This is a genomic window from Bifidobacterium goeldii, from assembly GCF_003951095.1.
GTDB classification, from domain to species: Bacteria; Actinomycetota; Actinomycetes; order Actinomycetales; family Bifidobacteriaceae; genus Bifidobacterium; species Bifidobacterium goeldii.
In genome coordinates this window covers 115,343-346,028 of sequence record NZ_QXGL01000002.1, presented here as the reverse complement: position 1 = coordinate 346,028, position 230,686 = coordinate 115,343, and the positions used below count along the sequence as shown (strand labels likewise).

Here is a 230,686-nt window from a genome sequence, read left to right as displayed (position 1 = left end):
CGCGGTAGTGAACACGCTGAACGGCGATTCGAACGTCGCGTTCTTTAAGGAATACAAGGCGAGCGGCTTGAAAGCCGACACCGTTCCGGTGATCTCCATGTCCATCGCTGAAGAAGAGGTTTCCGCAATCGGCGTTGATAACGTCAAGGGCCAGCTGACCGCGTGGAACTACTACCAGACGTTGGATAACAAGCAGAACGCAACATTCGTCAAGAACTTCAAAGCAAAGTACGGTGCTAACCGCCCGACTTCCGACCCGATGGAATCCGCATACACATCCGTGTATCTGTGGAAGGGCATGGTCGAAAAAGCTAAGTCATTCGACGTCGACAAAGTCAAGGCTGCGGCGGACGGTGTTACCTTCAATGCTCCTGAAGGTAAAGTCACCGTTGATGGCGAAAACCACCATATTTACAAGACCTCATACATCGGCAAAATCGGCGAAGACAAGCTCATTCACACCGTTTGGCAATCCGATGGCCCGATTAAGCCCGACCCGTATTTGAAGGGGTACAGCTGGGCGAAGAGCCTGAGTGCAAGCGCTGATTCGAGCGAGAACTGACGAGAGAGAAGGAACGCGAATCATGGGTATGTTATTTCCGCAGATCGTGGCAGGCCTGTCAAACGGCTCGATCCTGCTGCTCGCCGCGCTTGGCCTGTCGCTGACATTCGGCCAGATGGGCGTTATCAACAACGCGCACGGTGAATTCATGATGGCCGGCGCTTACACCGCATATGTAATGAGCACGCTCATCGGCAATAAAGGCGTTGCGCTCGCCGTTGCGCTTGTTGTTGGCTTTGTGGTAGCCGGCCTGCTTGGCCTGCTGCTGGACGTGTTGCTGCTGGAACGGATGCGTATGCGCCCGCTGGATACGCTGCTAGTCACCTTTGGTGTCTCGCTAGTTTTGCAGCAGCTGGCGCGTGATATTTTCGGCGCGACCCCGGTGTACGCCTCCGCTCCTGAAGCGTTGACGAACCCGGTGACTGTGTTCGGCTACAGCTTCTCCGCTGGCCGACTGTTCATCTTCATCCTGTCGGTGGTGTGCGTGGCCGCGCTGTACGCGATTCTGAAGCTCACGCCGCTTGGCCGTCAGATTCGCGCAACTTCCGAAAACCGTGATCTGGCTGAAGTTTCCGGTATTTCAACCCGCACGGTTGACCATGTGACCTTCTTCCTTGGCTCTGGTATCGCTGGTATTGCAGGCGTGGCGTTGAGCCTGCTCAACTCGATCAGCTTCAACTTCGGTACGACCTTCATTGTGCAAGCGTTCCTCGTGGTTGTTGCTGGTGGTGTTGGTCAGCTCAAGGGCGCAGTCATCGCATCGTTCGTGCTTGGCCTCGCCCAGTCGGCGATTGAACTGCCAACCTCCGCGTCGATTGGTCAGGTGGCTGTGTTCCTGATCGTCGTGGTCTTCCTGCAGTTCCGCCCGCAGGGATTGGTGTCGATTCGTTCAAGGAACTTGGCGTAGCGGTCAGATAGAGACGTTGGGAGACGATTATGGCAAGCAAGAAAACTGTTTCTGGCAGCGCGTCCACGTCCGCTGCAGGTGAGTTCTACACCAAATACAAGCCGTGGATTGGCACTGCAATTGCGGTTGTGCTGATTTTGCTCGCACCGAGCGTGCTGAGTGTGTACAACCTCGGGCTGCTTTCGAAGTACCTGTGCTATGCGATGGTCGCGGTCGGTATTGGTCTCGCGTGGGGCCAGGGCGGCATGCTGACGCTCGGCCAAGGCCTGTTCTTCGGCCTCGGTGCGTACGTGATGGCCATTCATATGAAGCTTTCGGACATTGGCCCGGGCCAAGTTCCGGACTTCATGTCGCAGTACGGCATTACTGAAGTGCCAGGCTTCTGGGAGCTGTTCCGCAATCCGGTGATCGCCGTGATCGGCGTGGCTGCTGTCCCCGGCGCAATCGCCGCACTGCTTGGTCTCGCGGTGTTCGGCCGCGGTGTGCGCGGCGCATACTTCGCAATCCTCTCGCAGGCGCTCGTCGCCGCATTCTCCGTGCTGCTCATCGGCCAGTCCAAGACCACCGGCGGTACGAATGGTCTCAACGATTTCAAAGGCTTCTTCGGCTACGACCTGACCGACGATGCGAACAAGCAGATGATCTTCTACATTTGCGCATTCTTGACGCTCGCGATGGTGCTCATCGTATGGTGGATTCGCCGCTCGTTCATGGGTGATCTGATCATCGGCGTGCGCGACCAGGAGAACCGCATGAAGTTCCTCGGCTACAATCCCGCGTCGATCAAAGTGTTCGCGTTCTCGCTCGCCGCAATGTTCGCTGGCATCGGCGGCGCCATGATCGTGCCGGTCGTCGGCATCATCTCACCGTCCGACATCGGCGTGACCCCGTCGATTTTGATGCTCGCCGGCGTGGTGATCGGCGGCCGTACCACCCTGCTCGGCCCGGTTATCGGCACGCTGCTCGTGCGCTTCGCGGAAACGCAGCTGTCCGAGGCGTATCCGTCCGCATGGACGTACATTGAAGGCTTGATCTTCATTCTGGTAATCGCATTCATTCCCATGGGACTCGGCCAGTTCAAGGGATTGTGGCCATGGCTCAAAGAACGATTCGGGCTTGGTGCTGCTGCTAGCGCGGCTGCAACAACAAGCACTGCGACAGCGTGATAGTGCGTGGGAACGGAACAGAGGAGCAGACTATGACGAACACTTCAACCCCCGCCTCCAAAGAGGATTTGGAACAGCTGCGCGCTGAAATGGTGCAAATGCGCGACGAAGCCAAGCGCATGCGCGACGAAGCTGCGCAGATGAAAGCCGAAATCGTCGAAGAACGCGCCAAGCTGTACGACCAGCTCGCCGTGCTCGACGACCGTGGCGGCCAGTGGAACGATTACCTCGAAATCAAAGGATTGCACGTCGAATTTGATGGCTTCGTCGCTGTCAAAAACCTCGACCTGACCGTCGAACACGGCGATCTGCGATTCCTCATCGGCCCCAACGGTGCTGGTAAAACCACCATTATCGACGCGATCACCGGCCTCGTGCCCGCCACTGGATCAGCCACATTCCGCGGCGAACAACTGCTCGGCAAAAAGCCGAACGACATCGTCAAACTCGGTGTTGGTCGTACATTCCAGACCGCATCCGTTGTCGAAGAACTCACCGTGCTCGAAAACCTCCAGCTCGCCGAAGGCTTCCGCAAAAAAGGCCGCGACCTGTTCCGACCGATGGGCGGCGTCACGCAGAACATCGAATACATGATGGACGTGTGCAACCTCACCGAAGATGCGCACAAGCCGGCCGGCATCCTGCCCCACGGTAAAAAGCAGTGGCTCGAAATCGGCATGCTCCTCGTACAGGACGCACACCTGCTCCTGCTCGACGAGCCCGTTGCCGGCATGACCCCAGCCGAACGCATCGCCACCGGTGAGCTGCTCAAGCGATGCAGCAAGAACCGCACGGTGATTATCGTCGAACACGACATGGAATTCATGCGCCAATTCGCCGACTCCGTCACCGTTCTCAACCAAGGCGAAATCCTCGCCCAAGGCTCAGTCGAAGACATCCAAAATAACGACGAAGTCGTCCGCATTTACCTGGGCGGAGGCGAATAACCCACCCCCTTCTCGGCTCCCCTTGTCAGGGGAGCTGTCACGCGAAGCGTGACGGAGGGGTAGTCAACAGCCATATTGCGAACAAAACACGCGCACAAGGAAACATATCATGGCAATGCTTGAAGTGAACAATCTCAACACTGGCTACGGCAAAGTGACCGTCGTCAACGACATTAGTTTCGACGTTGAAGCCGGCCAGTGGGTCAGCATCGTCGGCAACAACGGTGCCGGCAAAACCACACTACTCAAAGCCATTCTCGGCCTACTGCCGGTCTCATCCGGCTCAATCACCTTTGATGGCGAAGACATCACCAAAACCGCGCCAAACCAGCGCATCCGCAAAGGCATGGCGTTCGTGCCGCAAGGCCAGCAGTCGTTCGGCACCATGACCGTCGACGAAAACCTGCACGTCGTCGCCGACCGCTACGGTTCCGAAGCGCAAGCCCGCTACGACGAAGCAGTAGCAATGTTCCCAGTCCTCAAAGAATTCGCAAACCGCCGCGCAGGCCTCCTCTCCGGCGGCCAGCGCCAGCAGCTCGCCATCGCACGCGCGCTCATCACCCGCCCGAAGCTCATGATTCTCGACGAGCCGACCGAAGGCATCCAGCCGAACATCGTCGCCGACATTCAAAAAGCCATTCGTACGATGGCTGAAGACAAAGGCATCGGCGTCGTGCTCGTAGAGCAAAAAGTGCAGTTCGCTGTCGAGCGCGCGGATAAGTACTATGTGCTCGCCTCCGGACGCTTCATCGCAGCCGGCGAAGGCGGTCCTGACCAGGTTGAAGCCGCTAAGGATGCTATGCGCGTGTGATCGCATGTAACGCAAAAAGCCCTCGAATGATCGATGAGACCATTCGAGGGCTTTCATGTTATGGCTTGTTTCCCGTCGTCCCGCTACCTCTGTCGGCGTTGAACGCGTAGAGCGGGGCGGCGAAGGAAATAAAGCCTATCGCATTGGGACATGCGGTGTAAGTGTCAAACTGCTATCGTGCGGTTCGATCATGAGTGAAGTTCATGCGAGTAGACCGTTAGTTAGTCTTCAATCGCAATCGTGTGCTTGGACTCGACTTGCGGAGCCGGCTGGGTCTTCGGAACCTGAATGCACAGCGTGCCGTTCTTATAGCTGGCGTGAATATCGGATTCCTTCACATCCTCGCCAACGTAGAAGCTACGAGAGCAAGTGCCAACGTAACGTTCGCGACGCAGCCACTTGCCATCCTTGTCCTTGTCGCCAGAATCCTCATCCTTGTGGGCCGAAACGGTCAGATAGCCGTTGTTGAGCTCAAGGTTGATGTCGTTCTTGTCAAAGCCAGGCATATCGATGTCCACATCGTACGCCTTGTCAGTCTCGCGAACATCGGTGCTCATCATGTTGGCGGGCATTACGGCAGCTGAGCCGTTATCATCGGAGCGCCAACCCTGGAAGAACGGGTCGTCGAACAGATCCGAGAACATCGTGTCATTCATCAAAGCCGGAAACATTGCCATAATCGGTACTCCTTACAAAACAAACTGCATGGAGTGGAACGGTTTGGCTCGCCAGCCTCGCTTCCTGTAGTGATCCTCATCGCTACAGGAAGCCTGCCGACTATCGTGGCCGTTCCCGGAACCCCTTCCGGAGCTCCTGCCTTGTCCTTTCACCTCACACAATAGGCATTCCCCGGCTCGCATTCCCCGATTTTACCCACAGTGAAAAAGTTGAGTGCGGGTGGCTCAAGTTTTGCTGTTTGATGGCTTGGAGGGGGTGGTCTAGTACAGACGCTTATGGCCGGCTGCGAGCGAGTCGCAGTCGGCCGTAGAGATTGCCGCATATTAATGCGCTTGGTAATGCTTACTTATCGCACCCCATGCGCTTGCGGGCAAGGCCAAAGTCAAGGGCCTCTGGGTGCAGATAATTCGGCTCGCGAATGCCAAGCTTGTGCATGGCAACGCCGGTCAGACCGGAGCGGATCAGGCGGTTCGCCAGCAGCGACGTGATCTCGCCCGGGCCATCGTACGGCGGCGCGACCTCGACGACTTCCATGCCGATAATGCCCACCTCGGCGGCGAGACGACGGAACGCGGTCAGCACATCCCAGCTGCGCAAACCACCCGGCTCAGGAGTACCGGTCGCGGGCGCGTACGCCGGGTCCACCACGTCGATATCCAGCGAAAGATACAGGTAATCAGCCTGTTCCATCGCCTCGTTCACCGCATCCTGCAGCACGGCGTCGAATCCGCGCGCTTCAATCTCGGCCATGAAATGGCAGCGCATGCCACGCTCGGCCATCCAATCTTGCAGCGACTGGTCGGGGGAGTAGCCGCGCAGGCCAACCTGCACGAAATTCGTTCCCGGCACAGCGCCGCTTTCGATCAGGTGACGCATCGGAGTGCCGTGGCCGCCAATGCAATCAGGGCCTTCCTCCCACGCGTCGCAGTGCGCGTCGAAATGCACAACGCCGATCTTGCCGTATCCGTAATGATCAGCAAGCGCGGTCACTACCGGCCAGGTCATGCCGTGGTCGCCGCCCATAGCGATCGGCATCGTACCGGTCTCGACGATCGCGCCAACAAACTTGCGTACCGCGTCGAACGACTTCGGCGTATTGCCGCGCACAATAGGCGCATCGCCAAAATCGCACACATTCAACGTTTCGAACGGGTTCACGTGAGTTTCCAAGCCCATCGAACCGCGGCCAATCTCCGTGTTCTGGCCGAGATAGTCGATGGTGCGAATGGCCATCGGGCCCATTACCGCGCCGGAGCGGCCGGAAACGGTCGAATCCCACGGCACACCGTACACGGCGGCATCCATCTTGCCGGCAACAAGATCCTCCGGCGTGAGGCATACGGGCAGTTTCGCGAACGTCTGGATGCCGCCGAAGCGACGATCATGCTTACGGCTCACGTAAATCGGGCCAGGCTTGCGGTCTTTGTTGTAGTCGTCAACAGCGCCGTGGCCTTCCAGTGAGGTGCTGAACTTGGATTCCTTAACAGAGAAGCCTTCCGGCCAGTATTCTTCGGCTTCGCTGATGGTGGTGGTCTCGCTCATGAGAGTTCCTTTCTGAGACTTTTTCAGGCTGAGGTTTATTGAAATGACTTGCGCGGTATACAGTGGATAGTTATGTGCGCTATGTCCGAGAGAGAATCCCGCGTGACGCCGGGCGAAGAGTCAGGCGATGCGGATGATCCGCGCCGCGTTCCGTCGTCGTTAGCGAATGCTTTTGCGATTTTGCGGTGTTTTTCTGCGGATTGCCCCGAACTCGGTGTTACTGATGTAGCGCGGATGATCGGCGTGCATAAAAGCACGGTTTCACGGATGATGACGAGCTTGCAGCAGCTTGGCTATTTGCATCGCGATGCCTCGACGGATAAATACCGTTTGGGCGTATCGCTGCTTGCGCTGGTTTCGCCATTGTTGTCGAATGTTGATGTGCGGCGCATCGCTCACCCGCTGCTGCAAGATGAGGTGGCGCGCACTCACGAGACGGCCGCAATCGCGGTGATCGAAGATGTTGACCCGATCGTAATTGATCAAATCCCCAGTCCGAAGCTGGTGCGTCACACGCAAGAAGTGGGTACTCGCTACCGTGGATGGGCTTCTGCTTCGGTGAAAGTCAGTCTTGCGTTCCGCCCGTGGAATGAGGCAGAGCAAGCGTTGCGCGACGGTCGGATTGAAGGTGTGGATCGTAGTGATCAGGCGGTGTTTGCGCGTATTCGCAGCGAACTTGCTGATATTCGCCAAGAGGGTTTTGCGCTCAACGATGGCGAGAGCGATCCGTTCGAATTCAGTCTTGCCGCCCCCGTTTTCGGAGCTGATGGTGCGTTGATGGCTGCACTGGTTATCGCAGCGCCCAAGCCGCGCGTCACGCCTGCCGCATTCGCGCAGATTCGCGATATTGTGCTGCATGACGCGCATCTCATCTCCCGTCAGCTCGGCTACGTGGAGGGCATTGCTTAACGTACGCATGGCAGTTATCTCAGGCGATTGCGGGGCTCAATGCGGGTGTTACTACTGGCGTTTTGACGCTTGAGAAAAACAAGTCTTTATTGAGCTGCGTATGCCAGATTGCTACGAACGCAATCGCTGCAATTGCAACGAGATAGTAGGCGGGCACGAGCGCGTTACCAGTTGCGGAAATGAGCGTAGTGGCGACGAGCGGTGCAGTGCCGCCGAAAATCGCGTTTGCCGTGTTGAAGCTGATCGCAAAGCCGGAAAGGCGCACTTCAGTCGGGAACGTTTCGGGCAGGAAGCTGACGAGCACGCCATCGTTCAGTGCGAGAATCATCGCCATGCCCATCTCGCCGGCGAAAATCGCCACAGCATTGCCAGTATCGAGCAGAAGAAATGCTGGCACGGTGAAAATCACAAACAGTACGGAAGCGGCGAGCATTACACGCTTTCTGCCGAACTTATCGGATAGATAGCCGGTGAAAATCACAAACGCAACATACACAATCAACGTGGTGGTGGTTGCGGCTGAAGCAAGCGTGTCATCAGTGTGCAACGTGGTTGTCAGGTACGTGGGCAGGTACGTGAGCACCGTGTAGAAACCGACGGCGTTCAATACGCATGCGCCAAACGTGAGCACGAGCGGCTTGCGGTAGGAGCGGAACAGCACGCGCAGCGGCGTGACCTTTTCGCTCTGCTGTTGTGCGTGAACGAGCTGCTGCTCCTGCTGGTAAGCGGGCGATTCGCTCAGATGCTCACGGATAAACAGGGTGATGAGGCCGAACGGCGCGGCGAGCAGGAACGGGACGCGCCAACCCCACGCGTTCATCATCGCGTCGGACATGAGCGTGGATTCAATAAGATACACTGCGGAGCCGCCGAGCAGGCCGGCTGCTTCGGATGCGGGAATGAAGCCGGCGATGGTGCCGCGTCGGTGATGGCCAACGGATTCGCTGAGGAATGTGGCTGCGCCCGCGTATTCGCCGGATGCGGAGAAGCTTTGGCAGCAGCGCAGCAGCAGGAGAAGAATTGGTGCGGCGATGCCGATGGTGGCGTATCCGGGGAGGCATCCGATAAGGAACGTTGCGCCGGACATGAACAGGATGGAGTGGGTGAGCGTGCTTTTGCGGCCGTGGCGATCGCCCCAGCTGCCCCAGAATGCGGCGCCGATTGGGCGGGCGACAAACGATAGCGCGAAGACGGCGAACGCTTGGATCAGTGAGACGGTTGGATCTTGGTTGGGGAAGAAGATTGTCGCGATAACGGTGGCGAAGTAGGTGTAGGAAGCGTAGTCGAACCATTCAATGAAGTTGCCCATGAACGAGGAGAACGTGAGCTTGCGAATCGTTGAATTGGAGGCTTCGGGGATGTTCAATTGTGGGGTGGATGCGGTGATGGCTGCCGTGGTGCTTGATGCTGGTGATGCGGCGCTGTGCTCCTTGTTCGCTGTGGTGTTCATGATGACCCCTTCCGGTCGTTGCTAAATATGCAACTGTGTTGCATGAAACACATAATGTCGGAAAGAAGTATCAACTCCGTTTCACTATTGTTTCCGTGCATGGCAAGTGGGGTTTCTGGATTATTTCGCCGCTTAAGCGGGAAATGGTTGAAAACAGCGGAGATTAATAGGAGCTCGATAGAGATTTATAAAGAACGGGGCGCAGCTCAGTGTGATGAGCTGCGCCCCGTTCGTGTGGGGTTTACTCGCAATGCGGGTACGTTAGGGATTTTGTAACTGCATTGGATGTGCTGGTTGTTGACTACTCGCAGGCTACGCCGTCGCGATCGCGATCCAGCTTAGTGGAATACCCAGGCTGACCTTGATAAAGCGGTGCTTTGCCGGCAGCGCGCACGGCTGCGCAGTTCTGGTAGTAGACGTTTGCATCCTGCTGAGTGTTTTGCTGGGTGGACTGCTCGGCATTCTGAGATGGTGTGTCCGGCGTGGTCGCAGCGGTATCGGAACCGGTGGAGTTGCCAGAATCGGCGGCGGAGCTGGAATTACTGGCATTCGCGCTACCCGTGCCGCTCGTATCGGCGGTGTCCGTGGCATTGGTGCTCGTGGCGTTCTTATCGTCAGTGCCCGTCAGGCTGTCGTCTTCTGGCACAGTCTGCGTGGGGCAGCTGGAAAGCACCTTCGTCATCGCTTTGCGCTCGGCTTTGGTGACCCACAGCGAATACTTTGCTTTTACGCCGATCTGGCGCGCCACGTAATTGCAGCGGTATGACTTGTTTTTCGGCAACCAGGTCGCTGCATCACCGTCGCTTTTCTGCTGATTGGCCGGACCGTCGACTGCAAGCAGATTGTACGGGTCGTTGGCAAGCTGTGTACGGCGTGCTTTGGATAGCTTTTTCGCGCCTTTCTGCCAAGCGTCAGACAGTGCAACCACGTGGTCGATTTGTACGGCACTGCTCGTTTTGTTGCCACGTTTGAAATTAATGGTCTTGCCAGTGTACGGGTCATCGAGCGTGCCGGACTTGACGATGCAGTTATGCGTGCCCGGCTTGTAGATCACGTTTGTCAGATCACGCTGAAGAATATCGTTGCGCGTATCGCAGCCATTATGGTCCACATCTGCCCATGCTGCGCCGAAACGCGTACGCGCATAGCCGGTCTTCGACGCGCGCCCCTTAGTCTTCAGCTCAGCCAGCACGTCGGTCGCCTTCTCGCCTGAGTATTCGATGGTGCTAGCGGTATCTGCGGCAGTAGCGGTCGCAGGAATCGCGAACATAGTCAGCGTCATGGCCAGTGTTGCCAGTACGGCGAACAACACCGCAAAATGCGCACGAGTTACATTAATGGTCTTCTGCGGGGTTTCCTGGATCTCGATGATGGTCGCTGGGTGACGATGGTTGATGGCCATTGGTGTCAGTTCTCCTTGCTTTTTCGTACGCGCCGATTCTAAGCCCTGCCCCGTATTGCCGCCTATCACATATCGGCGAAATCCACCAGCGTTACATCGCCGTCCTGCTTTGCGCGGGCGATGACATGCTCGTCGAATCCGTTTTTGGAAAACAGCATGTAATGGCTGTTCTGGGGGTGCAGCAACTCTGCCCGGCTGCGTAATGTCTCAAGCTGACGTAGGTCTACAGCTACACTACGCCATTTGCATTCGCAGAACAGCATGGTCTTCGGGTTCTCCCCGGTGGCGACGATGTCGATCTCTTCCTGACTGCGCGTTCTTGGATCGGCTCCCCACCAACGGCCTGCGTCGAGAAGGAGAAATGGTAGTGCGCCGGTGGTGTTATGGGCCCACAGCCATTGCGTGCAAATATCTTCGAATACCGCGCCCATGAAGTCATTAATCGACGTCATGATGTGATCCGCGGCGATATCGGCGTTGCCGGAACGAATCAGTGACATATTCGTCGGTACGTAGCGGTACCAGAAGCGGAAGAATGAGTCCTCGATGCGATAGATCGTTTTGCGCGGCGAGCTTTCGCCGAATGGGGTCTCCTTGTATAGAATGCCCAGATCGATAAGGTTGCGCAGGTATGTGGCGCATGATGACGCCTCCATATGGCAGGCTGTGGCGATAGTGTTCGATCGGGACGCGCCGGATGCGATGGCCTGAATGACGGTGTTGTACTCCGCTGGTGCGCGCAGCTCTTGCTTAAGTAGATTGCCGGGCTCTTCGAACAGATAGCAATCCGGGTCAATGATGTTCCAGCGGATATTATCGCGAATGCTTGTGGTGTCATCGATTTGGCGTAAATACAGCGGAATGCCGTCGGTCAGGCCGTAGGCGATGGCCGCGTCCTCGGCCTTGAATCGTGGCAGAAATTCGCGAACCTCGGTGTATCCGAATGGTTCCACTTTGATTTGTGCGGTACGTCGTCCGTATAGCGGGCTGGCGTAACCAAGCACTTGACGCTCCATGAACGACATCGATGATCCACACAATATGATCATGAGTCGGCTGTCGTCCTTGTTTCGGTCGATGGCATGTTGCAGGACGGAACTGACAGAGCGGTCCGCTTTGGCAAGATATGGGTACTCGTCGATGACGAAGGCGATGCGTTGCCGTTGGGCGAGCTCGAATATCGCATCCAATGCCGACGCGAAATCGCGGTAGACGGGGAAGGAATCCGTCGCCGTATAAGAAGCGTCGGTGATATTCCCCCCGGCTGCGGATCGATACATGGCGATGCTACGGCTGAGCGCTTCAAGGTTGCCGGTCATGTTGGATTCGATGGCCGGGAAGAAGATCGTGGGGCGACCATCAAGGAAATGGTTGATGAGAGTGGTCTTGCCTACCCGCCTTCTGCCATACACGACGACACATTCGAATTGTGAGGATTTCCAGCGGCGCTCCAGCGTTGCGAGTTCTCTTGCTCTGCCTACGAACATGACGATTGCGCTTTCTTTCCGATTTATAGAATCGTAATTTATTAAATTACGATTCTATACTTTGATGAGATTGGAGGCAATGGCATCGTCGGAACTTCTGCATCATTGATTAATGAGCGGTTTTCGCCTTGCAGTGCTCAAACTTCATTGTTTTTGCCGTTGTGCTCGGCTCGTTATCGCCGATGAGGCTCGATGGACTGAAATTATAGAATCGTAATTTAATAAATTACGATTCTATAAATCGGTGACCGGTTGGATGACGCCCTTTGGCGTCACTCACGTGCGTCTGCGTGCGTTTCCACGCGCTTCTCGTGTGTCTGCGCGGCCCTGACCTCTCCCCATCCCACCCACTCGCCGTATTGCGGAACGTGGAAACATGCCGTTTGTATTGCGGCCGTAGAATTACGGCGATTCGCGATCTGCAGTACGCAATCGCAAATGCTGCAACTGCTAGCAACGACGATGGGGGCCTGATGAGACTTACTCCACGGGAGACCGACAAACTGATGTTGTATTTGGCGGGCCAGCTCGCCAAAGACCGCAAATCACGCGGTGTGAAACTCAACTACGTAGAAGCGATTGCGCTCATCACCTCCGAATGCGTGGAACGTGCACGCGAAGGCGCAACCGTTGCCGAGCTTATGCAATACGGGCGCACACTCCTCAAGCCCGAAGACGTGATGGACGGCGTCGCCGAAATGCTCGAAGTCGTCGAAGTCGAAGCCACCTTCCCCGACGGCACCAAACTCGTGTCCATTCACAATCCAATCGAAACCACTGAAAAGCTCGTACCTGGCGAATATCTACTCGCCGACGACGACCTGACCATCAACGACGGCAAAGACGCAATCGAACTCGACGTAGTCAACACCGCCGACCGACCAATTCAGATCGGCTCGCACTTCCACTTCTTCGAAGTCAACAAGTACTTGAAGTTCGATCGCAAAGCCGCCTACGGCAAGCGACTCGACATCCCCGCCGGCACCGCAGTGCGATTCGAGCCTGGCGAAGCACACCGCGTACGGCTCATTGACATTGGCGGCACGCGCGAAATCCACGGCTTCAGCGCGCTCGTCGAAGGCCAACTCGACGATCCACAGGTGCGCGAAGCCGCATTCGCCAAAGCGCACGAGCAGGGATTCCTAGGAATCTGAGAACGGGGAGCGGAACATCATGAGCAAAACCATTACGCGCAAAGACTACGCAGGCATGTTCGGCCCAACCACCGGCGACCGCGTGCGCCTCGGCGACACCAACCTGATTATCGAAGTCGAAAAAGACTACACGCATTACGGCGACGAGCTTAAATTCGGTGGCGGTAAATCATTCCGCGACGGCATGGGCCAAAGCTCCGTACAACTCGACGCAGAATCGCCCGACACCGTTATTACCAATGCGCTTATTGTCGATTGGACCGGTATCTACAAGGCTGATATCGGCATTAAAAACGGCAAGATCAGCGCGATCGGCAAAGCCGGCAACCCGCAGACCATGAACGGTGTTACCCCCGGACTCGCTGTCGGCTCTGGTACCGAAGCGATTGCCGGCGAAGGGCTCATCGTCACTGCAGGCGGACTCGACACGCACATCCACTTCATCTCCCCGCAGCAGATTCGCACCGCGCTCGCCGGCGGCGTCACCACGATGGTCGGCGGCGGTACTGGCCCTGCGGACGGCACCAACGCGACTACTTGTAACCCGGGCGCGTTCCACCTGGCGCGCATGATCGAAGCTGCCGAAGCGCTGCCGGTCAACATCGCGTATCTAGGCAAGGGCAACGATTCGAGCCCTGAGCCGCTGCGCGAGCAGATTCGCGCAGGCGCTGCGGGCCTGAAGATCCACGAAGATTGGGGTTCTACTCCGGCCGTGATTGACACGTGCCTTGGCGTCGCGGATGAAATGGACGTGCAGGTTGCTATCCACACCGATACGCTCAACGAAGGCGGTTGCGTGGAGGACACGATCGCCGCGTTCAAGGGCCGCGCAATCCACACGTACCACACAGAAGGCGCCGGCGGTGGCCACGCGCCGGATATTATTCGCGCGGCCGGCTTCCCGAACGTGCTGCCGAGCTCCACGAATCCGACCATGCCGTACACGCGCAACACCATCGACGAGCACCTCGACATGATGATGGTCTGCCACCACCTCGACCGCAACGTGCCGGAGGATATTTCCTTCGCTGATTCGCGCATTCGCCCTGAGACGATCGGCGCGGAGGACGTGCTGCACGATATGGGCATCATTTCGATGATGAGCTCCGATTCGCAGGCAATGGGCCGCGTGGGCGAAGTCATCACGCGCACGATTCAGACCGCCGACAAGATGAAGAAGCAGCGCGGGCCGCTACCGGAGGATGCGCACGACAATAACCGCAACGACAACTTCCGCGTGAAGCGCTACGTCTCCAAGTTCACGATCAACCCGGCTATCACGCATGGTATTGCCGACTATGTGGGCTCTATCGAGGTTGGCAAGATGGCCGATCTGGTGCTCTGGCAGCCGGCCATGTTCGGCGCGAAGCCGGAGATGGTGATTAAGGGCGGTTCGATCGCTTACTCGCGCATGGGCGATGCGAACGCTTCTATTCCAACGCCTGAGCCGGTCTACTACCGCGACATGTTCGGCGCGCTCGGCCGCGCGCTGAGCAACTCGTGCGCCACGTTCGTCTCGCAGGCCGCCTACGACGACGACATCAAGGGCAAGCTGGGCTTGGCTCGCCAAGTGCTGCCGGTGCGCGGCTGCCGCACAGTGGGCAAGAAGGACCTCAAGTTCAATGACGTGCTCGCCGACATTCAAGTCAATCCGGAAACCTTCCAGGTGACTGTCGACGGCGAACTCGTCCACTCCGACCCGGCCTACGAACTGCCGCTCACGCAGCGGTATTTCCTGTTCTGAGTCTGTGCTGATGTTGCTGTGAGCTTGTTTTCGAGCCTAGGAGCTCACATTGCAAACGGCTCATAGTAGATGTCGGTTGATGCGACGCCGTGCTGAGCGAGAATCTCACGCACGGCGTCCATCATCGGCATCGGGCCGGCAATAAGATAAATCGCGCCCGGGCGGATCATCGGCGCAATCAGCGACTCGTTGGCATGCCCGGTCGTGAGCCTCACGCGCGTGTTCGGCGCGTGCGCAGCACCGAATTGTTGCAGCTCATCACGGTAGATAACATCACGCTCCGAACGGGCGGTGTACAGAAAATCGACAATACGCCCGCGGCCATTCGCGCCGTTCGTACCGTTCTTGCCGCCGGCGTAAGCGGTCAGCACGCCGATCAGCGGCGTGACGCCGATACCGCCTGCGATGAGCACCAGCGGCGTAGCGTGACCAGTTTGCGCATCATGCTCCTTGATGAATTCGGCGTAGCGGCCATACGGCGGCACGACCTTCACCCGTTCGCCGGGCTTCAACGAAGCAATCTTCGACGTGAAATCACCATCGGCGCGAATCGCGAACGACATGACCGGGGGAGCGCCCGCGCTCGGGTCGCGCCCGTCGGCCTCGGCTGCATACGAGTTCGTCAACGAGAATGGATGCAACTCATGCATGCCGCGTACGCCGAGGAATGCAATGAACGCAAAATCGCCCGGATTCCAACGCGGCTGTGTTGTTGACGCGCTATTGTCAATCGCCACATTCAGCTCGGTCACACGCGGCGCGATCGAGCGAACCGAAGCCACCCGGCCGCGCAGTGCGAACGCGCGACGGCTCACCGAACTCCACGCGTAGTAAGCAAACACTGCGATCGTCGCAGCGTCGAACAGCAGAAGAAACGATCGGTTTGAAGCAATGTAGTCGATCGCGTGCACGTGGATAACAATCAGTGCAATCGCTACCAGATTGAGACGATGCAGCCACACGCTCATCTCATGGCGGAACAGACGCTCCAATGCGCGTTTGAGTCGCGCAAGCCATGCGACGCGTGAAGTCAGCCACCCGGCCATAAACACCAGCGACCAGACCGCAACCGCAATGAACAGGTACAGCCCCACATGGCCCGTGAGACTAATCAGCGCGCCCGCGCCCGGCAATAGGCTCTGGTGCAGGAATGCCAGCACGATCGCCAGAATCGCCAGCACGCCGTGAATCATATACATGTGCGGCAGGCCGACCGTGCGGTCCACCCATCGCGGGCGGCAGGCGAGATACACGGCCGCCAGCATCCACGTGTACGCGACGACGCCAATTTCCGCCCCAAACATCGTGTCAGCATACAGGGCGGGATAGTTTGCAGCGAGCAGCGCGAGGAACGGCAACGGCACAATGAACAGCACTGTGGCCCATGCCAGGGCGATATGCGAGGTAATGAATTTCATGGCTGATCCTTGATGGTCTGTGATGATGAGTAGTGGCGGGGATTAATGACGATGGAAAGAATTGGAATCTGCTCCGATTTCGGCGATACTGCCATCTGTGCGGACCAATATCGCCATAACAGTTGCGCGTGCGATGTCGTTGCGGGAAACGAGAGTTTGGAAGGCTTGTTCGCCAGCGCTAATCGCGGTCGTTGCCCACATGTCCGCGAAGGTAAGACGGTCGCAGACAACGGTAGCTTGCGCAAGATCGTGCGCGGTGCGGGTGATGTGCTCGCCGCGCGCAGTCGTGCCTGACGTGGCGATGCCGGCGTTACGCGCTGTGATCGTGTGTGCTGTGATCGTGTGCGGGGCGATCGTGTGCAGGGTTTTGGACGCATCGAACGGGTCAGCCACGCCGATATTCCACTCGAAACCGCTATCGTCGCGTACAGCAGTTTGAATATCGCCTCCGCCGCCGATTGCTGCGGCCTCACAGCGGCCGGCATCAAGCAGTGGCTTAAGAAACCGACGATGCGCCTGTTCCACGGCCCAACCTTTGGCGATGCCAGTTGGATCGTAGACGCCGGCATGCATTGGGTTGAAATATCCATCGGTCAGGTCTTTTGCTTGCTGGCAGAGTGCGTAGATTTCAGCAAACGCGGTAGGGGAGTTATTGCGGCCAAACCTATCGAGCGGGCCAGGACTCAGCAGCGCCGACCAATCTCCTCGTCGGGCGGCGGCAACCTGTGAATCATCGCGAAACGGCGAGAAGGTCACATCAACATCGGCGAGAAACGCTTCAATGCGAGGCGTCACCTCGTCGAGTAATGCATCGAGCTGATGTGCTTGGTTGTCTGCGACAAGCTGGATGGTAAACGGGATAGTCATCGCGTGGATCACGCGCGCTCTAATGGCGTAATGTGGTGTGGCCATGGCTGTTGGAACAGAGCTATGTGCGGATCGGCAGAGTGGCGTGGTCACTTGCTGGCGTTCAGCGACTGGTTGATAGCGTCCTGCAGCGAATTGACGAACGCTGTCGAAGTTTCAGTAGCTCCTGAAACAAATTGAATATCGGAGCTCTGCGCGCTAATCGCCCGTTCGGTAAGCGCCGGGATTGCCTGCGCGTTCACCGACTGCGATCGACCGTGCGTTGGCGCTTTAATCGTAGTGATCTTGGTGATTTTGCCGCCTTCGACCGTAACTTGCAGCTGGATTTCGCCGTACTCGTTTGGGGAGGCGACGGACGTGTACGTGCCGTCTGTGAGCTCGCCAGCGGAGGATGAGCTGGAAGTGCCGGACGATGAGCTGTCTTGGGACGATTCTGCCCCATTAGAGCTTGTCGAGTCTGATGCGCCGCTGCCAGATGATGCCAGTGCGCTGCCATCGGCTGTAGCTTGCCGTGCCAGATGCGGTTTCACGAACAGCAAGAACGCGTCAGCCACGATGGCCAGCCCCGCTACGACAGCGATGAGCGTCTTAGTAATAGTCGCTTTCATTAGTGTTCCCCTGAAGATATTCCCCGTCCACAGCCCCGCGGGATGGTACATCCCAGTGTGCAATCGAGTGATTGCGCGGGGTCTATGGTTTTTCGTTACTGTGAACGGTACCTGTGGGGTTCTGGTGGAGAGGTCAACAAATTCTGAAAGCCAGCTGAAAATCGTGTTGCTTGTGAAATATCTCACGCTGAGTGATGCGTAGACGGCGATGTCACTGCATAGTAAGGAATCGCTTACCGTTCAGTGACCATGTCGGCCACGTCCTTAATGAAGTCAAAAGCGTCATCACCACGCGTAGTGAGCAGACGCACGCACACGCCGTTAATCGCGCGGCTCACACCCAACTCGCCGGTAAAACCGACCGAATCAGCATGCGAACGGATACGATCGATCAGCGCATCCTCGGCGGCGATACGCGCCTGCTCAATGCGCGCGGCGACCGCGGCGGACGACGTATCTGCATCCATATCAGCCGCCGCCGGGTCGATTTCTGGCAGATGCGCGTACAGCACGCCGCAATGCGTAAACGACCGCCACATGCCCATCTCCGTGTAATCAAACGAAGCTGGCTCCAACAGCAGTCGATCCGCAAACGCAAGCCGCGCATGCGATTCGACCTTCGGCGGCCGTCCGCGACGGCAACTCGCTGCGTCTCCAGCAGACGAGTCAGCTGCCGCCGCAACCGCAGTCGGCTCGTCAACAACCACACGCAGTCGATTCGCAAACCGTCGCATCGCCCAACGCTCATCCATACCCACGCGTCCGCACGTCACCACATCCGCATACACAAACGTCGACTCAGCCGCAATATGCGCACTCGTATGGTTTTCGAACGAGCTACCTTGGAACGGAATCACCGGAAACGGCAGAAACACAGCTTTTGCGTCGCCCTGCACAGTCAAGTCAATCGTGCGCGACGCCGAACCGTCGCCAGTGTTGAGCACCTTCTCATAACTCTGCGTCTTTATCGTCGAATCCGTACCCGGGCCAAAATCGATCGCAATATGCGCTTCATCGCCCTTCAAAAAACCCGGCGAAGCGAGCATCACAATGAAATCTGAATGCTTGCCGTTCGTAAACGGCGTCATCAGCTTAAACGGCGCCTCAAAATACACGTCGTCGATTTTCGTGCGCCCGTGCCGGAACGCCGTAGACAAGCGGAATGTGCTGCTGGGCATGGCTAACTCCTGCGGAAATACGTGCGGATCACATATCCTCGAACAGCACGGACTTTTTGATCCATTCGATCACGTCGTCCACGCCGTCGCCGCCCATCAAATCAGTGAAAATAAACGGGCGATCGCCGCGCATCTTTTTACTATCGCGGGCCATCACATCCAAGTCAGCATGCACCAGCGGCGCCAAATCAGCTTTGTTAATCACCAGCAAATCAGAACGCGTCACGCCTGGACCGCCCTTGCGCGGGATTTTGTCGCCCTCATCGGTAGCGATCACGTAGATCGTCGCATCGGCGAGGTCAGGGCTGAACGTGGCGGACAGGTTGTCGCCGCCCGACTCGACGAACATAATCTGCACATCCGGATGCGTGCGGGCCATTTCCTCGCACGCTTCAAGGTTCATTGAGCAGTCCTCGCGGATGGCGGTGTGCGGGCAGCCGCCGGTTTCCACGCCGACAATACGATCGGGCGATAGGCGGCTGTGCTCGATGAGGAACTCAGCATCCTCCTTGGTGTAGATGTCGTTCGTGACGACGCAGATGCTGTATTCGTCGGCCATTTTGCGAGTGAGACGCTCGATAAGCGCGGTCTTGCCCGAGCCGACGGGGCCGGCAACGCCAATGCGTACGTATGACATGGGGTTCTCCTTTGTGTGGTGGATGGGTAATGATAGGTGGTTGCGATGCCCGGCGGCTGGCGGCATATGCGATGCGCGACACGCTCAGAGCCGCTCGGCTTCGCTCCGGCGTGTGCTCGCGGAGCTTAGCACACGCCTGCGCTGCTTACGGTCGCGCATCGCATATGCCGCCAGCCGCCTCGGTTATCCGTACAGTTAGCTCATATACAGCCTCGAATATAGGGTTTCGTGTTGCATGGCGGCGATGTCGAGGTAGGCGCCGGAAATGCCCAGATCGTCGGTTTTGAGCGTCATCGCGATGTCAACCGCGCGCACGAGCCGTGGGAACGAATCATGCAATGCGACTTGGCCCGCGTACTGGCTTAGGGGAATTGCTTTCGCGGCGCACATTGTCAGTGCGCTGAGCAGCGAATAGCCGTACATGATCGCCGCATCGCGCACATCCGGCGCATGGTCGGCCGCATACAGTCCCATCGCGATCGAATGCAAGCCACGGCAGCGCCCCCCGCGAATCAGCTCAGCGTACAGGTCAAGGGACGGCGAATGCTGATCACAGCCGGCGTCCATCTGGTCCGCAAGCTTGATCAGTCGCGTGCACATGCGTTCGCTGCCCTCGCGAATCTCGCGCGCGGATTGTAATGCGCTCGCAAGCTCGTCCAGTTCAATCAGCTTGGTGGCCAATCCGCGCTCTGACAGGCGCGCGTCGGTCGCGTACCGGCCAGCGATCACCATTTGGCCGATCTCTTTGTACGGTGCGACTTCGAGATAGTTCTTCATATACTGCTCGAAGTCGGGGCCGCGGCGCAGAAAATCGCGTTGTACGAACGTTTCCATGCCATTCGACAGTGCGAACGCGCCCACAGGGAACACGCTGTCGCACACCTGCAGCATGGCGAGGCGTCGCGCTTCGGTTTCGTTAACGTTCATGTGGCGGCTTTCGTGTGATCGGGGTGCTCAATTTCTTGGCTCCCCTTGCCAGGGGAGCTGTCACGCAGTGACTGAGGGGTAGTCAGGACCTATCTCATTGCGTCCGTAGGGATTCAATAGTTGGCCGATCTTGCGTCAGTGCGTGTGCCAGGTGCGGCCGCCGTCGTGACTGTGCGAGCCGTCGGGGCGGTGCAATACGCCGTTCGACTCGTATTCGCCCGGTTTGAGTTCGTATGGATGATCAGCATCGACGCCGGATTCGGTGTGGACGTGATCGTGATGGTGACCGTGCGCGTGATCGCCGTGGTGCGCGTGACCGTGCTCACCGTGATCGTGACCGTGACCGGCCGCCGCGCTCGCCCCGCCGTTCGCGGCCTCTTTTGCGGCCCAGTCGGCGTCTGCTTCGGCTTCTTGCTCTTCTTCGGCCACGTCGCCCGTGGTCTTGTTCGTGCCCGGAATGATCGTGCCCGAGCCAGCGTGCGCCTTGACAATCAGGAACCCGTCGAAGCCACCCTCGATGATGTGCGGCTCGTAGCCGATCTTCTTCGTGTACTCCATCGTCGGGTGGTCGTACGGCACCAGCACGCGGTCGTTCTCGACCTTGAGGCTCAGATGACGGTTGCCCAGCTCGAAGCACAAGCGGCCCATTTCCTTCATTGAGCTCACCGGGATCTCGATGAGCTGAGCGGTCTTGATGCGCGCGAAATAGCGCTTGTCCTCGGTTTCGGCGAGCACGTCGCCGTCCTTGATCGTGCGCCCGACCATCACGCCGAACTCGGTGCCGTCCTCGGCAACCTTGCGCATGCGCTTCTTGTCTGTTTCGAACCAGTCGAACGCGATCGGCACGTTGAGCTTGCCGTCGTCGTAATGCTGCTCGATGATGTTGCCGGTAATCTCCTTGGCGATCATCCGCGCTCCTTCCGTTATCTGCATGCTCGCGTCGGCGATCATCGCTGCCGCCGACTGAACTGAGGGACAGTGTACGAGCGCGATTGCGATCGTTTGTAACGAATCATCGCAGGCGCACACCATCGCGCACAAAAGCCCGCGAAAGAGCGCGGAATACATCAAAAAAATACTTGAAAAATCATGCCCACGATACGAAACACGTGAACGCTGCGTCGGCGTTTCGCAATAATCGCAGCCATTTGACGGGCAGCGTGCACAAGCTGAATCAAAGATGTGATATTACGTTGCCATTCACAACGACCACCTGCCCTTGAGAGAAAGACAGGAAGGAAGACGCGCATGACACCAACCTCCGGCACCATGACGATTGCCATGCACATTCCCGATAATTTCGTTTCGCTATCCACCGGCGCGGTGTTTTGGGTGATCATGATTCCTATTTGGGTGCTGTGCATGCGCTCGGTTATGCGCGAAGCCAGCCCCGAAAAAATGGCGTATTTAGGCGCGGGCGCGGCGTTTTCATTCCTTGTCATGATGTTTAACGTGCCTACTCCCGGCGGCACGACTGCGCATGGCGTGGGCGCGGCGCTCATCGCTTTGCTGCTTGGGCCGCAGTATGCCACGATCGCCGTATCGGTGGCGCTGCTATTGCAAGCACTGCTCTTCGGCGATGGCGGCCTGATCACGCTTGGTGCGAACTGCTTCAATATGGCTGTAGTGCTGCCGTTTGCCGCGTATGGAGTGTACGTGCTGCTGCGGCGCGTGGCGCGCGCGATGCAAGGTCGTGAGCGTGACCGGGGGCGTGACCGTGAGCGTGACGCAGCGCGGGATGTGAAGTCTGCTGCCTCGCAAAGTGGCCGCCTGACTGGGCGTATCGCGCAATTCGCTGCTGGATACGTTGGCATTACGCTCGCTGCATTGTGCGTGGCGATTGAGCTCGGTATTCAGCCGATGCTGTTCCATGATGCTGCCGGCCAGTCGCTCTACTTTCCGTTCGGCCTTGCGGTAACGATTCCCGCCATGCTGATCCCACACCTTGCGGTGGCTGGCATTGTTGAAGGATTGATGACCGTTGTCGTCGTTGAATTCGTTCGCCAAAGCGCGCCTGAAATCGTGCGTATTGGCGCCATCGAAGCGAACGCAAACGCAAACCAGCCGTCCGCGAACACAACGTCAGTGGCACACGGTTCGTCGCGCTCAGGCTTGCGTCGATCTGCGTGGATTGCGCTCGCCGTGGTTGCGCTGCTCTCGCCAATCGGCCTGCTCGCTACCGGCGACGCTTGGGGTGAGTGGGGTGCTGAGGATTTCATGGCCGCGACCGGGCTGGACTACGTGCCGCAGTATATTGCGCACGGGTTCACGTGGAACGCGGTGCTGCCTGACTATTCGCTGGCTGGCCTGCCGGACGTGGTTGGCTACCTGCTGTCCGCGGTAATTGGCATCGCTGCGCTGACTATCATCTTCCGTCTGCTCGCGCTTGCTGTGCGCACGAAGAGCACCAAGCATGCCTGATATCAACGATTCGCATGCCCAGCCAGCTCACTGTGCAGATCATTGCATAACTCATCGTGCAGATCGCCGCGCGGCATCCTCTGCTGCGCTGCCGGCCACTGTTGTGTTGCCCGCGTGGCTGCGTGAATCCGAACAGTATGATCCTCCCACCGACCGGTCATCGTTTATTGAACGCAATCTTGGTCACATTGGCGCTATGCTTGCGCAAATTGGCGAGCCAGCGAACATTACACACAGTCCGCTTGACCGCGCGCTGTGCCGTGTGGCGCCATCGTTGCGATTGATTGGCGTGCTGGCAGCGATCATCTGTGTGAATGCGACGCGCAATATGCTGTTCGCATATGTCATGCTCGCGGTTGTGCTGGTTGCGCTGGCCGTGCGCCCGGCACGACTGATTGCGGCTGTGCTTCAGCCAACACTGGCGGTGTGTGCGCTCAGTTTTGTGATTGCACTGCCCGCGGTGTTGGTAGGTCAAACTGACGCTCCTGTACGGCTGGTTGTGCGCGCTTTTGTGGCCGTGTCGTTGGTGATTACGCTTGCGCGCACGGTACCTTGGAACCGGCTGATAGCGGGCCTTCGCGGCCTTGGTGTGCCGGATTCGGTGGTGTATGTGTGCGATGTGACCATCCAGTTTCTTGATGTGCTGGGTCGTTCGATGGAGGAGCTTCTGGACGCGCTGCGATTGCGCAGTGTTGGCCGAGATTCCCGCAAACTCATGTCTGCAGGGCGGCTGGTGGGCGCGTTATTTTTGCGCGCGAATACGCAAGCGCGGCAGATGGCAGAGTCGATGATGTGCCGCGGATTCGATGGGCACTACCGTGTGTGGTGCGAACGCTGGCTGACTGTGCCTAACGCGGTGTATGCGGTTGTGGTGGCCGCGATGATTGCGTTCGCGGTGTATCTGAGATGAAAAAGAATCAACAATCCCCTTCAAATTCGGTAGATGTGGTGAAAATGGGCCTTCAAGAAACGGATGTGGTGAAAAAGGGCCGTGAAAACGGCTTTTTGGCGCCTTTCATGGCATTGTTTTCCCCACTTTCTGTTTACGGTGTCCGATTTTCCCCACATACATCCAATATTGGAGGGGGTGGTCGTTGTGAACATTGAACGATCTTGGAAAGGAGAGCTGCCATGTTGGGAACGCGTAACGCGAACAGTAGCGTTGGTGCCGAGTGGTTTCGCGGCGATCCGTTGGTAGAACTTTCCGATATTGATTTCTCGTATCGTGGTCACAGTGATGGACATGCGCATCCGGTGCTGCGCGGGTTTTCGATGACGATTAACCGTGGTGAATGTGTTGCGCTACTTGGCCCGAATGGTGCCGGTAAGACTACAATCATGCGGATTATCAACGCGTTGGAATTCCCTGATTCTGGTGATTACCGACTCGGCGGCACGTCGGTGAAGCGATCGATAGTCGAGGCGAAGAACAGTCTGTTCGCAAAGGCTCTGCATCAGCATGTGGGATTTGTGTTTCAGAATTCGGACACGCAGCTGTTCTGCCCCTCAGTCGAGGAGGAAATTGCCTTTGGCCCGATGCAAATGGGATTGCCGGATGCGGAAGTTACTCACCGCGTGGATGACGTGATCGCGTTGTTTGGACTGAGTCAATTGCGCGATCGTGCGCCGTATCGACTGTCTGGCGGCGAAAAGAAGCGCGTCGCGATCGCCTGCTGTATGTCACTCAATCCCGATCTGCTCGTACTTGACGAGCCAACCGACGGACTGGATGAACGCAATACCGACATCGTGGTCGACGTGCTGCGCGCCTTCGTTGCCGCCGGCAAAACCGTACTCATCTCCACGCATCACCACGACATCGTCGAGCGCTTAAACGCCCGTATCGTGCGCATCACGCCACTGGTTGAATCCTAGCCGGCGCAGTCGCATAGCCATATTTGGTGTAAAACCGGGAATGAAATTGGCGTAAACTATGGAATGGAATTGACGTAAACCATGGAACGAAATTGGCGTAAACCATGGAATGATGTGGGTGTAAAATCGATATTACAGCGGATGGTTGATGGTAAAAGGTTGGAATATGAGCGATTTTGAGATGGCGGACAGTGTGCTGCTGAAGTCGAACTATCGGCCGCGAATCGTAGATGATCGATTACGTAAGCTGCTTAAAGCGTTCGGCGCTGTGGAGATTGTCGGTCCAAAATGGTGTGGAAAAACGTGGACGGCACTGTCTCAAGCTCGTAGTGCGGATCGTCTGGATGATGCGGCCACGTTCGCCGCTGCGCAGACAGATCCCGCATTGGTGCTTATGGGTAAAGAACCACATTTGGTTGATGAGTGGCAGGATGTGCCGCAGATTTGGGATGCTGCGCGTCGACATGTGGATGACAATGCAAATCGCAAGGGTCAACTCATTCTTACTGGTTCTGCCGTGCCGAAGGACACCGATGTTATTCACCACAGTGGTACCGGGCGCATTGCTCGTCTTCGTATGTGGCCGATGAGTTTGTCGGAATCTGGGCAATCTACTGGTGCGGTGAGCTTGTCTGCATTGTTTGACGGAGAATTCAAACCAGCGCAGTGTAATACTGATATCGCGGACGTGGCGCGGTGGTGCTGCCGTGGTGGCTGGCCGGCCAATCTTGACTTGGATGATGAATTTGCTTTAGAAATTCCCGGCGAATATATTGCCAGCGTATTAGATGTTAGCGTTCCACGTATGAACCGAAGCTCAGAGACAACGCGTGCGCTGATGCGCGCTTTGGCGATGAATGTTGCGCAAGCGCCGCGATATACGACTCTCGCTGGAGATATGGCTTATGGCGATGAGCGGCGCGAGCCGGATATTCAGACGGTGAAAAGCTATCTTGAGATGCTCAAGAGCTTGTATTTGCTTACTGACTTGGAGGGCTGGGAGCCGCCGTTGCGTGCGAAAAGCCGTGTGCGTACTACTGCGAAACGGTATTTTATTGATCCGTCATTGCCGGCGGCGGTGTTGGGTGCGACGCCACAGATTTTGCTGAGGGATACGCAGACTTTGGGGGATTTGTTTGAGACATTGTGCATACGTGATCTCAGCGTGTATCTGTCAGCTATGCCCGGTTCTGGCAATCGTATCGCTTACTACCGCGATGATAAGGGGCTTGAGGTAGATGTGATTATTGAATTGGCTGATGGGCGTTGGGGTGCTATTGAGATCAAACTCAGTGATTTGAAAGTCACGGACGATAATGCTGCCAAACTTGAATCATTCCGCCATAAGATTTGTGGCAACCCTCAAGCACAAGTTCGTGACCCCGAGTTCATGATGTTTCTCACCGGTCGCGGCCACAAAGCTTACCGTCGTTCCGACGGCATCCTTGTAGTCCCTATCGCCACATTGGGCGCATAGGCCAACGCGTAAAGCCAAAAGACCGGTGGGCTTTTTGTAGTGTTGGTCTGAATGGATCGATAGGCGAATGAAAGTTGAATTGAGCCTTCACGGAGCGAAGTCCGTAATCGCAGGGTTGGAGGCACTCACGGTGTTCATCGGCATGGAATCGAATGCCACCGTGAACCAAGTGCATCCGGGTGCAGCAAAGAAAAGAAAAAATAAAGCGCCGAACCACGAAAGCGCCTGTCGGCGCAAAGGCCGCTCGCAGCGGCAAAAAATGGAGCCCGGGGCTATGCATGGCCCGACGCGGATATCAGTATAGCGGGTACGTATGGTCTTCTGCGCGCGCGTGTTGCGAGCGCAGGTCGCCTACTCCAGCTTGCCGCGCCTCCACAACACTGCACCATGGCGGAAATCCTTAGCAGTCACCGACAGATTGCCGGCAGTATGCATGAGTCGCGCAGCTTTCGCGCGCAATGTCGGCGCATTACCATCCGCGCCCAACAGTGCAGCCTGCTCGGTCATATGCTTCGATTCCACGCGCAATCCCAACACCACAACATCAGTAAACGCGCCCGCACGCTCCAGCGCCACAGCAAAATCGCCGGTAAACGCGCCCGTGAGAATCGAGTCAGCAGTGCGCGCAATATCATCCTCAGTCGGCGCCTGATCCACACCAGCAATCGCGCTCGCAGTCGTCGCCACGGGCTCGCCGACGCGCCACAAGCGCGAAATCGAATCGCGATTCTTACGCATCCATGTGCGCAGCAAATACAGTCGCCACAAAATCCCCGGCAGCGAATCCGGTTCCGCATGACTCCATAATTCTGCGATCACATCCACGCCTTCGCGGTCCACCAGTGTCAGCACACGGTCCACGAGCGCCGCATCCTCAGTATGATGCACGCGGTCAAGCAGCGCGGCGGCAGAAGCGTGACTCATTTCAGTAATCACCTCAGGGTCAGCGCCGCCCGCAATGCCTTCAATCAAACCCGGGTCAATCTGCCCCGGGCGCGAAGGACGCGGTGAGCCAGTAGGCGTAAAACCAGTACGGCTGGAGACGATGGAATGCGAACCGTAGTGCAGGCTAGTAGACAAGTGGAGCAACTTTCTGAATATCGATGATTTTCATACCATGTTCGCTTTGCACTACAAACAGTGCAATAGCAGTGCCCGTAGGCATATATGGCGATGAAGGAATGAGCTTCTTCGCCAGTGATGGCTCACTGCACAGTGGGCGCAAATGGTCAAAAATGCCGCCGATAACCGGCCTGTGCATGCACACTGCAGTCGCGCCGCGGTGTTGTAGCGTGTAGGCAAGCTCGCGCTCGAAACACTTCCAAGCACGATCGGGATCTTCAGCGAACGCGTCTTCAGTAAGCTCATCAGCCATGTGCAGTGGTAACCCAGTTTGCCACGAGAGCATTTGGATAGTTTGCTGGCAGCGAATCCACGGGGAGGTTACGAGTCGAGTCGGGTTGTAGCAAGCTAGTTCGCGGTCGAGCGAGTAGGCTGCGGCTGAACCCTTCGGCGTGATTGGGCGTTTCGCATCCGTGCCCTTCCACAATTTACGCGGCTCGGCTTTACCGTGACGCACCAGCAGCAGCGTATCGCCATCCACGGCGCCTTGTTGCACGCGGTCAACAAACAGCGCGAGAATATCTCGATCAGTTGAATGCGTGAGGATGTGCCGAGCTTGCTGCACGCTGACCCAAATGATTTTGTCGATTTCGCCGATATCGGCACGGTGCACGGGGCCGAACGCGTCAGTCAGCCGTTCGCGCTCTTCGGGCGTGATGACTGACGCCATCCAGTACAAAATATGTTTCGTATCAACCGTGCGGTCTTTAGAACGCCGGGTTTTCTTGCCTTCTTCAGCAAGCGGATACTCGATTTCGCCAAGGGAAGGGCCGAGTGCTACTGGCAGGCCGGTTTCTTCGCTGACTTCGCGCACGGCCGCATGTCGATGCGTTTCGTTGACTTCCAGCTTGCCTTTCGGCCAGCTCCAATCGTCATATTTCGGTCGGTGTACGATGCACACTTCGATCGTGTCGAATACCGACTGCGGGCTGGCTCCCTCCGGCTTGTGACCATAATCAGAGAACTTCATCCACCCCTGAAAATCGGTATTGCGACGGTACAGTACCGCACCTGCGGCTTCTACGATCTTCACGTCACCACTCACCCTTCCATTATGCCCCACGCGCACGTTGACTACGTTGTTTGCGGGCAGGAACGACAATGGCCGACCCGGTGTGGGTCGGCCATTGTCGTTCAGATCTTGATTTTGGCACTACGATACACGATCTGAATGCAATCCGTGAGCATTTTGTTATCGCTCACAGGGGGTGTGTTGCTGGCAGCGTGCTGCTGTCAGTTGTTCGTGCGCGGGCGACGCGTGTGCTTGCGAATCAGGTACTCCTGGCAATCCACCAGCGGGCGGCCCTCATCATCACGCGAATGGTGCACATAGGTGCCGTCAGGCTGCATGTGCCAGCTCGCGGTCGAATCAGCCATCTGCAAGTCCACGTAGCGAATCAGCTCGTCCACCTGCTCCGGAGCGGTAATGCGCACCAGAGCCTCAACACGGCGGTCAAGGTTGCGGTGCATCAGATCGGCAGAACCAATCCACACTTCCGGGCCAGAGATCGGGCCTTCGCCGATCTGCGGGCCGTCGGAGTTGCAGAACGCGTAAATACGGCTGTGCTCGAGGAAGCGGCCGAGAATCGAACGCACGCGAATGTTGTCGCTCAAGCCTGGAACGCCAGGCTTCAGCGCGCAAATACCACGCTCGACAATGTCGATCTTCACACCAGCCTGCGAAGCGCGGTACAGTGCGTCAATCGTCTTCTCGTCAACGATCGAGTTGACCTTGATCTTAATCCACGCTTCCTTACCAGCCTTCGCGGCATCCTCCTCGCGGCGGATGCGCTGAATCAAGCCAGTGCGCACAGTACGCGGAGCGACGAGCAGACGATGGAAGCTCGACTTCGGCGCGTAACCGCTCAGCTGGTTGAACAGGCGAGTCAGATCCTGGCCAACCACCGGGTCGCATGTCAGCAGGCCCAAATCGGTATACAGTCGTGCGGTCTTCGGGTTGTAGTTACCGGTACCCACGTGGCAGTAGCGCTTGAGGCCGTCCTGCTCTTGGCGCACCACTTCAATGAGCTTGCAGTGCGTCTTCAAACCGACGATGCCGTAGACGACGTGCACGCCGGCGCGTTCGAGCTTGCGAGCCCACGCAATGTTGGCGTCCTCGTCGAAACGAGCCTTGATCTCCACCAGTGCCAGCACCTGCTTGCCCGCGTGTGCAGCGTCAATCAGCGCGTCGATAATCGGCGAGTTAGAGCTGGTGCGGTACAGCGTCTGCTTAATGGCTAGAACCTTAGGATCTGCCGCAGCTTGTGCCAGAAACGCTTGAACTGACGTTGAAAACGAATCGTAAGGGTGGTGCAGCAGGATGTCGCGCTCGCGGATAGCGGCGAAGATGTCCTGCGCGCGGCTCGATTCGACTTCGGCGATCTGACGATTGGTAGTCGGGATGAACGGGCGGTTCTTCAAATCCGGGCGGTCAAGTGACTGCAGTTCGAACAGCACGGTGAAGTCGAGCGGCGCCGGCAGACGGTAGACCTCCTCCGGGTTGACGCCGAGCTGGTCGGCGAGCAGCTGGGAGAGGAACGGACTGGTGGCGTCGGAGATCTCGAGACGGATCGGCGGTCCGAAGCGGCGGCGCAGCAGTTCTTTCTCCATCGCGTTGAGCAGGTTCTCGGCGTCATCCTCTTCAACGTCGATGTCCTCGTTACGCGTGACGCGGAAGGAGCGCGCCTCCTTGATGATCATGCCCGGGAACAGGGATTCGAGGTGCGCGATGATGAGGTTCTCCATTGTGATGAAGCCGAAGCGCTCCTCGCGGCTCTCCTCATCGGTTAGGTCGTCAACGGGCACCAGGCGCGGCATGTTGCCCGGGATCTTCACACGCGCGAAGTGGGACTTGCCGGAGGTCGGGTTCTCCACCAAAACGGCGAGGTTCAGGGAGTTACCGGAAATGTACGGGAACGGGTGAGCCGGGTCGACGGCGAGCGGGGTGAGCACCGGGAAGACCTGCTGACGGTAGTAGCGCGACAGGCGCTCCTGCTCGGCGTTGGTGAGCTTATCCCAGCTGAGCAGCACAATGTGCTCTTCGCTCAGGGCTGGCAGCAGGTGCTCGATGACATAGTGCGCGTGCTCGTTCTGCAGGCGGTGAGCTTGTTCGCTAATCGAACGCAGCTGTTGGCGTGGGCTTAAGCCGCTGGCTGCGGTGACGGCGATGCCAGTGTCGATACGGCGCTTGAGGCCGGCGACACGAACCATGAAGAACTCATCAAGGTTGGAGGCAAAGATTGCGGCGAAATTGCAGCGTTCCAGCAGTGGCTGGTCTTCGTCTTCTGCGAGCTCAAGAACGCGCTGGTTGAACTTTAGCCAGCTGAGTTCGCGGTCAAAGTAGCGATCTGCAGGTAATGGCTCTTCGCCGGCCTGCGGTTCGCGCTTGTCGGGCTTGTCTGTTTCGGCGATGTGCTCAGCGATTTGGCTGCGCAGAATGGCCTTCGAAGGTGCGTCAAATGTTTGTGCCATAGCTTCCTACTTTAGGCGAATTCAATCGGCGACGCGATGAATTTTCCGCCGTGGCGCGTGAGAATTCAACGGTTGTTTACCCGCGCGGGGTTGTACTGAGCGAAGTGCGACACGCCGTGGCTTAGAGCCGATCGCACAAAACCACACAGCGAGTGCGGTGAAAACGCACAAGAGATATCGGACTTGGCGCTGGAATGATCGGCATTGAACAATTGCGATAAAAAGCGCACAACGTAGTTTTTCGAGTTGCGAGTGAGGCGGTGCGCGCCTAGATTATGAAGTGCAAGGAAAACTTAAGAGCAGGCCCACAAAAGTGTATGGTCACGAAAGACTGTTACGTTGAACGGGCATTGGAAAGACTTACCGTTACGACGATGATGTTGTGCAGAGATCTGCTCGAGTGAACTTGCGGAGGAAGCCCGCCGATGTCGGCGGGCTTCCTCGTTTTTTGCGACCTGTGGAATCCTGTGAAGTCATGTCGCGCACAGTGTGCAAGTGGACGCATGTGGATACGTGTGGACGACACGCCGGAATGTGGATAAGTCGGTAGCCTTCGACCACATACCCCGGATTTGCTTGCGGTATTGCGCCGTCTCACGGTTCAATCAAGGCATGAACAGTCAGATACCGTCGAAGACGACGACCATGCCAGCTCCTTCGCCCGCGCGGCATGCTATGGTGCCGGGGCAGATCGGTGCGCGCGAACAGCAGCGGCACGCGAGCAATGTGCGCACTATGGTGATGCCACGCACTATGCCAGCGCGTGCAGCGCCTTGCGAACAGTTGGTTTCCGGGCATGCAGCCGTGCCGATTCGCGATAACGTGTATGCGATACTTTCGCTCAGCGGCGGTATTGGCGTAAGCATGGTAGCTGCGATGACCGCGCTGCGACTTGCTCAGCGCAGGCATAGTTGCGTGCTAGTTGACTGTGACTTTACGGCTGGCGGTCTTGATGTGCTGCTCGGTTTAGAAAATGAACCAGGGTTACGATTTCAAACGGTAAAAGCTCCATTAGGGCATGTGGATGGTCCAGCGCTCAATCATGAACTACCGCGGTGGGAACGTGTTGGTGTGTTATCGAGCCAGCCGTGGAGTGGTGAGAAGCCTGATTCATGGGAGATTCTGGCCGTATTGCAGGCATTGGCTGAATCCAATGATGTTGTGATTGTCGACATGGCAGACGGTGCGTTGTATGAGCGTGTGCCTGAGTTGGCGTCATACACACAGATTTTGATCGCGGAGCTTACCGTACTGGGTTTGGCTCGTGCCAAGCATGCCAAAACGATGCTGAGCCGGCAGGGGTGCGCCAAGCCGCTGATTGTGGGAGCTTGCCCGCGTGGCGCATCACCGAGCAAAAGCATTGTCAGCGTTGAGGATGCTCAAGAATATCTCGGCGATACGCTGCTGGGAGTTATTACTCCTGACCGGCATATCCAAGCCGATGTGTTGGAAGGTCTCGGCGTGCGTGCCGTCAGCAAGGGGAGCAGACGAGCCATAGACGCGCTGGTGGAATATATCGAAGATGATTTGGGCGGTGATGACGATGGTTGAGTTTGGGCCATTGGATGAGTTGGCACGCGATCCAATGGTCACTGATGTGGCGGTCACCTGCGAGGGAAGGGTGTGGGCGGACCGCGGGGAGGGAATGGAGGAGTGCCTGCTGCGATTGCCACTACGCAATCCACGCATTGTTCGCGAATATGCTGTGCAATTATGCGCGCAAATGGGTCGTCGTCTTGACGATGCTTGCCCAATCGCGGACGCTTCAAGCGTGGATGGTGTGCGCGTGCACGCAGTAATTGCACCGCTAGTACCGCAGGGTGCTGCGATTTCAATCCGATTCCCTGATCGGGGGCGGCTTGGATTGGATGCGCTGTGTGGGGCCGGTCTATTTCCAGAAGAGTGGCTTGCTGTACTGCGATTTCTAGTAGATCGTCGCGCGCGCATATTAATCACCGGGGGTACGGGCGTGGGGAAAACCACGCTGCTCAAAGCATTGCTTGCCGAATGTGCAGCAAATGATCGTATCGTCACAGTAGAAGAGGTACGCGAGCTTGGCGAACTGCATCATGGCAATCATGTATCGCTAGTATCACGTGAAGCTAACGTTGAAGGCGCTGGCGCCGTAGGTTTGCCGGAATTAGTCAAAGCTACATTGCGCATGCGCCCTGATCGTGTGATTCTTGGCGAATGCCGTGGCGAAGAGATTGTTGATTTACTGCGAGCGTTTAATTCCGGCCACCACGGTGGTATGACCACGTTGCACGCAGATGGAGTTTCTCGCGTGCCCGCTCGACTAGTGTCATTGGGATTGCTGGCTGGCGTGGAACCAGCGTCGATGGCCATGCTTGCAGAAGGTGCATTTGACGTGGTACTGCATCTTGAACGGCAGAACAGCCGCCGTCGCATTGCACAAATCGGTTGTCTTGCAGCGCAAGGTGACTCCTTAGTTGGTATGCCGGCAGCAGTGTGGGGAGGTCTCGGTCGATCGGTGACGCCAGGGCCAGCATGGGAGCGGTTTGTAGGGAGATGGCAGTCATGAATATGAGCGACATGCCACTAGTGGCTGCGATCGCAACAATGCTATGGCTACTGCTATGCCGTATGAAACCTGTACGTCGTCTCATTGGCGATCGGTCAGTGTTTGACTCAGATAATGCTGGTTCTCCCGCTGATCATGTAGGAATTGCTGCGGTCATCGCCGCTGTGAATGCTCACGTGCGCGCGGGCGGTAATGCTGTTGACGAATTTGAACGGCATATGGGGCATGCGTTTGCCACGAATACGTTAACGTATTCGCGAATTCGCGCAGTGCTCATGAAACGGCGGCGTGAAGGGGAGAATGACCGGCAAGTTGCCGTGATCGCCGCGGAACTAGCTGCAGCGTGCGCGTTGAGTGATCGCACAGGGTGTTCGCTCGCGCATTGTCTAGACGTGGTCGGTGCTGATCATCGCCGTTTACGTATGCTCGCAGATTTGCGTCGTAGCGCGTTCGCAGTACCGCAGGCCACAGTGGTATTGCTGTCAATCCTGCCGTTAGGCGCGGTGCTGCTTGGTGAGCTCTTTGGCGCGGACCCGTTGCGTTTTCTCTTCGGCACAGTGCAAGGCAACGCATGCCTAGTAGTGGGCTGTTTTGCATATGTATTAGGTGTGAGTTGGATGACGGTAATGATGCGTGATACTCAGGGGTGAAAGTGAGGCGGCATGCGGTGGAATGAAGATGTAGCCATCGCAGTGATAGCGGTAGTAGTGATGGCAATGCTGTGTGGGTGGCGGCCGCGCCGACAATTATGTGCGATGCCGCGACGGCATGATGACTTGCTGGGGGATGATGTTGCCGCTGCGCGTGATGGCCTTGGCGCGCGTGCAGGGAAGCGTAAACGTAGTCATATGCGCGCTCGCAAACGTGGCATAGATGACGTAGCAAACAGCTTCAACGAGCTTGATCATCGTCCTGCGATTCCGCTGACACTGGTAATGGGCTTGCTGTCAGTATCTCTGCGGCAGGGTGCGTCAATTCCGCGTGCATTAGATTGCGTTGGTGAAACGTTGGACTGTTCCCTAGGCGATGAGTTACGTGTTGTTGCGCGTGCGTTGAATCGCGGAGTGGGTTGGAATGCAGCTTGGACAGTGCATAATCGTGGGCTGAATGCGGGCGCAATGCGCACATTGTGCGACGCGTTGGAATCATCATGGAATCATGGATCATCGCCATTGGGTCGATTAGAAGCCGCCATCGATCAGCAGGATGCAAGTGAACGTGCAACGATCGAACAGAGCGCTGCAAAACTGTCTGTGAAATTATTGATGCCGACAGGATTGTGCTTCCTGCCGGCATTCGTATTTTTAGGAATTATTCCTGCAGTTGCGTCGTTTGTAATGTGAGATTGGTGATATGAGTGAACGGTTGTCCACATCCTATGTGGATGACACGCCGAAGATGTGGATAACCCGGTAGCCTTCGACCACATAGTTCGAAAACCACTCGGTAAACAGCGACTTTCAGGCACAGTGGAACTACCTCGTCGTTTGGCGAGGAACCATATCAGCGAAAGGAACGCTCATGAACATCAATGAGGATCTCATTGGCATTAACGGTCGCAACGGTCCATTCACTTGCATAAGGCGAGGATGCAAGGCGGCTGCCTCGAAAATGAGAAACGTCGCGTGCATGGTAGATGCGAGACTGCGAATGGTAAGCGAAGAGCCTGAGGAGGGGGCTGCAACCGCTGAATATGCTCTCGTGTTGATTGCCGCAACTGGTTTTGCTGGGCTGCTTGCCACGATTCTCAAATCAGACGTCATCGTCAACATTTTGACGGAAGTCATTAAGAAGGCTCTGAGCATTGGGTAACAGCGCCTTTGAACATGACGGTCGATCGGCCGGCGGTGTGGGACCCGTCGGCCGCGCGGCCAAACGTCAACACGCTCGCTATACATGGTGGCTTCACAGCGATGAGGGTGCAATTACTGCAGAGTTTGCGACAGTGCTTCCTGTTGTTGCCCTAATCGCAGTGATATTGCTGGGATTGACACGTACGGTTGTCGTGTCGATGAACTGTCAGGATGCTGCAGCCGCAGCGGCACGTGAATTAGTGGTCGCACGCGACGAAGCGAATCCACAAGCGACTGCGCGGGCGATAGCTGGCGATGCTGCTGTTGTTTCAGTGAACAGACATGACAGTACGGTACAGGTACAAGTAACCTGCCCAGTGCTGCCTGACCCGCTCGGCGTACTGCCGACCACAGTTACCGGTTCAGCGACGGGAGTATGGGGATGAGTTGGTTACAGCGATCTGATGAGGGCTCCGGCACAATGCTAGGAGTGATGCTCATAATGCTAGCTGGCGTGCTCATGGGGGTAATCGCGGCCGCTGGCAACCTGCTCATCTGCCAGACCAAAGCGCGCTCTATCGCCGATGTAGCAGTGATATCCGCAGCAGATTCATTCTGGAAAGGGGCAACGAATGATCCGTGTGCTATAGCGCAGTACGCTGCCAAAGCTGATGCTGGTAGCGTGACCGCATGCTCTACTGAGGGGGATGATGTCACCGTTACGGTTGCCGTGCCTACTAAAGTACCGTTTATGCCAACTGTTAGCCAACAGTCTCGAGCTGGACCATTGCTTTGTGACGCAGAACACTAGCGCAACTCGCATACGATGGGATATGTTTGGCGTATGACTGACGTGAAGAAGACTGTAGCGGTGATTGGTAACCCCGCTTCCAATAAAGGGCGTGGGGCTGCCATCGGAGAACGTGTCTTCAAATCGCTGAGTGAAAGCGGAATGCGTCATGGGTTTGACGTCATTGACTTAACCGGCGATAGTTTCGAAAACTCACTGTCAGCAGCGCGAGCTCATAGTGACTTGTATGACTATCTCGTTGTTATCGGCGGCGATGGCATGATCGCACTCGGTGCGAATGCTGTATGCGGAACCGGCAAACCGTTAGGCATTGTGGCAGTAGGCTCAGGCAATGATTTTGCGCGCGGACTGCACCTGCCAGTTAATCGCATACGCACCGCAGTAGAAGGCATTGTGGGAGCTATTGTATGCGGTACTCACATTGATGTGGATATGGGCCATGTGCGCTCGCTGAATATGGAACCAGTTGTTCAAGGAGGTTCGGGGGAGCTCGTACTTACTGAGGCTGGCAATCCTGTTGAGGGGTTTGTAGATCGCTACTATGCGGGCATGCTGAACTGCGGGCTTGACGCCAGTATCAATGATCGTGCCAATAAGTCACATTTGCCAGGTGGATCAGTGCGATACGCGGCAGCTGTGCTTGTGGAATTGACGCATATGAAACGCTACGGGTACCACATTAAAGCGGTATTGGCTGATGGCTCGGTAGACGAGCGGGATATTATTTCTCCACTAGTGACTGTTGCGAATGCGCGTTATATCGGTGGTGGAATTGAAGTTTCCCCGTATTCGCTGCTTTCTGATGGCATGCTGGACTTGATTTGGATTGATCATATGCCCAGTGTGGCTGAGTGTGCGGCTGCGGTATCCGATGCGTATAACGGCAAACTGTTGTCAAACCGCGTATTTGGGTGGGAACGTGTGCGCGAAATTGAAATCACTCGTGCCGATGATGGTGACGAGCCGCCGGTATTGATGGCTGATGGCGAGTACGTGGGGCGTGTGCCCGTGTCGGTAAGTGCGGCAGGCATGTCACTGCGCATGCTCGTGCCTCCAGCTGTTGCTGGTTGGCATAAGCGGCGCACGCAGGAGCATGTGACGGCGGCGATTATGCGCGATGGGCGCGATCCGATTACTGGGCGGTTTGTAGAAGCGTGAGCTTGAACTACTCCGCACGGTTGTGGTCACACGTATGAGTCGATATGCAATGATTGCGCGATCAGGTTTTTGAGTGTTGCATCATCAACGTTCGGGTGCGTGCGTAGCAGTGAGATCAAGCCAACAATAAGCACGAAAAACGTCTCATGCACGTTCTTGATAGGCAGGCCGTGCAGTCGCTCAAAATCCAGTACTACTGAATCGCAAATGTAATCACTGATGCGAGTAACTGCGCGGTCAACGAAACGAATGTAGAGGCCGGCGTTGCCTGCATGCATGAGTCGGTTGCTGAACGGACTTTCGTCGGCGATGATGCTGCGAGTAAGTCGCACGATGTCGTCAAGCGCTTTAGTAATGTTGCCAACTTCACGCGTGGCATTCCACCGTTCGAGCTTGCTTAACATATCGCTGATCACATCGTCGAGCACAGCGTCAGCTACAGCATCTTTGTCGGGAAAATAATGGTAGAACAGTGAGCGCGTCATGCCTACGCGCGAGGCGATATCGCTAATAGTGAGCTTGTCAAAACCAGTTTCGAGACAAACCGCGCGCGCAGCCTGCACGATCTGTTCACGCCGTGCGTCTCCTACCGATGAGATAGCCATTGGTCCTGTCCTATTCCACGAAGTCAATATGCTGTCGGTGCGGCGTTGGTCGCCATTGCCAGTGTGCTACACCGTGCACAGTATTTGACAAAGTGTCAACACTGACGTCTTCACTGTAGACGTGGACCAATGGGCATGTCAATTTGCGATGAATGTCGTACGATGATGGCTTGCTGAGTCGCACTCGGCAGTAGCGGAATGATGGCATAACAAGCAGCCGAGTGTCGGCAGATAGTCGGGTTGCGGTAGGTTGGGGATTATGGCACTTGCACTGTATCGACGTTATCGACCGGACACGTTCGAAGGGGTTATCGGTCAGGATCAGGTTACGATCCCGCTGATGCGCGCACTCGACAAAGGTAAGCTCACGCATGCTTACCTGTTCTCCGGTCCGCGCGGCTGCGGTAAAACTAGCTCCGCGCGTATCCTCGCACGCTGCATCAACTGTGCGAAGGGGCCGACCTCGCACCCATGCGGCGAGTGCGAAAGCTGCAAGGACCTCGCTACCGGTGGCCCTGGTTCGATCGATGTTGTAGAAATCGATGCGGCCAGCCATAACGGTGTTGACGATGCTCGTGAACTGCGCGAACGTGCCGGTTTTGCGCCTGCGCGCGACCGCTACAAGATTTTCATCCTCGATGAGGCGCATATGGTCACCCAGCAGGGCTTTAATGCGTTGCTGAAAATCGTTGAGGAGCCGCCCGAGCATGTGATGTTTATTTTCGCCACCACTGAACCAGATAAGGTGATTGGCACCATCCGCTCGCGTACTCATCATTACCCGTTCCGCTTGGTGCCGCAGGAAATCATGGGCCCGTACTTGGAAAGCATTTGCGACAAGGAGGGCATTAAGCCTGAGCCTGGCGTGCTCAAACTCGCGATGCGCGCTGGCGGTGGCTCCGTGCGTGACACGCTCTCAGTGCTTGACCAGTTGATGGTCGGCTCGGTCGAAGGCGTTATTTCGCATGATGCTGCCGTGGCTCTACTTGGATTTACGCCGGAAGCGTTGATCGGTGAAGCAATCGACGCGGTAATTGACCGCAATGGTGAAGCGCTGTATGGCGTAGTGCAAAAGGTCGTAGTAGGCGGTTTTGATCCTCGTCGTTTTGTGGAAGATCTGCTGGCTCGCGTGCGCGATCTGCTCGTGCTCACATTAGGCGGCGCGCAGGCGGAAAATGTGTTGTCTGATGCTGCCGAAGCGGAAGATATGGACGATTTGCGTCGTCAAGCAAGTGCACTTGGTTTAGGTGCACTCACTTCGATGGCTGAGACGATGAACACTACACTCGGCTCGATGACTGGTGCGATTTCACCACGTATGCGTTTGGAATTGCTTGCGGCTCGTCTACTTGCTGGGCGCGAAGGCGTGCTGACTGCGCCGGCTGTAGGTTCCGGTGCTGGTGGAGCCTCGGCCCCCTCGGCTGAGGGCCGAGCCGTGAAGGAAACGCCGGCGGCGTTTCTAGGCGAGGCGCGAGCGACAGCGAGCCAGCAGAGCGCGGCCGTAGGCCGTCAGCAGTTGCAGGACGCTGGCGCGCGTAGCGCGACTGGGGGAGCGTCCACCAGCCATGCATCTGCTCGTGTTGGATTCGCTGGCGCTGCACGCAATCAGCCTCAACGCGGTGGTTTCGGCGGTGGTTTCGCAGGTGCTGCGCACAACACGGAATCTTCTGCCGGCAATCTTGGGTCTCAGGAGGAATTTGGGGAACGCTCCCCCAGTCAGCCTACGGCTGACAGCCCGGCCGCAAGTGAGGACGGGCTGCGCCCGCATTCTGCTAGCTCGACTGTCGTAGAGCCTTCGCCTAGAAACGCCTCTGGCGTTTCTTTAACGGCTCAGCCCAGCCGAGGGGGTCAAGAAGGTGGTGACAACTCGACGTTCTCGGCCCCCTCGGCGGAGGGGGCTGTCATGCAAAGCATGACTGGGGGAGCGTCTACGCAATCAGATCACCATGCATCGGTACCTGCTACCCCCGCAGCCCCTGATACGCGCACACCAGACGAAAAGTGGGATGCGCTCGTGGCGGCACTTCCAGATGACGTGCGCCGCTATGTTGACCGCACGCGCGTGCCGAAGATCCTGCTTACCGAAGACGCTGCACGCCCGCGCTTGTGGATCAAATTCGACAAGCCGCTGAGCAAGTATGCGTTTGCTATCGGAGTGGCCGGTGAGCCAGTTGACGGCACAGTCAACATAGTCGATATTCTGCGCAACGAAGTCCACAAGACGTTCGGTGCGAACGTTTCGCTGGCTCCTACCAAGAAAATGGCGGATGGCAGCATCGCTGACGTGCCGTTTAGCAAACTGCCGCAGGAAGAGCAGACGCGCATTAAATCGCAGATCGCGATGGCCGGCGTCGCTGCATCCCTCGGCGCGCAAATCGGCATGGGAGTCACCAAAGAGCCGAAGGACAATGCATCGCCAACGGACAGTGCTTCCACAGCAGACACTGACGACGTTCACCGAGCTGATGCTGCCGCAGTCTCGAGCGCGCCAGCATCGGCAGTAGACGACGATCCGTGGGCCCAGGAGATGCAGTCTACGCCGGCTGCATCTGCGCAAGCTGCTGCATCGTCTTCGACGGCCAGTGTTTCACGCGACGTTTCACAAACGGTTTCACGTGGTGTTTCACAGAACGGAGCAGTGGAAGCGGATTCGCAACACAGCGAGCACGCGCATCACACGAAGCATGTTGCCGTACCCGATTTGAGCGACGACAGTGACCCGTGGGCTGATGATATCGCCGCTGCGACCGCTACAGGCCAAACATCAACGCCTGCAGCTGGCAGTAACGAAAACCGTGCTGAACCGGTAGCGGCAGTGCCTGCTCAGCCAGCTACGCCGGCAGGCGCATCGACACTTGACGACGACCCGTGGGCTCACGAGCAGCAGCCAACGCCTGCGCAGAGTGGATTAACACACAGCGGATTTGCACCACAACAGCCTGCTGCCGCGCCCAACCCTGCTGGCAATGCTGGGCCAGACCCGTATGGTGATCCTTATGGCGATCCGTACGGCGGCGACCCCTACGGTGACCCATACGCGGACCCTTATGCTGGCCCAAACGCACCGATGCCAGCGCAAAACGCGCAATACGGCCCCGGTATGCACGCGGCAGCTACGCCGTCACCAGTCACGCCGTCACCAGCCACACTGCCGACCATGCCGCAAGCCATGCCAACAGCAGGCCCAGCCGTACCCGCGCACCCCGGTGTTGCTCCCGAAGACGACGAATACTCGATGAGCGACGTCTCACTCGGCACCGCTTCGGCAATGAGCATCGACGATCTCAAACGGTTCTTTGAAGTGAAAAAAGTCGAGGAATTTGCGCCCGACGATCCGCACAATCCGAAGAACATTCAATCCGCGAACAAGCATGATTCGGAAGGCTAACCCACATGGCACTGGCATATGATGGAGCAATCCAACGGCTAATCGACGCGTTCTCGCGCCTACCCGGCATCGGCCCAAAAGGCGCACAGCGCATCGCATTCTACCTGTTATCCGCCTCTCAAGAAGAAGCACAACAGCTTGTTGACGCCATCACTGAAGTCAAAGACAAAGTGCGCTTCTGCGACATTTGCGGCAACGTATGCGAAATCAGCCCCTGCCCGGTATGCGCCGATCCACGCCGCGATCACAGCGTCATCTGCGTAGTCGAAGAGCCAAAGGACGTCATGAGCATCGAGCGCACGCGCGAATATCGCGGCCTCTACCACGTGCTCGGCGGCGCCATCAACCCAATGGCCAACGTCGGGCCCGCAGACCTTAACATTCCCAAACTCCTTGACCGGCTCAAAACTGACGAAGTACAGGAAGTCATCCTCGCGCTCGACCCGAACATCGAAGGCGAAGCAACCTGCACGTATTTAAGCCGCTTGCTGAGCCCACTCGGCATCAAAGTAACACGCTTGGCAAGCGGCCTGCCGGTCGGCAGCGACCTCGAATACGCCGACGAAATCACGCTCGCCCGCGCACTCACCGGCCGTCGCGCAGCGTGACCGTACGCGCTTGCTACCGTATTGCCGCCATTTGCAATAATCCTCAACGGATCGGAACATCACTCGTACAAGAGCGATTCCGGTCCGTTTTTTGCGGGTCTGAGATTGCGCGCGCCGCAGATGAAGACAAATGAAATTAAATGAATGTAAGTTTACGCTTCGCCTATTTCTTCCATAAAAGTAGTGCGTAACCATGCTCGCAGGCTGAACATGGAATCGTTCCTACGCTGCACTCTCCAGATGTTTCGGGGGAGGGCGGCATTCATTATGAGGATTGGAAGAGGAATGAAGCAAACGAAATCAACGTCTGCGGCATTGCGTGTTGCTGTTGCAGGGTTCGCTGCAGCGGCCATGTTCTTGCCTGGCGTCATCGCGCAGCCCGCACTCGCGGACACTGCCGACGCAGCAGCAGTTGCTGCCGCGGCTAGCAATCAGCAAAGCTTTATTCAATACGATGTGGCACAAAGCCCAGCCATTAACGGCGGTAAGGGCCTGACCACCCTGCTCGGCGACTTCAACACGTACTGGACGCCGAACAAGGGCGTTACCAGCGCGGACGGTGCAAAAGTCCTCGAGCATGATGACGCGCTCACCGAATCGATTAACAACGCAGCGTACGGCACTGACGGCAACACTGAGCAAGATCAGCGCGCACTGTCCGACGCGCAGATGAACCCCACCAACACCCTGTACGACGCGCTCGGCCCCACGCTTGGCAAGTACTACAAGGCTGATATGGAAGCCGGCAAGCTGCCTAAGACTGAAGCCTTCCTGCAGGCTATGAACAAGTCCGTCAGCACCGGCGACGCGAAGAACACGTACGCGCATCCGCGCCCGTACGTCGACCGCGCCAACTACAAGGGCGAGCAGATCGACCTCAAGGGACTCAAGAGCACGCTCGACGTCAAGAAGGTTCCCGGCTACGAGAACTTCGACTGGGGCGATGGTGAAACTCCCGACAACGAGTATGACGGCCTGGCAGAATCCGGCTCCTTCCCATCCGGCCACACCACGTTCGCGTTCTCGCAGGGCGTCGGCCTATCCGCTATCCTGCCTGAACTCGGTGCGCAGATCATGACGCGCGTGTCCGAGGCGGGCAACAACCGTATCGTGCTCGGCGTGCACTACCCGCTCGATATCATGGGCGGCCACATCGCCGGCGCGTACGGCGTCGCCACCGCGCTGAGCGATCCCGCCACCGCCCAGCAGGCTAAGGATGCTCGCGCTGAACTGCAGTCCGTGCTTGGTGCCGACTGCAAGGCGAACGGCATCACCAAGGATGCTGATCTGCACGATTGCATCAACGCGACCAACGCCAACGGCAACTCCAGCAAGCAGCAGTATGGCGGCTACACCAACGCCTTCACCGATGACGTGGTGACCAAGCCTGTCACCGACCGCCAGTCCGCAATCGACGCATACACCGCTCGCATGACCTATGGCTTCACGCAGACCGGTGACACCACCAAGCGCCCGGTTGTGCCGGCAGGTGCTGAGAACCTGCTCGCCAACGTCGACTACTTCAACACTGACGATGCGGCAGGCGATGACCCCAAGCTCAAGTTCACCACCGACGAGCTGCGCCAGGTGATCGCCGCCAGCGAGATCGCCTCCGGCTACCCGCTCGACGCCTCCAGCGACGGCTGGGGTCGTATCAACCTCGCCAAGATCTACACCGCGCGCGTCACCTTCGACGGCACCGATCCGACCACCCGTAAGATCACGGCCATCTCCTTCGGCCACCATCGCGACGAGGTGAAGATCGAAAAGAAGTCCACCACGCCAACCCAGCCCAAGGCCGACGAGCTGAGCAACTTGCTCAAGGATTACAACAACTACTTCGACTTCTACCAGGGCGGTGTGATCGACAACGATAAGTCCGGCGTGCTCAAGCACGACGACGAGCTGACCGAGCAGATCAACAACAAGGCTGCCGCCGACGCGAAGGACGCGACGAGCCCGGCAAAGGACCAGCAGGATCGTGCCGTGTCTGACGCGGCGATGAACTCCACCGACACGCTCTACGACGCGCTCGGCCCCGTGCTCGGCAAGTACTACAAGGAAGGCATGAACGGCTGCTCGTACGGTGAGTACAACTGCAAGCTCTCCAACGTCCAAGGCTTCCTCGATTGGGCTGACTACTCGGCCAGCACCAGCACGGCAAAGAAGTACTTCCAGCACCCGCGCCCGTACATCGGCCGCAAGGACTACCTCGGTGCGACGCTCAACCTCGGCGATCTCAAGCAGACGCTGAACATTGAGAAGGTCAAGGCGTACGAGGATCAAGGCCAGTACGACGGTCTTGCGAACTCCGGTTCGTTCCCGTCCGGCCACACCACGTTTGCGTTCACACAGGGCACCGGCTTGGCATACCTGCTGCCTGAACTCGGCCCGGAAATCATGACGCGTGTGTCTGAGGCTGGCAACAACCGCATCGTGCTCGGCGTGCACTACCCGCTCGACATTCTTGGCGGCCATATTGGTGGCCAGTGGGGCGTCGCGACCATGATCGCCAACGGATCCGACGATCCGAACAGCGAGGACTACCAGACCAAGTACGGCACGGACGCTCGCAACGATCTCGTGAACTACCTGACCGAGCGCTGCAAGGCTGACGGATACGGTGACACGCTTGCCGCGTGCATCGCCAAGACCGGCGCGAACGACAAGAACGGCTACAAGAACGCCTTCACTGACGACGTGACCGGCAGCGAAACCGTTACCGATCGCAAGTCCGCGATCGACGTGTACGGCAAGCGCATGACCTACGGCTTCCAGCAGGTCGGTCAGGCCGGTCAGGCTCCGGTCGTGCCGGATGCCGCTGTCAGCCTGCTCGACAACGTCGAAGCGTTCAAGTCGCTCACCGCTGACCAGAAGAAGGCCGTGCTCGCCGCAACCGAAGGCGACTCCGGCTACCCGCTGGACTCCACGTCCGAAGGTTGGGCACGCCTCAACCTCGCCGCCGCGTACAGCGCGAAGGTGACGCTGAGCGCCGACGGCACGACCGTGGTCAAGGTTGAGCCGGGCCAGCCTGTGGCCTCCGTGGTCAAGGAATCTGAGCCGAGCACGCCGGACCAGCCGAGCGAGCCGTCTGAGCCGAGCACGCCTGATCAGCCGAGCAAGCCGGAAGAAAAGTCGGTCACCGTCTACCGCCTGTACAACAACAACTCTGGCCTGCACCACTACACCACGAGCAAGGGCGAGCGCGACTACTTGGTCAAGCTCGGCTGGAGCAGCGAGGGCACCGCATTCAAGGCTGCTGCCAAGGATGAGGCGAATAAGAACCTGAAGCCGGTATACCGCGAGTACAACCCGAACAACGGTAACCACAACTGGACGATGAACAAAGCTGAGCATGATTATCTGGTCAAGCTCGGCTGGCATGACGAGGGCATCGCTTGGTACACGGATACCACGGCTGGCACCGCTGTGTACCGCCTGTACAACCCGAACAGCGGCGAACACCTGTACACGACCAACAAGGTCGAGTACGACAAGGTTGGCGCTGCTGGTTGGCATCAGGAAGGCGTTGCTTGGCAGAGCCTGTGACGGGTGAGAGCCCGCGACTGGTTTTGCGCAGCTGCGCATGATGGTTTTGCTGTAAACCTACCGATTGAATAGCCAAATCCGCTCTGTGCATGGAGGCTTCTCTTCGTGCAGAGAGCGGATTTTTATTACCCCAATGATGAGGCCCCATGAGAAGCGCAAAGAGAGACGCGAATATTATGCGTTGTGAAACATCGTGGCTGTCCGCATGGTGGGTGAGCGTTCACGGTGGGAAAGCAGTAATCCGTATAATCGTGCCGCTTGCGTAATATGTGGCGTTAAGTGACACCCAAGAGAAGATTGGACAGCAGTGGCTCTCATCGTGCAGAAGTATGGTGGCTCGTCAGTCGCCGATACAGAATCGATTAAGCGCGTAGCCCGGCGCGTTGTCGAAACGAAGAAAAAAGGCAACAAGGTGGCCGTGGTTGTCTCCGCTATGGGTGACACCACCGATGATCTTATCGATCAGGCCATGAGCATCGACTCCAACCCGCCCGAGCGCGAAATGGACATGCTGATGACCGCAGGCGAGCGTATCTCTATGAGCTTGCTCGCCATGGCGATTCACGCCGCCGGCGATCGCGCGCATTCGTTTACCGGCCAGCAGGCAGGCTTCTTCACCGACGCTCGCTACGGTGCCGCGCACATTAAGGCCGTCAAGCCCGATCGTGTCAAGAACGCGCTGTCAATGGGCGACGTCGCTATCGTCGCCGGCTTCCAGGGCATTAACGCGAAGGGTGATGCCACGACGCTCGGCCGTGGTGGTTCTGATACGTCCGCTGTGGCGCTCGCTGTGGCGCTCGGCGCTGACATCTGCGAGATTTACACCGATGTGGATGGTGTGTTCACTGCCGACCCGCGTATCGTGCCGGCTGCGCGCCGCATTCCCGTGATCGGCTACGATGCGATTCTCGAAATGGCCAGCTGCGGCTCCAAAGTGCTCGCACTGCGATGCGTCGAATACGCGCAGCGATTCAACATGCCGCTGCACGTGCGCAGCTCCTTCTCCCACCGTAACGGCACGCTGGTCGTGCCCGATGGCGTTGACCCGCGCACACTACCGAACCTCGACTGAGCATAAGCGCGACCACGACGAGACTACGAGACTATACGAACCACAATTGAGGCAACCATTATGAGCGACAACAACGAAACCACTGAGGAAACCAAGTCCATGGGCGACCTGTTCCCCGACCTCGGCCCCGAAGCGCCGGTCATTTCCGGTATTGCACACGACCGTTCTGAAGCGCTCGCCACTGTGCGCGGCGTGCCGAACGAGCCTGGTATGGCTGCCAAGGTGTTCACCGAGCTGGCCACCGCTGGCATCAACGTTGACATGATCGTGCAGGCTGGTGCTTCCGTTGGTACTGCTGATATTTCGTTCACCGTGCCGGAATCTACGGTGAAGGAAGTTGAGAAGGTGCTGATCGATAAGCATGACGAGCTCGGCTACCGTGCGTTCGACATCAACACGAAGGTTGGCAAGGTGGCCGTGGTGGGCGTCGGTATGAAGACGCACTCCGGCTTGGCTGCGAAGTTCTTCACCGCACTGAGCGAGAAGGGTATTAACGTGCTGATGATCTCCACTTCTGAGATTCGTATCGCCGCCCTCGTGCCGCTCGATCAGCTCGACGACGCCGTACGCGCACTGCACACCGCCTACGGCCTCGACGCCGACCAAATCGAAGCCGTAGTCTACGGTGGCACCGGTCGCTGAAACAGGCGCTGAGTTCGGTGTGGCTGATCAGACTATGCGCTACAGTTGAGAATTGCTAATTCTCAATAAGAGCGGACAGGTTAGCCGCTTTGATTGCTCGACAGTTTTTCTGTCAGGGGCAGGCCACGTGCCTGCCCTGTTTTTTTATCCGATATCATGCGTAGTGAATCTCAAGGAAGAGGATGGGCGAATGGCGAGTTATGAATGCTAATTCCTGATTCCCATGCCCATAAAGTAGCCTTTCGGGGCCAAGTTTATGGGCATGGTGCTGATTGGTGTGCAGTGTACGTTTCGCGCTCCATTGTGGAATTGTTAGTACTTTCACCAATCCTCAGCGAGCAGGAATTCATCGATGCGGCGGTGTTCGATGCCATCGCGCGGCTGCAAAATTGGGTCCATTGACACTACGGTTTTCGGATAATTGTCTGGGATGTCTTTGAATACGCCAAACTCGCGTTCGGCAGTTTTCTCACTGTCAATAAGATACGTCACTTGTACATATCGTCGTTGAGATCCCTTATCAAATACAAAATCAACCTCTTTGCTATTGACAGCTCCGACGGAAACGTCGTAGCCTCTGCGCAGGCCTTCCATTGCAACTATGTTTTCCAACATGCCTTGTATCTGCGTCATTCCATCACCGACAATCGCACCACGCAACCCATGATCGGCTACATAGTACTTCTGTAGTGTTTTCAGTACTTGTTTGCCTACTAGATCAGTGCGGTTCATGCGTACCAGCAAAAACGCTTCGCGGCAATAATCCAGATAGTTAATGACAGTTTGTGCACTGACATTGAGGTGTTCTGCTTTAAGATACGAGGCAATAGCACTAGCGGATAATATATTGCCTGTGTTCTGCATAGCGAACAAAACGATACGTTCCAGCAGTGCCACGTCGCGAATGCTGTGACGGCGAACCACATCGCGAAGCACAACAGAACGATAAATATCCATGAGATAAGTGCGGCGGCTCTCATTATCCCAGTTGCTTGTGGCAATAAATGGCATTCCGCCTTCCCGCAGGAACGCGTCAAAAGAACTATTGCCATTGATACGTTGACGGGCGTCGGCGAACTCCGCATAGCCGAACGGGAATATTTCAAATTGCACATATCGTCCGCCAAGGTAAGTAGCAAGTTCACCTGAGAGCAATGTGGAATTCGACCCAGTGATAATTACGTCCGCCTTTGTTGTCGCACGTAGTGAATTGACAACCTTCTCGAACCCGCGTACTTCCTGTACCTCATCAAGAAAGACGTAGGGTGTGCCGTCAACGGCGTTGATGCGCTCCATAAGATAGGGGTAGAGCTTATCGGGATCGTGGTATTTAGCGAGGGCATAATCTTCGAAGTTCAAGGAGATGAACTGTTGTGGGAGACAACCTTTGGAGATAAGTCGTTGCTGGATGAGCTTCAGCATATCTGATTTGCCGCTACGCCGTAATCCAACGAGCACTTTGATGATGTCATCGGTGCCTATGAACGGCATGATGCGATCAAGGTAGCGAGGGCGATCTACTAGCGGCTTTTTTTCTTCCATAGAAGATATTTTATCATTTTTTAGGAATTCTTCTTGTATAGAAGAAAAATTCCTGAAAATGACTTTGTTTTCTTCTATAGGAGAAAACAAAGTGTGTTTCGGATGATTGCGGAATACAAAAAATCCTCTGCTTGAAGATAACCCCAAGCAGAGGATGAACAGATATTGGCGTGAATTAGCGCATTAAGATGCGGCTAGCTGCGCCTACTTCTTGGTGATGTAACCGAGGGCCTTGAGCATTTCTGCGCATTCAAGCGCGCCGCCGGCGGCACCGCGCAGCGTGTTGTGCGCCAGTCCCACGAACTTCCAATCGAAGATTGAATCCTCACGCAGGCGGCCGATGGAAACGCCCATGCCACCCTCATAGTCGACGTCCAGCTTGACCTGTGGGCGGTCGTCCTCGGTCAGGTACTGGATGAAGTGCTTCGGCGCGTGCGGCAGGCCGAGCTCAGCAGCCTTCGACGTGTAGTTCACCAAGCGGTCGATGAGCTCTTCTTTCGTAGCCTTCTTACCGAAGTTGAGGAACACGGTTGCCGTGTGGCCGTTCAATACAGGCACGCGGATGCACTGCGACGTGATGCGCAGATCGCCGTCGAACGGCACGATCTCGCCGCGCTCCGGGTCGACATGGCCGAACACCTTGAGCGGTTCCTTCTCGCTCTTGGCTTCCTCGCCGGAGATGAACGGGATGATGTTGCCCACCATCTCCGGCCAGTCCTTGAACGTCTTGCCTGCGCCGGAGATCGCCTGATATGTGCTCACGACGACTTCGCGCGGCTCGAACTCCTTCCACGCAGCCAGCGCCGGCGTGTACGCCTGAATCGAGCAGTTCGGTTTGACGGCGATGAAGCCGCGCGTGGTGCCGAGACGACGCCGCTGGTGCTCGATCACCGCGAAATGCTCCGGATTGATTTCCGGCACGACCATCGGCACATCCGGCGTCCAGCGGTGCGCGCTGTTGTTGGAGACGACCGGCGTCTCGGTCTTCGCGTAGCGCTCCTCGATCGCGCGAATCTGATCCTTCGGCATGTTCACAGCAGAGAACATGAAGTCCACGCCGGCAGCAACGGCTTCCGCATCGTCGCCGTCAACGACGGTCATGTGACGCGCGTATTCGGGCATCGGGGTCTCGATCTTCCAGCGATCGCCCACGGCCTCCTCATACGTCTTGCCGGCCGAGTGCGCGGACGCGGCGAGCGTTGTCACCTCGAACCACGGATGGTTCTCCAGCAGCGTCACGAAACGCTGGCCGACCATGCCGGTCGCGCCGAGGATGCCAACTTTGAGTTTTTCTGACATAACAACCCCTATGTTTTGCGAACAGAACGAACTTCGAGTTGGTGACCATCTTACGAACTGCAGCACCTAACGACGCGCGCGCTCCCATATGCTGGCCGAGCGTCGCGATTGATGGCCATCCATCTGTATGTTCGCGTAGGGGTGCTGATTGCGCGAACATAAGGAGGATGCCGACGCTGGTAGGCTGGGAGATATGTCGAAGGCATCAGTGGAAGCGCAGAAACAGCTTGATCGTATCGTGGCATTGGGGTACCCGGACGTGGCGGATATGAGCGCCGCGGCTTTTCGCGCGTTGGCTCGGCCGCTGATTAATGCGCTTGAACACACCGATTTGGGGCCGGATATTCTGCTGATTCCTACGCGCGAGCTGGTTTCGCCAGAATCGCTGATCGCGCGAACCAGCATTAATCGTATGGCTGGTTTTACGACAATGCCGCCGCGCGATATCGCGAGCTTCCTGCCGCAGGACGGTTTCGAACCGCCAGAAGGTCCGTTCTACCTAGTTGTTGAGCCGCATACGGGCACTTGCTATATCAACCGTGAGCCAGATGTGGCGCGTAAACTGATCGACTCCGATGAGCGCACTCCGCTCACTCTGGAGGAGGGGCTCGCGATCGCTACGCAGCACCCGGATTGGTTGGAATCCAAAAACGGTTTCAATCTGCTCGGTTCGCGCAGTGCAGATGGCCGTGTGCCGAGCATCTGGATGAGTCAGAATGCGCCGCGATTGGGCGCGGTGTGGCCGAATTCGCGCCACGCATGGCTTGGTAACGCGTATTGCGTGGCACGCCGCGGTGTGAGCCTGTTCGGCTGACAGCGAGCACCTCCGCTGCAAGGCTAGGTAACCTTTTTCTCACCGTGCAATCTTCACTGTACAATGAGAGAGTTGCGCCGCGAATGGTCTCGGCGCACGAGGATTGAGAGAGCCTCGAAGAAGGGAACTGGCCATGTTTTGTGGAAATTGCGGTGCTCCCGTTCAAGATAACGCTCGTTTTTGCATGCAATGTGGTGCGCGGACGCCGCAATCTCATCGCGAGCAATCCGCGGGCAATGTTCCGCCTGCGACGGTCGCACCTTCTGCAGCGCCCTCTGCGCCCGCTATGCCTGCTGCGACCCCTGTGCCGGCTACACCCGCCGTACCCGTTGCGCCTGCCGCAACCGCATCGCCGACCGCATCACCAACCGCTGCACCTGCATATACGCCAACAATGCCCGCGCCAACTGCAGCTGTATCAGCTCCCAAGCCAAAACGCCCTATGATGTTGCTCGCAGCTCTGCTGGCTGTGCTTGTTATTGCCGGTGGTGCCGCATTCGTTACTTGGAAATCGGAGCTATGGGGCGGGCGGTCCCTACCGGATCCGGCTTCTATCGCAGCTGCACATTCCGGCAGCAGCACAACAACCAACGAAGACGGTTCCGCTGCCGTCATGACCGACGATATGGTTGCCGCGCTAAAAGCCAAAGGCTTCAATACGCGCATCAAGCAAGTTTTCTCAGGCAAAAGCAAAGGCGTGTTTATCGGCTATGCAGGGAACGCAAACGGCAAGGAAGCGAAGCCGGGCGCGCGTATGCCAGCTGGTGCCACGATCATCGTGCAGGAATCTGCTGGCCCTGGCGTGCCGAAAGACACGATTGGCAAACAAGCCAAACGAGCGGCGAGCACGCTGGAAAGCATGGGCGTGCCCGTGCATTACAAGCAGGTGTACGTGAGCGATACGGAGAAAACGCCCGAAGGTTCCGTAGTAGATACGTATCCTGCGGCCGGTTCCCCAGTGCCCGACAATCAGCGTGATGACGGCATTTATGTTGGCGTAGCCGTGCAAGGCACCGGGCCAACGATGGACATTGTCGGCCAAGATGTGGATACCGTTCGCACTGAACTCGAATCGCAAGGCTACTCCGTGAGCGTGGAGCCGCGGTTTGCTGCGGAAAGTCTTAAAGGCAAGGTGACTGGCTCAAATCCAGCCCCCGGATCGCATGTGGACGCGGGCCAATCCGTCACCTTGTACGAGGGGGTGGACGCTAGTGACGTTGACAAGCTGATGATCGACGATCCCAGCAAAAATGTTGAGTCGGGCGTACGTTCGCTGTACGGCATGAGTGCAGCTATGGCGGGCACCTACTGCAAGGCAACCGTCACTGACGCTGACAAGGATTGCATGACTATCGACTACCGTACTGACGAATACGGCAGTATCATCGCGTACCAGACGTGGGGTACCAAGGCGAATGATAATCCTTCGCGCGATGACGAAGTTAGCCAGTGCTTCGCTACGAACGGCGGAGATGTGGGCCGCTGCTCGATCACGCTTACTTACGGTAGTGACACCTTTGACGGTGATGCTACAAACCGTCTGATTACCAAGGGCTGGGGCATGTTCGACTTCGGGCGAGGTCAAGAAGGTGCCCTGTGCGGCGGCGAGACCATTACTACATGGTTCATGAACTGCCGCGCTGGGGAGTCAACATATCCGACGACTGGTGACGATCTCGAATGGGACGGCAGCGCCACATACGAGATGAGCGCTATTGACTTGTTCGTGTACGTGACTGCGGGCGCGGATATTGATGCGGCAGAGCAGAGCGGATATTTCGATACGAGCGCGGTGCAGACTGCGGCAAAACAGAAGCCAGTGGATACGGATCGGCCGTTTATTCTCTACCGCGATCCGAGTCTGTACGATGAGGATCAGACTAGCGTAAAAGTGAACGAGAAGAATATGTATGACAATCCGTTCGTGCCTTCCAGCAAGGATACGAACGACGTCAAGTTCAAGCCCGCGCCCAGCGATGAGACGGCTTACTATCTCGTTGACCAGGTGAACAATCGCGACTGGAATGCGATGAGAGACGCCGACCTCGGCTGATCGCTGATCATACGCGCTCATCATGCGCTCGGGGCGTCGCAGCTGATCATTCCCGATCATCTGCGACGCCCCGAGCTGCGTATTGGTGCTGGTTGATGGCGACCGACTTAGCGGCGCGGACGTTTAATCAGCGCGCGCGTGATCGCAACAAACGCTGCCGCAGTGCCCAGTACCACGCCAGCCAGCACCTGCGGGCGGCGCAGCTCATTGCGCAGGCTCACTGCACCAGTTACGCAATGATCCTCGAAGAACACGCGCACTTCATCACTGGAATACCGGCCGATTAAATCGCCCCACGTGAGCATGCGCGTCACATAATTGCGCGGATTATCCTCGCGGAATTCAAACAGACGAATACCACGCAAACGCGATTTTGGCCCATAGCATTCAAAGCCGCACGTCGGCGCGTAGCCGAGATCCAGTCCGTCTACGTGCCCAACAAACGCGTTCTTATGATCATGCCCGCAATACAGTGCGAAATAGCCGCCCGCGTCACGCATCGCATCGACTTCGCCAACGTTCTCATCCGCGCAGCCAATCGCCTCGCCAAGGCGCGAACCCGGCCGGCAGATCTCATGATTGAGCACATAGCAGTGACCGGCATAATTGCGCGCGCCTTCTACTGCATTCGGCGTCCAAGCGGGCACTTCGGTCAGGCAGTCATAAAACTCTTGCGGCGGAATGTGTTGGAACACAATAGACGGCACAGGCTTGCCATCGCCATTGCGCGCGGCAAGCTCTTGCTGCACACTGCCAAGCCATGCGATAGCCTCGTCGCTCGGCGTGCCATAACCATCCGAATCAGCGAGGTCGAGGCCGCGCGAATTAGCTACATAAGCCGGGTATTGCGCATCGTTTTCTTCCGGCTTGCCAGCGTAATCGCCAGAGTTCACCATCATCACGCTCATCGCGATGCGCCCCGAACCATCGGAGGCTTCAATTGGCATTGCGAACGTGCCGGGCTCAATGCCGAGCGCGGCGGAGTTGCCAGCGTCGCCTGCGCTTGCGTTCACCGCAGGATTCATGCACCCCGGGTACTCGCGGTAAATATCATCCTGCTCGTCAGCAAGAATGCCGCACTGAAAATCATGATTGCCATACGTGGCCGCAAACGGCACGCCAGCGGAAACAACCGGGCCCAAAAACGCACTGAACGTGTCGCGTACTTTTTGACGAGTGTCATCCATCAGATCATCCATGGTGACCACATCGTCCTGCGGCGCAACATCAGGGTTATGAGCTGCCGCGATACGCCGGCGCACACCGCGCAGTTTCGCCTCAATCTCGGTGACCAAGCGCACGCGCGCGCCCGGATTCTCGCCGCGGCGGCGCAAGAACGTGTCAATATATGCGGGATCATATCCGCGAATTTGATCGCCAGTGAGCACTACAAGATCGGGGTGTGATTCGGCAATCGCTGCTTCAATCAGGCGAATCGTGTCCGGGCGGACGTTTGGGCCGTCTTGAATATCAGCCATTTGCAGCACGCGGAACGTGCCGTCGGTGCCGAAGCGAAGTGGGCGCATGGGGGGGTGGGGAGAACGCTGTGTCATGGCTCCCATTGAAGCGTGCTGCGCGTTCGTGCGCCACGCCTGGCCCCGTATCCGCGCGGAAGCATCACGTTTGCGCCGCCTGCGCGTCACTCTTGCACCATTTGGACGGAGGATTGCACGCGATGGAATTTCGAACTGATTTACCATCTTGTGCGCGGCGCGTTCGCACGGGATGGAATTATGCGCCGATTTTCCATCTTGTGCAGGTGAAATTCGGGTGTGTGATGGTATGTGATCGGTTCCATTCCATCGCGTGCGGGACGGCGTTCGCATGCGATGGCATTGCGCGCTGATTTTCTGTCGCGTGCGGAAGAAATACGGTGGAAGATGGTGAAGCGAAGTTGTGTGCGCATACTGCGCACCACTGCTTGACATCAGATGCCGGAAGCGCGGCGATTTCCTAAGCCAAGACCGGTATGATGAAAGTTTGTACATGTAACATGCACGTAAACAATCCAAGGCCGGCTGAACCACCGGCGTATTTTCAAGAAAAGGAGGAGTGATGGGTCAGGATCAATCATCAGTGTTTGATCTCGCGGCTGTAGCTGCGGCGTCCAATGGGGGGAATAACGACCCGCTGCTGCCTCCGGCACGATTCATTGGCGACCCGCAAAAGCCCAGCAAGATGCCGTACAACAAGTACGCCGCTTACGATAAGCAGGTGCCGTTCGACTACCCGCAGCGCACGTGGCCAGGCAAGCGCCTTGAGCGCGCCCCGCGCTGGTGCTCGGTTGATTTGCGCGACGGCAACCAGGCGCTGGTTAACCCGATGGATTCCGAGCGCAAGCTGCGCTTCTGGAACCTGCTCGTCTCCATGGGCTTCAAGGAGATTGAGGTTGGCTTCCCGTCCGCGTCTGAAACGGACTTTGATTTCATTCGTATGCTTATCGAGCGCGAGCTGATCCCGGACGATGTGACCATCGTTGTGCTCACGCAGTGCCGCGAGCACCTGATTCGCCGCACGTACGAGGCGCTGCGCGGTGCCAAGCGCGCGGTCGTGCACTTCTACAACTCCGTGTCCGTGCTGCAGCGCGAGGTCGTATTCCGCAAGAACAAGGCTGAGATCAAGCAGCTCGCTACCGACGCTGCTGAACTGTGCAAGAGCCTCGAATCTGAGGCCAAGGGCATTGACCTGTACTACGAGTACAGCCCGGAGTCGTTCACTGGCACTGAGCCGGAGTACGCGGTCGAAGTGTGCAACGCGGTCATCGACGTTATCAAGCCGACGCCGGATCACAAGATGATCATCAACCTGCCGGCGACTGTGGAAATGACCACGCCGAACGTCTTTGCCGACGAGGTTGAGTACGTTTCCAACAACCTGAACGATCGCGATTCGATCGTGCTGAGCCTGCATCCGCACAACGATGAGGGTATGGGCGTGGCCGCCACTGAGCTGGGTGTGCTCGCTGGCGCTGACCGCGTTGAAGGCTGCCTGCTCGGTAACGGCGAGCGTACCGGTAACGTTGATCTCGTCACGCTCGGCCTGAACCTGCTCACGCAGGGCGTTGACCCGCAGATCGACTACTCGAACGTGCCGGAAATCCGCAAGACGGTGGAATACTGCAACCAAATCAAGATTTCTGAGCGTCACCCTTACGCGGGTAACTTCGTGTTCACCGCGTTCTCTGGCTCCCACCAGGACGCTATCAAGAAGGGCCTCGAAGCCCGCCAGATGGCCGCTGATCGTGCCGGCGCTGACCTTGACAGCTTCGTGTGGCTCGTGCCGTACCTGCCGATCGACCCGAAGGATATTGGCCGCACGTACGAGGCGATTATTCGCGTGAACTCGCAGTCCGGCAAGGGTGGCATGGCCTACCTGCTGAAGACCAACCACAACCTTGACCTGCCGAAGCGCCTGCAGGTGGAGTTCGACAAGATCGTGCAGAAGTACGCGGACGACACCAAGAAGGAAGTCAAGGACGAGGATATTTGGCGCCTGTTCAAGGACGAGTACCTGCCGGTTGAATCCGGTGGCGTGACTGCGGCCGGCAAGATCGTGGGCGATACCAGCGATGAGACGCTGCACCAGTGGGGCCGCTTGAAGCTGCTCAAGGTTGCTGTCTCCTCTGGCGAGGACGGTTCCGATACTGTGCTCAAGGCTACGCTGCTCGATCGTGGTACTGAAGAGGGCGCGGAGCCGACCAAGCGTGAGGTTTCCGGTATCGGCAATGGCCCGATCGCCGCGTTCCTCAACGCTGTGTCGAACCTGGGCATCAGCGTGTCGGTGATGGATTACGCCGAGCACGCGATGACCGCCGGCACGGACGCTATGGCTGCCTCCTACGTGGAGTGCGAGGTTGGCGAGGATGCTGATAGCCAGGTCATCTGGGGTGTTGGCATCGACTCCTCGATTACCACGAGCTCGCTGAAGGCGATCATCTCTGCTATCAACCGTTCTGAGCGCTGAGCAATACTGCTGCGACGCTTCAATTGCAGTAAGCGGATACGCTAATTGCCGCTTACTGCAAGAAACAATTTTGGGGAGCCAGTCAACGACTGACTCCCCAAAATTGTATGTGCAGGGCATGCGTGTGCATGCTTGAACAGTGACTGTGTTTGCGTTGCTATTCCGTTAGTCCTGGCTCGCTGGATTCGCCGCTGATACCACCACTGGTGCTCTCATTCGACGGAGTGTCCATTGTGCCAGTGTTATTGCCGCCAGAACTGTGATTGCCACTAGAACCACTGCTGGTGCCGCTGCCAGAGCCGGACGTGCCATTTGACGTGCCAGAGCCAGTGCCTGACGAGGTGCCAGCACTATTGCCGGTACCACTCGTGCTGTTAGAACCAGTTGACCCGTTAGTGCTGGTGGTGCCGCTCGCTGCGCAGCCGCTTGCCGACGGGTTTGTAGCGCAATCCGTCGTGTTCTGCTGATTTTGCTGCGCCTGCTCTTCAGCTTGTTGTTGTGCAGCAGCCTCATTATCCAAATGCTTTTGCGACTTGCCCAAGCCCCACGTGCCGTCGGTGCCGCCAACCTTGCCATTATCGGTTGCCGTGGGGAACTTCTCATCCGCCACACCGTTCAACGCCGTAGTCATATAGCGCGTAAACAGTACAGCCGGGTAGCCCATTGCCTTGTAATAGCCGTTAATCGTTGGCATTTCCAACGCTTCGCCATTTGGGCCAGGATTCCACATTGCAAACATTGTCAGCGTAGAAGGCGTAAAGCCAATGAAGCTCACAGCCTTGTTATCGTTTGCAGTACCGGACTTACCTGCCATCGTCTTGCCAATGCCTGCCGCAGCTTTACCAGTACCGTACTGGATCGTGCCTTCCATTGCCTTAACGACCAGCGCAGTATCGTTAGCGTCAAACACGCGCTCAGTATCAGATGGCGTCTTATACAGCTCCTGATTGTTGCTGCTTTTCACGCTGGCAACGATATGCAACGTCGGCTTATTACCCTGATTGGCGATCGTAGAAATACCACGCGCCATATCAAGCATGCTCAAACCAGAGTTACCAAGCGTCACATAACCATCGTCAGTAATCTTGCCCTTAATACCAGCCGTTTGCGCAGTTTTTATGATCTTTTCCGCGCCCAAATGCGTCTGCAAATCCATGTACACCGTGTTCACGGAGTTCGCAGTCGCCTTATACAAGTCGATATTGCCGTAGCTCACACCGCCCGAGTTGGTCATCGGCGTCGAAAGCCCAGGAAAATCGCGCGGAGAATTGCCGTTAAACAGCGTGTCCAAGCTCACGCCAGATTGCACGGTAGCCAGCAGTGTGAACGGTTTCATCGTGGAACCGACTTCATACGTGGCATCGGTGACATTATTCAGCTGCTTCGTGAGGTAATCTTCGCCCGCGTACAGCGAAATAATCGAGCCGTCCTTAACGTTTACCGACAAGCCGCCTGTTTGCACACCATCGGGCACGCCAGTATTGCCCTTGGTAGTGCTCGCAGTATCGTACATCAGCTCCTGCTTGGCTTTATCGATAGTGGTGACAATCGAATAACCGCCAGTATCGAGATCGTCCGCGGTAAACGCCTTCGAATTGATGAGCTCATTGCGTACCATTTGCAGCAGATAGCCGTTCGGACCCTGATAAATATTCTGCTGCTGCATTTCGATAGTGGTAGGCATTGCCGCTTCTTGGCTCTGCTTGGCAGTGATATAGCCATCCTCGCGCATAATGCCAATCACGCGCTTGAAACGCGATTCCGCCTGCGCTTGATTCACCGCAGGATCCCAGTTGCTGGGGGAGGGGATAATGCCAGCGAGCATCGCCGCTTCAGAGATCGTCAAATCCTTTGCGGATTTACCAAAATACGCTTGCGCGGCAGCTTGAATACCATACGCGCTGCGGCCCAGATAAATCGTGTTGAGATAGTTACACAGCACCGTGCTTTTATCCTGCGTTTGCGCAATTTTGAGCGCAAGAATTGCCTCTTTAGCCTTGCCCACGTACGTGGTAGTTTCGCCCAAATAATAGCGTTCCGCATACTGCTGCGTAATCGTAGAGCCACCCTGACGCGTGCCCTTCGTTACGTTGTTAACCAGCGCGCGAGCAATACCCTTGAGATCAATGCCGCTGTCCTTGTAGAACGTGCGGTTTTCAGAAGCGACTACGGCTTGACCAACATAGTCAGGAAGCGTAGAGCAGTCGATGATTTCACGATTCTGCTCGGCAAACGTGCCGATTTTCGTAGTGCCATCCGCGTAGTAGACGCTAGTTTTCTCCGCCATTGCGATCTTCTCCGGCTGAGGGATTTCGATCGTAATGTACAGGTAGGCGAACACGCCAATACCAGCCGCGAGCATCACGCCGATGATGCCCAACATCCATTTGAGTAACAGATGCTTTTTACGGCCTTTGGCCTTTGGCCCTTTCGAACCGGGGGCGCGGTGGGCGCCGCCTCCGCGATGCACGCCTTCAGGCGCGTTCGCTGTGCGGGAGCCGGCCGTGCGCCCGCTCGTGCGGGAATTGGCCTTGCGATGTGAAACCATAATCCTACCGTAACTCTAGGTCTGTAAGGGGTATGTGAGGCTGTATAACAGGAGCCTGAGAAGGGGGTGCGCGGTTGAGTGCGCGCACCCCGGGCTATATCAGCGGTATCGGCTGTTTTAGTCGCGCGCGTTTGCTGCCAACATTGGCGCAATACGCTGCTCGTACGCGTCGAGCGCCGAGTCAATAACCTGATGCATGTCGTAGTAACGATACGTGCCGAGTCGGCCGCCGAACACCACGTTCTTCTCCAACGCTGCAAGATCCGCGTAACGCTGATAGAGCTCCTTATCAGCAGGCGTGTTCACCGGATAGTACGGTTCGTCGCCGCGGCGGGCGAAACGGCTGTATTCTTGCCACACCACTGTTTTCTCGTGGTTCTGCGATTCACGACGCTCCGGGTTGAAGTTCTTGAATTCAATCGCGCGCGTGTACGGCACATCGGCATCCGAATAGTTCATGACCGGGCAGCCGAGATGATCATCTTCCGCGTAACGAACCTCCTTGAAATCAACCGTGCGCCACTGCAAATCGCCAAGCGCATAGTCGAAATAGCGGTCTGGAGCGCCGGTATACACAACAGGCACGCCAGCCTCAGTCAGCGCCTTCTTGTTGTACGGCTGCGATTCGTCAAAGAAATCAACGCCCAGCGAAACTTCGATGCGCGGGTCGTCGATCATGCGCTCAAACCACGCGGTATAGCCGTCGGTCGGCAGGCCCTCCCACGTGTCCTTGAAGTAGCGGTTGTCGTAGTTGAAGCGCACCGGCAGACGCTTGATAATGTCTGCCGGCAGCTCAGCCGGGTCAGTCTGCCACTGCTTGCCGGTGTAGTTCTTAATAAACGCTTCGTAGAGCGGGCGGCCGATCAGCTGAATGCCCTTGTCGTTGAGATTCTCCGGATCGGTGCCAGCTAGCTCGCCTGCCTGCTGTTCGATGAGCGCCTTGGCCTCGGCTGGCGTAAGTGCCGCGTGGAAGAACTGGTTGATAGTGCCCAGGTTGATGGGCAGCGGGTACACAACGCCATCATGCGTGGCATGCACGCGGTGCACGTAGTTGGTAAAACTAGTGAAACGGTTGACATACTCCCACACGCGGCGGTTTGACGTGTGGAACAGGTGAGCGCCGTACTTGTGGATTTCTGCGCCGGTTTCCTCATCCATGTAGCTGTACGCGTTGCCGCCGATATGATCGCGCACGTCGATAATGCGTACGCGTACGCCAGCTTTTTCTACTGCCTGCTGGGCTACCGTCAGGCCGAACAGGCCAGCTCCGACCACTACCAAATCCGGATAATCAGCCATCGCTAGATTCCTTTCGTACGCGGTCTGCCCGCGCTTGTTAGGCGTTGCATGCGCCGGTATGCGCTGTTGCATCGTCATCGTCAACGGCGTGTCGCGCGCGATTGGGCGCTGCGTGTGCCGTTCTTGCGTATATGTCTGTTCTGCCGTGTCGTTGCGCTGGCCGGTTGCATGTGCCGGTTTGCAGGGCTATTGGCGGTGGTAAGCCGCAGTGTGCTCGCGTGCTGGACGATGGGCATCATTGACCATGCTACTGTCACTTGCTCGATGAGGGAAACTGAGTAGTGGCGATATTGAGCCAATCGTGGCGTGTGACCGTTCACAAAATGGGTCTTGCGGCCGTGCAAAGGCATATCTCGAGAGCCGTGCCCAAGTATGAAGACGCGTATGTGACGGGGCGCGTGGCCGTGCGAGTGATGGGGAGCGTGACCGGGCGCGTCACACGGCAATACAAGGCGCGCTACAACGCGCACACTACAAGGTAGATCGCCACCACATGGCACACATATCCAACAACCGTGCCCAAATGGAATACCTCGTGATATTCAAACCATCCCGGAATCGGATTTGGCTTTTTGATCGCAAAACACACGGCTCCAGCAATATATGCCGCACCGCCGCAGGCTATCAGCACAGTCACTGCCGGGCCAGCTGCCGGCGCAGTCCACAATGCGGGAATGAGCGTAACCGGCGCGAGCCCAAGCACGATATACACAATCGTAAATACCCAGTTTGGCGCGCGTAGCCACACAATATGCAGCATTGTGCCAATGCCAGCTGCAATCCAGATCACTGTTAAATATGGCCAGCGAATTGCCGGTGGCAGGGCAAACAACACCGGCGTATTAGTGCCAGCGATAATCAAGAAAATATTGGAATAGTCAATGCCGCACAGCACGCGTGTTGCCTTCGCGCTCGTCCACGGGACGACGTGCAGCAGTGCGCTATTGCCGAACAACAGCATCGCAGAAGCGCCATATACCGCGCAGGCGGCTTTAACTGGCCCGCTTGGCGCAATGCAAATCAGCACGATTGAAGCGGCAACGCACAGCGGGAACATGATGAGATGCTGCCATCCGCGCAAACGCGGCTTGCGGTTGCCGAACGCGTCGGTTGGAATAACTTGACGTTTAAGGGCCTTATATACGGCTTTGGCTTTGAGATAGCGCTGATGAGCGGCTTGATACGTTGCGCGCGCAGCGTCGAGCGCGGTTGAGGCCGCCGGAGCTGCTGACGGGGCCGAGCTTGCTGACGGGGCTGATTGAGCTGAGGTTGATGATGCAGCAGCGTGCATGGTTGTGCTGTTTGTGCGGTGTTCGCCGGCGGGCTTATTGACAGATTTACTGATGAATGCGCGATTCGATGCCTTTGAGGACTGTTGTGCAGGATTGTGCCCCCGCTGTGCGCTGCTGTGTATGTTGCGCGATGTGCCTATCGTCGATGCGGTCATCGTTATCACCTCGTTCGACTAACTTACGCTACCGTAACTTAGTCAGGTTTCCTGAATGTTCGCTGTAGGTGATGTACGACCGACTTCTTGCCACCGTAGTGTACTTATCCGGTTTATTAGGACCCTTTGAATGTGTGCCTATCCGGTTCATCTAAACGTGAGTGTGCATATCCGGTCCATGGAAAGCCTCAAAACGGGTCTACATAGACCGGATATGCACACACCGAAAATAAATGGTCCGGATATGCACACAAAACAACAGTTGAGCACACACAACAACAATCGAATCCGGATGTCTCCGTAAATATCCGGGGGTGGTGTATACTGGCAAAGCCTTCACGCGGCGCTATGTCACCCAACTCCCCCAGGGCAGGAATGCAGCAAGGGTAAGTGGCCTCTGGCGGGTGCGTGAAGGTTTTTCTTTTCTCGCTCACTCCAGCCGTGTCTCATCTGCCCAAGGCCCTACAGTCTTGAAGTATGACTGACGAAACACGTTCCTCTGAACCTGAAGTGCGCGACCCTCAAGCGCCGGCCAATGTACTCGCACAGCCGGCAAGTCAGTGGACTGCCTTCGGCTCTGCTGATGCGGATGCGATTAATGCGCCTGTGGTACCCCCAGCTAGCGGCTCTCGGCTGGGCGACACGTTCAGCGGCTTAGAAGCAGTCTCCGACGCTGACGACACGCGCGGTTTGCGCGCTCTGGGTAGTTTACGCGGCGCAACTGCGAATAGTTTGAGCAACGATGACGCCAGTGATGACATTGAACGCGGCTTGGCTCGCCTCGACCCGCTCACCGTGCGCCCTCGTACCTCCAGCCGGGTGCTGTGCGTAATTCTCGCGGTGATGATGATAGCGCTCGCGTTTGGCGCGTGGTGGCTCGGTGTGCGCACTGAAGATGGTCAAGCTTACGAAGACATGGTTTTTAGCGGGTTCAAAGCAAGCCTGCCGGGCTGGGCTTCGGTTGCGGTTACGCCGTTTTTGAAGTCAATTCACACAGCGCTAGCCATACCAGTCAATCTCACGGTGGTGTGCTCTGTTGTGCTGGCGATTATCGCCGTGGTGGTCATGATCGTGCGTAAACGCTGGTGGCTGATCGGCCAATCGGCAGTGTTTGCTGTGCTGTGTTTTGCAGCGACTTTTCTCAAAGAGGTTTTGCCGCGCCCATTTATCATCAATACGCAGTCGCAGAGCGCGAATTCTGCGCCTTCAGGGCATACGATGCTCGCTGCCGCGGCAGGTGTGCTGCTGCTGGCAGCTGTGCCGCGCGCGTGGCGTGCTGTGGCTGCGATTATTGCCGCAGCGTATGCGATGATCATCGGCTTGTCGGTGATCGCCGGCGCATGGCATCGCCCGTCGGATGTGGTGATGGGCTTCCTGCTGGTGGGCGCGATCGCGTTGCTGGCGCTTGCATGTACGCGCACGTCGGGTATGGATGAGCCAGGGAAGCGCGCATCGTCGGCAAGTGTCCAGATTGTGGGCACTGTGATGATCACTGCGGGCATTATCTGTGACCTGTACGCGGCGTACATCATCTGGCAAATCGAACCAGGGTTGAGCTTAAGCGCGCGTTGGGCGAGCGGCGGCGCGCACGTATCAACGTTCTGCCTGATCGCGGGCACGGCAATGTTGACCTTCGGCGTTGTATTGGCAATGCGCCAACTCACCGCATCTCCGCTCACCAAACTGGGATTGGTAGGCGCGCCGCCTGCCCCTCCCCGTCGCTAGGGCGAACTGAGCAAAACGTAGTGTGCATATCCGGTTCACGCAGACCCGTTTTACGGCTTTTCATGAACCGGATATGCACACAAACTGTCGAGATAAACCGGATATGCACACGCGCGAACGTGCTTGCAGCCTCGCCCTGTTTGCGCTTTGACCATGTGGCATGAGTATTATGAGGCCACAGGGCACGTAAGTGCACGAAGGTAAGGAGAGGCAATGGGCACCGGCAACAAGCTTGTCATCGTGGAGTCTCCCACCAAGGCGAAGAAGATTGGTGGGTATCTCGGCGACGGCTACACCGTGATGGCATCAGTCGGCCACATCCGCGATCTTGCACAGCCCAGTCAGATCCCCGCCGACGACAAAGTCAAGTTCGGCAAGTTCGGCGTGGATGTGAACGATGGCTTCAAGCCGTACTACATCGTCGACGGCGATAAGAAGAAAACCGTCGCCGATCTGCGCAAGGCGCTGAAAGATTCCGACGAACTCTACCTCGCAACTGATGAGGATCGCGAAGGCGAAGCTATTGCGTGGCATCTCGTGCAGACGCTGAAGCCGAAAGTGCCAGTAAAGCGCATGGTGTTCCACGAGATCACCAAGGACGCGATCAAAGCGTCGCTGAACAACACGCGCAGTGTTGACGAAGACATGGTCGACGCGCAGGAAACGCGCCGTATTCTCGACCGCCTGTACGGTTATGAGCTTTCCCCCGTGCTGTGGCGCAAAGTGGGCCCAGGCTTGTCCGCAGGCCGCGTGCAGTCGGTAGCGACTCGCCTGATTGTTGAGCGCGAACGAGAGCGTATGGCGTTCGTGCGCGCACCGTATTGGGATGTGACCGCCGTACTGTCTGCGCCTGACGCAGAAGGCCAGCCGACCTCGTTTGAATCGCGCATGATTTCGCTGGGCGGCCGCCGTCTTGCTGCCTCTAAAGATTTCGGCCCTGATGGTGTACTGACGCCCGCAGGCTTCAAAGACAGCGTCTGCCAGTTGGATGAGGCTCGCGCGAACGCAATCGCTGAACGACTGTCGAACGCAACGTTCACGGTCGCTTCGATGGAAACGAAGCCGTACCGTCGTCGTCCGCTGCCGCCATTTACCACATCGACGTTGCAGCAGACCGCCGGTAATCGACTCTCGATGAGCTCGCGTCAAACAATGCGCGCTGCGCAAGGCCTGTACGAGAACGGTTTCATCACGTATATGCGTACCGATTCGGTAACGCTTTCCCAAGAGGCGATCGCGGCCGCGCGCAACGCTGTCGAATATCATTTCGGCAAGGCGTTCCTCTCCGATGCGCCGAAGCAGTACGCTACGAAAACAGCGGGCGCGCAGGAAGCGCACGAATGTATTCGCCCAGCAGGCTCGCATTTCCACGATCCGCAAGAGTTGGCAGGCAAAGTGCCGCCGGATCAGCTGCGACTCTACACGCTGATTTGGCAGCGCACGCTCGCCTCGCAGATGGCTGATGCCACCGGTTCAACTGCTACTGTTCGACTTTCTGCGCCGGCTGGCGATGAGGGCGAAGCAGTATTCCAGGCATCCGGCACGGTGATCGAATTCCCCGGCTTTATGAAGGCGACGGGTGAGGGACGCCGCGCGGCGACTGCAGCCGCTTCGGCTACGGATGATGCGAAAACCAGTGCGAAAAGCGCTGGCAAAGACGACGAGACCGGCAAGTCCGCGCGTAACGCTGACGAAAACGGCTCTCTGCCGCCGATGCAAACTGGCGATCATCTTGCTGCTTCTGAGGTTGAGGCTGACGGTCACGAAACGCAGCCGCCGGCACGCTATACGGAAGCCTCGCTGGTCAAAACGTTGGAAGCCAAGGAAATTGGCCGCCCGTCTACGTACGCGAGCATTATTTCCACGATTATTGACCGCGGTTACGTGTACGAGCGCGGCCGCGCGCTGATTCCTTCATGGCTTGCATTTTCGGTTATCAAACTGCTGGAAACCAAGTTCCCCAAGTATGTGGACTATCAGTTCACGGCTGATATGGAGAACGGTCTGGACCAGATTGCGCACGGTCGTGAAACTGGCCGCGATTGGCTCACTCGCTTCTACTTCGGTTCTGGCGAGGGCGCGGCGCAATCCGCCGATGAAGCACACGCTGGCTTGCAGCAGCAGGTTGCACAACTGGGCGAAATCGACGCGCGTGCGATTAACACGATCGATATTGGCGACGGCCTGCACGTGCGCGTCGGCCGCTACGGCCCTTACCTTGAGGACATGGAGCACTTGGATGCCGAAGGCAATCCGAAGCGTGCTTCGTTGCCGGATACGATGGCGCCCGATGAGCTGACCGTTGAGGCTGGCCATGAGCTGATTGAGCATAATGCGGGTGGCCCGCGCGAGCTGGGCGTGGACCCGGCGACCGGCGGCACGGTTGAAGTGCGCAATGGTCGATTTGGCCCGTATGTAGCACTGGTTCCGCCGCAAGCTGCAGATGCTTCGGCGGCTGTGACTGCTGAGGGTGCAAGCGCAAAGAAGTCTGCGCGCGCGGCAAAAACGAACACGGCAGCGCGCCCGAAGATGGCATCGCTGTTTAAGACGATGAGCCCCGAATCGCTTACGTTGCAGGATGCGCTACGCTTGCTGAGCTTGCCGCGACTCGTTGGCACGTATGAGGAAACCAACGCGGAAACTGGCGAAATCAGTGAAGCAAAGGTCGAAGCGAACAATGGTCGCTACGGCCCGTACCTGACCAAGACTGGTGCTGACGGCAAGTCGGAAACGCGCTCGCTGGCTTCAGAAGATGAGATTTTCACCGTCGATCTTGACAAGGCCAAGGAGCTGTTCGCACAGCCGAAGTATGGGCGTGGGCGCGGCCGTGGCACTGCTAAGCCGCCGCTGCGTGAGCTCGGCCCGGACCCGACCAGTGGCAAGCCGGTGACTATTAAGGATGGCTTCTACGGCGCGTATATCACCGATGGTGAGACGAACCGTACGCTGCCGAAGCAGTACACGCCGGAATCGATCGAGCCGGCTGAAGCGTTCCGACTGCTGGCGGAGAAGCGTGCTGCTGGCCCGTCGACGCGCGGCCGCCGTAAAGGCCGTGCCGGTGCTGCGAGCAAGAGTGCTAAGGGTGCTGCAGGCAAAACTGCTGCGAAAAAGCCGAACGCGCAGGAAGCAAAGCGTGCGGAACGCCGTGCTGAGGTGAAGAAGCTCGCTGATCAGGGTTGGTCGAACCAGCGTATTGCTGATCAGCTGGGCTCAACGCCTGCCACAGTGAAAAAGGACGTAGACTGGCTTACGGAAAACGAAGGCTATCAGCGCCCTGCGGTGATTCCGAATCGTCACTGAACTCGCCTCCTGGCTGTACAGTCGAAAGCATGACCGGTCTGTTTATCTCGTTTGAAGGCGTTGACGGCGTGGGCAAAACCACGCAGGTCGAGCGGTTGCGCGAATACTTGGAGTCGCGTGGGCGCTCGGTGTTGGTGACCCGCGAGCCAGGTGGCACTGCGCTCGGCACCGCGCTACGGCAATTGCTGTTGCACAATGTCACTGATGGTGCAGCAGATATTGCCCCGCGCGCGGAAGCACTGATTTTTGCAGCCGATCGCGCCCAACATGTTGCTGAGATGATTCGACCGGCGTTAGATCGCGATGAAGTAGTGATTACCGACCGGTATTTGGATTCGTCGCTTGCTTATCAGGCTGGTGGCCGCGAGCTGACTGCGGATGAGATTCGCAACTTGAGCATGTGGGCGACCGGTGGGCTGCTGCCTGTTCGCACGTATTTGCTGGATATGGACCCGGCCCAATCGCACGCGCGGTTGCAGCATGATGAAGATCGTATGGAAGCTGCTGGCATCGATTTTCAGAATCGTACGCGGCAAGCTTTCCTCGATTTAGCTGCGGCGGAACCCGATCGTTTCCGCGTGATCGACGCTAGCCAGCCGATTGAAGCCGTATGGTCGGCGATTCGAAGCGATATTGATACGCTGACCGCACAAGGCGGCACTCGATGAGCGTTTGGGATTCGATTATCGGTCAACAAGCCGTTGTTTCACAGCTGCAAGCCATCGCCTTGGGAGATCCGAAGTCTATCGCCCAGTCGTGGCTGATTTGCGGGCCTCCCGGCTCGGGTCGCTCTCATGTTGCGCGCGCGTTCGCTGCAGCGCTAGAAAGCCCCGATCACGGCATGTCAGATGAGCCCACGCGCGTTACTGAGCAGATTCTCGCCGGCACACACCCCGATGTGAGCATTCTCGCGACCAACAAAGTCACTATCGGCATTGACGAAGTGCGTGAACTCATCGGTGTTTCCGAGCAAATGCCCAGCACTGCGCCGTGGAGAATCATCATCATCGAAGACGTTGACCGCATGCTTGAACGCACTACGAACGTCTTGCTCAAAGAAATCGAAGAGCCGGCCGAGCACACGATTTGGCTGCTGTGTGCGCCGAGTGCGCAGGACGTGTTGCCGACCATCCGGTCGCGCACGCGTATCGTCAATCTTGCAGTGCCGCCGGTCAAGTCTGTGGCGGCGTGGTTGGAACACAGCGTTGGTGTCGAGCCAAAAGTAGCTGTGCGCGCGGCTCGCCTTGCCGAGGGACATATCGGCATTGCGAAACTCTATGCAAAAGATGAGCGCGTCATGTCCGACCGCGATGAGCTGATCGTGGGCGTACTGGGGTTGCAGCGCGCTTCGAATGCGGTGCTGTTGGCTGGCGATTTGATCGACAGTGCAAAAGAGCAAGCTGAAGCGGATGTGGCTCGTCAAGCGGCTGCTGCAGAGGCGGAATTCCGGCGGATTAATGGGCTTGGTGAGAAGGATCGCATTCCGCCGAAGTTGCGCGGTGCGTATAACGCTATCGCGAAAAAGGATGAGATTAAGCGCCAAGCGACTCGTCGTAGTCGTGATGTGCTCGATCGCGCGTTGAACTCGATTGCGAGCGTGTACCGCGACGTGGCCGTGCTGCAGAACAATGCCGAGTCGTCAGTGGGGTTGATCAACTTGGAAAACCGAACGGCGATTACTGAACTGTCAGTGCGATTAAACCGTCAGGATGCGGTGAATCGGCTGGAAGAGATCGCTACTGCGCGCCGGCGCCTGCTTGGCAACGGCAATCCAACGCTCGTGTTCGAAGCGCTGTTTTGCGCGCTGATTCCGCCAGCGGCTCCGACGTCTCGCCGGCGTCGGTAGGAAGCCGGTTGCCGGCAAAGCATACTCGTATTACTGTGAGCCACAGCCCACAAGTTTTCGAACTCTTTGAAGCCGCGTGAGTCTCAGCATGGTGCTGCTAAGACTCGTCACGTGGCGACGCACTGTGATAGTGGAGGGGTGTTATGGCCACGAAGCAGCATGAGCTGGCGGTACAGATCCGACAGCGCATCGAGAACGGAGAATTCTCAGACACGAATCGGTTGCCCACTGAGGATCAACTGATTGAGCAGTATGGTGTGTCGCGTTACTGTGTGCGCGGTGCGGTGGCAATTCTTGCTGAGGCTGGCGAAGTATTCCCGGTACGTGGCAGTGGCGTATTCGTCCGGGAGCGTCGCAGCGGCAACTACATGCCGATGAGCGCGGCAAATGGTTTCACGTTCGATTTTGCAAAGCACAAAGTCACGTCAACAATACAAGAGCTTGCTCTTGTTCGTGCCGATGCGCAGTTAGCGAAGCGTATGAAATGTGACGAAGACGCGCAAGTGTGGCGCGTAGTGCGTTTGCGTACTGTTGACGATCTGCCTATCAGCTTTGAGACCGCGTGGTATCTCAAAGAATTTGTGCCAATGCTCAATGAAAGTATTGCGAAAGGCTCACTGTATGCGTATCTGCGCGATGATTTGGGATTGAGCTTTGGATTTACTGACAGAGTGATTCGTATGGGTTGGCTCGATAGTCTCAGCGCGCGTCTGCTGCATCTTCATGAAGGGGATCCGGCGATCTGTATCGAAGACGATGCGTTCTTGGCGAATGGCAGACTGTTTAATGCGTCGCACAGCCTGTATCACTACAACAATGCGCAGTTTTATTCTGTTGCTTCGATGCGTTGATGATCGGCCGCGCCTACACCTGCGCCTACACCTGCGTAGAGCCGCGCACAACAAGCTGCGGAGGCAGTGTGATATGCGCGGGGGAGTGAGAGCCAGCCGCGATCAATCGCAGTGATTCGGCGACAATCTGCTCAACTGGCGGTCGAATCGAAGTCAATTGCGGCATGGTGGTCATCGCTAACGGTGAATCGCCGCTGCCGATAATGCGCACATCATCCGGCACGCTCAATCCCATCGCGTCAAGCGCCACCATCGCGCCAAACGCCACCGTGTCATCGCAGCACACGAGCGCTTCAGGGCGGCGAAGGAACGCCGTCGCCGGGTCAGAGCGGTCAAGCGCATCAGCATTACCGAATAGGTTCATGGTGCAATGAAACCCACGTTGCACGCTTGCCTCGCCAAACTTGTTCCATTCACTACTGGTAAACAGGGCATACGAGCGCACTTGCGTATGGAACATGGCAAACAGTTCTGCCGATTCGAACGACACATTGTTGCCAGCAAGATACGCTACAGAACGCGCGCCACAGGACGCAAGATGTCGGATGCTCATTTCCATTGCCGCGTTATCGTCAATACTCACCATGGACGTGCGGAATGAGCGCTGCCGGCCGCCCACCTGCACAATGGGCATATGTTGCGCGTAACGTTCGAGCGTGGCTGCAAGATCCACGCCAGACGCGGCGACAATAATGAGCCCGTCTACGTTGCGGGCTGCTAGTGATTCAATGCGTTCTTCTTGGATTTCCTGCGTTTGGCCGATACCGAGCAGCAGTTGCTGCGAATCAACATCAATGGTTGGCTCGAGCTCGTCAAGAAGATGCGCGCTCAGCGGATCAGTCGCAGAAGGAATGATCAGGCCAATGGTGTTTGACGTGTCGCTACGCAGTGAACTTGCCGCGTAATTGACTGAATAATTCAGTTCTTCGGCAGCAGCGCGCACGCGGCGAGCAATATCGTCATCTTTGGTGCGCTTGCCTGAGAGCACGCGCGACACGGTAGCAATGGAAACGTTAGCTTTAGCGGCGACATTCGTAATAGAACTAGTACCTGCAGGCGCCTGCATTGGCGCTGTGGTTGCCGCCTGCGAAGCTGACGGTGAAGGATGAGTAGTCGTCATGAAAGCCCCATTGCTAAGGAAGAGAACGCTGGTAACAAATCGGCCGCCCGTGCGTATGCGGGCGGCCGGTACACAATCAAGCGTCGTGAAGACGCTGCGCGTCTTACTCTGCGGCGAGCAGGGTTGCGACCAGCTTGTCGGCCACGGCGTCGGCGTCAGCACCCTCAACGTCGATCACGACGGAGTCGCCCTGCTTGATGCCCAGGCCCATGATGGACAGGATGGAGCCGGCAGGAACAGGGTTGCCGCCTTCCTTAGCGATGGTGACAGTGCAGCCGGATGCGGTGACAGCTGCAGCAAACTGTGCGGCCGGACGAGCGTGAATGCCGACGGGATCGTTGATGACGGTGGTGCGGGTAACCATGGGACACTCCTTTGCGTCGATTGACATGTGCGGCCAGGTGTGGCTGCTGGATGAGAGTATACCATTATTTACCATTTTGTGAAAACGTTTACTGTCGCCGTGTCGCGGCTTTACGGGTGTATACTGACGACGATGGAAAAAGATTTACCGGCGATGAAGTTGGTAGATCGCCCGAACGGACGTCCGCGGGTGGGCAGTATGGACCATTCGCTGAGCGGTCGGAATGTTAAAGGAGAACATATGGTTATCAAGGGTGTTGGCATCGGTCGTGGTGTCGCGGTCGGTCCGGTTATTCGTATGGCCGCTCCGCTTCCGGAGCCTTCAGACTCTCCGCGTCCGGAAGGTGTATCTGCCGAATCCGAGATCGAGCGCGTTTCCCAGTCTCTGGCACGTATCAACGCTGATCTGAACCGTCGTGCTGAAGAAGCTGCCAACGGTGATGAGGGTGCCAAGCAGGCCGCTCCGATTCTGCAGGCTATCGCTATGTTCGCTTCTGACCCGTCGCTGGCTCAGGGCATCAACACGTTCATTGAGCAGGGCAAGACCGCTGAGCGCGCTGTGCTCGAAGGCTTCGGTGCAGTTGAAGCCATGTTCAAAGCTATTGGTGGCTACCAGGCTGAGCGTGCAGCCGATCTGCACGATGTTGGCCAGCGCGTGATCGCCGACCTGATGGGCCTGCCGGCTCCGGGTGTGCCGGTCTCTGAGACGCCGTTCGTGCTCGTCGCTGAGGATCTGTCTCCTGCGGACACTGCTGCTCTTGACATGGAGAAGACTCTGGCTATTGTCACCTCGCAGGGTGGCCCGACCTCTCACACCGCTATTCTGGCTCGCGCTCGTGGCATCGTCGCCGTGGTTTCCGCTGCTGAAGCTGAGGATCTCAAGAACGGCGAGCAGGTAATCGTCAACGCTGCTGAAGGCACCATCACTACCGATCCGACCGACGCTCAGATCGAAGAGGCTGAGCACGCCAAGGCTAAGGCCGCTGCTGCCAAGGAACTGCGTGGCAAGCCGGGCGCTACCAAGGACGGCCACCACGTGCCGCTGCTGGCCAACGTCGGCAAGCCGAAGGACGCCGATCCGGCGCTCGAGTACGGCGCTGAAGGCGTGGGCCTGTTCCGCTCCGAGTTCCTGTTCATCGGCAACTCCGAGCCGCCGAGCGTTGAGGACCAGACCAAGGCGTATGCCGAGCTGCTCTCCCGCTTCCCGGGCAAGAAGGTCGTCATTCGTATGCTCGACGCCGGCGCTGACAAGCCGCTGCCGTTCCTGACCCCGGAAGATGAGCCGAACCCGGCCCTCGGTCTGCGTGGTCTGCGCACCCTGCGCGAGCACATGAACGTGCTCGAAGGCCAGCTCAAGGCTCTCGCCGCCGCCGACGCTCAGACTGACGCTGACCTGTGGGTTATGGCCCCGATGGTCGCCGACGAGTACGAGGCTGACTACTTCGTCAAGCTCGGCAAGAGCTTCGGCCTCAAGAAGGTCGGCGTGATGGCCGAGGTGCCGTCCATTGCTCTGATGGCCGACAAGGTCGCGCAGGTTGCTGACTTCGTTTCCATTGGTACCAACGATTTGACTCAGTACACGATGGCCGCCGATCGTACGCTCGGCTCCGTCGCCAACTACCAGACCGCATGGCACCCGGCAGTGCTGCGCATGATCAAGCTCATCGCCGACGCCGGCAACAAGTACGGCATGCCGGTGGGCGTGTGCGGCGAGGCTGCAGCTGATCCGGATCTGGCTGTCGTGCTCGTTGGCCTCGGTGTCAACTCGCTGTCCATGACCCCGGTGGCTCTCGACGACGTGCGTGCTGAGCTCGCCAGTGTCACCTTCGAAGAAGCGCAGGAGAAGGCCGCTAAGGCTCTCAACGGCGACTTCTACAAGCCGGCTAAGTGAGTTCGCTGAGCTGATGTACTAGAGCGGCCGGTCGCGGCATATTCCGCGATCGGCCGCATTGTTCCAAGGAGTTCCCGCCTATACGATCACCTTGTTGACTTCCACTGCCTAAACAAAACGCCATGTTTGCGCTACTTCGCATTGCTGAAGCCCCGCGAACATGGCGTTTTTGCGTTTATGCCGTATGACACCGATTCGTGAATTACCGTATGTTGTACATTCGGTTCAGTCAGTAACGCAAGACGGATACACTTGGGCACATGAAAATTTCCGCCGATTTCACCATCGTGCCCGACGACTTCGCGAAAGCCGCCGCGCCGGAATATCGTAACGGCGGCGTGCCCGTCGTCTCCTTCCCCTTCTATATCGATGAGCTCAACCCCGAAGTGCGCTATCTGCACTGGGAGCTCGTCGATCCCGATTCCATTCCCGTATGCGGATTCGAATGGATCCACTGGTCCGTTGCCAACCTGCCCGTGGACGCGCTGATGTACGACTTCAACGACTCTCACGCGCTCGCCATCCCACCAGACTTCTCCCGCCAACTGCCGGCGATGATCCCCGAAGCGGTACAGGGTCGTAACTCTTCGGCGAGCAAGTTCGTCGGTCGCGAAAACGATCCAGCGGTCATCATGCGCTATAACGGCCCGCAGCCGCCGGACAAAGATCACGAATACTACTTGCACGTATGGGGTACCGCAAAGCCGCTGCCCGGCCTTAACCAAGGATTCTGGCTCAACGAACTCTTGCGCGCGCTACGCAATTGCGGGGAGACTCCCGACCAGGGTGGTATCTTCGTAACCGGCAAAGCGTGATCGAAAACACGGCGTTATTACACGGTGTTATTACACAGAAAGGAAGCAACACACATATGGCATGCACCACAATTCTGGTCGGCAAAGATGCCAGCTATGACGGATCGACCATCATCGCGCGTAACGAGGATTCCGGCAACGGTGAATTCACTCCCAAGCGCTTTATTGTTGTCAAGCCCGAAGAGCAGCCGCGCACGTACACGTCGGTAATCTCCCACCTGACCATCGAACTGCCTGATAATCCACTGCAGTATTCGGCAGTGCCGAACGCAGACCTCAAGAATGGTATTTGGGGCGAAGCAGGCGTTAACGAGGCCAACGTGGCTATGAGCGCTACCGAAACGCTGACGACAAACGAGCGCGTGCTTGGCGCCGACCCGATGGTGGAGTACAAGCCGGCTCGTGGCAAGGAAGGCGACGCTGACTATGAGCCAGCAGTGCCTGGTGGTATCGGCGAGGAAGACTTTGTCACGCTCGTCCTGCCATACATCAAGACCGCGCGCGAAGGTGTGCTGCGCCTCGGCGCTCTGCTCGAAGAGTACGGCACCTATGAGATGAACGGTACCGCGTTCTCCGACTCGAATGAGATTTGGTGGATGGAAACCGTTGGTGGTCACCACTGGATCGCTAAGCGCGTGCCGGACGAAGCATACGTGACCATGCCGAACCAGCTTGGCATTGACGAATTCGATCTCGATGATGCGTTCGGCGAGCAGGAAAACCACATGTGCTCCGAAGATCTGCTCGAATTCATCGAACGCAATCATCTCGACCTGTCGGTCGAATCCACCACGCCATTCAACCCGCGCGACGCGTTCGGCTCCCACTCCGACGCCGACCACGTGTACAACACGCCTCGTGCTTGGATTATGCAGCGCTTCCTCAACCCTTATGACGAAGTGTGGGACGGTCCAGACGCCGACCACAAGCCGGAATCCAACGACATTCCGTGGGCGCGCCAGCCTGAGCGCAAGATCACGATCGAAGACATCAAGTACGTGCTCAGCTCCCACTTCCAGGGCACCCCATACGACCCGTACGGTCACCTGGGCGATGAGCACACGCGCCGCATGTACCGTCCGATCGGCATCAACCGTCAAAGCCAGCTGGCCGTCATGCAGATCCGCCCGTACCGCGCGCAAGCCAACCGCGCAATCCAGTGGATCGCATACGGTTCCAACCCATTCAACACGCTCGTACCGTTCTTCCCGAACGTGAACGAAACGCCGAAGTACCTCGAAGACACCACCACGCGCGTCACCACCGAGAACTTCTACTGGGAGAATCGCGTTATCGCCGCCCTGTGCGACTCCGCATTCGGCGAGACCTCCAACGCTATCGAGCGCTACCAGCTGGCAACCGGCGCAATGGGTCAGCGTCTGATCATCGCCACCGACGAGCAGGTCGCTCGCCTGGGCGGTGAAGAAGAAGCTGAAGCCGCACTGGCAGACGCTGAGCTGGAAGCCGACAACGCACAAGGCGATGTCGATCCGATGGAACCGGATGACATCGTTGACGCAGTGCGCAACGCTGAAGTGCGTGAGATTCTCACCGCCGCCAACCAGACTATGGCCGATCAGCTCAAGGAAGAAACCGACAAGCTGCTCGACACGGTGCTGTACACGGTCAGCATGAAAATGAAGAATGGCTTCGACCGTTCTGATCACTGACGGTATCTGGGCGCCGGCATCAGCTACAACTGATGCCGGCGCCTGGCTTTTGTAAGTTTGTATTCGCACATAATTCGCGCTAGATAGCAGGCGCAGAATCGCGGATCTAAAAAGAAGAAAGGGCCCATATGACCACCATCGAGGATTTCACCAGCCAGTACGGTTTGGTTAAGAAGATCGACGCGTACGGCTACATGGACTATCTCAAGTCCAACCCGGATGCGCCGCGCAAGCACGGCAAGGTCGTGCTCGTTACCGCTGATACCCCGCTGAAAGCATCCCGTGGCGAAGGTAAGACCACCACGACTATCGCGCTGATCGACGCACTGCGCGCTCGCGGTATTGACGCAACCGCTGTGCTGCGCCAGCCGAGCATGGGTATCACCGCAGCTGGCTCTAAGGGCGGTGCCTCCGGCGGCGGCAAGGCTTCGCTGACCCACCCGGAGCTCATCGACTGGGGTCTGTGCGGCGAAATGGCGGCAATCGCAGCCGCGCAGAACCTGCTCGTTTCCTTCGCGGAGAAGGCTATCGACGAAGGCAAGCTCGATACCGTGCTCGTGCCGCGCGTCTCTGAAGTGCCGTCGCGCTCCCTGCGCTCCATCACCGTGGACGCCGGTAAGAACAACGTAGCTGAGAAGGTTGTGCTTACCCCGACCTCTGAGCTGATGCAGATCGTCGTGCTGTCCCGCTCGATGGACGAGATTGGCGAGCGCGTCTCGAAGATGATCGCCGGTACGAAGGACGGCAAGGCCGTCACTTTCGGCGAGTTCATTGACCTGTGGCGCATCACCAACATGCTGGCCGACGCGGTCAAGCCGGCGCTCACTGAGACCGTGAACGGTTCGCCAGTGTATGTGCACGGTGGCCCGTTCGCCAACGTGTCGATCGGTATTCCGACGCTGATTTCCGTGGAAATGGCGTGCGCACTGCATGATGTGGTGATTGTTGAAGCTGGCTATGGTACCGATGCTGGCGCACAGAAGTGGCTCGACATTGCGTGCCGTGAGTTCGGTGCACAGTGGCCGTCTGCCGCCGTGGTGGTGACTCGTGCTTCGACGTGGCGTGATGACCCGGAGCTGGCATGGCGTTACCCGTTCCACGTGGAGCGTCTCGAAAAGCTTGATATTCCAACGTTCCCGCTGGTGAACCTGTGGGAAGGCGAGGATGATCAGATTCCGGCACTGCGCGAAACTGCTGCGAAGCTGGAGTTCCGCGATCCGATTATTGGCAACCTGTACCGCGATGGCGGCGAAGGCTTGGCCTCGCAGCTGGATGCGTTCGTGGACGTGCTGACCAACGGTTCGATGCCGGCTCGCCCGCACAGCCACAAGGGTATGTCCGTGATCGAGAACGTGAAGTGGGTTGCTGAGCACGCGTATGGTGTGCCGGCCGACCGCGTGCTGCTCAAGGATGGCTTCGTTGCTTCCCGTGACGCTGCCGTGGCACTGTGCGAATCTGCGGGCATGTCGCTGGCTGATCTCGCGCTCGTGGCGGTTAAGTCTCCGGCGACGATGACTGATAATGATCGTGCTCCGGAGGGTGAGCGCACGGTGACTTTGAAGAAGGTTGAAGTGCACGCCGGCGCTGGCCTCGTGCACGTGAACCTGACGACGTCACTCACCACCCCGATGCCGAAGATCGTCTGATTTGATTCAGATAGCGGCGTCCTCACGAGGGTGCGGAGCCTTGGCCCCCTCAGCTGAGGGGCTGAGCCGTGAAGCGGGAAGTCCACTGGACTTCCCGCTTCACGGCTCAGGGTGGCAACTAGAAGTTGCCACCATTCCAGCCCCAATCCGTCGTAGCTGTGTAGCGAATGTACGTGCGGTCTTCTGGAATGCCGAGCTCGCTGTTGAGCGCGGTCATAATCGCCTTGGTCAACTTCTCCCAAGCAGAACCGGGCACAGAGCGGCCGAATACGTTCACTTCAACGTAGGCAGCCGGCTGGTCGTCAGAACCAGCGAAGTAAATCGGCATATTGTCTTCAAACGGGCACATCAGCCAGCCTTCAGACTTTCCGGGAACCGCGGTGATCGCCTTGCCATACGCGGCCTTGAGCGCTTCGCGCTGTTCGGGCGTGGTCTTAACAGAAACATGAGTGTGGATAACGGGCATGATTTCTCCTTTATGCCAATAAACCTGCGATTATCGTGTGATATTCAATAATCGCCCACCAGTTAAGTGTAGTTATCGTGCACGCTCACAGCTCGCCAATTGCGAAGATTGCGGTCGAATGCGGTGGAAAACCGCCACTTGGTCGGGCTGGTAGTGTTGAATACCCACTGTGAAAAAACTGATCGCGCAGCTTATGAAATTCGGCATCGTCGGTGTCATCGCCTTCATCATCGACTATGGACTGATGAACATCCTGCTGATGTTCCACATGCACAACGTGCTCGCCACGTCTATCTCATTCTTTGTATCGCTGATTTTTAACTACTTGGCGAGCATGAAGTTCGTGTTCAAGCACCGTCCGGACATGGCTCGTTGGATGGAGATTGCGATCTTCTTCGTGTCGTCGCTGATCGGCTGGGTGATGAACGAGGTGATCGTGTGGATCAGTACCTCGTGGATGCCGCACGATTCCATGTATTCGATGCACGCGCAGTACATTCTGTGGACGAACATCGGCAAGCTGTTTGCTACCGCTGTGGTGATGGTGTGGAACTTCGTGATCCGTAAATGGCTGCTTGATGATACGCATACGAATGCGATGAATCGCCTCAAGTCGGCAGAAAATCGCCTGACCCCCGAACAGCTGGAGGCTAAGTGGGAGCGTAGCTTCTCGCACCGCCTCGGCCTGTGGTCCCTCGCGCACACTCCTAAGGGCTGGCCGAAGTAAGCGAGCTGCAGTTTCTTGCTTTTGTATGGTGAAGCCGACGATTCTGGGTTCAGAATCGTCGGCTTCACCATATTGGTTGTGTAATAGGTTGCATGTGCCGCAATGATGCGGGACGAATGAAGTGGGCCTTGTATCGCTGAAGTATTCGTGAAATAACTGTTGACCTACTTCTGCGTTGAGGTGATGTACTGGGAAGTGTGCCACGTAACGCTGTTTTTGCCGTTTTGCGCGATTGGTGGCACACAATCAGACGATGAGGCTCGATGTGCCTTCGGAGAAATGGCTTGATTTCAACGTTTCTGATATTTGCGACGCTGGACGACCATGATGCGGTGTGCCACCAATCGCCAAAAACAGCAAAAAGCCCAATACGTGGCACACGCGTTTCGTATAGCGAGCCCTCCGATTCCAAATTTAGGATCATGGGGGCTTGGCGATAAGAAGCTGCCTGGTGCTTGCGATCTTGGTCGTTCGACGTGCGAAGCTTCCTTATGATTTGACAATTAATCCTCGATGAGGTTAATATCATAACGATACGAATTCATAACGTTATGAATTCGTTGGAACCAAGAAAGACTTTCGGTTTCGGGAATGAAGATGTTCCTAAAACCGCGGTAGGAAAGGATATTGTCATGAGGTTCGCTGCACATCGCATTACCCGTGTTCTCGCTGCGTCAGGAGTGGTTGCTGCACTGGTCATGACATCGGCCTGTGGCACCGGCTCCAGTACAGGAGGGTCTTCAACGTCCGACTCCGGCGGCAAGGTTGAGCTCACGTTCAGTGGCTGGGTGCCAAATATTGAAAAGGCTGTGGATCTATGGAACCAGAAAAACCCGAACATCCAGGTTAAGTTCACCCGCGTCGCCTCAGACGCCCAGCTCAACTTCGGCACTCAGATCGATGCCGGTTCCGCACCGGACATCATTCAGATGGATCAGTACAAATTCCCTAACCTCGTCATCGACCAGCAAGTGCAGGACATCAGCCAGTACGTCAAGGATACAAAGTCCGACTTCATCGACTCGGCATGGAACGTGGTGACGTATGGCGGCAATCAGTACGCAGTGCCGCAGGATTCCGGACCAGTGGCCATGATGTACCGCAAGGATCTGTTCGAACAGTATGGCATCGAGGTACCGAAGACGTGGGATGAATACGTTGCTGCGGCGAAGAAGCTCCACGAAGCCAATCCGGACGTGTACATCGCGCAGTTCTCCCCGAATGAGGAGGAGATGTTTGTGCAGGACATCTACCAGGCCGGTGGTTCCTATCTGGACAGTGATGGTGAGAAATGGAAGGTGACCATCAACGACAAGAAGACTACTGCCAAGGTAGCCGAGCGCTGGCAGGAGCTGTTCGATGGTGGTTTGCTCAAGACTGAGCAGATGTGGACGCCTGAGTACTGGTCCGATGTGAACGCGGGCAAGATCGCCACGATTATCCGCGCCTCGTGGTTCCCGGTGTTGTTGCAAGAGAATGCGCCTGATCTGTCCGGTAAGTGGGCGGTCGCTCCCACACCGTCCGACTCCGGCGATGGCCCGTACGCGAACACCGGTGGTTCTGTGGATGCGGTCACCACGCTGTGCAAGCACCCAGCTGAAGCTGCAAAGTTCATCACCTGGCTCAACAGCGATCCCGAATCGCTGAAGATCCTGATTTCCGAAGGCGGCCTGTTCCCAGCGGCCAAAGCTGGCTATGATCTTGACGAGCTGAATCAGGCCTCCGACTACTTCGGCGGCCAGAAGGTCAATGATGTGTACATTGCGGCCGCGAAGAACGTGATCTCCAAAGGCAAGATGGGCCCCGAACTCGCCACGGCGTCCACGTCGATGCGTGATGAGCTGACCAAGGTCTCCAATGGCGAGCAGACCTTCGCGCAGGCGCTCGACAATGATGCTGCGATTCTGAAGAAGGCCATCAAGTCCAAGGGATTGGAAGTCGAATGACCGCCACAACCCGATTGGCGAACCCTGAGAGTCCTTCAGGCTCCGTGAGTTCCGTAAAGTCCTTCAACACCGCGAAGCCGATACAAGGCGCTCCGGAGCGCAAGCCACGCTACCGGAGCACCCCAGCTCCCTATCTGTTCGTCGCACCGTTCGTGCTGCTGTTCGTTGTGTTCATGCTCGCGCCGATGGTCGTGGCCATATACCAGAGCTTCTTTACGGTGAAGCGTTCCGGATTGGGATTCACTGGTGGCCGGCAGACGTTGTTCGCTGGGATTTCCAATTATCTGACCGCATTCCATGATCACGAGTTCATGACGAGCTTCCTGCGCGTTTTGATGTTCGGTGTCATTCAGGTGCCGATCATGATCGGTCTATCGCTGGTCTTCGCGCTGCTCATCGATTCGACGCTGGTGAAATTCAAGAAGACGGCGCAGATCATCGTCTTCCTGCCTTATTCGGTGCCCGTAGTTGTGGCTGCGATTATGTGGGGCTTTCTGTACCAGCCCGGCGTCAGCCCGATCGTCAAAGGGCTGAAGTCCATCGGTGTGACGGTAAGCTTCTTGTCCCCGCAAACCGTGCTGTGGTCGGTCGGCAACGTCACCACATGGTGTTGGGTGGGTGTGAACATGGTCATCATCTTTGCTGGCCTGCAATCCATTCCGCAAGATATCTACGAGGCGGCGCGCATCGACGGCGCCGGCGAATTCCGCATCGCATGGTCTATCAAGATCCCGATGGTTATGCCGTCGCTGATGCTGACAGTGCTGTTTTCCATCATCGGCACGATTCAGTTGTTCAATGAGCCGAGCGTGTTGCAAAGCATCACCGGCAACGTCACTGCAAAGTACACGCCTGCGATGGCCGTCGTCAACGTCACTTCGCAACAGAACAATCAGAACCTTGGTGCAGCCATGGCTGTTATCACTGCATTGATCACGCTGGTGCTTTCGCTGATCGTGTCCGCGATCCAGCAGGCTGCCGCAAAGAAGGAGGCACGCTCATGAGTGCTGCGGTATCGCAAACGCAACCGCGTGACTTGAAGGCCATGCGCGTCACCAAGGAAACCGGCGCAGGCGTGCTCCGGCGGAAAACCGGTTTGCGCCGCTCAGCCCAGGTGAAGCATGGCATGGCGATCAAGGTGTCACTTTGGTCTCGCATTCTCGTGTGGGTGGTGTTCATCGTCGCGTTCTTCTACTTCGTGGTTCCCGCGCTGTGGCTGTTCGTCGCGGCCACTAAAAACGCTGGTGAGCTGTATACAACCGGTGGGTTTGAATTCGCACACTTCCGTTTGTGGGAGAATATCCGCAACCTGTTCACCTATCGTGGAGGTATCTTCGCGCGGTGGATCCTTAACTCGGTGATCTACTCCGGATTCGGCTCCGTGATCACTGCACTGGTATCTGCGATGTGCGGCTATGCGTTGTACGTCTACGAGTTCCGCGGCAAGAAGATCATCATGGGCGCGCTGATGGCGAGTCTACTGATTCCCGCCACGGTGATCGCGCAACCGGTCTACCTGCTACTTATTCAGCTCGGATTGGGTAATACGATGGCGGGTGTGCTGCTACCGTCGTTTGTTTATCCGTTCGGCGTGATGCTGTGCTACATCACCGCGCAATCCTCGGTTCCCAAGGAGATTATCGAGGCGGCGCGCATCGACGGCGCAGGGGAGTTCCGCACGTTCTTCCGTATTTCAATGCCGATGATGATGACTGGCCTAGCCACGGTGTTCCTCTTCGCGTTCATGCAAAGCTGGAACTCCTACATGATGCCGCTGATGGTGCTCGACGATCCGAACCTGTATCCGGTGACGGTCGGTCTGGTCGACTGGCGCAACCAGTCCAGTTCTGTTGCGGCGCTTGGCACGTTGACCATCACGGGTGCGTTCGTCTCGATTATTCCGCTGATCCTAATCTTCCTAGCAACGCAGAAGTAGTGGAAGGCCGGTCTTGCTGCCGGTGGCGTCAAGATGTAGTCGTGCGCTGGCGGCGTGCGCATCGGCGCTGCGCACGCCGTTGGAGTCGGCGGTGCTGACAGCGTGTGCATGTTATGCACTTCGGCGCCGTATTTCACGAAAGGAATGCCATTCATGGATCGAGTAACGATACAGTCTTCAAGCAGCTGGCGTGCCATCAGCGAGGATATGTGGGGTGTGTTCTTTGAAGACATCAACTACTCGGCCGATGGGGGTCTTGCTGCCGAAATGGTGCGCAACGGCTCGTTTACGTTCACTCGCGCGGATAGTGAGCATTGGAACGGCTTCACCGCATGGCACAAGGTCGTTCCCGAATCTTCGGCGGGTGCTTTCTGCCTATCCGACCGGGACGCGCTCGCCGACGAGAATCCTGTTCACGCGGTCGTCGAGGTGAATAGGGCCCCGATCGCGCTAGTCAACGAGGGGTTCGACGGCATGCGCATCCGCGCGGGAGTAGACTACCGCTGTTCGCTGTGGGTGTGGCCGCGCGGAAATAGCAGTAGCGCAAACGGTGGCAGCGGCTGCGATGACATAGAAACGGTGCACAAACCGATGCACATCCGCGTATCGTTACTGGACGATGACGGCAGTGCGCTCGCATGCGAGATGCTGACATTGGATACTCTGATTGGCTGCGGTGATGCTGATCAGCCGCGTTGGCGTCAGGAGCGCGTCGTGCTGCACCCGAAATGTGATGCAATGGCCGGGCGACTTGAACTGGAATTCCTCGACGAGGGGACGGTGGAGATTGACTTCGTCTCGCTGGAACCCGATGCCCCGTGGCATGGCAACGAACTGCTGCGGCATCTGCGTGCCGACATCATAGAAGCGCTCGCTGAACTGCACCCGCGGTTTATGCGATTCCCCGGTGGTTGCATTGCACACGGTTACGGACTATCGAACATGTATCACTGGAAGCACACTATTGGGCCGGTTGAGCATCGACGGCAGCAGTTCAACTGTTGGGGCTATCACCAGTCGTTCCGTTTGGGGTACTTCGAATACCTGTGCCTGTGCGAGGCGATCGGTGCCAAGCCATTGCCGGTTGTGGCCGCCGGCGTATGCTGTCAGAATTCCGATTCCGGAGCGACGGCCATTCCATGCTCCCAGATGGGTGAATATGTGCAGGATGTGCTTGATCTCATTGAATTCTGCAACGGCGACGTCGGTACCCGGTGGGGATCGCTGCGTGCTGATTTGGGCCATCCGGAGCCATTTGGCTTGGAGATGATCGGTATTGGGAATGAGGATCGCATCGACGACGTATTCGTGGACCGATTCACGCGCATATATGATGCGGTTCGCCGCCAATATCCGAACATTCGGATCGTTGGCACCGTTGGCCCTGCATTGTTCGGTCAGGATTACGAGGATGGTTGGGCGCTGGCTCGTCGGTTGCGTCTGCCACTTGTCGACGAGCATTCCTATCAGTCGCCTGCCTGGTGGTTCCGGCATCTCGACCAGTATGATAGGTTGCCGCGTTCTGGGCCGAAAGTGTATCTGGGCGAGTATGAATCATGGGGATCGGCCATGCTCAATGCGTTGAGCGAGGCCGCGCTGATGACGTCGATGGAACGCAACGGCGATGTGGTCGCCATGGCGTCATATGCGCCGCTGCTGTGCCGCAATGGACACGCCAGTTGGAATCCGAACCTGATCTACTTCGACAACGACCGCGTATACGATACCTGCAATTATTGGGTGCAATGGATGTTTTCGCGCAGTGCGGCGAATCGGGTTCTGCCGGTGTCGGCAGTCGGCGACGTGACGTACCGTCGCGAATTGCCGCTCCGATCTCGACTGCAGTGCGAAGGACAGAAGGGTCAATGGTTTGGTGACATTCGCGTCGAAACCGCCGACGACACGGTCTATGTGGGCCGTGACGTTCGATGCCTAGGGCATGGGGAGTGGTTGGATTGCGGATTGAATTGGAGTGCCGAATCGTATGTGATTCGGCTACGTACAAGAATCGAACAGTTGCCTGCCTCGTTCCGTATCGGCTTCGGTGATATCGAGGATGTTGGTCTGACTGGCTCAGGTGTTAGCGGCGACCGCGGTGGGCATGATCATAATGAAGTCGTATTCAACGTCTCTGCGTCTCGTTTGCGCTATGAAATACTAATGACGCGTGATGGATACGACACCAGCTATGCTGAGCCGACGTTGTGCGATGTTTCGATGACGCCAGGGCAGGAGATCACTATCGTGATACGGGTCGATCGTGGCGGCAGAACCGTTGGCGTATCTGTTGATGGTGGAGCGGAATCGGTCGCCGTCGAATCGGATACAGAGACTCGTCGTGTTGTTGGTGTCGCTCATGACGATACGCGCGGTCTTACGGTGATTCGAATGGTGAATGCGCTCGCGGATCCGGTCGACGTGGATTGCTCTGCCGTATTGGAAAGTGCTGGTGTGCTGTTGCGAGATGTCACCTGTACGGTGCTATCCGGAGATCCGTCTGCGGGGGTTGGTGGTAAGACTGCGCCATGCCGGCCCGTGCGGCAGAGCTGCGATACGGTTGACGCTCGTCATATCGTGTGCCCGGGGTGGTCATTCACCGTTTTGGAGATTCCCGATGCTGGGAGCGGCGCCGAAAGCGTTGATTATCGCGAATGAACTAAGATTTCGGTCCGTGCATGTCCGCGGCGATCGTTCTGAATAATGACGGGGTGAATGAGATTACGCTCATTCACCCTGTTTTGCATTTGTGTCCGATGTACTTGATTGCGTGCGGGCTGAGTGCAGCTGCGCGGGCGCGGAGTGCGGCGGAAAAATACAGCATACGGTTGCGCATATGTTCGCGACAAATTGAGCAGACATAACAAAAGGCGACGGCCTACATGGTCGTCGCCTTTCATTGCTGTGCTTACCGCTGGCTTACCGCTGGCTGCTTTCAGCGAATGCCGGCCAGGCATCCAACGTAGCCGCCGGCTGATTCCGTGCTGAGGAATGTCGCGTCATGCGTGGCGAATAGCTCGCTGCCGGTCGGGGCTTTGCTGTTGGCGTGAAGCACGGGCCAACCTCCGGCTGTGATGTTGAAGGACTGTTGCGATCCTCTCCGGATGGTCAACGCTGCCGGGAGATCGGCCATTGTTGTGTTCGGCATATCGGTTGCGCTTGCCTGTTTGTATGCCGAGTTGTGGCTTTCCTTGCGGAATTCTATGGTGGTGCCGTTAAGGCGAATGACATAGTCAGTGTTGGCGTCGAGCGTTCCCTCATATATCAGTTCATCGGCGTTTTTGGCGTCGTGGATGATGGCCTGGATGATGCCGCGTTCGCAGTCGGCGACGAGTGCGGCGTATCGGTTACGATCCTGCTGAATGCGCGCCTCGTTGGCTGCAACGGGGTTGAGGATCACCGAGAAGTCGACGGTGTCGACCTTGGCCCATTGCCAGCCATGCTGCCAAGGTAACTGGATGATATTATCGTCGCTGACGGTCGTTGTATGCCATGATTCTGTGGGCGTATCCGTCACGGTCGTTTCGCTTGTGCCTGTCGAGACTGGCGAATAACCGCCGTCGTCCGTGTTCACGACGTGCGGCACGAGTCCGCTTCCTGGCGCGAATACGGGCCAATCATGCTCCCAGGTCACGGGGAACACCATCGGCTCGCGACCCATGAAGCTGTAGCCGTCTACGATGCGTGAGCCGAGACAGACTCCCCACCAGCGTCCGTCATTGTCCTGCAGTAGATCGCAGTGGCCGACATTCTGTACGGGGAACCGCTCTCCAAGATGCCGATGCGTCAGTATTGGATTGCGTGGATTGCCCTCGTACATAGCTATCAGCTCGCGCGACCGTGCCACTGTTTGCGCGTGATGACGTTCGGTGCCAGCTTCGGCGGCGAGCAGATAATACTGCCCATCATGGCGCAGAATATGCGGTGACTCGGCCCATGTCGCCCCCTCTAATGCTCCATGCCACAGCACATGTTCAGGACCTTCGAGCGACCAAGTGTCAAGATTTAGCCTTCGTATGACGATGTCCGATTGGAAGCGCCATTGCGGATTGTCGGATTGATGACTGCAGACCCACCACGAGGTGCCGTCGGTGTCGATGAAGACGTCTGGGTCGTTGCCTCGGGCTCCGTTAATCCAATGGGGGCCTTCCCAGCTGTGCCCGTGGTCGTGTGAGACAAGTGCAAAGTTGCCATTCGCGTTGTGCATGGCCTCGATTTGCGCGGGGTCGGCCCCGTTCTCGAGTGCACGCTGCTCGTTCACGCGGACCACCGTACTGACGATGACCATTGCGTCGCCGATCATGCGGATGCTTGGTGCAAAGACGCCATGATCGTCGGAGTCGATGTAGGCGAGGAATAGTTTTTTGGCCATCTCTTCATCGATGGCTGCGCCTTCGCGTTGCCAATGCGCCAAATCGGTGGAGGTGTGGATCGGCAGTCCTGGAACGAGTCCGAATGACGAGGTTACAAGCCATGCTCGTCCGTCGTGCCACATCCATGAAGGATCGGGATGGAATCCGCGCAGAATCGGGTTGACGATGGGTGTCATATCACTCACGATCTGTCCTTTCAGTCTCGTGTGAACGCATGTTTTATATAGCTTCTATGCTATTCATATCGTTATGATATCATAACGATATGATAACGGTCGAGGGCAGTGTATCGCCGTCTATGAGATGTCGATACGTGTCGGCCGTGGTGCAGTGGTTGCACTAAGGTGAACGAAGAAACGCGGGTGCAATGCTGCCGCGTGGCATGAAGGCAGGTGCAAAGATGGCGGTGACGCTCAAAGACGTCGCAAAGAAGGCGGGTGTGTCTCCCGCCACGGTGTCATATGCGTTGCGTGGAGGGCAATATGTGTCTCCGGCGACGATGAAAAAGGTCATGAAAGCCGCAAAGGCGCTTGGGTATACGACGAACATGTCCGCGCGCAGCCTGCGATACGGCAAGACAAAGATCATCGAAGTAGTGGTGCACGAACTCGATATCCCGTATTACTACTCCAAGCTTGCGGCTACCGCTGTGCCGGCGATCAATCGTGAAGGATATCAAGCGCTGGTGTTGCAAACCGGCCTAGATGCCGGCAATGTCAAGGAGGCAGTCGACGGCATCTCGAACCAGATCTGCGATGGTGTTATCCTCAATGCCACAGGTATCGACGCGAACGAGATCAAACGTCTGAGTATGAACCGCCCCACGGTGCTGCTTGATGATTGCACTCCTGAACCTGTGCTCGATACGGTGATGACCCCCAACCGCGAAGGCGCCCGTATCGCCACGCGGCATCTCATCGAACAGGGATGTAGATCAGTCGCGGCTGTGGGCATCGGATATGTGAGCCCTACCGCGATCGGGGTGCAGGTCGGTACGAGTAAAGAGCGTTTTGAGGGTGTGCGCGAGGCGCTGGCTGAGAACGGCATGGGGCTCACCGAACGACAGTGTCTGGCCTGTGATTGGCTGGTCGAACCCGGACGTGAGATTGCACATCAGCTTGCCGACGTCGGCATGCCGTTTGATGGCCTGTTCTGCGCGTCGGATTCGCTGGCATTTGGCTTGATTCGCGGTTTTGCTGATCGCGGTATTCGTGTGCCTGATGATGTGCTCATCACTGGTTTCGATGGCATCTCATTGGGCGAATACACAGTGCCGTCTATTTCTACCGTTCGTATTGACATGAAGGATCTGGTGGACAAGGCAATCCGCTTGCTGCTTGATCGTATCGACGGCATCTACGATGGAGAACCACGGCGTGAGGTTGCTGGCTACGATTTCGTCGTGCGTGGCTCCAGTACTCGCGCATAGAGGTGCACTTTTTTATCTATATGTTGAGACCGACGATTTCGTGCCGGATTCTGGATTCGACTCGTCGACTTTGGTGTGAGGATGGTTAGGGGACTTCAGGCTTTTATGCGCCTCTGTTAGTCGTGCACGGGGGGACAACGCGGAATGCGGCGAAAGTGTGCCACGTAACGCTGTTTTTGCCGTTTTACGCGATTGGTGGCACGCAATCAGACGAAAGTGTTTGATGTGCTTTTTGCAAAATGGCTTGATTCCAACGTTTCTGATATTTGCGACGTTGGACGACCATGATGCGGTGTGCCACCAATCGCCAAAAACGGCAAAAAGCCCAATACGTGGCACGCGCGTTTCATATGGCGAGCCCTCCGATTCCAAATTCTGGGTTAAAGGACTCGTCATACGAAAACCATAGGCTGGCGTAAGAAACCGACGGTCGCCACGTGTCTCACACGTGCACAGTGGTCAGCGTCGGGGTCTCCGTGCTGGATTTGATCTGCTTGAAACCGATGAACGCGATCACCAGTGAGCTCAGCGCCAGCGTCGTGACCACCATGAAACCGCCGTGCGAGCCCATACGGTCAATAAACTGGCCGGTAATCGCAGAGCCAGCGGAAGAGCCGATCGAGTTCATCGCGCCCATCCACGCTACGCCTTCAGTGAAGCGCGACGGCGGCACCAAGTGCAGCATCAGCTGATTGCCATTGATCCACGTCGGAGCCTGGCATACGCCGATCAGCAGGTAGATGATCATAATCACCCACAGGTGCTTAGCGAACATGAACGTACCAATGCCGATATTCACCACCGCAAGGCAGAAGTAGAAGCGCTTCCACAGCGGAACAGTCCACGATTTCGCGCCATAAAACAGTGCACCAATCAGCGAACTAATCGAGAAGCATGCGAACACAAAACCGGTGTACTGCTTAGCATTCGCCTCAGTGGCGAACGCGATAATCGAAATACTCGCCGCCGCCTGGAATGCGCCCAGCGAGAACCAGGTTACGCACACGGCGATCAAACCTGGCCCCCAAATCGACTCCTTACGCCCGGCCATCGCATCCGCCGCAGCCTTATCCGCAGCCGCACGCGCCTGCTCCTCCGACAGACCTTCAGCCAGTGCCTTCGCGCGCGCAGACTCGGCCGCAGCCTCAACCTGCAACGCCTTCGCACGAGCCGCCTCACGCTCGCGATACTGCTTACGCGTCATACCAGCCTCGCGAGCCAGCACGGTCTGCGACTTCGGCTCGGTCGTCAGTTCGGTGAGGAACATCAACGCGCCAACCACCACGCACACGCCAGTGAACGAGAACGCCAGCAAGCCAGAAATCACGGCCAACGTAGAGGCAAGCGGGTTGCCAATCACCCACATGCACTCGTCGAATACGCCCGACAGGCTCAGCGCGCGATCGGTGCGCTCACGGTCACCCTTGAGCAGCGTCGTCCAGCGGGCACGGCTCATCGCACCCCACGGCGGAATCGCCGCCATAAACGGCGTAATGCAATACAACACCCATTCGGGCGCGCGGTTAGTAATCGACGTAACCAGCGCGATCGAGGCAATCATCCACACGATGATCGTCGGAATCGACACCTGACGCTGGCCGAATTTGTCAACCAGCTTGCCGAGTACAGGGGAGGCAACCGCCAGTGCGATCGCCTGAATGGCGGTAAGTATGCCGGCGAGCGAATAGTTACCGTAATAGTGCTGTACGGAGATCGTGATCGTCATGCCGACCATCGGGAACGGCATGCAAGCGATCACAGAGCCGATAGCGAAACGCGCGGTGTGGGGTATGCGGAGCAGTTCCGCATACCCGCCGAAGAGTTTGTGACCGACTTCCTTGATCGCGGTCGATACGGTAGTGGACATGACGACACCTGCTCCTTTCCGCTCCCGATTGGATGTCCCTCGCTGGCGTGGCGTTGCCAGTGAAGCCCTCATCGTATTGATGTGCTGTCCTGTTGGTCGCGCAAAGGGTGGTGCGTCCGCGTTGGTTCCCACTTTTGCGTCACGGCAACTCTATCGGTAGGGATGAGGCGACACGCGGCAGATTAGAATAGTGCGGAGCTGATTTTTTCATATCGTTCACGTTGCCGCCGAAACGCGGCGGAAGGACTCATTGAATGCCGCAAACTACGATCCACTTCGTCCGCCATGGCAAGGTGTACAACCCTGATCACCTGCTGTATGAGCGCCTGCCTGATTTTCACCTGTCCGATCGCGGTCGCCGCATGGCGCAGGCTACTGCCGCTTATATTGCCGGCAATCCCGCAATGAACACAGTCGCCGCCGTGTATTCGTCTCCGCTGGATCGCACGCGCGAAACCGCTGGCGCGATTCTTGACGCGTTGAACAACGTGCGCGAAAACCGCGGTGAAGCACCGCTCGAACTCATCACTGATGAGCGCGTGATCGAAGCTGGCAACGAATTCCGCGGCTTGCGCATCGGCCACGGTGAAGGCGCGCTGTGGCGCAACGGCAACTGGAAGCTTGTCACCAACTTGTGGAAGCCCAGCTGGGGTGAGTCGTATCAACATATCGCGCAGCGCGTGGGCGCATTCGCCAACGAAAAAATCAAGCAGTACACCGGCCAGCAGATCATCGTCGTCAGCCATGAGTCGCCAATCTGGAGCTACCGGCACCTGCTGGAAACCGGTCACGCAGAACACTGGATGTTCCTGCGCAAAACCGCGCTCGCATCCGTCACGTCGATTACATACGACAGCGAAACCGGCAACGTGATAACCATCACATATGCCGATCCGGCAGCCGATGTTGAATAAAGCCGGCCGTACAATACTGGAAGAAGCCGGGATATACGCGGCGGTTGGCCCGCACCGCGAGTGCGCGCAGTGTATGCAGTGCACGCAGGCGAGCTCTACCGCACCGTTGAGTGATTTCGGCGAACGATGACGTGAGAGCGGCACCACCCAACGGCCGCTGTACAAGCGCGCCTGCGGGTGCGCGGCAAAGGAGCGATATGACCTTTCACATGGAAGCGACCGAAATCGCACGCGTATCAATGACGCCTGAAGTACGCAAAGCGGCATCTGCCGGCGCGGCGCTGATCAGCTTGTGGCCGTTGACTGATGCCAAGCAGATGGATAATGACACCAAGTATGGTGAAAACCTGCAAGTGCGCATGACGCGCATGGTTGCGCGCATTGCCACCGGCGAAGACGTGACCGTGCCCGACGCTGAATTTGTGTATGAGGGTGCGGATGAGATTCCTGGCCGCCCGCAAGAAATCGTCGATATGCTGCTTGCCGCGAACGACGCCTGCGATGAGATGGCGGATTATTCGAATACTGGCGACACAAATCTCATTATGGGCGGCGCTGGCTTGCTGCACCCCGGTTGGGATAGCGAGACGGTGAATGCGGTAGCGGAGGCGATCGCGCGCATTGAAACCATGATTCACACCGATCACGATGCGCACGGGCCGATTGCTTCAAGCGCGGATATTGAGGCGGTAGCTCAGCGACTTGCCATTGTTATTGTGGCGACTGCTGAACTGTTGGAATTGGTGGAAGCGAACTCGTCGCAATGGGCAGTGCGCGCGCTGCCAGTCATACTGTACGCCAATGAACTGTGCGAGCGACTGTCGATTCCGCGGTTGTGCTTCAGCGCGGAGCAAGTGCAGGCGTTAACGCAATCTCTTGCGGCGGCTTCTGGCGATAGTGCGCGCGGCGAAATCGTTGGCACGCTGTTTGCTTCGGTGGCAGTTACCGAATGGGAGCGTCACCGCGAGGATGTGCTATGGGATCCAGACGAAGCAAAGAAGCGCGCCAAGGAAGAGGACGAGCGCCGCAACAAGGAGGCGCTCGCCGCTAAGTTTGCGCATGTGAAGGATGACCCGTCTAAGCCTGAGGTTGAGCTGTAGAGCCAAACTGCTGACTTGGGTCAAACGGTTGCTGGCCAGGAGTGAATGGCTGCTGTGGCTGCAAAGGTTGTTGCGGTTGTTGCGGCTGCTGGCCAGCGCCAAACAACGGGGCATCGTCATCGAAGCGTGCGCCGGCAGGATTGGTGCTGCTGGTCATCAGTACCAATCCGGAGATGAGATATACCAATGAGAGCAGGCTGATAATACCCGCGGATGCCATAACGCCAGCCAATGTTGGAGCCATTGCCGAGAATTCCTGTGGGGAATACGACGAATTGCTCTGGTACATGCTGTGGCGCATAAACACATTGAAGAGCGACAGTACGCGAGACGACCAAATCGTTCCCCACACTTCCACGATCACGTAGGGAATACCTGGCAGCAGTGCCCACCAGCCTGACTTATTGGTATCGTGCAAACGCCTGACAGTAACCGCTGCAAATGGCACAATAATGGCCAACTGCCATATTGCCTGCACCACTAGCGCTGCCGTGCTTGATGCAACCAGCACGGTACTTGTTACGCAATTGACGATCATGAAAAACAAAATGACCCACCAAAACTCGCTTTTTGAAGCGCGCCCTTTAAATGTTGCGTACTTGGTGAAGAATCGTTTCACTGCGTTCGGGAAGTTGATGCCATACCACGGCTTATTCAGTGGTGGCACGCCTATGGTTTGCTGGGCGTACACATACGGCGGTACGCCTTGCGGTAGGGGAGCGCCATACTGCGACGGTTGCGAGTAAGGGTTAGGAGCCGCGTTTGCGCCGGGCTGCTCGTACGCGGGGTTAGCGGGGCCGTAAGTGTACGGCGTGCCATATGCAGTGCCGTACGTGGGCTGTGTGTAGGGGGACTGATACGCGGGCTGCTCAGGCTGTGCATATGGCTGTGCGGTTGGTTGCGCATACGGTTGCTCAGGCTGCGCGGTTGGTTGCGCATACGGTTGCTCAGGCTGTGCGGTAGGCTGCTCAGCTGACTGTGTGTATGGTTGCGCTGCCGGTTGTGTGTAAGGGGATTGTGCCGTATACGGAGCTGGCTGTGCAGGCTGTGCTGGCTGCGTTGGCTGCGCGTACGTCGGCTGCTCAGCATAGGGAGCTGGCTGTTCATATGGATGCTCGTATGGCTGGCTGTACGGCTGCTCATACGGCGATTGACTGTACGGCTGCTGCCCGTACGTTGGCTGGGACTGACCATATTGCGGTTGTTCATATTGTGGCTGACCATACTGCGGAGCCTCGTACTGCGGTTGTGCTGCTTCGCCGGACGGCGTGTATGGAGTGTACGGGCCCGACTGTGCAGTTGGACTTGACTGTGATTCAGCGTTTGGTTGCGCGTACGGATTGTACGATTGCGGCGTAGCGGCAGAAGCTGGATTGTTGGCGTTGGCGTCGGTACCTTCACCATTGGGTAAGAACGGATTGGGATTGGTCATCATTGCCCCTTTTCATGAGATGACTGCATCAACGCCTATTGTTCCACGCTGATCATGCAATCCGTGTGAATTGTCTGACTATTCGCTGAGACCGGCCCATCATGCTCATCGCCGCTATCATCGCATCGTTACCGTATCGCCGCTAGTCCTCGTCAGTCACTCGCCGCTTTCATTGAACGCAATCGTGTCATCGCGCCCCAGAATCAGATGTTCAGCGAGACTAATCAATCCCAGCAGTATCGCAGTCAGCGCTACAACAACAATCGTCGCGGAGAAAATCAGCGGTGTACGGAACGAATTGAACGCCGCCTGCAGCCAAATACCCAAGCCGTTCATCGCGCCGAGATATTCAGCAGTAACCGCGGTGCCGAACACGTAGGCTGCGGAAATACGAATGCCGCCGAATATTTGACGCCCAGCTACGAACAGTTTGACATGCCACAATGCCCATGCGCGCGTAGCACCGCAGGTGAGCGCTACATCCTCATAGAACTGTGGTACGGCAAGCAATCCGCGGCACGTTTGCACCGCTACCGGAAAGACGCCAAAAACAGCAACAATCACGATTTTGCCCAGCGGCTCGAATCCGAACCAAATCATAAATAGCGGTGCAATGGTAATCAGTGGAATGGTTTGCGCGGCGGCCAGCAGTGGGTAGATTGCGCGGTGCAGCGTCTTAGAAAGATACAAGCCGATGCCGATGATAATGCCGGCCACCACGGCGATAAGGAAGCCGGTAACCGCCTCATATGTGGTGATCGCCGCCGCCTGCCACAAGTCAGGCCACGTTTTCACAATCGAGACGACGATTTGGCTGGGGGCAGCGAGCACACGTTCGGAAATATGCCCAGCGTCAACTACCGCCTCCCAGACGATTAGCAGAGCGCCGATGGTAACAGTCGGTGGAGCAATGCGCTTAAACCAAGATGTCAGATGTTGCATGAGTTTTTCTCGAATATGCACAAAACCATACAAGAACAGGCGGGTGAACGTCTCCGCTGGCCCGCCTGTTCCTGCTGGAATCAAGGAGTGATACCAGTGGCTCAGTCCACGTATTCGTTAGTGGCGAGCTCCTTAGCTTGCGGAGCCTGAGCTGGGTCGTTGCCATCCTTGTCCTTGTAGGTGCCGGCCTTGTACTGGAAGTCAAGGTACGGCTGCGCATCATCGAAGTTCACCGTACCCGGCAGCGACTTCGCATCATCCGTAGTCCAGTAGCCGTTCTTGGCGATCTCTTCCATCGAAGTGCGAGTCAGCTTGGAATCGAGCTGAGCTTCCTTAGCCTGCGCGACGAGGATGTCAGCAGCCTTATCCGGGTTAGCCAGCGCGTAGTCGTAACCCTTCTTGGTCGCAGAAATGAACTTCTTCAGCGCATCAGCGTTAGCAGAATCCTTCAGCCAAGAGCTCTTCACAGCAAAGCCGAGCTGATCCGGGTTGCCAGGCACACCCCAGTCAGAAGCGACAAAGCAGTTCAGTGCCGGGCCGTTCAGCTCACTTTCCACGCCTTCCCACGTCACGTAGAAGCCACCGAAATCACCCTTACCGGAGGTCAATGTTTCGAACGTGTTGGTACCAGCGGTAGCAGTCTTGATCTCGCCAGTGCCGCCTGCGTACTTGATCATCTGCTGCACTACTGCAGTCTGCTCAGCGGAGCCGAAGCTCACAAAGGTCTTACCGGAGAGATCCTTTGGGGTCTTGATATCGGTGCGGGAAGCCAGTGCGCACCAGCGAGCCACCGGCTTCTGCGTCAGATCAAACACGAACTTCAGGTCAGAGCCCTGCGAGTTAAAGGCAGCCACGTTGCTCAGCGTAGTGAAACCAACGTTAGCCACGCCATTCTCCACACTGGTTTCTGCGCCGGCCTGAGCAGTCGGCAGAATCTTCACGTTGACGCCAGCATCCTTGTAGTAGCCGAGCTTTTGCGCCACATACAGGCCAATGTGGTTCGTATTCGGCGTCCAGTCGAGCATGAACGAAACGGTCGGCGTAGAGCTGCCACCGTTGGAAGAGTCGGCGGTGTTGGTGTTACCGCAGGCGGCCAAGCCCAGTGTCAGAGCCGCAGCCCCAACTGCAGCCGCGATTCGCTTGCCCATAGTCAACCCGTTCTTCTGCATTCTCATCTTCATTTCACCTTGCTTTCCGCGCTGATTGCGCGCTATGCGGGGTGATATCTATGCGCGGGAAGGTGAAGAGAGCCCGCGCGAGACATCACACCGTGCACCCGCTCGTAAGCAGCCACGGCACGTCGCTAGCCGGAAAACTACGTGCGGCTACAGGATCATGCGTGAGCTACCGGCATGCCCACCAGTCGGTAGACACACTGCGGATGCGTTATTCATTGATGTATGGCACGGTTGCTGCCACCAACCGCGCGAACGCCTTCAGTATAGGGCCAGGGGGTGAAGAGCGGAATGTGTAATGGATTCAACAATTTTGGCGTATACAACAGCAGGATTTTGGCGCAAATGTTCAGTGAGCGCCAATACACTTATTTGTAAGCTGGTCTTACAAATATGCTGGCATGCGATGGTGTATGCGGTGCGTGCGGGGAGGAGCTGATGTTGCCGATGATTGTGCCGAAGGCAGTGTTCTGGGATTTAGACGGTACGCTGATCGACTCCGACCCGTATTGGGTTACCGCTGAGCGAGCATTGCTGGAATCCTACGGCGGCACATGGGATGATGACTTGGCTGACGCTATGCAGGGCGCCGCGTTCCCGGTTATTGTGCGACTGCTGACAGAGCGCGGAGTGACGCTCGCGCCGTCCGAGATTCGCGCGCAGCTTACCGACGAGGTGCTGGCGATGGAGCGTGCTCGACTGCCATGGATTGAAGGCGTGCGCTCGCTGCTGGAGGCGCTCGCCGGAGCTGCCGTGCCGTCAGTGTTGGTGACTGGATCTCCGCGATTGATTGCGGAGAACGTGGTGTCTCAGGCACCGGCAGGGGCTTTTGCGGACTATATCTGCGGCGATGATGATGTGACGCCGAAGCCTGACCCAGCGCCGTACCTACTTGCCGCGCGCAAGGCTGGATTGACGGATAATGCGCAAGATATGCGGCAATGCTTGATTTTTGAGGATTCTCTGCCGGGCTTGAGCGCCGCGCGTGCGTCAGGGGCTGTGGTGTGCGCGGTTACAGGCCATGCGCGGGTGGAGGTTGGTGAAGAGGGGTTATACGATCAGCGGATTGTTGACTATCGGGGTCTGAACCTGAATCGCCTCGCCACTTGGTTCGCCCATTAATTCATTTATACGGTTGTGTGCATTTCCGGACTGCCTAGAGCAGTTAGGGGGTATCCTAATGGTCCGGAAATGCACACAACCGAGGTAGAGAATCAGGCTTGCGCCGGCACATCCACCACGGAACCGCGATCGATAAGCGACGGGTCCACGTAGATGTGGCGAGTTGCTGAATCTGGGTTCTGAATGCGATGAATCAGCGTGCTAATCGCAGCCTCAGCCAAATCCTTATCGGAGGAACGCAGCACAGTCAGCGGGCGCGAACTTGGGGTAGCGAATCCATCAACCGAAATCAGCGAAACGTCGTCCGGCACGCGCCGGCCGCGACGCTCCAATGTCTGCGCAATAGCAATCGCCAGATAATCAGAGTGAACCAGCATCGCCGTCACGCCAGAGAGCAGAATCTTATCGACGATATCGTTCACACCCTTCGTGTTGTAGGGCTGAATGCCATCGAAAATAAACGGGCAGTCAATAACACCGCTCTCCTCGACCACCTGACGCCAGCCGGACTGAATCAGTTCGGAGGTTGGCGTGTCAGAAAACGCTGCACCAATATGCGTGTGCCCGTGAGCGAGGAAATGCACGGCCGCCTTGCGCACGCCATAGGGGTGGTTAGTGCGCACAGAATCGACATAATACGAGCCCAACAGCGGCAGATCGCGTTCAATAACCACCGTAGGCAGCGCAGCCTGCTCAATCCACGACCACGTGCGTTTGCTGGCCTGCGGGTGAGAATTCGGTGCGCAAATAATGCCGCACATCGCCGGGTCGGAGGCAAGCTCAGCCAGAATCTCATCTTCGTGCACATCCGGCTCGTAGGCGGATGTGCGCGTGACAATACGCAGACCGAGTCGCGTGGCAATCGTGCGCATATGGTCGATAACGCCAGGCCAGAAGAAGCTCGGCTCCGGCAGCATAACGCCGATTGATGGCGTTTCAGCGCCAAGCTCAAGCGTGCGCACCGCTGGGTGAATGGCAATATTGCCGGCGGTAGTGCGCTCGGATACGGTGATATTAGGGGTGGCTGAGCCGGTGATCGGATTTGCAGCCGGGCGTTCAGCAGCGTCGCCAACAGACATTGCACCACCGCGGATGCGCTTGAGCAGACCAGCTTCGCTCAGCACGGTGAGATCGCGCCGCACAGTGATTTCTGTGGTGTTGAGCAGTTTTGCAAGTTCGGGAACGGTAGCCACGCTTTGACGAGTGAGCAGGCTGAGAATCATGTCTTGGCGTTCAGCAGGCAGTAGATCGCGCTTCTTAGGGGCTTGTGCGGTGATGACTGCGGTGTCTCGGGTATCACTGGTGGAAACTGTTGTGACCGGTTCCATTTCCGGAGACTGTACCTTGCTCTTGTGGGTATTGCCGGTACTGCCGGATTTCGATGTTCTGGGCATAGCACTACTTTCTGCTCTGATCACTTATGTACATGATATCCCTCTATGTTGCGGCTTTGTGACCATAAATGATCATTTTCCTGTTTTTATCTAAAAAAGACTGATGTTCCAAGGTTTTTCGGCGCTTGCGCCACTGTCTCATTATCCGACACGCTGAACAGTGATGATAGAAGTTGATTAAAACTGATTGAAAGTGCTATAGTGTGATCTGTACACGGAAGCGGTACGGCGACGTACCGAACTTCTCCACAGCACGCAAAACACCACACAGTGTAAGGACCGAAATGAGCAAGTACAGCAACGAATTCTGGACTGTCACCTCCGGCGATCTCACGCAGCGTCGCGAGACCCTCGCCGCACCTGAAGTCGTATCTGACCCTGGCGACGCCGCCAAGATCGTCGTCGACCTGTCCGACCGCAAGCAGCCGTGGCTGGGCGCCGGCGCCGCACTCACCGACGCAGCCGCCTCCCTGATCTGGGGTTCCATGAACGCCGAGCAGCGTCACGCCTTCCTCGACGACACCTTCAACCCGGACAAGGGCGGCTTCTCTGTCCTGCGCATCCCGCTGGGCTCCTGCGAGCCGGCCGCGCAGCCGTACTACACCTACGACGACCTGCCCTTCGGCGAGCACGACAACCTGCTCACCAAGTTCTCCCTCGGCGAGGGTGAGCCCGGCGCGCCAGACGCCACCAAGGACTTCAAGTACATCATCCCGGTGCTGCTCGAAATCCTGAAGATCAACCCGTCCATCAAGATCATCGCCTCCCCGTGGTCCGCCCCGGCTTGGATGAAGAACACCGGCCACCTGTGCCAGGGCGGCCACCTGCGCTTCAACGAGTGGACCGGCAACGGCTTCGACCCGATGCACGACTCCTTCGAAGGCACCTACGCTCGCTACTTCGTCAAGTACGTTGACGAAATGGGCAAGCTCGGCATCCCGATCTGGGGCGTTACCGTGCAGAACGAGCCTTCCAACGCGCCGAAGTGGCCTGCCATGATGTGGACCCTCAAGCAGCAGGCTGAGTTCGCCGCCAACTTCCTGCGCCCGGCCTTCAACGAGAAGTACCCGGAGATGCGCATCTTCATCAACGACGACTCCATGCACAACCTCAAGTGGCCGGTGCGCGAAATCGTCACCCCAGACGAAGCTGCAGCCGTCGACGGCCTGACCTTCCACACCTACGAAGGCCCATACTCCAACGTGTTCAACGCAAACCGCTCCTACAGCCACTGGCTGTTCGGCATGACCGAGCGCCGCTGCATGATCGAAGAAACCCCTGAAGACGCCGCCCACATCATGTCCGGCATCATCGGCAACTGGCTCGTGCGCACCGGTGAATCCTTCATCGCCCTGTGGAACCTCGCCCTCGACGAGCGCGGCCTCCCGAACCAGGTTGGCGCCACCGGCCGCCGCGGTGTCGTAACCATCCAGCACGAGACCGGCGAAGTCATCCGCAACCTCGAATACTTCATGCTGCGCGCCTTCGGCCAGGACGTCGAGCCCGGCTCCGTGGTCGTCCGCTCCAGCAACTACACGCCTGACGGCTGGTCCGGCGGCCTCGGCTCCGTGGCCTTCCTCGCCCCGAACGGCGACGTGGCCGCCCACATCTACAACCCGACCGGCGAGCCGCTCGAAGCTGCGTTCACCATCTCCGGCGAAGGCAACCGTTGGCAGAAGGTCACCGTGCCGGCTTGGGGCACCGTAACCGTGCACAAGGGCAACGGCCCGCTCAACGAGTCCACCGTGCCCGAAGACGGCAAGTTCGAGCTCAACCCGGCTCCGACCCACCTGCTCGGCGATGTGGCACCGGGCAAGGTGCGCGTGTGGGGCGTCGACGAGTGAGATTGAAGTAGCCACGCTTGGTGAGTGCTTAGGGCGGGGCTGACGAGGCTGCTGGGGGCGGGGCTGTCGGGACATATGATGCTCGACACGCTCCGGGCCGCTCGGCCAAGTCTTACGGTCGAGCATCATATGTCCCGACAGCCCCTCCGAGGTGCGTAAGGCGACGCGTGGCTTCTTGATATGGATTACTGATGATGGATGGCGAGAGGAGGTGCCGATGAACGTGGAATTTGCTGAGAGTGATGACGAGTCGATGGACTGGTCGGCGCTGTTCGCCGGCCTCGCCGCCTGAGATCATTCGTGATCATCCACCGGTGTGAGGCGACCGGCTCCAACAGCCTCAACTCCTTCTAACTTCTTCCTGTGTTTGCGCAGGGGCGGCTTTTTCCTGTGGGCCGCCCCTGCTTTTTTGTTACACTATCGCCGCGGGTATTGGAAAGGTAGGCCGATATGCTCGCTGTTGCCAAGATTCTCGCCATTATTGTGCTCGGCTATACGCTCAAACGCGTCGGCTTGTTCGGCGCGGATAATTACCGCGTATTGCAGAAAGTCGTGTTGTATATCACGCTGCCAGCGGCGATTATCACCTCGTTTGCTACAGGCCGGCACGATATTGGCCTGTTATGGATTTCCGTTTTTGGATTCGTATGCGCCACAATCCCGCTGGTAGCAATGTACGTTGTCTCGCGCCGCATGCCAGTCGCTCGCCGCGCGTTCCTCATGCTCAACGGTGCCGGTTACAACGCGGGTAATTTCGCGCTGCCAGTGCTTACCACGTTCATCGGCCCGGCCGCAGCCTTGCCGGCAGTCATGTTCGACGTTGGTAATTCAATCATGATGTCCGCTGGCAACTACGTCACCACCACCGCGCTGCTGCATATCGACGCGTCCCGCCCGCTCGCCGAACAGATCGGCAATAATCCAGCCGCGCACGTCGTGCCGCATGAGCCGCCGCGCGACGCGGATGCGAAACGTCTCGCTCGCCGCGCGATGCTGCGCACAATCCTGCGCAATTTCGTCACCTCAGTACCGTTCGACGTGTACATGATCATGACTGTGCTGATGATCGCTGGCATTCGCCCGCCGGCCGCTGCCGCAGATTTTATTGCACCGATTGCGCAAGCGAACACGCTGTGCTCAATGCTGATGATCGGCATGATGATGGATATGCCCGGCTCAAAGCGCGACGTGATGGACGCGCTGACGATTCTCGTATGCCGCTTCGGATTCGGCTTGCTGTTCGCTTTCGCCGCGTGGCATCTACTGCCGTTCGACGCGATGACGCGCAAGGCAGTCGTGTTTATTTGCTTCGCGCCAGCCGGCATCTTCTCCGCGATCTTCACCGATAAAGTGCTCGGCAACGCGAAACTCTCCGGTTTTTGCCTCACCTCAATGGGCTTCGCCGGCGTTGCCGCCATGGCAATCGCCAACGCGGTTCTATAAACACCGATTGCGGAAGCCGACTGTGCGAAGTCCAGTCGGCAACATTATCCGCTTATGAACGGCCTGGTGGTTCGCGTAATACCTCCCCGAATTGCCAACTGGTCACGCAAAGTGACCAATTTTCTCCAAACTGGTCACTTTACCTGACCAGTTTGTATCTTGAGGAGAGAATACTGTCAGAGAATACTGTCGTGGCGCTTGAATGCGGTTAACGGTCCTGCTGTATAGCAAAGCCTGCGCAAATTGTGGTTTGCGCAGGCTTGGATTGATGATTGTTCTTGAGTGCGGTTCTTCCTTAATTACTCAAACTACTAGTAACTCCGCTCGCTCCCTTAACATATAATCCCGGGCCTACGATCTTTGCTCGCTGCACCATCTCATCCGGTGTAGTCATATTCGATGCGGCATAGTATTCGTCCATTTGAGGGGAATGAACTCCGGGCGGGAGATACGAAATAGTGTCGCCTGCCTCGTTGCGCCACGAATATGATCCATCATTATTCTTGGTGAACGACTGAGATGCATAGGAGTGTGTTTCATACACGACATCCATAGGGCCGGTCAATTTGTAGCTGCAATCCGCGCTCAATATGAGACTACCGCCCGCTTGGAAGGCGCCAAAGCCTCCGGCAAAAGACTGGCACCGAGAGTGGTCGGCGGTATAGTCGCTAACGGCCTTGTTGACCGCATCAACGGCCGTTTGCAGTTCCTTGCTGGCTTCACTGAGTTTGTCAGCATCCTTGCTGGTGATACTGCTGAGCGTGTCGTTCACCTTGGCAATTTCGGTTTGCAATTGGTTACGAGCGGTATCGTCGAACACTCGCCCTTGAGAAGAAGTGAGCAGGCTCTGCGCGTCGGAGAGCTTGCTCTGCAAATCTGCTTTATCTGCGGTGAAAGACTTAGATGCTCGGCTGGTTTCCACTGCGTCCGCAGCTTTAACCAGCGCTTTCAGATGCTTGTTTTGCGCGGACCAAGCCTTATCCATGTGTTCCGTAGTAGTTTTCAACTCAGCGGCACGCGCGTCAGTGGGGCATTGATAGTCCGATGCGGACACTGCAGAACCGAGCTCCTTTTGCGCTTTAGCCAATGCCTCAACCGTGGATTGATCATCCACCTGATCTGCGGTCACGTGGGAAAGCTCTTGTGCGCGTTCGATTTTCTTGGACGCAGCACCCTCTCCGCTCTTGATACGGCTCAACATTGACTGACAAGCCGCCAGCTGCGTTTCCTGATTATGATGAGACCACCATAGACCGCCCGCTACTGCGGCGATAACCAACACTACTGCGCATACTGCAGCGATGATGATGATCGTACGACGATGCTGCTTGGGCTGAGACGGCGACGATTCCGACTGTTCTGGCTGTTGCTCCGGCTGCTGCGCTGTCGGCTGCTGCTCTGGCTGCTGCGGTTGCGGTGCGGCCGGCGGTACTGGTGAAGTTTCCGGCAGTGAATCGGGAGTTACGGGCGCATTCGGCTCACTGGGAGCGGCAGGGGCGTTAGCGGTTGATACGGCTTGGCCGCATGTAGTGCAAAATCGGGCATTCTCCGATAATGGGCTGCCGCAGGATGTACAGAAACGTGCGCTCATGGCAACTCCTCATGTCGTACATAGCGGAATTGGTCGCCCGCTAGGCAACATTGCTTGGAAATATCATAAGAAACAATCAAGATGAGCTGAATAGCGATGTCATATGCTGGTGTTGCTTTCCCCCTACTGAATCTCGCTGCGCTTGCGAAATTCGATGGGGGAAACGCCGTTGCGACGCTTGAACGCGGCGCAAAAGGCGCTGGTGTCAGCGAAGCCGCACTCCTCGCACAGCTGCTTTAAGGGAATGTCTGAATTAATGAGCATGTATTTCGCGGCATGCATGCGCGCGTCGACGATATACGCGTGTGGCGTGTAGCCAGTCTCGCGCTTAAAGACGCGAATGAAATGGTATTCGCTCATGTACGCGCGCGCTGCCAGCTCTTCGATCGGCAGTGGGTCGGCCAGATGGTTGGCGATGTAAGTGAGCACGTCCTCGATCGCATGCGGCTGACGCTGCGCCGACGTGTTACTCTCGGTGGCAGTCATCGCGAATTCGGTAAGGATATCGGTGATGTATTTCGACATGCGCGGCTCGGAGATGCGCGAGCCGGCGTGGAACGTCTCGAAGATACCAGTCAGGCGTGTGACTGCGTAGTTTGCTTCCTTGAGCGAGATTACTGTGCCAAGTTTGCTATGAATCAGCTCAAAGTACGGTCGCGCTTGCAATCCGTCAAAATGCATCCACAGCACTTCGCTGTCGATGTTAGTGCTGTATGAGTGGTGCTTATAGCAATCTAACAATACAAAATCACCTTTAGTGGCTCGTTGTGCCCCTTCATCAGTCACTACGTCAAAGGCTCCACGGCGTATATACATCAGCAGAAAACTGTCAAATGACGTTCGTTCCTGACGATATCCAGACTCATATTGAAACAGCCCAGCGCGCAGCGGGTAGAGGAATGTTTGCAACGCTGTGCGGCTCGGTGTGTAGATGTAAAAATCCGATCCTTCATTGCGAATACCATGCTCGGCAGGTTTCATTATTGCTCCTGTTCCGCGGTGAATCAGATGTCAATTAGATGGTAATTATCGTAGCACGCATACCAACATCACTCATGCGCAATTTTTTTATATTCGTGAGCAGGAAAACAACCGGTGAACCAGAAAATCGGCCGTAATCTGTAGGCAAATAATAAAAAGTTTGCAAGCTGCAGCGGCTCGAGATCGCCCGCCGCCGCACGTTCCAATGAGGGAAGCGAAGGAGCAGACCATGAGCGTCACCATCAGCGATACCGTCATCACGATCCCCACTTATGAGATCGGCGCGGCGGACAAGAACCCGGAGTTTATTGAAAAGCGCGTCTACCAGGGCAGCTCGGGTCGCGTCTACCCGTACCCGGTTATCGAAACCATCAGCGACGAGAAGCACGACAAGGCGTACAAGGCCGTCATCATCGAGAACGAATATCTTGAAGTGACCGTACTGCCTGAACTCGGTGGCCGCATCCAGTACGCGAAGGATAAAACCAACAATTACGATTTCGTCTACCGCAACGACGTCATCAAGCCGGCGCTCGTAGGCCTGACTGGCCCGTGGATCTCCGGCGGTATTGAGTTCAACTGGCCGCAGCACCACCGCCCGACCACGTACCTGCCGGTTGACTACAAGATCGAAGACCTGCCCGACGGTGGCAAGGCCGTGTTGTGCCACGACACCGACCAGATGTACGGTACGCAGGTCGTCACCAAGATCGCGCTGCACCCCGGCAAGGCGTACATCGAGATCACCGCTCAGCTGTACAACGGCACCGCGCTGCCGCAGACCTTCCTGTGGTGGGCCAACCCGGCTGTGCCGGTTAACGAGCACACCAAGACTGTGATGCCGCCGGACGTGACCGCCGTGATGGACCACGGCAAGCGCGACGTCTCCCGTTACCCGATCGCCACCGGAACGTATTACAAGCACGACTATTCCGAGGGCGTTGACATCGGCCGCTACAAGAACGTGCCGGTTCCGACCAGCTACATGGCTGCGCATTCCGACTACAACTTTGTCGGCGGCTACGACTTCGGTGTCGGCGCGGGCATCCTGCACGTGGCCGACCACCACGTGAGCCCCGGTAAGAAGCAGTGGACGTGGGGCAACGGCGACTTCGGCCGCGCGTGGGACCGCAACCTCACCGACGCGAACGGGCCTTATGTGGAGCTGATGACCGGCGTATTCACCGACAATCAGCCTGATTTCACGTGGCTCAAGCCGTACGAGGGCAAGACTTTCACGCAGTACTTCATGCCGTACAAGGGCGTGGGGCAGGTCAAGAACGCGTCCATTAATGCCGCTGTGAACCTGGAAATCGGCCCGGAAGACACGTTCGGTGCGGCTGGTGAAACCGAAGGCATCGAGGCACAGGGCCTGACTGCCGGCCAGGGCCGTGTCACCGTGTACGCAACCAGCGTGTACGAGAACGCGCACGTCACCGTCACCGACGATCGCACCGGCGCTGTGCTGTACGAATACCATGGCACGATCAGCCCGAACGACATCGTCCGTGCAGAATTCTCCGTCGGCGATGCGGCTGCTACCGATATCACCGCAACCGTTACGGATGCTGCTGGCAAGGTGCTTATCGACTACACGCCGCAGCCCAAGAAGATCGAAAAACTGCCCGAGCCGGCTCGCGCCGCAGAGGCGCCTGCGGATATCGCCACCAACGAGGAGCTGTTCCTCGCCGCCACGCACCTCGAGCAGTACCGTCACGCCACCTACATGCCCGACCCGTACTATCTCGAAGGCTTGAAGCGTGATCCGGGCGACGCGCGTATCAACAACGCGTATGGTCGACTGCTGCTGCGCCGCGGTGACTTCAAGGGCGCTGAACAGCACTTCCGTGCCGCTATCAAGCGCCTCACTAAGCACAACACGCAGCCGTACGATTCCGAGCCGCACTACAACCTCGGCCTCGCGCTGTTCTTCGAAGGTAACTACGACAAGGCGTTCGACGCGTTCTACAAGGCCACGTGGGATGACACGCAGAAGGAGCGCGCGTTCTTCTACATGGCCGCGATCGCCGCGCGCCGCGGAGATTTCGCCGACGCGCTCGAATACGTGAACACCGCACTCACCCGCAACACGATGAACATCAAGGCTCGCGCACTGCGCGCCTACGTGCTGCGCAAGCTCGGACGTGCTTCCGAGGCTGCCGACGCGCTCGCCGAAAACCTGAAGATCGACCAGTTCGACTTCGTGTCTGGTAATGAGCGCGTGATCGCTGGCGCTGACCCGGCGGAGCTGGCCGGTCTCATGCGCGGCTTCCACGAGAACTACCTGCAGGCCGCGCGCGATTATGCGCTGTTTGGCGCCTACGAGGAGGCGCTCGCATTGCTGGCTGAAGCTGACCAGTCGAAGCCGATGGTCAAGTACTACGAGGGACTGTATCTAGAGCGTCTCGGCCGCGCCGACGAGGCCCGCGCCGCCTTCGAGGCTGCCGAAGCCGCGCCAAGCGACTACTGCTTCCCGAACAAGCTCGAAGATATCGCCGCGCTCGAAGCCGCGATCGAGACCGTGAACGGCGCCAAGGCTCCGTACTACTTGGGCTGCCTGTTCTACGACAAGACGCTTGCCGACCGTGCGATTGCCCTGTGGAAATCCAGCCGCGACCTCGACCCGAGCTTCCCGACTGTACACCGCAACCTTGCGCTCGCCTACTACAACAAGCGCGGCGACGCTGCGGCAGCCAAGACTGAGATCGAGCAGGCGTACGCGCTCGACGAGTCGGATGCGCGTGTATTTCTTGAGATGGACCAGCTGCACCGCAAGATCGGCTGGAGCTACGAGCAGCGCCTCGAGGAGTTCGAGAAGCATCTCGACGTGGTAGCCGAACGCGACGATCTGACCATCGAATATCTGACCGTGCTCAACCTCACTGGCCATTACGCGAAGGCTTACGAGCTGATGAGCCAGCGCCGCTTCCACCCGTGGGAGGGCGGCGAAGGCAAGATCACCGCGCAGTACCGCATCGCGCTCACCCTGCTCGCCAAGGACGCGATGGCCGCCGGCGATTGGGAGCGCGCTAAGGAACTGCTGGTGAAGACGCTCGCCTACCCGGAGAACCTCGGCGAAGGCAAGCTCGAAGGCCAGAAAGACAACGATATTCACTACTGGCTGGGCGTGGTCGAGCGTGCACTCGGCGACGAGAACGCAGCCCGCGCCGAATTCCGCCAGGCGACGATCGGCCCCGACGAGGTGAAGGGCGCGATGTACTACAACGACCAGCCCGCCGAAATGATCCTCTTCCAGGGTCTCGCCCACAAGGCGCTCGGCGAGGAGGGCCCGGCCAACGCTCGCTTCTACCGCCTGCTGGACTACGGCGAGCAGCACTTGGACGACATCGTGAAGATCGACTACTTCGCGGTCTCGCTGCCCGACTTCCTCATCTTCGACAACGACTACACGAAGATGAACCGCATCCACTGCCTGTACCTGATGGGCTTGGCGAACATCGGCACCGGCGATCAGCCGGCCGCGGCGAAGTTCCTAGGCGATGCGCTCGCACTTGACCCGAGCCACATCCAAGCGAACCTCTTCGCCGACGAGCTGAGCGCACGCCACCTGCTGTAAAGACACTACTTCAGCAGCATTCGAAGCCGACGTTTTTCGTAAGGAAGACGTCGGCTTTTTGGCATCAATATTGGCCATGAATCAGCCGTCATAACCAGCGTCTATATCGGCGCGCAATGTCTGAAAACGTTTGCAAATCCGCCGAAGCATAACCGCCGATAACCGGCCGCTATAACTACACCGCCCGCCGCACGCCAAAGTTCCGGTACAGTCATGGCAACGGGGAAGCGGTGGGGGCCGCGAGTTGGGAACATCCGGAAGCATCCGGGAACATCTCCCCGTTACTCAAGAGAGAGGGGGACAGATGAAATACGCGGTAATCGGCGCGGGCGGCATGGGCGTGCAGTACGGTGTGCTCTTGCAAGAACTCGCTGGCAAGCAGGTTGATTTCATTGACGCATGGGATGCCAACATTGCGGCAATTCGTCAACAAGGCGGCGTCTACGTGTCGCAGGATGGGCAAAACCGTCATCTGGTGCCAATCCGCGTATGGCATCCAGAAGAATATGACGGGCGCCCAGACGCGTGGATTGTTTTCTTGAAACAGCATCAGCTGGATGACATGCTACGTCGGTGTGCGCACCTGTTCCACAATGATCAGATTGTATTCAGTGCGATGAACGGCTACGGGCATTTTGAAAAACTCGCAGCATACTTCGCGCCGGAACGCATCTACGGCGGAACAGCGCTAATTGGCGCATACGTATACGGTCCAGGTGACGTCAACTTCACCGGTGGTGCACATGCCAAAGCCATGAACATGTGCGCTTACGATGGCCACGATGCTACCGGCGACGCTCGCGAACGCGAACTGTACGACGATTTTGCCGCCGCAACGCTCAACCCGACCATAGTCGACGATTTTCAAGGCATGTGCCTAGCGAAAATCGTATTCAACTCGGTACTCAACACGCTGTGCACCATGTATCGTATTCGCTTTGGTGAATTCGCAGCGCACCCATCATCGCGATGGATGACTGAGCGACTCGTTGATGAAGCGTACACGGCAGCTGAGCGAGCCGGCATCACATTACTGGGCACGCGCGAAAGCGAAGTCGCAACAATCCTGCACACTGCGGGCGTGGCACACCCGCTGCACTATCCGTCGATGTACCAAGATTTAACCCGCTGCCGGCCGACCGAAGTGGACTATATTAACGGCTATTTGGCTCGGCTCGGCCGCGAACACGGTTACGAATGTGCGCTGCATGAATTCCTCACGCAGGAGCTGCATCTGGCCGAACGCGCCTACGCGATCCACCATCCCGAACTAGCGTCAGCTGCTTAATCGCAGATACACACATATCAACCATTCAAAAAAGACATGACAAACAAAGAGAAGGGATTATCATGTCAATTTTCAACAACCGCACCATCATCACTCATATCAAGCGCATCACTGCGGCTGCCGCGGCGGTCACTGCGCTCGTCTCACTCGCCGCATGCGGCAACGCGAACGCGAGCACTGATCTCAACGCGGCGCCAGACAAAAACTCGCCCGTGAGCATCACCGTAGGCGTATGCCCGGGGCCGTACGGCGACATGGTCACCAAAGTCATCGCGCCGCTGCTCAAAGATGATGGCTACAATCTGACCACCAAACTCTTCAACGATTACGTGCAACCGAATAAGGCGCTTGCCTCCGGTAGCATTCAGGCCGATCTATTCCAGCACGGCAATTATTTGAAGAAGTTCACCGCTGATAACAATCTTGATCTCACTTCGCTTGGGCAAGTGCCCACACTTGGCCTCGGTATCTATTCCAATACGTACGATTCCGTGGATGCAATTCAGGACGGTGCAACGGTGGCTATCGCCAGTGATGGCAGTAATCTTGCCCGCTCGCTTGGTGTGCTCGAACAGCAAGGGTTGGTGACGCTTAAGGGCGATGTTGACGCCACAAAGGCCACGGTTAACGATATCGCCGATAATCCTAAGCACTTGGTGATTAAAACCATTGAAGCAGCCCAGTTGGCTCGCGCGCTCGACAGTGTTGACGTAAGCCTAGTGCCGGGCAACTTCGCGTGGGCGGCAGGGCTCAAGCCGGCTGAGGCAATCGCCACCGAACAGCAGGACGACGGCGTGATTAATGTGTTCGTAGTTAACACCAAGGATGCCAACGGTGACTTCGCCACCAAGGTCAAGGACCTGCTGGTGAGCGACGAATTCAAGCAAGCAATTGCAGACAGTGAGTTTGCTGATTTCGGCAAGCCGAGCGCTTGGAAGTAGGCTATGAGCGTTATTACATTGGACGACGTATCCGTCGTGTTTCATGAAGGCAAGCGGACGATTCAGGCCGTCAACAACGTGAATCTCACCGTGAACCAAGGAGAGATCTTCGGCATAGTCGGCTTCTCCGGTGCTGGTAAAAGCACGCTCGTGCGCACGATCAACCTACTCGAAAGGCCAACGAGCGGTCGCGTACTACTCGACGGCCGCGATATCACACAGGCGCGCGGGCGTGAACTGCGCGATATTCGTAAACGTATCGGATTCATCTTCCAATCATTCAACCTGATCGGCAATGTCACGGTTGAAGAGAACATCATATTCGCCTTGAGGGCCGGCGGCTGGCCGCGCGCTGAATGGAAACAGCGAGTGAGCGAGCTGCTAGCCCTCGTCGGGCTCGAATCTAAGGCGAGCAGCTACCCCTCTAGTCTTTCCGGCGGTCAGCGTCAGCGCGTTTCTATTGCTCGCGCGCTCGCTAACAAGCCGGAAATCCTCCTGTGTGATGAGGCGACGAGTGCGCTTGACTTAGAAACAGCGGGGGAGATTCTTGACTTACTGCGCCGCATCAACCATGAACTTGGTATCACTATTGTGTTCATTACGCATCAGCTTGACGTGGCGAAAAGCATTTTTGATCGTGTGGCGGTAATGGAACATGGGCGTATTGTCGAGCAAGGTAATACGTTTGACCTGTTTGGCGACCCGCAACATCCTACGACTCGCGCACTTGTGGAACGCTATCTTGGAGTCGGGCTTCCGGCGCAGCTTGTGCCTGACTTGCCGGCGGGTGACTTGATTGAACTGCGCTATAAAGGCGATTCTGCGCTCGAGCCGCTTATCAGCCAAGTGGCACGCACGTGGAATGTATCAGTGAACGTGCTGCACGCGAACGTTGAGTATTTTGGCACGCAGGCAATCGGCACGCTCGTAGTGTCCGTGGACGGAACAGATGAAGCGCGGCAGAACGCGCTTCGTGCGCTGCAAGACAACGTCTTTTCCTACCGGGAGTTGGATCGGGCGGCGCTCGCTGCTGCTGCGGAGCGTGACGCGGAGCGGGTCGTGCCGGTGACGCAGACGCCTACCAATGAAGGAGAACGCCGATGAACACTACACTTGATATCCTGCGTACCAATCTCGGCAAAGCGCTTGCCGACACCGCATATATGGTGATTGTTGCCACGATAATCGGCGTGGTGCTCGGCACATTAATTGCATTACTGCTGTATATCACCGAAAACCGTTTATTTACGCCAAATCGCGTGGTGAACGTGGTTGTTGGTTTCGTGGTGAATGCAATTCGCTCGCTGCCGTTTCTCATCCTTATGGTGGTGCTTATCCCCGTAGTGCAATTGTTGATTGGCGATCCATACACGCCAACCGGCGGTGCGATATCGCTATCAATCGCAGCGGTGCCGTTCTTCGCGCGCGTTGCGGAGAGCGCGTTCAGTGAAGTTGATCCTGGTCTACTTGAAGCGGCGGTTTCCACGGGCGCGCCCATCACGCAGATTATCGCCGGCGCAGTGTTTCCGCAGGTGTTGCCGTCATTTATTCGTGGTGTAGTGTTGACAATCATTTCGCTGATCGGCTACTCGGCGATGGTTGGCACGATTGGCGCCGGCGGCATTGGCGACATGGCGATTCAATACGGCTACAACCGGTATGAAACCGGCGTTTTGGCCGTTATTGTGGTCATATTAATCGTGCTCGTGCAGCTGATTCAATGGTTTGGAGATGCTCTCGCTCGTCGTGTGACTCACTGACTGTGCTGCAAATGGGTTATGCCAGTGCTTTATCTATGAGCTCGTTAATTGCCTCATCATGAGTAAGTCCGTGAACTTGGGCGTAAATGAGGATTCGCTGCTCGCGTGTGAGTCCTGATTGGGCGAGGCTGCTGCTGAGTGCTTGCCGAGTGTATTCGCTTGGGGAGACCTTTTTGGCATGTGCTGCGGCTTCCACGAGTTTCCAGAGCTCGTTGGGAATGCGGATGGTGTGTGCCCGCATGTCTCCTTGGCTAGGGAATGGGTCGTCCTCTCTGGTGAGGACCGCATTCGGGAAGCCGTCTTCGGCCTCCTGCGCCCATCGTTCGACCATATCGTTGGTAATGGGCGTGCCATCTTCGGCAAGATATTCTCGTTGCGTTGTCATGCTTGTCTCCATTCTTTGAAAAATCCTTTAGTTAGATAGTTTGCATGAATGACCAATGGTGCTTGATCTGCGGTTTTGATGTAGACCAGCTCGATCGGTCTGCCTTGAAGATCGAGACCAATGGCCGCCCAGCGAGCTGGATCAGCATTGTGATCGCGGTATCGTATCCGTGCAGGGGCGATGCGGGTCGCGAAAGCGGATTCGATTTGCTCCTTCGTTAATTCATGCGCCATGAGTGCATGAGGGTGTATGTCGATTGTTTTCTTGGTTTGATTGTGATTGTACCATGATGTATGACGTTTGTCATACATTTCGTTCGGTGTGTGTTCCATGGAGAGCTCCTGATCTGTAAAGTTTCCGGTTGTGTTGTTTCATGACTTTCGATCATGGGTTGTGTTGTGCTGTGCTTTTGTGACGTTTTAGGTTGGATGGATCGAAATATTAGAGAAGTTGACGATTGTGTCCATTGAAAAACGGGCAATGTGGTCGAAGCCTCAAGTTTTCGGCGTGTTTGTGGATAACTGACGGCGAGTGATACCTGCGTGTGGTATCGCGGTGTACCAAAAGCAATTTTTCAATATCGCAGAGCAAGAATTACACCGGTGTACCAGCAAACAGCACGTAGCATAATAATCAAGCCCATTGAGGCAAAGGCGCTTCCCAATGACGGGACGGGCCGGAGGATATTAAGGAGACAGATCATGAAGCATTCCGTGAAGGCGATCGCCGCGGTAGCATCCGCCGCTATGCTGATTCCGCTGGCGGCCTGCGGCTCCAGCAGCAACACCTCGTCGAACACCGCAACCACTAACAAGGACGACATTTCCGGCAACATCACCGTATGGGGCTGGGGTGAAGGCATGGATGAGCTCGTCAAGGGCTTCGAAAAGGCATACCCGAACGTCAAGGTGAAGTACTCCAGCACCGGTACCGCATCCGACACCGCCACCGCACTGCAGAACGCAGTCGCCGCCGGCAACGGTATCCCGGACGTGTGCATGCTGCAGGGCACCGACGTCGCACAGTTCGCCATCGGCAACAGCATCGACGATCTCTCCGCATACGGTGCTGACAAGCTCGCCGACGAATACTCCGCAGGCGCATGGGGCAAGCTGCAAATCAACGACAAACCCTACGGTATGCCGATCGATTCAGGCCCAATGGTCTTCTTCTACAACAAGGCAATCTTCGAGAAGGCCGGCATTACCGAAGCTCCGAAGACGTGGGATGAGTACTACGAGGACGCGAAGAAGATCCACGCTCTCGGCGACGAATACTACATCACCAACAACTCCGGCAACACCGATAGCTACTCTGAGTTCAACGCCATGCTGTGGCAGGCCGGCGCCAACCCAGTCACCGTGGATGGTGAGAACCTGACCATCGACTTCACCGACAAGAACGCTGACAAGGCCATCGAACTGCAGCAGAAGCTCATCGACGAAGGCTTGGTCAACACTTCTATCGGCAACTGGACCGACGATTGGAACCGCTCCCTGAACGACGGTACCACCGCCTCCCTCGCCATCGGCGCTTGGATGCCGATCAACCTGGAGAATGGCGCTCCGGACCAGAAGGGCAACTGGGTGGCCGCCCCAATGCCGCAGTGGGATGCTGACAACCCGGTGGGTGCTGAAGATGGTGGCTCTGCGCTGACCATCCCGACCAAGGGTGATAACAACAACAAGGCTGCCGCTTGGGCATTCGTCAACTACGAGACCCACGGCGACGGCGCACAGATCATGGCCGACACCGGCACCTTCCCGGCACTCAAGAAGATCCTCGAATCCGATGACTTCCAGAACAAGACCGACGACTACTTCGGCGGCCAGCAGGTCAACAAGGTCCTCTCTGAAGCTGCTGATCTCGACGTGACCGCCTACACCTTCCTGCCATTCAGCGCCCACGCGCAGGCTGTCTACGGCGACTACATCGCCCCCGCCTACCAGGGCAAGACCACGCTGAAGGATGCGCTCGCCTCCTACCAGAAGGCTCTTGTCGAATACGGCACCAATCAGGGCTACACCGTCAACAAGTAGCCGCAACTGAACTTCCCGCTGAGCTGCGATCGCGGTTGCGCACGATTGCACTATCAGCGGGGTTCAACCCAAACCCTTCCTTCCTTGGGTTTACGTGAGGCGCGGGCGGCAATGCTGTCCGCGCCTCACGCGCGTATACACCACACACCAAGCTCAGTCATACCAACAAAGGAACGCTGATGACCGCGCACACTGTTGCAATCAACACTGATCCCGCATCGTTCAAGGGGATTCCCGAACGCTACTACGGTGCCGCCACGGACCCGCAAGGCCACGAGATTCGCTTTACGAACTACTTCATGACGTTGGACGGCAAACCGCGGTTTATGGTGATGGGTGAGTTCGAGTTCTCTCGCGTTGAAGCATGGCAGTGGGAGGATGAGCTCATCAAACTCAAAATGATGGGCGTGAACGTTATCTCCTTCTACGTGTACTGGATTCACCACGAGGAGAAACGCGGACAGTGGGATTTCACTGGCCAACGCGATTTGCGCCGTTTTGTGCAACTGTGTGCAAAGCATGGATTGTGGTGTGTGGCGCGTATTGGGCCGTTTGTGCATTCCGAGACGCGCAATGGTGGCTTGCCTGATTGGCTGTACGGCCAGCCGTTCGAAGTGCGCGAAAACGATCCCGAGTTCTTAAAGGTCGTAGACGATTACTACGCGCACGTCGGCCGCCAGTTGCGTGGGCTTATGTACAAAGACGGCGGGCCGATTATCGCCACGCAACTTGACAATGAGTATGAGCATTCGTCCGCTCCGTGGGAGTGCACGACGGGCGCTGCGAACGAGTGGGTGAACACCGGTTCCAGTGGTGTTGCCTACATTAACGCGCTTAAAAAACTCGCGCTGAAGCACGGCTTTGATACACCGTTCTACACGGCGACCGCGTGGGGCGATGCCGTGACCGGTGACAGTGCGGTCCCGCTGTGGGGTGGCTACCCGTACCGCCCATGGCTGTTCTACGGCCCGAACAGCGGTGAACACCCAGCCACGCTCGAATACCAGTACCAGAACTTCCATTCGAGCACCGACATGGCCGCATCCATGTACGACATGTTCGATACGAATTACAAGCCCGAAGACTACCCATACGCGTGCTGCGAGATGGGCGGCGGCATGTTCTGCTCGTACGATTATCGCTTTATTCTGCCGATGAAATCAGTGGACGCGATGGCAAACATCAAAACTGCGTCCGGTTGCAATTTCCTCGGCTACTACATCATCAAAGGTGGCACCAACCCCAAGCGTGACGGCGGCTTTACCAACGAAGGCCAGTGCCCGAAAATCCAGTATGATTTCCAGGCGCCACTCGGCGAGTTTGCACAAACCCGCGAATCATATGATCGTTTGAAAGCGTTGCACATGTTTGCGCACAGCTTCGAAAGCGAACTCGTGCCAATGCTGCCAATGCTGCCCGCCGGCCAGAATCGCATCGACCCGAAAGACACGCAGTCGCTGCGTTGGAGCGTACGCGCGAGCGGCCACAGCGGCTTCGTATTCATCGACAATTTCCAAGACCATGTTGATATGCCAGCGCGCAGCGGAGAGACCATTCGTATCGAATTCTCCGATGGCGCCGAGCCGGTAACCTTCAACAATATCGGCATTGCTGCAAACGAAAACTGCGTACTGCCATTCAATATGAACATGGGCAGCGCGCGACTCATCTCAGCCACCGCACAGCCGGTAACGCGCATCGCTACCGTAGGCGGCGCGCAAGCGTACGTATTCCTCAAGCCTGAAGGCATGCCGGACGTGCGTTTTGCATTTGAGCCAGGAGTAGTGACCTCGCAGGGCAGCAACGAGTACTGTTGCGACCCGGCAGCGAGTATTGAACGATTCTCGATAACGGGCGGCACAACGGTGATTGTGCTCGACCGCGCGCATGCTGACAAACTGTTCGTTGTAGACCGCCCTGACGGCGCTCAAGCGCTGATTATCGCGCAGGGAGCCATAATCCCCGACGACAACGGTTTGCGTTTCGAAACCACTGAAGCTGCGAGTGACGTGCTGGCATGGCCTGCGGATGCGCTCGCCGGCAGCGGCATGGAGCCCGACCGTATTGAAAATAGTGGTTTTGGCGTGTACGCCGTTGGTGGCGCGCGTGACTCGAGCGTTACCGGCAGCACGGCCGCGACTCTTGATACGCGCGTGGAGCTGGTGCGCCGTTCGAAGACGCGCTGGACTGTATCGGTTTCGCCATCGCTGATCGCTGCGCTGGAAAGCGGCCGTATTAAGAACGCGTGGTTGGATGTGGATTATGTTGGCGATGTTGGCCAAGCGTTCTTCGACGGTGACATGATTCACGACAATTTTGCGAACGGTGCTGTCTGGCAGATCGGCTTGCATGAGTTCACACGCCAGCTGGCTGCCGGCCCGCTCACGCTGTACATTACGCCGATCAAAGAAGGTGTGACGGTCGACGTGAACTCGCCAATGGCCGCACGCAGTGAATCTGCCGAAAAGGAGACCAGCGAGATCCTTTCCGTCGGCATCACCCCCGTCTACGAATACACCCTCAAGCGCTGGCGCTGAGCGACAATCTTATTTGTCTTTGTCTCACGCTGATTGTGGTGACGCTCCCCCAGTCGCGCTACGCGCGCCAGCCCCCTCAGCCAAGGGGGCTAGGGAGGAATACAACTATCAAACTTCACGTACACATGGATGTGGCAACTTGGCCCCCTCGGCTGAGGGGGCTGTCAGCGTAGCTGACTGGGGGAGCGTCACCACAATCAACGTGATTACACGTCATGCACGGTGCATGATTCTTTCCGTGCCGTGCCCTAATGCAAAGACTTCTTATGACCTTGAGCTGTACGCTTATTGTGTGCGCTTGAGTGTGCGTGGTTGAATGGTGTGCTGGAAGGGGTGCGGTGATGGTGGGAACGCAATATTCACAGTGGAAATATTCACAGTGGAATGAGATCGCACATTTATGCGCAGATATTCACATGCCGCAGCGCGCAATCGATGCGCTACACGCGGTATATCAAGACCCCGCATCCTCGCAGTTGGAAGCGCTGCGCCACTATGCGCAGTCGATGACCAACATCGACTATACGAGCTCTGAAGCTGCTGCCAAAGCGCTGATCGCTGACGCTGGCGAAAATCACGCAGTCACCGTACTCGCTGTCACGCTTGAAGCTGCACTGCGCGCGTGGGATGCGATCTACGTGCCGCACAATATTGGTCGCGATATATTCACCGCGACCATGGCGAACATCGCATTGTTTATAGGCGAGCGTATCGCTGCGTTTGATGACGTCAACTTCGACCGCGCATGGTGGTGCTGGCAGTACACCAGCGGCAAACAATACCGTATTGGCGCACTGAACTTTGAAATGGCTGAGTATGCCAGTGAACCTGCGGGGCTCCCGTTCACCCCTGGCGAGCGGCTCTTGCACGTGCACATTCCCTCTGATGCGAGCCTTGACTCAGTGCATACGCACGCCGCATATCGTGCTGCGCGCGAGTTTTTCGCCCAGTATTTCCCCCAATGGGCGAACGCTCCGATGGTGACTGAAACGTGGCTACTTTCGCCGGCGCTCAAGACGATGCTATCGGAGCGCTCGCGCATTCTTGCGTTTGCGCGCGATTACGAGGTGCTGCATACTTCGCCCAATGCAGATGATGGCAATTTCTTTGTTTTTGGTCGATCTGACCTACCGCTTGACCAATTGCCGCAGCGGACGGGTTTGCAGCGTGCGGCAGCGGAGCGACTGCGCGCAGGCGGTCATATCGGTATTGCCTACGGGCGTTTGCGTGCGATTGACTGAGTATGACTGCGTTTGACCGAGCACGACTCAAGTACTAGCGGCGGCGCTTGATGAGATAGTCGGCTGCCATACCGGCGACGGTAACGACTACGGCCACGATAAGAACGTTGATGAGGTTCTGCGCGGTTTGTGGCATAGCGGCGGCTGCAGCGTAGATGAACGACATGGGTGCTTCCTTAGTGAGAAAAGTCAGTCAGTGATTAACCAATAGCGTGATCGTATTTGATCAATACTGATTATATAACAATCTACGTATGTGATGTGCTCAAAAACAGACAAAAGCGGAAATCACAGCAAAAGAAAACCCCGATCCGCAGTTCATGCGGTAATCGGGGTTTTCTTGAGTTCAGGAGGTTAGTTATCGATCTGCAGTATCTGCAGGATCAGATCACATCTCACCCTTAGCGCGGCGCTCCTCGAGGATTGCAGCGTTCTTCTTGGAGACCTCGCCAGACAGCGGGTAGAAGAAGAGCAGGATGAGGGCGATCAGGCCGTTGCCGATAGCCGGGGCGAGGGTTGCAACAGCGTAGATGTTGTTCAGCGTCGAAGCGGACTGCACCACAGCCTGGCCGGAAGTAGCGGTCACGTAGCCGGTAGCAGCAAGCACGACTGCAGGCAGCAGGCCGGAGAGAGCCTGGCCGATCTTACGAGCGAACATGTAGCCGGTGTACACAGTGCCGTCTTCACGGGTGTGAGTCTTGACCTGGATGTCATCGATGATGTCGGTGATGAAGGACCAGACCATCAGGCCGAACACGCCGTTGCCGAAGATGGCGACGATGGACATGCCGACGAACACGTACGGGTTGGTGATGTGCATGAAGAACATGATCACGTACACGACGGTGGTGAACACCAGCAGGATGCCGCACACGAGCTTCTTGCCGAACTTATCGCAGATAGCAGGCACGAACGGCGCCACGATCAGAACCGGCACGTTCTGGACAGCCAAGATGGCCAGAGCAGCGGTGTTGTTGAAGTAATCCTTGTACAGATAGGAGTTCACAGCGCCGGCGAACATCTGCGCGAAGATGAGCAGCAGAGCGGCGAGCATCAGAGCGACCATGGCGCGGTTGGTGAACATGTACTTCAAAGCCTTGCCCAGCGGCACGTGCTCGTTCTTGGTCTTCTCGACGCGAATACGCTCAACAGTGCCCTTGAGGGTGATCTGGTAGCAGAGCCACAGCAGAATAGCGAAGATGATGGCGACCCAGATCAGGACCGGGCCGTTGAGGATCTTCTTGTCAGCGCCAGTGGAATCCTTGACGGTCGTGTACATTACGAGCGGCAGGATGAAGGTCACGATAATGCCGCCAGCGGTCGAACCAAAGCCACGGCCTGCAGCCATCTCGTCACGGTGCTTAACAACCGGGGTGGAGACGGAGGCGAAGGAGCCGTACGGAGCGGAAGTCGCAGAGTAGCAGGCAACGCCGGCGATGTAGATCACGGTCATGTAGACGACGCGCGCAGCCATCGGCCAGCTGGAGACGAACGGCAGGAACGTCAGGATGATGACGGCCATCAGCGGGTAACGCAGCGTGCGCACGAACCAGTGGTAGCGGCCATCTTCGCGAAGCGGAGCGTTATCAGCCCACACGCCGGTGCCGAAATCGGTGAAAGCGGAGATCAGCTTGCCGAAGAAGATGATCCAACCAGCCCACAGCGGGTTAATACCCAGGGCGTCGGTCATGTAGATCAGTGCGTAGTTGGTGACCAGCTGGAAGTAGAAGCCGTTACCGATGTCGCCCATGGCATAGGCCATAGGTTCGGTCTTCTTAAACGGCGGTTTTTCCTCGATCTTGACGTTCGAGGCATCAGCGGTTGCAGCCGACATGATGTTCCTTTCTTTGTCGGAAGACGAGCGAAACGGTGCTCGGTTCCGTGTGACCTTTGTTCTCTCCATCGCAGGCGGGCCTTTGATGATCATCGGACTTCGTCGTGCGAATCGATTGAAGTAACGAAACTAAATATATCACAAATAATCACTACGTGATCAAAAATGACAAAAAAAGATTAAAAAAATGATTTGTGATCAAAACTGGGTGTATTATGAAGGAGAAATGATCATTCGTATCCATGCGCGCGCGACACAATGACGCCGCTCGCCACGCCATTCTCTCTGAGATGTTCGACCCAGCGCAGGGCGGCTTCTCCTCCGTTCGTATCTCCATCGGCGCATGCGACTTCTCCAGCCAGAAGTACTACTCCTACGACGATCTGCCGGAAGGTGTGGCTGCTGATGCTTCCTTGCAGTACTTCTCCATCGGCGAAGGTGAGCCTGGTGCGCCCGACGCCACCAAGGACTTGAAGAACGTCATCCCTGTACTGCAGGAGATCCTCGCGATCAACCCGGCCGTCAAAGTCATGGCCTCCCCATGGTCCGCTCCGGCATGGATGAAGACCTCCGGTGTGCTCTCTGGTGCTGGCCGCCTGCGCTTGGGCGAATATGTTGGCAACGGCTACCGTTATCAGGACACTATTGATTACGTGTACGCGCAGTACTTCGTCAAGTTCATCGCCGCGTACGCCAAGTACGGCATTCGCATCAATGCCGTGACCATGCAGAACGAGCCGAGCAATGGCTGCCCGTGGCCGATCACCGTGTGGACTCCGGAAGAGCTGACCAAGTGGGGTAGCGAATACCTGCGCCCGGCGCTCGACCGCACCTTCCCTGACGTAGAAATCTACTTCGGCGACGACTCCCTGCGCTTCTTCCAGCGCCCAGTGAGCGAATACATGACCCCCGCGCAGGCTCAGGCCTTCGCTGGCGTCGCATTCCACACCTACTCCGGCCTGCCTGAGTGGGTACACAACGGCGCTCGCCAGTTCCCGAACTGGAAGGTCGCGATGACCGAACGCCGCTGCATGCTCGACGAAACCGTCGACGAAGCCAGCCACGTGATGTTCGGCGAGATCGGCACTTGGCTCGTGCGTAACGGCATGGGCCTGATCAACCTGTGGAACATGGCGCTCGACGAGCAGGGCTTCCCGAGCTACGCAGGCACCTCCGGCCGCCGCGGTGTGATCACCATCGATTCGACCACCGGTAAGGTCAAGCGCAACCTCGAATACTTCATGCTGCGCAACTTCGGCCAGGACGTGGCCGTCGGCTCGCACCGCATCGCCTCCACCAACCGCACGCCTGACGGTCGCCACGGCGGCCTCGGCTCCGTCGCGTTCGTGGACGATCGCACTGGCGACTTGGCTGGTATCCTGTACAACCCGACCGACAAGGACATCGAAGCTGCCGTCGAAATCAACGGCGAAGGCGCCCGCTGGCAGAAGGTCACCGTCCCCGCATACGGTACGGTCACCTTCCACAAGTCCGACTACGCGATCAACCTGACGCAGGCCCCGGCCGACGACGACTTCAAGATCACGTACACGCCGCACCCGGCTGACGATCACGACGAGACGCTGTTCTAAGCGACCGAGCGAACTTAAGCGAACGTCAACCATATATATACAGGGCAGGTGAGTAGATGCGAGCGCGCATATACTCACCTGCCCTGCGCGCGGCTCGCACATACAGAGCATCCTTCAGCCTGTGCATAATATGTATGGGGGTATGATGCTGCCGCGCTACAGAGGTGCTCGACACAGGTGTCAGGCAGCGCGGGCTCCTCGCATAACGACATGCAAGGAACTACAGAAGAGCGAAAAAAGAAAGGGAATCGCATGCTGAATAAGGCAATGCCGCGGCTGAAACGCCTCATCGCAGCCGTAGGTGCATGTGCGGCGGCGCTGTCGTTAGCCGCCTGTGGATCAAACGGTACGTCAGCTGATGGGCGCAATGCAGACGGCACGGTCACCATCAGCATGGCCGGATGGATACTCGCCACCCGCCCGGAATTCCAAGCGCTCGCCACAGGCTTCGAGAAAACGCATTCGAACATCCATATTGACGTCAAAGAATACAGCGCCGACGACTACGACAAGCAGCTCATCGCCGACCTATCCGCAGGCAAAGCGCCCGATGTCTTCCCGATGAAAAACCTGAAGATGTACTACACGTACGCGTCTCCCGGTGCGCTCGCCGATTTGAGCGATGCGGCGGCGAAGTACAGCGATGATTCCAACCTTGCAGTGGCCAAAGATTACGTGATCGATGGCAAAACCTACGCGCTACCGTACCGTGTAGACGCCACCGTGCTGTACTACAACAAAACCATGCTCGACAAGGCCGGTGTAGACGTGCCCGATGGTACGTGGACGTGGGATGATTATCTGCGCATCTGCCGCGAACTCAAAAAGAAGCTGCCAGCAGCCGGTTACAAGGACGCTTACCCGACCTATCATCACACGTCATTCCAGGCGATTCCGCAGGCCATCGCGCTCGCACAGCAAGCCAAGGGGAGCGGCGTTGCTGGGCAGAATGACCTGTTCTTCTCCGGCAATTACGACTATTTGAAGCCCATGTACAAGCTGTTCCTCACCATGCAGCATGAGGGATTGACGTTGAGCTACAACACCGTGTCTTCTTCAAAAACCACGTATCAGTCGCAGTTTGGTACGCAAAAAGCTGCGCTGCTGCCAATGGGCACGTGGTTTATGGGCCCGCTTGCCGACCAGCAAGCCAGTGGTGACGCTGACAAGTTCGAGTGGGGAGTGGCTGCACTGCCACAGTTGAGCAAGGCGACGGTCAAAGCGCCGGTGACATATGGTGACCCGACTGGATTCGCTGTGGCTGCAAACTCGCCGAGCGCCAAAATGAAAGCTGCCAAGGAGTTCGTAGCGTGGGCGGCTGGCCCTGAAGGCGCAAAGGTCACCGCACAAACTGGCTCAGTGCCTGCATACCTGTCTAACGCGGCGCTTGACACATTCTTCGCAAAGAAGGGATTGCCGAGCGACAAGCAGTCGCGCGAAGTACTCCGCACGTCAGTAATCAAGCAGGAGAATCCGGTTGGTGAAGCCACGCAGGTAATCCAAGACGAACTCAACATGGCACAATCGTCGATTCTGTCCGAAACCAAGTCGACAGACGAAGCGCTCGCTAAAGCCTCGCACGCAATCGTCAACACGGGTCTGCTGCCAAGCCAGCAGGGAAAGTAGGAGGTGCGCTATGAGTGACCATCAACATTCTGCTGCAGCGCAGATTCCAGCGCCGCGCGACAACTCAAGCCACGTCAACAAACTGCGCAATCGTAATATTCGCAACGGTTTGCTGTTTATTGCACCGAACTTTATCGGTTTCTTTCTGCTCGTGCTCATCCCAGTCGTCACGCTGTTCTACACGTCGTTTACCAAGTGGAGCGCGCTAGGTGACCCGCAATTCAACGGCATCTGGAACTGGCGCCGCCTGTTTACTGACGAAAACTTCTGGGACGCGCTCACCAACACGCTCTACTACGCGATCATCCACATTCCGCTCACGTTGGCGCTCGCATTCGGACTCGCCGTGCTGCTCAACTCGAAGATTAAAGGCCGCGCGTTCTTCCGCACTGTCGCATTCTTCCCCTACGTGACCGCGATCGTAGCAGTCGCGCAAGTGTGGAGCATGATGTTCGACCCGAAAGCCGGCCTGATCAACCAGTTCCTCGCCCTGTTCGTCGGCGCAGACAACGTACCCGGTTGGCTCTCAAGCACCACGTGGGCAATGCCCGCAGTGATTATCGTCGGTACTTGGCGCGAAGTTGGCTACTTTATGATTCTGCTGCTCGCCGGCCTGCAAACCATTCCTGCAGAACTCTACGAGGCTGCGAAAGTGGATGGTGCGAACGCATGGCAGCGATTCTGGAATATCACCGTGCCATGCATGCGCCCGACGCTGTTCTTCACCACGGTGACGTTGACGATCACGTCGCTCAAGATTCTTGACCTGACACTCGTGATGACCAACGGCGGCCCGGGCACCTCCACGCTCGTGCTCGCGCAGTACGTGTACCGCGTGGCATTCGAACGCGCTGATTTTGGATACGCGTCGACCGTGTCGCTGGCCCTGTTCTTCATCTGCCTAGCAGTCACGCTCGTGCAGTTCTGGTACAACAACGCGAAGGAGAAGTGAGATGGCTATTTCGCTGAGTTCCAGCTCTCAGACGGTTAATTCCACGGTCGGCTCCTTTGACGCGCCGCTGAACGTGCGCCACCGTTCCCCGCTGCACATCGTCGGCATTATTCTCGGATATGCGGTAATGGTTGTGATCAGCGTATTCGTCGTGCTGCCGTTCATTTGGATGGTGCTCGCCTCGCTGAAAAACAACAATGAAATCTACATGGTCCCCGTGCGCTGGCTGCCAGAAACATGGCATTTCGAGCATTATCTGCAGATCTGGCAGAAGGCCGACATGCTCGGCTGGCTCGGCAACACCGTGTTCTTCGCCGTCGTAGTGACCTTCCTGCAAGTGTTCACTGGTTCGTTCGCTGCATACGGCTTCTCGAAAATCAACTTCCCCGGCCGCAACACGCTGTTTTTGATCTACGTGGCAACGATGGCCGTGCCGTGGCAGGCGTACATGATCCCGCAGTTCAAGATGCTCTCGATTGTGGGATTGAACGATACGCGTTGGTCAATTATTCTGCTGCAAGCATTCGGCGCGTTCGGCGTGTTTATGATGAAGCAGTTCTACGACACGATTCCGGATTCGCTGTCTGAAGCTGCACGACTCGACGGCTTGAGTGAGTTTGGTATTTACCGGCGGATTATTCTGCCGCTGTCCGGCTCGTCGATTGCCGCGCTCGCGATCATCACGTTCACCAACACGTGGAACGACTACATGGGCCCGCTGCTCTACTTGCGCTCGCCGAACCTGTACACGATTCAGCTGGGCCTCAAGACCTTCATCTCCCAGTACGATGCCGATTATTCAATGATTATGACCGGCTCCGTGCTCTCCGTACTGCCAATTCTGGTCGTGTTCCTGATCGGCCAAAAGCAGTTCATCGAAGGCATCGCCACCTCCGGCATGAAGAACTAAGGCGCCCAGTCATGTGGCTGCTGTGACTGTGGCGACGCTCCCTCAGTCAGCCTAACGGCTGACAGCGTCCCGCAATTATGGACTCGCTATGCGAGCGATATTGCTGGCTCGCCTGTCGGCTCGCACAACGCTTACAAACAACCCACTGGGTTGTTTGCTTAACGGCATTGTCCTACCGAGGGGGCTAAGGATAGGAATATAACTATCAAACTTTACATAACATGGATGCGGCAGCCTTGGCCCCCTCGGCTGAGGGGGCTGTCAGCCGTAGGCTGACTGGGGGAGCGTCGCCACAGTCGTTGCAACCACTTTGACATACAACCTGACACGAAAGCGAAAGGAGCCCGTCATGGCAGCAGCAGCGCATCCTCGCCGCCCGCACATTACCGCTGACGCGTTCCTTACCGTCGCGAACGTCGTCTACCTCGTGTTGGCAATGTCCCTGCTGACCTTGGCTGGCTGCCTGCCGCTCGTACTGGCAGTGATCTTCGCACCTTCCACCGCCTTCTATCCGCTGTGGATCGCGGCCGCCGCGCTCAGTGCGCCCGGTGTAGCGGCGTCGTTCGCGATCTTTCGCGATCATCCCGTGTTCATGCCTGCAGCTCGCCGCGACGCACTGAATGTGATCGAATCTTCCGGCGCTGCACTGCCCGATTGGATCGCCGCCACGTACGTGCCTTCCGATGTCTCTGTCGCAGTATTCCGCCCGTACGGCCGCGCATACAGGCGCCTGTTCCGCCGCGCGCTGACGGTCGGCGCGATCATGTGCACGGTGGAATTCGCGCTACTATACGACGCACAGCTGCTGATGCAGGTTGCGTGGGGGCAATTGCTCGTGCCAATGCTGCTGGTACTCGCCGCGTACAACCCGTTCGCAATGATGATGGTGTTGCACATCGCGGTTGAGTTTCCGCAGGCGCGATTGCGCGCGCTGTTGCGTAATGGCTGGATGATGACGATTCGCAGGCCATACATGCTGCTCGTCAATGTGGCAGTTGCTGTTGTGTATGCGTGGGGATTAACGATCAGTCCGATTCTGGTGGCGGTATTAGCTACTGGTGTTGCTGCGTTTGTGGTGTGGGCTGGCCTGCGCTGGCAATCGCAGCCGCTTGCGCTTGCTATGGCTCGCGAGTCTGGTGATCGCCGGCTTGTAGCGCTGTATGAATAAGTGACTGCGCGCGCAAGTATCTTCCAAAAACGTCGTTGTGATCATGAAATATCATATATGATTATTTATGATTAAATCTGACCAAATAGAAGGTTTGGTGTCTGCTATGACGACGATGACGACTTTCGAAGGCAACGACCCTGCCCAGCCGCTGCGCGTTGCAATTCACGCCGACGATGTAGCCGCCGCTGCAAAGAACCGCAACGGATTGACGTACAAAGGATTCGGCCTGCTCTCCGGCAACGCCACTTCCAGCCTGCTGATGGACTACAAAGCTGAAAGTCCGGACGCCTACTGGCAGCTGGTGCGCACGCTGTTCGCTGGTGATCACCCATTGATGAATACGATCAAAATCGAAATGGGCAACGATCGTAATAATTCCACCGGTCCGAATGTTGCCACCATGCGCGAGTCGGACGAATACCCGCAGGTTGCTCGCGAACCCGGTTTCCAGCTCGCCGCCGATGCTCGGCGTTATCAGCCCGGCGTACACGTGAGCATTCTTCGCTGGATGGCACCAACCTGGGTGCACTCCAACGACGATGTGTACAAGTGGTATAAGAATACGATTCTGGCTGCATATCGCGAATATGGCGTGATGGTTGACTCGGTTAACCCTGACGTGAACGAGCGCACCGCAAACCTTGATTGGGTTGCCGACTTCGCGCATCGCGTGCACACGGACGATCAGGGCTTTATTGGCAACGGTCCAAACGACCCCAACGCTGGCTGGGCTAGCGAGACTGAGCGCGACCTCTTCCACGCGATCAAGGTCATTACTTCTGACGAGGAAGTGACCGGCACGTTCGGCGGCGAGGTTATCGCCAACCCGGAGTACCTCAACGCAATGGACGTGGCCAGCTACCACTATTCCGTGGTAGACGACGAGGACGGTAACTTCAAGCGCTTGGCTGAGGAATTCGATAAGGAAATCTGGAACTCTGAAGCGCAAGCCGTGTTCTCTAACTCCGCCGACCGCCCAAACAACACAATGGACAACGGCTTGGGTGAGCGCACCGGCACTGGCATTGGTGGTTCCGGCAGCCCGCTAGAAATGGCGAACACGCTGGTCAAAGGCTTTGTTGAATCGCGCCGCACGCATGCGATCTACCAGCCGGCCATCGGCTCATGCTACGAACACATGGAATACGCCTCCAAGGAGCTGATTTCCGCGCGCGACCCGTGGAGCGGCTGGATGTACTACGACGCCGGCTGCGCAGTACTCGAACACTTCACGCGATTCGCCAACCTCGGCTTCGTCTCCGCATCTGCGCACGACACGATTTGGCGCGCGATCCCGCAGGCGTCGGGTTGCAAGGTGGGCGGCAACAACCCGGTCAATGGTGCTCGCAACGGAGAACCGTCGTATATGACGCTCGCAGCACCAAATGGCAACGATGTGAGCATCGTTATCATCAATGACAGCGGTTTCACAAAAACTTACGAGATTGAGATCGACGCCGCGCTGACCGCCGCTGGCAAGCCGCTGACGATCTGGCAGACCCGCGCTGCCGACGCCGGACAGCCCTATGATGCAAACTGGCGCAAGCCGGTGGCGATCATCGATGGAAATCACAACGAGAACACCGCCGTCAGCACCTACGCCGTCACCATCCAGCCGTGGAGCATGATCACCGCCACCACGCTTGACTCAGCCGAAGTTAACCCTGCAACCGGAGCCCTTACCGCGAAGCCTGCGTACGCCTACGCGCTCCCGCACACGAACGAGCACACTCGTACCGTGCTCGACGTGGACCCGGCAAACGGCGTGCTCTACGCCGACGACTTCAACTATGCAGATGAGCCGCAAGTCGAGACGTACAAGTTTGACCAGCTCGTCAAGGAAGATTATCTGGCCTCGCGCGGCGGTGACGCAGGCGCAACACCGCGGTACAGCACTGATACGAACGGCGCGTTCGAAGTCGTACCGGATGCTGAGCGTGGTCACGTGCTGCGCCAGCAGATCGACTGGAACCACGCTGGCAACGCGTGGATTGAAGGCGACCCGCGCACAGCGATTGGCGACATGCGCTGGGCCAACTATCGTGTGTCCGTCGATGTGAAGTTCGAGGACTACCCAGGCCGTGCGCCTTACGTGCTGCTTGGTGCGCGTGAAATGGGCGGCAATAAGTTCACTACCGATATTTGCGGTGTGGATTTCAAGATTCGTGCGGATGGCGTATGGCTGTTGCGCAACTTCGGCAACGAAGTACGCCGCGGGCACTTGGAAGATCTGCGCCGGCGTGCTATCGAGGCTGGCATGCAACCGTTCGCAGCTGGTGCTGGCTCGTGGAATACGATCACACTCGAAGTCGCGGGGGATACTGCCACCGTATTCATTAATGGTGCGAAGATCACCACGTGGTCGGACCCGTCATTGCAGTCGGCTGGTCGTGTGAATCTCGGCACGAGCTTCGACCACGTGCGTTTCTCGAACCTGCGCGTCGAACGTGTGGACGGTTTCTCGCCCTACTACACCGAGCTGATCGACGATATGCACATGCGCTCGTGGGATAACGGCTCTGAAATCCTGCACTATGACAGTTCTTGGACGCATGATAACGGTCAGGGCATGTTTACCTACATGCGAACGATTTCGCGCGCTGCAGGTGCTGGCGCTGAGCTGAAATTCAGCTTCGACGGCACCGGAGTCGACCTATTTGGCCCCTCAGATGGCAGTGCGCGCCTTGACGTGTTCGTAGACGGTCATCTGGTTCATGCCAACGCTCCAGTGCACGCCACCAACGGCTCACTGCGCTGTGAATATCGCCTCGAAGGCCTCGAGCAGGGCCATCACACGGTCGCATTCCGCACCGCCAACGCCGCCGGCTTCGCTCTCGACGCCATCGGCCTGCTGAAGTGACATGTTGGGGGAAGGGCGCCGAGAGTCATCCCGTTATGGCTCTCGGCACCTGGCCGATAGAGTGGGGCTGTGATGCTTTGCTTATTTGCAGGTCTTATCTGGGTTTTTATGGTGAAAGAAACACTTTTAGATAGATAAAAATGTTGAAACCTACATTTTCCCATAGGTAAGCGGATATGGGGTGGAATGATTGCACTGCGTGCAATGTGGGTCGATAGCGGTGCAAACATTGGCGTCGGTGCATGCGTCAACTATTTGGCTCCTTCGTTCTCGCTCAGTCGGCGATCGCGCTATCTTACAATCTTACAGTTTATCTTACAGTTTCTTACATTATCTTACTGTAAGAAACTGTAAGATACGCCGCTCAACAGGTGCGAGCGTTTGTAGAGTGGTTTAGAACTATTGAATTAGTGAGGCTCGGCGTTGATGAATGCCGAGCCTCACTTTTTTCGATGACGCGGCCTGCGACTTAACGATTCTTGCCGTTGCCTTGCAGGAGCATGACGCCGTAGGGCGGCAGTTCGATTATGTCGCCGACCGTGTGTGGCTCGTTGTTGTTGAGCAAGTCAACGCCTTCGACAGGTACGCGTACTGAGCGCGGCTCGCCGGTGTCATTAATAATGAACGTGAGCGCGTCGCCGTGGTCGGTGTAGCGGGTGTTGATCTCCACTCCGCTGGGTGACTCGATCGTCGGAATTCCGGCATCATCCAGCATCTCGCCGATCAGCAGCTGCATCGCCGCCGGATCAAGGAACGTGCCCGCGTAGTAGCACACGCCGCTTCCCGCGCGATGCCTCGTGATCGCCGGCGTGCCCGCGTAGAACGGACCCGGGCCGTAGCTAGCGAGCGTTTCGGTACCCTCGCTCGGCACCAGCACGTCGCACAGCACGCGGCCGGCGGGGGAAGCAGAGCGGTCGGTGTCGCCGGCAGCCCTTGCGCCACCCTCGCTTGCGCCATCGTCGCTTGAGCCGCCGCCAACGCCTTCCGCAAACTCCAGTGGCACGCGGTCCTCGGGCGCCAGCGCGTCCGTCTCCATCGCCCACACGCCGGCAATATCGTGGAACGGCGCCGGAATTTTGCCGTTGTACAGCACGTCGTGCTCGTCGCTCAGCGCGCTCATCACCGTGAGCAACAGCCGCCCACCGCCGCGCACGTAATCGTTCAGCCGGCCGGCCGCCGCGCTATCCACGATGTACAGCGCCGGAGCGAGCACCACGTCATAGCGGGAAAGATCCGCGTCAACGCCCACCACATCCACCGGCACATTGCGGCGATAGAGTTCGGCGTACATCGCGCGCGATTCGCGCAGATAATCAAGATCCTTCGACGGGCCGATCGCATTGCGCAACCCGCGCCACGACGACCAGTCGAACAGCATCGCCACGCGCGGCAACGGCATCGAACCCTCGATCATCGAGCCGATCGACGCCAACTCGCGGCCAAGCGAAGCCACTTCGCGGAACGTGCGCGTCTCATCGGTGCCATCCGCGTCGATCACCGCACCGTGGAACTTCTCGCAACCGTAGCGCGAGCGCCGCATCTGGAAGAACTGCACCGAATCAGCGCCATGCGCGATCGCCTGCCAACTTTGCTGGCGCATCTGGCCGGGGCGTTTGAGCGCGTTGTACGGCATCCAGTTCATGCGGCTCGGCGTTTGTTCCATGAGTAGGAACGGGCGCTGTTTCAAACAGCGGATCAGATCATGCCAGAACGCGGTATCGCTCGGCGGCGTGCCGAGCCGCGGGTAGCAATCCCACGCGGCGATGTCGATGTCCTTCGCCCAATGCTGATAGTCGTATTGGAAGAAGTTGCCCATGAAATTCGTGGTGATGGGCGTCTTGCTATCGAACCGCCGGATCGCATCCTTTTCCGCGTTGTAGGCGCCGATGATTGCATCGTCGAAGAAGCGCGCGTAATCAAGGCTTGCTGCGGGCAGTACTGCGCACGGGTCATCATAGCTGCCGTCGCCGGCGCGATCGGGTGGGAAGATCTCGTCGAATGAACGGTACGTGTGCCCCCAAAAATCGGTGCCCCACGTGGCGTTCAGCTGTTCGATGGTGCCGTAGCGTTCGCGCAGCCAGTCACGATAGGCACGCTGGCAGTTTTCGCAGTAGCAGATGCCCTCATACTCGTTCGAAACATGCCACGCGACGAGATTCGGCAATGAAGCGTAGTGTTCCGCCATCTTGCCGGCCAGCGCCGCCGCATAGCGACGATACGTGGGGCTGGAAGGGCACGCGTTTTGCCGCGCGCCGTGACGGTGTTTACGCCCGTCGAAGTCGACACGCTCCACATCCGGGTGGGCCAGCGACAGCCACGCGGGCAGGGCGCCGGTGCCTGTCGCCATGATGATCTTCATACCGGCATCGCTCACCGTAGAGACGATGTCGTCAAGCCGGGAGAAATCGTAGGTGCCCTCGTCGGGCTGCAAAGCGGCCCACGAGAACACGTTCAGGGTGACCTCGTTAATCGAGGCCTCGCGCAGCAGCCGCATGTCGTGCTTCCACACGTCACGCGGCCACTGCTCGGGGTTGTAGTCGCCTCCGTACAACATCAGGACTTGCTGATCTTCCAGTACGTGGGCAGGGCGTTGAAGTTGAAAGCGAGGCCGTTCACGTTCTTCGTAGTCACCGCGTTCGCGTTGCCGTACCACAGCGGGATCGTCGGCAGATCCTGCAAGAGGATCTCCTCAGCCTGCTGGTAGTACTTGTTCGCGTCCTCCATCGAGGAGGAGGATGCGGCCTTGTCCAGCAGCGCATCGTAATCCGGGTTCTTGTAGTTGCCGGTGTTCGAGCCGTTACCGTCGGCGGAGCTGGAGGCGTACAGGGTCACCAGGAAGTTATCCGGCGACGGCCAGTCGGCGGACCAGCTGGTGTAGAACGCGAAGGTCGGGGTCTTCGAGTCGAGCGAATCGTAGTATTCCGCGGATGTCGGGAACGGCTTGCCCTTCGCCTCGATGCCCAGTGTGTTCTTCAACTGGTTGCACACGGCGTCCACCCACTGCTTGTGGTCGGCGTCCGCGTTGTAGGCGAGCTCGAAGGTGCCGTCCCACGGGGAGATCTTGTCGGCCTCAGCCCACAGTTCCTTTGCCTTGTCGGCGTCGTGGGTGAGCACGTCGGCACCCTTGAGGTCCTCGGAGTGGCCGTCGACGGTCGGAGCGAGGAAGTCGGTGGCCGGGGTACGCGTGTTGAAGAACAGCTTCTCAGTGATCTGCTTGCGGTTGACGGCCATCGAGATGGCCTCGCGGCGCAGGCGGCCTTCCTCATCCATGCCGAAGTGCTTGAGCGCGACTGGAATCGTGAAGCCCTGGAATGAGGAGCCCGGGGTGGAGGTGGCCTTGACGGCCGGGTTCGACTGGAAAGTCTTCATCGCGGAAGCCGGGATCGTAGAGAGCACGTCGAGATTGCCGGCCTGCACGTCGGAGTAAGCGGCGTCTGGCTTGGTGTACAGCTGGAAGGTGATGCCGTCGTTCTTCGGCTGGCGCGGGCCCTTGTAATCGGGGTTCTTGACCAGCGTGATGCTCTTGCTGTGGTCCCACTTCTCAAGCTTGTACGGGCCGTTGGTGACCGGCTTCTCGCCGAACGCCTTCATGTCGCTGAACGCGGAGTCTGGCACCGGGGCGAACGCGATGTAGCCCAGTTCCTTCGGGAACATCGAGTTCGGCTTGTTGAGGTCCACGGTGAAGGTGGTGTCGTCCACGACTTTGAGGCCGCTTAGCTGCGCGTCGGAGGCGACGCCGTCGGCCTGCAGGTCGTCGTAGCCCTTAATCGCGGAGAAGCACCAGGCGTTCTTCATGCCGTTGGCGCCGTTGGCCGCGTAGCTCCACGCCTTGGTGAAGTTCTCGGCCTTGACGGGCGTGCCGTCGGTGAACTTCCAGCCGCTTTCGAGCGTGATGGTGAACTGCGAAGCGTCCTCGTTGGGCTCGATGGACTTGGCCATCTCGTTGTTGATCGTACCGTCACTGTTATAGGTGATCAGAGTTGAGTAGATTTGATCGGCGACCTGAATGCCGCCGCTTTCGCCAGAGTCGCCAGGAGACAGTGGGTTCTGCGGTTCGACGCCGTAAGCTCGGATGACATTATCGCTTGAAGCATTGCTGCTACCGGAGCCGCCACCGCAACCTGAAAGTAGCATAGCGGCCGCGCAGATGACTGCAGCGACTGTGAAATGGCGTTTGCGCATTGTTCTCTCCTTCACTGTTGACGACGGCGTCAAAAAACCGCTGACCGTCGTTGGTCAGTAGTATCAAGTGTGCACATTTCCGGCCCGTAACTGTGGAAATGGTTGAAATTGGCGTGTCGGGGGTGTGCTGAATGTGCGTATAGCGCTCAGGAGTAAGCAAAAGCAATCATTTTGGTGCGTGGCAATGGGCGATTTTATTTACTTTATTGTTACGTAGAGCAATATCGATTGCTATTGATTAATGCTGTTTATATGGGTGATTTGCGCGCAGTGCTGCAACAAGTTTGTTGAAGTGTATGCGCTTGACTGTGTTGCTATGCTGCCGCCGTCACTCTATAGATTCTGCGCGTCCCCGCTGCGCGGCACAATAGGGGACTATGACCGAAGCTGAAAACACCAAGGAAACCAAACCCGAACTGCCGAAGGACGTGCGCGTGCGCTTCTGCCCGTCCCCGACCGGCACCCCGCACGTCGGCATGGTGCGCACCGCCCTGTTCAACTGGGCCGAAGCCCGCGCCACCGGCGGCAAACTGATCTTTCGCATCGAGGATACCGACGCCGCTCGCGACTCCGAGGAAAGCTACAACCAGATCCTCGAAGCCCTGCGCTGGCTCGGCATCGACTGGGACGAGGGCATCGACGTCGGTGGTCCCCACGGCCCGTACCGCCAGTCCGAGCGTGGCGACATCTACAAGAGCGTTGCCGCCAAGCTGCTCGAAGCCGGCTACGCCTACGAATCCTTCTCCACTCCGGAGGAGATCGAGGCTCGTAACGTCGCCGCTGGCCGCCCGAAGGAATTCGGCTACGACGGCTACGATCGCAACCTCACCGAAGAGCAGAAGGCTGCCTTCCGCGCCGAGGGCCGCAAGCCTGCACTGCGCCTGCGCATGCCCGACGAGGACATCGCGTTCGACGATCTGATCCGTGGCCGCATCGAATTCAAGGCCGGTTCCGTGCCGGACTATGTCATCGTGCGCCCGAACGGCGATCCGCTGTACACGCTCACCAACCCGGTGGACGACGCGATGATGGACATCAACGTCGTGCTGCGCGGCGAGGACCTGCTGAGCTCCACCCCGCGTCAGATCGTGCTGTACCGCTACCTCGAGGAGCTGGGCATCGCCAAGACCACCCCGCTGTTCGGCCACATGCCGTACGTAATGGGCCAGGGCAACAAGAAGCTTTCCAAGCGCGACCCGGAGTCCAACCTGTTCAACCACCGCGACGCCGGCTTCATCCGCGAGGGCCTGCTCAACTACCTCGCCCTGCTCGGCTGGTCCATTGCCCCCGACCGCGACGTGTTCTCGATGGAAGAAATGATCGAGAAGTTCGACGTGCGCGACGTGAAGGCCAACCCGGCCCGCTTCGACCTCGACAAGGCGATCTCCATCAACGCCGAGCACATCCGTATGCTCGACCCGGCTGACTTCCTGCGCCGCTCGGTGCCGTATCTGCACCGTGACGGCGTGGTTTCCGCCGACAATTGGGACGCGCTGACTGATCGTGAGCGTGAGATTCTGACCGCTTCCGCCCCGCTGGTGCAGCCGCGTGTGCGCCTGCTCGGTGAGGTCGCTGGCATGGTTGGCTCGCTGCTCTCCACCGAGGGCTACATTGAGCCCGCTGACGATGCACGCAAGCAGCTTAAGGATTCCTCCGCTGCTGTGCTTGATCTGGCGATTGCTGCGCTTGAGGCAGTGCCGGAAGAGGAGTGGAAGACCGACAATCTGCACGAGACGCTCAACAAGGCGCTCGTGGAGGACGGCGGCTACAAGCCGCGTCTGGCTTTCGGCCCGGTGCGCGTGGCCATGTCCGGCCGCCGTGTCTCTCCGCCGCTGTTCGAGAGCATGGAGATTGTCGGCAAGGACATCTCCCTCGCCCGTCTGAAGGGTCTTCGCGAGCATCTATGAGCTGTGAGTCAGCGGATGCCGGCTGGCGCCGACGTCCGCTGACTAATATGCCGAAACATTGAAGCCGACGATTCCAAGCCCGGAATCGCCGGCTTCATTACATTAATCAGCTTGGTTTACACCGCCGCGCAAGTAACTTTCGGCTGTGACATAGCGACCGTTTTTGCTGGAAAAACTTTCCATTCCGCGATAGACGATCATTCTGCGATCGGCCGGCACGCTCAGTTCCTCTCCGACGGATGCGAGGTGTTTGAAGAAATCCGGGCGCGCGGTCATCCCTGACTTGATTTCAATAAGTTTCGGGTCACGGCGATGCGTTGCATCAACCAAATCGATTTCGCTTTGGCTGGTGTCTCGGTAGAAGCACAGTTCGCAGTCTTTGTTTCGATTGCGGTATCGCTTTATCGTTTCCGCGATAATGAGATTTTCGAACACGTCCCCGCGCTTGGGGTCGTTCAACAGATCTTCCATGGAATGAATACCAAGAAGGTAGTTCAGCAATCCATTGTCATAGAAATACAGCTTGGGGGTCTTGACTAACCTCTTGCGCGTATTGGTGGAATAGGGGGACAGTCTGAATATGATGAAGCTCGCCTCCAGGATGGAGAGCCATTGCTTGGCGGTGTTGAAAGCCACGCCAGCATCTCGGGCCAAGGCGGTGAGATTCAACAGATTCCCGGCATTTTCCGCGCATAGCCTCAGGAAGGTATTGAAATCGGTAAGATTGCGGACATCAAGATACTCTGCCACGTCACGGCTGACATACGTGGCCGTATAGTTTCGGAAATAGATATCCGCAGGCGTCGGCACGTCGTAGAGATGCGGATAACCTCCGCGGAACATGAACTCGTCCACGGTGAGGTCGGGTTTTGCGTGAAGTGCCTCCTCGTAGGAAAGCGGCAGCAGTTGGAGCATACCGACTCGGCCGGCCAATGATTGCCCGATTCGCTTCTCCATCAGAAAGTTCTGTGACCCGGATAACACGTACTGCCCCATGGTGCTGCGTTTGTCGGCCTCGACCTGGATCTGTGAGAACAGTCCGGGGGCATATTGCGCCTCGTCGATGATGAGTCTATCGCTATGTGAGCGAATGAAGCCAACGGGGTCGTTTATAGCGCTGACGCGAGTGGTTTCATCTTCGAGATTGACATATTCGTAATCGGGAAGTGTGTTTTTCACGAGCGTGGATTTGCCGCTTTGGCGCGGGCCGGTCACGGAAACAACCGGGAACCACGACAGCATGGGGGTGAGTTCCTGAGCGATGATTCTCGGTATCATCATTGCCTCATTTGCAATTTCATCAGTAGGATTCATGATAATTCATCAGTAGGATTCATGATAATTCATCAGTAGAATCTCTGCAAATTCATCAGTAGGGTTGCTGATAATCCATCAGTAGAGGGATTGGTGTTGCTGTAATTGCTGCGTTTATGGACTACTGGTCAATCTATCGTGCGCCTATGGTGGCACTGCTGCGACACGCCAAGGTGGACGCCAGTGGGTGGATTCCTGTACATTTATCAACTCGTCGCGGTTGTACTGCGATGAGCAAGAACTGAATAAGCCCCCATCGTCTAGCGGTCTAGGACTACGCCCTCTCACGGCGCCAACACCGGTTCAAATCCGGTTGGGGGTACGCTTACAAAGCCTCGGGCATTCCCCGAGGCTTTTTCGTTAAACCGCCACTTCTGAACCCAAAACGCACCCGGGCATACGGCTAGTTTGCGGCCACAAAAAGGCAGCAAGCCCGGAAGATGTGGCGTGATTTATGGGTACTTCTTCTGCATGCAGATCGCCAATTTGTGTAGCGCGGGCGGGTGGGGTGCAAGTACGCTGCTTATACCGCGCCTATAGCACCATCGGCGACACGCCGAAAAGTTTCCAGTTTCCTTATTTCAGCGTATATTTAGCGCTACAAATTATAGCGCTACAAAAAAGTGCGAAGGAGATCAAATGCGGTATTCAATGGTGAAGCGCATCGCCGCAACTGGTGCGGTGGCTGCGATGATGATCGGTGTGCCCGCCTGCGGTAGCTCGACGGCAGGATCGGGAGATAAGGCGGCAGAATCGAACGGCAAGACTGAGATCACGCTATGGTCGTGGGATACCAACCAGGAGATCGTCGACAAGTTCGAGGCCAAGAACCCCGATATCACAGTCAAGCTCGTCAACGCGGGTACCAACAAAGACGAATACACCGCGCTCAACAACGCCATCAGCGCAGGCAGTGGCGCCCCTGACATCGCACAGATCGAATACTACGCACTGCCCGAATACGCCATCAAAGGCGAGCTTGAAGACCTGAGCGCATTCGGCGCCAAGGACTACAAGGACTTCTACACCCCGGGCACGTGGAGCTCAGTCAACGTGTCGGGTGGTGTCTACGGTCTGCCGATGGATTCGGGCCCGATGGCGTTCTTCTACAACAAAGAAGTCTTCGACAAGGCCGGTGTGACCGAAGTGCCGAAGACGTGGGATGAGTTCTACGCGGCAGCTAAGAAAATCCGCGCTACCGGCAGCTATATTGTCAACGACGCTGGCGACGCCGGCTTCTACGATTCGATGGTCTGGCAGGCAGGCGGCCACCCGTTCAAGACTTCTGCGGACGGCAAGACCGTGACCATCAACCTCACTGGCGATGAGGGCGCTAAGAAGTGGACTGAATTCTGGCAGAAGATGATCGACGAGGACCTGATCGACACCAAGACAGTCGGCTGGTCCGACGACTGGAACCGCGAGCTCGGTGGCGGTTCGATCGCCGCCATGCTTACCGGCGCATGGATCTCCATCAACCTCGCCACTAACTCCCCACAAGCTACCGGCAAGTGGCGCGTCGCCCAGCTGCCGCAGTGGACCGAGGGCGCCCACGTCAATTCCGAGAACGGCGGCAGCTCGATCGCAATGATCAAGTCCGATAACGACGCCAAGAAGAAGGCAGCCTGGAAGTACATGGAATTCGTGTCGCACAGCACGGAGGGCGCTGATTACCGTGTTGGCCTCGGCGCATTCCCGTCCGACACCAAGAGCCTAGCGAAGAGCGAATTCCTCGACAAGACCACCGTTACCGCCAACAAGCAGGAAGTCGAATACTTCGGCGGCCAGAAGTACAACGAGGAGCTTGCCACCGCGGCCAAGAACGTGGCCTCCGGCTATGAGTTCCTGCCGTTCGAGGTGTACGCGCGCAGTGTGTTCACCGATACCGCCGGCAAGGCGTTTAGCGGCGACGGCTCGCTGTCCGATGGCGTGAAGGCATGGCAAGCCAAGCTCGTCGACTACGCCAAGAGCCAGGGCTTCGAGGTCAAGACCAAGTAGCAAGACCAAGTAGCAAGTAGTCGATCGTTCCGATCGAAGCATTGCGAAGCGGCGGTCGTTGTCGGCATCGTGTCGTGCGAGGGCCGGCGGCGGCCGCTTCGCGTATATGACCGTCATGTCGCCGACGTCGCAGTATCGGCTGCAAAACCGTTGCAGTATCGGCTGCAATAAACGGGAGGAAAACAAATGTCTGTCGTGTTCCGGCGTTTCGATTGCCGAGACGTCTCCTTGGACGAGCGCGGCCCATACGCGAGGGCACAGCGTACTGGCGCTCGCTATGTGCTTGAACTTGACCCGGATCGGCTGCTGTACCCATTCCGGCAGGAATGCGGGCTCGACCAGCCAACCGACGCTGAGGGCAATCCCGTGCGCGCATACCCCAACTGGGAAAGCATGGGCATGGGCGGGCACATCTGCGGCCACTATTTGTCAGCGTTGGCGCAGTTCTGGTCCGCTACCGGGCGCAGTGAATTTCGCGATCGTGCCGATTATGTTGTGCGTGAGCTGGAACGCTGTCAGCAGGCTCGAGCTGACGGTTACGTTGGCGGCATCCCCGGGTCGGATCGCCTGTTCTCTCGCCTGCGTGGCAACGATGTGCAGGCACAGTCCTTCGACCTCGACGGCTCGTGGGTGCCGTTGTACAACTTGCACAAGCTATTCGCTGGACTGCTGGACTGTTGGCAAGCCTTCGCGCCCGACGCACCCGTGATAGCGCAGACGGCGCGCCGCGTCGTGACGCGCTTGGCTGATTGGTGGTGCGCGCTGTCAGACAACATGACTGACGAATCGTTCGCGATGATGCTGCGCTGCGAGTTCGGCGGCATGAACGAGTCGTTCGCCGAACTGTACCGGTTGACCGGTGACGAGCGCTATCTGGCGCAGGCGCAGCGCTTCTGCCAGTCGGAGTTGTTCGATCGGCTGGCCGCCGGCGAGGATTGCCTGACCGGTCTGCACGCGAACACGCAGATTCCCAAAGTGCTCGGCTATGAGCGACTCGCGCAAGCTACTGGAGACTCCCGCTACGACCGTGCGGTGAATACATTCTGGGATTCGGTAGTGAGCCATCGTTCTGTATCGATTGGCGCACATTCGGTCGCTGAGCATTTTCATCCGACTGACGATTTCAGTTCGATGATCACCTCCCGGCAAGGCGTAGAGACATGCAACAGCTACAACATGTCGAAACTGGCCGAACGCCTGTTCCTGCGCACCGGAGCCATGCGATACTTGGACTTTTATGAGCGCGTGCTCGAGAACCATATCTTGTCTTCGGTGGGCACATCCGAACGCGGTTTTGTGTACTTTACGCCGATGCGCCCACGGCACTATCGCGTCTACTCGTCCGCGCAGGAATCGTTCTGGTGCTGTGTTGGCTCCGGGTTGGAAAACCATGCCCGGTATGGGCGTTTGATTTACGCCAAAGCTGCGCCTGCGCAAGGGGTGTCTGAAACTGCTGCGCCCGCGCTGGCGGTGAACCTATTCATTCCTTCTAGCGTGCGTTGGTGCGAGGCTGGTGTGGATATCCGCCAAAGTTACGCTCCGGGAGCTGGACGGCTCAATGAGGGAACGTTGACACTGACGGCGACTAGGGGCGACGGCAGCAACAATGCTGACAGCACTCGCGAAATACGGCTGTACGTGCGGCATCCGTGGTGGGCTGAAGATGTGGAATATACCTTTGACGGTGGCGACGGGCGGATGATCAGCGACAACGCCGTGCCTGGCTACGACTGTCTGCAAGTGCGATGGTCGGGAACAATGACGGTGCACATCCGTCACACGGTCAAGGTGACGATGGAACCGTTGCCGGACGGCTCCGCGTGGGTCAGCATATTGCGCGGGCCAGTGGTGATGGCTCAGCGCAACGGCGATATTGACCTACAAGGATTGCGCGGCGACGATTCGCGCGCCGGGCACATTGCCTCCGGTCCGTTAATGCCGATGAGTGATTTGCCGATCGTACAAGGCTATGAGGTGAACGGCGACACCGGGCGCTTCGACGGCACTGTTGACGTGACAGTGACAGTGCCCGATATGCATGACGCCGGTCCTGATTGCATGCATGGCGATGCGCGTGAAAACGACGAGCGTGAACTGACCCATCGCGTGACGCTGGTGCCGTTCGCTGATATCGAAGCGAGCCGCTACACGATCTACCTTCCGTGGGCACAGCATGACGATACGCGGCAGATACGCGCTCATCTGCGCGATATCGACGCGCAGGAGGCTTCGAGTGACATGCGCGTGTGCGATGAAGTACGATGCGGCGAACAGCAGTCGGAAGTGGACCACGGTTACTGTGCTGCTGGCGACGAGCAAGGGTACGCGGACGATACGCACTACCGCGTCGCGCATCGCCACGGCTGGTTCTCGTATCAAATCAAGGATTGGGAGCGCTCCGGCGACCGTCTGATCGTGGCGTTACTCGCCGACGACGAGCAACACCCGTATCAGCTGCTCGTCGGCGATACGCGGCTGACTAAGCGTGCGGTGCGTCGGCGTGAGGGAGCGTTGCTGCTGGACGAGTACCCAGTGCCACGCGGATCGCTTGGCGTGGGCGACGACATGGCCTCATGCGTGAAGATATCTGCCGACGGCACTTCGGATAGTCCGCGCGTTGCAGCAGTGCGACTGATGCGATCCTGAAGACGACCTATCGCCAGTTGTTGACCAATATTCAAGGTGTGGGTGCCACGTGTGAAACATGGCGCTCACACCTTGTTTTATGCGGTTTTATGCGTTTGCGTATCTCATCGATTGCGCTAGCTGCGCCGGGAACTATCGCCCACGCGCAGCGAGAACGGCACGGTTCGACATGAGAACTCGTGATCGTCCGGGGAATCAATACGATCGAGCAGCAGCGTCAGGCACTCCTGCGCCACATCCTTCGGATCGATAACCACAGATGACAACGGCGGGTTGAGGAATTTGCCGCTCGGCAGCCCATCGAAGCCGACCACTGCTACATCTTGCGGAATGCGCAGACCGCGTTCGATCAGCGCACGCATCGCGCCGATGGCGATGACGTCGGTAAGGCAGAACAGGCCATCAAAGCTCAACCCATCGTCGAGCAGCTGCTGCATGGTTCGGTAGCCATCGTCCATGTTCCAACCACAGCGATGCACCAGTTCGCGCTGCAGTGTCATACCATGCGCTGAAAGAGCGTTCGCAACCCCACGTAGACGTTTGCCGTCGGAGGTGACTGTGTGCGCGAGCTCATCATCGTCATGCCAGTACGCGCCGAGCACAAGAATGCGTTCGCATCCTTGATCGATGAGATGACTGGTGGCTGCGAAAGCACCTTCTTCGCAAGGAGTGAGCACGCGATCGATGGCGTCGTAGTTCTCGAAGGAAGCGTCGAACACCACCAGTGGGTACTTCTCGTTGACCTGGCGGATAGTCTCCTCAGAAACCGAGGGGGCGCACAGGATCATACCGTCCGTAAACTGCGTGGATACGGCGGACAGCATCGAGGATTCGTACGCGGTGGAGTAGCGGGTTTGCTGGATCAGCGTCTGATAACCCTTCTGCACGGCCAGATCCGATACGGCTGAAGCTAGGTCGGATGAGAACGGTGAATTATCGAGTTCGACTGTGGAGAATCCGATCACGTTCGTTCGCCCTGAACTCAACTGCCGTGCCGCGAGGTTCGGCTGATAGTTAAGCTTTTTGGCAGCCTTAAGGACTTTCGCAGCCGTGCTGGCGCGCACTACGCTTTTGCCGCGTAGTGCGTTGGAGGCCGTCATGCGCGATACGCCGGCCGCCCGTGCCACATCGTCAAGCGTCGTCATCGTGAACCCGGCCTTTCGTCTGAAGTTGCGCGCCCGCTATCGCCGCGATGTACATGATTCGCGGTGAACCTGATAACGGACCTGAATGCAGTGTAGCCGTAAAACCACTGGAAAATGGCGCGACACGCCGAAGTTGCGTGAGGGTAGGTATTCGCGTATATTTATCACTCGTTGCGCAGTGCACTCCACTGTTCAACGAAAACTGAAGCCCCCATCGTCTAGCGGTCTAGGACTACGCCCTCTCACGGCGCCAACACCGGTTCAAATCCGGTTGGGGGTACGACGGACAACTCTTCGGAGTTGTTACGCCAGCCAAATTGGGATGTGGTGTAATTGGCAACACAGCTGATTCTGGTTCAGCCATTCTTGGTTCGAGTCCAGGCATCCCAGCCAGTGAGCCCTCGCGGAAGCGAGGGTTTTCTTGTTTTTCGGCCCAATTGCGGATTATGCCATCCGCGCGTCGGCAGCCGCACGCACTGCGCAATTGGACTACTCTGGGGCATATGACGGATTTCCACCAGCCTTCCGCGTCCGAAGACGCACGCCCAGTATCGGTGTCGGCGCGATTGGGACGCTTGCAGTTCCACCGCTCCGGCAAATTCCGCGTACTCCAGCTGGCTGATATCCAAGACGGTCCAAAAGTCTCTAAAGACACGATTCGTCTCATCGAAGCGTCTCTTGACGCCGCTCGGCCTGACATTGTTATCTTCACTGGCAATCAAATCGCCGGATATGACGATGCGTATAGCGCCACATTCCGTAAGCGTCGCTGGGATACCAGCGCCAGCGAACCAGTCAATGAGCGGCGAATGGCGCGCACGCGTGCAAAAGTGCGAGACTGTATCGCCATGTTCCTTCAGCCGCTTATCGAACGCGGTGTTCCTTTCGCAGTCACCTATGGCAATCATGACTTCCAATGCGGTCTTGATACCGCCGAGCTCGATGCAATCTATCGCGAATTCCCCGGCTGCCTGAACCCGCAGATTACGGTGGATGATGATGGTCATATTCGCCCGTGCACGATGCCATTGTCTGGCGTACCTGACACGCAGATTCTGCCCTGTGAGCCGGGAATGTTCGCGTTGCCGGTAATGGACCCGGATCGTGCGCGCAATGCGCTTGGACTGGTCATGCTGAACTCCGGAGATTATGCGCGCGAAGGCGGCTACGGTACGCCGAGCGAACAAGCACTGCAATTTTTGCGCGACGTGCCAGCATGGATGGGAACACAATCGATGGTGTTCCAGCACATGCCATTGCCGCAATATTATGACGTGTTGAAAGAAGCGCCAGCGAACGCAGCAGGCGCCATGCAAGGCTACCGTACGCATGAGTCGGAATACTACGTGATTGACGAGTCGAAAATTCTGCCCGGCGGTTATCTCGGCGAAGGCGTGAGCTGCCCTGACCAAGATAGCGGCGAATTCTCGATTCTGCGCGATAGTGGCGGATACTGCGGCGTAGTTGCTGGCCATGATCATCGCAACGGCTTTGTTGGTTTGCTGGATGATGTGATGCTGGTTGCAACGCCGACTTGCGGATTCGGCTCATACGGCCCTGCGGCAGCACAGCGTGCAACGCGTTTGTTTGAATTTGATATTCGACATCCGCACAATCCGCGCACGCAATTGTTGGAATTTGGCGAGCTTGTTGGCAAACCCAGCTCGCGTAAGGCATACACGTTTGCGATGGAAGGTCGCTCGGGTGCAGGAGCTCCTAGCGATGAAGTTAATCTGCTCAAAAAGCCGGGATTGTTGGCTGGTGTGGCTGCTGCACTGAAGAAGATCTAGCGAGCGGCTCAGCAGGCAGCAGTTGGCAGGTAGCAAGCATTCGGCTACAACAATGGGGATTCGATACCAGATCGAATCCCCATTCCTATCTATAGGCTCTATATGGCTCTGTACAGCCTCAATACGCTCTATCAGCGGCCAGAGCTGGCCTTAATCAGCGCATCGGTAAGATACTTGCCGGCAGCCATCACCAGCGGCGCATAACGGCGGCCGGGCGCGTTGCCCATGCGGCCAGACGGGCCAGAAATCGAAATCGCTGCAATCACCTGACCGGAAGCGTTGCGAATCGGCGCAGAAATCGAGCACACGCCTTCTTCGCGCTCGTTTACCGACTCGCTCCAGCCGCGCTTGCGCACTGCAGCCAACTTTGCAGCAGTGAACTTTGCGTGGCGCAATCCCTGGTGCAAACGTTCAGTATCTTCCCAAGCGAGCAGAATCTGCGCGGCAGAACCAGCTTCCATCGACAGCATCGCGCCCACCGGAATCGAATCACGCAGGCCGCTAGCGCGCTCCACGGCAGCAATGCACACGCGCTGGTCGCCCTGGCGACGGTAGATCTGCGCGGATTCGCCAGTGCGGTCGAGCAGCGTCTGCAAAATCGGGCCAGCTGCAGTCAACAGACGATCTTCGCCAGCGGCTGCTGCCAACTCGGCAAAACGAGAGCCGAGCACAAACCGACCATGCTGGTCGCGCAGCACGAAACGATGACGCTCTAGCGCAATCGCCAAACGATGCGCGGTCGGGCGAGCCAAGCCGGTAGCGGCAACCAGCTGGCCGAGCGTTGCCGGGCCAGACTCAAGCGCGTCAAGAATCTTTACGGTCTTATCTAACACGCCAACGCCAGAATGCACTTCGCTACCGAGGCGGCGCCCACTATTCTCCGAGGCGATCGTATCGTTCTCGGTCTCGTCCTCTTCGTCAGTGGTGACGTCGATGGGCTCGTCGGGCATGGCTGAAACGGTTGGCTGTGTCAGGGAAGTCATAATGCAGGATTATGCCATCTCACATACTGAAATGCAAAAAGCAAATAGAATTTTTTGCGGTAGAAAACAATCGCTGTTGTGCAAAAAGACACACAAATCCTGTACAACCGTTGGAAATACTGGGATTTCAGACGTTGACAGCAGTGCTGTATCTCATATAGCGACCGACTAGAAGACGCGCCGACACGCTTACCCATAATCTTGTTACCACATAAGAGGCGCAAGGGCAATACCTTACGCGAGGAATTTTGAGGAGGTCCCGAATGGGAACCACATTGGCCGAGAAGGTGTGGGCCGATCATTTGGTACGCAAGGGCAGCGATGGCGCACCCGATCTGCTGTACATCGACCTGATGCTCATGCACGAAGTTACTAGCCCGCAGGCGTTCGAAGGCTTGCGTTTGGCTGGTCGTAAGCCGCGTCATGTTGATCAGCTCATCGCTACCGAAGATCACAACACGCCGACGGTAGATATTGATCGTCCGAATCCGGATAAGACCAGCGCACTGCAGTTGAGCACGCTGGAGAAGAACTGTAAGGAATTCGGCGTGCGTTTGCACCCGCTGGGAGACGCGGACCAGGGCATTGTGCACGCGTTTGCGCCGATTCTGGGCCTCACTCAGCCGGGTATGACGATTGTGTGCGGCGATTCGCACACGTCCACGCACGGCGCATTCGGCGCGCTCGCCTTCGGTATTGGTACCAGCGAGGTTGAGCATGTGATGGCTACGCAGACGCTGAGCTTGAAGCCGTTCAAGACGATGGCGATTAACGTCAACGGCGAGCTGCCGGCTGATGCAACCGCAAAGGATATTATTCTTGCGATCATCGCGAAGATCGGCACCGGTGGTGGCCAGGGCTACGTGATGGAATACCGCGGCGACGCAATCCGCAAGCTGACGATGGACGAGCGCATGACCGTGTGCAACATGTCGATCGAAGCTGGTGCGCGCGCTGGCATGATCGCCCCTGACGAGACGACGTTCGAATACTTGAAGGGTCGCCCGCACGCGCCGGAAGGCGAGCTGTGGGATAAGGCTGTTGCGTATTGGAAGACGCTGAAGACCGACGACGATGCTGTATTCGACAAGGTCGTGGACATCGACGCCACCAAGCTCGGCCCTTACGTGACGTGGGGCACCAACCCCGGTCAGGGTCTGCCGATCACCGCAAACGTGCCGGTACCGTCCGAAATTGCTGATGCGACTAAGCGCGCAGCTGCAGAACGCGCGATCAACTACATGGGCTTGAAGCCTGGCATGCCGATTAAGGACATTGCTGTAGACACCGTGTTTATTGGCTCCTGTACGAACGGCCGTATTGATGACTTGCGTGCTGCCGCAGCGATTATGAAGGGCCACCACAAGGCGAAGAACATTCACCGCGTGCTGGTAGTGCCTGCGTCCTCCCGTGTGCGCTTGCAGGCTGAGCGCGAGGGCCTTGACAAGATTTTCAAGGACTTTGGCGCTGAATGGCGTAACGCCGGTTGCTCGATGTGCTTGGGCATGAACCCGGACAAGCTGGTGCCGGGCGAGCGCTCGATTTCCACGTCGAACCGTAACTTCGAAGGCCGCCAGGGCAAGGGGTCGCGTACGCATTTGGCGTCGCCGCAGGTTGCTGCTGCTACGGCTATTCGCGGCACGATTTCGTCTCCGGCTGATCTGTGATCTGCGCGGCAAAACTATTTGCTTTTTGCTGCGATTTGTAGGCATTGATAAAGGACTGTATTCATGGAAAAACTTACTGTTGTTACCGGCGTGGGCGTGCCGCTGCGTCGCTCGAACGTCGATACTGATCAGATCATTCCGGCTGTGTTTTTGAAGCGCGTGACCAAGACTGGTTTTGACGACGCACTGTTTTACGCGTGGCGCCGCGACCCTGAATTCGTGCTCAACAAGCCCGAGTATGCGGGTAAGGGGCAGATTCTGGTGGCCGGCCCTGAGTTCGGCATTGGCTCCTCCCGTGAGCACGCGGTGTGGGCGCTGCACGACTATGGCTTCCGCGTGGTCATCGCGCCAAGCTTCGCGGATATTTTCTACGGCAACACTGCAAAGAACGGCGTGCTGGCGGCAATCATGCCGCAGGAAAACGTTGAACTGCTGTGGAAGCTCCTCGAAGAAGAACCAGGCCGTGAGATGACGGTGTCGCTGGAGGATCGCACCGTGACCTGCGGTGATGTGACGTTGCCGTTCGAGGTGAACGACTACACGCGTTGGCGCTTGATGAACGGCTACGACGACATCGATTTGACGCTCCAGCACGAGGATGACATTCTCGCTTACGAGAAGATGCGCGCTGAGAAGTTCCCCTTCAAGCCCAAGACTATCCCTGCCAAGCATTGGGCCGAAGAACCCGTAGAATCCGCACGCGAGCCGGAGGAGGATAATTGGGTTGGTCCATTGAGTGAGCGCGGCATCATTTAGCCGCGCTCACTCTGCGGGAAGCCCGGTGGGCTTCCCGCAGGACCAACGCCGAGCTGCGACAGCAGCTCGGCCAACACTGAGCCTCGCGCTTACAGCGCGAGTCCTTAATTGCCGGACAGGGCCGTCCTGACTCTAGTACCGCATTATTCGATGTCTCACAGGGGTCTCGCGCATGAGTTCGTTGCACATGAGCGAGACCATGAATTGATGTGCCTTGTTGCTTTCTGTGCCACCAATCGCGAAAATCACGGTTTTGGGCGATTGGTGGCAATATCAGCGTTGATAACGGCTATCTGCCGCAATCTTCAAAATCGTGAAATCGTTGGAATTCCGCGGTTTTCTACAATCCTGTAATCGCACTCCCGCGAGCTTGCGTGCCACGAATCGACAAAAATGGCAATAATCACGTTTGGTGGCACGTTTGAAGCCGCTTTCAGCTGATCGTTGACCAATAATCGGTAATCTTGTCAGTTTCCTTGTAAAGCTCAAGTCTGCTATTCGTTGTTCTGTATTTCTCAGTTAGCGTCCTCGCGCCCAATCGGCCAGCACATCCGCATCTGCCTGCCGTAAAAACCGAAATCGCAGTTCGGAGATGCCATTCATCACGAACAATGACATCTGCATACTTTCAACGCCGCGCTGTTCGCGCCACAGCATGGTCGAACGCGTCACTGACTGCACGCGTGCACGCCGCGTCATCATCGTGAACAAGCCCCAGCCGTTCGCGCCAGTCGTCATAATACGGTGACTCATAACGTCTGCGGTCGCACTGCTATCATCCGAGTCCGGCAGAATCGCGTAACCTTCCGCGCGCGACTTCATCCAACGGCAGGATATCCACCACGCGCCAGCCATAGCCGGCACAGCGATAAGCCACCACAGCCACGTGCGCGTTACTGCCACGCCAACACCTACGATCGCTGAAGCGGCAATGGTTGCGATTGCCGGAACTGTCACATAGTAGCGCGTCAAGCCTCGCCCAGTGGGCTGCACGGGGGTTTCGAGGCGGCAATCCCATTCCGGTAGCATCGCGCGCAGTGTTGCGGTTACGCGCCGAGTGCTGAGTACCGGCAGAATATTGGCGGAGAACGTCACATCGTTTTTGCGCGAGGAGGCGCTCAATCCGAGTTGAACCGAGCACAGGTGCAGAGGCCGTCGCAATGCCGAGCGGCGGATCACAATCGTTTGAATGCGACTGACGGGGATGATCGTAGTGTGACGTGTGAAGAGACCGCGTTCAACCATCAGATCGTCGCCGCGACGCCACACTTCAAAGCCGTAGAAACGCAACAGTGACGTACCAATGCTCACGATCATCAATATCATCACGCACGCTGCAATCAGCAGTATCACAGACATGACACCGGCTGCCGCGCTATGCATAACCGTATCGCCAATCGAATGCTCAGCCGCAAGCACGAGGCTGTTCGGCAATATATCCTGCAGATTCTGTACGAAACCGTATATCACAAACGCGGCGGCCAAAAATCCAATATCGGTGACGGCGAATAGCAGAATATCCGTTACGGATGCGCGAAAGACGAGCTTAGCTGGCGTTTGGCAGGCGTTGGCTGGTGTAGATACGGCTGATGTGGACGCGGCTGTCGTGGGTGCGGCTGGCAAAGTCTCAGTATCGGCCGCTATACCGGTTGTGCTGCAAGCTAACGCTCGTGCTCGCAACTGTTCGAGTTCGGTTTGCAGCGTAGCGGGTACGGCTGGCATCGTGATGTCTGCTCCGGTACCGACGGGGGAGATACTTAACTGAATAACGTTGAATGGTCGCAGATAGAACGTACTGGTGCTGCTGATGGCGTGAATGGCACCGTAACTGATGGTTCGATGCTTGCGAAACAGCAATCCTGACCGAAATGACAGGCTATGTGGACCGAGACAATAATGCGTGGTGAGCCAGTCAACAGCTGGCTGTGCGAGCGACACCACGATGGCAGCGACGAAGATCCACGCGATAATCGCCGCAGAGAGATGCTGACGCATAATAACCAGCAATGTCAGGAAGATACCGACCGTGCTGCGAATTGATTCGGTGAGTCGTACGATCAATGCAGTCGGATGCAGTCTATGCCAGGTAGTCGTTGCAATATCAGCGCTGGAGACAATGCTGTCGTTGTCATTACTGAAATCGTTGTCGAAACTGCTGTCTGCGTGTTCGTTTTCCGGATCCTCAGTCGCGAGCGTCATAGATCCTCCTTCGCGGCGGCCACACGCTCAGTAATCAAGGCGACCATGCGCTCAGCTTCAGCAGTGTCAAGCGCTGCAATCTCATGTTCGTCAGACGCTGTGAACACCACTACCGTAGTGAGCCCGAAATGACGCTGCACCGGATTTTGCTTGGTATCCACATGCTGCACGCGCGTGTATGGCGTGGTGGAAGAACGGCGATACAACCAACCTTTGCGCGTGGCAAGCTCATGCTCGCCAATGCGGAATCGCGTGAAAGCATAGAGATACTTAGTCTGCAACGGTTGTGATGCAAGGTCTAGCACGGCATACGCTGCCGCCAATGCAACAATGATCTGCTGCCACAATCCCCACCAGTTATTGATGATGCACACGGTGGCAACCACGCCGCACGCTGCCAGCCACATCGCGCAAGAAATCGCCTCGTTAATCAGCCATACAATTCGTACACGCTCCGGTAGCGGTCGCCAACCATCGTCACAGCTGCTCACGATTTTGGCGCTGTGAGTATCATCAACGGCACTAATAGCGGAATTAGCGCTGGCATCGTAGTCGGCTACGTTCGGATCGTATGCGTCGTTCATGCCTCTACCAGTCCTTGTTGTGTGGGTTGCGGTGACCGCCTTAGTGTATTAACCCTATGTGAGCTCGTGCCACTTGCGCAGCACTTGGTCCACGCGCGTTGACAGGAATCCGTTTCAATTGGACGAAATCGCGCGCATGCGGTTGAGTGGTGACAAAAGGGAGGCGCGCTATGGGCAACTTCGATGATGATGGTTCGATTCGGCCAGAAAACGATGCTGTACAGAAAGGTGAGCCCAGAGCGCGGGAAGCCTACCCACAGGCGACCGCGACGGCTGCGACGGCTGCGATGCCTGCGATGCCTACTTCGACAGCGCCTACGCAGCCTCCTATGCACTGGGCAACGATTGGCAAACCTCCGTTATGGGCGCCCTGGTATGGCATTGGATTCGGGCAGGCGATCGTACGCTTTTTCCGCAAAACGTTCGTGTTCGATGGTCGCGCTTCGCGCAGTGAATACTGGTGGGGCTGGCTGTTTTCAATTCTTCTTGGAGTTTCGATCGCGCTCGCAGCATATGGCGTAGGCGCCGCATTTGGTATTGCTGGCTCTGACAGTTCGAGTGTGGCGGATATGGTCGTGGCTAGTTCGCCGCTGGGGCAGATCGCAAGCAATGTGCTTTCGATGGTCCAACTGCTGCTGTTTATTCCCAATCTGTCATTGTCGGTGCGGCGTTTGCATGATCAAAATCGGCGTGGATGGTGGGTGATATTGCCTATCATCGCGCTGATTGTTGGATTGATTGTCATGATTGCGACCATCATCGTGATGGCTATTGCCGGCGGTGATTCTGAAGTGTCCTACAATCAGGCTGTCGTAGTGTCAGTACTGGTATTTTCTGGTTTCTATTTGCTTTCGGAACTGGTCTCGATCATGCTGATGATTGGTGCCAGCGATCCGCGCGGGGCGCGTTTTGATAAGCCGGATTATTCGATCGCTATGCCGCCGACTGGTATTGCTAATACCACTGTTGCTCATACCCGCGAGGCGGTTCGCTCCGGCAATTCGCGCGTGATCGCATGGTGCAATCGTTGCATCGCTCGGTGGCATGAGCTGAATTTTTTGAAGAAAACCAGCATTATTGCGGTGGTAGCACAAGTGGTTGCAATCATTATTGTTCCGCCAGATAACCCACTGCAAATGTTGCTATCGATATGCTGGCTCGCGGTGAGCGCAGCCATACCGTTTGCGCCGCGCGCGATGTGCATTGGGGGAGTGATTGCAGCGCTGCTTGTCACCTTCCTGCCCGCGCAAGGGTGGTGGGCAAGCGGCAATTTTGCGTTGATTGCTTTGTTCCTTTCGCTTGGATATGTGATGCCACGTATCGTGTCGGTGAGTCTGATTGCATCGTTTTCATTGCTGGATGCGGTGAGTCAGCTTTGGCTTGGTGCTGGCTCGATGGGCGCGGGCATGGTCCAAGGAATGATGGAGATGCTCAACGATTTAAGCCAGCAGTCTGCAATAGAATCAGGGAGTACCGCGCTTACTGGACATGCGGATGCTGTGATGCCGCAGTATTCGGTGATTGTGTTTATTGCCACCGTATTGCTTGATGTGATGATTTTGGGCTTCCTGACCATGTTTGGTTCCGCGTTTCGCCGTACAGCGGAGGCGACGGAACGTGCTGTGCGTACGGAGCAGCTGATTGGCCGATTGACGCGCGAGCAGGAACTCGCGCATATGATTCACGATTCCGTATCGAACGATATGTCAACGATTGCAATGCTGGCTTGGCGGGCAAAAACTGTGGATGATGATACTGACATGCTTGATGCGATTTACGAACGTTCGCATCACGCGCTCGACCGCGTGCATGAAGTTATTGATGTGCTCAACGGTAAGCGAGACATTGAAAGTATTGCCAGTGATAGTGATGAGCTTCAAGATATTGCGCGTGCTGGTAGTACTGCTGATGCAAACCAAGTTGCCGGTGCGAACGATGGCAGTGATGCGAACGATAGCAGCACTGCCGGCACTATTAATGGCATTGACTGTGTTGCCGCAATTGAAAAATATGTTGAAGATGAGGATCGCATTATGCACATGCTTGGTTTCGCGGGTGCTGCGCGTGTGACTGGTACATGCGAGCATACGGTGTCATCGGCAACCCATGCTTGCATTATGGGCTTGTTAGAAGAGATTTACGCTAACATCGTTCGCCATGGCGAGTCAACTGATGGCTATCAACTGTTTGTCACGATCAGTGATCACGTTGTCACCATCACCGAAATCAATCCAATTCCAGCTCAGCAGCATGCAGCATTGCGCAATGTGCGCCACGGTCGCGGATTGAAACTGCAACGTGACAGTATTATGCAACTCGGTGGCACGCTCAATACCAGCGCCCAGGACGGAGCGTGGACGCTTAGCGCACAGATTCCGCTGTATTTGAGCCGCTCATAAGCAACCGGTATATCCATCATCGTGATTCGTATGATGTTCCCTGTTATATTGGCGCCATGCGGGCACAGTAGGCCCACATGCACTAATAATTCAATAATTCAACCGCTCTTGGGGGAGCGGCGTACCATTTTAGGGGGAATTCATGGCGAGAATCCAACCGCTTGGGGAAGCGGGGCTCACCGAACAACAGCAGCGCGATATATCGCAGCTGCAAGCTGATGGTCATGCTACGAATATGATGCGCACTATTGCGCGCGATCATGCCACATTCGTGGTGTATTACGACTGGCATGTGATTTGGAAACGTATTGTTGGTTTTCTTGGCCAACGTGCGTCGATTGTGTACGCACATGCTATTTCGTCGGTGAACGACTGCCAATTATGCTCGCTGTATTTTGTTGCCGATTTGCGTGAATTAGGGCTTGACCCTCACGATTTTGTGCCAACAGATCAGGAGCAAGCGCTGATTGATTTTGCGCGCGCATACGTGAAAGATCCAACCAGTATTCCAGACACGGTATTTAACCAGCTGCGCGCATACTGGAATGATGACGAAATCGTTGCCTTGATTGGTTTCGCTGGGCAGATGAAAGCCACGAACGATTTCAACAGCGTTATTGGTACAGATTTAGACGGTCGTTTGCTGCCACTGCAAAAGGATTTTGCGCCTCAGACGTGGCGTGAAGCGTTGCATACACCGCAGTCTTCACACGTGGTACTGCGTGTGGAAACGCAATCAGCAGGCGCTGACCAAGCCAAATAATCCGCGTAAAGCTGCGTAATCCGCGCTGTCCCGCGCACAGGAAAGTAATCACAGCGATTTTGGCAACATTTGCGCAAGTCAGTTGTGCCATCACTCATGCAATGAGTTGCGAAATCGCAAGAGGAGCAAACGTATTATGAGCAATGTCAACAATGCTGCAGACAATGCAGCTGCACAAGCCGGCCAGCCATCAGAATTTGCCGGCAAAACCATATTCATTACTGGCGCTGCAAAAGGCCAAGGTCGTGCTGTAGCGTTGGGCTACGCCAAAGAAGGAGCGAATATTATCGCGTTCGATCTTGGCAGCCCTATTGCATACCCGGCTTACAACCACGGTTCGTCGAAAGATCTCGATCAGCTCAAAGAAGAGATTGAGCAAGCTGGCGGCAAAGCCGTCGTCTATGCGGGCGACGTGCGTGATGCTAACGCGCTGCAAGAAGCGGTCAATCGCGGAATCGAAGCGTTCGGCGGCGTGGATATCGCGTTTATTAACGCTGGCATTTGCGCTTACGGGTATTCGTGGGAGCTGAGCGAAAACGAATGGGATTCGATGATCGACATTAATCTCAAAGGCGCGTGGCTTGCCGGCAAAGCGGTGATTCCGCAGCTGATCAAGCAGAAAAGCGGCGTGATCGTCTACAACTCTTCGATCGCCGGCCTGCGCGGTTTGCGACGACTGGCACATTACTCAGCGTCAAAGCACGCACTGGTCGGTTTGGCGAAGTCCCAGGCTATTGAACTCGCGCCGTACGGCATTCGCGTGGTGACACTGCACCCGACTGGTGTAAATACGCCGATGAACGATGGACTGGCTGAGCTTGAAGGCAAGACGCCTGAAGAAATAGCCGAGGCGTCTGCGGGCAACCTGCTGCCAGTGCCGTGGATTGAAACGGAGGATGTGGTGGCCGCCGTCAAGTATCTCACTGGGCGGTCCGGGCGTTACATCACGGGTAGCGGCTTGATTCTTGACGCCGGCTTGCTGACTGCATAATTTCCATCACACAGCGCATACGAATGGCGGCTACCGCAATCGCGATAGCCGCCATTCGTATGCGCTATGTGGAGTGCTGTGTACTGCAGCTAGTAGGCGAGCTGATATACCGCCAACACATCCTCTTGCGACAGTGGATAATAATTGCCAATGCGCGTGCGCCCATGGTCGGTAATACGCGCAGCGATATCCGGCAGTGAAGACTGGGGAATATCAAGATCGCGCAGTCGCTGAGTCATGCCTAATTGTGCAAAATATGCGGCTAATCCGTCAGCAAGCACATGCGCAGCCTCAATATCAGTGGCATCTTCCGGCACGTCAAATACTGCGCGAGCAAGCGCAGCATAACGTTCAGGCTGGTATTGCGATACATAGCGAATTACTGCAGGAGCAAGTACGGCAATACCCTCGCCGTGAATAATGTCAAACTGAGCGCCAAGCGCGTGCTCAAGCCGATGCGTAGTCCAATCAGTCACGCGGCCGGCCGCAAGATAACAATCGTTAAATCCTTCAGAAGACAGCCAATGCAATTCTGCACGCGTCTGATAGTCGTTCGGATTAGCGGCATACCGTCGACCGTAATGAATCACTGCGCGCAGGCCAGCTTCAAGCAAGCGATCTTGTGCGTGAATTTGTGCCGTTGTGCAGAAATATGGTTCAAAATAATCCGCGGCAAGATCGGCGATCGCGCTAGCCTGATGATGATACGGCGCTGTGGCTGAATATTCAGGATTGACAATCGTAAACACGGGGATAATGCGATCATCTTCTAACGAGCGCTTATCAAGCCCCTCTTGCAGCACCGCGCAATCAGACACTTCCGAACCGCTGCCAGCCAGTGTGGCAATAACGCCAACCGGTAGTGCATGATCAAACGTGCCTGCGCCCGTGAAAAGCTCCCACACGTCACCGCTGTAGCCAACGCCAACAGCAACAGCTTTCGCAGTATCAAATGAACTACCGCCGCCAGCAGCAAGCACAAAATCCACATGGTGTTCGCGCGCAAGCGTAATCAGCTCGCGCACGTGTTCGATGCGCGGATTGGGTACGGTTGCACCGTCTTCGATCAGTGACGCGCCAATATGCGCGGTTGCTGTGCGAACGTTATCGCTAATGCCCAGATTGAATACGTAATCACCGCTGTAAACGAACAGCACTGACGTGGCATGATGCTCGCGCAGCAGGTTTTCCAACGTGTTTTGGCTTTCGGCACCAAAAATAATGGTCGAATTTCGCCGATATGAAAACATGAATCACCTCTGTTGATTGTCGAGTTGTGGATGAGTTGATCGCCATCTGGGGTGTCAGCAATATGAATAGCGTGATCAGTCATGATAATGCCTTCGAATAGGTAGCGTGATAACGAGTAACAGTGAGTGATATACAAATACGCGCCAGCCTGCGTTGGGTGCAATGTATTGCGTAATGCGCACATTGTGCGCAGAAATCAGGCTGACGCGAACGATTAATATGTGGCAGCAAGCCACTCTTGAATAAGCTGTGCTTCGGCAGTGGTTAAATCATGCCCGGTTGCCGGTAACGTTCGCACATCCAACGCAGTGAACTGGTCAAGCACGATAGACGCATTGCGCTGCTCTTGACGGTCAATCACGAGATCGTTGTCACCATACACCAATAACGCTGGCGGTTTGCCAACAGAATGAACCGTTTTGAGAACCTTAGCATCCGGTTCGACATCAGGGAACGGTGGGCTGAGCAGCACAGCGCGATGTAACAATCCAGGAAAATCAGTAAGCAAACGGTAGGTAAGATACGCGCCTTGCGAAAAACCAATCGCAGTCAGCGGCCGCGAATCCAACGACAACGATCGCAGCAATGAAACAATCTGCTGGCCTGTCTCTTGGCATTCGCGCTTTCGACTTTCAAACGTAGCGTCAGGCGCCCACCACAGCGAGCCAGGAATATACGTGCGATGATGCGGTGCTACAAAAGCAATGTAATCCGCGTCACTATAATCCCCGAAAAACCGGGCCATCTCACGCTCATCATCACCACCGCCATGAAACAGCAAAAACAGTGGATCGTGAGTTCTATCTACCGACAATTTGGAATAGGAGAAAACGCTCATTGTACCTCCCCAAGTGATGTAGCTGGCGTTTCACCAGAAGAAGCCGAAAACTCATAACGAAAACGTGCCAAGAACTGCTGCGCGCGCTGTGTAGTGGGGTGAACAAAGAAACTCTTTGGATTACCCTCTTCCGCAATGCGCCCCTTATCAAGAAAAACAACCTTATCGGCAACATCACGCGCAAAAGCCATTTCATGCGTAACAATCAGCATCGTTTTCTTACGCTGAGCCAACTGCTGAATAATCCCGAGCACTTCGCCTACAAGCTCCGGATCCAAAGCAGAAGTAGGCTCATCAAACAACAAATATTCAGGATTTAACGCCAATGCGCGCGCAATCGCCACACGCTGCTGCTGGCCGCCAGATAATGCGCGCGGATAATGATCAGCCCAATTCGCCATACCCACGTCCTCTAGCCGTTTGCGCGCAATATCAAACGCTTCAGCTTTCGACTTATGCTGCACCACAATAAGCGCTTCCGCCACATTTTGCAGCGCAGTTTTATTCGTAAACAAATTAAACCGCTGGAACACCATCGCCGTACGCTGACGAACTTCCGCAATCGTTGTCTTCGTGATATCGTTCGCGTTAAATGACACATCACCAATCGTGATATCGCCACTATCAGGTGTCTCCAACAAATTCAGCGTGCGCAGCAACGTAGATTTACCCGAACCACTAGAACCGATAAGCGCTACAGTCTGACCCTCTTCAACTTGGAAGCTCACATCCTTCAGCACTTCAAGCTTGCCGAATGATTTGCTCACATGTTCGACCTTAATCATGCGGCCACTCCAATCTCATCTCGCCGAATCACACGTTCAGCCAAGCGGGCAATAATCTCCAAAATGAAGCACAACACCCAATAGACAATCGCCGCAGCGATATACCCTTCAAAAAACATGGAAGTTCTGCCACCGAAAATTTTTGCTTGCCCCAAAATTTCAGGAACAGCGGCAGTAAACGCCAAAGACGTGTTCTTCAACAACATCATGAATTGGTTGACAATATTGGGAATTGCTGACTTCATCGCCTGCGGCAAAATAATACGAACCATCGCTTGACTCGTACTCATACCCACCGAATGCGCGGCCTCAAGCTGACCATCGTCAACCGCAAGAATCGAAGAGCGGAACAATTCGGTCATATACGCGCCCATACTCAGCGAAAACGCTACAAAACAGAACGCCAACGCAGGAATACCAGAAATGTCATACGCCGGGTTAATAGCAGACAGCAGAATCGGTAGGCCGTAATAAATAAGGAACAATTGCACGAGCAGTGGTGTGCCGCGAATAATCGACACATAGACGGCTCCAATTTGCTCAAGAACAGGAATACTGTGGATTTTCACCAGTGCAAAAAACAGACCGATAATCGAACCAATAATAAAAGCGACCAGCGTAATGGCCATAGTGTTTGGAATGCCTTGGATGACATCTGGAAAAGCTTGCCAAATGTATTCAGGGTTAAAAGTGCCCATAGTTGCAGCTCCGAAAGAATAAAAAAATGCGATTGCCGCTGGCATTCCGAGATACTCCCAGCCGCCGCATTCGATTGCACAAGAATGCGACGGCATGTGGGAAGAGTACGATCAGGCAAAATGCCCGGTGCTATTTCGCGAGAGATGAGTAACAATATGCGCGCAGTGCGCTACGAGAAGTAAGCGTGACAGCCCAGAATAGGCGTTACTTTGCGCTCTCCTCAGTAGTATCTTGGCCAAACCACTTAATGCTCAGCTTCGAAAGCTCACCATTCTTCTTCAACTTCTCAAGGCCCTCATCGACCTTATCGCGAATCTTCTTACCTTGAGCATCATTACGGAAGATGTAGTACACCGGCTGCGCAGACAAAGGCTTGCCCACAGCCTCCACTGGAATATTCTGCTTCTTCGCCTTATCGAGAGCAGCATTTGGATCATTCACCGTAGCAGCAATACGGCCGGCAGCAACATCACGAACCACCGTGGTGAAATCCTCTTCGTAATACTTAATCGTGATGGGATTGCCATGTGCCTGATTCCACTCTTCCAGGAACTTCGTATGGTTATCGCCCACCGTGCCGCCAACAACTTTGCCCTTCAAATCATCAAGAGTGCTAATCCCCTTAGTACCCTTCTTCACAATGATGTTACGAGTGCTGTAGTTGTAGCTGTTCTTCGTGAAAATGTACTTCTGCTCGCGTTCTTTCGTCTTACCAATTTCGTTAGCAATCATCTGATTCTTATTGGCATCAAGAGCTGTGAACAGTGAATCCCAAGCAGCCGCATGGAATTCAAACTTCAACGTAGGCTCCACCTTCTGCACAGCCTTCAGCACTTCCAAGTCATAGCCGGTGTAGCTGCCGTCTGTGTTCTTGATGCTATATGGGCTGTACGTACCCATCGTGCCAACGTTAACAGTAATGGTTCCGTTGTCATTGCCTGAGTCACTGCTCGACGGTGCAGCGTTTGCAGCACCGCAAGCAGCAAGACTGGCAACAGTGAGCACGGAAGCAGCTACCGCTGCTAGACGCTTCAATGAGAACATGATGATTTTCCCCCAATTTTGTTCTGGTTATGCATATCCCGCATCACCGTGCGGCATTCCCCACTGCCACCATCAGTAATTCCCCTCGGGATATTTTGCAGTGTACATGAGGTGAATAGGGAAAATGCACGGTTAGTTATTTTGATTGCTTATACCGGGTCATTAAAGCGTTGCGGGAGCTGGATAGGGATGGGGGATTGCAACACAAACTCGGCTCCCCTTGCCAGGGGAGGTGTCAGCGTAGCTGACTGAGGGGTAGTGTTTGCGTTGATAATGTATGCATTGCTTTTCGCAGGCAGATTGCGGGGGGGGGGTACGGCGTTCTGCTTGTAGGGCGTGGGGGTAAGGACTCGCCTGCGGCGAGCGTAAGTTGCTCGCTGTCGCTCGCGCTAAGCCTAAAAACAGCCCACTGGGCTGTTTTTTTAACGGCTTAGCCAAATAGCTATCGCGTGAGCTAATGAGTGGGCGTTGAGTTTTTCTACGGCGCGGTGGGCGTGGGTGCGAACGGTGGAGGTGGAGACACCCCATTGGGTAGCGATCTGCTCATAGGTCAGACCGCGAGACAGCAAATGCAATGTTTGCGCTTCCTTCGCGCCAAGCTTGGGCAACTGAGGAGCATCATCTTGCTCGCCGGTAACCGCAGCATGAGCATGAGCAATATCGCGAAATGTCACACCAGGAACCGGACTAAACGTGCCACCAGCAGCCAACGCGCGCAGAGCCGCAGCCAACTGCGGAATATCCGCCTTAGAAGCAATTCCTTGCGCGCCAGCATCAGCCGCACGCGCCGCATACGAATCAATCGGAAACGCAGTAATCGCCAGCAACATCACGCGATCATCCCGCTGCCGAATACTACGGCACACGCCGATACCAGTTGACTCTCCCAACGACATATCCACCAGCAGCAGTCGCGGTCGCGTCTCCGGATTCAACGTCTTGCGAATCGCCTCATCAGCAGTCTGCGCGCCCCACATCCATCGTGAAGACGGCAGCAGCTGCGGCAAAATCCCCTTCAACGCCAGCAGTGCCATTCGGTCATTATCTACCGCCGCTGTCATCACCACAGTGGAATCGTTTGCACCAATCCCCGGTTCGCTCATGGCTCCCATCCTAGCCGCCAGTCCTCGCGCAGCACAGCAACCGTATGCAAAAAATATGCGTGGCGTAGACGCGTGTCGACGATCACCTCAACGTCATAAACGCCGTGTGTACGATTGTGGCATGAGCATGAACGATTCGCAGCCGAACGCAACGCAGCCGGACACGCAAGCCGCAGACGATACCACTACAGCGCCCGTGAATTCGACGGATGCATCTACGGTCGATCAAATACCGAGCCAGCCGCAGGATCCGCTGCCAAGCCAGCCGCACGACCCGCACGATCAAAGCGCGAATTCGCAGAGCCAGTATCCGCAGAGCCAGTATCCGCACAATCAATACCCGCACAATCAATACCCGCACAATCCGTACGCGCCATACGCGTATCCACAAGCGCCAAATTCACCCGCGCAAAACTCTCCGTACGCGCCGTACCCGCAATACTCGCCGTACCCGCAGTACGCTTCATACGCCGCATACCCGCCCGTAGACCCCGTGAAAATCCACCGTCGCGCACTGCGCAAGGCAGTTGGCCGCCCGGCAGGCCTCACGCTCGCCTATCAGGGCGTGATCACACTGGCAAGCTTTATTGTCGGTGCAGTTCTTGGCGTGTATTACATGCTCGCTCTGCCGTCGCATCTCAATGGTGCCACTGCCGACGAACTCTCGTCGGTGATCAACGAAGCATCACTTGACATCGCGAAACTGACCGGCGTAATCAGCCTCGCTTGTTCTATTACCGGCTTCCTGTTCATGCTGTTGATGCGCCGCCGCGACATACTGAGCAAACGCTTTTGGGCAGGCGACCCCGGCCACGCGCGCATGAAACCCGCATGGTTGCTCGTATTTATTGTGCTGATTATCGGCGCGCAAGCCGCGTTTCTGCTACTCAATTTCGCCTTTTCAGCGATCGGTGTTGATCTCGCGTCGCCCACATCGGAGCAGATTAACGAAGCGAGCACCACGGTGACCATGTGGCTGTACGTCGGTTTGATCGGCCCCATTGTGGAAGAAGTGGTGTTCCGCGGGGTGCTTATGAAAGAGCTCAAACCGCTCGGCAAAAACTTCGCGATTCTCACCTCGGCGATCATGTTCGCGCTCTACCACGATGACGTGATACAAGGTCTGTTCGCGTTCAGCGTTGGCCTAGTGCTTGGTTTTGTTGCGATGGAATACTCGTTGTTCTGGTCGATCACGTTGCATGTGTTCAATAATGCGGTGCTGGGCGGTCTTGGCTCGCTCGCGGATGCTAACGGTGACGTGGCAGCGACGATATACGTTGTGGCTGTGCTTGTGGCTGGCATTATTGGCGTGAGTGTAGTGATGTTCCGCCACGGGTGGGGATTGAGCGTATTTAGGCGTATCAACCGCAGTGCGCCGGGAACATACTGGGGGTGGACGTCCGGATGCTTCATTACGTTCTGCAGTATTAATGGTCTCGTTGCACTGGTCTCGTTTATTGGCGCAATGGCGATTTCATAGATTGTGCAGATTGCATAGATCGCGTGGTCTGCGCAGATCGCGCAGCTAGCTCGCCTGCAGTCCAGATCATGGTTCGACGCGCGGCCGCACGCGGGTCTGCCGCTCTTTTTACAGTGGAATCATTCAGTTCGCACAGGCGCCCGAGCGCCGGACCATGTCTGGAGAACCATGAGCGATTTCGAGCCGTTTTACAACGTCAATCTGAGTTACGAAGACAACTACCGTCAGGGACCGTTCGGCGAATTTGCGGCCGCGCTCGCCGAACAGGAGAGCGTGACGGCAGCGCCAGCAGCGCCAGCAGCGCCTGCCGCCGACTTCCTCGGCCACAAGGTCAACCTGCCGTTCGGCATTCCCGCAGGCCCTCTGCTCAACGAGCGATTCACTACCGCCGCGTTCCGTATGGGCTTCGATATCGCCACCTATAAAACCGTGCGTTCGCGCGCGTGGGGCTGCAACCCGTTCCCGAACGTGCTGGCCGTGCACCCCAAGAGCGCTGATGGTTCGCTTACTCCGGGCAGTGCTGAACTTGATGAAGGCGTGCTAGCTGATACGAACTATAAGCTGCCGATTTCTATTTCCAACTCGTTTGGTGTGCCTTCGCGTGATCCTGACGAGTGGCAGCCGGATATGAAGCGCGCTATCGTCGCCGCGGGCGACGGTCAAGTGCTGCTGCCCAGCTTCCAAGGTTCGCGCGTCGAAGGCATGAGCGGCGACGATTACATTGCTGACCATGTCACCACTGCTCGCCTAGTGTGCGAAACCGGCGCTGACCTGATGGAAATGAACACCAGCTGCCCGAACGAGGGGCACAATCGCCTGCTCTGCCATGACCCGGCGCTCGTAGGCCGAATCACGGAGGCAGTGAAGAACGAGATCGGTAACCGCCCGCTGATCGTCAAGCTCGCGTACATTCCGCCAGTCGAAGTTGAAGGCGGCTGGAGCGCCGATCGTCGCATTATCGATGATGCTGCGCTAGAGCTGATGATTCGCGAAACGGCAGCGCGCGGTAGCGTACAGGCATTCAGCACCATCAACACGATTTCCGCGCGTTTGGTTGATGCTGCTGGCGAGCAAGCACTGCCGGGTAAGGGGCGCGATCGCTCTGGCGTGTGCGGTAGTGCAATCCGCGGTGCTGGACTCGACATGGTCGCGCGTTTGGCTGCGATTCGTGATCGCCTTGGTCTTGACTTCGCGATCATCGGCGTGGGCGGTGTGGTCGCTCCCGCGGATTATCAGGCATATCGTGCGGCTGGAGTCGACGCAGTCATGAGCGCCACCGGTGCGATGTGGGATGCGAGCCTCGCACGCGAAATCAAAGCGAGCATCACTGCAGAATAATTGTCAATTCGCCCCGAGCCGAACTGGGTTAGCTCGGGGCGATTTCACGATGTGCGCACATGCCTTATGGCACACTGGACGATAGCGTATTTGTGGCAGCCTCGCATATGAGCGGGGCGTAGAAAGAAATGGGAGAGTAGCGTGGCTGAGAAACCGGAAGATGTGCTGCATGTTGAGGGCGGTAAGCCTCTGAACGGCACGATCAAGGTGCGCGGCGCGAAGAACTTCGTAAGCAAGGCAATGGTTGCCGCATTGCTGGCCCCGGGCAAGTCTGTACTGAAGAACGTGCCGGAAATTCGTGATGTGCACGTGGTTTCCGACCTGCTGCGCTTGCACGGTGTGGATGTGGACGTAGACGGTGCGAACGGTATCGTCACGATCGATGCAACTCACGTGCAGTTGGCTGACGTGGCTGACGTGGATACGCTGTCTGGCTCGTCGCGTATTCCGATTCTATTCTCTGGCCCGCTGGTTCACCGTTTGGGCGAAGCGTTTATCCCCGCGCTTGGCGGTTGCAATATTGGCGGTCGCCCGATCGACTTCCACTTGGAGACCCTGCGCAAGCTTGGTGCCACGGTTGACAAGGAGCACAAGGACGGCATTCACATCACCGCGCCGAACGGCTTGAAGGGTGCGAAAATCCACCTGCCGTACCCGTCTGTGGGCGCTACTGAGCAGACGCTGCTTGCCGCCGTGCTTGCTGAAGGTAAGACTGAACTGTCTGGTGCAGCTATTGAACCGGAGATTATGGATCTGGTCGCGGTGCTGCAGAAGATGGGCGCAATTATTTCCGTGGATGTGGATCGCACGTTCCGCATTGAAGGTGTGAAGGAGCTTAAGGGCTTCACGCACACGTCACTGACTGATCGTATTGAGGCTGCAAGCTGGGCGTCGGCTGCGCTGGCCACGCACGGTGACATCTTCGTGAAGGGTGCTACCCAGCCGGAGATGATGACCTTCCTCAACGTGTTCCGCAAGGTCGGCGGCGAATTCGACGTGACCGACAAGGGCATTCGCTTCTGGCACCCGGGTGGCGATCTGAAGCCGGTGGCTATTGAAACGGACGTGCACCCTGGTTTCATGACCGACTGGCAGCAGCCGCTGGTGGTGGCGTTGACGCAGGCGAACGGCCTGTCGATTGTGCACGAAACCGTGTATGAGAATCGTTTCGGCTTCACTAAGCCGCTGGTAGCCATGGGCGCGACGATTCAGCTGTACCGTGAGTGCCTCGGGTCGCTCCCGTGCCGCTTCCAGCAGCGCAACTACAAGCATTCCGCAGTGATTTTCGGACCGACTCCGCTCACCGGCCGCGATATTGACGTGCCAGATTTGCGCGGCGGCTTCTCGCACTTGATTGCGGCGCTCGCGGCTTCCGGCCCGTCCGACGTGCACGGTATTTCGCTGATTGACCGTGGTTACGCCGACTTCCGCGGCAAGCTCGAGGCCTTGGGTGCTGACTTCGACTGATCGGGATTGCAGCTCATTGATTGAGGCTGCAACTGATTGACTGACTGCCTGATGTTCGATTTCGTACGAACATCAGGCATTTTTTGTATGGCAAAATATGGCAAACCGGTATCGAATTTCGGATGTGGTGAAAAAGGGATACGAAACCGGGATTGTAAGGCCATTGTTGACCGGATTTCCCCACATCCTACTATTGACTCACGTTATCGGGTGATATTGGAGTACAGCTTCAGTGCTAGTTCTTTCATCTCATCGTCAAACAGCGGCACATTAATGGCATTGAGCATAATGGCAGCGCATTCGATACGACGCTTCAGCTGCTCAGGCGTAACGGGGAAGAAGTAAGGAACAAGCCAGTAGCTTGTCAACAAGCAGAGGATCTCCGTAGCCTCCTGCGGATATTCGGTCGGAATTGAACCATCCTGCATACCTTCTTTGACGAGGGGCAGCCAGCGAGCCGGAAGCTCATGCGACCAGAAGTGCATATTTTCGATGAAATAGTTTGGGTCATCCAACAGCGGCATCGACATGCGGATGAGATCATAGTGATCTTGACCGGGAGTCGAGAGCCGGCACATTTCGCGGATTTTCTCCAATGCGTTGAGATCAGTGCGCTCGATGACAATGCTGCGCCACTTATCGAGCATATGCATATTGTCGGAGACTAGGCGGTCAAGGATTGCTTCCTTCGACGCAAAATGGTGGTAAATCGCACCTTTTGACAAGTCTCCAAGCCTATCCACGATGTCTTGGATGGTGGTTTGCTCATATCCCTGCTCCATGAACAGGTCGCGTGCGGTATCGATAATGCGCTGTTCGGTTACCTCTGGGTGTGCGTTACGAGCCATACAAGCCTCCATCTGTCGAACTGCCCGTCATCGTACATACCGACTGACGGTATGTGTAGTGGTGGTGTGTCGGCGTTCACCATGCAGGGGGCTCGTTACAATAGGGCGCATGGCATCCAAAGGAAAACCGTCACCGCGCTCCGCGGTCACGCCGCTCTCCGACGCGCAGGTGGCGAAACTCGCCAAAGCGCATCATCTTGTTGACCCCATGCGCGACCTGCCCACCGGGCCGAACCGCACCATCAACACCGCTGAAATCAATGCACAACACCCCAAAGGCACCGCGCGTCTGCTCAAAGGCGTCGACGTCGTCTTCCACGCGAGCTGCAAAACCTATGCGTGGGGGCTCGATAACATCCCCGAAACTGGTCCGTTTATCACTGCTGCCACGCATGTGACCATGTTCGACGTGTTTGTGCCGATGGCCAGCTTGTTCCACATGGGCCGCCGACCGCGCTACATGGCCAAAGCTGAAATGGCAAAATGGCCAGTGATTGGCAAATGGTTCCAGCTCGTCGGTATGCAACCCGTGCAGCGCCGCAGCGGCAAAGCCAAAGCCATTGAGGAAACGTCAATCGAAATTCTCACCTCCGGCCGCCCGCTGACCATCTGGCCTGAAGGCACCGTGACACGCGACCCGAAAAAGTGGCCGATGAGCATGAAGAACGGCGTCGGCGTTATCGCGCTCGAAGCTTCACGCAGGCTTGGCCGCCAAGTTCCACTGTTCTGCGCAGTCACGTGGGGCGCGGCAAGCATCAATCATTGGTGGCCGTGGCCGCGCAAGAACGTAGTCATGTGTTATGACACGCAGCTTGATTATGCTGATCTGCTCATCGACCAAGAATCGTGGGGTGAAGAGCCGCCGGCTGCGCTCGCTGACGAGCTGACCCGCCGCGTTCGCGTGCGTATGACCCAGATTATGACCGAGATTCGCGGCGAAGCTGCGCCCGACGGGTACTGGGACTACCGCACGATGAGCAGGGTGAAGGACTAACAGGTAGCGCAGAAGAGTAGGAGCGGACTATGGGGTTGACGCTCCCCCAGTCAGCTTCGCTGACAGCCCCCTCAGCCGAGGGGGCCGAGAATCATGAACGTAATTGACGCGAATACAAGAAAAGCAAGGAGAACGACAATGGGTCTTAAATGTACGGTTCTGGGAGCAGGAGCATGGGGTACCACCTTCGGCCAAGTGCTTGCCGATGCTGGCAATGATGTGACGATGTGGGCTATCGAGCCAGAGATTGTGGAAGGTATCCGCGATCATCATCACAATGCTGTCCGCCTGCCCAGCGTCGAGAAGCTGCCCGACAACATGACCGCCACTGGCGATCGCGCCGAAGCAGTAAAGGATGCGGACATTATCGTCGTAGCGATCGCTGCCCAGTTTGCGCGCGTAGCACTCACCGAATTCAAGGATCTCATTCCTGAACAAGCGATCGTGGTGAGCTTGATGAAGGGTATCGAGCGCAGTACCAAGAAGCGTATGGATGAGGTTGTGCGCGAGACTCTTGACCTGCCTGCTGAGCGTTTCGCCGCTATTTCTGGCCCGAACTTGAGCAAGGAAATCGCTGCACGCGAGCCCGCTGCCACTGTTGTTGGCTGCGCGAATATCGACAATGCGCGCAAGGTCGCTGCCGCCTGCACTAACGACTATTTCAAAGCATTTGTCACCACCGACGTGATCGGCCTCGAGATGTGCGGCTCGCTCAAGAACGTTGTGGCGCTCGCAGTTGGTATGGCTCGTGGCGCTGGCTACGGCGAGAACACGGCTGCGATGATCGAAACTCGTGGACTCGCGGAGCTGACTGCATTGGGTAAGGCTGCTGGCGCTGATCCGAAGACGTTCGCAGGTCTTGCCGGCGTGGGCGATTTGACCGCCACTTGCGGCTCTCCGCTAAGCCGCAACTACACGTTCGGTGCGAACTTGGGCAAGGGCTTGTCGGTTGAGGAAGCTACGAAGGTGAGCAACGGCGTAGCTGAAGGCGTGCCGACCACCGATGCTGTGGTGGCGCTTGGCGACGAGCTTGGCGTGCCCACTCCGCTCGCTTACGCGATGAGCCGCGTGCTGAGCGAAGGCATTTCTTGCAGTGAGATGCTTTCCCTGCTGTTTGGCAGCGAAATTACCGAGGAATAGTAGTACTAGATTCATAGTTGGCGCGACGGCTATGGGAGGATATGCCGCCGCGCCAACTGCGTGTGGCTGGCGCGAACGTGTACAAACGCATACGAATGTGACGATTTGCTGTGGTCACGCTAACGTGTCTCTGTTGCGTGACATGCGGGTACTAGGATTACGACCGATGTTGTTGACAGGCTGATGGTTACCTCATACGCCTGTCATGTGGATGAGCGGGCCGTTTACGCGGCCGACGGAGTGAAAAAGGGCAGAACTTTGGCCAAAAAACGTGTTGTGGTGATGTACGGCGGTAAGGCTGACGAGCATTCGATTTCCTGCATTTCGACTGCTGGCGTGCTGCGCGCGCTTGATATGGACCGTTTCGATCCGGTACCGGTTGGTATTACGAAGGCTGGCCAGTGGATTGTTGATGGCGAGGATCCGCGCGGCTGGAACATGGCTGAAGGTCTGCCGACGGTTGAGAAGGTCGAAGGCGCTCGCGATGTGGTGCTTGACGTGGCACTCGGCCAAGATGGTTTCTTTGCTCGCAATGCGGATGGCTCGCTGGAATCGCTGGGCCATATTGATGCAGTACTGCCGGTGCTGCACGGTCCATACGGTGAAGATGGCACGATTCAAGGTTTGTTCGAAATGATGAACGTGCCGTACGTTGGCTGCGGTGTGCTCTCCTCTGCCGCCTGTATGGACAAACATTACACGAAGGTACTGCTTGCTGCTGCTGGCATTCCGGTGGCTCCTGGCATCACGCTGGACGCGCGCGGTTTTGACGTTGCGACTAAGTTTGCAGCGAACGGCGAGGATATTCTCGCGCAAGTGCAGGCAGCTGGTCTTGAGTATCCGCTGTTTGTCAAGCCGTCGCGCGCTGGCTCCAGCTTTGGTGTGACCAAGGTTGAGCATGCGGATGATGCGGCTGAACTTGCTGCCGCAGTGTTCGAGGCGAGCCATCACGATTGGCGTATTTTGATCGAGCAGGGCATTGATGCGCGCGAGATTGAGTGCGCAGTATTGTGCCCGAAGGCTGGCGAAGAGCCGCAGGCTAGCTGGCCGGGCGAGATCGTGCTGGACAAGCGCGCAGGTGGCGATGACCAGTTCTACGATTTCGACAGCAAGTACATGGATGCTAGCGCATCGCATGTTGAAGTGCCAGCACATCTGCCTGATGAGACGCTGCAACGCGTGCGCGAGACCGCGGTCAAGGCATTCAAGGCCGTGGATGGTGCTGGCTTGAGCCGTGTCGACACGTTCGTGACCGCAGATGGCGAAGTAATGGTCAACGAGATCAACACGATGCCAGGCTTCACGCCAATCTCCATGTACCCCAAGGCATGGGAAGCCACCGGCGTAACCTATACCGACCTCATCACCAAACTCATCGAAGGCGTACTGCGCTGATTTAGCTCGCAATGCAGTTTCTTAACGGCGATCGCTGATTGTCCTCAGTGATCGCCGTTTTCTATTCGGCGTGTCGCGATATGTTAACCGGTTGAAAGGTTCTGCTGATTACGATGTTTGCGTTCGCAGGATTGGTGTGCTCACATGGATTATGTTAACCGGTTGAAATACTGATCTGATTGCGCTATGATAAAACCCGTCGGAACGCAAGAATGCAAAGAAGATGTCCTTGTGGAATTCGGCGAATAATTTGGTTTCTCCAATGTTTTATCGGGGGCAATGAGGCTAATAAAGTCGATATGTTAACCGATTGAAATATTGACTGGGCACGTACGATACAAACAGGTAATGGAGTCGAAGGAGACACTATGAACAAGCACGGAATGGCGATGCGCGTGTGCGCTGCTGTTATGACCTTAGCAACGGTTGGCGCATTGACTGCTTGCGGGGGGGGGGTGAATCCTCGGCGACAAAAGATGACAGCGGTGCCACGGTAATCAAATTCGGTATTAACGTAGCGAACCCAGCTAAGCAGGAACCTACAACCAACGCCATCGTAGAGGCGTTCAACAAAGCCAATGAAGGCAAGTACAAGGTCGAATTCGAAGCAGCCGATACTGAATCACACAATAAAAACATGAAGATGCAGGCTTCCGATGGCACTCTGCCGCAGGTTTTCTGGCTCGAGAATTCTCAAGCATCGGAATTCCAGGACGCTGACGTCCTGCTCGATTTGACTGATTTCCTTAATCAGAACGCCGATGTTAAAACCGCCCTTGCTGGAGGCGACGCCGCCTTCCTTACGGATAAAGGACAGTATGGCCTGCCCTATCAAAGCAACGTGCAGGGCATTTTCTACAACAAGAAGCTTTTTGATGCGGCTGGTGTGGCATACCCAACCGATGACACAACTTTTGATGAGTTCCTCGACATGATTGCCAAGCTCAAGGCCAGTGGTGTGACTCCGCTAGCGATTGGCAGCAAGAATAGCTCCTTCGCCATGTGGGAATTCAACCTATGGCTCAACCGTTATGGCTGGAATGACACCATCAGCAAGATTCTCGCCGGTGATGAAAAGTTTGAAAATGCCGATCTGACTAAGGCGTTCGACAAGGTACAGCAGCTTGCAAAGTCCGGAGCTCTTCCGGAAAACATGTCCACTATTGAATATTTTGATGCCAAACAACAGTTTGACGATGGAACTGCTGCAATGTTTGGTACTGGCCAGTGGGATTGCGCCGAGTTCGATAAGAACATTGGCGAAGACATCGGCTTCTGGTGGGGGCCGAAGTTTGAAGACTCCGATTACAGCCAGGAAACAGCGATGAAGGTTCCTTCTGCACCGATTGCAGTAAGCGCTACCGTTGCAGATAATGCAGAAGTTAAGGAAGCAACTTACGCTTTCCTTAAGTTCTACTACGGCAAGCAGGCAGCTGAAATCTCATATGAGAACGCTATGTTCCCAGCAACGACGTACGAAGGCCTGGCTCCGGCATCCGATAAGCATGCGATGAACGCAATGGTCGAAGCACTGGATGACGGCTACACGTCTCCAAGTGCGGCTCCCGACCAGATGGTTCCTTCTGCTGTTCAGCAGGCACTATACGACGGTTTGTTCGGTGTGATGCAAGGCACCTACACGCCGCAAGAGGCGCTCGCAAAAATGGATGAAGCCCAAGCTAATCAGTGATATTGGCGGCGGTGATCATATCGATATCGCACGTGATTGATCGCCGCTGGACATTCACAACAACTTCGGGGCGGTGTTCATCGCACATGATTCCCCTTGCCTACCCGCCCCGATCATTCTCTTACTTCTCTGAATTGGAAAGCACAACATCATCATGCATTGGCTTAGCAAAACCCGGTACAAAATAGGATTCTTGTTGCCGACCCTAGTCGTCTACACAGTGTTCATTATTATGCCGATTCTTATCGCCATTGGATATAGCTTCACCAAATATTCTGGCATCGGCAAAGCACGATTCAACGGTGTCGATAATTATGTGCGGTTGTTCAAGGATAAGATCTTCTGGAAATCACTCACGAACACAGCAATTATTTTCGTTGTTGCATCGGTATTGCTATTGGTGCTGTCGTTCTTCCTGGCATTGCTACTCAACAACACATTGCGATTTGTGGATGTTTCCAAGTCGCTGGTATTCTCTCCGGCGATTATCGCCCCAATTATCGTCGGTATCATCTGGGTGTACATTCTTGACCCGAAAATTGGTGTTATCAACGGCATATTGCGCGCAATCGGTGCTAGCGGCCTAGCACAGCAATGGATTGGCGGTCCGACATTATCGCCATACAGCATCGCCTTCATTTACTTCTGGCAGCAACTTGGCTATCTGACCACCATTTTCATCGCCGGTCTCAAGATGATTCCAGAAGAAGTGATGGAAGCAGTCAAAGTTGATGGCGCCAATGCATGGCAACGCACCTGGCATGTGACCATTCCGATGATGCGTTCAACAATCTCCACTGTTGTCATCCTCATCATCACTGGCATCTTCAAAATCTTCGAAATCGTACAGCAGACCACTGGTGGTGGCCCCAACCATCTCTCGGAAACCTTGGTTACCTACAGCTATTCGATGACATTCCAGAGCAGTGATTACGGCTACGGCATGTCTATTGCGACAGTAACCTTCCTGATTTCACTGGCGATCACTGGATTGTACTTCCTCTTCAGCAGGGAAAGGAGCTGAATCATGCTGACAAAACGCTCCAAAATCGTTATGACCATCATCATGATTGTGGTCACCATCCTCATGGTGTTCCCCTTCTTGTGGATGCTGCTCATGTCGTTCAAATCCAATGCTGAAATCCTGTCACACCCATTGTCATGGCCCAAAGCGCTGAACTGGGATAATTACCGGAATGCGTTGAAAACACTGGATTATCCGCGACTGTATCTCAACACATTTATGGTGTGTGTGGTTTCGCTAGTCATTGAGCTGATCATTACATTCTTGAGTTCTTTCGCGCTCGCTCGCATGACGTATAAGCGTCCAGGATTGCAAAAAGCAGTGTATGGATTTCTCATCGCCGGATTATGCGTGTCACCGTTTATCCTGCTGTTCCCCGTATATCGCATCAATCTGTTCTTCGGATTGCGTGAGCAGTGGGCATTGGTATTCCCATACGTGGCGTCTTCAATTTCATTCAACACGCTTCTGTTCGTCGGATATCTGAAAGCTCTGCCTGTTGAGATTGATGAAGCAGCCATCATCGACGGATGCTCGATCTGGGATTTAATGATCAAAGTCATCCTGCCAATGACCAAACCGGTTATTGCCACCGTGGTGATTTTCAACGTGCTCTACATCTGGAACGAATATCCATTCGCATCCGTTATGTTACGCAGCCAAACCGACTACACATTATCGATGGGCGCCTCGTTCTTCAAAGGCACGTACACCGTGGATTATGGCGGCATCGTCGCTTCCAGTGTGATGATCATCATCCCTGAACTCATCTTCTATGGTCTGTTCCAGAAGAAGATCGTCGGCGGCATGGTCGCCGGAGCTGTCAAGGGCTGAGAACATCGGCAATACATCAAACTTTCCAAAAACAACCAACCGTCAAAGGAGACACCATGAGTGAAATCTCTGGACTGTTCAAGGATCTCACGCAGATCCACCATGGGCGCAATGGTCGCCTCGCTAGCTGGGATCAGCGTGGCAAAAACCAAGATTATTGGGAGATTCCAGCCGGCGAAAGCATTACGCTAGGCGAAATTGAGGGCCCCGGATGCATTACTCACATGTGGATGACCTCATCCTGCCGCAAAGTTGTCGCTCCGAGCATTCTCGACCCTGTGCTCAACGCATCTGCAGCACCGGTGATGGAGATTCATCCTGCGCTTGGCGTGATCTGGGATGCATATGACCCGTTCTACTACCGCAAGGCACTCATTAAGATCACGTGGGACGATGAGGATACACCGAGCGTACTCGTACCATTCGGTGATTTCTTCTGCATCGGCAACAGCTATCCAGGCAACTTCTCGTCGTTGCCATTCAACGTATCGCTCAAGCCTGAAGAGGCGGGTAAATACGGAGCTCCCTGCTCGGTGTCGTGCTACTTCCCAATGCCGTTCAACAAGAAGGCAAAAATCGAAATCATCAACGAGAACGAGTTGCCGTTTATTCTGTACTTCAACATCGATTACGAAATGTACGCTGAGCCGCTGCCTGAAGATACTGCGTACTTCCACGCTTCGTGGCATCGCGAGAATCCGTGCAAGGGCTGGGGGCCGGATCTTCAGGTTAATTCGCCGGAAGTCAACAACGTCTCTAACCTCAAGGGTGAGAACAACTATACGGTGCTGGATGTTGAAGGTACTGGCCATTATGTTGGCTGCAATCTTACGGTGAAGCATTTCCAGGGTAGCTGGTGGGGTGAAGGCAATGATATGTTCTTCATCGATGGTGAAGAATATCCAAGCCTGAACGGTACGGGAACTGAAGACTATTTCAACCATGCGTGGGGTATGCAGCGCAATGCGTACCCATTCTTCGGCACTATTGTGCATGAAGGCGATACGGACGGTTTCCAAGTCTCATATCGCTTCCACATTACTGACCCAGTGCGCTTTGAAAAGAGCCTGAAAGTAACGATTGAGCATGGTCACGCTAATCAGCTGTCTGACGATTGGAGTTCCACGGCTTACTGGTATCAGACCCTGCCTACTCGCACGAAGCTCACCGTTCCACCGGTGGAGGATCGTCTGCCAGTTGTGCCGCAACTGCCGGAACGTCATCTTGAGCAGCCGGATCTAACTGATGAAATGAAGGCAGCGCGTGAATCCTACGCGAAGCGTTGGGGAGAATACAAGCCTGCGCGCGATGAGCAGTTCCGCATCAAGGAAGACAAGGCTCGTCGCGAATCGAAGCTGAACACCGAATTCGCCAAGAAACTACGCGACGAATTCGACGCGCGATAATCAATCTACTGATTTCATTTGCTGCGGTGTTGCGAATTACTAGTGATTATTTAACTATTTGCAACATCGCAGCAGACATCGCTTCTATTACGCTGCACATACAGCACCCATACTCAACTGGAGAATCCCATGTCCAACGAAACCATGCGGCGCGCAATCGCTCAAGCTGAACAGCATATTGCTCAGCATGCGCCCGAAGTCGCTGCCAACGCAAAGATGCGCCAGCGTTATCATTTCATGGCACCGTGCGGATGGATCAATGATCCGAATGGTCTTATCTATTTCCGCGGCCAATATCACTTCTTCTATCAGTTCAACCCATACAGTGGATTCTGGTCAATGATGCATTGGGGGCATGCGGTCAGCGACGATCTGCTGCATTGGAAGCATTTGCCGATTGCTCTCGCTCCGAGTGAGTCGTATGACAACCATCCGCAGGGTGGCTGCTTCTCTGGTAGTGCCATTGAAAAAGATGGGCGCCTGTACCTGATGTATACGGGCACTGCCAATAATGGCAATGGTTTCGAGCAGACACAGAATATTGCCTACAGTGATGACGGCATTAATTTCATCAAATATGAGGGCAACCCAGTAATTGAGCCTCCTGAAGGTGTACCGCACGACTTCTTCAGGGATCCCAAAGTATGGGAACATGACGGTCAATATTACGTGGTGATCGGTTCGCAAAAGGACGGTCGTGCGCAGGCGCTGCTATACCGTTCCGAAGACCTGTTGCATTGGGAATTCGTCAACGTACTGTTCGAAAGTCGTGGCGAATGGGGATTTATGTGGGAATGCCCCGATTTCTTCCCGCTCGCAGATAAATGGGTGTTCCTGTGCTCGCCGATGGGAGCAGGAGAGCGTACAACGGTGTATTTCGTAGGCGATTTCGATTACGAAACCGGACGTTTTACCTACACAGTAACCGGCGAAGCTGATTGGGGCTTTGATTTCTACGCGCCGCAGACCTTTACGGATGCATCAGGCCGACGGATCATGGTTGGTTGGGCGAATTGCTGGGATTGGATGCCATTCTGGAAAGATTGGGGCCCAACATATCGCGAAGGATGGTGCGGATCATTTGCTGTGCCTCGTGAAGTAACTCTTGCTGACGATCTCACGTTGAGAATCGTGCCAGTGCGGGAGCTTGGTACGATTCGCACGCCTGACGGTACGGATGCGAACATGTTGACGCTTGCCGATGGAGCGGAAACTGTGCTGCACGCTGGTGACGGGGTCTCTTGTGAGTTGCAGTTCGTAATCGATCTGGCGTCCACTTCCGCTCAACGTATTGAACTAACAGTGCGACGTGGCGAGCCAGAAACTGATGGTACAGTGCTACGAACAATCTTCACTATCGATCTGCAACATGGTTGGTCCACTATTGATAGGACGGAAAGCGATGACTGGAGTCGCGGTGTTTCACGTGCTCCTCTTCGATTGAGCCCGGATAAGCGTGAACTCAGCGTAGATGTGTTGCTTGATCAAAGCTCACTGGAACTCTTCCTTGATGAGGGCGCAGTCGCACAATCAATGAATATCTTTGCGCCGACGTCAGCCAATGACATCACTGTGCGGGCTATTGGCGGCACGGCAACCTTATTGAACGTGCACGGATATCAAGTAGAGAATATCAGCGAGTGAGCTGCATAAAGCTGCATAAAGACGATGCGTGCACCATCTGCTGAGGTGGTGCACGCACAGTGGTTGGCTGCGATACCGCGGGTAAACTGGTGGTCATACAATGACGGTTTCCCGTGGTATTCATGCCGGTGAAGAATCCAATGTTGCGACGCGGGCGACTTCCGCTGTGCGTATTTACGGATCAGAAAAAGGAGGACGGTCATGGCCACCATTACCGATGTTGCTCAGATGGCAGGCGTTTCGAAAAACACCGTCTCCCGATACCTCAACGAGCGTGGGTATATTTCTGAAAAAACTAAGACGGCTATTCAGGAAGCCATTGATACACTGCATTATCAGCCTAATCAGATTGCGCGTAGCTTATATAGCAACAAGACCTATCTCATCGGTTTGGTGATTCCTGATGTAGTTCAACCGTTCTTTGCGACGATGACCTCCCGAATTGAGGATGAACTCGATCGGCGAGGGTACAAGATGATCTTGTGCAATACCATGCATTCTTCGAGCAAGGAACGCAAGTACATTGATATGCTCACTGCCAATAAAGTCGATGGCATTATCATTGGCAGTCATTCAATTGACATTAATTATTCAGATATCAATGCACCGATTGTGGCGCTTGATCGTTATCTTGCTGACGATATTCCGGTAGTATCTGCCGATCACGAAACTGGCGGTCGGTATGCTGCACGGGCGTTTGTGGAGCATGGATGCCGCATAGTTGTGCAATTAGAAGGCTTCTCGCAAGTCAAGACTCCATCGTCGGCACGCCACCGTGTGTTCGAGCAAGAAATGTACAACCACGGTATTGCCTGCTTCACGCATGAACTGCGGCTCAACCAGTTTGAATTTTCAACCTATCTAGCTACTGCTGACGCAGTGCTCGACCGTTACCCAGATGCTGACGGTATTTTCGCATCTGATCTTGTGGCGCTCGCGGTTCAGCGGCAAGCACTTTCACGTGGCATACGCGTTCCTGAAGATCTGATGTTGTTTGGTTATGATGGCTCATTTGTTTACCAGATTCCATATCCGGCATTGCCAACAGTAATTCAGCCATTCGATGATATTGCACGCACTATCGTGAATGTACTCATGCGACGTATTGCTGGTGAGCCGCTCGACGGCATGTCCTACGTACTGCCAGTGCGACTGAGTGAGTAGTGTACTTGCTTTTTACCCCAACGGGGGCATGTATTTGCGCCAATAGCATTTCGAATGCGCCATTGTGCGCGTGTCTGCCTGTGGTAAGCGCTTTTAGCGGCTATGCTTATGCTCGATCGGGTTTTCAATGGTGATTGCCTGATGGGCCCCCGGGCCTGCGTTACAAGGAAGTAGCACAAAAAAGGGGAAAAGGATGAAGAAATACACTAGGAGAATGCTCGCTATGGCGGCGGCCGCGTCGATGCTCGTGCTGTCCGGTTGCGGCAACACCAGCAGCTCCCAGCAGAGCAGCGGCAAGTCGGACGGAGAGATCAGCGGCACCGTCACCGTATGGGCATGGGAGCCTGCGCTCAAGCCACTGGTTGAGAAGTTTGAGAAGAAGTATCCGAACGTCAAGATCAAGCTGACAAACGTTGGTACAGCACCAAAAACAACGTCGTCGTTCATCAATGCCTTCAACGCCGGCTCTGGTATGCCAGACGTCGTCCAGTTTGAATATTCAACGTTGCCGCAGATTGTACTCGGCTCACAGGGTGCGCTTGAAGATCTCTCATCGTACCCGATCGCCGATTGGCAGGACTTCTACACCTCCGGCCCGTGGAGCTCAGTGAACGTGGGCGGCGGCATTTACGGCGTGCCAATGGATTCCGGCCCGATGGCCCTGTTCTACAACAAGGCGACGTTCGACAAGGCGGGTATCAGCGAGCCGCCGAAGACGTGGGACGAGTTCTATGAGGATGCGAAGAAGATTCGCGCGCTCGGCGACGATTATTACATCAGCTCCTATGCGGGCGATACCAACGATTCCAACAGTATCGTCGCGTTCTGGGCGCAGGCCGGCGCCAAGCCGTTCGCGCTTGACGATACGAACATCACTATCGACATCAAGAACAACGCGACCATCAAGAAAGTCAATGATTTCTGGCAGAAGATGCTTGATGAAGATCTGATCGCTACCAATATCTCCAGCTGGTCCGACGACTGGTTCCGCAGCTTCGCCGACGGTACGAATGCTGCAATCGTCACCGGCGGCTGGATGCCAGCCAACCTTGCTGGAAGTTCAAAGGATGCTGCCGGCGACTGGCGTGTAGCACCGACGCCGGTGTGGCCGGATTCCGACACGATCAACAGCTCGAACGGTGGCTCAACGCTCGCCTTGGTCTCCTCGTCGAAGAACAAGGAGGCTGCATGGAAGTGGCTCGAATACGTCACTCATGATGAGGAAGGCATCGCCGCCTATACGGATGCTGGTGGCTTCCCGCCGAGCAAGAGCCGCCTGCAGGATGAAGACTTCCTCAAGGGCTCCGACGAATTGTCCGCCTACTTCGGCGGTCAGGAGTACAACAAGGTGCTCGCCCAATCCGCGCTTGACGTGAAGGAAGCGTTTACCTTCCCGCCGTTCTGGGGCTTCGCAATGACCGCGTTCGGCGACTCCTTCGGCCCGACCTTCCAGGGGACTGGCAAGATCAACGACGCGCTTGCTACGTGGCAATCGAAGCTCGTTGACCATGCTACCCAGCAAGGCTTCACCGTCACGGAGAAGTAAGGCGGAGCATTAGCGACACAACAGGAACATATACACACCTGATTGCAAAACTATTGAGTGCCGGCGAGCCATATTCCCGCCGGCACTCATATGCGCGGGGCGACTTACGTAGTTTGAAGATACTGAATTCCATCGCTACGATGGTCGCAACGAGGGTGTGATCATACATAGAGGTGGTAGGGAAATCAACTTATGATCAGGAAGCGTGCAACGATAGCAGATGTGGCAGCTCGAGCCGGTGTTTCCGCGCAAACAGTGTCCAATGTTGTGCGTGGAACCGGTAACATGCGCGAAGAAACTCGGCGTAGGGTTGAGCAAACTATCCAAGAATTGGATTATCGTCCAAACCGTTCCGCGCAAACGCTCAGATCAGGTGTTACCAAAATGTTGGGCGTAGCGATTCCATATTTTGACCAGCCGTTCTGCCCAATGTTTGTGGAGTATGTAGCTCGTTTTTCGCGTGAACGTGGCTATGGACTCGTCATCAGCTTGTATGGTCGCGATATTGACTCTGCTGTGAATGAAGCGCGCAGAATCAACGCAGACGGGTGGATTATTCTCTCGGACGTGTCGCTGGAAGGTAATGATGAAGCGTTTAGCCAGGATTTTCCGATCGTACTCGCTGGCGACTGCTTAGGTGCTGGAACCGTTGACGCGGTAATGATGCCTAATGTGGAGGCTTCCGCGTATGCCACACAATGGTTGTTTGATCACGGGTGTGAGCGCGTGGGCATGATCGGCGCATCGCCGCGATTGTTTGATGAGAGCGGTCAGTTTATTCCCGGCGAATTAGATCGAGTCATGCATGCGGTGGAACGCAATGTGGACATGCGTTTTCGCGGGTACGCGCAAGCGGTAGCGCGCAATACTATGCCATTGGATGCTTCGATTGCGCTTCCGGCGGCGGCGATTACGCGGCAGGAGGGTGAGCGGCAGGCTGAGCTGCTGATTGAACGCGGTGGCCTGCCAGATGGGCTGTTTTGCGCTAATGATGCGATTGCGCTGGGCGTGCTGTCTGCACTGAATCGGCATGGTATTCGTGTGCCTGATGACGTACAAGTGATTGGCTTTGATAATACGATTGACGCGCATTACATGTCGCCTGCGCTGACGAGTATCGACCCAGATTCGCAAGAGTATGCGCGTTGGGCGGTAGAAATGCTGATTGCGCGTATCGAAGGAAACGATGAGCCGCCGGTAGTGAAAACGACGGCGTTCAGTTTGGTGGAGCGCGAGAGTACGCGTTGAGTGCGCTGATGTAGTGCGAGATGCACTATAGATACTGCCTGCTCGATGTGTGACTTCGTTTTCCTGCACTTTTATTACCCCACGATGATTGTTGCTATGCGCGGCAGTCATGTTCGGTAGAAGGGGTATTACGCGATATTGCACAGTATTGCCGGTAAGGCCGCCGAATGCGCTCTATTAAGCCATTTTGCCAGCGACATGCACTATTTGACAGCACTCTAGTTTTACGTTAAATTAAACATACCCGATGTCGTGGAGGGCGCGGGGATTGATACAGGGAAGTATCGCAGAAGGAGAACCAGATGAAGAACACCAAGAAAGCTGTGGCGTTTGTAGCGGCTTCGGCAATGCTGCTACTATCCGCTTGCGGATCCAGCCAGAACAGCAGTGACACCGGCTCTTCCGATAAGCCGGTGGAAATCACCGTTTGGGCATGGGAGAAAACCTATGAACCCGTGGTGGCTCTCTTCGAAAAGGCACACCCCAACATCAAGGTCAAGCTGGTAAACGCGGGTATGACCAGCGACCAGTACGTGGCACTCAACAACGCTCTTGCTGCCGGCTCCGGCATTCCTGACGTGGCACAGTTCGAATACACTGCACTGCAGGAGTACCAGATCAACGGCGCACTCAAGGACCTCACCGAGTTCGGTGCGGCTGATCTCAAGGACGATTACACTCCGGGCACTTGGGATTCGGTAAACCTGAACGGCGGTATTTACGGTTTGCCGATGGATTCCGGCCCGATGGCATTCTTCTACAACAAGGAAGTGTTCGACAAGGCTGGCGTGACCGAAGTGCCGACCACGTGGGACGAATACTATGAGGCTGCTAAGAAGGTGCGCGCAGCTGGCTCCTACATTGCTACCGCGCCTGACGCTGGCTTCTTCGACTCCATGATTTGGCAGGCGGGCGGTCACCCGTTCGACACGTCCGCAGACGGCGAGTCTGTGACCATCAACCTCACTGGCGATGCGGGCACTAAGAAGTTTGCTGACCTGTGGCAGAAGATGCTCTCCGAAGACTTGATCAACACTAAGGTGGCAACCTGGTCTGACGAATGGAACCGCGAGCTTGGCGACGGTTCGCTGGCTGGCCTGCTCATCGGCGCATGGATGCCGACGAACCTGGTGGCTTCCGCTCCGCAGGCTGCTGGCAAGTGGCGCGTCGCACAGATGCCGACTTGGGAAGAAGGCGGCACTGAAAACGCTGAAAACGGTGGTTCTGCACTGGCTGTGCTCGACGCTTCCGAAAAGGCTAAGGCTGCTTACGAGTTCGTCAAGTTCGAGTCCAACAACCGTGACGCTATCGCCTCCCGCGTTGGCGGCGGCGCATTCCCGTCCGACACTGGCACCCTGTCCGATGAAGAGTTCCTGGGCAAGACCACCGTCGCTGACTCCGACGGTAACGAAATCGACTACTTCGGCGGTCAGAAGTACAACGAAGTCCTCGCACAGGCAGCCAAGAACGTTATCTCCGGCTACAAGAACCTGCCGTTCGAAGTGTACGCTCGCTCCATCTTCGATGACAACGTCGCCAAGTCCTTCGATGGTTCCATCACCGTCCAGCAGGGTGTGAAGAACTGGCAGGACAAGCTCGTTGCACACGCGAAGGATCAGGGCTTCACGGTCAAGGAATCCTAAGCGAATCCTCATGTCATAATCCGATCTGCCGGCAAAGCAGTATTCGCCGGCAGTACAGGTGAGAAGGCCGTTGCCTAACGGGTGTCCATCAACGCTCGACATCAGGCAACGGCCTTTTATGTTGGAACAGTAACTGCCGAATCCGCCACGCGAGAAGGGGACACATATGACAGCTCAAGCAGCACAGCAGGCTACAGACCGACTGCTGTACGGGTGCGCTTACTATCACGAATATCTGCCAGTTGACCGGCTCGAACACGATGTAGCAATGATGAAAGCGGCGGGTATTAACGTCGTGCGCATTGCTGAATCTACGTGGGCGACTGAAGAGCCGCAGCCAGGCGAATTCGACTTCCACCATGTGGATGCTGTGCTGGACGCAATGGAAGCAGCCGGCATTTCCGTGATCATCGGCACGCCAACCTACGCGGTGCCATCCTGGCTGGTTGAACTGCATCCGGATGTGCTCGCCACCACGGCAGCCGGGCCGAATCGGTACGGCCCACGCCAGCTCATGGACATTACCAATGGGTCATATTTGTTCTATGCGGAGCGAATCATTCGCAAACTCATCGAGCATGTTGCCGGGCGCAAAGCAGTCATCGGCTACCAGCTCGACAATGAAACCAAATACTACGATTGTACTTCCGGCAGCATGCAGAAACTGTTCGTCAAGCACTTGCGCCGTCGTTTCCATGACGATCTCGACGAGCTCAACCGCGCGTACGGACTCAACTACTGGTCGAACCGCATCGAAGCATGGGAAGATTTCCCCGACGTCACCGACACAATCAACGCCTCGCTGCGCGGCGAATTCGACGCGTTCCGGCGCGCTACAGTCAGCGGTTTCTTAAGCTGGCAAGCCGGCATCATTCGCGAATACGCGCGCGACGACCAGTTCATCACCCACAACTTCGACTACGAGTGGCGCAACTTCTCCTACGGTATGCAGCCGCGCGTCGAACAATTCGAAGCCGCCGAATGCATGGACATCGCCGGCGTCGACATCTACCACCCTTCCGGCAACCATGTGCTGACCGGCCGCGAAATCGGCTTCGGTGGTGACATCGCCCGCTCGCTCAAGCGCGCGAACTATCTGGTACTGGAAACCGAAGCGCAAGGCAATATGGGCTGGCTGCCATTCCCTGGCCAGTTGCGCCTGCAAGCCTACAGTCACTTCGCCTCCGGCGCAGGGTCGGTGATGTACTGGCATTGGGATTCACTGCACAATTCGTTCGAAACATACTGGAAGGGCGTGCTATCACATGATTACGGCGATAATCGCGTCTACCAGGAAGTCTCCGGCATCGGCAACGAGCTCAAACGCCTCGGCGGGCAGCTTGCGCATCTTCGCAAACGCAACCGCGTTGCCATGCTCGTCAGCAATCGTTCGCTCACCGCGCTCACCTGCCATAGCATCACCACCGGCTGGCCCGACCCGGAAGGCTACGATAAGACCATCGGCGGCGACCCTGCTTACAACGACGTGGTGCGCTGGATGTACGACGCACTGTTTGATCTCAACGTCGAATGTGATTTCCTCGACGCTGATCAGCTACTCGACGCCGAAGTGCTGAACAGCTATCAGATGATCGTTACGCCCGCCTTGTACTGCTGCAGCGAAGCCAACATCGCGCTGCTGCGCGACTGGGTAGCGGCCGGCGGGCACCTGCTCTCGACGTTCAAATCATTCTTCTGCGATGAGAACGTGCAAGTCTGGCATGATGGTCAACCGCACGGGCTCGCCGACGTGTTCGGCATGGACTACGACGAGTTCACCACACCCGGAGCTGGCGTGGCGCTCGCGTTGCGCGGGGCGCTTGCGGCTGCTAGGGTTGCCGGCGGTGAGCTGGCAGCGCACAACGCAGCACAGAACACAGCACAGAACGCAGAGTTCGCTGCGCAATGGTTCATGGAACTACTGCGCCCGCGCGAGAGCGCCGAAACGCTCATCGGATACGATCACCCCGCGTGGGGCTCGTACGCGGCGACGGTGCGTTCGAAGTTCGGAGAAGGCAGCGCGCAGTGGATCGGCACGCGCTTGTCTGATGAGCTGACCCGCGAGGTCATCGCGGAAGCGGTGAAGCACGCCGGCTTGTGGGATTGGGCGCAGGATATCGCGTGTGACGCCGATCTACGCATCCGTCAAGGTTTTGACGCCGAAGATCGCCGACTGACTTACGTGCTCAACTATTCGGCCGAGGCCAAGACGTATGTGCTGCCGTTCGATGGCGAGATGATCGTCACGGATGCGCCCGGTGTTGTGCGCGCGGAGGAGAACGGCGACGGGGTCTCCGACGTGGACGCTGCCGTGGGTGCGGGCACCATACCTGCTGGCGAATCGCGCACCATCGCCCCGTGGGGTGTGACCGTAGTGCGCAGCGCGGCGTAAGCTGCCAATGGTAATCACGCCAACGATGGTGTGGAGCGAAGCGGCGTAGAACGAACAGGAGTATCAACGATGACAGAACTGACGTGGGGTAACAAAGCCGTGACCCTGACGATCGCCTATGACGAGGAGCATCCAGCCTGCCTTGCTGGCGTTCGCGTAAGCGGCGATGTTGCAGGGCAGGCGGTATGCGCGCAACTGCCATACCACATTCCCATGGTGGACATCATGGCATCCGGGCGCGGCACAGGCCACGCAATTTGCAACAATCGCCTAGTACAAACCAGCATTGGCGCATCATTGCGCGTGCGTGAGACGAGTCAGCTGCATGATCAGACTGGCGATCACCTCACGATCATCAGTCACGACGTTGATGAGACGCTCGAAGTCAAGCAGGAGTTTCTACTGCCCACTGACTGCGCGGTTGTGCAGGTCACGGCCACTGTCACTAACCTGTCGGAAACGCCGCTCGTACTGGAATCAGTCGTTCCGCTCGCATTATCGTTCGGCGTGCCCTCGGCTGATAGCGCGCGTGCGCTCGCAGACGGCGGCGCGCAGCCAGGCGTACACGGCTGGTCACTGCTGCAATGCCGCAACGACTGGCTTGCCGAAGGCCGTTGGACGTGGGCCGCTGTGCGTGATTTGTGCCCCGAAGTCGGGCCGAAGCTCAAACATCGCGACCAACAGGGTTCCTACAAGGTCATCGGTGACAGCACGTTCTCTACGGGTGCTTCCTCGCCGATTGGCATGTTGCGCTCCGAGGATCGCGGCATGGCGTGGATGTTCCAGATCGAACACAATGGCGCATGGATTTGGGAGATTGGCGAGGATTTGCGCGACGGATACTTCGCGCTTTCCGGCCCCGACTGGCGCCACCACGGTTGGACAAAAGTGCTGGACGCGGGGGAGTGGTTCACCAGCGTGCCGGTTTCGGTAACGTTGAGCGATTCTTTTGATGCGGCCGCAGCTGCGATGACCCACTATCGTCGTGCATTGCACGATCCGGTCAGTGACATTGCGCGCCCGAAGCTCATCTTCAACGATTACATGAACACGCTTAACGGCGACCCGACCGAAGCGAAACTCGAGCCGCTGATTCGCGGAGCTGCACAAGTCGGTGCCGAAGTATTCTGCATTGACGCCGGCTGGTATGACGATACCGGCGACTGGTGGCCGTCGGTCGGCGCTTGGGAGCCGTCCGCCACGCGATTCCCCTCCGGCTTAAAGCACACGATTGATATCATCCGCGAAAACGGCATGATTCCAGGGCTTTGGATGGAGCCCGAAGTCGTAGGCGTACTTAGCCCGGTGGCTCACGAGCTGCCTGATGACGCGTTTTTCCTGCATCGAGGCGCGCGCGTTGCGGAACAGCAGCGCTACCATCTTGACTTCCGCAATCCGCTAGTGATCGAGCATATGAACACGATCGTGGACCGGTTGATCAACGAGTACGGCATCGGATACTTCAAATTCGACTACAACATCATGCCCGGCCCTGGTACCGATGCCGGCTCTGACGGGCCTGGCGACGGCTTGCTTGAACATAATCGTGCGTATCTGCGTTGGATTCATGACCTGCACGTTCGCCACCCCGAATTGCAGTTGGAAAGCTGCTCGTCAGGCGGCATGCGCACTGATTTCGCGCAATCGCGCCGATTCGAATTACTGTCTACCTCCGATCAGGAAGATTTCCGCATCTACCCGACAATCGCGTCCGCAGCGCCGTTCACCATGCTGCCCGAACAAGCAGGCAACTGGGCATACCCAGAGCATGGCATGGATGCTGAGCGATTCGCATTCGCGCTGACGAACTCGCTGCTCGGCCACTTCTTCCTCTCTGGGTATGTGAACACGTTCGAACCGTGGCAGATCGATATGGTTGCGCGCGCGATCGCCACATACTGCGATGTAGTACGCCCGATTCAAACCGCAGCAGTACCGTTCTGGCCCACTGGGCTACCCGGCTGGCGCGACCCCGTAGTCACGTTAGGCTTGCATGGTGCTGACGCAGATGTGATTACCTTGTGGGCGCGTGGCGGCGAATCGCAACGGCTAGAATTGCGCGTGCCCGAGAGTGTGCAGTGCAAGGCGTACGGCGACGATGCTCGGTCTAATGCGCAACTACTGTTCCCGGTGTTCGGGGATGGCGACGATACCGCAGGAGCGGGCAGTGGTGTGGCGACTGATGCGGATGGTGCCGTCTCGGCGGGTGCTGTGCCATCCGATAGTCGGATCGCCGATTGGCACTGGTCATGGAACGCTGATTCAGCAACGCTCACGGTCGACACGCCTGCTGGCGATCTCTCTGCCCGCACGTTCATCATTCGCTGATGCGGTCGTTGGCGTTGGAGCGATACAAGCCCGTGTCTTCACGGCTCAGCCTGACAAGGGGAGCTGAGGGAAGAAGCACGTGATTGGAAGGGTGCGGCAGCCTAGCCCCCTCGGCTGAGGGGGCTGTCGCGCGTCTAGCGCGACTGGGGGAGCGTCACCACAATCATTCCGAACAGCTCCGCTTGTCGTCTACTCGCCGATCGCCGCGCGCTGCTCAAGGAAGTCAGCGTCGGCGATCGCTCGCGCCATCGCATCGCGCATCGTCGAAAGCAGCACGCCATCACGCGTAAACGCCAACGCTTGGCATTCCAAGCCGTACGGTGAGAACCCCGTAAGCTTCACCAGCGGCTTGGTGCCAGGTTGCGCCAAATCAGCCGTCGCCTGCGCAATCGCTGTCGTCGCGGCCTCAGTCACTGCAGTCGGGTCACTGCCAGCGCGCGCAGTGAAATCCATCGTCACCAAACCCTCGTTAATCGGCGTGAGTTTCTCCAACGATGCAGTATTCAGCACCGAATTTGGAATCACCATCTCATTGCCGCTGCGCTCGCGCACCACTGTTTGCCGCCACGTAATATCCTTCACCACGCCAGTCGTACCCGCAACCGAAATCAAGTCCCCTGGCTGAATCACTTTGCCGAGCATCAAGCCGAAGCCGCTAATCACGTTTGCAACCGTGTCTTTGAGACCCAGCGACACTGCAATACCGCCAACGCCAAGCGCAGTCATCAACGTCGTCGGGTCAATACCAAACACCGGTTTGAGTACAATCGCCGCAGCCAACACCCATACCAGCACGCGCATAATGTTGATGAAAATCGACGCGCTCGGCATATCAGAACGGTCCAACACCTTACGCAGCAGGCGGCTCAACCCCTTGACGATAAGCGCTGCCGCAGCCAGCGTGACAATCAGAAAAATGATTCTGCTGGCGTTGGTTTGCAGCCATTGCAGCAGAGGTTCCATCGTGTCCACAAGTGCCTCCGTATGGTGAATATGCATCGATCAGTCTTGCTGCGCGGTGTGATTACGCGCGTTCGTGCTGATTATGAATGTCGTTTCTGAAGATACGCTTCCAATATTCCAGCATGTTTTCTTTGGACAGTGACAGGTACACGCTCATCGCCAGCACAGCCACATCCTCATTAAGCAAGTCTTCTACAGAAATACTCGCCTGCAATTCTGGCCAGCGGCGCAAAATCGCTAACATACCGCCAACGGTAAAGTCGATCATCAAATCGTTTTTTAAATCCAAATGATCAGGGTCAAGCTGCAAGTCTCTAATCAGCGTCAAGCGGCCAAAATCCTTCAACGAATCAACCAATTCGGGGGAGCTGTGCTGGCCGGCGATCAATGCCAGTCGGTCGAGCCGCTGCCGTTGTTGAGGGTTGCCTAGTAGTTCTGTACAGCGCCGCCGCCATTCGTCATCCGGGTCAAGGTCGGTAGTATCCACAGGCGGAGCAGTGGTATCTGCCACCGCGTGCATAATCGCAGAGTCAGCCAACTCCGGCAAATCAGCGAAATGATAGTAGAACGAATTGCGGTTCACCTTCGCCTCATGCACCACGTCGGTAACGGTGATTTTGCGATATTCGCGGTCGGCAAGCAGCTCCCAAAACGCGTTTTCGAGACGATCCTTCGCGGGCAGGATCTCTGAATCCCGACGTGGCCTGGGCATGGCACAGCTCCTTTCGCACGAGTTCACGCGCTGTAGCAACGATCGAGTTGCAACCGTTGCGCGCGTACAAACACATAGTAATTAGTCGCGTTGTCTATTATTCACGATGTGGTGGTCAATATCGCGCGGTTGTGCTCGCCAAGTGGTAGAAACGAACCATACGCAACGGGGAGGTTGTTCCATGATCAACGAAACATACAAGGCGATGCTCGGCGGCAAATCAGTGATTCGCACCCTGAGCGAATACGCGACCGCGCGTGGCGCTGAAATCGGCTACGACAACGTGTTCGACTACTCGCTCGGCAACCCGAGCGTGCCGTGCCCGCCCGACTTCACCAAAACCGTAATCGACATGTATGAGACCGCCGAGCCGGTCAAACTGCATGGATACAGCCCCTCGCTGGGCTTGCCAGAGGTGCGCGCGACAATCGCTGACAGCCTCAATCGCCGCTTCGGCACGCAGTACACTGCCGCACACATTTTCCCGACCACGGGTGCCGCGGGTGCACTGTCTCACGCGCTGCGTGCAGTGACCAAGCCGGGCGATGAGGTCATCACCTTCGCGCCGTACTTCCCGGAATACCAGCCGTACGTAGGCGGTACGGGCGCCTACCTGACCGTCGTGCCGGCTGATACTGACAACTTCCAAATCAACTTCGACGCGTTTGAAGCCGCGCTCGGTCCGCAGACTGCGGCAGTGCTCATCAACACGCCGAACAATCCGTCTGGCGCAGTGTATTCGGCGGCGACACTGCAGCGTCTCGCCGACCTGCTGCGCGCGCGCCAGGCTGAATATGGTCACGATATTTTCCTGATTAGCGACGAGCCGTACCGCGAAATCGTTTTCGATGGCGATGAACAGCCGTACCCGGCAAACTTCTACGACAACACGCTGACCTGCTACTCATGGTCGAAGTCGCTCAGCCTGCCGGGTGAGCGTATCGGCTATGTGGCAGTAAGCCCCACCGCTACCGACGCTGAACTGATCGTGCCGATGCTCGGCCAGATCAGCCGCGGAACCGGCCACAACTGCCCAAGTTCCACGATGCAGCTCGCCGTGGCGAAAATCATCGACGAGACGAGCGACCTGAGCGTGTATGAGACGAACATGAATCTGCTCTACGACGCGCTGACGAGCATTGGCTTCGACGTAGTGCGCCCTGGCGGCACGTTCTACATCTTCCCGAAGGCGCTCGAAGACGATGCGACCGCGTTCTGCATGAAGGCTAAGGATTATGACCTGATCCTCGTGCCGTCTGAGAGCTTCGGCGTGCCCGGCTACTTCCGCATGGCGTACTGCATTGATACGGAAAAGGTGAAGCGTTCGATTCCAGTGCTGGAGAAGTTTGCGCACGAAGTATACGGACTGTAAAGCGCGCGGCTGCATGGCGTAAGCGGGCGGAATTGCTTGCTTACGCATTGAACTGTATGGTGAGGCCTTTCGCGATCGTTGCGTGACCTGTGATTGTCATGCGACCTTCGCGGAAGGCCTTTCGCGTTCAGAAAGCATTCAGGAAACTTCCAAGAAGCCTGTCGAAAGGTTACAGACAGTCTTACCGTGCAGTGCAGAAGCCATTAGGATAGCGGCGGTTCAATGAAGTCATTCCAAACGAAAGGATGACGATCATGGACAGGAACACTTCCAACCCCGTCGCAAGCAACACTCCGGCTGGCGGCCGTCACCCACACGGTACAGCCAAGACTTCGCGCACTGCTACCGCTGTGCGCACCCCAATGATCGCAACTCGCCGACTGGTCGCCCTCACCGCCGTCATCGCGCTCGCTGGTGGCGCATGCGCTGGCGCTGGCGGCATGATGTTAGTCCGCCGCTTCGGCGCATCGAATAACGCTGGTGCTGGCCAAATGCTCACCGGCAACTTCGGCGGCGGTGCAAACACCATGAGCTACGATTACACCGGCTCCTACACTGCAGCGCTCACTGCCGATGGCAAAACGGTCACCTCGGATGGTGACACCACCGAAGCCAGTGATGCCGACCAGAACGTCGCGCTCGCACAAAACGGCGGCACGCTGACGCTTACGGGCGCCACGCTCAAAAAGTCTGGCGACTCCGATAACGCCGACAACAACAATTTCTATGGCACCAACTCGGTTTCGCTGACCGTTGGTGAAGACTCGAAAACCATTATTTCCGGCAGCAAACTAACCGCGTCGAGCTCTGGCTCCAACGGCGTATTTGCTACCGACTCGGGTACAGCGCTGGTCAATGACACAACGATTAGCACCACGTCTGATAATTCGCGCGCGCTTGATGCCACCTATTCCGGTACGATTCTCGCCGGCTCGGTTACGGCCACCACGCAGGGCGATCATAGTGCGACTGTGGCAACTGACCGCGGTGGCGGCAACGTATCCGTCACCGATTCCGAGCTGAGCACAGCTGGCTCCGGCTCGCCACTGCTCTACTCGACCGGCGACGTGCAGGTCAACAATGTGACCGGCACTGCATCCGGCAGTCAGATCGCCGGCATGGAAGGCTACAACACCATCCTCATTAATAATTCCACGCTGGAAAGCATCAACACTGGCAAAACCGGCTCCGACCCAATCGCCAACGGTGTCATCATCTACCAGTCCACCTCCGGCGACGCGGAAAGCTCCACCGGCGAACACGCCACGTTCCAAGCGAAGGATTCCACGCTCAAGTCTGCAATCACGTCCGGCTCAATGTTCTACTTCACGAACACCACCGCCGACGTAGTGCTCTCGAACACAGTGTTGGATTTCGACACCAGCAAGGCAACGCTGATCAACGCATCCGGCAACGACTCCAATAACTGGGGTTCGGCCGGTTCGAACGGGGCAACAGTAAGCTTTACTGGGCGCTCGCAGACGCTGGAAGGTGACGTGACAGCAGATACGATTTCCACGGTTGACCTGTATTTGCTCGAAGGCTCCACATGGACCGGTGCAGCATCGATTACTGAAAACGCTTCCGCTGCGAGCGGCTCGACCAGCGATGCGCCGATCACCGTGAATGTCGACGGCACGTCGAAGTGGGTGGTCACCAAGAACACTACGATTTCTGCGCTCAACGTCGCGTCCGGTGGCAAGGTTGTGGACTCGGACGGCAACACGGTGACGATTGTGGCGAATGGCAAAACCGTCGTCTCCGGCGACAGCGATGTGACGGTTACTGTCACAGGCTCCTACTCCACGACGGTTGAAGCGGGCTCTGATACGGAGCTTGCGACCGAAACCATTGATCGCAGCGATTTCGACGATCAATTCGGCACGTCGACCAGCTGGTCAATGGCCTGATGTTCTGACATTCGTAGTGTTCATCTCCTAGCTCTTCTTTATCCGACATTCCGACATTTTTTGCTCGTTATTTTTGAAAGGACTCATCATGATCGACAACAACAAGCCCAACGAAACTCCGTACAACAGTGCTCCGGCCGCTAACGAGACGGCTACGGTTCCGACTGCGCCAGCCGCGGCTGACGCGGCTGCAACGTCTGAAACGGCTGCAACGCAAGCTGTGCCGCAGTATACGCCGCAGGACACCGCGCAGCCGAGTGCACAATATGGGCAGCCGTATGCGGGCGAAGCGTACACTGGCGCGGGCCAGCAGAACGGTCAGACTCCGTATGGGCAGTATGGCAATCCGCAGTACAGTGCTACGCAGAACGGGCAGTGGGTTGGCCAGGTTCCAGTGCCGGGCGGGGCTAAAGCCAAGTCAGATCTGAAAGCTGGTCTGCCTGGTAAGACGTGGGGTCTTATCGCCGCGGTCGCGCTGGTATGCGGCCTGATTGGCGGTGTTGGCGGCGCGTTCGCCGTTAACGCACTCGGTGGTAATGAAGGCCCGAGCGGTAGCCAGCAGATGCAGATGCCTGGCGGCTCCTCTTCGGATGGCAATAGCAACAGCAACGGTAACGGCATGGGCGGCGGTATGGGCCAGCCGCCGAGCGGTGGCCAGGGCGGCAATGGCGGCCAGCAGTTCGGCGGTCAGTCTGGTCAATCCGACGGCAGCGGCTCGAGCGACGGCTCTGGCTCTTCTTCCAACGGCTCAAGCAGCTCCAACGGTTCCTCGAGCGGTTCTAGCTCAAGCGACTCGGAATCCAGCTATTCCAGCGACTCTGACGCTATCCAGATGTAACGTCTGGTCTGGCAGTGGTACTGATCGCTGACCGGGTATAGATCGGCATGTAGGCGCGTCACACCATGTGGGCGGGGTACGGCAATTACGTCGTGCCCCGCCCACATGCGTATACACTCATTCCCCCTACCATTCTTTCCTACACCACGAAAAAGGTAAGGGTAGGGAAGTGATGGCACAAATTAGCGCATAGCGGACTCTAGCCAAGTGAGTCGTTGCTTGTTAGTGTTGATGGTCGGTCGGCATTGCGAATATAAGCGCGGGACGCCGGCGGATGGGACGGGGAATGTTCGATAAACGCTTATTTCAGCTGGCTCCGGGAATAGGGCGGCTGATCGCCGCCAAAGTGGCACTGATGTGGGTGAGCCTGATCGCGAACGCCGCATTCGTTGTTGCGTTGGTCGGACTGCTTGGCACACTGCTGAAAGCCATTGACCCGAACGCTGCGGCAGCTGCGTTTGGCAGTGCATGGTTCGGCATCTTTGAAAAGCTACTTGGTCCCGCGGTTGCAGATTCCACGTCGGCATCTGTGACTGCATCCATGCCGCTCGCAGGTGATCTGCTGATGTATTTGGGCATATTCGCTGTTATCGCGATCGTGCGCCATCTGGCTGCCGTTGGCTCAAATCGACTTGGATTCGAAGCCGCTGAACGCGTGAAACTTAGCCTGCGCGAACGACTGTATCGAAAAATGCTCGCACTCGGTCCGTCGTATTCATCGCGCGTAAAAACCGCCGACGTTGTACAGTCCGCTGGCGAAGGCATTGAGCAGATTCAAAGTTTCTTCGAACAGTTCTTACCGCAACTGTTTTACGCTGTGCTCGCGCCGTTGACTTTGTTCGCAATCCTGCTGCCAGTTAACGTGCCCGCAGCCGTGGTGCTGCTGGTGTGTGCACCACTGATTGTGCTCATTGTTGGCATGGTGGCGATGAGCGCTGCTCGCGTATTCAAGAAATACTGGGGCAAATACACCGATCTGGGTGCCACGTTCCTTGATGATTTGCAAGGCCTGGAGACGCTGAAGATTTTCGACGCTGATGAGCGTGCCGCGCGCGATATGGATGTTAAGGCTGAAGAATTCCGCGTGATGACCATGCGCGTGCTGCAAATCCAGCTGCGCTCCCTGACTGCGATGGACGCGGTAGCGTATGGTGGCGCGGCGGCTGGTATTGGCATGGCTGCTTGGCAGTATGCTTCCGGTTCGCTCACGCTCGCTGGCGGACTGGTGATCGTACTGCTTTCGGCTGATTTCTTCATTCCACTGCGTCAACTCGGCTCGTTCTTCCACGTGGCGATGAACGGTATGACGTCAACTAAACGTATTTTCGCACTATTGGATGCTCCCGAGCCGAAGCACGGTGATGTTGATGTGGCGGCCGATTCGCAGTTCGCGGTCGCCTTCGAACGAGTCGGATACTCGTACCGCAAGGACAATAAGAACAGCAGTGACGATGCTACCGCAGAAGCAACAGCATCAAGTAGTGCAGCGCTTACCGACGTCTCCTTTATGGCAAACCCGGGCCAGCTCACTGCGATTGTTGGCGTCTCCGGTTCTGGCAAATCAACTGCGGCGGCTATTGTCGCCGGCACATTGCCCGATTACACCGGTTCTGCTGCCCTGCTTGACGTTCATGGCAAACATGAACTGCACAATATTGCTGCACAATCATTGACTCGCGCAGTAACGTTAGTTTCTGCCCGGTCGCATTTGTTTGCTGGAACATTGCGTGACAACTTGCTGATGGCTCAGCCTGACGCAAACGATGAACAACTGTGGAATGCGCTACGCGATGCTCGTATTGATGATTTTGTGCGCGCACAATCCGCAGGACTCGATATGACGATTGAACCGGATGCGGCAAATCTCTCCGGTGGTCAGCGTCAACGCATTGCTATCGCGCGCGCATTGCTGCATGACAGTGCCATCTACGTGTTTGATGAAGCGACGAGTAGCGTTGACGTTGAAAGCGAAGCACGCATCTTGGCAACAATTCATGAGCTGGCCAAGCACAAAACTGTGCTGATGATTACGCATCGCATGGCAAACGCTGTCAATGCTGACATGATCCTCGTGTTCAGTCACGGTGAGGTCGTGGAAGCAGGCAAGCATAAAGGCCTCATGGCTGCAGACGGCGAATATGCGCGCATGTTCCGCGCTCAGCAGGATGTTGAAAGCGTTGGTCGCCGTCAGAACGCTGATACTGCCAGTATTGCGGTGACGAGCAGCAAGCCTGCGCATGACAACGCTTCCGCAGATGATAACGATTCTGCGAATGAATACGTTTCCGATAATGACCACGTAGTCATTGCGGATGACACTGCTACTGCCGCTACCGCACAGTACCGCCTGATTCCACGCATGCTGCGTGAAGCAGCACCGCTTACCCGCTTCATGATCGCCGCCTGCACGTTTGGCACTATCGGCCATCTTGCGGCTACATTCTTACCCGTGTTCGGCGTCTTTGCACTCCTTGCGCTCGCCGGTCACACCGTATGGGGCATGGGTGTTGCGCCAGCCGTTATTGGCATGGTTATCTGCGCGCTATTGCGTGGCGTGATGCGCTACGCCGAACAATTTATGAACCACAACGTGGCTTTCCGCTTGTTGGCTTTGTTCCGTTCCAAGGCATTCGCTGCACTACGTCGACTTGCTCCGGCCAAGCTTGATGGCAAAGGCAAGGGTGATCTTATTGCGTTGATTACCACTGACGTGGAGATGCTTGAGATTTTCTTCGCGCACACGATTTCGCCCGTTGTTATTGCGGTAACCACCACGGTAATCTATGCGATTGCGCTGCTTATGCTCAATCCGTGGATGGCTGTAGTGCTTATCACCGCGCATGTGACGGTCGGCGTTGTTCTGCCGGCGTTGTTCGCTCATGCAGTGCACGGTATTGGGCCGAAGCTGCGTAAGGATTCCGCTGCGCTGGATGATCAAATGCTCGATGGTATGCGCGGTATTGGCGAGATCATCCGATTCGGATGTGGTGAGGAGCGTGTGACGGATATCGTGACGCGCACCAAGCAATTGTGGGCACAGCGCGCACGTCTCAGCCGTATTAATGGTCGCTTCGCAGGTCTTGGCATCATTGTTGTGCTTGCTTTCACAGCCGTCGCAGCGCTTGTTGCGTTCACTGGCATGGATGGTCATATTGCACAGTCGGTAGCTGCTGTGGTATTGATCGCCAGCTCGTTCGGCCCCACCCTAGCGTTGAGCGCCCTACCAGCAAGCCTGACGAATACGTTCGCTGCTGCGCGTCGTCTCTTCGCGCTTATGGACGAATCGCCAGCAGTTGTAGAACGCGGCACTGAGCAGCCTGCATATACTGGCATGGCGCTCGATCATGTATCGTTTGCATACCCTGCAAACGATAGCGGTACTGAAACCGTTGACACTCGTGAAACCGTATCCACGCCAGTGCTGCATGACTATTCGCTGACCATACCGCGATCCGGCGTTCTTGGCGTGCAAGGACCATCTGGCCGAGGAAAGTCAACAATGCTCAAGCTGCTCATGCGATATTGGGATCCGCGATCCGGCAGCGTCACGTTCTCTGACCGCCCGCTACCAGCCATCGACGCACAGTATCGCCGCCGCGTACAGACGATGATGAACCAGGAAACAGCATTGTTCGACGGTACCATCCGCGATAATCTGCTCATCGCACTGCCTGATGGCGGGGCTGGTATCGCCAAGGAATCGCTAGACAGCCAGCTACGCGACGCGTGCCGCAAAGCCTCGGTGCTTGATCTTATCGAATCGCTTCCGGCAGGTTTCGATACTCCTGTTGGCGAGCTGGGCGATCGACTCTCCGAAGGCGAACGTCAGCGCATTGGGCTAGCGCGCGTATTCCTGCGCAACGCTGATCTCGTCCTCTTCGACGAGCCAACGAGCCGCTTGGATGCGCTCAACGAGGCCGTAATCCTGCAATCAATCAACACACTGGCCCGCGAAAAAGACAACGCTATCATGCTGGTATCTCACCGCGAATCAGCAATGCGTATCGCCGATCAAGTGATCACCGTCTGACGCTCAACAAGACGGTAATGCGCAAGAAGGGCGTTTCCTCAAGAATGCTTGAGGAAACGCCCTTCTTGCTACTTGCTTGCAATTGCAACTGTATGCATTGCGCAGATCAGTAAATATGCACCTGCACACCGGAAGGAAGCTGCTCATACAGCCACTTCGCATCTGGAATGCTCAAACGCACGCAACCGTGCGATGCCGGATGACCCAGCTTATTGGCTTCAGAAACAATATAGTTACCGTTCGCGTCGGTAGGCACTGAATGGAACAGGTACACGCCCCAATCCTTCCAGGAAACCCAGTAGTTTGCGCCCATGCCTTCGCTCGGGTTATAGAAGTTCATGCCACGATTCTGCACGTGGAAAATGCCGCGCGGCGTAGTGTTATTCGTGCCAGTCGAAGCGATCATCGTATAAATCGTGTTCGAACCACTCTTGACATACACGCGTTGCGCGCCAAGCGACACTTCGATATTGAGCCCCGGCACGTTCGCCAACGACGGGTAAGCACCTTCAGATGGGCGCATCCACTGAGGCTGAGGAGCAGCCTTGCCGCCGCCAATGCCATACCACGCTACGCCTTCATCGCGCCAACCTTGGCTGGTCAGCATCGAAACTTCGTTACCGTTCAGGGTGTAGTTATGCGAGCCAGTGCGCGCTTTCGGATTGTACTGGCGGTACAGCGGGAAGCTGCGGTTCGTATCGGACGAATACCAGCCGATACCCTCATTGCGCCAACCTTGGCCGACAAGCGCGTCGCGCTCGTTCGTGTCGATCGTATAGTGATGGTCGCCGCCGTTCGGATTGTACAAACGCCACACCGGCGTATTCGAATGCTGCGGGGCCACCCAACCAATGCCCTCGTAAATCCAACCGGCGTTCACCAACGAGTTCTTCTCATTACCGTCGCCGGTGTAGAAGTGCTCGCCGCTGCTCATGTTGTACAAACGGTACATGTCAATGCGCGCGCCGCTATCGTCTGCTCGCGCTTCATTCGCTGGCACAATAGCCAGCATTGCTGCAAGAGCAAACAGTACGGCAATGATTGCTGCCATAGTGCCGCGCACGCTATGCGATATGCGCGCAAACCAGTCATAAGAATTCATCTGCATCCCCTCTTTCTCACCTGCTCCCAGTGTAGTTCGTGTTCACGATTGTGTGCATAACCGGCTGATTGCCATACCCCCTATAATAGCTGTAGGTGAACCGATTATGCACACAATCAGTGTTTGCGCGGGCGTTACTTTTTGCGCGGAGTGTAGATGACGGTGTCAATGAGATTCTGGTAATGCTTGATGATCTGCGCACGGCGGGTCTTCAAGCTCGCGGTGAGCATGCCGTTATCCTGCGTGAACTCATCGGGCAGAATCTCAAACTTGCGGATCGACTCTGCGCGCGAGACTCCCTCGTTCGCTTGGTTGATGGCGCGCTCGACCTCCGCGTGCACGATCGGATTCTTCGCCAACGCGGCTAGATCAGGTTCGGCCTGCGCGCCCTGCGAGACCAGCCACGCGTTCGCATCCGCCAAGTCCAGCGTGACCAACGCTGCCACGAACGGCTTACGATCGCCGATTACCAGGCACTGGTTGACCACCGGCGAGGTCATGACTGCAGCCTCCAGCAGACCGGGGGAGACGTTCTTGCCGCCAGCGGTGATGATCAGATCCTTCTTGCGGCCGGTGATCGAAATGAAACCGTCTTCGGAGATATCGCCCAGATCGCCGGTGTGCAGCCAGCCGTCAACGATCTGTTCGGCGGTCACTTCCGGATTGTTGTGATAGCCGCGGCACACAAGATGCCCGCGCACGCACAGCTCGCCATCGTCCGCAATGCCAGCCGTCACGCCGCTCATTGGCATGCCGATCGTGCCGATGCGATTGTTCTCCGGCAGGCTCACGCACACGGGGCCGCAGGTTTCGGTCATGCCATAGCCCTCGAGCAGCGGCATGCCAATGCCATTGAAGAAGTGCGACAGGTCAGCATCCATCGGCGCGCCACCGGTGATTGCAAAATCAGCGTTCGGGCCGAAAATCGTACGAATCTTGCGATACACCACGCGCTCATAGAACGCGTGCGCCACACGCTTATTCCACGCCAGCTTCTCGCCAGCCTGCTCAGCCTTCGACCATTCGCGCGCCACGTCAGCCGCACGCAGGAACATCTTGCCCGCGAGTCCCTTGCCAGCACGCTGCGAAGCGGCGTTATACACCTTCTCGAACACGCGCGGCACAGCCAACAGCAGCGTCGGGCCAAAGGATTCGAAGTCCTTCACAATCGTTTTCATATTTGAGCTCAAACCGAGCGTCAATGTGCCGCAGAAACTCAGCAGTTCCATGAAGCGCGCGAACACGTGGCTCAATGGCAGGAACAGTAGCAGTCGGCGATCCGGCCAAGCGCACGCGCGCGGCATGTATTGCATGGCGGAAAGGCACAAGAACGCAAGATTGCGGTGCGTCAGCTCTACGCCCTTCGGAGTGCCGGTAGAACCAGACGTGTACACGATGGTGGCCAGATCATCGCCATGCGCTTCAGCTTTGCGCGCCCAGAACGTCTCGTCGCTCACGTCCTTGCCATAGGCTTTGAGCGTATCGAGCGCGCCCGCTTCGATCATGAATACGTTACGCAGTGTAGGCACTTCGTTGCGAATGGATTCGACTTTATCGCGCTGATCATCATCCTCAGCGAACGCAATGGTGACCTGCGAATCGTTGAAAATCCACTTCACCTGCGCGTCAGAATTCGTCTCATACACCGGCACTGTCAGCGCGCCCACTGACATAATCGCCATATCGAGCGCAGTCCACTCCCAGCGGGTATGTGACACGATGGAAACGGCGTCGCCCTTCTCAACGCCCAGGCCAATCAGGCCTTTGCCTAGAGCGATTACTAGATCGCGGAACTCCTCAGCTGAGAACGAACGCCAAACGTCTTTGCCGTTCTCATCAGTGTCCTTGTATTCAACGGTGGAGCCTTGCGGGTCGCGGTGTGCGCGGCGGTCGAGAAAATCAAACAGATTGATATCGTCGTCAATGGGTTCCTTGAGCGGGTTTGTGAACTCTTTGACGATGGTAGTGGAATTTACTGTCATACTTCCTCAATACTCGCAACACGGTACAAAAACGGGGGCAATGTTGTGTTGTGTTTACAGGCCGCGGTGTTTGAGATCGGCGACGATCTGCACGTAGAATTCGCGCACGTCGAAGCCGGGGATGTTTTCTCGGTTGAGATCGATCATGTCGGCGTGTGAAATACCGCGTTTGCCGCTTGGCTCCAGCCAAGTGAACCGTTCGCCCCATGGGAACGAGGGTTGCGCGACGAGCCCATCATTGGGGCCATCGAACCATTTGACCAATGGATACGTGAAGTTGAGCGGGAACTTGCCGGTAGTCGCATGCGCGAGACGCGAACCGACGCTTTGGCACAGGATGTCAGCGAATGGGCTGCGTGCGGGCGCTGTGGGAGATTGCGTGGCGGATTGTTCGCGAGAAGATGGGACAGTGGCCGAAGCGGCGATGGTTGAAGTGGCGGCGGTCGAAGCGCCAGCAGCCGAAACGGCGGCGGTTGAAGTGGCGGCGGTTGAAGTAACGGATCCGCCACGAGCTGACTCGCGATCGATATCGCCTACTGCGACCCGCGCGCCCGTGTCCAATAGCACTGCATCGCCGATTTCGTCGTTCAATCGCGCACAACCTGCCTGCGTAAGATCATGCACTGCTGCCATGAAATCAGGATGTGCGTCTCCCAGACGCGCGGCTGCCGCATTATAGGTAGCCTCCACGCGGCGCTGTGCGGCGATCGGAATATGCTCCAGTAGGTAGTCAGCAAACCCGCACCCGCGATGCGGCGTATTAATCGTCGTCAACGAAGCCACCCAACGCGCGGCACCACAGCGGGCGATCGCATAACGCATATCCAAACCGCCCTTCGAATGAGCGATCACGTTCACCTTGCTGCAGCCAGTGCGCTCAACGATTTGCCGAATACGCTCGGTCAACTCAGCCGCGCTATCCGGCACCGATGCTGCCGACTGATGCTCGCCGTAAAACACCACGGCGCCGTTGTGCTGCAATTCCGCCGGAATGCGCCCCCAATAGTTCAACGCCTTCGTATCGCGGAAAAACACGCCGTGCACCAGCAGTATCGGGTACTGCGTGGCGCATACGCGCTCGCCAGCGCGCGCCGCGTCGAGCCGCAATTTTGCCGATTCAAAACGTACTTCGGCGTCGACCGTACGAATGATCAGATGCAATGCGATGAGATTGGCGATCGGAATCCAGCCGCACAGCAATCCGATCACGCGGATTTTGATGCCCAATTGCACCGAAGTGAGATATACGGCGATGATACCGATCCAGAAGATGATCGATTCAAGTGCGATCACGCCGATCAGCGCGCCCGTCCACAGCGGCCACGAATGGGGGAGCAGGGTGAAGGCGCTCGCGACCAATGCCACGGTGGCGATCAGCGTTGTCCACCAGAAGATGTGAAGCATGATCACGCCGAACCGGCAAACGGCTATGCGATGCGCTGTCATGATGCCCCCGATCAATTGACCTGCGCGTTTCTGCTACCTTTCAGTCTAGATGCTCGGCGGGGTACATGCATCCGTAGGGGGCGTTCGGATGCGCAGTCCTGTCAGAGTGGAATGTGATCACAAACCGCCTTATGGCAGCTGCAGCGGCTCGCTCTCCTCGCTCGGATGCGCTTTGCGCCACCAACGCTGGCCAAAGTACGCGGCATAACACACCACAATAAACACCAACTCCGCGCCCAGCGCGAACCGCTGCTCCTTATCGAAAAACACCAGCAGGAACGACGCCGTGCACAGAATGAACGCCGCCCACGAAGTGTACGGGTAGCCAGGCGTGCGGTATTTGAGTTCGTCAGCACTGTGGCCTGAAGCGAGCCAACGGCGGCGGAAAACAATCTGGCAGTAAGCGATCGCAATCCACACCACCACGGCCGAGAGCCCCGACAGTGCAACCAGCACCAGGTACACGGTCGAAGCGGCGATCACAGAGCTCAGCAACGCGAGCAGGCCGCCAGCCATTGCCGCACACAACGCCAGCATCGGCACGCCGCGGCGGTTCGTCTTAGCAAACCAGCGCGGAATCATGCCCTCGTTACCCATCGACCACACCATGCGCGTGGACGCATACAGGCCAGAATTTGAGGCGGAAAGCACGGCGGTAAGCACCACAAAGTTCATAATGTCCGCCGCGTACGGAATGCCGATCGAATTAAACACGAGCACGAATGGGCTTTCGCCCACGCCGGCTTGGCGCCACGGAATCAGTGCGCACATCACTACAATCGAGCCGATGAAAAACAGCACCAAACGCCACAGTGTCGTATGAATTGCCTTCGGTACAGCGGTTTCTGGGTCGCGCGTCTCACCGGCAGTGACGCCGATCAGCTCGGTGCCAGAGAATGCGAAATTGACCGTCAAAATCGTTGCGAACACTGGCATGAAACCGTTCGGGAAAATACCATCTTTGGTCAGATTGCCGAACAGCGGCGCATGATCGTAACCAGCCATTGGCAGAATACCGAAGATCGCCAGCAAACCGATGCCAATAAAAGCGCAAATTGCGAACACTTTAATCGAAGCAAACCAGAATTCGGCTTCAGCAAAAAACCGAACTGACAGTGCATTGAGCGTAAAAATCAGCACAATACAGGCCGCTGACCATATCCAAGTGGGCGTATGCGGGAACCAGCGTTGCATCAGCAAGCCCGCGGCTGTGAATTCGGAGCCGAGCGCAACCGTCCACGTAAGCCAATATTGGATAGCGATGACGAAGCCAGTGCCGGGGCCAATGAACTGTTCCGCATACACGTGGAATGAGCCGGTAACCGGCATTGCTACCGACAGTTCGCCCAGCGTGAGCATGACCAAATACACGATGACTGCGCCGATCGCGTACGCGAGAATGGTGCCGATCGGGCCCGCTTGCTGAATGGTGTAGCCGGAGCTTAAAAACAGGCCGGTGCCGATCACGCCGCCGAGTGAGATCATCTGCAAATGGCGCGATTCCATACCGCGCCGAAGATTCGTGTGCAGCGCATGCTTGGTGTGACTGCGGTCGGCGTGCTCCTGCTGTGCAGCGGATTCTTGCCGTGCAGTGGGTTCCGGCTGTGCGGATGGTTGCGCAGACGATTGGTCAGACGGCGACAACGTCGTATTAGTGTCGGATTGGCTCATGTTCTCTCCGGGCTCTCTGAAGTGGTCGTTGCGAGGCGGATCGCAGCGTGCATATGGGCGTGGATCCGTGTGGCGCGCCTTCGCGACGGCCCGAAACAGTATACGGCAAGCCGCACCCCGGCCGATGGTGGTGCGCAAGAGAGCGGGAAAGAGCAGAAGACGGAGCGGAACATGCTGGGGTGATTGCGTTTGACGGCATGATGATGGCAGTAGGAGCTGTGCTACGACAGCGTGCGTGTTACGTTGCTGTGATGTCGTCGTGATCGCGCGCGATTACAGTGAGCACATGGCTTTGCATGGTGTATATGACAATGTGATTTTTGATTTTTGCGATGTGCTGCTCGACTGGCAGCCGCGCGCTGCTGTTGAGGGCGTGTGCGCGCCAGACGTACTCGATCGATTATTTGACTACGATGACCCGTACGGATTTTGGCATTACGACGAATTGTCTGATTTGGGGTGGAGCGAGGAGCGCATACTCGCTGATTATGCTGCCCATCATGCTGTATCTGATTCAGCACTCACGTCAACGCCTGAAGTACAGGCATTCCGCACGTATTTTGAGCGTCAACGATTAGCGCTTGTTGGCATGATTCCCGGCATGGATGCGCTCTTGCAAGAATTGAACGCGGCTGGCGTGCAGTGCTGGGGATTAACGAATTTTACAGTGAAATATGTGGACGCCGCCCGCGAACTCTTTGCGCCACTTGGCGTGCTGCGCGATGTGGTCGTCTCCAGTGCTGAACGTATTCATAAGCCGGATCCGGAAATTTACCGTCGCGCGGTATCTCGTTTCGATATTGACCCGTCTCATGCCGCATTCGTTGACGATAAACAGCGCAATGCTGATGCTGCAGCTGCTGCAGTGCCAGGCTTGACTGGGATCCAATTCACTGGCGCTAGTGCGCTGCGATCTGCACTATTGCGCGAAGACTAAGCCCTGTATTGTGCTGTGCGGCGTTGCAGTGCTGCGGGTGTACGCAACACAGCACAAATACGAATCGGCCGATTGCATAACCAGCAAGCGCTCACGCATGCCAATCACACCATCGACCGATATACACATTCTGATCGAAATCAGGCAGCGAGCTCCTCAGCCTTGTCCGCTGCGCCGTCGGCGGTCTGAGCCGTCGGCATCGGCGTCTTATCACCGTTGTGGTGGTACTGGAACGCCAGCTCCGCCAAGTGCACGCCGTGGGTAAGGAACTCGTGCGTGCGGCACACGTAATCGTTCTCGCGGCCCAGCTTAGCGATGTAGCCGTTGATGTAATCGACCTCGGTCTTACGGCCGCGGCTCATATCCTGGTACATCGACGGGTAGTGCAGCGGGTTGCCAATGCGGCTCACATAATCGACCGACTCGAGCTCCTCGGCGCGCGTGTTGATCAGCTTGATGCCGGCGCGATCGCACGCATCGTACGCCTCGTTGATCAGCTGCATGGCCATATCGTGGGCGCCCGGGTAGCTGATGAACTGCCCCATCGTGATCTGGTACATCGTGCACAGCGTGTTCACTACAGAGTTGAACACGATCTTCGCCATGCACATGCCCTTGAAGTCGTCCGAGATCTCCGGGTTCAGGTTGGCCTGCTTGAAGTCCTTGAAAATAGCCTTTTCGATATCGGTGATCTTGTTGGTCATTGCGCACATGTGCATTGTGCCGGCGCCGGACTTACCGATGAAGTCCACGTCACCCGGGCCGTTCAGCACGGTGGCAACGAGCGCAGTGCCGCCGTAAATGCGGTCCTCACTGAAGTACTGGGCGATCTTCTCGAAGTGGCCCCAGCCGTTCATCGCGCTGAATGCGACCTGATGGTCCTTGAACAGGTGAGCGCAGCGCTTGAGCATCTCCTCGAGCTGCATCTGCTTCATGAAGATGATCCACACGTCCGGGTCGCCGTCGTAATCCTCCGGCGTGTACAGGTTGATCGGGATGAGTTGGCGGTTCTCATGGTCGCGGCTGACATACACGCCGCCCTGCTCGCGAATCTTGTCGATATTCGGCTGCCAAGCGTCGATAAAGTCCACGTGCGCGTTGGTGTGTTCCTGTAGCAAAATGCCGTAACGCAGGCCCATTGCGCCTGCGCCGATCACGGTGTATTTCATGATTGTTCCTTGATGGATTGATGCGATGTGTCGATCTTTATGCCGTATGCGATGACCGATGTGTTTCGGCGATGTTCGCGAGACGGCTTCACGGTGAACGCGCATCGTCGGTCTTGTGGATCGTGGGCGATCACTGTGCTGTTGGCACCACACCGTAGCACTGTGCGTTGTCTTTATGCCAGTGTTGCTGCCGGGTGGTCACATGGTGGTTGTGTTGATGTCCGCGATATGGTCACATGTCCGTATTGTGCTGCTGTGATGGTGTGTGACAGGGGAATCTTCCGCATGAATAGCATGTGGCTCAGTGCTAGAATGATAACGCAAACATGCTTGTGATTATTGGGATTTGCGGATATGTAGAAAGGTGTATTGGCATGAGTGAACTCACCAATGCTGAGCGGCGCACGGCACAGCTGCCGTACCACTACGACGACCCGAACATCATGGACGGCCAGCTCGAATATCAGGAAAAACTGTGGGAGTTCAACCAGACGCACCCGACCGATACGGCCGGTAAACAGAAGCTCCTCAAAGAAATGTTCGCCGAGATCGGCGAGGGGTGTCACGTCGAGACGCCCGCCCACGCGAACTGGGGATTCCATCATGTGCACATGGGCAAAGGCATCTACTGCAACGTGAACTTCACTTGTGTTGACGACGCTGACATCACTATCGGTGACTATTGCATGTTCGGTCCGAACGTGGTCATCGCCACCGCCGGCCACCCGGTCCTGCCGATCTTGCGCGAGCATCACTACACGTACTGCATTCCGGTCACGATCGGCCGCAACGTGTGGGTCGGCGCGAACGTCACCATCCTGCCGGGGGTCACCATCGGCGACAACTGCGTGATCGGCGCCGGCTCGGTCGTCAGCCACGACATCCCTGCGAACACGGTCGCCTACGGCGTGCCGTGCAAGGCCGTGCGCGAAATCGGCGAAAAAGACCGCGAATTCTTCTACAAAAACCGTCGCCTCGACGTGTGGGAGTAAGCGACGTGGGGGAGTAAGTGCTGAATGGATTGAGCCCCGAGCAGCGTCCGGTTGCACTTCTTGGCATTCTCTCCATTAGTTCGCTTCTGCAAAGGCTTTTGCGTCATGCGCGACTTGACTTCTCGATACGTGGGAATATGGAACCCGAAAACGATTCTGCATATAAGGAAGATTGAGAATGATGATAGAAACTCAGCGTCTCACGATGCGCCCGTTCGCGCTTGACGACGAGGATATCATTGCCGCGCTATACGGAGATCCCGAGATCATGACGTATATGCCGTGCGGTCGTTTGACGGATGAGGAGATTCGCGATCATGTGCGGCAAGTGGTGTCCGATTGGGACGTGCGGCCGCAGGTGAATTATGAGATGGCGGTGATCGCGAAATCCGATTCGCGAAAAATCGGACGGGCGCGAATCCACATGGATTATGAGAACGATACCGCGATGCTCGGGTGGCTGCTCGTGCGGCCTGAGTGGGGTAAGGGCTATGCCACAGAAATCACCAAATTGCTGCTCGAATATTGCTTTGACGTAATGCAGGTTCACCGCGTGTGCGCGCTTTGCCATCCGAACAATATCGGATCATGGAAGGTGATGGAGAAATGCGGGTTTCGCCGGGAGGCTCATTACGTCCAGAAGGTGAAATATGTGGGTGACGCCGGAACGCATTGGGAAGATGAGTTGGAATACGCGATGCTGAACGAAGAGTTTCAGCGAATGTGGCCTAGAGTTTAATCTAACGCAAATCGAATCGCGTATGCCTTACGGGCGCGAACGTTCCGCTGCTGGGGAAACGGAGCGGAACTACTGTTGGGAGTATGGTTTCCCAGCAGATGCTTCCTCAGCAGACGTTGTTTCATGGCAAGGCGCAGGCATACGCCGATGCGCGCCCCGATTATCCCGGCGCGGCGATCGCGTACATTGGTTCGTTGATCCCGGACGGTTCGGTAATTGCTGATATCGGTGCGGGAACCGGCAAATTCACCGTGCCGATCGCGCGATACGGGCTCGAACATAGTTGCTCGGTGTGCGCGGTCGAACCGGATGCGGACATGCGTGGTGTTCTACTTGACGCGGCGCGTCCGTATGCGAACATCACGGTCGCGACCGGTACGGCCGAGCATACGACCTTGCCAGATCGCAGCGTCGACGCGATTGTGTGCGCGCAGGCATTGCATTGGTTCGACCATGACGCGTTTCTCGCCGAATGCCGGCGCATCAGCCGCGGTGAACGATTCCTGCTGGTTTCGATCTATAACGCCACATCGTTCGACTCGGCGATGACTATCGGTGCTGGCGGCGAGGCTGCTGCTGGTGGTGCTGACGGCGGCACGGCGGCATCGTCAACGGACGCGCTGAGCCAGGATATTGGTGTCAGCGGTCGGCATTTCCGTGAGACGACGGCCGAGTTCTTCGACCATCCCGCAATCCGCCGATTCCCGAACCCGATTCATTACACGCGCGACTCTTGGCGTGCCTACATGGACTCCCATTCGCACAGTCCACTGCCCTCGGACCCTGCATATCCAGCGTTCCGCGCGCGGGTCGACGCAATCTTCGATGCCCGCGCCGACGGCGGCATCATGACCGACGACAACATCACCATGATCGCCAGCGAATGGCTATCTACGGAATGAACAGAATGATAGGGCTACCGATTTAATTGGTTGACGCTATCAAGCGACCTTGGTCGGGTCTTTTTGGAGGGTGAGGAAAACTAGCGCTACGACGAGCAGGATTGCGATCGACAGCACGCCGATGCTGGCGTTGCCAGTCAGCGAGGTCGTCGTGGCCACGAGGAACGTACCCAGAATCGAAGCGGTCTTGCCGAAAATATCGTACAGGCCGTAATACTCGTTCGCGTGCTCCTTGGGAATGATCTTGCCGTAATACGAGCGCGACAGTGCCTGAATGCCACCCTGGAACATGCCCACGAGAATCGCCAAAATCCAAAACTCAGCGGCAGATTTCAGGAAGAACGCAGCGAAAAACACGATGCACATGTATGCGATTACCGCGGCGACGATCATCGGCTTGCAACCAAAACGACCCGCCAGCCGGCCATACAAAATCGCACACGGGAACGCGACGAACTGCGTCACCAGCAGTGCCACCACCAGCTGCGTTGAATCAATACCCAGCTGCGTGCCGTACGAGGTGCTCATCGAAATCACCGTGTTCACCGCATCGATGTAGAAGAAGAACGCGATCATGAACATCCACAGCGGTTTGTTCTTCACCAGCTTGTGCAGCGTGCCACTCAGTTCAGTAAACGTGCCATGAATCGCTTCACGCGTGTGTTCGCGAGTCGCGCGGTAATGCACCTGCTTGTAGCTTGTCAGCAGCGGGATCGTAAACGCTACCCACCAGATCGCCGTAATCACAAAACTTGCGCGCGTGCACGCGACCGTCGACCAGTCGAACAGTGCCGGGCCGCCAAAAATCAACGCAATGCAGGCAATAAACGGAATCGTCGAACCGACATAGCCCCAGCCGTAGCCGTGCGAGGAGACTTTATCCATACGCTCATTCGACGTTGTATCGATCAGCATCGAATCATAAAACGTTAGTGAGCCGTTCAAGCCAATCGTCGCCAGCACATACACGATCAGGAACGGCAGCCACGTGAGCGGCAACGCCATCGCGCAGCACATCACTACGCCAGTGCCAAAGAAACCAAGGAAGAACTTGACTTTCATGCCTTGCACGTCGGCAATCGAGCCAAGTAGTGGCATGAGCAGCGCAATAATCAGCGAAGCGATCGTCTGCGCATACCCCCACGCAGAAACGATATTGCCGTCCTTCGGCATCAGCGAATTCGCGTAAATCGGCACGACAGCAGTGCTGAGCAGCACGAACGCGGAATTGCCAACGTCGTAGACAATCCACTTTTTCTCGCGCGCTGTAAGCTTCGCGGTAGCGATACTCACTGCAGACGATTCTTGCGAGACGGTTGCATGTTCAGACATAGCGACTCCTGACGTTAGGTCATCCCAATCGTACGGTGCTATGCCGGACGTAGAACGCGCTCGCAAGTGAACGGCGGATGAATTTACCGTGTCTGTATACTGTGCCACGACGTGCCGTGACACAGTTCATTCGCCGAGTGTGTGGACGCGTTTCAGTCTTTGGCAGTGTCGCTGTCAGTCTCTACAAGCGCAATCGCATCCTCGTAACTTGGGCAATTCGGCACGCCATTAATGCCGTGTTGGATTGCCAGTGAGGCGGCGGCGTTGGCGATGCGCACGGCGTCGGCAAGTGACCAGCCGCGAGCTAGCATCGCGCACATAGCACCCGTATGGCATGAGCCGGCAGAGCGCGTATGCGTAGCCTTAGTGGGGAAGCCTTCGATGTGTGCGACTTCGCCGCCGGGCAGGCGCACCCACGCGCCGCGCGAACCTGCGCGAACAACCAAAGGCGCGCGCAACGTTTCGCCAAGCGAGCGGCACAGTTCGCTCATCGATTTATCAAAGCCGCCGCCAACAGTCATCGACAGTGAATCATCCACGCTCACACCAAGCCGATCAGCCAGCGTGCGCGCTTCCTGCCGGTTGCATGACCAAATCGGTCGCGCGAGTACGAGATCTTCGAGCAGATGATCACTCACCATGTGCAGCGTATTGGTCGGATTCAGCACGATGGTGTAATGACGTTGCGCTGGGTCAGCAGCAGTGCGATGTACAAACGCGTCAATGCCAGCCGCGCTGTGGTCGAGCAGTGTATTGCCGCTGATGTGTACCACCGTATCGTCGCCGGGCTCTACGCAATCGAACGTATGCTCATCGCCATGCGCTTCAACGCCGTATGTGGCAATGAACGTTTTGCGCTCGCCATCGTTGAGTACGAGGCGGAATCCGGAGTCTGCGTCAAGTCGATCTTGACCAATGTGCTCGATCTTGGATTCATCAAATGCGCGGCGGATCATGGAAGCCCACGGGCCGTTGCCGATAATGCCGGCGTGTTGAGTGGTGACACCCATGCGGCTTGATGCTTGTAGTACGCGATAGGAGCCGCCGACGGCTGGGCTGGTGTGATCGGCGACGGTAAATCCGCCGGATGTGGGCAGGCCTTCAACGTCCATCATGATATCGACCCAGACTTGACCGAGTGAGATCACGGTAGGGCTGGGTACGTTGTGCTTAGTGAACATGGTGCCGAGTGCGTTGATCATGCCGTCCTCCTTGAGTGCCGTGATCGATTGCGAAGATTATCCCCGTAATTAGTCACGTTGTACAACAAGTTTATGGGTGTCTGCTGAATGTGCAATAGGCATGGAGAATGATTGTGTGCGGTTGGTGGGGCGAATTGATGAACGGGCGAGCAGTATTAAGCAGCATTAATAAGCATTAATGAGTTGCTAGGGTGTGAGCGCGTGAATGCGAAGAGGGCGTGATAATACACGCTGAAATTGCATTGTCCTGTATTTCGCGGTATACTTGTGAAGTTGTGTGTTCAGGCATCCATGCTAGAACACGGAAAGACTTGAACATCAAGGTTTATTAAGGGAGTCCATCATGGCAGCTCGTTGTGCAGTGTGCGGCAAGGGTCCGCAGGTCGGATACACCGTTTCTCACTCGCATATCCGCAACAAGCGCAGCTTCCGCCCGAACCTGCAGCCGGTTCGTACCACCGTTGACGGCCAGAACGTGCGCGTTCGCGTGTGCGCCAAGTGCCTCAAGGCCGGCAAGGTTCAGCGCGTGGCCGCGTGAATCGCGAGATAATGCTTTAAGACCCCGCAGTCGAAAGGTTGCGGGGTCTTTTCATATTTCAATGGCCCAGATCGCGGGGTTATAGGGTAAGGGCATACGCTCCTTCCTTTAGGCCTTCTTTCCGGGCATACGGCCGTTTGAAGCCGCCAAACCGGCCGTATGCTCGGAAAAGGGTTGTGCCCGAGCATAATGTGGTGAAAAAGGGTCATGAAAACCCGTTTTTTGAGGTTTTCATGGCACCCTTTTCCCCACTTTTGGATTGTAGGGATTATGTTCCCCGCAGTGGAGTCTGGTGTCTAGATCCGGGAATCAAGTCCGGCAATCAGATCTGATAATAAGGCCCAATAATCAGCAAAGTCCGCTCGGGCCACCACAATGGGAGCCTATGAGCATTACGTTACAGACGCCGATTTCGTCATTAATGACCAATAAACGGCGCGTTGGCGCGCTCAAATCCTTGGGGATCGTGTCAATCAATGATGCGCTCACCTATTATCCTTTCCGCGTGACCGATCCCGTGCCATTGCGCGCGCTGCGTGAAGCGAAAATCGGCGAAAAAATGGCGTTCGCGGGAGTCGTACGCGATTTGCGCGCCGTGCCGATGAACGCGCGCCGCGGGTATCGACTCGAAGCAGTTGTTGACGACAGTGATTTCGCTGCAACGCGTGGCATGCCCGGTGCGGTAACGCGTCTCGTTTTCTTCTCCTACAAAAAACAGTATGTTGACTGGATGAGCATGCGGCTGCGCGTTGGTTCAACCGTAGTGGTGAGCGGAGATGCAACCGAATTCAACGGCCAAATACAATTCACTCACCCTGAGATTGTTACGGTGGCGCCGACAGCCGACGAGGTTGATGCGAACCTGCCAGGTGTGGCGCGCATGTCAGCATTGCGCTACGATGCCGACGATATAACGTCCGGACTCAAGCGCGTGAGCCGCCCGCGGCCGGTGTATCACGCGACTTCGCGTATCTCCAGTGAGCATATTCATGAGTCGATTCTGCTGTGCTTACGGGCTCTAGCAGGGGTGGATACGCTGACTACGCCTGTGATACCGGTTGCAGGCGGTGAATCGGCAGATGATGGACGCGTTGACGTAGAGGCGTTAGGGCTAGCGATTCCCGATATTGTGCCGGAAGCAGTGCGCAGTGCGAAGGGCCTCATGCATCGTGCTGCTGCATTTGCGGCCATCCATGATCCCAACGATGTGAACGATTTCAAGCGTGCGATTGAAACATTGCGGTATGAGGAAGCGTTCGTTTCGCAGACTGCGCTATTGCAAGCTCGCGGTGCTGCGCGTAAAGCAGACGCTCAGCCTTGCGAGAATACTGCCTTGCGTGACCAGTTCATTGATTCACTGCCATTTGCGCTGACTGGCGGGCAGCGTGCGGTTATTGATGATATTGCCGCTGATATGTCACGTGATTGGCCAATGCAGCGCTTGCTGCAAGGCGAAGTCGGCTCGGGTAAGACGGTTGTTGCGGTGGCAGCTATGTTGCAAGCTGTTGGTTCCGGGCATCAAGCTGTACTCGTAGCGCCTACACAAGTGTTGGCTGAACAGCATGCTGAGACCATTCGCAGCATGGTAGGGGCTTTGGACAATCGCCCGGTGCTGGCTAGCTCTATCGATGATGCTGATAACGTTGACAGTGCTGCGAACGTTATCGATAGTGACAACGCTGAACAGTCAGCTGTGCTAGTGATTCTGCTCACTGGTGGCATGAAGCTTGCCGCGCGCCGCCGTGCGCTTGCGCAAGCTGCTAGCGGTGAGCCGTGCATTATCGTTGCTACGCATGCGGCTTTCTCTAAAACATTCCAAGCGCCAAATCTCGCGCTTGCAGTAATTGACGAGCAGCATCGCTTCGGTGTGGAACAGCGTGAATCGTTGCGCGACAAGGCTGACAAAGCTCCACATGTGCTGGTGATGACCGCCACGCCAATTCCGCGCACCGCAGCAATGACTTGGTTTGGTGATCTTGACATTTCATGGCTTACCGAATTGCCTGGTGGGCGTAAGCCAATCCGCACTTTTATCGTTCCTGAAGCTGACAGCCGCACTATGGGCAGCATGTTTGCGCACATTCGTAAACGTATTGATGCGGGTGAGCGTGCATACGTTGTCTGCCCGCGTATTGACGCGGATGATGCCAATGACAACGATGCCGACGGTGACACTGAGACTACAACTGGTACTGTGAGCGCTGCTAGTGCCCGCAGCGAGAGAGCATCTGAGCTGTTTGACAGCTATGACGATGCTGAAGGTGCTACGCCTCGGCCGCCATTGCATTCGGTTGAGGAGATTCGTGCGCGTCTTGCAAGCTTGCCGCAATTCAACGGTATTGCTTTTGCAACGCTTACCGGCCGGGATGATGATGCAACCAAACAACGCGTGATGGCTGATTTTGCAGCTGGCATTACGCCGATTCTCATTGCGACAACAGTGATTGAAGTCGGTGTTGATGTGCCACAAGCCAGTTGCATTGTGATTTTTGACGCTGACCGGTATGGATTATCGCAGTTGCATCAGTTGCGTGGGCGCGTTGGCCGTGGTGGCACCAACTCGTGGGCCTTCTTGATCTCACGGGCTGAAGCTGGCTCTCCAGCTGAGCAACGGTTGCAAGTCATTCAAGGCACACTAGACGGTGCGCAAATTGCTGAGGCTGATTTGGAATTCCGTGGTGCTGGCGATGTGTTGGGAGATGCACAATCGGGCGGTAAATCCAGTCTGAAACTGCTGCGCGTGGTTAAGGACGCGAAGATGATCGCCGATGCTCGCGAACGCGCTGAAGCGCTACTGGCTGAAGATCCGACTCTGGCTGATCATGTGCAACTTGCTGGCGCTGTACTCGACTTCACCCGAGGCAACGAATCCTTCTTAACCTCATCATGATCAATAGTGTGCATATGCGGATCATTACGATACCCCCTAAGGGCTGTACGTGGTCCGCATATGCACACTATCGAAGTAGAGTGGTGTGTATGCGCGTTATTTCTGGACGATTTAAAGGTGTGGCGTTAACTACGCCGAAAGCTGGCACTCGGCCGACAACCGACCGTACCAAAGAAGCGATTTTTTCCCACCTGGACTCGTGGGGAGTGCTAGATGATGCGCGCGTACTTGATTTGTTTGCCGGCACGGGAGCGCTTGGCGTTGAAGCATTGAGTCGTGGCGCACGCGAATTAGTCGCCGTTGAATCATCGGCGTCGGCCGCGGCACTCATCGCGAAGACGCTTACGGCGTTGAAGCATCACCGTTCGTGGGAATCTGATATGTCTGCGCGCGTCTTTAAAGCGCGTGCAGAGCAGTATGCGGCCCGAGCAGCAGGCCAACCGTTTGATGTGATTGTTATCGACCCGCCATACGCATTCGCTACTGATGACTGCAACCAGTTGCTCACTGATCTAGTAGCCAACGGTATTGCCGGCACTGACACCGTAATCATGCTGGAACGTTCTGCACGTTCTGATGATCCAACGCCGCCTGCCGGATGGGAGATTACTGAACATCGCGACTATGGTGAAACTGCGGTGTTTTATATCGAGGCCGAGCGGACAAATTCCGACGAAGAGACGGATGCGTAGCGGCTCTACGTCAGCAATACTGACAATGTAATTATTGTGCTGGCCGATCGTGTACGTGCGTGATCGGTCAGCACTGAGTTGTTGGGTTTGATTGTCAGATTTTGCGCGGATGAGCGCCGGAAACTTCCCAACCGAGAGCCATGAGTACTTTGCGATCGGCTTTGTCGAGTTTGCGGCAATCAAGCTGTGCAATAAGATCTGGGCGAATGTCGTTGGTGCGCGTAAGCGCTTCGTCTCGGCGGTAACGATCGACTTTGCCATGATCTCCGCTGATGAGTACTGGTGGAACACTAATACCGCGCCATGTGGCTGGCTTGGTGTACTGATGATGTTCCAGTAGCGCGTTTTCGCCGGTGTATGATTCTTCGACGATGGAGTCGGCGTTCCCCATGAATCCGGGCAGTAGTCGCGTAATTGCTTCCAACATCACTGATACAGCGACTTCGCCACCGTTGAGCACATAATCGCCGATTGAATATTCGCGTACGTCAATGCCTTGCGCGCGGTAATACTCGGGGATGCGCGCGTCATAACCCTCGTAGCGGCCGCATCCGAACAGCAGATGATTGGCATGACTCAGTTCGGTTGCATCGCGCTGAGTAAACAGGGGAGCGGACGGGTTTGGGAAGATAAGCACTGGGCGCGAGCTGGTTGTATTGGTCTCAGCGCTGGCAGCATCGCTATCGTTGTCAGTAGTGGCATCGTTGTCAGTGATGACAACGGTATCGTCTACTGCGCTGTTATCCTCAGCGGTATCGTTGTCAATAATCTGCGGTTCTAATCCCAGCAAATCATCCAAGCATTCGGCCCACACTTCAGGTTTCATTACCATGCCGGCACCGCCGCCAACCGGCGTATCATCTACGGAGTGATGCACGTCATGCGTCCAATCGCGCAAATTATGCGCGCGTACTTCAACGAGTCCTTTAGCCTGCGCTTTGCCGAACAGCGACAAGTTCAACACGTCAAAATACTCAGGAAAAACAGAAACGATGTCGATCTTCATACCCCATAGCCTAACGGGTGGGCACGTCGATACCCACCTCACCCATAAAACTTGGATTTCTCCAAATTTTTCGATCGGCGACATATCTCATGAATCATTCATAGATAACAGGCTTACTCGGCGCGCAGGCGATCGTATTGAGGCGACAGATCGTATGATGGGCGCCAAGGCCTAACTGTTAGGCGCGTAATGATATGAGAACAATCAAAACATACGTGGCGCAAGGAGTATGCGATGAAAAAGCTTATTCTGGATTTGGATACTGGCATTGATGATGCTTTGGCGATCGCTTATGCGCTGGGTAGTACCAATGAGGTTGAGCTGATCGGCATTACTGGCACCTACGGCAATGTGATTGTTCCGCTGGGCGTTCGTAACGCGCTGGCGGTACTTCACTTGTTCGGTCGTGATGATGTGCCGGTGTATCCGGGTGTTGACCAGCCGCTGAATTATGTGTCTGCAACACCATGGTCGCCGGCTGCTGGCTCGGTTGCAGTACACGGTGCAGACGGTCTCGGTGGCGCACAGCTGCCGGATTCGCCGCGATCGGCTGAAGCGCCGGGCTCTGCGGTGGATTTCATCATTGATGCAGCGCGCACCTATGGCTCGGATTTGCTGATCGTACCGACCGGTGCGATGACAACGATGGCCACTGTGCTGCACAAGGCGCCTGACATTGCCGATTGCGGTGTAAAGATCACGATGATGGGCGGCGCGCTCACTGTCCCAGGCAACGTGAGCCCCTGCGCAGAAGCGAACATTGCGCAGGATCCAGAAGCTGCGGATTATCTGTTCCGTTGCGGGGCGCGCACTACGATGGTCGGGCTCGACGTGACGCATCGTACAGTACTGACCTATGCGCAGACAGCTCGATGGCGCGCGCTCGGCACGCCAGCTGGCGATTTTCTCGCCGACATGACCGACTATTACATCAGCGTGTATTTGAAAAACCAGCCCCAGATCGGCGGGTGCGGTTTGCACGATCCTCTTGCGGTTGCTGCCGCAATTGACCCGACATTGATCGACACCATCGGCGTGAATCTCACAGTTGATCTTGACGGTGCCTTCCGCGGTCGCACCATCGGCGATCCTGAACGCTTGCGCGATGCTGACAAAACCACGCAAGTGGCTGTCGATGTCGATTCGCAAACGTTCCTCACACGGTTTATGAATCGCGTGACGGCGTTAGCTGAACGTTGATGCAAACGCCCTTGTATACGAATGGGGTTCGTTCATGACAATCATCATGAACGAACCCCATTCGCAAACGCTTGGTTTACAAGCCTGGAATCAAGCCGCCGGGAGGGTCAAGGGTTAAGTAGCCCGCTTCCAAATCAATATCAGGTACCAACTCATCAACGAATGGTACCAATGCGGACTTCTCAATCACCTCACCGGTCTGAGCATCGCGCACTGGATTCGCAAGTCGCACTTTGAGCAGCGACTGGAACCCATCGAGCACGTCCACGACCTTGCCAACAACCTGGCCGGCAGGCAATCCCAGCCCGTTATCCTCAGCTAATCGAACTTCCAATCCGATTAAATCCTTTGGATACCAGGCATCCTCTTCGAGCATGTCCTCAGGGTCATCCGCCTCGCCATACAGTTCAAGACCGTTGGCAGCTTCGGAGGCGTCGCGGTCGTTAATGCTCTCAAACTTAATAATCCAGCGGTTCTTAAACGTGCGCGAACGCTCCACGACATACTCTTCAGAGCCGTCGCGCGTGTACAACACGGAACCGGGAGCGAACCGGTACTCCGGTTCGTCCGTGAAACTCTGGACGGTAACTTCGCCCTTGAGCCCTTGAGCGCGGCCAATACGACAGACCCTCAGCAGTTCAAGCTGCTGAGGGTCGTCTGAGAATTCTTCTCGTACCACGCCTGGGTTCACCTGCGAACATCCATGATGTCGACGCGCACCTTGTGATCGGCGAGAGCCTGCACCACCGTGCGAATCGCATTGGCAGTACGGCCGCTACGTCCGATGACGCGGCCAATGTCCTCCGGGTTCACGCGTACGCGAATAAGCTCGCCGCGCGCGTTCTCGTGAGACTTAACCGACACGTCGTCAGGAAAGTCGACGATGTTTTTAATGAGGTGTTCCACAGCCTGCGCGAGCATGATCACTCAGCCTGGGCTTCCTCAGCCGGCTCTTCAGCCGGAGCTTCGGCAGCAGCTTCAGCCTCAGCCTTGGCCTTAGCCTCAGCTTCGGACTTAGCAGCCTTGAGCTTCTGAGCCTGAGCCTCGACGGCCTCCACGCGGGCGGCAGCATCCGGGCCAGCCTCAACGGTCTTCAGGGTGCCTTCAGCGCCCTCAAGGCCCTTGAACTTCTGCCAATCGCCGGTGATCTTCAGCAGCTTGAGCACAGGCTCGGACGGCTGAGCGCCGACGCCAAGCCAGTACTGAGCGCGCTCGGAATCGATCTGGATGGTCGAAGGCTGGGTGTTCGGGTTGTAGGTACCGATCTCTTCGATGGACTGACCATCACGCTTGTTGCGGGAATCGGTGATGACCACGCGGTAGAAAGCGTAGAACTTCTTACCCATGCGCTTCAGACGAATCTTGGTTGCCAAAATGGCTCTCCTTGTAACTAGAGGTGTGGTTTCGGTTTGCAGTGTGGGGCACAGCTCGCCGAGCCCACGTGTTCCTCACGACGCACGGGAGTAGAGGGCACCGAACGCCGCGAATAACCGAGCCATTATAACCCCAGGGGGTGGATTAATCGCGCGCGTTTACTGCATGAGTACGAGATGCGCTATCGCACGGCGTGTCGCGCTCCTGGTCACTTTTTAGTCGGATAGTTCAATAGTTGCAGTTAACGCAAGATGATCAGTGCCGGGAACCACGAAGGAACGCACATGTGAGAACGAAGCGCCCCGCGTAGCCAGTACATGGTCCAGCACAATGCGCGGCCATATCAGCCACCGCGGGAACGTGAAGCGCGGGCCTCGGCCCTCGTACAGATTGGCGTCGATGAATCCATGGCGCAACAGCGCGCGGAAGCTCGGGTGATCAATACTGGAGTTAAGATCGCCAAGAACGACTGCGATATCGTGATCACTATGCGCTGCGCTATCGGCGATCGCGCCCAATCCGATAATGCCGGCTGACCATTCGCGGCACCCGCGCATTGGCGATTTCGGATGTGCGGATGCGAACGTGACGCGACCGCGCGCAGGAGCGTTGACCTGTGCGGGGGAGTTGGCAGCTGCATATTCCAGTGAGATTGCCGGTACGTCGGCTGCAGGGATATTGACGATACTGGTGACTGAGTTCACCGGGCTAATGCGCGTCCATACGCCATTAAATCCGCCGTTGTCACTATCGCGCGCTTCTCCAAGCTGACGATAGGGGAGCAGACTTGCTAATCCTTGCGCGTCGAGTGCGGCTACCAGATCGGCAGAAAGCTCTTGCAAAGCGAGAACGGTGATATCGTGCTCGCGCACGGCGGCGATAATTGCAGCAGCGTCGGCGCGCCCAAATCGGCAGTTGAGCGTCATCACATTGACGGCCGATGGCAGCGATTGCGGCGCGTCAGACGGATTCAGCACTGTTTCATGAGATGTTCCACGACTGTCATCTTGTGTTTCACGAGATGTTTCACGGTTTGTTTGGCGATCTCCGTTGCGCGATTGTACGCGTTCGCGGCTGCGGCGTCGCAGCACGCCCAGCCAATACGGCAATTGCGATTCGCACACCGTTAGCAGACCGCCGAGTGCAACCCAAAACTGACCCCACATGCCAGCAATACACGCCCATACGGCGATTATCGCGAGTGGAATCCACAGAAAACTAGCCAGTGCAAGCATATATGGAAAGGGCATGCGCGCTTCGCTACCCGCAGGTAACCAGCGCAATGCAAGCCACAGCAGGCAGATCAGCAGTAGGATCCATGAAAACCACACCATTAATGCATCCTTTCGCAATGCGACGCATGACTATCGCCGGCGTTGAGCACAATATCTGCTACCTTACGCCGTGGAATGCGAAGAATCTGAACACACGCCTCGGCATCATTCACTCACACAGTGCGCGCACACACGAAGGGCTCCTCTTCGCATGCAAAGAGGAGCCCTATCAAGAAACGATGAGTGTGGTCGAGCGTTTAGTGCAACAAACCAGACAAGCCACCGCCAAAGTTCGGCGGCAATTCGCCGCCGTTAGCGTCCATCATTTCCTGCAATCCAGCAGGCAAAGCCGGATTCTGTGGCTTCTTTGCGAACGCCGAACCACCCGACGAGCCAGAGCCCGACTTGCCGGACAGGCGGTCGCGCAATGCCCTCTCTTCGGCCTCACGCTTCATCGGGTTACCGGACTTGCCACCCTTCTTCTTATTCTTCTTGCCCTTCTTACCGCCAGAAGCCGGGCCGCCAAAGCCAGGAATACCGCCCATAGCCTTGTTGCTCATGCGCTTCATCATCTTCGAAGCCTGTTCGAAGCGCTGCAGCAGCGCATTGACCTGCGAAACAGTCGTGCCAGAACCGTAGGCGATACGTGCACGGCGAGAACCGTTGATAATCTTCGGGTCGCGACGCTCCGCCGGCGTCATCGAGCGGATAATCGCCTCCGTGCGGTCGATCTCACGCTCGTCGAACTGCTCCAATTCCTTGCGGTGAGCAGCCATACCAGGAATCATGCCGAGCAGCGACTTCATCGAACCAAGCTTGCGCACCTGCTGCAGCTGATCCATGAAATCATCAAGGCCGAAGGTGCCTTCCGACATCTTCGCAGCGGCCTTGCGAGCCTCCTCCTCATCGAACTGCTTCTGCGCCTGCTCGATCAGGGTGAGAATATCACCCATATCGAGGATTCGCGAAGCCATACGATCCGGGTGGAAGACCTCAAAATCCTTCAAGCCTTCGCCAGTAGAGGCGAACAGGATCGGCTTGCCGGTCACGCTGGCAACCGACAGGGCCGCACCACCGCGGGCATCGCCATCGAGCTTGGAAAGCACCACGCCGGTGAAGTCCACGCCCTCGTCGAACGCCTTCGCAGTCTGCACAGCGTCCTGACCGATCATCGCATCGATGACGAACAGAATCTCATTGGGCTGTACAGCGTCGCGAATGTTGCGCGCCTGCTTCATCAGCTCTTCGTCAACGCCCAAACGACCAGCGGTATCGATAATCACCGTGTCGTAGAGCTTCTGCTTAGCGAACTCGATCGAATCGCGCGCCACCTTCACCGGGTCGCCGGTAGTCTGGCCAGGCGCAGATACGGCGTCGCCGCCATCAGACTGCACACCCTTTTCAGGCGCGTACACCGGCACGCCAGCGCGCTCACCCACTACCTGCAGCTGCGTCACTGCGTTCGGGCGCTGCAAATCAGCAGCCACGAGCAGCGGCGTATGACCGGAATCCTTCAGCCAGTAACCCAGCTTGCCGGCAAGCGTCGTCTTACCGGCACCCTGAAGACCGGCGAGCATGATGATCGTCGGCGGGTTCTTTGCAAAATTCAGCGGACGGTCAACGCCCTGACCGAGCACGTCGGTCAGCTCTTCGTTGACGATCTTCACCACCTGCTGCGCGGGGTTGAGCGCCTGCGACACCTCAGTGCCGAGCGCGCGTTCGCGCACCTTACCGGTGAAGGAACGCACCACGTCGAGCGCCACATCGGCGTCGAGCAGCGCGCGGCGAATCTCACGGATCGTACCGTCGATATCCGCCTCGGAAAGTTTACCCTTGCTCTTCAAATGCTTGAACGCATTCGAGAGGCGATCTGTCAGAGAACTAAAAGCAGCCATAATGCGAACTAGTCTATCCGTTGGGGTTGAAAACAGGCGCGCTGAGGCATCCTTGGCAAGATTGTGCTTGACGCATATTCCGCCGGCTCAAAGTTGAGGGTTTCCGATATCATAGAAGGGCAATTTTTTCCGTGGATATTTGGAATGCTAGCTGTTTTGAATTCCCTCGGACACCACCTATACGCAGACTGCCGTGCGCCCTCGCGAATCGAGCTGCCCCGCAACGGAACGGGAACGCCAGTGAAGTAACGGGTCAACGCAGACATGCCGTGCAATATGGAAGGCCCGCCTATGCCCCAAAAAAGAATAGAACGTAAAGCCCTGATAGTTGGCATCGTCGTCAACGTGCTGCAAGTTGCGGCCGGTATGGCCGTGTTTTTCATGACTGGCCTCAAGGCCATGTTCCTCGATTTCTCATTCACTGCGATTTCAGTGCTCTCCGGTCTCGTCGCAGTGTACTTGTCTTCGCGCACAGTGCGCACTACTGAGCGTTTCCCCAATGGTTTGTTTGCGCTTGAGCCGATTTACGCAATCTGCAAGGCTATTTTTACACTATCGCTACTGCTGTTTTCGCTAGTTGACGTGTCGCGCGTTGCCTATGACTATTTCGTGTTCGGCCAGGGTGAGCGTATTGAAACTGGCCCTGTGGTGATCTACGAGATTGTCATTGTGCTGGTGTGCTTTGGCTTGTACGTTTACTATCGTCGCGAAAACCACGCAATCCGCAATTCCAGCACCATGCTCACTGCTGAATGCAAGAGCACGCTAGTCGACGGCGCAATGTCATTCGGTATTGGTGTGGTTGCGGTAATCCTCATGTTCTTGCCGACCGGCGGCAGTCTTGATTTCCTGCATTTTACTGGCGATTTCTTTATTACGGTTGCGCTCGTTGCATTCACGATTAAGGAGCCGTTTAGTGTGCTCAAGGATGCGTTCATCGAGCTCGTTGGCGGCGTGCACGACGACGATGAGACGAACGCGTTTGTCGAAGTTGCGGCGCAGCGTCATTTGCCAGTCAATACGGAGTATGAGCAGACGCTGATTTTCAAAACCGGTATGAACTACACCGTCGACGTGTATCTTTCCGGCACTGGAGAGACGATTGACGTAGCTGATCTTGTCGAATGCAAGCGTTCGCTGGAAAAAGCGTTGAAGAAACGCCTGCATATCGTTGACGTCGACTTCGTGTTTGACTGACGGCCAGATACTCGCCTGCAAAACAGGCCGTAACTGAGTCTCCGACTAGCGTCGATGATTCAGTTACGGCCTGTTATCGTTTCGAACCGTCAGAAACGGGCTACTTCAGGCTCCAAGTAGAGCCTTGCGGGCCATCTTCGATGGCGATGCCAGCAGCGTTTAGCGCGTCGCGGATCGCATCAGCCTTGGCGAAGTCGCGTGCCTTGCGAGCCTCAGCGCGAGCGTCGAGCTGCTCGCTAATGAGCGCATCCAGCACCTCGTGCTCGCGATTCTCGCCTTCGCCAGCAGCGCCGGTACCCGTACCGCCGCCGATCCACGGCTCCGCCAGCGGATCAAGACCCAGCGTGTCCAGCATTGCGCGCACAGCGACCAGTGCTTCGCGCACCTCGGACTTGGCTGCATCGGAATCAGCACGGTCCGCGAGCTGCGAAAGTAGCGTATTGCCATTGCGGATTGCGGTGAAGATCGCGGCGGTTGCGCCGGAGACGTTCACATCCTCATTCATCGCGGCAACAAAGTCAGCCGGCAGCGCGTCCGCACTGACTGCCTCAATTTCTTCGCGACTCGGCTGCTCGCCCAGTGCTACGCCTGCTCGCTCAATGAAGTTCGAGACGCGATCATACGCAGCCTGAGCTTCAACCAGCGCCTGATCAGACCATTCCAGCATCGAACGATACTGTACTGAGCCGAGCGCGTACCGCACTACCCACGCGGAATGCGAAGCCAACACCGAAGGCACCGACAATCCAGTGCCCAGCGACTTCGACATCTTCTCGCCCTTAGCAGTCACCCACGCCGAATGCATCCAACGAGCAGCAGACTCATAGCCAGCAGCTCGCGTCTGCGCCATCTCGTTCTCGTGGTGGGGGAATCGCAAGTCAAGACCGCCGCCGTGGATGTCGAACATGCCGTCCAAATAACGGTGACTCATCGCCGAGCATTCAATATGCCAACCCGGGCGGCCCACGCCAAACGGCGTAGCCCAGCGCGCATCCATTGGATCAGTGTCCTTCGGAGCCTTCCACAATGCGAAATCGCGCGGATCATGCTTGTCGGGGGACATATCAGCCGGGTCAACTGGATTGTATTTGTCGTTGCCAGCAGTATCCACGCTCGGGCCCATGCGGTCAGCAACCGCCGCTGCCTCATCGACTTCAGCAGCGCCCGCACCCTGCTTCTGGTGTGTCAGCTCGCCGTAATGCGGCCAGCTTGCCACGTCAAAGTACACGTTGCCGGTCGGCTTACCGTCTGCATCACGCACGACGTAACCGTGGCCGTTGTCAATGATCTTCTGAATCAGATCGATCATATCGATCATGTGACCGGTTGCGCGCGGCTCGTACGTGGGAGGCAGCACGCCGAGCGTATCGTATGCCTGCGTGAACTCGCGCTCGTAGAAGTACGCGCGCGCCCACCACTTCTGGCCGGCAGCGGCCGCCTTGTCGAGAATCTTGTCGTCAATGTCAGTCACATTGCGCACGAACGTAACCTGGTAGCCGAGCTTGAGGAACCAGCGGCGAATAACGTCGAAAGCGACAGCTGCACGAATATGACCGATATGCGGCGAGGACTGCACGGTCGCGCCGCACACGTAAATACCCACCTGGCCAGGCTTAATCGGCGTAAACGGCGACACTGCGTGCGAAGCAGTGTCATACAACTTCAGGCCGGCAGCTGCGTGAGCGACCGTACCATGTTGAGAAGTATTGGAATTGAACGGTTCTGAGGCTTGTGTCATACCTCGAGCGTATTCGCGTTATAAGACATTCGCGGCCGGCTTCGCTCATAGTGGCAGGCGCACAAACAGGTGTAAAGACGGCCACAAAACAGGGATTCATAGAATATATGAAGAAACGGTGTGCAAAGTTTACGTAGGTAATGACACAATAGAAGTCATGACGCAATCGCAAGTGCTTATTTTGCAGCATGTCCCATGGGAGAAGCCAGGACGTATCGCCACCGCTCTCGATGAGATTGGGCTCAATTATCAGATTCTCAATATCGCCGATAAAAAGAAGCCTGATTTGCCCGCATTTGACGAGGTTGCTGGCGTAGTGATTATGGGCGGGCCAATGGGCGCTACGGATTACGACAAGTACCCGGGGCTTAAAGCTGAGGCAAAACTAGCGCGTGCTGCCATTGCAGTGAACAAGCCGGTACTTGGCGTGTGCCTTGGCCATCAGATTATTGCCACCGCGCTGGGAGCTAAGCTGCACAAGGGGGAGGCGCCGGAGATCGGTTTCGCGCCGATTAAGCGCGTTGACAAGCACGACTACTTCTCGATGTGGGATAAGCAAATCAACGTGCTGCACTGGCATAACGATGTGGTGGGACTGCCTGAGGGGGCACAGTTGCTGGCGCGCACCACAAACACGAAGGTGCAGGCGTTCCGTGCCGGCTCGGCACTTGGCTTGCAGTTCCATCTTGAAGTGAGTTCGGCACTGCTTGAAGAGTGGCTTGAAGAGTCAAGCATGGTGAAGGATCTCAAGGCTGCGGGCGGTTCTAAATCGCAGTTGCGCGAGGATTTCGCTCAGTACAATCCGCTGCTTCACCCGCTCGCTGACCAAGTGTTTACTGGTTTTGCAGCGCGTTGCAATAGTTATGCGCGTGCGCTTGCCCGCCGTGATGAGGAGAATAGGCCGAAGGATCCGGTCATCTGCTAAAGCTGCGCGTTCTTTTCGTGCGTTCTTTTCGTGCGTTCTTATCGCGTATTCTTTTCGCGTATTCCCATGATTCAGAGCGCTGCGCATAGCCTGATGGGCAAGCGTGGCGCTACATTGGTGAATCATGCCGACTTATGATCTTGGACTGGAACACGTTTCACTCGCTTTTGCGACTAAAACTATCTTCACTGACGTCACGCAAGGCGTTTTTGAGGGCGACCGTATCGGCATTGTTGGCCGCAATGGCGACGGCAAATCCACGCTATTGCACTTGTTTAATGGGCTGCAAGAACCTGATTCTGGCCGCGTGACCAAGCGCGGTGGATTGACGTTCGGCATGCTCGATCAGCGCGATCCACTGGATGATGCGGCGACTGTGCGCCAGGCTGCATTGGAGGGGCGCGAAGACTATGAGTGGGCGGCGGATAACAAGTCGCGTGAGATCGTCGAAGCATTATTGGGCGGCATTAATCTCAACGCGCGCATCGGTTCGCTCTCCGGCGGTCAGCGCCGTCGCGCCGATTTGGCTCGCCTGCTGCTCAAAGATTGGGATATTCTCGCGCTTGACGAGCCCACTAACCATTTGGATGTAGTGACAATCCATTGGCTTGCGGAACATCTGAAAAACCGCTGGCCGAAGGGCACTGGCGCGCTGCTTTTGGTGACCCACGATCGCTGGTTCCTCGATGAGGTGTGCGAGTCAATGTGGGAAGTTCACGACGGCGTTATTGAGCCGTTTGAAGGTGGTTACTCCGCGTATATGCTGCAACGCGTGGAACGCGATCGTCAAGCTGATGTGCGCGAAACGAAGCGCCGCAACTTGGCTCGCAAAGAACTCGCGTGGTTGACTCGCGGCGCTCGCGCACGTTCTACAAAGCAGAAGTTCCACGTCAAGGCCGCACGAGAGCTCATTGCCGACGTGCCGCCAGTGCGCAACACGCTCGAATTGAAGCAGATGGCAACTTCACGCCTCGGCAAGCAGGTTGTGGATCTGATTGACGTGACGCAGATTTTCCAACACGTTGACCCAAGTGCGGCTGACGCTCAGGGTGCGCGTTCGCTTGCTGATATTGACCCGGATGTAGCGGCAATGGAAGCTGCCGCATCCGCGCAGGATAGTTCGCGTGGCTCTTCGCAGATCGATATTGTGCCGTCGCTGTATTCCGAGCCTCGTCTCACTGGCTCTGTTGAAGTTGCGGTCACTGATCTTAACGACCCGCGACTGGTAGATGCGGGCGTGCCGGAAGCTATCGAAGCGGCTAAAGCTGCCGCGATCGCCGCTGAAAAGGCCCGTTTGGAAGCGGGTACGGCAACCGTGGATAACGCTGATCGTCAGACTCGCCGCCAGCTGACTGGAGGCGAAACCATCGGTGCCGCCGACGATGAGGATGCAACGTCTGCCGCGCGCAAAGTGACCGTATCTGGCCGTAAGATCCTCGATGATGTGACGTGGCTGATCGGCCCCGGCGATCGTTTTGGCATTGTGGGCGCGAATGGTGCTGGCAAGTCGACGCTGCTGCGACTGCTCGATGGTACGCTTACTCCGACGGTTGGCCATGTCAACATTGGTAAAACTGTGCGGTTTGCGGTGCTCTCGCAGCGTTTGGACGAATTGGAGAAGCTGGGTCAGTACAAAATCAAGGAAGTGCTGTCTCGCTATAAGCCGAGCTACATTGTCGATGGTAAGGAAGTGACTCCTGGCCAGCTGATGGAACGCCTCGGTTTTGAGTCTGCGCAGCTGATGACGCCGATTCGCGACTTGTCTGGTGGCCAGAAGCGCCGTATGCAATTGCTGCTGATTCTGCTCGATGAGCCGAACGTGCTCATCATGGACGAGCCCGGCAACGATTTGGATACGGACATGCTTGCGGTGATGGAGGATCTGCTCGACACATGGCCGGGCACGCTGATTGTCGTCAGCCACGATCGTTACCTGTTGGAACGTGTTACTGACCAGCAGTTTGCGCTCGTTGGCGGCAAAATCCGCCATCTGCCCGGTGGTGTTGATGATTATCTTGACATGATTGAGCATGCGAAGAATCTGAACGATGCTCCAGCGTCGACGCGCTCTGCAAGTGCTGGCGCTGCCGATGCGAAGTCTGGATCGGCAGACGGCTCAACTGCCGACGAAGCAGCTGCTACGAGTACTAAGCTCACGGGCAAAGCTTTCCATGAGGCTAGCAAGCGTGTTTCTGCTATTGAGCGCAAACTTGCCAAGCTGGAAAGCCAAAAGGATGCGATTGAAGCTGATATGGCTGCGCATGACCCCAGTGATTATGAGGGGTTGAATAAGCTCAATCAGCAGCTGAAAACCATTGCAGACGAGTCTGATGAGCTGACTGCCGAATGGATGGAGCTCTCCGAGCAGATCGAATAGAACCATCACATCAAAAAAGGTTGTGTGCATATCCGGCTTACCAGGAACCCTAAGGGGGTATCCAAGTAAGCTGGATATGCACACAACCGATATAAGCGAGTCGATTAGCGGCCCTTAATTTCCGAGCCGACCACCTTTTCGCTCAGCGCCTTCGGACCGCGCGTTACGGCGACTGCGCCGGAGCGCACCAGCTCAATCACACCGTAGTGTTCCAGCAGGCCCAAGAGCGCGTCAATCTTGCCTTCAGCACCGGTAGCCTCAATAGTGAGTGACTCCGGGTTCACATCCACTACGCGCACGCGGAACAGTCGCACGATTTCCAACACGTCAGAACGGTTGGACTGATCGGCTGCAACCTTGATCAGTACCAGTTCACGTTCCACTGTCGTGTTTGGATCAAGTTCGACAATCTTCAGCACGTGCAGCAGCTTATTCAACTGCTTAATGATCTGCTCCAACGGAACAGCATCCACATCAGCCGTTACAGTCACGCGCGAAATATCCGGGCGCTCAGTAGGGGAGACTGACAGCGAATTGATGTTGAACGCACGACGAGCGAACAGACCGGCAATACGAGCCAGCACGCCCGGGCGATTCTCAACAAGCACGGACAGCGTGTGACGCTCGGAGCCGGGCTGGGAAGCGGGATAGATAGCCATAATCACATTCTCCTTAATGCCGAATTCCGAACGTTCATCACGCGTGGTCGGAGGTGTTAGCAGGCATTGCCCCACCGTTGGCCTGATCGCTGCCCTGCGGCATCAGCGGCTGAGTGCCTGGACGGTACGTGACAGCATCGTTGGATGCGCCAGCGGCGACCATCGGCCACACCATCGCGTCCTTCCACACACGGAAGTCAATCAGCACCGTGCGGTCGTTAATCGAATTCGCCTTCTCGATCGCTGCGATCGCCTCTTCTTCAGTGAACGCGCGCATACCGACGCAGCCGTACGCTTCGGCGAGCTTGACAAAATCAGGCACATCAACGAACTCGTCAGCCGGAGTGTTTTCGCGCGCTTCACCGTCCAGCAGGCTCGTCTGCGAGTAATGGTGCTCGTAGAACAGGGTCTGCCACTGGCGAACCATGCCATACACGGAGTTGTTCAAAATAGCAATCTTCACCGGAGTACCGTCAAGCGTTGCAGTAGCCAGCTCTTCGCTGGTCATCTGGAAGGAGCCGTCACCGTCAATCAGCCACACAGGCTTCTTGCCGTCAAACTCACGCTGCGAACCGGTCACCGCGCCGATAGCAGCCGGCAAACCGAAGCCCATCGTGCCCAAGCCGCCAGAGGAAATCCACGAATGCGGTTTCTCAAAGTCAACCAGCTGGCTCGCCCACATTTGATGCTGGCCCACGCCAGACACCCAAATCGTCGAAGGATCAGCGTGATCAGACAGCTGACGAACCACCCACTGCGGGGAGAGCGAGCCGTCAGTCGGCTTATCTTCAGGCTGGTTGTAATCGATCGGATACTCGGTGCGCAGCTCGTTGAGCGTCTTCCACCAGAACGTCAGGTCAGGCTTACCCTGAATCGCCTGCGTGCGCTCGATCTCCGGGATCAGATCGTGCAGCACGGTGGCCACATCGCCCACAATCGGCACGTCAGGCTGACGGTTCTTACCAATTTCAGCCGGGTCAATATCGATGTGAATCACGCGCGCACCCGGTGCAAACGATGCCAGGTTGCCGGTCACGCGATCGTCAAAACGTGCGCCAATAGCCACCAGCAGATCTGCACGCTGTGCAGCAGCAGTAGCCGCCACCGTACCGTGCATGCCCAGCATGCCCAGATTCTTCGGGTTGGAATCGGGCACAATACCGCGCGCCGGCAACGTTGTCACAATCGGTGCGCCGGTGATTTCAGCGAGCTTTGCAACCTCAGCACTCGCGTCGGAGCGCACTGCGCCACCGCCCACATACAGTACCGGGCGATACGACTGCGCGAACAGCTTCGCGGCGTCAGAAAGCACACGACCATGCGCCTTAAGCGTTGGATTGTAGCCGGGCAGAATCATGCGCTGCGGCCACGAATAGTACATCGTGCCCACCTGCGCGGTCTTGGTCAGATCAACCACCACCGGGCCGGGGCGGCCAGTGCGCGCAATGTAATACGCCTCGGAGAGCACGCGCGGAATATCCTGCGCGCTCGTCACCAGATACGAGTGCTTCGCCACCGGGTAGGTGATGCCAACGATGTCAGCCTCCTGGAAGGCGTCAGTACCGATTGCGCCCACGCCAACCTGACCGGTGATGACCACCATCGGCACAGAATCCATGTTGGCATCAGCGATCGCGGTGACCACGTTGGTAGCGCCCGGGCCAGAAGTCACAATGCACACGCCCACATTGCCGGTCGCCACTGCGTAACCCTCTGCTGCGTGACCTGCGGCCTGCTCGTGGCGCATCAGCACAAAGCGGAACTTCGTATCCTCAGTGATCTGGTGGTACACCGGCAGAATTGCGCCGCCAGGAATACCGAAGACGTCGGTAACGCCCAGATCTTCCAAAGAGCGGACCAACGCTTGCGCGCCAGTCATCTTCTCGCCGTCAATAATCGTCTGCTTATCTGCGGATGCGGGTGCCTTCGGAACCCCGCTGAACGCCTGCAAAGGTGTAGGTAAAGCCATGTTGTCCTCTCAACTCAATCGTCCGGTCATATGCCTGACTCACGCCGTCGCGCGTCGAGCGGTTATGCTCTGTGCGCCGGCATGGCAACAATGCGCGTTCGCTTGTGGCTATGGCGTGAAATGCTTCGTATCAACACAGTGTAGGCATATGGCTGACAGTACGACACGGCCGCTTCTCGGCTGGTGGACTGGGCGATGCTTATTTTGCTGGGCGATGCTTATTTTGCTGCAGAAGTTGACGCAGCAGCCTGTCCAGCTGCCTGTGCTACCGCTTGCACAGCAGCCGCGCAGTCTGCGAGCGTAAGATGCTTGCCAGCCGAGCGCGCTTTTTCGAAACGCTCCAGCGTATGCCATGCGACTTCCGCTGCAGCCAACTGTGCTTTGCGCTTGCTGCTACCAGTACCACGACCGATAATCTCATCTTTCGGGCCGATCGTGACTCGTGCTGCGAATTCCTGCGCGTATTCAGGGCCACTTACGCTCATGCGATAGCGTGGCTCTTCCATACCCATTTGGTGCGCTTTGACGGTAAGCGACGTCTTCCAGTCGAGTGCAGGGCCTTCGGTAGCGACTTCAGCCAGCGTGTCGTCAATCAAACGATGCACGACTTTGCGCGCCCCCTCAATGCCGTGCTCGAGGAACGTGGCACCAATGAGCGACTCGACAATGTCGCACAGAATAGAGCTTTTATCAGCGCCACCTGATTCAGCCTCACCATGACCGAGCAGAATGAATGGGCCAACGTGCAGTTTCTCGCGGGCGATTTGCGACAGCGACTCTTCCGAGACTGCTTTTGCACGCATTTTGGCAAGCTGACCTTCAGTCATATCCGGATGAGTTGTGAACAGCGTTTCGGTGGTCACCAATTCCAGCACAGCGTCGCCAAGAAACTCGAGACGCTCGTAGTTGGGTGTTCCCTCATGCTCATGTGAGAAGGAACGATGGGTGAGTGCCTGCACCAGCAGTTGTGGGCTGATGGTGGCGCCCAAGGCAGCGAACAGCTCTTCACGTGGCTCGGTCATTGTTCTCCTTTGTATATCCGGTATGTCGTCCAGCTGATCGCACGCGTACTGACGGCTTACCATACGCAAAGGCCCCGCCACCCGTCGATGGCAGGGCCTTATTTCGTTGAGCGGCATTCGCCTGCGATCACTTGGTGTGCTCAGCGCGAATGGCGGCGCGGTAGGTGCGGCCGCGGTAGGAGCCGCAGCTCGGGCAAGCCATGTGCGGCAGCGCCGGAGCGCCACAGTTCGGGCATGCAACGGTCTGGACGGCGGAAGCCTTCCAGTTCGCGCGACGCGAGTGCGTGTTAGCGCGCGAGGTCTTGTACTTAGGCAGTGCCATGTGTTAATCCTCTGTTTCGTTCGAACAATTGAGCTTAAGCGTACGGTATCTTAACGCATCGCCCGTACAAAGTCATATTGGACTGTTTGCGGGCGCGTTGTGACCCTGCTGGTCAGGCGTTGCGCTCGCGTTCTTCCTGCTCGAGTTGTGCTTTGAGATCAGCCAGCGCTGCAAAACGCAAATCAGTGGTCTCGTGATGATGATCGAGGTGCTCGTTGAGATCAATACCGCACTGCGGGCACAATCCGCGGCAATCCTCGCGGCACAGTGGCTGCAATGGCAGTGCTTCAACGAGCGTGTCACGTAGGAGTGCTTCAAGGTCCGCGAACGCGCCATCTCGGCTGAGCGGGTACGTGTCTTCGGACTCATCTTCGCCGGCAATAATGTCGACTTCTTCTTTGCTATTGCGCGAGTCTTCTGGAGAATCGTAGGGGAAGAATGCGGTGACATCTACGCCCCAATCTCGTTCGATTGGCTTGAGGCAGCGGGTGCATTCGGCTTGCACTGGCGCGTTGATGTGCGCGGTGAGAATGAGACCATCGACGATTGAGTCGAAGGAGCCGGTGACGCTAACATCAGCGCCTTCGCGCACGCCGATGATATTGTCGCCGATGCCGCTGGGTGCGGGGAATACGGCGTCGATGAGTTTAGTTTGACCGGGGCGGGATGCGACTTGTGCGACGCTCACAGCCCATGCGGAGTCTTCTGGACGTGCCATCTACTTCATTCCTTACCAGCTACTGCTTGAGTAGCTTGACTTGTATATATCAGTGTGTTTGTGCGGGCGCTGGCGCTGATTGCAGTGCGGCTGCGTTGTTCAGCGTTGTTCAGTACTGTTCAGCGTTGTTCAGCGCGCGTCGTTGTAGTCGTCGTCATCCAGGCTGGGCATTGCCTCACCGGCTGCGCGCTGACGTTCCTCAAGTACGTTCAAGCCCGCCTGCACGTCGTGGCTGAGCTTGCCAAGCTGCTCTTGCAAGCCGGTCATCACCGTTGTGCAGTAAGCGTCGGCGCCATGCGTCAGATGATCGGCGCGCGCCTGCGCATTGTCGAGAATCGTGCGCGCGCGCTGGCGAGCCAGATCAGTGATATTGTCCTGGCCGACGATGATCTGCGCCTGCTTATTCGCTTCTTGCAGCGTGTCTGCTGCGCGGCTTTGTGCCGAAGCAACGATT

General features: G+C 56.7%; 180 protein-coding genes, 3 tRNA genes, 1 other RNA gene and 1 pseudogene (2 of these 185 cut by a window edge). 111 read left to right on the top strand and 74 right to left on the bottom strand.

The features are described from left to right. The 5 genes from urtA to urtE form a co-directional block, all read left to right on the top strand. Positions 1-562, top strand: partial view of an urea ABC transporter substrate-binding protein gene (gene urtA, locus D2E25_RS05050; RefSeq protein ID WP_125980413.1) — the 3' portion only. The gene continues 746 nt to the left of window position 1, outside the view; the window shows 562 of its 1,308 coding nt (coding positions 747-1,308); the start codon falls outside the window, past its left edge; its stop codon occupies positions 560-562. A 22-nt stretch (positions 563-584) separates the two neighbouring features. After that, positions 585-1,469, top strand: coding sequence for an urea ABC transporter permease subunit UrtB (gene urtB / locus D2E25_RS05045; protein ID WP_125980410.1), 885 nt, complete (start codon positions 585-587; stop codon positions 1,467-1,469). A 29-nt stretch (positions 1,470-1,498) separates the two neighbouring features. Further along, positions 1,499-2,635: an urea ABC transporter permease subunit UrtC gene (urtC, locus tag D2E25_RS05040; protein WP_125980408.1), complete on the top strand. Its 1,137-nt coding sequence runs from the start codon at positions 1,499-1,501 to the stop codon at positions 2,633-2,635. Positions 2,636-2,667: 32 nt separating this feature from the next. Beyond that, on the top strand, positions 2,668-3,582 hold the full coding sequence (locus D2E25_RS05035) for an ABC transporter ATP-binding protein (protein ID WP_241217025.1): 915 nt from the start codon (positions 2,668-2,670) through the stop codon (positions 3,580-3,582). A 109-nt stretch (positions 3,583-3,691) separates the two neighbouring features. Next, the gene (urtE, locus tag D2E25_RS05030; protein WP_241217024.1) at positions 3,692-4,393 is read left to right on the top strand and encodes an urea ABC transporter ATP-binding subunit UrtE; all 702 of its coding nucleotides are present in this window, start codon (positions 3,692-3,694) and stop codon (positions 4,391-4,393) included. A gap of 221 nt (positions 4,394-4,614) precedes the next feature. Here urtE and D2E25_RS05025 read toward each other — a convergent pair whose 3' ends face one another. Further along, positions 4,615-5,070, bottom strand: a complete 456-nt coding sequence (locus D2E25_RS05025; RefSeq protein WP_125980406.1) for an Hsp20/alpha crystallin family protein — start codon at positions 5,068-5,070, stop codon at positions 4,615-4,617. Positions 5,071-5,413: 343 nt separating this feature from the next. Then, on the bottom strand, positions 5,414-6,613 hold the full coding sequence (gene speB / locus D2E25_RS05020; protein ID WP_125980404.1) for an agmatinase: 1,200 nt from the start codon (positions 6,611-6,613) through the stop codon (positions 5,414-5,416). 81 nt (positions 6,614-6,694) lie between these two features. On the opposite strand from speB, the gene D2E25_RS05015 reads away from it, so the two are divergent. Continuing rightward, complete coding sequence (locus tag D2E25_RS05015) at positions 6,695-7,522, top strand: IclR family transcriptional regulator (protein ID WP_164514724.1); 828 nt, start codon at positions 6,695-6,697, stop codon at positions 7,520-7,522. A 19-nt stretch (positions 7,523-7,541) separates the two neighbouring features. Here the strand turns inward: D2E25_RS05015 and D2E25_RS05010 are convergent, their stop codons facing one another. The 3 genes from D2E25_RS05010 to D2E25_RS05000 form a co-directional block, all read right to left on the bottom strand. Continuing rightward, positions 7,542-8,972 carry an MFS transporter gene (locus D2E25_RS05010; RefSeq protein ID WP_125980400.1) on the bottom strand — a complete coding sequence of 477 codons (1,431 nt, stop codon included), beginning with the start codon at positions 8,970-8,972 and terminating at the stop codon, positions 7,542-7,544. Positions 8,973-9,273: 301 nt separating this feature from the next. Then, positions 9,274-10,242, bottom strand: a complete 969-nt coding sequence (locus D2E25_RS05005; protein WP_241217034.1) for a GmrSD restriction endonuclease domain-containing protein — start codon at positions 10,240-10,242, stop codon at positions 9,274-9,276. 197 nt (positions 10,243-10,439) lie between these two features. Then, complete coding sequence (locus D2E25_RS05000) at positions 10,440-11,861, bottom strand: ATP-binding protein (protein ID WP_125980395.1); 1,422 nt, start codon at positions 11,859-11,861, stop codon at positions 10,440-10,442. A 473-nt stretch (positions 11,862-12,334) separates the two neighbouring features. Here D2E25_RS05000 and ureA point away from each other — a divergent pair, with 473 nt between their 5' ends. Further along, positions 12,335-13,015 (top strand): urease subunit gamma, encoded by a 681-nt coding sequence (gene ureA, locus D2E25_RS04995; RefSeq protein ID WP_125980393.1) that lies wholly within the window; start codon positions 12,335-12,337, stop codon positions 13,013-13,015. A 19-nt stretch (positions 13,016-13,034) separates the two neighbouring features. Further along, the gene (gene ureC / locus D2E25_RS04990) at positions 13,035-14,759 is read left to right on the top strand and encodes an urease subunit alpha (RefSeq protein WP_125980391.1); all 1,725 of its coding nucleotides are present in this window, start codon (positions 13,035-13,037) and stop codon (positions 14,757-14,759) included. 44 nt (positions 14,760-14,803) lie between these two features. Here ureC and D2E25_RS04985 read toward each other — a convergent pair whose 3' ends face one another. The 7 genes from D2E25_RS04985 to D2E25_RS10675 all read right to left on the bottom strand — a co-directional run bounded on the left by D2E25_RS04985 (position 14,804) and on the right by D2E25_RS10675 (position 21,303). After that, positions 14,804-16,177, bottom strand: a complete 1,374-nt coding sequence (locus tag D2E25_RS04985) for a ferric reductase-like transmembrane domain-containing protein (protein WP_125980389.1) — start codon at positions 16,175-16,177, stop codon at positions 14,804-14,806. 42 nt (positions 16,178-16,219) lie between these two features. Beyond that, on the bottom strand, positions 16,220-17,044 hold the full coding sequence (locus D2E25_RS04980; RefSeq protein WP_164514723.1) for an FAD:protein FMN transferase: 825 nt from the start codon (positions 17,042-17,044) through the stop codon (positions 16,220-16,222). 89 nt (positions 17,045-17,133) lie between these two features. Continuing rightward, on the bottom strand, positions 17,134-17,652 hold the full coding sequence (locus D2E25_RS04975) for an FMN-binding protein (RefSeq protein WP_164514722.1): 519 nt from the start codon (positions 17,650-17,652) through the stop codon (positions 17,134-17,136). A gap of 233 nt (positions 17,653-17,885) precedes the next feature. Further along, on the bottom strand, positions 17,886-18,830 hold the full coding sequence (locus D2E25_RS04970; RefSeq protein ID WP_125980381.1) for an urease accessory protein UreD: 945 nt from the start codon (positions 18,828-18,830) through the stop codon (positions 17,886-17,888). A 28-nt stretch (positions 18,831-18,858) separates the two neighbouring features. Beyond that, complete coding sequence (ureG, locus tag D2E25_RS04965) at positions 18,859-19,467, bottom strand: urease accessory protein UreG (protein ID WP_125980379.1); 609 nt, start codon at positions 19,465-19,467, stop codon at positions 18,859-18,861. A 195-nt stretch (positions 19,468-19,662) separates the two neighbouring features. After that, positions 19,663-20,394, bottom strand: a complete 732-nt coding sequence (locus tag D2E25_RS04960) for an urease accessory protein UreF (protein WP_125980377.1) — start codon at positions 20,392-20,394, stop codon at positions 19,663-19,665. A gap of 135 nt (positions 20,395-20,529) precedes the next feature. Next, positions 20,530-21,303: an urease accessory protein UreE gene (locus D2E25_RS10675; protein WP_241217021.1), complete on the bottom strand. Its 774-nt coding sequence runs from the start codon at positions 21,301-21,303 to the stop codon at positions 20,530-20,532. A 339-nt stretch (positions 21,304-21,642) separates the two neighbouring features. Here D2E25_RS10675 and cbiM point away from each other — a divergent pair, with 339 nt between their 5' ends. From cbiM to D2E25_RS04920, 6 genes are all read left to right on the top strand, one after another. Beyond that, positions 21,643-22,815 (top strand): cobalt transporter CbiM, encoded by a 1,173-nt coding sequence (cbiM, locus tag D2E25_RS04945; RefSeq protein WP_206430736.1) that lies wholly within the window; start codon positions 21,643-21,645, stop codon positions 22,813-22,815. Beyond that, the gene (locus tag D2E25_RS04940) at positions 22,808-23,725 is read left to right on the top strand and encodes an energy-coupling factor transporter transmembrane component T (RefSeq protein WP_125980375.1); all 918 of its coding nucleotides are present in this window, start codon (positions 22,808-22,810) and stop codon (positions 23,723-23,725) included. Before cbiM ends, D2E25_RS04940 begins: the two co-directional genes overlap by 8 nt. After that, the gene (locus D2E25_RS04935; RefSeq protein WP_125980372.1) at positions 23,722-23,922 is read left to right on the top strand and encodes a hypothetical protein; all 201 of its coding nucleotides are present in this window, start codon (positions 23,722-23,724) and stop codon (positions 23,920-23,922) included. The genes D2E25_RS04940 and D2E25_RS04935 overlap by 4 nt, the downstream gene beginning before the upstream one ends. 24 nt (positions 23,923-23,946) lie before the next feature. Beyond that, positions 23,947-24,690: an energy-coupling factor ABC transporter ATP-binding protein gene (locus D2E25_RS04930; RefSeq protein ID WP_125980370.1), complete on the top strand. Its 744-nt coding sequence runs from the start codon at positions 23,947-23,949 to the stop codon at positions 24,688-24,690. A gap of 166 nt (positions 24,691-24,856) precedes the next feature. Then, complete coding sequence (locus D2E25_RS04925; RefSeq protein ID WP_125980367.1) at positions 24,857-26,167, top strand: ATP-binding protein; 1,311 nt, start codon at positions 24,857-24,859, stop codon at positions 26,165-26,167. A gap of 67 nt (positions 26,168-26,234) precedes the next feature. Then, positions 26,235-26,471: a hypothetical protein gene (locus tag D2E25_RS04920; protein ID WP_125980365.1), complete on the top strand. Its 237-nt coding sequence runs from the start codon at positions 26,235-26,237 to the stop codon at positions 26,469-26,471. A 47-nt stretch (positions 26,472-26,518) separates the two neighbouring features. Here the strand turns inward: D2E25_RS04920 and D2E25_RS04915 are convergent, their stop codons facing one another. The 3 genes from D2E25_RS04915 to D2E25_RS04905 form a co-directional block, all read right to left on the bottom strand. Then, positions 26,519-27,235: a hypothetical protein gene (locus D2E25_RS04915; protein ID WP_125980532.1), complete on the bottom strand. Its 717-nt coding sequence runs from the start codon at positions 27,233-27,235 to the stop codon at positions 26,519-26,521. 1 nt (position 27,236) lies between these two features. Then, complete coding sequence (locus D2E25_RS04910; RefSeq protein ID WP_164514729.1) at positions 27,237-28,259, bottom strand: NUDIX hydrolase; 1,023 nt, start codon at positions 28,257-28,259, stop codon at positions 27,237-27,239. A gap of 263 nt (positions 28,260-28,522) precedes the next feature. After that, positions 28,523-30,760, bottom strand: coding sequence for an RNA degradosome polyphosphate kinase (locus tag D2E25_RS04905; protein ID WP_125980360.1), 2,238 nt, complete (start codon positions 30,758-30,760; stop codon positions 28,523-28,525). 612 nt (positions 30,761-31,372) lie between these two features. Here D2E25_RS04905 and D2E25_RS04900 point away from each other — a divergent pair. The 8 genes from D2E25_RS04900 (at position 31,373) to D2E25_RS04865 (ending at position 37,064) form a co-directional block, all read left to right on the top strand. Next, complete coding sequence (locus tag D2E25_RS04900; protein WP_241217018.1) at positions 31,373-32,311, top strand: CpaE/TadZ family protein; 939 nt, start codon at positions 31,373-31,375, stop codon at positions 32,309-32,311. Beyond that, complete coding sequence (locus D2E25_RS04895) at positions 32,304-33,302, top strand: TadA family conjugal transfer-associated ATPase (RefSeq protein ID WP_125980527.1); 999 nt, start codon at positions 32,304-32,306, stop codon at positions 33,300-33,302. Before D2E25_RS04900 ends, D2E25_RS04895 begins: the two co-directional genes overlap by 8 nt. Next, on the top strand, positions 33,290-33,952 hold the full coding sequence (locus tag D2E25_RS04890; protein WP_125980358.1) for a type II secretion system F family protein: 663 nt from the start codon (positions 33,290-33,292) through the stop codon (positions 33,950-33,952). The genes D2E25_RS04895 and D2E25_RS04890 overlap by 13 nt, the downstream gene beginning before the upstream one ends. Positions 33,953-33,964: 12 nt before the next feature. Then, on the top strand, positions 33,965-34,645 hold the full coding sequence (locus D2E25_RS10670) for a type II secretion system F family protein (protein ID WP_241217016.1): 681 nt from the start codon (positions 33,965-33,967) through the stop codon (positions 34,643-34,645). A 178-nt stretch (positions 34,646-34,823) separates the two neighbouring features. Continuing rightward, on the top strand, positions 34,824-35,114 hold the full coding sequence (locus tag D2E25_RS04880; RefSeq protein WP_125980355.1) for a DUF4244 domain-containing protein: 291 nt from the start codon (positions 34,824-34,826) through the stop codon (positions 35,112-35,114). 112 nt (positions 35,115-35,226) lie between these two features. Continuing rightward, positions 35,227-35,541, top strand: coding sequence for a TadE family type IV pilus minor pilin (locus D2E25_RS04875; RefSeq protein ID WP_206430743.1), 315 nt, complete (start codon positions 35,227-35,229; stop codon positions 35,539-35,541). Continuing rightward, complete coding sequence (locus tag D2E25_RS04870) at positions 35,532-35,906, top strand: Rv3654c family TadE-like protein (RefSeq protein WP_125980353.1); 375 nt, start codon at positions 35,532-35,534, stop codon at positions 35,904-35,906. Before D2E25_RS04875 ends, D2E25_RS04870 begins: the two co-directional genes overlap by 10 nt. A gap of 33 nt (positions 35,907-35,939) precedes the next feature. After that, positions 35,940-37,064: a diacylglycerol/lipid kinase family protein gene (locus tag D2E25_RS04865; protein WP_125980351.1), complete on the top strand. Its 1,125-nt coding sequence runs from the start codon at positions 35,940-35,942 to the stop codon at positions 37,062-37,064. A 26-nt stretch (positions 37,065-37,090) separates the two neighbouring features. On the opposite strand, the gene D2E25_RS04860 is transcribed toward D2E25_RS04865, so the two are convergent. Continuing rightward, positions 37,091-37,669, bottom strand: a complete 579-nt coding sequence (locus D2E25_RS04860; protein WP_125980349.1) for a TetR/AcrR family transcriptional regulator — start codon at positions 37,667-37,669, stop codon at positions 37,091-37,093. A gap of 259 nt (positions 37,670-37,928) precedes the next feature. Here D2E25_RS04860 and dnaX point away from each other — a divergent pair, with 259 nt between their 5' ends. From dnaX to D2E25_RS04835, 5 genes are all read left to right on the top strand, one after another. After that, positions 37,929-41,057 carry a DNA polymerase III subunit gamma/tau gene (dnaX, locus tag D2E25_RS04855; RefSeq protein ID WP_125980347.1) on the top strand — a complete coding sequence of 1,043 codons (3,129 nt, stop codon included), beginning with the start codon at positions 37,929-37,931 and terminating at the stop codon, positions 41,055-41,057. A 5-nt stretch (positions 41,058-41,062) separates the two neighbouring features. Then, positions 41,063-41,665, top strand: coding sequence for a recombination mediator RecR (gene recR, locus D2E25_RS04850; protein ID WP_125980345.1), 603 nt, complete (start codon positions 41,063-41,065; stop codon positions 41,663-41,665). Positions 41,666-41,950: 285 nt separating this feature from the next. Next, positions 41,951-45,214, top strand: coding sequence for a phosphatase PAP2 family protein (locus D2E25_RS04845; RefSeq protein ID WP_164514720.1), 3,264 nt, complete (start codon positions 41,951-41,953; stop codon positions 45,212-45,214). 307 nt (positions 45,215-45,521) lie between these two features. Further along, on the top strand, positions 45,522-46,286 hold the full coding sequence (locus tag D2E25_RS04840) for an aspartate kinase (protein WP_125980341.1): 765 nt from the start codon (positions 45,522-45,524) through the stop codon (positions 46,284-46,286). Positions 46,287-46,346: 60 nt separating this feature from the next. After that, positions 46,347-46,928, top strand: coding sequence for an ACT domain-containing protein (locus tag D2E25_RS04835; RefSeq protein WP_125980339.1), 582 nt, complete (start codon positions 46,347-46,349; stop codon positions 46,926-46,928). A 321-nt stretch (positions 46,929-47,249) separates the two neighbouring features. Here the strand turns inward: D2E25_RS04835 and D2E25_RS04830 are convergent, their stop codons facing one another. Next, positions 47,250-48,470, bottom strand: coding sequence for an ATP-binding protein (locus D2E25_RS04830; protein ID WP_125980337.1), 1,221 nt, complete (start codon positions 48,468-48,470; stop codon positions 47,250-47,252). 204 nt (positions 48,471-48,674) lie between these two features. Next, positions 48,675-49,769 (bottom strand): aspartate-semialdehyde dehydrogenase, encoded by a 1,095-nt coding sequence (gene asd / locus D2E25_RS04825; RefSeq protein WP_125980335.1) that lies wholly within the window; start codon positions 49,767-49,769, stop codon positions 48,675-48,677. Between the two features lie 193 nt (positions 49,770-49,962). Between asd and D2E25_RS04820 the strand changes: the two genes are divergently transcribed. After that, positions 49,963-50,583 carry a DUF5701 family protein gene (locus D2E25_RS04820; RefSeq protein WP_125980333.1) on the top strand — a complete coding sequence of 207 codons (621 nt, stop codon included), beginning with the start codon at positions 49,963-49,965 and terminating at the stop codon, positions 50,581-50,583. Positions 50,584-50,716: 133 nt separating this feature from the next. Then, positions 50,717-50,779 (top strand): annotated as a pseudogene (locus tag D2E25_RS10885) (zinc-ribbon domain-containing protein); the annotation flags it as partial. 17 nt (positions 50,780-50,796) lie between these two features. Here D2E25_RS10885 and D2E25_RS10665 read toward each other — a convergent pair. Further along, entirely contained in the window at positions 50,797-51,012 is a 216-nt protein-coding gene (locus D2E25_RS10665; protein WP_241217013.1) for a hypothetical protein, read from the bottom strand. A gap of 13 nt (positions 51,013-51,025) precedes the next feature. On the opposite strand from D2E25_RS10665, the gene D2E25_RS04815 reads away from it, so the two are divergent. Beyond that, a complete protein-coding gene (locus D2E25_RS04815) occupies positions 51,026-52,636 on the top strand; it encodes a PASTA domain-containing protein (protein WP_241217012.1) in 1,611 nt (536 codons plus the stop codon). A 107-nt stretch (positions 52,637-52,743) separates the two neighbouring features. On the opposite strand, the gene D2E25_RS04810 is transcribed toward D2E25_RS04815, so the two are convergent. Beyond that, positions 52,744-54,162, bottom strand: coding sequence for a metallophosphoesterase family protein (locus tag D2E25_RS04810; protein ID WP_164514719.1), 1,419 nt, complete (start codon positions 54,160-54,162; stop codon positions 52,744-52,746). Positions 54,163-54,691: 529 nt separating this feature from the next. On the opposite strand from D2E25_RS04810, the gene leuA reads away from it, so the two are divergent. Next, the gene (gene leuA / locus D2E25_RS04805; RefSeq protein WP_125980328.1) at positions 54,692-56,599 is read left to right on the top strand and encodes a 2-isopropylmalate synthase; all 1,908 of its coding nucleotides are present in this window, start codon (positions 54,692-54,694) and stop codon (positions 56,597-56,599) included. Positions 56,600-56,756: 157 nt separating this feature from the next. On the opposite strand, the gene D2E25_RS04800 is transcribed toward leuA, so the two are convergent. The 3 genes from D2E25_RS04800 to trhA all read right to left on the bottom strand — a co-directional run bounded on the left by D2E25_RS04800 (position 56,757) and on the right by trhA (position 61,737). Then, complete coding sequence (locus D2E25_RS04800; RefSeq protein ID WP_125980326.1) at positions 56,757-59,147, bottom strand: transglycosylase domain-containing protein; 2,391 nt, start codon at positions 59,145-59,147, stop codon at positions 56,757-56,759. A gap of 117 nt (positions 59,148-59,264) precedes the next feature. Beyond that, positions 59,265-60,446, bottom strand: a complete 1,182-nt coding sequence (gene glf / locus D2E25_RS04795) for a UDP-galactopyranose mutase (RefSeq protein ID WP_125980324.1) — start codon at positions 60,444-60,446, stop codon at positions 59,265-59,267. 457 nt (positions 60,447-60,903) lie between these two features. Then, on the bottom strand, positions 60,904-61,737 hold the full coding sequence (trhA, locus tag D2E25_RS04790; protein WP_125980321.1) for a PAQR family membrane homeostasis protein TrhA: 834 nt from the start codon (positions 61,735-61,737) through the stop codon (positions 60,904-60,906). A 483-nt stretch (positions 61,738-62,220) separates the two neighbouring features. Here trhA and ffs point away from each other — a divergent pair. The 6 genes from ffs to D2E25_RS04760 all read left to right on the top strand — a co-directional run bounded on the left by ffs (position 62,221) and on the right by D2E25_RS04760 (position 69,615). Beyond that, positions 62,221-62,317, top strand: an RNA gene (gene ffs, locus D2E25_RS04785) — signal recognition particle sRNA small type. 53 nt (positions 62,318-62,370) lie between these two features. Beyond that, the gene (locus D2E25_RS04780) at positions 62,371-63,618 is read left to right on the top strand and encodes a phosphatase PAP2 family protein (RefSeq protein WP_125980319.1); all 1,248 of its coding nucleotides are present in this window, start codon (positions 62,371-62,373) and stop codon (positions 63,616-63,618) included. A 213-nt stretch (positions 63,619-63,831) separates the two neighbouring features. Beyond that, positions 63,832-66,918, top strand: a complete 3,087-nt coding sequence (gene topA, locus D2E25_RS04775; RefSeq protein ID WP_125980317.1) for a type I DNA topoisomerase — start codon at positions 63,832-63,834, stop codon at positions 66,916-66,918. 29 nt (positions 66,919-66,947) lie between these two features. After that, positions 66,948-67,586: a dTMP kinase gene (tmk, locus tag D2E25_RS04770; RefSeq protein WP_125980315.1), complete on the top strand. Its 639-nt coding sequence runs from the start codon at positions 66,948-66,950 to the stop codon at positions 67,584-67,586. Beyond that, positions 67,583-68,764: a DNA polymerase III subunit delta' gene (locus D2E25_RS04765; RefSeq protein WP_125980313.1), complete on the top strand. Its 1,182-nt coding sequence runs from the start codon at positions 67,583-67,585 to the stop codon at positions 68,762-68,764. Before tmk ends, D2E25_RS04765 begins: the two co-directional genes overlap by 4 nt. A gap of 143 nt (positions 68,765-68,907) precedes the next feature. Then, positions 68,908-69,615 (top strand): GntR family transcriptional regulator, encoded by a 708-nt coding sequence (locus D2E25_RS04760; RefSeq protein WP_125980311.1) that lies wholly within the window; start codon positions 68,908-68,910, stop codon positions 69,613-69,615. Between the two features lie 25 nt (positions 69,616-69,640). Here the strand turns inward: D2E25_RS04760 and D2E25_RS04755 are convergent, their stop codons facing one another. Together D2E25_RS04755 and D2E25_RS04750 are read right to left on the bottom strand one after the other, a co-directional pair. Continuing rightward, on the bottom strand, positions 69,641-70,681 hold the full coding sequence (locus D2E25_RS04755) for a LacI family DNA-binding transcriptional regulator (protein ID WP_125980519.1): 1,041 nt from the start codon (positions 70,679-70,681) through the stop codon (positions 69,641-69,643). A gap of 157 nt (positions 70,682-70,838) precedes the next feature. Further along, complete coding sequence (locus D2E25_RS04750; RefSeq protein WP_125980309.1) at positions 70,839-71,099, bottom strand: HPr family phosphocarrier protein; 261 nt, start codon at positions 71,097-71,099, stop codon at positions 70,839-70,841. Between the two features lie 240 nt (positions 71,100-71,339). Here D2E25_RS04750 and ptsP point away from each other — a divergent pair, with 240 nt between their 5' ends. From ptsP to D2E25_RS04730, 4 genes are all read left to right on the top strand, one after another. Continuing rightward, positions 71,340-72,989 (top strand): phosphoenolpyruvate--protein phosphotransferase, encoded by a 1,650-nt coding sequence (gene ptsP, locus D2E25_RS04745; protein WP_125980307.1) that lies wholly within the window; start codon positions 71,340-71,342, stop codon positions 72,987-72,989. 260 nt (positions 72,990-73,249) lie between these two features. Beyond that, positions 73,250-73,804, top strand: a complete 555-nt coding sequence (locus tag D2E25_RS04740; protein WP_125980305.1) for a YbhB/YbcL family Raf kinase inhibitor-like protein — start codon at positions 73,250-73,252, stop codon at positions 73,802-73,804. Between the two features lie 56 nt (positions 73,805-73,860). Beyond that, a complete protein-coding gene (locus D2E25_RS04735; protein ID WP_125980303.1) occupies positions 73,861-75,474 on the top strand; it encodes a C69 family dipeptidase in 1,614 nt (537 codons plus the stop codon). 128 nt (positions 75,475-75,602) lie between these two features. Continuing rightward, complete coding sequence (locus tag D2E25_RS04730) at positions 75,603-77,120, top strand: formate--tetrahydrofolate ligase (protein ID WP_125980300.1); 1,518 nt, start codon at positions 75,603-75,605, stop codon at positions 77,118-77,120. Positions 77,121-77,238: 118 nt separating this feature from the next. Here D2E25_RS04730 and D2E25_RS04725 read toward each other — a convergent pair whose 3' ends face one another. Beyond that, positions 77,239-77,586 (bottom strand): phenylpyruvate tautomerase MIF-related protein, encoded by a 348-nt coding sequence (locus D2E25_RS04725; protein WP_125980297.1) that lies wholly within the window; start codon positions 77,584-77,586, stop codon positions 77,239-77,241. A 193-nt stretch (positions 77,587-77,779) separates the two neighbouring features. On the opposite strand from D2E25_RS04725, the gene D2E25_RS04720 reads away from it, so the two are divergent. The 5 genes from D2E25_RS04720 (at position 77,780) to D2E25_RS04700 (ending at position 84,850) form a co-directional block, all read left to right on the top strand. After that, complete coding sequence (locus tag D2E25_RS04720) at positions 77,780-78,313, top strand: GtrA family protein (RefSeq protein ID WP_125980516.1); 534 nt, start codon at positions 77,780-77,782, stop codon at positions 78,311-78,313. Positions 78,314-78,945: 632 nt separating this feature from the next. Beyond that, positions 78,946-80,259: an ABC transporter substrate-binding protein gene (locus D2E25_RS04715; RefSeq protein ID WP_164514718.1), complete on the top strand. Its 1,314-nt coding sequence runs from the start codon at positions 78,946-78,948 to the stop codon at positions 80,257-80,259. Then, positions 80,256-81,263 carry a carbohydrate ABC transporter permease gene (locus tag D2E25_RS04710; protein ID WP_125980293.1) on the top strand — a complete coding sequence of 336 codons (1,008 nt, stop codon included), beginning with the start codon at positions 80,256-80,258 and terminating at the stop codon, positions 81,261-81,263. The genes D2E25_RS04715 and D2E25_RS04710 overlap by 4 nt, the downstream gene beginning before the upstream one ends. Next, positions 81,260-82,195 carry a carbohydrate ABC transporter permease gene (locus D2E25_RS04705; RefSeq protein WP_125980290.1) on the top strand — a complete coding sequence of 312 codons (936 nt, stop codon included), beginning with the start codon at positions 81,260-81,262 and terminating at the stop codon, positions 82,193-82,195. Before D2E25_RS04710 ends, D2E25_RS04705 begins: the two co-directional genes overlap by 4 nt. A gap of 153 nt (positions 82,196-82,348) precedes the next feature. Then, positions 82,349-84,850, top strand: a complete 2,502-nt coding sequence (locus D2E25_RS04700) for an alpha-L-arabinofuranosidase C-terminal domain-containing protein (protein WP_164514717.1) — start codon at positions 82,349-82,351, stop codon at positions 84,848-84,850. A gap of 277 nt (positions 84,851-85,127) precedes the next feature. On the opposite strand, the gene D2E25_RS04695 is transcribed toward D2E25_RS04700, so the two are convergent. Continuing rightward, the gene (locus D2E25_RS04695; protein WP_241217033.1) at positions 85,128-86,741 is read right to left on the bottom strand and encodes a glycoside hydrolase family 43 protein; all 1,614 of its coding nucleotides are present in this window, start codon (positions 86,739-86,741) and stop codon (positions 85,128-85,130) included. 206 nt (positions 86,742-86,947) lie between these two features. Here D2E25_RS04695 and D2E25_RS04690 point away from each other — a divergent pair, with 206 nt between their 5' ends. Continuing rightward, positions 86,948-87,994 (top strand): LacI family DNA-binding transcriptional regulator, encoded by a 1,047-nt coding sequence (locus D2E25_RS04690; RefSeq protein ID WP_164514716.1) that lies wholly within the window; start codon positions 86,948-86,950, stop codon positions 87,992-87,994. Positions 87,995-88,436: 442 nt separating this feature from the next. Here D2E25_RS04690 and D2E25_RS04685 read toward each other — a convergent pair whose 3' ends face one another. Next, the gene (locus D2E25_RS04685; protein ID WP_125980282.1) at positions 88,437-89,861 is read right to left on the bottom strand and encodes an MFS transporter; all 1,425 of its coding nucleotides are present in this window, start codon (positions 89,859-89,861) and stop codon (positions 88,437-88,439) included. Between the two features lie 254 nt (positions 89,862-90,115). On the opposite strand from D2E25_RS04685, the gene D2E25_RS04680 reads away from it, so the two are divergent. Both D2E25_RS04680 and D2E25_RS04675 read left to right on the top strand, forming a co-directional pair. After that, positions 90,116-90,775 (top strand): histidine phosphatase family protein, encoded by a 660-nt coding sequence (locus tag D2E25_RS04680; RefSeq protein ID WP_125980280.1) that lies wholly within the window; start codon positions 90,116-90,118, stop codon positions 90,773-90,775. A gap of 197 nt (positions 90,776-90,972) precedes the next feature. Further along, positions 90,973-91,875 (top strand): hypothetical protein, encoded by a 903-nt coding sequence (locus D2E25_RS04675; RefSeq protein WP_125980278.1) that lies wholly within the window; start codon positions 90,973-90,975, stop codon positions 91,873-91,875. On the opposite strand, the gene D2E25_RS04670 is transcribed toward D2E25_RS04675, so the two are convergent. The 3 genes from D2E25_RS04670 to D2E25_RS04660 all read right to left on the bottom strand — a co-directional run bounded on the left by D2E25_RS04670 (position 91,853) and on the right by D2E25_RS04660 (position 95,430). Continuing rightward, a complete protein-coding gene (locus tag D2E25_RS04670) occupies positions 91,853-93,310 on the bottom strand; it encodes a DUF805 domain-containing protein (protein WP_125980276.1) in 1,458 nt (485 codons plus the stop codon). The genes D2E25_RS04675 and D2E25_RS04670 overlap by 23 nt on opposite strands. Positions 93,311-93,463: 153 nt before the next feature. Then, entirely contained in the window at positions 93,464-94,249 is a 786-nt protein-coding gene (locus D2E25_RS04665) for an ABC transporter permease (protein ID WP_125980273.1), read from the bottom strand. A 101-nt stretch (positions 94,250-94,350) separates the two neighbouring features. After that, on the bottom strand, positions 94,351-95,430 hold the full coding sequence (locus tag D2E25_RS04660) for an ABC transporter substrate-binding protein (RefSeq protein ID WP_164514715.1): 1,080 nt from the start codon (positions 95,428-95,430) through the stop codon (positions 94,351-94,353). A 432-nt stretch (positions 95,431-95,862) separates the two neighbouring features. Between D2E25_RS04660 and D2E25_RS04655 the strand changes: the two genes are divergently transcribed. Then, on the top strand, positions 95,863-96,546 hold the full coding sequence (locus tag D2E25_RS04655; protein WP_125980271.1) for an HAD family hydrolase: 684 nt from the start codon (positions 95,863-95,865) through the stop codon (positions 96,544-96,546). Between the two features lie 92 nt (positions 96,547-96,638). Here the strand turns inward: D2E25_RS04655 and D2E25_RS04650 are convergent, their stop codons facing one another. Further along, on the bottom strand, positions 96,639-97,940 hold the full coding sequence (locus tag D2E25_RS04650; RefSeq protein WP_125980269.1) for a substrate-binding domain-containing protein: 1,302 nt from the start codon (positions 97,938-97,940) through the stop codon (positions 96,639-96,641). Positions 97,941-98,143: 203 nt separating this feature from the next. Here D2E25_RS04650 and D2E25_RS04645 point away from each other — a divergent pair, with 203 nt between their 5' ends. The 3 genes from D2E25_RS04645 (at position 98,144) to D2E25_RS04640 (ending at position 101,227) form a co-directional block, all read left to right on the top strand. Then, complete coding sequence (locus D2E25_RS04645; protein ID WP_241217011.1) at positions 98,144-99,784, top strand: glycoside hydrolase family 30 protein; 1,641 nt, start codon at positions 98,144-98,146, stop codon at positions 99,782-99,784. A 151-nt stretch (positions 99,785-99,935) separates the two neighbouring features. Continuing rightward, entirely contained in the window at positions 99,936-100,076 is a 141-nt protein-coding gene (locus D2E25_RS10460; protein ID WP_164514714.1) for a hypothetical protein, read from the top strand. 158 nt (positions 100,077-100,234) lie between these two features. Continuing rightward, a complete protein-coding gene (locus tag D2E25_RS04640; RefSeq protein ID WP_125980267.1) occupies positions 100,235-101,227 on the top strand; it encodes an AEC family transporter in 993 nt (330 codons plus the stop codon). 295 nt (positions 101,228-101,522) lie between these two features. On the opposite strand, the gene D2E25_RS04635 is transcribed toward D2E25_RS04640, so the two are convergent. Together D2E25_RS04635 and D2E25_RS04630 are read right to left on the bottom strand one after the other, a co-directional pair. Continuing rightward, the gene (locus D2E25_RS04635) at positions 101,523-102,818 is read right to left on the bottom strand and encodes a zinc ribbon domain-containing protein (RefSeq protein WP_125980265.1); all 1,296 of its coding nucleotides are present in this window, start codon (positions 102,816-102,818) and stop codon (positions 101,523-101,525) included. Positions 102,819-102,941: 123 nt separating this feature from the next. Then, a complete protein-coding gene (locus tag D2E25_RS04630) occupies positions 102,942-103,799 on the bottom strand; it encodes an AraC family transcriptional regulator (RefSeq protein ID WP_125980262.1) in 858 nt (285 codons plus the stop codon). 229 nt (positions 103,800-104,028) lie between these two features. On the opposite strand from D2E25_RS04630, the gene D2E25_RS04625 reads away from it, so the two are divergent. The 5 genes from D2E25_RS04625 (at position 104,029) to D2E25_RS04605 (ending at position 111,365) form a co-directional block, all read left to right on the top strand. After that, the gene (locus tag D2E25_RS04625) at positions 104,029-107,376 is read left to right on the top strand and encodes a DUF5107 domain-containing protein (protein ID WP_125980260.1); all 3,348 of its coding nucleotides are present in this window, start codon (positions 104,029-104,031) and stop codon (positions 107,374-107,376) included. Between the two features lie 304 nt (positions 107,377-107,680). Further along, positions 107,681-108,664, top strand: a complete 984-nt coding sequence (locus D2E25_RS04620) for a ketopantoate reductase family protein (RefSeq protein ID WP_125980257.1) — start codon at positions 107,681-107,683, stop codon at positions 108,662-108,664. 62 nt (positions 108,665-108,726) lie between these two features. Then, the gene (locus D2E25_RS04615; RefSeq protein WP_125980255.1) at positions 108,727-109,605 is read left to right on the top strand and encodes a MetQ/NlpA family ABC transporter substrate-binding protein; all 879 of its coding nucleotides are present in this window, start codon (positions 108,727-108,729) and stop codon (positions 109,603-109,605) included. 3 nt (positions 109,606-109,608) lie between these two features. Then, the gene (locus tag D2E25_RS04610) at positions 109,609-110,709 is read left to right on the top strand and encodes a methionine ABC transporter ATP-binding protein (protein WP_125980252.1); all 1,101 of its coding nucleotides are present in this window, start codon (positions 109,609-109,611) and stop codon (positions 110,707-110,709) included. Continuing rightward, positions 110,706-111,365, top strand: coding sequence for a methionine ABC transporter permease (locus D2E25_RS04605; protein ID WP_125980249.1), 660 nt, complete (start codon positions 110,706-110,708; stop codon positions 111,363-111,365). The genes D2E25_RS04610 and D2E25_RS04605 overlap by 4 nt, the downstream gene beginning before the upstream one ends. A gap of 16 nt (positions 111,366-111,381) precedes the next feature. Here D2E25_RS04605 and D2E25_RS04600 read toward each other — a convergent pair whose 3' ends face one another. Further along, positions 111,382-111,750: a ribbon-helix-helix domain-containing protein gene (locus D2E25_RS04600; RefSeq protein ID WP_125980247.1), complete on the bottom strand. Its 369-nt coding sequence runs from the start codon at positions 111,748-111,750 to the stop codon at positions 111,382-111,384. Next, positions 111,747-112,082, bottom strand: coding sequence for a hypothetical protein (locus D2E25_RS10570; RefSeq protein WP_206430733.1), 336 nt, complete (start codon positions 112,080-112,082; stop codon positions 111,747-111,749). The genes D2E25_RS04600 and D2E25_RS10570 overlap by 4 nt, the downstream gene beginning before the upstream one ends. A 369-nt stretch (positions 112,083-112,451) precedes the next feature. Between D2E25_RS10570 and D2E25_RS04590 the strand changes: the two genes are divergently transcribed. From D2E25_RS04590 to D2E25_RS04580, 3 genes are all read left to right on the top strand, one after another. Continuing rightward, the gene (locus D2E25_RS04590; protein WP_125980244.1) at positions 112,452-113,789 is read left to right on the top strand and encodes an ABC transporter substrate-binding protein; all 1,338 of its coding nucleotides are present in this window, start codon (positions 112,452-112,454) and stop codon (positions 113,787-113,789) included. A gap of 179 nt (positions 113,790-113,968) precedes the next feature. Beyond that, positions 113,969-116,326, top strand: a complete 2,358-nt coding sequence (locus D2E25_RS04585) for a beta-galactosidase (protein WP_125980242.1) — start codon at positions 113,969-113,971, stop codon at positions 116,324-116,326. A gap of 341 nt (positions 116,327-116,667) precedes the next feature. Continuing rightward, on the top strand, positions 116,668-117,567 hold the full coding sequence (locus tag D2E25_RS04580) for an acyltransferase domain-containing protein (protein WP_125980240.1): 900 nt from the start codon (positions 116,668-116,670) through the stop codon (positions 117,565-117,567). 34 nt (positions 117,568-117,601) lie between these two features. On the opposite strand, the gene D2E25_RS10785 is transcribed toward D2E25_RS04580, so the two are convergent. Then, on the bottom strand, positions 117,602-117,733 hold the full coding sequence (locus D2E25_RS10785; protein ID WP_277599947.1) for a hypothetical protein: 132 nt from the start codon (positions 117,731-117,733) through the stop codon (positions 117,602-117,604). A gap of 222 nt (positions 117,734-117,955) precedes the next feature. Beyond that, the gene (locus D2E25_RS04575) at positions 117,956-119,401 is read right to left on the bottom strand and encodes an MFS transporter (protein ID WP_164514713.1); all 1,446 of its coding nucleotides are present in this window, start codon (positions 119,399-119,401) and stop codon (positions 117,956-117,958) included. A 242-nt stretch (positions 119,402-119,643) separates the two neighbouring features. Between D2E25_RS04575 and D2E25_RS04570 the strand changes: the two genes are divergently transcribed. From D2E25_RS04570 to D2E25_RS04545, 6 genes are all read left to right on the top strand, one after another. Then, a complete protein-coding gene (locus tag D2E25_RS04570) occupies positions 119,644-120,993 on the top strand; it encodes a glycoside hydrolase family 30 protein (protein WP_125980235.1) in 1,350 nt (449 codons plus the stop codon). Between the two features lie 252 nt (positions 120,994-121,245). Next, complete coding sequence (locus D2E25_RS04565; RefSeq protein WP_164514712.1) at positions 121,246-122,619, top strand: ABC transporter substrate-binding protein; 1,374 nt, start codon at positions 121,246-121,248, stop codon at positions 122,617-122,619. Positions 122,620-122,629: 10 nt separating this feature from the next. After that, positions 122,630-123,571 (top strand): carbohydrate ABC transporter permease, encoded by a 942-nt coding sequence (locus tag D2E25_RS04560; RefSeq protein WP_125980231.1) that lies wholly within the window; start codon positions 122,630-122,632, stop codon positions 123,569-123,571. A gap of 1 nt (position 123,572) precedes the next feature. Beyond that, the gene (locus tag D2E25_RS04555) at positions 123,573-124,481 is read left to right on the top strand and encodes a carbohydrate ABC transporter permease (RefSeq protein WP_125980229.1); all 909 of its coding nucleotides are present in this window, start codon (positions 123,573-123,575) and stop codon (positions 124,479-124,481) included. Positions 124,482-124,830: 349 nt separating this feature from the next. After that, positions 124,831-125,649 (top strand): hypothetical protein, encoded by an 819-nt coding sequence (locus D2E25_RS04550; protein ID WP_125980227.1) that lies wholly within the window; start codon positions 124,831-124,833, stop codon positions 125,647-125,649. A 67-nt stretch (positions 125,650-125,716) separates the two neighbouring features. Continuing rightward, the gene (locus D2E25_RS04545; protein WP_164514711.1) at positions 125,717-128,512 is read left to right on the top strand and encodes a 3-keto-alpha-glucoside-1,2-lyase-like domain-containing protein; all 2,796 of its coding nucleotides are present in this window, start codon (positions 125,717-125,719) and stop codon (positions 128,510-128,512) included. 469 nt (positions 128,513-128,981) lie between these two features. Here the strand turns inward: D2E25_RS04545 and D2E25_RS04540 are convergent, their stop codons facing one another. Together D2E25_RS04540 and D2E25_RS04535 are read right to left on the bottom strand one after the other, a co-directional pair. Then, positions 128,982-131,066, bottom strand: coding sequence for a beta-galactosidase (locus D2E25_RS04540; RefSeq protein ID WP_125980223.1), 2,085 nt, complete (start codon positions 131,064-131,066; stop codon positions 128,982-128,984). Next, on the bottom strand, positions 131,066-132,694 hold the full coding sequence (locus D2E25_RS04535) for a peptide ABC transporter substrate-binding protein (RefSeq protein WP_125980221.1): 1,629 nt from the start codon (positions 132,692-132,694) through the stop codon (positions 131,066-131,068). Before D2E25_RS04535 ends, D2E25_RS04540 begins: the two co-directional genes overlap by 1 nt. Before the next feature lie 377 nt (positions 132,695-133,071). Here D2E25_RS04535 and gltX point away from each other — a divergent pair, with 377 nt between their 5' ends. Further along, the gene (gene gltX / locus D2E25_RS04530) at positions 133,072-134,601 is read left to right on the top strand and encodes a glutamate--tRNA ligase (RefSeq protein WP_125980219.1); all 1,530 of its coding nucleotides are present in this window, start codon (positions 133,072-133,074) and stop codon (positions 134,599-134,601) included. Positions 134,602-134,703: 102 nt separating this feature from the next. Here gltX and D2E25_RS04525 read toward each other — a convergent pair whose 3' ends face one another. Next, positions 134,704-135,915 carry an ATP-binding protein gene (locus D2E25_RS04525; RefSeq protein ID WP_241217010.1) on the bottom strand — a complete coding sequence of 404 codons (1,212 nt, stop codon included), beginning with the start codon at positions 135,913-135,915 and terminating at the stop codon, positions 134,704-134,706. Between the two features lie 249 nt (positions 135,916-136,164). Here D2E25_RS04525 and D2E25_RS04520 point away from each other — a divergent pair. The 3 genes from D2E25_RS04520 to D2E25_RS04510 all read left to right on the top strand — a co-directional run bounded on the left by D2E25_RS04520 (position 136,165) and on the right by D2E25_RS04510 (position 140,559). Continuing rightward, positions 136,165-136,237 (top strand) — tRNA-Glu (locus D2E25_RS04520). 317 nt (positions 136,238-136,554) lie between these two features. After that, a complete protein-coding gene (locus D2E25_RS04515; RefSeq protein ID WP_125980217.1) occupies positions 136,555-137,913 on the top strand; it encodes an ABC transporter substrate-binding protein in 1,359 nt (452 codons plus the stop codon). Positions 137,914-138,099: 186 nt separating this feature from the next. Further along, the gene (locus D2E25_RS04510) at positions 138,100-140,559 is read left to right on the top strand and encodes a beta-L-arabinofuranosidase domain-containing protein (protein ID WP_125980215.1); all 2,460 of its coding nucleotides are present in this window, start codon (positions 138,100-138,102) and stop codon (positions 140,557-140,559) included. Positions 140,560-140,675: 116 nt separating this feature from the next. On the opposite strand, the gene D2E25_RS04505 is transcribed toward D2E25_RS04510, so the two are convergent. Beyond that, positions 140,676-141,704, bottom strand: coding sequence for a LacI family DNA-binding transcriptional regulator (locus tag D2E25_RS04505; RefSeq protein ID WP_125980212.1), 1,029 nt, complete (start codon positions 141,702-141,704; stop codon positions 140,676-140,678). A gap of 207 nt (positions 141,705-141,911) precedes the next feature. Between D2E25_RS04505 and D2E25_RS04500 the strand changes: the two genes are divergently transcribed. From D2E25_RS04500 to D2E25_RS04490, 3 genes are all read left to right on the top strand, one after another. Continuing rightward, positions 141,912-141,984, top strand: a tRNA-Glu gene (locus D2E25_RS04500). A gap of 38 nt (positions 141,985-142,022) precedes the next feature. Then, positions 142,023-142,097, top strand: a tRNA-Gln gene (locus D2E25_RS04495). A gap of 110 nt (positions 142,098-142,207) precedes the next feature. Next, positions 142,208-143,494, top strand: coding sequence for a metallophosphoesterase (locus D2E25_RS04490; RefSeq protein ID WP_125980210.1), 1,287 nt, complete (start codon positions 142,208-142,210; stop codon positions 143,492-143,494). 131 nt (positions 143,495-143,625) lie between these two features. Here the strand turns inward: D2E25_RS04490 and D2E25_RS04485 are convergent, their stop codons facing one another. Next, positions 143,626-144,444, bottom strand: coding sequence for an IclR family transcriptional regulator (locus D2E25_RS04485; RefSeq protein WP_420897328.1), 819 nt, complete (start codon positions 144,442-144,444; stop codon positions 143,626-143,628). A gap of 296 nt (positions 144,445-144,740) precedes the next feature. Here D2E25_RS04485 and leuC point away from each other — a divergent pair, with 296 nt between their 5' ends. Next, on the top strand, positions 144,741-146,144 hold the full coding sequence (gene leuC / locus D2E25_RS04480; protein WP_125980206.1) for a 3-isopropylmalate dehydratase large subunit: 1,404 nt from the start codon (positions 144,741-144,743) through the stop codon (positions 146,142-146,144). 63 nt (positions 146,145-146,207) lie between these two features. Continuing rightward, the gene (gene leuD, locus D2E25_RS04475) at positions 146,208-146,900 is read left to right on the top strand and encodes a 3-isopropylmalate dehydratase small subunit (protein WP_125980203.1); all 693 of its coding nucleotides are present in this window, start codon (positions 146,208-146,210) and stop codon (positions 146,898-146,900) included. Positions 146,901-147,419: 519 nt separating this feature from the next. Here the strand turns inward: leuD and D2E25_RS04470 are convergent. Together D2E25_RS04470 and D2E25_RS04465 are read right to left on the bottom strand one after the other, a co-directional pair. Continuing rightward, positions 147,420-149,099 (bottom strand): PH domain-containing protein, encoded by a 1,680-nt coding sequence (locus D2E25_RS04470; RefSeq protein ID WP_125980201.1) that lies wholly within the window; start codon positions 149,097-149,099, stop codon positions 147,420-147,422. Then, the gene (locus D2E25_RS04465) at positions 149,096-149,683 is read right to left on the bottom strand and encodes a PH domain-containing protein (RefSeq protein ID WP_125980199.1); all 588 of its coding nucleotides are present in this window, start codon (positions 149,681-149,683) and stop codon (positions 149,096-149,098) included. The genes D2E25_RS04470 and D2E25_RS04465 overlap by 4 nt, the downstream gene beginning before the upstream one ends. 170 nt (positions 149,684-149,853) lie before the next feature. Between D2E25_RS04465 and D2E25_RS04460 the strand changes: the two genes are divergently transcribed. The 3 genes from D2E25_RS04460 to D2E25_RS04450 all read left to right on the top strand — a co-directional run bounded on the left by D2E25_RS04460 (position 149,854) and on the right by D2E25_RS04450 (position 153,836). After that, positions 149,854-152,082, top strand: a complete 2,229-nt coding sequence (locus tag D2E25_RS04460; RefSeq protein ID WP_125980197.1) for a DUF805 domain-containing protein — start codon at positions 149,854-149,856, stop codon at positions 152,080-152,082. Between the two features lie 142 nt (positions 152,083-152,224). Further along, positions 152,225-152,845 (top strand): carboxymuconolactone decarboxylase family protein, encoded by a 621-nt coding sequence (locus D2E25_RS04455; RefSeq protein ID WP_125980194.1) that lies wholly within the window; start codon positions 152,225-152,227, stop codon positions 152,843-152,845. Between the two features lie 136 nt (positions 152,846-152,981). After that, on the top strand, positions 152,982-153,836 hold the full coding sequence (locus tag D2E25_RS04450) for an SDR family NAD(P)-dependent oxidoreductase (protein ID WP_125980192.1): 855 nt from the start codon (positions 152,982-152,984) through the stop codon (positions 153,834-153,836). 89 nt (positions 153,837-153,925) lie between these two features. Here D2E25_RS04450 and D2E25_RS04445 read toward each other — a convergent pair whose 3' ends face one another. From D2E25_RS04445 to D2E25_RS04420, 6 genes are all read right to left on the bottom strand, one after another. Beyond that, the gene (locus D2E25_RS04445; protein ID WP_125980190.1) at positions 153,926-155,086 is read right to left on the bottom strand and encodes an iron-containing alcohol dehydrogenase; all 1,161 of its coding nucleotides are present in this window, start codon (positions 155,084-155,086) and stop codon (positions 153,926-153,928) included. A gap of 215 nt (positions 155,087-155,301) precedes the next feature. Continuing rightward, entirely contained in the window at positions 155,302-155,925 is a 624-nt protein-coding gene (locus D2E25_RS04440) for an alpha/beta hydrolase (protein WP_125980188.1), read from the bottom strand. After that, positions 155,922-156,710 carry an amino acid ABC transporter ATP-binding protein gene (locus D2E25_RS04435; RefSeq protein WP_125980186.1) on the bottom strand — a complete coding sequence of 263 codons (789 nt, stop codon included), beginning with the start codon at positions 156,708-156,710 and terminating at the stop codon, positions 155,922-155,924. Before D2E25_RS04435 ends, D2E25_RS04440 begins: the two co-directional genes overlap by 4 nt. Further along, positions 156,707-157,453: an amino acid ABC transporter permease gene (locus tag D2E25_RS04430; RefSeq protein ID WP_206430732.1), complete on the bottom strand. Its 747-nt coding sequence runs from the start codon at positions 157,451-157,453 to the stop codon at positions 156,707-156,709. Before D2E25_RS04430 ends, D2E25_RS04435 begins: the two co-directional genes overlap by 4 nt. A 160-nt stretch (positions 157,454-157,613) precedes the next feature. Beyond that, the gene (locus D2E25_RS04425; RefSeq protein WP_125980183.1) at positions 157,614-158,453 is read right to left on the bottom strand and encodes a transporter substrate-binding domain-containing protein; all 840 of its coding nucleotides are present in this window, start codon (positions 158,451-158,453) and stop codon (positions 157,614-157,616) included. A 422-nt stretch (positions 158,454-158,875) separates the two neighbouring features. Further along, entirely contained in the window at positions 158,876-159,556 is a 681-nt protein-coding gene (locus D2E25_RS04420; RefSeq protein ID WP_164514710.1) for a LuxR C-terminal-related transcriptional regulator, read from the bottom strand. A 121-nt stretch (positions 159,557-159,677) separates the two neighbouring features. Here D2E25_RS04420 and D2E25_RS04415 point away from each other — a divergent pair, with 121 nt between their 5' ends. From D2E25_RS04415 to murA, 3 genes are all read left to right on the top strand, one after another. Next, entirely contained in the window at positions 159,678-161,036 is a 1,359-nt protein-coding gene (locus D2E25_RS04415) for a CPBP family intramembrane glutamic endopeptidase (RefSeq protein WP_338142119.1), read from the top strand. A gap of 168 nt (positions 161,037-161,204) precedes the next feature. Next, the gene (locus tag D2E25_RS04410; protein WP_125980179.1) at positions 161,205-162,374 is read left to right on the top strand and encodes a beta/alpha barrel domain-containing protein; all 1,170 of its coding nucleotides are present in this window, start codon (positions 161,205-161,207) and stop codon (positions 162,372-162,374) included. A 141-nt stretch (positions 162,375-162,515) separates the two neighbouring features. Then, positions 162,516-163,841, top strand: a complete 1,326-nt coding sequence (gene murA, locus D2E25_RS04405; protein ID WP_125980177.1) for a UDP-N-acetylglucosamine 1-carboxyvinyltransferase — start codon at positions 162,516-162,518, stop codon at positions 163,839-163,841. 203 nt (positions 163,842-164,044) lie between these two features. Here murA and D2E25_RS04400 read toward each other — a convergent pair whose 3' ends face one another. Next, positions 164,045-164,689 carry a TetR/AcrR family transcriptional regulator gene (locus tag D2E25_RS04400; RefSeq protein ID WP_125980175.1) on the bottom strand — a complete coding sequence of 215 codons (645 nt, stop codon included), beginning with the start codon at positions 164,687-164,689 and terminating at the stop codon, positions 164,045-164,047. A gap of 109 nt (positions 164,690-164,798) precedes the next feature. On the opposite strand from D2E25_RS04400, the gene D2E25_RS04395 reads away from it, so the two are divergent. The 14 genes from D2E25_RS04395 (at position 164,799) to D2E25_RS04330 (ending at position 185,137) form a co-directional block, all read left to right on the top strand. Then, positions 164,799-165,683, top strand: coding sequence for a lysophospholipid acyltransferase family protein (locus tag D2E25_RS04395; RefSeq protein WP_125980172.1), 885 nt, complete (start codon positions 164,799-164,801; stop codon positions 165,681-165,683). 138 nt (positions 165,684-165,821) lie between these two features. Further along, entirely contained in the window at positions 165,822-166,823 is a 1,002-nt protein-coding gene (locus D2E25_RS04390) for an NAD(P)H-dependent glycerol-3-phosphate dehydrogenase (protein ID WP_125980170.1), read from the top strand. A 258-nt stretch (positions 166,824-167,081) separates the two neighbouring features. Further along, on the top strand, positions 167,082-168,218 hold the full coding sequence (locus D2E25_RS04385; protein WP_164514709.1) for a D-alanine--D-alanine ligase family protein: 1,137 nt from the start codon (positions 167,082-167,084) through the stop codon (positions 168,216-168,218). 442 nt (positions 168,219-168,660) lie between these two features. After that, positions 168,661-169,908: an ABC transporter substrate-binding protein gene (locus tag D2E25_RS04380; protein WP_241217009.1), complete on the top strand. Its 1,248-nt coding sequence runs from the start codon at positions 168,661-168,663 to the stop codon at positions 169,906-169,908. A gap of 193 nt (positions 169,909-170,101) precedes the next feature. Further along, complete coding sequence (locus D2E25_RS04375) at positions 170,102-170,932, top strand: carbohydrate ABC transporter permease (RefSeq protein WP_241217007.1); 831 nt, start codon at positions 170,102-170,104, stop codon at positions 170,930-170,932. A gap of 3 nt (positions 170,933-170,935) precedes the next feature. Next, positions 170,936-171,766, top strand: a complete 831-nt coding sequence (locus D2E25_RS04370; RefSeq protein WP_125980161.1) for a carbohydrate ABC transporter permease — start codon at positions 170,936-170,938, stop codon at positions 171,764-171,766. 56 nt (positions 171,767-171,822) lie between these two features. Further along, positions 171,823-173,172 carry a glycoside hydrolase family 172 protein gene (locus D2E25_RS04365; protein WP_125980159.1) on the top strand — a complete coding sequence of 450 codons (1,350 nt, stop codon included), beginning with the start codon at positions 171,823-171,825 and terminating at the stop codon, positions 173,170-173,172. Between the two features lie 129 nt (positions 173,173-173,301). Then, positions 173,302-174,816: a glycoside hydrolase family 32 protein gene (locus tag D2E25_RS04360; protein ID WP_125980157.1), complete on the top strand. Its 1,515-nt coding sequence runs from the start codon at positions 173,302-173,304 to the stop codon at positions 174,814-174,816. 201 nt (positions 174,817-175,017) lie between these two features. Further along, positions 175,018-175,980 (top strand): LacI family DNA-binding transcriptional regulator, encoded by a 963-nt coding sequence (locus D2E25_RS04355; RefSeq protein WP_125980155.1) that lies wholly within the window; start codon positions 175,018-175,020, stop codon positions 175,978-175,980. Positions 175,981-176,173: 193 nt separating this feature from the next. Next, positions 176,174-177,526: an ABC transporter substrate-binding protein gene (locus D2E25_RS04350; RefSeq protein WP_125980153.1), complete on the top strand. Its 1,353-nt coding sequence runs from the start codon at positions 176,174-176,176 to the stop codon at positions 177,524-177,526. A 222-nt stretch (positions 177,527-177,748) separates the two neighbouring features. Beyond that, positions 177,749-178,774 carry a LacI family DNA-binding transcriptional regulator gene (locus tag D2E25_RS04345; RefSeq protein ID WP_164514708.1) on the top strand — a complete coding sequence of 342 codons (1,026 nt, stop codon included), beginning with the start codon at positions 177,749-177,751 and terminating at the stop codon, positions 178,772-178,774. 302 nt (positions 178,775-179,076) lie between these two features. Next, complete coding sequence (locus D2E25_RS04340) at positions 179,077-180,417, top strand: ABC transporter substrate-binding protein (RefSeq protein ID WP_125980149.1); 1,341 nt, start codon at positions 179,077-179,079, stop codon at positions 180,415-180,417. A 166-nt stretch (positions 180,418-180,583) separates the two neighbouring features. Further along, the gene (locus D2E25_RS04335) at positions 180,584-182,809 is read left to right on the top strand and encodes a beta-galactosidase (RefSeq protein ID WP_125980147.1); all 2,226 of its coding nucleotides are present in this window, start codon (positions 180,584-180,586) and stop codon (positions 182,807-182,809) included. A 69-nt stretch (positions 182,810-182,878) separates the two neighbouring features. Beyond that, entirely contained in the window at positions 182,879-185,137 is a 2,259-nt protein-coding gene (locus D2E25_RS04330) for a glycoside hydrolase family 36 protein (RefSeq protein WP_125980145.1), read from the top strand. A gap of 189 nt (positions 185,138-185,326) precedes the next feature. On the opposite strand, the gene D2E25_RS04325 is transcribed toward D2E25_RS04330, so the two are convergent. Together D2E25_RS04325 and D2E25_RS04320 are read right to left on the bottom strand one after the other, a co-directional pair. Further along, positions 185,327-186,100, bottom strand: coding sequence for a mechanosensitive ion channel family protein (locus D2E25_RS04325; protein ID WP_125980500.1), 774 nt, complete (start codon positions 186,098-186,100; stop codon positions 185,327-185,329). 61 nt (positions 186,101-186,161) lie between these two features. Next, positions 186,162-186,812 (bottom strand): TetR/AcrR family transcriptional regulator, encoded by a 651-nt coding sequence (locus D2E25_RS04320; protein ID WP_125980143.1) that lies wholly within the window; start codon positions 186,810-186,812, stop codon positions 186,162-186,164. Between the two features lie 181 nt (positions 186,813-186,993). On the opposite strand from D2E25_RS04320, the gene D2E25_RS04315 reads away from it, so the two are divergent. The 4 genes from D2E25_RS04315 to D2E25_RS04300 all read left to right on the top strand — a co-directional run bounded on the left by D2E25_RS04315 (position 186,994) and on the right by D2E25_RS04300 (position 194,962). After that, a complete protein-coding gene (locus D2E25_RS04315; protein WP_125980141.1) occupies positions 186,994-188,184 on the top strand; it encodes a pyridoxal phosphate-dependent aminotransferase in 1,191 nt (396 codons plus the stop codon). Between the two features lie 254 nt (positions 188,185-188,438). Continuing rightward, positions 188,439-190,094, top strand: a complete 1,656-nt coding sequence (locus D2E25_RS04310) for a beta strand repeat-containing protein (protein ID WP_241217006.1) — start codon at positions 188,439-188,441, stop codon at positions 190,092-190,094. Between the two features lie 88 nt (positions 190,095-190,182). Next, the gene (locus D2E25_RS10660; protein WP_241217005.1) at positions 190,183-190,932 is read left to right on the top strand and encodes a hypothetical protein; all 750 of its coding nucleotides are present in this window, start codon (positions 190,183-190,185) and stop codon (positions 190,930-190,932) included. 286 nt (positions 190,933-191,218) lie between these two features. After that, positions 191,219-194,962 carry a thiol reductant ABC exporter subunit CydD/CydC gene (locus tag D2E25_RS04300; RefSeq protein ID WP_125980139.1) on the top strand — a complete coding sequence of 1,248 codons (3,744 nt, stop codon included), beginning with the start codon at positions 191,219-191,221 and terminating at the stop codon, positions 194,960-194,962. A 106-nt stretch (positions 194,963-195,068) separates the two neighbouring features. On the opposite strand, the gene D2E25_RS04295 is transcribed toward D2E25_RS04300, so the two are convergent. The 4 genes from D2E25_RS04295 to D2E25_RS04275 all read right to left on the bottom strand — a co-directional run bounded on the left by D2E25_RS04295 (position 195,069) and on the right by D2E25_RS04275 (position 201,163). After that, positions 195,069-196,064 (bottom strand): L,D-transpeptidase family protein, encoded by a 996-nt coding sequence (locus tag D2E25_RS04295; protein ID WP_241217004.1) that lies wholly within the window; start codon positions 196,062-196,064, stop codon positions 195,069-195,071. A 134-nt stretch (positions 196,065-196,198) separates the two neighbouring features. Then, positions 196,199-198,046, bottom strand: a complete 1,848-nt coding sequence (locus D2E25_RS04290) for an AMP-dependent synthetase/ligase (RefSeq protein WP_125980137.1) — start codon at positions 198,044-198,046, stop codon at positions 196,199-196,201. A 54-nt stretch (positions 198,047-198,100) separates the two neighbouring features. Beyond that, positions 198,101-199,492, bottom strand: coding sequence for an esterase/lipase family protein (locus D2E25_RS10655; RefSeq protein ID WP_420897324.1), 1,392 nt, complete (start codon positions 199,490-199,492; stop codon positions 198,101-198,103). Between the two features lie 129 nt (positions 199,493-199,621). Next, on the bottom strand, positions 199,622-201,163 hold the full coding sequence (locus D2E25_RS04275; RefSeq protein WP_125980135.1) for an amino acid permease: 1,542 nt from the start codon (positions 201,161-201,163) through the stop codon (positions 199,622-199,624). A 286-nt stretch (positions 201,164-201,449) separates the two neighbouring features. On the opposite strand from D2E25_RS04275, the gene D2E25_RS04270 reads away from it, so the two are divergent. Beyond that, positions 201,450-202,100: an HAD-IA family hydrolase gene (locus D2E25_RS04270; protein WP_125980133.1), complete on the top strand. Its 651-nt coding sequence runs from the start codon at positions 201,450-201,452 to the stop codon at positions 202,098-202,100. Positions 202,101-202,240: 140 nt separating this feature from the next. Here the strand turns inward: D2E25_RS04270 and D2E25_RS04265 are convergent, their stop codons facing one another. Beyond that, on the bottom strand, positions 202,241-203,269 hold the full coding sequence (locus D2E25_RS04265; protein ID WP_125980131.1) for a ketopantoate reductase family protein: 1,029 nt from the start codon (positions 203,267-203,269) through the stop codon (positions 202,241-202,243). A gap of 374 nt (positions 203,270-203,643) precedes the next feature. On the opposite strand from D2E25_RS04265, the gene D2E25_RS04260 reads away from it, so the two are divergent. From D2E25_RS04260 to D2E25_RS04250, 3 genes are all read left to right on the top strand, one after another. Beyond that, on the top strand, positions 203,644-204,261 hold the full coding sequence (locus tag D2E25_RS04260) for a sugar O-acetyltransferase (RefSeq protein WP_125980129.1): 618 nt from the start codon (positions 203,644-203,646) through the stop codon (positions 204,259-204,261). Between the two features lie 178 nt (positions 204,262-204,439). Beyond that, on the top strand, positions 204,440-205,000 hold the full coding sequence (locus tag D2E25_RS04255; protein ID WP_206430731.1) for a GNAT family N-acetyltransferase: 561 nt from the start codon (positions 204,440-204,442) through the stop codon (positions 204,998-205,000). Between the two features lie 83 nt (positions 205,001-205,083). Beyond that, entirely contained in the window at positions 205,084-205,902 is an 819-nt protein-coding gene (locus tag D2E25_RS04250) for a class I SAM-dependent methyltransferase (RefSeq protein WP_125980127.1), read from the top strand. Between the two features lie 39 nt (positions 205,903-205,941). Here the strand turns inward: D2E25_RS04250 and D2E25_RS04245 are convergent, their stop codons facing one another. Both D2E25_RS04245 and D2E25_RS04240 read right to left on the bottom strand, forming a co-directional pair. Continuing rightward, positions 205,942-207,234 (bottom strand): MFS transporter, encoded by a 1,293-nt coding sequence (locus tag D2E25_RS04245; protein ID WP_125980125.1) that lies wholly within the window; start codon positions 207,232-207,234, stop codon positions 205,942-205,944. Positions 207,235-207,386: 152 nt separating this feature from the next. Beyond that, a complete protein-coding gene (locus D2E25_RS04240; RefSeq protein WP_125980122.1) occupies positions 207,387-208,436 on the bottom strand; it encodes a PfkB family carbohydrate kinase in 1,050 nt (349 codons plus the stop codon). 343 nt (positions 208,437-208,779) lie between these two features. Here D2E25_RS04240 and rpmB point away from each other — a divergent pair, with 343 nt between their 5' ends. The 3 genes from rpmB (at position 208,780) to rsmD (ending at position 212,556) form a co-directional block, all read left to right on the top strand. Then, complete coding sequence (gene rpmB / locus D2E25_RS04235) at positions 208,780-208,974, top strand: 50S ribosomal protein L28 (protein WP_125980120.1); 195 nt, start codon at positions 208,780-208,782, stop codon at positions 208,972-208,974. Positions 208,975-209,359: 385 nt separating this feature from the next. Continuing rightward, entirely contained in the window at positions 209,360-211,864 is a 2,505-nt protein-coding gene (locus tag D2E25_RS04230; RefSeq protein ID WP_125980118.1) for an ATP-dependent DNA helicase RecG, read from the top strand. An 89-nt stretch (positions 211,865-211,953) separates the two neighbouring features. Continuing rightward, positions 211,954-212,556, top strand: a complete 603-nt coding sequence (gene rsmD, locus D2E25_RS04225; RefSeq protein WP_125980115.1) for a 16S rRNA (guanine(966)-N(2))-methyltransferase RsmD — start codon at positions 211,954-211,956, stop codon at positions 212,554-212,556. Positions 212,557-212,650: 94 nt separating this feature from the next. On the opposite strand, the gene trmD is transcribed toward rsmD, so the two are convergent. Beyond that, positions 212,651-213,562 (bottom strand): tRNA (guanosine(37)-N1)-methyltransferase TrmD, encoded by a 912-nt coding sequence (gene trmD / locus D2E25_RS04220; RefSeq protein ID WP_125980113.1) that lies wholly within the window; start codon positions 213,560-213,562, stop codon positions 212,651-212,653. 234 nt (positions 213,563-213,796) lie between these two features. On the opposite strand from trmD, the gene D2E25_RS04215 reads away from it, so the two are divergent. Continuing rightward, entirely contained in the window at positions 213,797-214,762 is a 966-nt protein-coding gene (locus D2E25_RS04215; protein ID WP_125980111.1) for a nucleoside hydrolase, read from the top strand. Between the two features lie 76 nt (positions 214,763-214,838). Here the strand turns inward: D2E25_RS04215 and rimM are convergent, their stop codons facing one another. The 5 genes from rimM to ffh form a co-directional block, all read right to left on the bottom strand. Further along, the gene (gene rimM, locus D2E25_RS04210; RefSeq protein WP_125980109.1) at positions 214,839-215,441 is read right to left on the bottom strand and encodes a ribosome maturation factor RimM; all 603 of its coding nucleotides are present in this window, start codon (positions 215,439-215,441) and stop codon (positions 214,839-214,841) included. Positions 215,442-215,449: 8 nt separating this feature from the next. Further along, positions 215,450-215,683, bottom strand: coding sequence for an RNA-binding protein (locus D2E25_RS04205; RefSeq protein WP_003811858.1), 234 nt, complete (start codon positions 215,681-215,683; stop codon positions 215,450-215,452). Between the two features lie 2 nt (positions 215,684-215,685). Beyond that, a complete protein-coding gene (gene rpsP / locus D2E25_RS04200) occupies positions 215,686-216,135 on the bottom strand; it encodes a 30S ribosomal protein S16 (protein WP_125980106.1) in 450 nt (149 codons plus the stop codon). A gap of 216 nt (positions 216,136-216,351) precedes the next feature. Beyond that, positions 216,352-217,470, bottom strand: coding sequence for an endonuclease/exonuclease/phosphatase family protein (locus tag D2E25_RS04195; RefSeq protein ID WP_125980104.1), 1,119 nt, complete (start codon positions 217,468-217,470; stop codon positions 216,352-216,354). A 197-nt stretch (positions 217,471-217,667) separates the two neighbouring features. Then, a complete protein-coding gene (ffh, locus tag D2E25_RS04190) occupies positions 217,668-219,305 on the bottom strand; it encodes a signal recognition particle protein (protein ID WP_125980102.1) in 1,638 nt (545 codons plus the stop codon). 291 nt (positions 219,306-219,596) lie between these two features. Between ffh and D2E25_RS04185 the strand changes: the two genes are divergently transcribed. After that, positions 219,597-220,502 (top strand): cation transporter, encoded by a 906-nt coding sequence (locus tag D2E25_RS04185; protein ID WP_125980100.1) that lies wholly within the window; start codon positions 219,597-219,599, stop codon positions 220,500-220,502. 100 nt (positions 220,503-220,602) lie between these two features. Here the strand turns inward: D2E25_RS04185 and cysS are convergent, their stop codons facing one another. Further along, on the bottom strand, positions 220,603-222,240 hold the full coding sequence (cysS, locus tag D2E25_RS04180) for a cysteine--tRNA ligase (RefSeq protein ID WP_125980098.1): 1,638 nt from the start codon (positions 222,238-222,240) through the stop codon (positions 220,603-220,605). Positions 222,241-222,397: 157 nt separating this feature from the next. Between cysS and D2E25_RS04175 the strand changes: the two genes are divergently transcribed. Together D2E25_RS04175 and D2E25_RS04170 are read left to right on the top strand one after the other, a co-directional pair. Next, on the top strand, positions 222,398-223,165 hold the full coding sequence (locus tag D2E25_RS04175) for a type 1 glutamine amidotransferase (protein WP_125980096.1): 768 nt from the start codon (positions 222,398-222,400) through the stop codon (positions 223,163-223,165). A gap of 124 nt (positions 223,166-223,289) precedes the next feature. Beyond that, a complete protein-coding gene (locus tag D2E25_RS04170; RefSeq protein ID WP_125980094.1) occupies positions 223,290-225,542 on the top strand; it encodes an ABC-F family ATP-binding cassette domain-containing protein in 2,253 nt (750 codons plus the stop codon). Between the two features lie 104 nt (positions 225,543-225,646). On the opposite strand, the gene ilvN is transcribed toward D2E25_RS04170, so the two are convergent. The 6 genes from ilvN to D2E25_RS04140 all read right to left on the bottom strand — a co-directional run. Continuing rightward, entirely contained in the window at positions 225,647-226,201 is a 555-nt protein-coding gene (ilvN, locus tag D2E25_RS04165) for an acetolactate synthase small subunit (RefSeq protein ID WP_125980092.1), read from the bottom strand. A 37-nt stretch (positions 226,202-226,238) separates the two neighbouring features. Beyond that, on the bottom strand, positions 226,239-228,170 hold the full coding sequence (locus D2E25_RS04160) for an acetolactate synthase large subunit (protein WP_125980089.1): 1,932 nt from the start codon (positions 228,168-228,170) through the stop codon (positions 226,239-226,241). A 218-nt stretch (positions 228,171-228,388) separates the two neighbouring features. Further along, positions 228,389-229,192, bottom strand: a complete 804-nt coding sequence (gene rnc, locus D2E25_RS04155; RefSeq protein ID WP_125980087.1) for a ribonuclease III — start codon at positions 229,190-229,192, stop codon at positions 228,389-228,391. 127 nt (positions 229,193-229,319) lie between these two features. Continuing rightward, positions 229,320-229,514, bottom strand: a complete 195-nt coding sequence (gene rpmF / locus D2E25_RS04150) for a 50S ribosomal protein L32 (protein WP_125980085.1) — start codon at positions 229,512-229,514, stop codon at positions 229,320-229,322. Positions 229,515-229,626: 112 nt separating this feature from the next. After that, positions 229,627-230,232, bottom strand: a complete 606-nt coding sequence (locus tag D2E25_RS04145; protein ID WP_125980083.1) for a YceD family protein — start codon at positions 230,230-230,232, stop codon at positions 229,627-229,629. A gap of 129 nt (positions 230,233-230,361) precedes the next feature. Further along, positions 230,362-230,686: the end of an ATP synthase subunit B family protein gene (locus tag D2E25_RS04140; protein ID WP_420897327.1), read on the bottom strand. Its footprint extends 572 nt past the window's final position; only the last 325 of its 897 coding nucleotides appear in the window; its start codon lies off the right edge, out of view; it ends in the stop codon at positions 230,362-230,364.

What these genes read in the sequence shown, in the direction of transcription:
- D2E25_RS04750 (WP_125980309.1), bottom strand. Translation starts at nt 71,099, where the DNA reads ATGGTTACCCGCACCACCGTCATCAACGATCCCGTCGGCATTCACGCT.
- D2E25_RS04570 (WP_125980235.1), top strand. Translation starts at nt 119,644, where the DNA reads ATGCGCGCGCGACACAATGACGCCGCTCGCCACGCCATTCTCTCTGAG.
- D2E25_RS10670 (WP_241217016.1), top strand. Translation starts at nt 33,965, where the DNA reads ATGCGGTGGAATGAAGATGTAGCCATCGCAGTGATAGCGGTAGTAGTG.
- trmD (WP_125980113.1), bottom strand. Translation starts at nt 213,562, where the DNA reads ATGAAGATCGACATCGTTTCTGTTTTTCCTGAGTATTTTGACGTGTTG.
- D2E25_RS04315 (WP_125980141.1), top strand. Translation starts at nt 186,994, where the DNA reads ATGATCAACGAAACATACAAGGCGATGCTCGGCGGCAAATCAGTGATT.
- D2E25_RS04985 (WP_125980389.1), bottom strand. Translation starts at nt 16,177, where the DNA reads ATGAAATTCATTACCTCGCATATCGCCCTGGCATGGGCCACAGTGCTG.
- D2E25_RS04350 (WP_125980153.1), top strand. Translation starts at nt 176,174, where the DNA reads ATGAAGAAATACACTAGGAGAATGCTCGCTATGGCGGCGGCCGCGTCG.
- D2E25_RS04970 (WP_125980381.1), bottom strand. Translation starts at nt 18,830, where the DNA reads ATGCCCAGCAGCACATTCCGCTTGTCTACGGCGTTCCGGCACGGGCGC.
- glf (WP_125980324.1), bottom strand. Translation starts at nt 60,446, where the DNA reads ATGGCTGATTATCCGGATTTGGTAGTGGTCGGAGCTGGCCTGTTCGGC.
- leuC (WP_125980206.1), top strand. Translation starts at nt 144,741, where the DNA reads ATGGGAACCACATTGGCCGAGAAGGTGTGGGCCGATCATTTGGTACGC.
- D2E25_RS04670 (WP_125980276.1), bottom strand. Translation starts at nt 93,310, where the DNA reads ATGATGACCAATCCCAATCCGTTCTTACCCAATGGTGAAGGTACCGAC.
- D2E25_RS04575 (WP_164514713.1), bottom strand. Translation starts at nt 119,401, where the DNA reads ATGTCGGCTGCAACCGCTGATGCCTCGAACGTCAAGATCGAGGAAAAA.
- D2E25_RS04420 (WP_164514710.1), bottom strand. Translation starts at nt 159,556, where the DNA reads ATGAGCGAACCGGGGATTGGTGCAAACGATTCCACTGTGGTGATGACA.
- D2E25_RS04310 (WP_241217006.1), top strand. Translation starts at nt 188,439, where the DNA reads ATGGACAGGAACACTTCCAACCCCGTCGCAAGCAACACTCCGGCTGGC.
- D2E25_RS04760 (WP_125980311.1), top strand. Translation starts at nt 68,908, where the DNA reads ATGGCCACGAAGCAGCATGAGCTGGCGGTACAGATCCGACAGCGCATC.
- D2E25_RS04525 (WP_241217010.1), bottom strand. Translation starts at nt 135,915, where the DNA reads ATGAATCCTACTGATGAAATTGCAAATGAGGCAATGATGATACCGAGA.
- D2E25_RS04925 (WP_125980367.1), top strand. Translation starts at nt 24,857, where the DNA reads ATGAGCGATTTTGAGATGGCGGACAGTGTGCTGCTGAAGTCGAACTAT.
- D2E25_RS04640 (WP_125980267.1), top strand. Translation starts at nt 100,235, where the DNA reads ATGCTCGCTGTTGCCAAGATTCTCGCCATTATTGTGCTCGGCTATACG.
- D2E25_RS05010 (WP_125980400.1), bottom strand. Translation starts at nt 8,972, where the DNA reads ATGAACACCACAGCGAACAAGGAGCACAGCGCCGCATCACCAGCATCA.
- D2E25_RS04600 (WP_125980247.1), bottom strand. Translation starts at nt 111,750, where the DNA reads ATGACAACGCAACGAGAATATCTTGCCGAAGATGGCACGCCCATTACC.
- D2E25_RS04270 (WP_125980133.1), top strand. Translation starts at nt 201,450, where the DNA reads ATGGCTTTGCATGGTGTATATGACAATGTGATTTTTGATTTTTGCGAT.
- gltX (WP_125980219.1), top strand. Translation starts at nt 133,072, where the DNA reads ATGACCGAAGCTGAAAACACCAAGGAAACCAAACCCGAACTGCCGAAG.
- D2E25_RS04355 (WP_125980155.1), top strand. Translation starts at nt 175,018, where the DNA reads ATGGCCACCATTACCGATGTTGCTCAGATGGCAGGCGTTTCGAAAAAC.
- D2E25_RS04810 (WP_164514719.1), bottom strand. Translation starts at nt 54,162, where the DNA reads ATGCGCCCACTTCGCTTCGGCACCGACGGCACGTTCCGCGTGCTGCAA.
- tmk (WP_125980315.1), top strand. Translation starts at nt 66,948, where the DNA reads ATGACCGGTCTGTTTATCTCGTTTGAAGGCGTTGACGGCGTGGGCAAA.
- cbiM (WP_206430736.1), top strand. Translation starts at nt 21,643, where the DNA reads ATGACACCAACCTCCGGCACCATGACGATTGCCATGCACATTCCCGAT.
- D2E25_RS04910 (WP_164514729.1), bottom strand. Translation starts at nt 28,259, where the DNA reads ATGAAGTTCTCTGATTATGGTCACAAGCCGGAGGGAGCCAGCCCGCAG.
- D2E25_RS04815 (WP_241217012.1), top strand. Translation starts at nt 51,026, where the DNA reads ATGATGTTGCTCGCAGCTCTGCTGGCTGTGCTTGTTATTGCCGGTGGT.
- D2E25_RS04450 (WP_125980192.1), top strand. Translation starts at nt 152,982, where the DNA reads ATGAGCAATGTCAACAATGCTGCAGACAATGCAGCTGCACAAGCCGGC.
- D2E25_RS04650 (WP_125980269.1), bottom strand. Translation starts at nt 97,940, where the DNA reads ATGCCCAGAACATCGAAATCCGGCAGTACCGGCAATACCCACAAGAGC.
- D2E25_RS04550 (WP_125980227.1), top strand. Translation starts at nt 124,831, where the DNA reads ATGGCAGCAGCAGCGCATCCTCGCCGCCCGCACATTACCGCTGACGCG.
- D2E25_RS04325 (WP_125980500.1), bottom strand. Translation starts at nt 186,100, where the DNA reads ATGGAACCTCTGCTGCAATGGCTGCAAACCAACGCCAGCAGAATCATT.
- speB (WP_125980404.1), bottom strand. Translation starts at nt 6,613, where the DNA reads ATGAGCGAGACCACCACCATCAGCGAAGCCGAAGAATACTGGCCGGAA.
- D2E25_RS05035 (WP_241217025.1), top strand. Translation starts at nt 2,668, where the DNA reads ATGACGAACACTTCAACCCCCGCCTCCAAAGAGGATTTGGAACAGCTG.
- topA (WP_125980317.1), top strand. Translation starts at nt 63,832, where the DNA reads ATGGGCACCGGCAACAAGCTTGTCATCGTGGAGTCTCCCACCAAGGCG.
- D2E25_RS04460 (WP_125980197.1), top strand. Translation starts at nt 149,854, where the DNA reads ATGGGCAACTTCGATGATGATGGTTCGATTCGGCCAGAAAACGATGCT.
- D2E25_RS04620 (WP_125980257.1), top strand. Translation starts at nt 107,681, where the DNA reads ATGAAATACGCGGTAATCGGCGCGGGCGGCATGGGCGTGCAGTACGGT.
- D2E25_RS04830 (WP_125980337.1), bottom strand. Translation starts at nt 48,470, where the DNA reads ATGGAAGAAAAAAAGCCGCTAGTAGATCGCCCTCGCTACCTTGATCGC.
- D2E25_RS04470 (WP_125980201.1), bottom strand. Translation starts at nt 149,099, where the DNA reads ATGACGCTCGCGACTGAGGATCCGGAAAACGAACACGCAGACAGCAGT.
- rpmB (WP_125980120.1), top strand. Translation starts at nt 208,780, where the DNA reads ATGGCAGCTCGTTGTGCAGTGTGCGGCAAGGGTCCGCAGGTCGGATAC.
- leuA (WP_125980328.1), top strand. Translation starts at nt 54,692, where the DNA reads ATGGGTCAGGATCAATCATCAGTGTTTGATCTCGCGGCTGTAGCTGCG.
- D2E25_RS04735 (WP_125980303.1), top strand. Translation starts at nt 73,861, where the DNA reads ATGGCATGCACCACAATTCTGGTCGGCAAAGATGCCAGCTATGACGGA.
- asd (WP_125980335.1), bottom strand. Translation starts at nt 49,769, where the DNA reads ATGTCAGAAAAACTCAAAGTTGGCATCCTCGGCGCGACCGGCATGGTC.
- D2E25_RS04800 (WP_125980326.1), bottom strand. Translation starts at nt 59,147, where the DNA reads ATGGTTTCACATCGCAAGGCCAATTCCCGCACGAGCGGGCGCACGGCC.
- D2E25_RS04485 (WP_420897328.1), bottom strand. Translation starts at nt 144,444, where the DNA reads ATGCCCGACGAGCCCATCGACGTCACCACTGACGAAGAGGACGAGACC.
- D2E25_RS04440 (WP_125980188.1), bottom strand. Translation starts at nt 155,925, where the DNA reads ATGAGCGTTTTCTCCTATTCCAAATTGTCGGTAGATAGAACTCACGAT.
- ureC (WP_125980391.1), top strand. Translation starts at nt 13,035, where the DNA reads ATGAGCAAAACCATTACGCGCAAAGACTACGCAGGCATGTTCGGCCCA.
- D2E25_RS04230 (WP_125980118.1), top strand. Translation starts at nt 209,360, where the DNA reads ATGAGCATTACGTTACAGACGCCGATTTCGTCATTAATGACCAATAAA.
- D2E25_RS04780 (WP_125980319.1), top strand. Translation starts at nt 62,371, where the DNA reads ATGACTGACGAAACACGTTCCTCTGAACCTGAAGTGCGCGACCCTCAA.
- D2E25_RS04275 (WP_125980135.1), bottom strand. Translation starts at nt 201,163, where the DNA reads ATGAGCCAATCCGACACTAATACGACGTTGTCGCCGTCTGACCAATCG.
- D2E25_RS10660 (WP_241217005.1), top strand. Translation starts at nt 190,183, where the DNA reads ATGATCGACAACAACAAGCCCAACGAAACTCCGTACAACAGTGCTCCG.
- D2E25_RS04870 (WP_125980353.1), top strand. Translation starts at nt 35,532, where the DNA reads ATGGGGATGAGTTGGTTACAGCGATCTGATGAGGGCTCCGGCACAATG.
- D2E25_RS04920 (WP_125980365.1), top strand. Translation starts at nt 26,235, where the DNA reads ATGAAAGTTGAATTGAGCCTTCACGGAGCGAAGTCCGTAATCGCAGGG.
- D2E25_RS04290 (WP_125980137.1), bottom strand. Translation starts at nt 198,046, where the DNA reads ATGACAGTAAATTCCACTACCATCGTCAAAGAGTTCACAAACCCGCTC.
- D2E25_RS10570 (WP_206430733.1), bottom strand. Translation starts at nt 112,082, where the DNA reads ATGGAACACACACCGAACGAAATGTATGACAAACGTCATACATCATGG.
- D2E25_RS04255 (WP_206430731.1), top strand. Translation starts at nt 204,440, where the DNA reads ATGATGATAGAAACTCAGCGTCTCACGATGCGCCCGTTCGCGCTTGAC.
- D2E25_RS10785 (WP_277599947.1), bottom strand. Translation starts at nt 117,733, where the DNA reads ATGTCGTTCATCTACGCTGCAGCCGCCGCTATGCCACAAACCGCGCAG.
- D2E25_RS05025 (WP_125980406.1), bottom strand. Translation starts at nt 5,070, where the DNA reads ATGGCAATGTTTCCGGCTTTGATGAATGACACGATGTTCTCGGATCTG.
- D2E25_RS04980 (WP_164514723.1), bottom strand. Translation starts at nt 17,044, where the DNA reads ATGACTATCCCGTTTACCATCCAGCTTGTCGCAGACAACCAAGCACAT.
- D2E25_RS04195 (WP_125980104.1), bottom strand. Translation starts at nt 217,470, where the DNA reads ATGGTGTGGTTTTCATGGATCCTACTGCTGATCTGCCTGCTGTGGCTT.
- D2E25_RS04865 (WP_125980351.1), top strand. Translation starts at nt 35,940, where the DNA reads ATGACTGACGTGAAGAAGACTGTAGCGGTGATTGGTAACCCCGCTTCC.
- D2E25_RS04425 (WP_125980183.1), bottom strand. Translation starts at nt 158,453, where the DNA reads ATGTTCTCATTGAAGCGTCTAGCAGCGGTAGCTGCTTCCGTGCTCACT.
- dnaX (WP_125980347.1), top strand. Translation starts at nt 37,929, where the DNA reads ATGGCACTTGCACTGTATCGACGTTATCGACCGGACACGTTCGAAGGG.
- D2E25_RS04215 (WP_125980111.1), top strand. Translation starts at nt 213,797, where the DNA reads ATGAAAAAGCTTATTCTGGATTTGGATACTGGCATTGATGATGCTTTG.
- D2E25_RS04905 (WP_125980360.1), bottom strand. Translation starts at nt 30,760, where the DNA reads ATGGCACAAACATTTGACGCACCTTCGAAGGCCATTCTGCGCAGCCAA.
- rnc (WP_125980087.1), bottom strand. Translation starts at nt 229,192, where the DNA reads ATGACCGAGCCACGTGAAGAGCTGTTCGCTGCCTTGGGCGCCACCATC.
- D2E25_RS05015 (WP_164514724.1), top strand. Translation starts at nt 6,695, where the DNA reads ATGTCCGAGAGAGAATCCCGCGTGACGCCGGGCGAAGAGTCAGGCGAT.
- D2E25_RS04465 (WP_125980199.1), bottom strand. Translation starts at nt 149,683, where the DNA reads ATGAACGACGCATACGATCCGAACGTAGCCGACTACGATGCCAGCGCT.
- D2E25_RS04605 (WP_125980249.1), top strand. Translation starts at nt 110,706, where the DNA reads ATGAACACTACACTTGATATCCTGCGTACCAATCTCGGCAAAGCGCTT.
- D2E25_RS04490 (WP_125980210.1), top strand. Translation starts at nt 142,208, where the DNA reads ATGACGGATTTCCACCAGCCTTCCGCGTCCGAAGACGCACGCCCAGTA.
- D2E25_RS05005 (WP_241217034.1), bottom strand. Translation starts at nt 10,242, where the DNA reads ATGTTCGCGATTCCTGCGACCGCTACTGCCGCAGATACCGCTAGCACC.
- ptsP (WP_125980307.1), top strand. Translation starts at nt 71,340, where the DNA reads ATGGTTATCAAGGGTGTTGGCATCGGTCGTGGTGTCGCGGTCGGTCCG.
- ureG (WP_125980379.1), bottom strand. Translation starts at nt 19,467, where the DNA reads ATGTCATACGTACGCATTGGCGTTGCCGGCCCCGTCGGCTCGGGCAAG.
- D2E25_RS04145 (WP_125980083.1), bottom strand. Translation starts at nt 230,232, where the DNA reads ATGGCACGTCCAGAAGACTCCGCATGGGCTGTGAGCGTCGCACAAGTC.
- D2E25_RS04715 (WP_164514718.1), top strand. Translation starts at nt 78,946, where the DNA reads ATGAGGTTCGCTGCACATCGCATTACCCGTGTTCTCGCTGCGTCAGGA.
- D2E25_RS04845 (WP_164514720.1), top strand. Translation starts at nt 41,951, where the DNA reads ATGAAGCAAACGAAATCAACGTCTGCGGCATTGCGTGTTGCTGTTGCA.
- D2E25_RS04590 (WP_125980244.1), top strand. Translation starts at nt 112,452, where the DNA reads ATGAAGCATTCCGTGAAGGCGATCGCCGCGGTAGCATCCGCCGCTATG.
- D2E25_RS04880 (WP_125980355.1), top strand. Translation starts at nt 34,824, where the DNA reads ATGAACATCAATGAGGATCTCATTGGCATTAACGGTCGCAACGGTCCA.
- D2E25_RS04205 (WP_003811858.1), bottom strand. Translation starts at nt 215,683, where the DNA reads ATGCTCGCGCAGGCTGTGGAACACCTCATTAAAAACATCGTCGACTTT.
- trhA (WP_125980321.1), bottom strand. Translation starts at nt 61,737, where the DNA reads ATGCACGCTGCTGCATCATCAACCTCAGCTCAATCAGCCCCGTCAGCA.
- D2E25_RS04585 (WP_125980242.1), top strand. Translation starts at nt 113,969, where the DNA reads ATGACCGCGCACACTGTTGCAATCAACACTGATCCCGCATCGTTCAAG.
- D2E25_RS04680 (WP_125980280.1), top strand. Translation starts at nt 90,116, where the DNA reads ATGCCGCAAACTACGATCCACTTCGTCCGCCATGGCAAGGTGTACAAC.
- D2E25_RS04515 (WP_125980217.1), top strand. Translation starts at nt 136,555, where the DNA reads ATGCGGTATTCAATGGTGAAGCGCATCGCCGCAACTGGTGCGGTGGCT.
- D2E25_RS04170 (WP_125980094.1), top strand. Translation starts at nt 223,290, where the DNA reads ATGCCGACTTATGATCTTGGACTGGAACACGTTTCACTCGCTTTTGCG.
- D2E25_RS04580 (WP_125980240.1), top strand. Translation starts at nt 116,668, where the DNA reads ATGGTGGGAACGCAATATTCACAGTGGAAATATTCACAGTGGAATGAG.
- D2E25_RS04335 (WP_125980147.1), top strand. Translation starts at nt 180,584, where the DNA reads ATGACAGCTCAAGCAGCACAGCAGGCTACAGACCGACTGCTGTACGGG.
- rpmF (WP_125980085.1), bottom strand. Translation starts at nt 229,514, where the DNA reads ATGGCACTGCCTAAGTACAAGACCTCGCGCGCTAACACGCACTCGCGT.
- D2E25_RS04455 (WP_125980194.1), top strand. Translation starts at nt 152,225, where the DNA reads ATGGCGAGAATCCAACCGCTTGGGGAAGCGGGGCTCACCGAACAACAG.
- ureA (WP_125980393.1), top strand. Translation starts at nt 12,335, where the DNA reads ATGAGACTTACTCCACGGGAGACCGACAAACTGATGTTGTATTTGGCG.
- D2E25_RS04700 (WP_164514717.1), top strand. Translation starts at nt 82,349, where the DNA reads ATGGATCGAGTAACGATACAGTCTTCAAGCAGCTGGCGTGCCATCAGC.
- D2E25_RS04895 (WP_125980527.1), top strand. Translation starts at nt 32,304, where the DNA reads ATGGTTGAGTTTGGGCCATTGGATGAGTTGGCACGCGATCCAATGGTC.
- D2E25_RS04250 (WP_125980127.1), top strand. Translation starts at nt 205,084, where the DNA reads ATGGTTTCCCAGCAGATGCTTCCTCAGCAGACGTTGTTTCATGGCAAG.
- D2E25_RS04320 (WP_125980143.1), bottom strand. Translation starts at nt 186,812, where the DNA reads ATGCCCAGGCCACGTCGGGATTCAGAGATCCTGCCCGCGAAGGATCGT.
- D2E25_RS04445 (WP_125980190.1), bottom strand. Translation starts at nt 155,086, where the DNA reads ATGTTTTCATATCGGCGAAATTCGACCATTATTTTTGGTGCCGAAAGC.
- D2E25_RS04625 (WP_125980260.1), top strand. Translation starts at nt 104,029, where the DNA reads ATGAGCGTCACCATCAGCGATACCGTCATCACGATCCCCACTTATGAG.
- D2E25_RS04390 (WP_125980170.1), top strand. Translation starts at nt 165,822, where the DNA reads ATGGGTCTTAAATGTACGGTTCTGGGAGCAGGAGCATGGGGTACCACC.
- D2E25_RS04615 (WP_125980255.1), top strand. Translation starts at nt 108,727, where the DNA reads ATGTCAATTTTCAACAACCGCACCATCATCACTCATATCAAGCGCATC.
- D2E25_RS04365 (WP_125980159.1), top strand. Translation starts at nt 171,823, where the DNA reads ATGAGTGAAATCTCTGGACTGTTCAAGGATCTCACGCAGATCCACCAT.
- urtE (WP_241217024.1), top strand. Translation starts at nt 3,692, where the DNA reads ATGGCAATGCTTGAAGTGAACAATCTCAACACTGGCTACGGCAAAGTG.
- D2E25_RS04725 (WP_125980297.1), bottom strand. Translation starts at nt 77,586, where the DNA reads ATGCCCGTTATCCACACTCATGTTTCTGTTAAGACCACGCCCGAACAG.
- D2E25_RS04655 (WP_125980271.1), top strand. Translation starts at nt 95,863, where the DNA reads ATGTTGCCGATGATTGTGCCGAAGGCAGTGTTCTGGGATTTAGACGGT.
- D2E25_RS04710 (WP_125980293.1), top strand. Translation starts at nt 80,256, where the DNA reads ATGACCGCCACAACCCGATTGGCGAACCCTGAGAGTCCTTCAGGCTCC.
- D2E25_RS04765 (WP_125980313.1), top strand. Translation starts at nt 67,583, where the DNA reads ATGAGCGTTTGGGATTCGATTATCGGTCAACAAGCCGTTGTTTCACAG.
- D2E25_RS04435 (WP_125980186.1), bottom strand. Translation starts at nt 156,710, where the DNA reads ATGATTAAGGTCGAACATGTGAGCAAATCATTCGGCAAGCTTGAAGTG.
- D2E25_RS04740 (WP_125980305.1), top strand. Translation starts at nt 73,250, where the DNA reads ATGAAAATTTCCGCCGATTTCACCATCGTGCCCGACGACTTCGCGAAA.
- D2E25_RS04330 (WP_125980145.1), top strand. Translation starts at nt 182,879, where the DNA reads ATGACAGAACTGACGTGGGGTAACAAAGCCGTGACCCTGACGATCGCC.
- D2E25_RS05000 (WP_125980395.1), bottom strand. Translation starts at nt 11,861, where the DNA reads ATGTTCGTAGGCAGAGCAAGAGAACTCGCAACGCTGGAGCGCCGCTGG.
- D2E25_RS04975 (WP_164514722.1), bottom strand. Translation starts at nt 17,652, where the DNA reads ATGAAAGCGACTATTACTAAGACGCTCATCGCTGTCGTAGCGGGGCTG.
- recR (WP_125980345.1), top strand. Translation starts at nt 41,063, where the DNA reads ATGGCACTGGCATATGATGGAGCAATCCAACGGCTAATCGACGCGTTC.
- D2E25_RS04820 (WP_125980333.1), top strand. Translation starts at nt 49,963, where the DNA reads ATGTCGAAGGCATCAGTGGAAGCGCAGAAACAGCTTGATCGTATCGTG.
- D2E25_RS04660 (WP_164514715.1), bottom strand. Translation starts at nt 95,430, where the DNA reads ATGAAGATGAGAATGCAGAAGAACGGGTTGACTATGGGCAAGCGAATC.
- D2E25_RS10655 (WP_420897324.1), bottom strand. Translation starts at nt 199,492, where the DNA reads ATGACAGCGCATCGCATAGCCGTTTGCCGGTTCGGCGTGATCATGCTT.
- D2E25_RS04685 (WP_125980282.1), bottom strand. Translation starts at nt 89,861, where the DNA reads ATGTCCACTACCGTATCGACCGCGATCAAGGAAGTCGGTCACAAACTC.
- D2E25_RS04930 (WP_125980370.1), top strand. Translation starts at nt 23,947, where the DNA reads ATGTTGGGAACGCGTAACGCGAACAGTAGCGTTGGTGCCGAGTGGTTT.
- D2E25_RS04430 (WP_206430732.1), bottom strand. Translation starts at nt 157,453, where the DNA reads ATGCCAGCGGCAATCGCATTTTTTTATTCTTTCGGAGCTGCAACTATG.
- D2E25_RS04705 (WP_125980290.1), top strand. Translation starts at nt 81,260, where the DNA reads ATGAGTGCTGCGGTATCGCAAACGCAACCGCGTGACTTGAAGGCCATG.
- D2E25_RS04890 (WP_125980358.1), top strand. Translation starts at nt 33,290, where the DNA reads ATGGCAGTCATGAATATGAGCGACATGCCACTAGTGGCTGCGATCGCA.
- D2E25_RS04730 (WP_125980300.1), top strand. Translation starts at nt 75,603, where the DNA reads ATGACCACCATCGAGGATTTCACCAGCCAGTACGGTTTGGTTAAGAAG.
- D2E25_RS04535 (WP_125980221.1), bottom strand. Translation starts at nt 132,694, where the DNA reads ATGCGCAAACGCCATTTCACAGTCGCTGCAGTCATCTGCGCGGCCGCT.
- D2E25_RS04755 (WP_125980519.1), bottom strand. Translation starts at nt 70,681, where the DNA reads ATGCAGGCGCCTGCAGGTACTAGTTCTATTACGAATGTCGCCGCTAAA.
- D2E25_RS04505 (WP_125980212.1), bottom strand. Translation starts at nt 141,704, where the DNA reads ATGACGACGCTTGACGATGTGGCACGGGCGGCCGGCGTATCGCGCATG.
- D2E25_RS04565 (WP_164514712.1), top strand. Translation starts at nt 121,246, where the DNA reads ATGCTGAATAAGGCAATGCCGCGGCTGAAACGCCTCATCGCAGCCGTA.
- D2E25_RS04860 (WP_125980349.1), bottom strand. Translation starts at nt 37,669, where the DNA reads ATGGCTATCTCATCGGTAGGAGACGCACGGCGTGAACAGATCGTGCAG.
- D2E25_RS04370 (WP_125980161.1), top strand. Translation starts at nt 170,936, where the DNA reads ATGCTGACAAAACGCTCCAAAATCGTTATGACCATCATCATGATTGTG.
- D2E25_RS04410 (WP_125980179.1), top strand. Translation starts at nt 161,205, where the DNA reads ATGAGCGATTTCGAGCCGTTTTACAACGTCAATCTGAGTTACGAAGAC.
- D2E25_RS04630 (WP_125980262.1), bottom strand. Translation starts at nt 103,799, where the DNA reads ATGAAACCTGCCGAGCATGGTATTCGCAATGAAGGATCGGATTTTTAC.
- D2E25_RS04540 (WP_125980223.1), bottom strand. Translation starts at nt 131,066, where the DNA reads ATGTTGTACGGAGGCGACTACAACCCCGAGCAGTGGCCGCGTGACGTG.
- leuD (WP_125980203.1), top strand. Translation starts at nt 146,208, where the DNA reads ATGGAAAAACTTACTGTTGTTACCGGCGTGGGCGTGCCGCTGCGTCGC.
- ffh (WP_125980102.1), bottom strand. Translation starts at nt 219,305, where the DNA reads ATGGCTGCTTTTAGTTCTCTGACAGATCGCCTCTCGAATGCGTTCAAG.
- rsmD (WP_125980115.1), top strand. Translation starts at nt 211,954, where the DNA reads ATGCGCGTTATTTCTGGACGATTTAAAGGTGTGGCGTTAACTACGCCG.
- D2E25_RS04690 (WP_164514716.1), top strand. Translation starts at nt 86,948, where the DNA reads ATGAAGGCAGGTGCAAAGATGGCGGTGACGCTCAAAGACGTCGCAAAG.
- D2E25_RS04510 (WP_125980215.1), top strand. Translation starts at nt 138,100, where the DNA reads ATGTCTGTCGTGTTCCGGCGTTTCGATTGCCGAGACGTCTCCTTGGAC.
- D2E25_RS04675 (WP_125980278.1), top strand. Translation starts at nt 90,973, where the DNA reads ATGACCTTTCACATGGAAGCGACCGAAATCGCACGCGTATCAATGACG.
- D2E25_RS04160 (WP_125980089.1), bottom strand. Translation starts at nt 228,170, where the DNA reads ATGGCTTTACCTACACCTTTGCAGGCGTTCAGCGGGGTTCCGAAGGCA.
- D2E25_RS04695 (WP_241217033.1), bottom strand. Translation starts at nt 86,741, where the DNA reads ATGACACCCATCGTCAACCCGATTCTGCGCGGATTCCATCCCGATCCT.
- D2E25_RS04545 (WP_164514711.1), top strand. Translation starts at nt 125,717, where the DNA reads ATGATTAAATCTGACCAAATAGAAGGTTTGGTGTCTGCTATGACGACG.
- D2E25_RS04560 (WP_125980231.1), top strand. Translation starts at nt 122,630, where the DNA reads ATGAGTGACCATCAACATTCTGCTGCAGCGCAGATTCCAGCGCCGCGC.
- D2E25_RS04960 (WP_125980377.1), bottom strand. Translation starts at nt 20,394, where the DNA reads ATGAACGTTAACGAAACCGAAGCGCGACGCCTCGCCATGCTGCAGGTG.
- D2E25_RS04555 (WP_125980229.1), top strand. Translation starts at nt 123,573, where the DNA reads ATGGCTATTTCGCTGAGTTCCAGCTCTCAGACGGTTAATTCCACGGTC.
- D2E25_RS04185 (WP_125980100.1), top strand. Translation starts at nt 219,597, where the DNA reads ATGCCCCAAAAAAGAATAGAACGTAAAGCCCTGATAGTTGGCATCGTC.
- ilvN (WP_125980092.1), bottom strand. Translation starts at nt 226,201, where the DNA reads ATGGCTATCTATCCCGCTTCCCAGCCCGGCTCCGAGCGTCACACGCTG.
- D2E25_RS04665 (WP_125980273.1), bottom strand. Translation starts at nt 94,249, where the DNA reads ATGCAACATCTGACATCTTGGTTTAAGCGCATTGCTCCACCGACTGTT.
- D2E25_RS04360 (WP_125980157.1), top strand. Translation starts at nt 173,302, where the DNA reads ATGTCCAACGAAACCATGCGGCGCGCAATCGCTCAAGCTGAACAGCAT.
- D2E25_RS04940 (WP_125980375.1), top strand. Translation starts at nt 22,808, where the DNA reads ATGCCTGATATCAACGATTCGCATGCCCAGCCAGCTCACTGTGCAGAT.
- urtB (WP_125980410.1), top strand. Translation starts at nt 585, where the DNA reads ATGGGTATGTTATTTCCGCAGATCGTGGCAGGCCTGTCAAACGGCTCG.
- D2E25_RS04400 (WP_125980175.1), bottom strand. Translation starts at nt 164,689, where the DNA reads ATGGCTCGTAACGCACACCCAGAGGTAACCGAACAGCGCATTATCGAT.
- D2E25_RS04340 (WP_125980149.1), top strand. Translation starts at nt 179,077, where the DNA reads ATGAAGAACACCAAGAAAGCTGTGGCGTTTGTAGCGGCTTCGGCAATG.
- D2E25_RS10675 (WP_241217021.1), bottom strand. Translation starts at nt 21,303, where the DNA reads ATGATCGCCAAGGAGATTACCGGCAACATCATCGAGCAGCATTACGAC.
- D2E25_RS04415 (WP_338142119.1), top strand. Translation starts at nt 159,678, where the DNA reads ATGAGCATGAACGATTCGCAGCCGAACGCAACGCAGCCGGACACGCAA.
- D2E25_RS04610 (WP_125980252.1), top strand. Translation starts at nt 109,609, where the DNA reads ATGAGCGTTATTACATTGGACGACGTATCCGTCGTGTTTCATGAAGGC.
- D2E25_RS04260 (WP_125980129.1), top strand. Translation starts at nt 203,644, where the DNA reads ATGAGTGAACTCACCAATGCTGAGCGGCGCACGGCACAGCTGCCGTAC.
- D2E25_RS04835 (WP_125980339.1), top strand. Translation starts at nt 46,347, where the DNA reads ATGAGCGACAACAACGAAACCACTGAGGAAACCAAGTCCATGGGCGAC.
- D2E25_RS04245 (WP_125980125.1), bottom strand. Translation starts at nt 207,234, where the DNA reads ATGTCTGAACATGCAACCGTCTCGCAAGAATCGTCTGCAGTGAGTATC.
- D2E25_RS04240 (WP_125980122.1), bottom strand. Translation starts at nt 208,436, where the DNA reads ATGATCAACGCACTCGGCACCATGTTCACTAAGCACAACGTACCCAGC.
- D2E25_RS04175 (WP_125980096.1), top strand. Translation starts at nt 222,398, where the DNA reads ATGACGCAATCGCAAGTGCTTATTTTGCAGCATGTCCCATGGGAGAAG.
- D2E25_RS04295 (WP_241217004.1), bottom strand. Translation starts at nt 196,064, where the DNA reads ATGAATTCTTATGACTGGTTTGCGCGCATATCGCATAGCGTGCGCGGC.
- D2E25_RS04900 (WP_241217018.1), top strand. Translation starts at nt 31,373, where the DNA reads ATGAACAGTCAGATACCGTCGAAGACGACGACCATGCCAGCTCCTTCG.
- urtC (WP_125980408.1), top strand. Translation starts at nt 1,499, where the DNA reads ATGGCAAGCAAGAAAACTGTTTCTGGCAGCGCGTCCACGTCCGCTGCA.
- D2E25_RS04935 (WP_125980372.1), top strand. Translation starts at nt 23,722, where the DNA reads ATGAAAAAGAATCAACAATCCCCTTCAAATTCGGTAGATGTGGTGAAA.
- D2E25_RS04265 (WP_125980131.1), bottom strand. Translation starts at nt 203,269, where the DNA reads ATGAAATACACCGTGATCGGCGCAGGCGCAATGGGCCTGCGTTACGGC.
- D2E25_RS04395 (WP_125980172.1), top strand. Translation starts at nt 164,799, where the DNA reads ATGGCATCCAAAGGAAAACCGTCACCGCGCTCCGCGGTCACGCCGCTC.
- D2E25_RS04300 (WP_125980139.1), top strand. Translation starts at nt 191,219, where the DNA reads ATGTTCGATAAACGCTTATTTCAGCTGGCTCCGGGAATAGGGCGGCTG.
- D2E25_RS04720 (WP_125980516.1), top strand. Translation starts at nt 77,780, where the DNA reads ATGAAATTCGGCATCGTCGGTGTCATCGCCTTCATCATCGACTATGGA.
- cysS (WP_125980098.1), bottom strand. Translation starts at nt 222,240, where the DNA reads ATGACACAAGCCTCAGAACCGTTCAATTCCAATACTTCTCAACATGGT.
- D2E25_RS04635 (WP_125980265.1), bottom strand. Translation starts at nt 102,818, where the DNA reads ATGAGCGCACGTTTCTGTACATCCTGCGGCAGCCCATTATCGGAGAAT.